General features: G+C 32.6%; 218 protein-coding genes, 4 tRNA genes and 1 pseudogene (1 of these 223 cut by a window edge). 108 read left to right on the top strand and 115 right to left on the bottom strand.

Translation table 11 applies throughout. From position 1 onward, the window contains the following. The 35 genes from FJOH_RS01720 to FJOH_RS01550 form a co-directional block, all read left to right on the top strand. On the top strand, positions 1-585 hold the 3' portion of the coding sequence (locus FJOH_RS01720) for an FkbM family methyltransferase (RefSeq protein WP_012022430.1). It extends 186 nt beyond the left edge of the window; the window shows 585 of its 771 coding nt (coding positions 187-771); its start codon lies off the left edge, out of view; the stop codon is at positions 583-585. Then, a complete protein-coding gene (locus FJOH_RS01715; RefSeq protein WP_012022429.1) occupies positions 585-1,658 on the top strand; it encodes a DegT/DnrJ/EryC1/StrS family aminotransferase in 1,074 nt (357 codons plus the stop codon). The genes FJOH_RS01720 and FJOH_RS01715 overlap by 1 nt, the downstream gene beginning before the upstream one ends. Next, the gene (locus FJOH_RS01710; RefSeq protein WP_012022428.1) at positions 1,658-2,341 is read left to right on the top strand and encodes a WbqC family protein; all 684 of its coding nucleotides are present in this window, start codon (positions 1,658-1,660) and stop codon (positions 2,339-2,341) included. The genes FJOH_RS01715 and FJOH_RS01710 overlap by 1 nt, the downstream gene beginning before the upstream one ends. A gap of 9 nt (positions 2,342-2,350) precedes the next feature. Then, on the top strand, positions 2,351-2,983 hold the full coding sequence (locus FJOH_RS01705; RefSeq protein ID WP_012022427.1) for a class I SAM-dependent methyltransferase: 633 nt from the start codon (positions 2,351-2,353) through the stop codon (positions 2,981-2,983). 3 nt (positions 2,984-2,986) lie between these two features. Beyond that, complete coding sequence (locus FJOH_RS01700; protein WP_012022426.1) at positions 2,987-3,640, top strand: acetyltransferase; 654 nt, start codon at positions 2,987-2,989, stop codon at positions 3,638-3,640. Positions 3,641-3,642: 2 nt separating this feature from the next. Next, complete coding sequence (locus FJOH_RS01695; protein ID WP_012022425.1) at positions 3,643-4,572, top strand: glycoside hydrolase family protein; 930 nt, start codon at positions 3,643-3,645, stop codon at positions 4,570-4,572. Then, a complete protein-coding gene (locus FJOH_RS01690) occupies positions 4,538-5,416 on the top strand; it encodes a glycosyltransferase (RefSeq protein ID WP_159436654.1) in 879 nt (292 codons plus the stop codon). Before FJOH_RS01695 ends, FJOH_RS01690 begins: the two co-directional genes overlap by 35 nt. Positions 5,417-5,418: 2 nt before the next feature. Further along, positions 5,419-6,402, top strand: a complete 984-nt coding sequence (locus tag FJOH_RS01685) for a glycosyltransferase family 2 protein (protein WP_052295169.1) — start codon at positions 5,419-5,421, stop codon at positions 6,400-6,402. Beyond that, positions 6,399-7,244 carry a glycosyltransferase gene (locus FJOH_RS01680; protein WP_012022422.1) on the top strand — a complete coding sequence of 282 codons (846 nt, stop codon included), beginning with the start codon at positions 6,399-6,401 and terminating at the stop codon, positions 7,242-7,244. Before FJOH_RS01685 ends, FJOH_RS01680 begins: the two co-directional genes overlap by 4 nt. Further along, positions 7,245-8,147, top strand: coding sequence for a glycosyltransferase family 2 protein (locus FJOH_RS01675; RefSeq protein WP_012022421.1), 903 nt, complete (start codon positions 7,245-7,247; stop codon positions 8,145-8,147). It begins immediately after the preceding gene. Beyond that, entirely contained in the window at positions 8,144-9,115 is a 972-nt protein-coding gene (locus FJOH_RS26130; protein ID WP_012022420.1) for a glycosyltransferase family 2 protein, read from the top strand. The genes FJOH_RS01675 and FJOH_RS26130 overlap by 4 nt, the downstream gene beginning before the upstream one ends. Positions 9,116-9,141: 26 nt before the next feature. Next, positions 9,142-10,047: an alpha-1,2-fucosyltransferase gene (locus tag FJOH_RS01665; protein WP_012022419.1), complete on the top strand. Its 906-nt coding sequence runs from the start codon at positions 9,142-9,144 to the stop codon at positions 10,045-10,047. Next, entirely contained in the window at positions 10,044-11,186 is a 1,143-nt protein-coding gene (locus FJOH_RS01660) for a glycosyltransferase (protein ID WP_012022418.1), read from the top strand. The genes FJOH_RS01665 and FJOH_RS01660 overlap by 4 nt, the downstream gene beginning before the upstream one ends. Next, positions 11,177-12,196 (top strand): glycosyltransferase family A protein, encoded by a 1,020-nt coding sequence (locus tag FJOH_RS01655; RefSeq protein WP_012022417.1) that lies wholly within the window; start codon positions 11,177-11,179, stop codon positions 12,194-12,196. The genes FJOH_RS01660 and FJOH_RS01655 overlap by 10 nt, the downstream gene beginning before the upstream one ends. Before the next feature lie 35 nt (positions 12,197-12,231). Continuing rightward, positions 12,232-13,059, top strand: coding sequence for a glycosyltransferase family 2 protein (locus FJOH_RS01650; protein WP_012022416.1), 828 nt, complete (start codon positions 12,232-12,234; stop codon positions 13,057-13,059). Beyond that, complete coding sequence (locus FJOH_RS01645; protein ID WP_012022415.1) at positions 13,059-14,129, top strand: glycosyltransferase family 2 protein; 1,071 nt, start codon at positions 13,059-13,061, stop codon at positions 14,127-14,129. Before FJOH_RS01650 ends, FJOH_RS01645 begins: the two co-directional genes overlap by 1 nt. 29 nt (positions 14,130-14,158) lie before the next feature. Next, the gene (locus tag FJOH_RS01640; protein ID WP_012022414.1) at positions 14,159-15,253 is read left to right on the top strand and encodes a glycosyltransferase family 4 protein; all 1,095 of its coding nucleotides are present in this window, start codon (positions 14,159-14,161) and stop codon (positions 15,251-15,253) included. Then, positions 15,253-15,918, top strand: a complete 666-nt coding sequence (locus FJOH_RS01635; protein ID WP_012022413.1) for an acylneuraminate cytidylyltransferase family protein — start codon at positions 15,253-15,255, stop codon at positions 15,916-15,918. Before FJOH_RS01640 ends, FJOH_RS01635 begins: the two co-directional genes overlap by 1 nt. Continuing rightward, positions 15,905-17,005, top strand: coding sequence for an acyltransferase family protein (locus FJOH_RS01630; protein ID WP_012022412.1), 1,101 nt, complete (start codon positions 15,905-15,907; stop codon positions 17,003-17,005). The genes FJOH_RS01635 and FJOH_RS01630 overlap by 14 nt, the downstream gene beginning before the upstream one ends. 22 nt (positions 17,006-17,027) lie before the next feature. After that, positions 17,028-18,071 carry an N-acetylneuraminate synthase gene (gene neuB / locus FJOH_RS01625; RefSeq protein WP_012022411.1) on the top strand — a complete coding sequence of 348 codons (1,044 nt, stop codon included), beginning with the start codon at positions 17,028-17,030 and terminating at the stop codon, positions 18,069-18,071. Between the two features lie 5 nt (positions 18,072-18,076). After that, positions 18,077-19,198, top strand: coding sequence for a UDP-N-acetylglucosamine 2-epimerase (neuC, locus tag FJOH_RS01620; protein WP_012022410.1), 1,122 nt, complete (start codon positions 18,077-18,079; stop codon positions 19,196-19,198). Next, entirely contained in the window at positions 19,198-20,604 is a 1,407-nt protein-coding gene (locus tag FJOH_RS01615; RefSeq protein ID WP_012022409.1) for a CDP-glycerol glycerophosphotransferase family protein, read from the top strand. The genes neuC and FJOH_RS01615 overlap by 1 nt, the downstream gene beginning before the upstream one ends. Positions 20,605-20,618: 14 nt before the next feature. Next, positions 20,619-22,052 carry an MBOAT family O-acyltransferase gene (locus FJOH_RS01610; protein WP_012022408.1) on the top strand — a complete coding sequence of 478 codons (1,434 nt, stop codon included), beginning with the start codon at positions 20,619-20,621 and terminating at the stop codon, positions 22,050-22,052. Continuing rightward, positions 22,052-22,933 (top strand): hypothetical protein, encoded by an 882-nt coding sequence (locus tag FJOH_RS01605; protein ID WP_012022407.1) that lies wholly within the window; start codon positions 22,052-22,054, stop codon positions 22,931-22,933. The genes FJOH_RS01610 and FJOH_RS01605 overlap by 1 nt, the downstream gene beginning before the upstream one ends. Before the next feature lie 29 nt (positions 22,934-22,962). Next, the gene (locus FJOH_RS01600; RefSeq protein WP_012022406.1) at positions 22,963-23,841 is read left to right on the top strand and encodes a hypothetical protein; all 879 of its coding nucleotides are present in this window, start codon (positions 22,963-22,965) and stop codon (positions 23,839-23,841) included. Continuing rightward, positions 23,841-24,995, top strand: coding sequence for a glycosyltransferase family 4 protein (locus tag FJOH_RS01595; RefSeq protein WP_012022405.1), 1,155 nt, complete (start codon positions 23,841-23,843; stop codon positions 24,993-24,995). The genes FJOH_RS01600 and FJOH_RS01595 overlap by 1 nt, the downstream gene beginning before the upstream one ends. Next, positions 24,992-26,530 (top strand): glycosyltransferase family 2 protein, encoded by a 1,539-nt coding sequence (locus tag FJOH_RS01590; protein ID WP_012022404.1) that lies wholly within the window; start codon positions 24,992-24,994, stop codon positions 26,528-26,530. Before FJOH_RS01595 ends, FJOH_RS01590 begins: the two co-directional genes overlap by 4 nt. 18 nt (positions 26,531-26,548) lie before the next feature. After that, on the top strand, positions 26,549-28,168 hold the full coding sequence (locus FJOH_RS01585; RefSeq protein WP_012022403.1) for a hypothetical protein: 1,620 nt from the start codon (positions 26,549-26,551) through the stop codon (positions 28,166-28,168). Positions 28,169-28,174: 6 nt separating this feature from the next. Continuing rightward, positions 28,175-29,044, top strand: a complete 870-nt coding sequence (locus FJOH_RS01580) for a hypothetical protein (protein WP_012022402.1) — start codon at positions 28,175-28,177, stop codon at positions 29,042-29,044. Between the two features lie 6 nt (positions 29,045-29,050). Next, positions 29,051-30,055, top strand: a complete 1,005-nt coding sequence (locus tag FJOH_RS01575) for a glycosyltransferase family 2 protein (RefSeq protein WP_012022401.1) — start codon at positions 29,051-29,053, stop codon at positions 30,053-30,055. Between the two features lie 35 nt (positions 30,056-30,090). Beyond that, a complete protein-coding gene (locus FJOH_RS01570; RefSeq protein ID WP_012022400.1) occupies positions 30,091-30,645 on the top strand; it encodes a serine O-acetyltransferase in 555 nt (184 codons plus the stop codon). Positions 30,646-30,725: 80 nt separating this feature from the next. After that, positions 30,726-31,763 carry a glycosyltransferase gene (locus tag FJOH_RS01565; RefSeq protein ID WP_316916567.1) on the top strand — a complete coding sequence of 346 codons (1,038 nt, stop codon included), beginning with the start codon at positions 30,726-30,728 and terminating at the stop codon, positions 31,761-31,763. Beyond that, positions 31,760-32,857, top strand: a complete 1,098-nt coding sequence (locus FJOH_RS01560) for a glycosyltransferase family 4 protein (RefSeq protein WP_012022398.1) — start codon at positions 31,760-31,762, stop codon at positions 32,855-32,857. Before FJOH_RS01565 ends, FJOH_RS01560 begins: the two co-directional genes overlap by 4 nt. Continuing rightward, positions 32,854-34,203: an O-antigen ligase family protein gene (locus tag FJOH_RS01555; protein ID WP_012022397.1), complete on the top strand. Its 1,350-nt coding sequence runs from the start codon at positions 32,854-32,856 to the stop codon at positions 34,201-34,203. The genes FJOH_RS01560 and FJOH_RS01555 overlap by 4 nt, the downstream gene beginning before the upstream one ends. A gap of 57 nt (positions 34,204-34,260) precedes the next feature. Then, positions 34,261-35,655, top strand: coding sequence for a sugar transferase (locus FJOH_RS01550; protein WP_012022396.1), 1,395 nt, complete (start codon positions 34,261-34,263; stop codon positions 35,653-35,655). Here FJOH_RS01550 and FJOH_RS01545 read toward each other — a convergent pair whose 3' ends face one another. Next, positions 35,656-36,795, bottom strand: a complete 1,140-nt coding sequence (locus tag FJOH_RS01545) for a lipoprotein N-acyltransferase Lnb domain-containing protein (protein WP_012022395.1) — start codon at positions 36,793-36,795, stop codon at positions 35,656-35,658. Positions 36,796-36,833: 38 nt separating this feature from the next. Continuing rightward, entirely contained in the window at positions 36,834-37,901 is a 1,068-nt protein-coding gene (locus FJOH_RS01540; RefSeq protein WP_455583174.1) for a putative type IX sorting system protein PorV2, read from the bottom strand. Positions 37,902-38,134: 233 nt separating this feature from the next. Here FJOH_RS01540 and FJOH_RS01535 point away from each other — a divergent pair, with 233 nt between their 5' ends. Both FJOH_RS01535 and FJOH_RS01530 read left to right on the top strand, forming a co-directional pair. Continuing rightward, positions 38,135-38,851 carry a CDP-alcohol phosphatidyltransferase family protein gene (locus FJOH_RS01535; RefSeq protein WP_044048195.1) on the top strand — a complete coding sequence of 239 codons (717 nt, stop codon included), beginning with the start codon at positions 38,135-38,137 and terminating at the stop codon, positions 38,849-38,851. 10 nt (positions 38,852-38,861) lie between these two features. Then, positions 38,862-39,701 (top strand): glycoside hydrolase family 25 protein, encoded by an 840-nt coding sequence (locus tag FJOH_RS01530; protein ID WP_012022392.1) that lies wholly within the window; start codon positions 38,862-38,864, stop codon positions 39,699-39,701. A 52-nt stretch (positions 39,702-39,753) separates the two neighbouring features. Here the strand turns inward: FJOH_RS01530 and FJOH_RS01525 are convergent, their stop codons facing one another. The 5 genes from FJOH_RS01525 to FJOH_RS01505 all read right to left on the bottom strand — a co-directional run bounded on the left by FJOH_RS01525 (position 39,754) and on the right by FJOH_RS01505 (position 43,081). Next, positions 39,754-39,978, bottom strand: a complete 225-nt coding sequence (locus FJOH_RS01525; protein WP_044047395.1) for a DUF5808 domain-containing protein — start codon at positions 39,976-39,978, stop codon at positions 39,754-39,756. Between the two features lie 78 nt (positions 39,979-40,056). Continuing rightward, positions 40,057-40,797 carry an LPS export ABC transporter ATP-binding protein gene (gene lptB / locus FJOH_RS01520; protein WP_012022391.1) on the bottom strand — a complete coding sequence of 247 codons (741 nt, stop codon included), beginning with the start codon at positions 40,795-40,797 and terminating at the stop codon, positions 40,057-40,059. 160 nt (positions 40,798-40,957) lie between these two features. Next, on the bottom strand, positions 40,958-41,308 hold the full coding sequence (locus tag FJOH_RS01515) for a carboxymuconolactone decarboxylase family protein (protein ID WP_012022390.1): 351 nt from the start codon (positions 41,306-41,308) through the stop codon (positions 40,958-40,960). Beyond that, on the bottom strand, positions 41,301-42,116 hold the full coding sequence (tatC, locus tag FJOH_RS01510) for a twin-arginine translocase subunit TatC (protein ID WP_012022389.1): 816 nt from the start codon (positions 42,114-42,116) through the stop codon (positions 41,301-41,303). The genes FJOH_RS01515 and tatC overlap by 8 nt, the downstream gene beginning before the upstream one ends. Next, positions 42,116-43,081: a KpsF/GutQ family sugar-phosphate isomerase gene (locus FJOH_RS01505; protein ID WP_012022388.1), complete on the bottom strand. Its 966-nt coding sequence runs from the start codon at positions 43,079-43,081 to the stop codon at positions 42,116-42,118. Before FJOH_RS01505 ends, tatC begins: the two co-directional genes overlap by 1 nt. 88 nt (positions 43,082-43,169) lie before the next feature. Between FJOH_RS01505 and recQ the strand changes: the two genes are divergently transcribed. Next, a complete protein-coding gene (gene recQ / locus FJOH_RS01500; RefSeq protein ID WP_012022387.1) occupies positions 43,170-45,365 on the top strand; it encodes a DNA helicase RecQ in 2,196 nt (731 codons plus the stop codon). A 98-nt stretch (positions 45,366-45,463) separates the two neighbouring features. On the opposite strand, the gene FJOH_RS01495 is transcribed toward recQ, so the two are convergent. Next, complete coding sequence (locus FJOH_RS01495) at positions 45,464-45,703, bottom strand: hypothetical protein (RefSeq protein ID WP_012022386.1); 240 nt, start codon at positions 45,701-45,703, stop codon at positions 45,464-45,466. Positions 45,704-45,960: 257 nt separating this feature from the next. Between FJOH_RS01495 and FJOH_RS01490 the strand changes: the two genes are divergently transcribed. Together FJOH_RS01490 and FJOH_RS01485 are read left to right on the top strand one after the other, a co-directional pair. Beyond that, positions 45,961-47,520 (top strand): NAD(P)/FAD-dependent oxidoreductase, encoded by a 1,560-nt coding sequence (locus FJOH_RS01490; protein WP_012022385.1) that lies wholly within the window; start codon positions 45,961-45,963, stop codon positions 47,518-47,520. Positions 47,521-47,593: 73 nt separating this feature from the next. Then, a complete protein-coding gene (locus tag FJOH_RS01485) occupies positions 47,594-48,682 on the top strand; it encodes a DUF6630 family protein (RefSeq protein WP_012022384.1) in 1,089 nt (362 codons plus the stop codon). A 110-nt stretch (positions 48,683-48,792) separates the two neighbouring features. On the opposite strand, the gene FJOH_RS01480 is transcribed toward FJOH_RS01485, so the two are convergent. Then, positions 48,793-49,752 carry a quinone oxidoreductase family protein gene (locus FJOH_RS01480; RefSeq protein ID WP_012022383.1) on the bottom strand — a complete coding sequence of 320 codons (960 nt, stop codon included), beginning with the start codon at positions 49,750-49,752 and terminating at the stop codon, positions 48,793-48,795. A gap of 102 nt (positions 49,753-49,854) precedes the next feature. Beyond that, positions 49,855-51,258: an aminopeptidase P N-terminal domain-containing protein gene (locus FJOH_RS01475; RefSeq protein ID WP_012022382.1), complete on the bottom strand. Its 1,404-nt coding sequence runs from the start codon at positions 51,256-51,258 to the stop codon at positions 49,855-49,857. A gap of 260 nt (positions 51,259-51,518) precedes the next feature. Between FJOH_RS01475 and FJOH_RS01470 the strand changes: the two genes are divergently transcribed. After that, a complete protein-coding gene (locus tag FJOH_RS01470) occupies positions 51,519-51,956 on the top strand; it encodes an META domain-containing protein (RefSeq protein WP_012022381.1) in 438 nt (145 codons plus the stop codon). A gap of 265 nt (positions 51,957-52,221) precedes the next feature. Here FJOH_RS01470 and FJOH_RS01465 read toward each other — a convergent pair whose 3' ends face one another. From FJOH_RS01465 to msrB, 5 genes are all read right to left on the bottom strand, one after another. Then, positions 52,222-53,460 carry an RNA polymerase sigma factor gene (locus FJOH_RS01465; RefSeq protein WP_012022380.1) on the bottom strand — a complete coding sequence of 413 codons (1,239 nt, stop codon included), beginning with the start codon at positions 53,458-53,460 and terminating at the stop codon, positions 52,222-52,224. A 62-nt stretch (positions 53,461-53,522) separates the two neighbouring features. After that, entirely contained in the window at positions 53,523-53,861 is a 339-nt protein-coding gene (locus FJOH_RS01460) for a YciI family protein (RefSeq protein ID WP_012022379.1), read from the bottom strand. Between the two features lie 81 nt (positions 53,862-53,942). Further along, positions 53,943-54,395, bottom strand: a complete 453-nt coding sequence (locus tag FJOH_RS01455; protein ID WP_012022378.1) for a carboxymuconolactone decarboxylase family protein — start codon at positions 54,393-54,395, stop codon at positions 53,943-53,945. Positions 54,396-55,026: 631 nt separating this feature from the next. After that, entirely contained in the window at positions 55,027-55,632 is a 606-nt protein-coding gene (msrA, locus tag FJOH_RS01450) for a peptide-methionine (S)-S-oxide reductase MsrA (protein WP_012022377.1), read from the bottom strand. Positions 55,633-55,639: 7 nt separating this feature from the next. After that, positions 55,640-56,194: a peptide-methionine (R)-S-oxide reductase MsrB gene (gene msrB, locus FJOH_RS01445; protein ID WP_012022376.1), complete on the bottom strand. Its 555-nt coding sequence runs from the start codon at positions 56,192-56,194 to the stop codon at positions 55,640-55,642. Between the two features lie 294 nt (positions 56,195-56,488). Between msrB and idi the strand changes: the two genes are divergently transcribed. The 7 genes from idi (at position 56,489) to FJOH_RS01410 (ending at position 59,598) form a co-directional block, all read left to right on the top strand. Beyond that, positions 56,489-57,016, top strand: a complete 528-nt coding sequence (gene idi, locus FJOH_RS01440) for an isopentenyl-diphosphate Delta-isomerase (protein WP_012022375.1) — start codon at positions 56,489-56,491, stop codon at positions 57,014-57,016. 21 nt (positions 57,017-57,037) lie between these two features. Then, the gene (locus tag FJOH_RS01435) at positions 57,038-57,448 is read left to right on the top strand and encodes a 6-carboxytetrahydropterin synthase (RefSeq protein ID WP_012022374.1); all 411 of its coding nucleotides are present in this window, start codon (positions 57,038-57,040) and stop codon (positions 57,446-57,448) included. A gap of 3 nt (positions 57,449-57,451) precedes the next feature. Next, positions 57,452-57,910, top strand: a complete 459-nt coding sequence (locus FJOH_RS01430; protein ID WP_012022373.1) for a peroxiredoxin — start codon at positions 57,452-57,454, stop codon at positions 57,908-57,910. A 63-nt stretch (positions 57,911-57,973) separates the two neighbouring features. Then, complete coding sequence (locus FJOH_RS01425; RefSeq protein WP_012022372.1) at positions 57,974-58,942, top strand: type I phosphomannose isomerase catalytic subunit; 969 nt, start codon at positions 57,974-57,976, stop codon at positions 58,940-58,942. A gap of 57 nt (positions 58,943-58,999) precedes the next feature. After that, entirely contained in the window at positions 59,000-59,266 is a 267-nt protein-coding gene (locus tag FJOH_RS01420) for a hypothetical protein (protein WP_012022371.1), read from the top strand. Between the two features lie 76 nt (positions 59,267-59,342). Then, positions 59,343-59,416, top strand: a tRNA-Thr gene (locus FJOH_RS01415). Positions 59,417-59,524: 108 nt separating this feature from the next. Next, positions 59,525-59,598: transfer RNA gene (locus FJOH_RS01410), tRNA-Thr, on the top strand. Positions 59,599-59,845: 247 nt separating this feature from the next. Here FJOH_RS01410 and FJOH_RS01405 read toward each other — a convergent pair. From FJOH_RS01405 to htpG, 5 genes are all read right to left on the bottom strand, one after another. After that, positions 59,846-60,610, bottom strand: a complete 765-nt coding sequence (locus FJOH_RS01405; protein ID WP_012022370.1) for a DUF4369 domain-containing protein — start codon at positions 60,608-60,610, stop codon at positions 59,846-59,848. 134 nt (positions 60,611-60,744) lie between these two features. Then, positions 60,745-61,557 (bottom strand): hypothetical protein, encoded by an 813-nt coding sequence (locus FJOH_RS01400; RefSeq protein WP_012022369.1) that lies wholly within the window; start codon positions 61,555-61,557, stop codon positions 60,745-60,747. A gap of 237 nt (positions 61,558-61,794) precedes the next feature. Further along, on the bottom strand, positions 61,795-62,904 hold the full coding sequence (locus FJOH_RS01395; protein ID WP_012022368.1) for a hypothetical protein: 1,110 nt from the start codon (positions 62,902-62,904) through the stop codon (positions 61,795-61,797). Next, on the bottom strand, positions 62,901-63,317 hold the full coding sequence (locus FJOH_RS01390) for a hypothetical protein (protein ID WP_012022367.1): 417 nt from the start codon (positions 63,315-63,317) through the stop codon (positions 62,901-62,903). Before FJOH_RS01390 ends, FJOH_RS01395 begins: the two co-directional genes overlap by 4 nt. 203 nt (positions 63,318-63,520) lie before the next feature. Then, on the bottom strand, positions 63,521-65,404 hold the full coding sequence (htpG, locus tag FJOH_RS01385; RefSeq protein ID WP_012022366.1) for a molecular chaperone HtpG: 1,884 nt from the start codon (positions 65,402-65,404) through the stop codon (positions 63,521-63,523). A gap of 204 nt (positions 65,405-65,608) precedes the next feature. Between htpG and FJOH_RS01380 the strand changes: the two genes are divergently transcribed. The 7 genes from FJOH_RS01380 (at position 65,609) to FJOH_RS01350 (ending at position 71,417) form a co-directional block, all read left to right on the top strand. Beyond that, on the top strand, positions 65,609-66,106 hold the full coding sequence (locus FJOH_RS01380; protein ID WP_012022365.1) for a lipocalin family protein: 498 nt from the start codon (positions 65,609-65,611) through the stop codon (positions 66,104-66,106). 18 nt (positions 66,107-66,124) lie between these two features. Beyond that, a complete protein-coding gene (locus FJOH_RS01375; protein ID WP_012022364.1) occupies positions 66,125-66,820 on the top strand; it encodes an OmpA family protein in 696 nt (231 codons plus the stop codon). A gap of 106 nt (positions 66,821-66,926) precedes the next feature. After that, positions 66,927-67,877: an ABC transporter ATP-binding protein gene (locus FJOH_RS01370; protein ID WP_012022363.1), complete on the top strand. Its 951-nt coding sequence runs from the start codon at positions 66,927-66,929 to the stop codon at positions 67,875-67,877. A gap of 75 nt (positions 67,878-67,952) precedes the next feature. Next, on the top strand, positions 67,953-68,735 hold the full coding sequence (locus FJOH_RS26125; protein WP_012022362.1) for a leucine-rich repeat domain-containing protein: 783 nt from the start codon (positions 67,953-67,955) through the stop codon (positions 68,733-68,735). A gap of 260 nt (positions 68,736-68,995) precedes the next feature. Then, a complete protein-coding gene (locus tag FJOH_RS01360; protein WP_012022361.1) occupies positions 68,996-70,003 on the top strand; it encodes a 3-oxoacyl-ACP synthase III family protein in 1,008 nt (335 codons plus the stop codon). A gap of 314 nt (positions 70,004-70,317) precedes the next feature. Next, entirely contained in the window at positions 70,318-70,641 is a 324-nt protein-coding gene (locus FJOH_RS01355; RefSeq protein ID WP_012022360.1) for a GIY-YIG nuclease family protein, read from the top strand. A gap of 104 nt (positions 70,642-70,745) precedes the next feature. Next, positions 70,746-71,417 (top strand): copper homeostasis protein CutC, encoded by a 672-nt coding sequence (locus tag FJOH_RS01350; RefSeq protein ID WP_012022359.1) that lies wholly within the window; start codon positions 70,746-70,748, stop codon positions 71,415-71,417. A gap of 98 nt (positions 71,418-71,515) precedes the next feature. On the opposite strand, the gene FJOH_RS01345 is transcribed toward FJOH_RS01350, so the two are convergent. Next, positions 71,516-73,933 carry a TonB-dependent receptor domain-containing protein gene (locus tag FJOH_RS01345; RefSeq protein ID WP_012022358.1) on the bottom strand — a complete coding sequence of 806 codons (2,418 nt, stop codon included), beginning with the start codon at positions 73,931-73,933 and terminating at the stop codon, positions 71,516-71,518. A gap of 322 nt (positions 73,934-74,255) precedes the next feature. Here FJOH_RS01345 and argS point away from each other — a divergent pair, with 322 nt between their 5' ends. Beyond that, on the top strand, positions 74,256-76,034 hold the full coding sequence (argS, locus tag FJOH_RS01340; RefSeq protein WP_012022357.1) for an arginine--tRNA ligase: 1,779 nt from the start codon (positions 74,256-74,258) through the stop codon (positions 76,032-76,034). Between the two features lie 483 nt (positions 76,035-76,517). On the opposite strand, the pseudogene FJOH_RS01335 reads toward argS, so the two are convergent. Next, a pseudogene (locus tag FJOH_RS01335) lies at positions 76,518-77,419 on the bottom strand (DUF6607 family protein). Between the two features lie 103 nt (positions 77,420-77,522). Here FJOH_RS01335 and FJOH_RS01330 point away from each other — a divergent pair. From FJOH_RS01330 to FJOH_RS01270, 13 genes are all read left to right on the top strand, one after another. Continuing rightward, complete coding sequence (locus FJOH_RS01330) at positions 77,523-79,589, top strand: TonB-dependent receptor plug domain-containing protein (protein WP_012022356.1); 2,067 nt, start codon at positions 77,523-77,525, stop codon at positions 79,587-79,589. 27 nt (positions 79,590-79,616) lie between these two features. Further along, complete coding sequence (locus FJOH_RS01325; protein ID WP_012022355.1) at positions 79,617-80,237, top strand: HmuY family protein; 621 nt, start codon at positions 79,617-79,619, stop codon at positions 80,235-80,237. Between the two features lie 365 nt (positions 80,238-80,602). Continuing rightward, entirely contained in the window at positions 80,603-82,075 is a 1,473-nt protein-coding gene (locus tag FJOH_RS01320) for an SGNH/GDSL hydrolase family protein (RefSeq protein ID WP_012022354.1), read from the top strand. An 82-nt stretch (positions 82,076-82,157) separates the two neighbouring features. Further along, the gene (locus FJOH_RS01315; RefSeq protein WP_235023086.1) at positions 82,158-83,489 is read left to right on the top strand and encodes an SGNH/GDSL hydrolase family protein; all 1,332 of its coding nucleotides are present in this window, start codon (positions 82,158-82,160) and stop codon (positions 83,487-83,489) included. A gap of 1 nt (position 83,490) precedes the next feature. Then, on the top strand, positions 83,491-85,173 hold the full coding sequence (locus FJOH_RS01310; protein ID WP_012022352.1) for an MBOAT family O-acyltransferase: 1,683 nt from the start codon (positions 83,491-83,493) through the stop codon (positions 85,171-85,173). 358 nt (positions 85,174-85,531) lie between these two features. Continuing rightward, positions 85,532-86,884: a signal recognition particle protein gene (gene ffh, locus FJOH_RS01305; RefSeq protein ID WP_012022351.1), complete on the top strand. Its 1,353-nt coding sequence runs from the start codon at positions 85,532-85,534 to the stop codon at positions 86,882-86,884. 138 nt (positions 86,885-87,022) lie between these two features. Continuing rightward, the gene (locus FJOH_RS01300) at positions 87,023-87,910 is read left to right on the top strand and encodes a bifunctional 5,10-methylenetetrahydrofolate dehydrogenase/5,10-methenyltetrahydrofolate cyclohydrolase (RefSeq protein ID WP_012022350.1); all 888 of its coding nucleotides are present in this window, start codon (positions 87,023-87,025) and stop codon (positions 87,908-87,910) included. Positions 87,911-88,326: 416 nt separating this feature from the next. Further along, positions 88,327-89,253, top strand: a complete 927-nt coding sequence (locus FJOH_RS01295) for a magnesium transporter CorA family protein (protein WP_012022349.1) — start codon at positions 88,327-88,329, stop codon at positions 89,251-89,253. Positions 89,254-89,723: 470 nt separating this feature from the next. Then, positions 89,724-92,429 carry an outer membrane beta-barrel protein gene (locus FJOH_RS01290; protein ID WP_052295168.1) on the top strand — a complete coding sequence of 902 codons (2,706 nt, stop codon included), beginning with the start codon at positions 89,724-89,726 and terminating at the stop codon, positions 92,427-92,429. A gap of 107 nt (positions 92,430-92,536) precedes the next feature. Then, entirely contained in the window at positions 92,537-93,151 is a 615-nt protein-coding gene (locus tag FJOH_RS01285) for a hypothetical protein (protein ID WP_012022347.1), read from the top strand. Between the two features lie 4 nt (positions 93,152-93,155). Beyond that, positions 93,156-93,446 (top strand): winged helix-turn-helix domain-containing protein, encoded by a 291-nt coding sequence (locus FJOH_RS01280; RefSeq protein WP_008464519.1) that lies wholly within the window; start codon positions 93,156-93,158, stop codon positions 93,444-93,446. A 58-nt stretch (positions 93,447-93,504) separates the two neighbouring features. Further along, complete coding sequence (locus FJOH_RS01275; protein ID WP_012022346.1) at positions 93,505-94,893, top strand: DUF4153 domain-containing protein; 1,389 nt, start codon at positions 93,505-93,507, stop codon at positions 94,891-94,893. Between the two features lie 226 nt (positions 94,894-95,119). Further along, positions 95,120-96,943: an outer membrane protein assembly factor BamB family protein gene (locus FJOH_RS01270; RefSeq protein WP_235023087.1), complete on the top strand. Its 1,824-nt coding sequence runs from the start codon at positions 95,120-95,122 to the stop codon at positions 96,941-96,943. A 63-nt stretch (positions 96,944-97,006) separates the two neighbouring features. Here the strand turns inward: FJOH_RS01270 and rluF are convergent, their stop codons facing one another. The 4 genes from rluF to FJOH_RS01250 form a co-directional block, all read right to left on the bottom strand. Then, positions 97,007-97,825 carry a 23S rRNA pseudouridine(2604) synthase RluF gene (rluF, locus tag FJOH_RS01265; RefSeq protein ID WP_012022344.1) on the bottom strand — a complete coding sequence of 273 codons (819 nt, stop codon included), beginning with the start codon at positions 97,823-97,825 and terminating at the stop codon, positions 97,007-97,009. Positions 97,826-97,913: 88 nt separating this feature from the next. After that, positions 97,914-98,777 (bottom strand): alpha/beta fold hydrolase, encoded by an 864-nt coding sequence (locus FJOH_RS01260; RefSeq protein ID WP_012022343.1) that lies wholly within the window; start codon positions 98,775-98,777, stop codon positions 97,914-97,916. Between the two features lie 167 nt (positions 98,778-98,944). Beyond that, entirely contained in the window at positions 98,945-99,724 is a 780-nt protein-coding gene (locus FJOH_RS01255; protein WP_012022342.1) for a zinc ribbon domain-containing protein, read from the bottom strand. A gap of 3 nt (positions 99,725-99,727) precedes the next feature. After that, positions 99,728-100,822 (bottom strand): Nif3-like dinuclear metal center hexameric protein, encoded by a 1,095-nt coding sequence (locus tag FJOH_RS01250; protein ID WP_012022341.1) that lies wholly within the window; start codon positions 100,820-100,822, stop codon positions 99,728-99,730. Positions 100,823-101,043: 221 nt separating this feature from the next. Between FJOH_RS01250 and FJOH_RS01245 the strand changes: the two genes are divergently transcribed. Genes FJOH_RS01245 through lpxK form a run of 3 tightly spaced genes read left to right on the top strand, consistent with a single transcriptional unit; the run spans position 101,044 to position 102,576 of the window. Then, positions 101,044-101,292 carry a DUF2683 family protein gene (locus FJOH_RS01245; protein ID WP_012022340.1) on the top strand — a complete coding sequence of 83 codons (249 nt, stop codon included), beginning with the start codon at positions 101,044-101,046 and terminating at the stop codon, positions 101,290-101,292. Further along, positions 101,268-101,549, top strand: coding sequence for a Txe/YoeB family addiction module toxin (locus tag FJOH_RS01240; RefSeq protein ID WP_012022339.1), 282 nt, complete (start codon positions 101,268-101,270; stop codon positions 101,547-101,549). The genes FJOH_RS01245 and FJOH_RS01240 overlap by 25 nt, the downstream gene beginning before the upstream one ends. A 4-nt stretch (positions 101,550-101,553) precedes the next feature. After that, entirely contained in the window at positions 101,554-102,576 is a 1,023-nt protein-coding gene (gene lpxK / locus FJOH_RS01235; RefSeq protein ID WP_012022338.1) for a tetraacyldisaccharide 4'-kinase, read from the top strand. Between the two features lie 13 nt (positions 102,577-102,589). Here the strand turns inward: lpxK and FJOH_RS01230 are convergent, their stop codons facing one another. The 3 genes from FJOH_RS01230 to lipA all read right to left on the bottom strand — a co-directional run bounded on the left by FJOH_RS01230 (position 102,590) and on the right by lipA (position 106,732). Further along, complete coding sequence (locus FJOH_RS01230; RefSeq protein WP_012022337.1) at positions 102,590-104,764, bottom strand: tetratricopeptide repeat-containing hybrid sensor histidine kinase/response regulator; 2,175 nt, start codon at positions 104,762-104,764, stop codon at positions 102,590-102,592. A gap of 26 nt (positions 104,765-104,790) precedes the next feature. Next, on the bottom strand, positions 104,791-105,789 hold the full coding sequence (gene gap, locus FJOH_RS01225) for a type I glyceraldehyde-3-phosphate dehydrogenase (RefSeq protein ID WP_012022336.1): 999 nt from the start codon (positions 105,787-105,789) through the stop codon (positions 104,791-104,793). A gap of 76 nt (positions 105,790-105,865) precedes the next feature. After that, positions 105,866-106,732: a lipoyl synthase gene (gene lipA / locus FJOH_RS01220; RefSeq protein WP_012022335.1), complete on the bottom strand. Its 867-nt coding sequence runs from the start codon at positions 106,730-106,732 to the stop codon at positions 105,866-105,868. Between the two features lie 295 nt (positions 106,733-107,027). Here lipA and FJOH_RS01215 point away from each other — a divergent pair, with 295 nt between their 5' ends. Beyond that, positions 107,028-107,897 carry a M48 family metalloprotease gene (locus tag FJOH_RS01215; RefSeq protein ID WP_012022334.1) on the top strand — a complete coding sequence of 290 codons (870 nt, stop codon included), beginning with the start codon at positions 107,028-107,030 and terminating at the stop codon, positions 107,895-107,897. Between the two features lie 207 nt (positions 107,898-108,104). Further along, entirely contained in the window at positions 108,105-108,977 is an 873-nt protein-coding gene (locus FJOH_RS01210; RefSeq protein WP_012022333.1) for a M48 family metalloprotease, read from the top strand. Between the two features lie 56 nt (positions 108,978-109,033). On the opposite strand, the gene FJOH_RS01205 is transcribed toward FJOH_RS01210, so the two are convergent. The 11 genes from FJOH_RS01205 to recF all read right to left on the bottom strand — a co-directional run bounded on the left by FJOH_RS01205 (position 109,034) and on the right by recF (position 118,993). Continuing rightward, positions 109,034-109,414 carry a PH domain-containing protein gene (locus FJOH_RS01205; protein ID WP_012022332.1) on the bottom strand — a complete coding sequence of 127 codons (381 nt, stop codon included), beginning with the start codon at positions 109,412-109,414 and terminating at the stop codon, positions 109,034-109,036. 188 nt (positions 109,415-109,602) lie between these two features. Continuing rightward, positions 109,603-110,433, bottom strand: a complete 831-nt coding sequence (locus tag FJOH_RS01200; protein WP_012022331.1) for an energy transducer TonB — start codon at positions 110,431-110,433, stop codon at positions 109,603-109,605. 155 nt (positions 110,434-110,588) lie between these two features. Then, positions 110,589-111,140 carry an RNA polymerase sigma factor gene (locus tag FJOH_RS01195; RefSeq protein WP_012022330.1) on the bottom strand — a complete coding sequence of 184 codons (552 nt, stop codon included), beginning with the start codon at positions 111,138-111,140 and terminating at the stop codon, positions 110,589-110,591. Next, positions 111,131-112,237 carry a glycosyltransferase gene (locus tag FJOH_RS01190; RefSeq protein ID WP_012022329.1) on the bottom strand — a complete coding sequence of 369 codons (1,107 nt, stop codon included), beginning with the start codon at positions 112,235-112,237 and terminating at the stop codon, positions 111,131-111,133. The genes FJOH_RS01195 and FJOH_RS01190 overlap by 10 nt, the downstream gene beginning before the upstream one ends. A gap of 84 nt (positions 112,238-112,321) precedes the next feature. After that, positions 112,322-112,936 carry an FMN-binding negative transcriptional regulator gene (locus tag FJOH_RS01185; protein ID WP_012022328.1) on the bottom strand — a complete coding sequence of 205 codons (615 nt, stop codon included), beginning with the start codon at positions 112,934-112,936 and terminating at the stop codon, positions 112,322-112,324. A 10-nt stretch (positions 112,937-112,946) separates the two neighbouring features. Continuing rightward, positions 112,947-113,405, bottom strand: a complete 459-nt coding sequence (locus tag FJOH_RS01180) for a GNAT family N-acetyltransferase (RefSeq protein WP_012022327.1) — start codon at positions 113,403-113,405, stop codon at positions 112,947-112,949. A 39-nt stretch (positions 113,406-113,444) separates the two neighbouring features. After that, positions 113,445-114,458, bottom strand: coding sequence for a UDP-N-acetylmuramate dehydrogenase (gene murB, locus FJOH_RS01175; protein WP_012022326.1), 1,014 nt, complete (start codon positions 114,456-114,458; stop codon positions 113,445-113,447). A gap of 172 nt (positions 114,459-114,630) precedes the next feature. Continuing rightward, positions 114,631-115,734, bottom strand: a complete 1,104-nt coding sequence (locus tag FJOH_RS01170) for a pyridoxal phosphate-dependent aminotransferase (RefSeq protein WP_012022325.1) — start codon at positions 115,732-115,734, stop codon at positions 114,631-114,633. Between the two features lie 152 nt (positions 115,735-115,886). Next, positions 115,887-116,945 carry a glycosyltransferase gene (locus tag FJOH_RS01165; RefSeq protein ID WP_012022324.1) on the bottom strand — a complete coding sequence of 353 codons (1,059 nt, stop codon included), beginning with the start codon at positions 116,943-116,945 and terminating at the stop codon, positions 115,887-115,889. Positions 116,946-117,036: 91 nt separating this feature from the next. Next, positions 117,037-117,714 (bottom strand): DUF2461 domain-containing protein, encoded by a 678-nt coding sequence (locus FJOH_RS01160; RefSeq protein ID WP_012022323.1) that lies wholly within the window; start codon positions 117,712-117,714, stop codon positions 117,037-117,039. 199 nt (positions 117,715-117,913) lie between these two features. Then, positions 117,914-118,993, bottom strand: a complete 1,080-nt coding sequence (gene recF / locus FJOH_RS01155; protein ID WP_012022322.1) for a DNA replication/repair protein RecF — start codon at positions 118,991-118,993, stop codon at positions 117,914-117,916. Positions 118,994-119,231: 238 nt separating this feature from the next. Between recF and FJOH_RS01150 the strand changes: the two genes are divergently transcribed. From FJOH_RS01150 to FJOH_RS01125, 6 genes are all read left to right on the top strand, one after another. Continuing rightward, entirely contained in the window at positions 119,232-120,011 is a 780-nt protein-coding gene (locus tag FJOH_RS01150) for a tetratricopeptide repeat protein (RefSeq protein ID WP_012022321.1), read from the top strand. Between the two features lie 78 nt (positions 120,012-120,089). Next, positions 120,090-120,662, top strand: a complete 573-nt coding sequence (gene ribH / locus FJOH_RS01145) for a 6,7-dimethyl-8-ribityllumazine synthase (protein ID WP_012022320.1) — start codon at positions 120,090-120,092, stop codon at positions 120,660-120,662. 163 nt (positions 120,663-120,825) lie between these two features. Next, positions 120,826-122,760 (top strand): DNA mismatch repair endonuclease MutL, encoded by a 1,935-nt coding sequence (gene mutL / locus FJOH_RS01140; protein ID WP_012022319.1) that lies wholly within the window; start codon positions 120,826-120,828, stop codon positions 122,758-122,760. Further along, complete coding sequence (locus tag FJOH_RS01135; protein ID WP_012022318.1) at positions 122,757-123,506, top strand: rhomboid family intramembrane serine protease; 750 nt, start codon at positions 122,757-122,759, stop codon at positions 123,504-123,506. Before mutL ends, FJOH_RS01135 begins: the two co-directional genes overlap by 4 nt. Positions 123,507-123,552: 46 nt before the next feature. Continuing rightward, complete coding sequence (locus tag FJOH_RS01130; protein WP_012022317.1) at positions 123,553-124,416, top strand: rhomboid family intramembrane serine protease; 864 nt, start codon at positions 123,553-123,555, stop codon at positions 124,414-124,416. Between the two features lie 16 nt (positions 124,417-124,432). Beyond that, positions 124,433-125,485 carry an endonuclease/exonuclease/phosphatase family protein gene (locus tag FJOH_RS01125; RefSeq protein WP_044047389.1) on the top strand — a complete coding sequence of 351 codons (1,053 nt, stop codon included), beginning with the start codon at positions 124,433-124,435 and terminating at the stop codon, positions 125,483-125,485. On the opposite strand, the gene FJOH_RS01120 is transcribed toward FJOH_RS01125, so the two are convergent. From FJOH_RS01120 to FJOH_RS01090, 7 genes are all read right to left on the bottom strand, one after another. Beyond that, positions 125,482-126,096, bottom strand: coding sequence for a WbqC family protein (locus FJOH_RS01120; protein WP_012022315.1), 615 nt, complete (start codon positions 126,094-126,096; stop codon positions 125,482-125,484). The two genes, FJOH_RS01125 and FJOH_RS01120, sit on opposite strands and share 4 nt — an antisense overlap. Before the next feature lie 87 nt (positions 126,097-126,183). Continuing rightward, on the bottom strand, positions 126,184-127,737 hold the full coding sequence (gene lepB / locus FJOH_RS01115; protein WP_012022314.1) for a signal peptidase I: 1,554 nt from the start codon (positions 127,735-127,737) through the stop codon (positions 126,184-126,186). 64 nt (positions 127,738-127,801) lie between these two features. Next, positions 127,802-128,503 carry a 4-hydroxy-tetrahydrodipicolinate reductase gene (gene dapB / locus FJOH_RS01110; RefSeq protein ID WP_012022313.1) on the bottom strand — a complete coding sequence of 234 codons (702 nt, stop codon included), beginning with the start codon at positions 128,501-128,503 and terminating at the stop codon, positions 127,802-127,804. 38 nt (positions 128,504-128,541) lie between these two features. Continuing rightward, a complete protein-coding gene (locus tag FJOH_RS01105; protein WP_012022312.1) occupies positions 128,542-129,102 on the bottom strand; it encodes a DUF5683 domain-containing protein in 561 nt (186 codons plus the stop codon). Next, positions 129,102-130,010, bottom strand: a complete 909-nt coding sequence (locus FJOH_RS01100; RefSeq protein ID WP_012022311.1) for a ParB/RepB/Spo0J family partition protein — start codon at positions 130,008-130,010, stop codon at positions 129,102-129,104. Before FJOH_RS01100 ends, FJOH_RS01105 begins: the two co-directional genes overlap by 1 nt. Positions 130,011-130,015: 5 nt before the next feature. Further along, positions 130,016-130,783 carry a ParA family protein gene (locus FJOH_RS01095; RefSeq protein WP_012022310.1) on the bottom strand — a complete coding sequence of 256 codons (768 nt, stop codon included), beginning with the start codon at positions 130,781-130,783 and terminating at the stop codon, positions 130,016-130,018. Positions 130,784-131,002: 219 nt separating this feature from the next. After that, a complete protein-coding gene (locus FJOH_RS01090) occupies positions 131,003-131,404 on the bottom strand; it encodes a septal ring lytic transglycosylase RlpA family protein (RefSeq protein ID WP_012022309.1) in 402 nt (133 codons plus the stop codon). Between the two features lie 223 nt (positions 131,405-131,627). Here FJOH_RS01090 and FJOH_RS01085 point away from each other — a divergent pair, with 223 nt between their 5' ends. After that, positions 131,628-133,796: a pectate lyase family protein gene (locus FJOH_RS01085; RefSeq protein ID WP_044048188.1), complete on the top strand. Its 2,169-nt coding sequence runs from the start codon at positions 131,628-131,630 to the stop codon at positions 133,794-133,796. Between the two features lie 216 nt (positions 133,797-134,012). On the opposite strand, the gene FJOH_RS01080 is transcribed toward FJOH_RS01085, so the two are convergent. Then, positions 134,013-134,087 (bottom strand) — tRNA-Pro (locus FJOH_RS01080). A gap of 176 nt (positions 134,088-134,263) precedes the next feature. Here FJOH_RS01080 and trxB point away from each other — a divergent pair. After that, entirely contained in the window at positions 134,264-135,211 is a 948-nt protein-coding gene (gene trxB / locus FJOH_RS01075; RefSeq protein WP_012022307.1) for a thioredoxin-disulfide reductase, read from the top strand. A 149-nt stretch (positions 135,212-135,360) separates the two neighbouring features. Here trxB and FJOH_RS01070 read toward each other — a convergent pair whose 3' ends face one another. The 5 genes from FJOH_RS01070 to FJOH_RS01050 form a co-directional block, all read right to left on the bottom strand. Next, positions 135,361-136,194, bottom strand: coding sequence for a GIN domain-containing protein (locus FJOH_RS01070; protein WP_044047387.1), 834 nt, complete (start codon positions 136,192-136,194; stop codon positions 135,361-135,363). An 85-nt stretch (positions 136,195-136,279) separates the two neighbouring features. Next, complete coding sequence (locus FJOH_RS01065; RefSeq protein WP_012022305.1) at positions 136,280-137,014, bottom strand: head GIN domain-containing protein; 735 nt, start codon at positions 137,012-137,014, stop codon at positions 136,280-136,282. An 11-nt stretch (positions 137,015-137,025) separates the two neighbouring features. Then, complete coding sequence (locus FJOH_RS01060; protein ID WP_012022304.1) at positions 137,026-138,762, bottom strand: PspC domain-containing protein; 1,737 nt, start codon at positions 138,760-138,762, stop codon at positions 137,026-137,028. A gap of 3 nt (positions 138,763-138,765) precedes the next feature. After that, positions 138,766-139,098 carry a PadR family transcriptional regulator gene (locus FJOH_RS01055; RefSeq protein ID WP_008464689.1) on the bottom strand — a complete coding sequence of 111 codons (333 nt, stop codon included), beginning with the start codon at positions 139,096-139,098 and terminating at the stop codon, positions 138,766-138,768. A 156-nt stretch (positions 139,099-139,254) separates the two neighbouring features. Continuing rightward, positions 139,255-139,710 (bottom strand): DUF4870 domain-containing protein, encoded by a 456-nt coding sequence (locus FJOH_RS01050; RefSeq protein WP_044047385.1) that lies wholly within the window; start codon positions 139,708-139,710, stop codon positions 139,255-139,257. A gap of 254 nt (positions 139,711-139,964) precedes the next feature. Here FJOH_RS01050 and FJOH_RS01045 point away from each other — a divergent pair, with 254 nt between their 5' ends. Continuing rightward, positions 139,965-140,417, top strand: a complete 453-nt coding sequence (locus tag FJOH_RS01045) for a DUF4442 domain-containing protein (protein WP_012022302.1) — start codon at positions 139,965-139,967, stop codon at positions 140,415-140,417. Between the two features lie 150 nt (positions 140,418-140,567). On the opposite strand, the gene FJOH_RS26895 is transcribed toward FJOH_RS01045, so the two are convergent. The 7 genes from FJOH_RS26895 to FJOH_RS01015 all read right to left on the bottom strand — a co-directional run bounded on the left by FJOH_RS26895 (position 140,568) and on the right by FJOH_RS01015 (position 148,358). Continuing rightward, complete coding sequence (locus FJOH_RS26895) at positions 140,568-140,726, bottom strand: hypothetical protein (RefSeq protein WP_159436655.1); 159 nt, start codon at positions 140,724-140,726, stop codon at positions 140,568-140,570. A gap of 137 nt (positions 140,727-140,863) precedes the next feature. Beyond that, entirely contained in the window at positions 140,864-143,104 is a 2,241-nt protein-coding gene (locus FJOH_RS01040) for a multicopper oxidase family protein (RefSeq protein WP_012022301.1), read from the bottom strand. Positions 143,105-143,113: 9 nt separating this feature from the next. Next, entirely contained in the window at positions 143,114-145,627 is a 2,514-nt protein-coding gene (locus FJOH_RS01035; RefSeq protein WP_012022300.1) for a heavy metal translocating P-type ATPase, read from the bottom strand. Positions 145,628-145,863: 236 nt separating this feature from the next. Continuing rightward, positions 145,864-146,424 carry a helix-turn-helix domain-containing protein gene (locus tag FJOH_RS01030; RefSeq protein WP_012022299.1) on the bottom strand — a complete coding sequence of 187 codons (561 nt, stop codon included), beginning with the start codon at positions 146,422-146,424 and terminating at the stop codon, positions 145,864-145,866. 4 nt (positions 146,425-146,428) lie between these two features. Next, a complete protein-coding gene (locus FJOH_RS01025; RefSeq protein WP_012022298.1) occupies positions 146,429-146,959 on the bottom strand; it encodes a DUF3347 domain-containing protein in 531 nt (176 codons plus the stop codon). A 112-nt stretch (positions 146,960-147,071) separates the two neighbouring features. Continuing rightward, a complete protein-coding gene (locus FJOH_RS01020) occupies positions 147,072-147,452 on the bottom strand; it encodes a hypothetical protein (RefSeq protein WP_012022297.1) in 381 nt (126 codons plus the stop codon). 72 nt (positions 147,453-147,524) lie between these two features. Then, positions 147,525-148,358, bottom strand: a complete 834-nt coding sequence (locus FJOH_RS01015; protein ID WP_012022296.1) for an AraC family transcriptional regulator — start codon at positions 148,356-148,358, stop codon at positions 147,525-147,527. Between the two features lie 103 nt (positions 148,359-148,461). On the opposite strand from FJOH_RS01015, the gene FJOH_RS01010 reads away from it, so the two are divergent. From FJOH_RS01010 to FJOH_RS00995, 4 genes are all read left to right on the top strand, one after another. Then, positions 148,462-149,628 (top strand): MFS transporter, encoded by a 1,167-nt coding sequence (locus FJOH_RS01010; protein WP_012022295.1) that lies wholly within the window; start codon positions 148,462-148,464, stop codon positions 149,626-149,628. Between the two features lie 626 nt (positions 149,629-150,254). After that, positions 150,255-153,497, top strand: a complete 3,243-nt coding sequence (locus tag FJOH_RS01005; RefSeq protein WP_012022294.1) for a SusC/RagA family TonB-linked outer membrane protein — start codon at positions 150,255-150,257, stop codon at positions 153,495-153,497. Between the two features lie 17 nt (positions 153,498-153,514). After that, a complete protein-coding gene (locus FJOH_RS01000) occupies positions 153,515-155,329 on the top strand; it encodes a RagB/SusD family nutrient uptake outer membrane protein (RefSeq protein WP_012022293.1) in 1,815 nt (604 codons plus the stop codon). 31 nt (positions 155,330-155,360) lie between these two features. Further along, positions 155,361-156,929, top strand: a complete 1,569-nt coding sequence (locus FJOH_RS00995; RefSeq protein ID WP_012022292.1) for a DUF4957 domain-containing protein — start codon at positions 155,361-155,363, stop codon at positions 156,927-156,929. Positions 156,930-157,061: 132 nt separating this feature from the next. On the opposite strand, the gene FJOH_RS00990 is transcribed toward FJOH_RS00995, so the two are convergent. The 7 genes from FJOH_RS00990 to FJOH_RS00960 all read right to left on the bottom strand — a co-directional run bounded on the left by FJOH_RS00990 (position 157,062) and on the right by FJOH_RS00960 (position 161,562). Next, positions 157,062-157,634, bottom strand: a complete 573-nt coding sequence (locus FJOH_RS00990; protein ID WP_012022291.1) for a pentapeptide repeat-containing protein — start codon at positions 157,632-157,634, stop codon at positions 157,062-157,064. 33 nt (positions 157,635-157,667) lie between these two features. Beyond that, positions 157,668-157,868, bottom strand: coding sequence for a hypothetical protein (locus FJOH_RS00985; RefSeq protein ID WP_044048187.1), 201 nt, complete (start codon positions 157,866-157,868; stop codon positions 157,668-157,670). A 71-nt stretch (positions 157,869-157,939) separates the two neighbouring features. Further along, a complete protein-coding gene (locus FJOH_RS00980) occupies positions 157,940-158,860 on the bottom strand; it encodes an AraC family transcriptional regulator (RefSeq protein WP_044047382.1) in 921 nt (306 codons plus the stop codon). 2 nt (positions 158,861-158,862) lie between these two features. Next, entirely contained in the window at positions 158,863-159,426 is a 564-nt protein-coding gene (locus FJOH_RS00975; protein ID WP_012022288.1) for a DUF6642 family protein, read from the bottom strand. Positions 159,427-159,597: 171 nt separating this feature from the next. After that, positions 159,598-159,807: a hypothetical protein gene (locus tag FJOH_RS00970; RefSeq protein WP_044047381.1), complete on the bottom strand. Its 210-nt coding sequence runs from the start codon at positions 159,805-159,807 to the stop codon at positions 159,598-159,600. Positions 159,808-159,831: 24 nt separating this feature from the next. After that, positions 159,832-160,236: a hypothetical protein gene (locus FJOH_RS00965; RefSeq protein ID WP_012022287.1), complete on the bottom strand. Its 405-nt coding sequence runs from the start codon at positions 160,234-160,236 to the stop codon at positions 159,832-159,834. Positions 160,237-161,319: 1,083 nt separating this feature from the next. Then, positions 161,320-161,562: a hypothetical protein gene (locus FJOH_RS00960; protein WP_012022286.1), complete on the bottom strand. Its 243-nt coding sequence runs from the start codon at positions 161,560-161,562 to the stop codon at positions 161,320-161,322. Between the two features lie 334 nt (positions 161,563-161,896). Between FJOH_RS00960 and FJOH_RS00955 the strand changes: the two genes are divergently transcribed. Both FJOH_RS00955 and FJOH_RS00950 read left to right on the top strand, forming a co-directional pair. Next, positions 161,897-163,156, top strand: a complete 1,260-nt coding sequence (locus FJOH_RS00955; protein ID WP_044047380.1) for a putative DNA modification/repair radical SAM protein — start codon at positions 161,897-161,899, stop codon at positions 163,154-163,156. Positions 163,157-163,160: 4 nt separating this feature from the next. Beyond that, a complete protein-coding gene (locus FJOH_RS00950) occupies positions 163,161-163,934 on the top strand; it encodes a TIGR03915 family putative DNA repair protein (protein ID WP_012022284.1) in 774 nt (257 codons plus the stop codon). A 143-nt stretch (positions 163,935-164,077) separates the two neighbouring features. Here the strand turns inward: FJOH_RS00950 and FJOH_RS00945 are convergent, their stop codons facing one another. Beyond that, a complete protein-coding gene (locus tag FJOH_RS00945; protein WP_012022283.1) occupies positions 164,078-164,830 on the bottom strand; it encodes a DUF1349 domain-containing protein in 753 nt (250 codons plus the stop codon). 105 nt (positions 164,831-164,935) lie between these two features. Here FJOH_RS00945 and FJOH_RS00940 point away from each other — a divergent pair, with 105 nt between their 5' ends. Beyond that, complete coding sequence (locus tag FJOH_RS00940) at positions 164,936-165,706, top strand: response regulator transcription factor (RefSeq protein ID WP_012022282.1); 771 nt, start codon at positions 164,936-164,938, stop codon at positions 165,704-165,706. 16 nt (positions 165,707-165,722) lie between these two features. On the opposite strand, the gene FJOH_RS00935 is transcribed toward FJOH_RS00940, so the two are convergent. The 4 genes from FJOH_RS00935 to FJOH_RS00920 form a co-directional block, all read right to left on the bottom strand. Further along, positions 165,723-165,941 (bottom strand): hypothetical protein, encoded by a 219-nt coding sequence (locus FJOH_RS00935; RefSeq protein WP_012022281.1) that lies wholly within the window; start codon positions 165,939-165,941, stop codon positions 165,723-165,725. Positions 165,942-165,944: 3 nt separating this feature from the next. Continuing rightward, positions 165,945-167,411, bottom strand: a complete 1,467-nt coding sequence (locus FJOH_RS00930; RefSeq protein WP_012022280.1) for a glycoside hydrolase family 130 protein — start codon at positions 167,409-167,411, stop codon at positions 165,945-165,947. Positions 167,412-167,691: 280 nt separating this feature from the next. Then, the gene (locus FJOH_RS00925; protein ID WP_012022279.1) at positions 167,692-169,266 is read right to left on the bottom strand and encodes a Na+/H+ antiporter; all 1,575 of its coding nucleotides are present in this window, start codon (positions 169,264-169,266) and stop codon (positions 167,692-167,694) included. A gap of 4 nt (positions 169,267-169,270) precedes the next feature. Then, positions 169,271-170,164, bottom strand: coding sequence for a helix-turn-helix domain-containing protein (locus FJOH_RS00920; protein ID WP_012022278.1), 894 nt, complete (start codon positions 170,162-170,164; stop codon positions 169,271-169,273). A 179-nt stretch (positions 170,165-170,343) separates the two neighbouring features. Between FJOH_RS00920 and FJOH_RS00915 the strand changes: the two genes are divergently transcribed. Then, entirely contained in the window at positions 170,344-171,324 is a 981-nt protein-coding gene (locus tag FJOH_RS00915) for an aldo/keto reductase (RefSeq protein WP_012022277.1), read from the top strand. Between the two features lie 72 nt (positions 171,325-171,396). Here the strand turns inward: FJOH_RS00915 and FJOH_RS00910 are convergent, their stop codons facing one another. The 9 genes from FJOH_RS00910 to FJOH_RS00875 all read right to left on the bottom strand — a co-directional run bounded on the left by FJOH_RS00910 (position 171,397) and on the right by FJOH_RS00875 (position 178,870). Next, a complete protein-coding gene (locus FJOH_RS00910) occupies positions 171,397-171,942 on the bottom strand; it encodes a YceI family protein (protein ID WP_012022276.1) in 546 nt (181 codons plus the stop codon). A gap of 11 nt (positions 171,943-171,953) precedes the next feature. Further along, on the bottom strand, positions 171,954-172,304 hold the full coding sequence (locus FJOH_RS00905; RefSeq protein ID WP_012022275.1) for a c-type cytochrome: 351 nt from the start codon (positions 172,302-172,304) through the stop codon (positions 171,954-171,956). 11 nt (positions 172,305-172,315) lie between these two features. After that, positions 172,316-173,158, bottom strand: coding sequence for a DUF5777 family beta-barrel protein (locus FJOH_RS00900; RefSeq protein ID WP_012022274.1), 843 nt, complete (start codon positions 173,156-173,158; stop codon positions 172,316-172,318). Between the two features lie 2 nt (positions 173,159-173,160). Continuing rightward, on the bottom strand, positions 173,161-173,556 hold the full coding sequence (locus FJOH_RS00895) for an OB-fold protein (protein ID WP_012022273.1): 396 nt from the start codon (positions 173,554-173,556) through the stop codon (positions 173,161-173,163). Between the two features lie 108 nt (positions 173,557-173,664). Beyond that, positions 173,665-174,567, bottom strand: a complete 903-nt coding sequence (locus FJOH_RS00890) for a COG4315 family predicted lipoprotein (protein WP_012022272.1) — start codon at positions 174,565-174,567, stop codon at positions 173,665-173,667. Between the two features lie 305 nt (positions 174,568-174,872). Beyond that, the gene (locus FJOH_RS27185) at positions 174,873-176,453 is read right to left on the bottom strand and encodes a TonB-dependent receptor (protein ID WP_235023088.1); all 1,581 of its coding nucleotides are present in this window, start codon (positions 176,451-176,453) and stop codon (positions 174,873-174,875) included. Positions 176,454-176,509: 56 nt separating this feature from the next. After that, a complete protein-coding gene (locus tag FJOH_RS27180; RefSeq protein ID WP_235023089.1) occupies positions 176,510-177,376 on the bottom strand; it encodes a carboxypeptidase-like regulatory domain-containing protein in 867 nt (288 codons plus the stop codon). 27 nt (positions 177,377-177,403) lie between these two features. Then, positions 177,404-178,303: a FecR family protein gene (locus FJOH_RS00880; protein WP_012022271.1), complete on the bottom strand. Its 900-nt coding sequence runs from the start codon at positions 178,301-178,303 to the stop codon at positions 177,404-177,406. A 51-nt stretch (positions 178,304-178,354) separates the two neighbouring features. After that, on the bottom strand, positions 178,355-178,870 hold the full coding sequence (locus FJOH_RS00875; RefSeq protein WP_012022270.1) for an RNA polymerase sigma factor: 516 nt from the start codon (positions 178,868-178,870) through the stop codon (positions 178,355-178,357). Positions 178,871-179,066: 196 nt separating this feature from the next. Between FJOH_RS00875 and FJOH_RS00870 the strand changes: the two genes are divergently transcribed. Next, a complete protein-coding gene (locus FJOH_RS00870; protein ID WP_012022269.1) occupies positions 179,067-180,089 on the top strand; it encodes a hypothetical protein in 1,023 nt (340 codons plus the stop codon). Positions 180,090-180,202: 113 nt separating this feature from the next. Here the strand turns inward: FJOH_RS00870 and map are convergent, their stop codons facing one another. The 6 genes from map to FJOH_RS00840 are packed head-to-tail and all read right to left on the bottom strand — an operon-like array spanning position 180,203 to position 185,202. Next, positions 180,203-180,967 (bottom strand): type I methionyl aminopeptidase, encoded by a 765-nt coding sequence (gene map, locus FJOH_RS00865; protein ID WP_012022268.1) that lies wholly within the window; start codon positions 180,965-180,967, stop codon positions 180,203-180,205. Positions 180,968-181,018: 51 nt separating this feature from the next. Continuing rightward, on the bottom strand, positions 181,019-181,561 hold the full coding sequence (locus FJOH_RS00860) for a dihydrofolate reductase family protein (RefSeq protein WP_012022267.1): 543 nt from the start codon (positions 181,559-181,561) through the stop codon (positions 181,019-181,021). After that, positions 181,558-182,358 carry a helix-turn-helix domain-containing protein gene (locus tag FJOH_RS00855; RefSeq protein ID WP_012022266.1) on the bottom strand — a complete coding sequence of 267 codons (801 nt, stop codon included), beginning with the start codon at positions 182,356-182,358 and terminating at the stop codon, positions 181,558-181,560. The genes FJOH_RS00860 and FJOH_RS00855 overlap by 4 nt, the downstream gene beginning before the upstream one ends. Before the next feature lie 6 nt (positions 182,359-182,364). After that, complete coding sequence (locus FJOH_RS00850) at positions 182,365-183,507, bottom strand: MBL fold metallo-hydrolase (RefSeq protein WP_012022265.1); 1,143 nt, start codon at positions 183,505-183,507, stop codon at positions 182,365-182,367. A 2-nt stretch (positions 183,508-183,509) separates the two neighbouring features. After that, positions 183,510-184,157 (bottom strand): NAD-dependent epimerase/dehydratase family protein, encoded by a 648-nt coding sequence (locus FJOH_RS00845; protein ID WP_012022264.1) that lies wholly within the window; start codon positions 184,155-184,157, stop codon positions 183,510-183,512. Positions 184,158-184,161: 4 nt separating this feature from the next. Next, positions 184,162-185,202 (bottom strand): SDR family oxidoreductase, encoded by a 1,041-nt coding sequence (locus FJOH_RS00840; RefSeq protein ID WP_012022263.1) that lies wholly within the window; start codon positions 185,200-185,202, stop codon positions 184,162-184,164. 165 nt (positions 185,203-185,367) lie between these two features. Between FJOH_RS00840 and FJOH_RS00835 the strand changes: the two genes are divergently transcribed. Continuing rightward, positions 185,368-186,798 carry a hypothetical protein gene (locus tag FJOH_RS00835; RefSeq protein ID WP_044047379.1) on the top strand — a complete coding sequence of 477 codons (1,431 nt, stop codon included), beginning with the start codon at positions 185,368-185,370 and terminating at the stop codon, positions 186,796-186,798. Positions 186,799-186,885: 87 nt separating this feature from the next. On the opposite strand, the gene FJOH_RS00830 is transcribed toward FJOH_RS00835, so the two are convergent. From FJOH_RS00830 to FJOH_RS00785, 10 genes are all read right to left on the bottom strand, one after another. Next, positions 186,886-187,728 (bottom strand): DUF4249 domain-containing protein, encoded by an 843-nt coding sequence (locus FJOH_RS00830; RefSeq protein WP_012022261.1) that lies wholly within the window; start codon positions 187,726-187,728, stop codon positions 186,886-186,888. Between the two features lie 4 nt (positions 187,729-187,732). Continuing rightward, the gene (locus FJOH_RS00825) at positions 187,733-190,351 is read right to left on the bottom strand and encodes a TonB-dependent receptor (RefSeq protein WP_012022260.1); all 2,619 of its coding nucleotides are present in this window, start codon (positions 190,349-190,351) and stop codon (positions 187,733-187,735) included. A gap of 100 nt (positions 190,352-190,451) precedes the next feature. Beyond that, positions 190,452-191,294: a FecR family protein gene (locus FJOH_RS00820; protein ID WP_012022259.1), complete on the bottom strand. Its 843-nt coding sequence runs from the start codon at positions 191,292-191,294 to the stop codon at positions 190,452-190,454. Positions 191,295-191,305: 11 nt separating this feature from the next. Then, positions 191,306-191,515 (bottom strand): hypothetical protein, encoded by a 210-nt coding sequence (locus FJOH_RS00815; RefSeq protein ID WP_044047378.1) that lies wholly within the window; start codon positions 191,513-191,515, stop codon positions 191,306-191,308. A 47-nt stretch (positions 191,516-191,562) separates the two neighbouring features. Then, positions 191,563-192,084: an RNA polymerase sigma factor gene (locus tag FJOH_RS00810; protein WP_012022257.1), complete on the bottom strand. Its 522-nt coding sequence runs from the start codon at positions 192,082-192,084 to the stop codon at positions 191,563-191,565. A gap of 234 nt (positions 192,085-192,318) precedes the next feature. Continuing rightward, positions 192,319-192,801 carry a GNAT family N-acetyltransferase gene (locus FJOH_RS00805; RefSeq protein ID WP_012022256.1) on the bottom strand — a complete coding sequence of 161 codons (483 nt, stop codon included), beginning with the start codon at positions 192,799-192,801 and terminating at the stop codon, positions 192,319-192,321. 6 nt (positions 192,802-192,807) lie between these two features. Continuing rightward, on the bottom strand, positions 192,808-194,226 hold the full coding sequence (locus FJOH_RS00800) for an aminotransferase-like domain-containing protein (RefSeq protein WP_012022255.1): 1,419 nt from the start codon (positions 194,224-194,226) through the stop codon (positions 192,808-192,810). An 18-nt stretch (positions 194,227-194,244) separates the two neighbouring features. Then, positions 194,245-194,613, bottom strand: coding sequence for a hypothetical protein (locus tag FJOH_RS00795; protein ID WP_012022254.1), 369 nt, complete (start codon positions 194,611-194,613; stop codon positions 194,245-194,247). A gap of 203 nt (positions 194,614-194,816) precedes the next feature. Further along, complete coding sequence (locus tag FJOH_RS00790) at positions 194,817-195,074, bottom strand: hypothetical protein (RefSeq protein ID WP_012022253.1); 258 nt, start codon at positions 195,072-195,074, stop codon at positions 194,817-194,819. A gap of 135 nt (positions 195,075-195,209) precedes the next feature. Beyond that, a tRNA-Met gene (locus FJOH_RS00785) sits at positions 195,210-195,286 on the bottom strand. 150 nt (positions 195,287-195,436) lie between these two features. Between FJOH_RS00785 and FJOH_RS00780 the strand changes: the two genes are divergently transcribed. Further along, entirely contained in the window at positions 195,437-195,829 is a 393-nt protein-coding gene (locus FJOH_RS00780) for an START-like domain-containing protein (protein WP_012022252.1), read from the top strand. A gap of 54 nt (positions 195,830-195,883) precedes the next feature. Then, positions 195,884-196,720 carry an aminotransferase class IV gene (locus FJOH_RS00775; RefSeq protein ID WP_012022251.1) on the top strand — a complete coding sequence of 279 codons (837 nt, stop codon included), beginning with the start codon at positions 195,884-195,886 and terminating at the stop codon, positions 196,718-196,720. On the opposite strand, the gene FJOH_RS00770 is transcribed toward FJOH_RS00775, so the two are convergent. The 6 genes from FJOH_RS00770 to FJOH_RS00740 all read right to left on the bottom strand — a co-directional run bounded on the left by FJOH_RS00770 (position 196,717) and on the right by FJOH_RS00740 (position 202,651). Further along, entirely contained in the window at positions 196,717-197,277 is a 561-nt protein-coding gene (locus FJOH_RS00770; RefSeq protein ID WP_044047376.1) for a YqgE/AlgH family protein, read from the bottom strand. The two genes, FJOH_RS00775 and FJOH_RS00770, sit on opposite strands and share 4 nt — an antisense overlap. Positions 197,278-197,406: 129 nt before the next feature. After that, complete coding sequence (locus FJOH_RS00765; protein WP_012022249.1) at positions 197,407-197,679, bottom strand: HU family DNA-binding protein; 273 nt, start codon at positions 197,677-197,679, stop codon at positions 197,407-197,409. A gap of 180 nt (positions 197,680-197,859) precedes the next feature. Beyond that, entirely contained in the window at positions 197,860-198,807 is a 948-nt protein-coding gene (gene fmt / locus FJOH_RS00760) for a methionyl-tRNA formyltransferase (protein WP_012022248.1), read from the bottom strand. Next, positions 198,807-200,702: a RecQ family ATP-dependent DNA helicase gene (locus FJOH_RS00755; RefSeq protein WP_012022247.1), complete on the bottom strand. Its 1,896-nt coding sequence runs from the start codon at positions 200,700-200,702 to the stop codon at positions 198,807-198,809. The genes fmt and FJOH_RS00755 overlap by 1 nt, the downstream gene beginning before the upstream one ends. A gap of 66 nt (positions 200,703-200,768) precedes the next feature. Further along, entirely contained in the window at positions 200,769-201,302 is a 534-nt protein-coding gene (locus FJOH_RS00750) for an AAA family ATPase (protein ID WP_044047374.1), read from the bottom strand. A 437-nt stretch (positions 201,303-201,739) separates the two neighbouring features. Further along, on the bottom strand, positions 201,740-202,651 hold the full coding sequence (locus FJOH_RS00740; RefSeq protein ID WP_012022244.1) for an alpha/beta hydrolase family protein: 912 nt from the start codon (positions 202,649-202,651) through the stop codon (positions 201,740-201,742). Between the two features lie 400 nt (positions 202,652-203,051). Here FJOH_RS00740 and FJOH_RS00735 point away from each other — a divergent pair, with 400 nt between their 5' ends. The 4 genes from FJOH_RS00735 to FJOH_RS00720 all read left to right on the top strand — a co-directional run bounded on the left by FJOH_RS00735 (position 203,052) and on the right by FJOH_RS00720 (position 206,510). After that, a complete protein-coding gene (locus FJOH_RS00735; protein ID WP_012022243.1) occupies positions 203,052-203,348 on the top strand; it encodes a DUF493 family protein in 297 nt (98 codons plus the stop codon). A gap of 3 nt (positions 203,349-203,351) precedes the next feature. Continuing rightward, positions 203,352-204,068, top strand: a complete 717-nt coding sequence (locus tag FJOH_RS00730; RefSeq protein ID WP_012022242.1) for a DUF4290 domain-containing protein — start codon at positions 203,352-203,354, stop codon at positions 204,066-204,068. 183 nt (positions 204,069-204,251) lie between these two features. After that, positions 204,252-205,565: a UDP-N-acetylglucosamine 1-carboxyvinyltransferase gene (gene murA / locus FJOH_RS00725; RefSeq protein WP_012022241.1), complete on the top strand. Its 1,314-nt coding sequence runs from the start codon at positions 204,252-204,254 to the stop codon at positions 205,563-205,565. Positions 205,566-205,631: 66 nt separating this feature from the next. Continuing rightward, positions 205,632-206,510, top strand: a complete 879-nt coding sequence (locus FJOH_RS00720; protein ID WP_012022240.1) for a cation diffusion facilitator family transporter — start codon at positions 205,632-205,634, stop codon at positions 206,508-206,510. Between the two features lie 171 nt (positions 206,511-206,681). Here FJOH_RS00720 and FJOH_RS00715 read toward each other — a convergent pair whose 3' ends face one another. The 3 genes from FJOH_RS00715 to FJOH_RS00705 form a co-directional block, all read right to left on the bottom strand. Continuing rightward, positions 206,682-209,171, bottom strand: coding sequence for a DUF5686 and carboxypeptidase regulatory-like domain-containing protein (locus FJOH_RS00715; protein WP_012022239.1), 2,490 nt, complete (start codon positions 209,169-209,171; stop codon positions 206,682-206,684). 157 nt (positions 209,172-209,328) lie between these two features. Continuing rightward, the gene (aroQ, locus tag FJOH_RS00710; protein WP_012022238.1) at positions 209,329-209,742 is read right to left on the bottom strand and encodes a type II 3-dehydroquinate dehydratase; all 414 of its coding nucleotides are present in this window, start codon (positions 209,740-209,742) and stop codon (positions 209,329-209,331) included. Positions 209,743-209,868: 126 nt separating this feature from the next. Continuing rightward, positions 209,869-210,429, bottom strand: coding sequence for a porin family protein (locus FJOH_RS00705; RefSeq protein ID WP_012022237.1), 561 nt, complete (start codon positions 210,427-210,429; stop codon positions 209,869-209,871). 281 nt (positions 210,430-210,710) lie between these two features. Between FJOH_RS00705 and FJOH_RS00700 the strand changes: the two genes are divergently transcribed. The 4 genes from FJOH_RS00700 (at position 210,711) to FJOH_RS00685 (ending at position 214,698) form a co-directional block, all read left to right on the top strand. Continuing rightward, complete coding sequence (locus FJOH_RS00700; protein WP_012022236.1) at positions 210,711-211,271, top strand: outer membrane beta-barrel protein; 561 nt, start codon at positions 210,711-210,713, stop codon at positions 211,269-211,271. Positions 211,272-211,474: 203 nt separating this feature from the next. After that, positions 211,475-212,059, top strand: a complete 585-nt coding sequence (locus FJOH_RS00695; RefSeq protein ID WP_012022235.1) for a porin family protein — start codon at positions 211,475-211,477, stop codon at positions 212,057-212,059. Positions 212,060-212,138: 79 nt separating this feature from the next. Continuing rightward, on the top strand, positions 212,139-213,035 hold the full coding sequence (gene xerD, locus FJOH_RS00690) for a site-specific tyrosine recombinase XerD (protein WP_012022234.1): 897 nt from the start codon (positions 212,139-212,141) through the stop codon (positions 213,033-213,035). 142 nt (positions 213,036-213,177) lie between these two features. Next, positions 213,178-214,698: a sensor histidine kinase gene (locus tag FJOH_RS00685; protein ID WP_012022233.1), complete on the top strand. Its 1,521-nt coding sequence runs from the start codon at positions 213,178-213,180 to the stop codon at positions 214,696-214,698. A 67-nt stretch (positions 214,699-214,765) separates the two neighbouring features. On the opposite strand, the gene rny is transcribed toward FJOH_RS00685, so the two are convergent. The 3 genes from rny to FJOH_RS00670 form a co-directional block, all read right to left on the bottom strand. Next, complete coding sequence (rny, locus tag FJOH_RS00680) at positions 214,766-216,325, bottom strand: ribonuclease Y (protein WP_012022232.1); 1,560 nt, start codon at positions 216,323-216,325, stop codon at positions 214,766-214,768. Between the two features lie 208 nt (positions 216,326-216,533). After that, the gene (locus FJOH_RS00675; protein WP_012022231.1) at positions 216,534-216,827 is read right to left on the bottom strand and encodes a cell division protein ZapA; all 294 of its coding nucleotides are present in this window, start codon (positions 216,825-216,827) and stop codon (positions 216,534-216,536) included. Positions 216,828-216,831: 4 nt separating this feature from the next. Then, complete coding sequence (locus FJOH_RS00670; protein ID WP_012022230.1) at positions 216,832-217,122, bottom strand: hypothetical protein; 291 nt, start codon at positions 217,120-217,122, stop codon at positions 216,832-216,834. A 180-nt stretch (positions 217,123-217,302) separates the two neighbouring features. Between FJOH_RS00670 and FJOH_RS00665 the strand changes: the two genes are divergently transcribed. The 3 genes from FJOH_RS00665 (at position 217,303) to FJOH_RS00655 (ending at position 222,263) form a co-directional block, all read left to right on the top strand. Beyond that, positions 217,303-218,982, top strand: coding sequence for a M23 family metallopeptidase (locus tag FJOH_RS00665; RefSeq protein WP_052295216.1), 1,680 nt, complete (start codon positions 217,303-217,305; stop codon positions 218,980-218,982). An 11-nt stretch (positions 218,983-218,993) separates the two neighbouring features. Continuing rightward, positions 218,994-221,459, top strand: a complete 2,466-nt coding sequence (locus FJOH_RS00660) for a TonB-dependent receptor plug domain-containing protein (RefSeq protein ID WP_012022228.1) — start codon at positions 218,994-218,996, stop codon at positions 221,457-221,459. Positions 221,460-221,543: 84 nt separating this feature from the next. Further along, entirely contained in the window at positions 221,544-222,263 is a 720-nt protein-coding gene (locus FJOH_RS00655) for a hypothetical protein (protein WP_012022227.1), read from the top strand. A 191-nt stretch (positions 222,264-222,454) separates the two neighbouring features. On the opposite strand, the gene FJOH_RS00650 is transcribed toward FJOH_RS00655, so the two are convergent. The 3 genes from FJOH_RS00650 to FJOH_RS00640 form a co-directional block, all read right to left on the bottom strand. Further along, positions 222,455-223,156, bottom strand: coding sequence for a hypothetical protein (locus FJOH_RS00650; protein WP_012022226.1), 702 nt, complete (start codon positions 223,154-223,156; stop codon positions 222,455-222,457). 131 nt (positions 223,157-223,287) lie between these two features. Next, positions 223,288-225,117 (bottom strand): ABC transporter ATP-binding protein, encoded by a 1,830-nt coding sequence (locus FJOH_RS00645; RefSeq protein ID WP_012022225.1) that lies wholly within the window; start codon positions 225,115-225,117, stop codon positions 223,288-223,290. Between the two features lie 294 nt (positions 225,118-225,411). Next, a complete protein-coding gene (locus FJOH_RS00640) occupies positions 225,412-226,017 on the bottom strand; it encodes a nitroreductase family protein (protein ID WP_012022224.1) in 606 nt (201 codons plus the stop codon). Positions 226,018-226,111: 94 nt separating this feature from the next. On the opposite strand from FJOH_RS00640, the gene FJOH_RS00635 reads away from it, so the two are divergent. Continuing rightward, entirely contained in the window at positions 226,112-226,459 is a 348-nt protein-coding gene (locus FJOH_RS00635) for a winged helix-turn-helix transcriptional regulator (RefSeq protein ID WP_012022223.1), read from the top strand. 118 nt (positions 226,460-226,577) lie between these two features. On the opposite strand, the gene FJOH_RS00630 is transcribed toward FJOH_RS00635, so the two are convergent. The 3 genes from FJOH_RS00630 to FJOH_RS00620 form a co-directional block, all read right to left on the bottom strand. After that, positions 226,578-228,305: a phospho-sugar mutase gene (locus FJOH_RS00630; RefSeq protein ID WP_012022222.1), complete on the bottom strand. Its 1,728-nt coding sequence runs from the start codon at positions 228,303-228,305 to the stop codon at positions 226,578-226,580. 112 nt (positions 228,306-228,417) lie between these two features. Continuing rightward, on the bottom strand, positions 228,418-229,374 hold the full coding sequence (locus FJOH_RS00625) for a glycosyltransferase family 2 protein (RefSeq protein WP_012022221.1): 957 nt from the start codon (positions 229,372-229,374) through the stop codon (positions 228,418-228,420). A gap of 9 nt (positions 229,375-229,383) precedes the next feature. Next, complete coding sequence (locus FJOH_RS00620) at positions 229,384-229,914, bottom strand: DUF4199 domain-containing protein (protein WP_011921627.1); 531 nt, start codon at positions 229,912-229,914, stop codon at positions 229,384-229,386. Between the two features lie 250 nt (positions 229,915-230,164). Between FJOH_RS00620 and FJOH_RS00615 the strand changes: the two genes are divergently transcribed. Continuing rightward, the gene (locus FJOH_RS00615) at positions 230,165-230,419 is read left to right on the top strand and encodes a type B 50S ribosomal protein L31 (protein ID WP_011921626.1); all 255 of its coding nucleotides are present in this window, start codon (positions 230,165-230,167) and stop codon (positions 230,417-230,419) included. Positions 230,420-230,686: the final 267 nt, after the last annotated feature.

Genomic DNA, 230,686 nt, shown 5'->3' with positions numbered 1-230,686 from the left:
AATCATGGTACATGGACTCGTGAAGCACTATTGCATTTTCCAGATGCCTATTATACTTTATTAGAACCTCAGGAATGGTTAAAAGAATCATTTCAGGACATTTTAGATAGTAATCCAAAAGTTAGATTTCATGCAGTTGGTGCTGGACAAAAAAAAGGCTCTTTTCTTTTTACAATTGTTGATAGAGACGACAGCTGTTCTTTTAGATATACAAAAGAAGAAGCACTTGAGGCTGGATTCAAGCAATTAGAAATTCCAGTAGTTACTTTAAATGAATTACTTTTAGAAAATAAAATGCCTGTTCCAGATATTATTAAGATCGATGCAGAAGGATTAGATATTGAGGTTTTAAAAGGTGCTGATAGTTTTTTTGGTAAAACGGAAATATTTATGGTAGAATCTGGAATAGTTAATAAAACACTTAATAATAATCTCTTTAGTCTAGTAAATTTTATGGATGAGAATGGTTATAGGTTGTTTGAAATAACGGATTTAAACAGACCTTTTGCACTGAAGGTATTATGGCTTGCAGAGCTTGTATTTGTAAAAAAAGATGGATTTATTGACTCCCAAAGAATCATATAATGATTAATGTAACAAAAACTTTTTTGCCTCTTCTAGAAGAGTATAATAAACAATTACAGCGCGCTTGGGAAAAACAATGGCTTACAAATCGTGGAGAACTTGTTTTAGAGTTAGAACAAAAATTAAAAGAATATTTAAATACTTCTAATATTATTGTAACAAATAATGGCACTGTTCCATTACAAATAGCATTAAAATTATTGGGAAACCAAGGTGAGATAATTACCACTCCATTTAGTTATGTAGCTACATCAGCAGCAATTGTTTGGGAAAATTGCACTCCTGTTTTTGTTGATATTCATGCTGAATATTTAAGTATAGATGAAACAAAGATTGAAGCCGCAATTACAAATAAAACAACGGCCATTTTAGCTACACACGTTTTTGGCAATCCTTGCAACGTTGAGGCTATCGAAGTTATAGCACAAAAACATAATCTAAAAGTAATTTATGATGCTGCCCATTCATTTGGTGTGACTTATAAAAGAAAATCATTATTTAATTACGGAGATATTAGTACTTGTAGTTTTCACGCAACAAAATTATTTCATACAGGAGAAGGAGGTGCAATGTTTACAAATTGTGAAACTTTATACAATAAAATGTTTTATAGTCATAATTTTGGACATAACGGTGCTTTGGACTTTTATGACGTAGGTATAAATGGGAAGATGTCTGAATTGCAAGCAGCAATGGGTTTGTCAGTTCTACCTTATATAGAAAACATAATTTTAGAAAGAAAAAAGGTCGTTGATTATTACAATTCTAATCTAGATCTATCAAAAATTCAAACTTTAAAATTAAGAGATCATACTCAATGGAACTTTAGTTATTATCCAATTATTTTTGAAAGCGAAGAAAAATTATTGAAAGTTGAAAGAAAATTAAATGAAAGTCAAATTTTTCCAAGACGATATTTTTACCCTTCTCTAAATACATTAGGATATATGAAAGGAAATAAAATGGATATCTCTGAAAATATTTCCTGTAAGATCCTGTGTCTTCCTTTGTATGTCGGCTTATTGGATGTTGAATTACAGAAAATAGTTTCAATTATAAATTATAATTTATAATGAAAGTAGCAATAATGCAACCTTATTTTCTTCCTTATATAGGATATTTCAAGTTGATAAAGGAGGCAGATACTTTTGTAGTTTATGACGACGTTAACTTTATAAAAAAAGGATGGATAAATAGAAACAATATTTTAGTAAATGAACAACAGTTTTTATTTACTATCCCTTTGCAATATGTAAGTCAGAATAAATTAATTAATGAAATAGAAATTGATGAAAATTCAGAATGGAAAAAAGGGCTGTTAAAAACTATAAATCATGCATATTCAAAAGCTCCCTTTTTTAAAGAAGTTTATCCTCTAATAAAAAAAATAATAGAATTTCAAGAGACAAATATTGCAAAATTTATACTTTATTCGTTAGAACAAGTATGTTGTTTTCTTGAAATTAAAACTAACATCATTATTTCATCTGATATAAAAAAAATAAATATTCTAAAAGGGCAAGAGAAAATAATAGATATTTGCCAAAAATTAGGCGCTACATACTATTTAAATGCATCAGGAGGGAAAAGTTTATATGATGAAAATCAGTTTTTAAATGGAAACATCTTTTTGAAATTTATAGAACCTCCTCAAATAACATATCCACAATTTAAAAATACATTTATACCTTATTTATCAATAATTGATGTTTTGATGTTTAATTCGTTAGAAAGTATTCAAGATTTTTTAAAGTAATGATAATTTATGAAAAAATACACTAAAATAATTGAGCATTATGAGAGTTGTTTTGATAAACATGGAGATAATCATTTAGGTGTAGATTGGCCAAATAAAGAAGATGTTGATATACGATATAAAATAATGCTGGACATTATTAAGCTAAATGATAGAAACGATAAACAAGTTTCCCTCTTGGACTTCGGCTGTGGTACATCTCATCTTTTAGAATATATTCACAAAAATGAAATGTCAACAATTGATTATTCTGGTTTAGACATCTCTCAGAAATTTATTAACGTTGCAAAGAACAAGTACCCTAATAATACTTTTTACTGTTTAGATATATTCGAATCTGAAAATTGCCTGGGTAATTTTGATTATATAATCATGAATGGAGTTTTTACTGAAAAAAATTCATTGTCGTACGAAGAAATGTGGGAATATTTTACTAATATGTTGAGAGTAATTTATAAAAAAGCAGATAAGGGTTTTGCTTTTAATGTGATGTCAAAAAATGTTGATTGGGAGCGTCAAGATTTATTTCATGTACCACATGATCAATTAAGCAGTTTTTTGTGTAATAACCTTACTAGAAACTATATTATTAGAAATGATTATGGACTTTACGAATATACAGTATATGTTTTAAAAAAGTAAAATATGGCAAATGTTATAATTTTTGGTATTCAGGATTTTGCAGAACTGGCACATTATTATTTAGAAAATGACTCTGAACATCATGTAATAGCGTTTGCTGTTAATGAGTGTTATTTACCTGATAATAAAATGTTTAAAGGTTTGCCGGTAGTAGCATTTGAAAATATTGAAAAAAAATATTCTCCAAAAGAGTTCAAGTTTTTTGCTCCTATGGCGCCCCAAAAAATGAATACATTAAGAGAAAATATTTATAATAATATTAAATCAAAAGGTTACGATTTAATAAGTTATATAAGTACAAAAGCAACAGTTTTTAACGGATCTATAGGTGATAATTGTTTTATTCTAGAAAATAATACTATTCAGCCATTTACAACAATTGGTAACAATGTAGTGTTGTGGAGTGGGAATCATATAGGGCATCACAGCTTGATAAAAGACCATGTTACTTTTACATCACACGTTGTGTTATCTGGTCATTGTATAGTAGAAAGTTACTGTACATTTGGTGTAAATTCAACAATAAGAGATGGTTTGCATATAGCTGAAGGAACCTTTGTAGGCATGTCGGCAACTATTATTAAAAATACAGAATCATGGTCAATTTACAAAGGAAATCCGGCGCAAAAATCTGAAATATCAAGTAAAAAAATATAGAGATGTGGAAAAAAAAAGGGTTGCTTTTTAACGTTAGTCATTATAAAAATGATTTTATTAAATCGCATGCTTCGATACCGTTTGCTTATCATGTAGAAGAAAATATGTTTAGGATTTATTTTAGTTCGAGAAACGAAGCAGGGAAATCATTTCCATTTTATATTAATGCTATAGTAAATAATGGAAACATTGAAGTCATAAGTGATGTTGTAGGTCCCATTCTTGAATTGGGAAGGTTAGGAACCTTTGATGACAGCGGCATAATGCCATCATGTTTGATAAAGAGTAACGATAAGTTGTTAATGTATTATATAGGCTGGAATCCACAAATTACAGTTTCTTATAGGCTTTCAATTGGTCTGGCAATTAGTTATGATAATGGCCTCACTTTTCAAAAGTTTAGTGAAGGTCCGATTTGCGATAGAAATATTTCTGAGCCCTATTTTAATACAGCGCCATACATTATTATAGAAAATAATGTTTGGAAGATGTGGTATATATCTTGTACAGGATGGGAAATAATCAATAATTATCCAGAGCCATCATATCATGTTAAGTATGCTGAATCAGATGATGGAATTAATTGGGAAAGAAAGGGAACAATTAGTTTAGATTATGATGAAAAAGCAAAGGCACTAGGAAGACCATGCGTTTTAAAAGAAGACAATAAATACGTTATGTATTTTTCATATAGAAATACTAGTGAGTATAGAACTTCTAGTCAAGATGGATATAAGTTGGGGCTGGCATTATCATATGATGGGGTGATTTGGGAAAAAAAGTACGAAGATGTTGGAATAGCTTTGTCGAATTTTGGCTGGGATAGTCAAATGATGGAATATTGTCATGTATTTGAACATATGGGGTTTACTTATATGTTGTATAATGGTAATGATTTTGGAAAAGAAGGATTTGGATATGCAGTCAGATAATTCTCTTTTCCTTGCAATCTACATGATAACTTATAATCATGGAGCATTTATTGAAGAAACTATAGAATCATTGATGAATCAAAATACTAGTTTTAAATATAAATTATTCATTGGAGAAGATCTTTCATCAGATAATACCCGTGCAATTTGCCTTAAGCTTAAAGAAAAATACCCAAATAAAATTGATTTATTTTTAAATACTCAAAATCTTGGGCCAAATTTAAATGCGAAACAAATTTTTAAGGCATGTTTCGAAAGTGGAGCAAAATATATTGCACTTTGTGAAGGCGATGATTATTGGACTGATAAATTAAAATTACAGAAACAAGTAGATTTTTTAGAAGCTAATCCAGATTATGTAATTTGTTATCATAAAGTAAAAGTATTACGAAATGGCATTTTAGAAGAAGATTCTATTACACGAAAAGCTCCAGAAACTACTACGATAAAAGATTTAGCAAAGGGTAACTATCTTCATACTTGTAGTGTAGTTTTTAGAAATAAATTGTTTGAAAAATTCCCAAGTTATTTTCATAAATCACCTATAGGAGATTACTTTTTGCATATGTTAAATGCCCGTTATGGAAAAATAAAATTTATTGATGAATATATGGGAGTTTACAGACTTCACGAAACATCTGTATGGTCTTCAAAAACTCAAGTAAAAAGAGAGCAGATTTGGTTGAAATTTTTGAAAAATATTCGAAAAAATTTCGATAAAGAAGTTCAAAATATACTTGACGATCAAATAAAACAATATAAAATTTTAAGAAATAAAAGAAGGGTGGCGAGATTAAAAAAAGTTATTAAACGTTTTCTTTTCTTAAAAGAAATAAAAAAGTGATAGTGGATTTTCCTTTAATTTCAATAATTGTTCCAAATTACAACCATGAAAATTATCTCAAACAGCGTTTAGATTCTATATTCAAACAAACATATCAAAATTTTGAGGTGATTTTACTGGATGACTGCAGTACAGATGAGAGTAGAAAAATTCTATCTGAATATGCTTTAAATCCAAAAGTAACCCATTGTATTTTTAATGCTGAAAATTCAGGAAACACTTTTGTACAATGGAAAAAAGGAATTGAACTAGCTAAAGGAGATTTTGTATGGATAGCAGAATCTGATGACTATTGTGATGTTGATTTTTTAGAAAAAGTTAGTATACCTTTGATAAACGATACTCAGGTAATGTTATCATATTGTCAATCAAATAAAGTTGACAATACTGGTAGTATAACAGGAAACTGGATTGAACATACAGATTCGTTAGACAAAGAAAGTTTTAAAAAAGACTTTGTTATAGATGGTAATTTATTTATCGAAAAATATCTGATTTTTTTAAATGCCATTCCAAATGCAAGCGCTGCTCTATTAAGAAAAAACAATCTTGACATTTCTCAAGTTTTATTGTCTAATACAAATCTTAAAACCTGTGGAGACTGGCTTATTTATTTTGACCAGATCATTAATTATAAAATAGCTTTTATAGCCGCTTCACTTAATAATTTTAGATACCATACAAACAGTGTTATTGCAAAAACAGTAATTTTAGATAATAGGAATTTGATTGTAGATATTAATCTTCAAATGAGAAAAGTAATATTTACAATATTAAAATTTAAGAAACCTTTAAATTATAATTTAGTTGCTGCAAAAAATAAAGAAATTATTAAGGCTTTGAAATATGAAAAGTCTTTCTTACTAATACATGATGATAAAAAATTAAAAGGTTTCTTTATTTTGGCAGGTGTACTCGGCCAATTTATACAGAAGTATCAATTTCGGAAAAACTTAAAAATAAAATTAAAGAAGTTCTTCTCATGATATCAATAATTATTTGTTCAAGAACTAGTGTTATATCAGATAACTTGCTGGACAATATATTGCTTACTATTGGTGCAGATCATGAGTTAATTGTTATTGATAATTCAGAAAATAAATACTCAATTTTTGAGGCTTATAATATAGGCATTAATAAAAGTAAAGGAGAAATAGTTTGTTTTATACATGATGACATTAATTTTCTTACTCTTAACTGGGGGGGAATTTTAATTGAAATTTTTAATGAAAACAAAAAAGTAGGGCTTATAGGTGTAGCAGGAGCTAAGAGTAAAACAAAAATGCCGTCAGCTTGGTGGAATTGTGGAGATAAAGATTTATATATGAATATTAACCAATATTTAGCAAATGGGAATAAAGAATATTGGTATAAAGGATTTGATAAAAGTACTATAGAAGAGGTTGTAGTTATAGATGGAGTTTTTATGGCGGCAAGAAAAGACAATTCTATATCATTTAATACGAAATTAACCGGTTTTCATAATTATGACTTAAATCTTTCTTTTGAATATTTGAAAAAAGGATATATAGTAGTGGTTACAAATAATATTTTATTGGATCACTTCTCAATTGGAGTTTTAAATGAATCCTGGTATAAATCAGCCTTACAAATTCATAAATTATATAATGATTTTTTACCCTTAAATAAATCCAACAATTCATACTCTTCTCTAAAAAGCTACGAGTTTAATAATGGTGTAAAATTCATTAGTAATCTGCTTAAATTTAAATTAAGAAAAGAAGCATTTTGTCTATGGATAAAACTATTTTTAATTAAACCAGTAAGCAAATTTCATTTTTATTTTTTTAAATCCTTATTCCAATAAATGCTTGCTATTATTATTCCATATTATAAATTAACTTTTTTTGAAGAGACATTAAAGTCTCTCGAAAATCAAACGAATAAAAGATTTAAAGTTTATATTGGAGACGATGCAAGTCAGGAAAGTCCCATCTTGTTATTGGAAAAATTTCAATCAAAATTTGAGTTTATTTATCATAAATTTGAAAAAAATTTAGGAAGCATCTCATTGACTAAACAATGGGACAGATGTATTGATTTAGCAAAAGAAGAAAAATGGCTAATGATTTTAGGCGATGATGATTTACTAGCCGAGAATGTTGTAGAAGAGTTCTATCTAAATTGTTCAGAATTTGAAAATAAAGCAAATGTAGTTAGGGTCGCATCAAAAATCGTTTCAGAGAATAATCAAAATATTTCAGAAAAATTTCAACATCCAAAATGGGAAACAGCATCAAACTTCTATTATAGAAAGTATAAAGGATTAACGAGGAGTTCGTTGTCAGAATATATTTTTGCTAAAAACACTTATTTGAAATATGGGTTTAAAGATTATCCATTAGCATGGTTTAGTGATGATATGGCTTGGATAGATTTTGCAGAAGATCGTTCTATATATACTATAAATAACAGCCAGGTTATGGTTAGGATTTCCAATATAAACATTACGGGAAAAAAAGATAATTTTTCGGTTAAAAATCAGGCTGAAGAATTATTTTATACAGATTTAGTTCATAAAAAGATACATCTTTTTAATTCAATTCAAAAGAATGATTTATTGATGACCTATGAAATCTCAATTAAAAAAAACAGAAAGGTGGTTTTTAAAGAATGGAAGTTTTTATTAAAAAGTTATTTTAGAAATGGAAAAATAGTACCATTTCTAAAATGTTTTAGAAGATTTTTTAGAGACTTTGTGCTTTCATGAAAACATTAATTTCTATTATAATTCCAACCTTCAATAGAGCTCACTTAATTGGTGATACTCTAAATAGTATTCTAAATCAAACTTATACATCATGGGAGTGTATTATAGTAGACGATGGTTCAATAGATAATACTCAGGATGTTGTAAATGAATTTGTTAAAAAAGACAATCGCTTTCAATATCATAAAAGACCAGCTTATAAATCAAAAGGACCTAATTCTTGTAGAAATTATGGTTTCGAAAAAAGCGTGGGCAGCTTAATACAATTTTTTGATAGTGATGACTTAATGAAATTAAATTGCTTAGAAGTAAAATCGTCATACTTTTTAGAAAATATAGATTTAGTAATATGTAAATTAAGTCTTTATGATTTTGAAAAAAATATTGAGATAAAGCAAAGCAATATTATTTCTAAAGATTTGATTTACGATTATTTTGCAGGTAAAGTTGCCTTATACATTTGCGGGCCTTTATGGAATAGATCTTTTTTGGAAACAAAACGTTTTCTTTTTAACGAAAGTATAGTTAATTGTGATGATTGGGATTTTAATATGAACATGTTGTATTTTAATCCAAAATATATCATTGTAAATGAGGCACTAATTTTCTATAGAAGACATCACAGTTCTTTGTCTAAAGAAATTGAAGAGCAGCATTTATCAGAGATAAGAAACGTTTCAAATTTGTTGGATCAACATCTAACGTTAATAAAAAAAAATAAAATTTCTAAATTAAGAAAGTTTTATAAGTATGCTATAGACTACAATAAATATTATTTAAAAGAAGCTATAGTTAAAAAAGACAAAATACAGTATCTTTTTTTATTTCGGATTTCTAAATATTGTTTAGCTTATAATTTTTGGAATATATTTTTTAGAATATGGATGTTAAAAGTTTTTTATCTTTTTTTTGGAAAAATATTTAAAATATTTAAAAACAACAATTTTACTGTTATTAGAAGATCTTGAAATAAAGAATTAATAAAAAAACAAACGTGCTAACATTTAAAAGTTTAGGAAAAAAAGGTAATTTGGGGAATCAACTTTTTCATATTGCTTCTACGATTGGAATTGCAAAAAAAAATAAACACGAATTTGTGTTTCCTAACTGGTACTATACAGATTTCTTTAATTATAGCTTTCCTATTATCAAAGAATATGAAGATTACAATTTTGTTCAAGTTGTTGAGAAATCATATTCATTTCATGAGTGGGATTTGGGGCAAGGTAATTACGATGTGAACGGAGCCCTGCAGTCAGAAAAATATTTTGATAAAGTTTTTACTAAAAAAATCTTTGAGTTCAAAGCAGAATTTCTAAAAGAGTTATTAAATAAATATAAATACTTGTTTGATAAGAATACAATTTTTATCTCTGTTCGAAGAGGAGATTTTGTTTATCATCCAGACTACTATCAATTACCTTATCAATATTATTTTTTAGCCTTAGAAGAATACTTTCCTGATTGGAAAGAGAGAAATTTAATTTTCATGAGTGATAATATTAATTATTGCAAATATCATTACAGTTTTTTAAAAAATGCCATTTTTTTGGAAAACCTTTCGGCTATAGAACAACTCGCTATAGGCTCTCAAGGAAAAGATTTTATAATAAGCAATTCTACATTTTCATGGTGGACTGCTTGGCTTGGCGAAAAAGAAGATAGTAAAATTATAAGACCATTAAAGAATTTTAGAGGTTCATTAGCAAAATTAAATGATGACTCTGATTTTTTTCCTGAACAATGGATTAAATTTGATTATAAAAAAAACAGAATTGGACTTAAATATTTTAGTTTAACAATAAAAGGAAGAATTTATCAAATAGCAGATTTTCTTCAATTTAGTATTAAAAAAATATTTTTTTTAATGAAGAAAGCTGTTAATAAAATATTTAAATGAAAATCCTCTTAGTTTCAATGCCTTCTATTCATGTAATTCGTTGGATAGAAAACCTAAAAGATACGAAATATCAATTGTATTGGTTTGACGTTTTAGATAGAGGGACAGTGGAGACCTTACATTCTGTTAAACAATTTACTGGATGGAAAAAAAGAAAATGGCCTTACATAAAAGGTGAATATTTTTTGAGTAAAAATTTCCCTGGTATTTATCAAAAAATTATTCCTACACTAGAAATAACAGCAAATGAAGCCTTAGAAAAAATAATTAAGGAAATACAGCCAGATGTTATTCATAGTTTTGAAATGCAGAATTGTTCATATCCTATTTTAAAAACGATGCTTAAGTTTTCAAAAATGAAATGGCTCTATTCTTGTTGGGGAAATGATCTCTTTTATTATATGAATTTTAAAAATCATAATTTAAAAATTAAAAAAGTTTTAAAAAGAGTTGATTATTTGCATACAGATTGTAAAAGAGATTTTCATCTTGCTCAAAAATTAAATTTTTCTGGAAAATATTTAGGCCTTGTTCCTGGTGGGGCAGGTTATAAATTAAAAGAATTAGAGGCTTTTAAATTACCCGTTTCAGAAAGAAAAATCATTTTGGTAAAAGGATACGAGCATACCTTAGGCAGAGGGCTTAATATTATTAAAGCTTTACATTCATTACAAGATGAAATAAAAAACTACCAAGTAATTATTTTTGGAGCGCATCAAAATGTAACAGATTATATAAAATTTAATGATTTAGATTTTCAGTCTTTCAATAGACATGAACTTTTGCATGATGAATTAACAAAACTAATGGGGAAATCCTTACTATATATTGGAAACAGTATTTCTGATGGTATGCCAAATACATTATTAGAAGCTGTACTAATGGGAGCTTTTCCAATTCAGTCGAATCCTGGAAGAGTAACTGAAGAAATAATTATAAATGGAAGTAATGGACTTTTAATTAACGATCCAGAATCTGTTTCAGAAATTAAGGAACTTATTTTAAAATCACTTTCCGATTTAACGATGTTACAAGAAGCATTAGTTAAGAATCAAAAAATAGCAGCCGACAGATTAGATTATTTTGATAATAAAAGAAAGATAGTGGCAATGTATAAAACTGTTTTGGAATGCGAGTAGGCTTTAACCCACATAAAGATCAGTTGAATCTTAAATCTGAATATTTTCATCAGATTATTATTCCTGTTTATATTCCAAATCACGAAGATTATTTTAAAGATAGTTTTGAAATTTTAAAACTATGTTTAGAATCATTATTTCTCACAACACATCAAAAAACTTATATAACGGTCGTTAATAATGGAAGTACTAAAAATGTTAGTAATTATCTAAGTCAGTTATATTTTGATAAAAAAATTCAGGAAGTTGTTGAAACAACAGATATTGGAAAATTAAACTCAATTTTAAAAGGTCTGGCGGGGCATAATTTTCCATTAATTACTATTTCAGATTTTGATGTTCTATTTCTGAATAACTGGCAGAAAGAAACATACTCTATTTTTGAAAATTTTGAAAAAGCAGGAGCTGTTTGTCCAACACCTTCATCTCGTTCATTAAGGACTTACACATCCAATATTTACTGGGAGAAATTTTTCTCAAAAGATTTAGTTTTTTCTGACGTTCGAAATCCGGAAGCACTACAAAATTTTGCACATAGTGTAGGTAATTCTAATTTTTACAACAAACATCATTTAGAAAAATACTTTACTGTATTTAAAAACAATAAAAAGGCTGTAATTGGTGCAGGACATTTCGTAGCAACATACCGCGGAGACATTTTTGATAATATAATCAAATATTCTCACTATAAATTAGGAGGGAACAGCGAAAATGCTATTTTAGATGTACCAGTTGTAAAAAAAGGATTGTGGCGCTTGTCTACAGAAGATAATTTTGCTTATCACATGGGGAATGTTTTGGAAGACTGGATGTATGACCACATACAAAAATTGAATAAAAATATGGATGAAGATTCCTTTTATTTAAAAGAAGCCAAATCATCATCTTTGCTTTATAATTTTATAAAAAACAGACTTTTCTCAAAAATTATATTGAATAAAAAAGTGATGAAATATTTTATAAGATGGAAAGGTTTAAATAAACAACAAGCCAGAGATTATCTGGTATAAAGAATCAAAATAAAAACATTTTTTGAATTATATATATGCAATTTAAAATCTCTATTATAACAATAAATTATAATAATGCTTCAGGGTTAGAAAAAACTATTGAAAGTGTTATTAACCAGACTTATAAAGATTTCGAATTTATAGTTATTGATGGAGGAAGTACTGATGAAAGCAAAGAAATAATTTTAAAAGCTGGAAGCAGTATTTCTTATTGGGTGAGTGAAAAAGACGCTGGAATTTATAACGCTATGAATAAAGGCATCAAAACTGCTTCAGGAGATTATCTTCTATTTATCAATAGTGGAGATTATTTGTATAATGAAAAAGTAGTTGAAAATTTGGTTAATCACTTATTGGAAACAGACGAAATTGTTTATGGTAATGTACTTTTAAGAAATGAGACAAAAAATTGGGAAATAATACAAGAACATCCAGATAAATTAAACTTCTCGTATTTTTATAATAGAACCATATGTCATCAGGTCTGCTTATTTAAAAGGTCTTTATTTGACAATATTTTCTTTTTTAATGAAGATTATAAAATTGCTTCTGATTGGGAATTTTTGATATATGCAATATATATTCAAAAAGTAAACTGCAGAAAAATAGATCTTTTGATCTCCGTTTATGATACTACCGGAATTTCAGGTAATCCGAATTTTAAAAAGATAGCTGCCAGTGAGAGAAAAAAAACAATGGAAAAGTTTTTCCCTTTGTTTGAAGATGACTACAAACTCCTTTCAAAATATTCATCTAACAGGTCAAAACAATTATTGCAGATAGAGAAATCTGTTTTTTTTCGAAAAATAGTTTCAGTTTTTTTTATGGCTGTTTTGTTATTCATTCCTAAAAAAGATAAATAATGAAAATAAGCATAATTTATACTTTTCGCAATAGAGATTCCAGACGAGTTAAAAATTCCCTTGATTCATTAGCAAAGCAGACAAAACAGAATTTTGATGTCATTTTTATAGATTATGGTTCTGATGAAGATACGGCCTTAGAAATAAAGAATCTTTTAAAAAAATATGATTTTGCATCTTATATTTATTTAAACACAAACAAACAGCCTTGGAATAAGTGCAAAGCATTAAATTTCGCTATAAAACAAATCAAATCAAAATACTGTTTTATTGCTGATGCAGATATAATTTTCCACTCAAAATTTACCTTAGAATTAGAAAGACTAACAGAACCAAACAAAGCAGTATATTTTCAGGTAGGATTTTTAAGTGAAGAAGAAAGTTCCAAAAATATACCTTTTGAAGAATATAAAATTAAATTTTTAACAAATAATGAAGCGACAGGGATGACACTTTTTCCTGTTGAAAACCTTTATTCAATAAACGGATTTGATGAGTTTTTTCATTTTTGGGGAGCAGAAGATACCGATATTCATAATCGATTGAAAAATGCTGGATGTGAAATTGAATACTATGATCAAGAATTGTTACTGCTTCATCAATGGCACAAAAATTTTAGATCAAGAGAAACCAAAGAACTTGGGAAAGAACTGCAATTATCAGGAATTGTTGAAATCAATCATCAGCATTTAATTTATAATTTAGAAAATAAAATTACTAAGGTTAATGACGAAAATTGGGGTAATCTAGCAGATGAGAAAGAATTTAATGAATTGGTAGCTTCCAGTCCCTTGGTTCTTCCAGATAAGAAATCGAGTATAGATCATTTTTTGTATTATGAACTGCCTAATTCTAAAAATAAAGTACTTTCAGTACAAATAAAAGAGAATAAGTCTGAGATGAAAAATAAATTGAAAAGGATACTGGGAAAAAAGATTATTGAACATTACACCTTAAAAGAAATAAACGATTTATTTTTACTTCATATTGTTTCGTTCTATCATAATTTTCCTTATTCATATAAAATAAGTGAAGATTTAAAAAGTATTACATTTAAAATTAAAAAGTAAAAATAATCATATTATCTAACAACAAGTAAATGTCTAAAGTAATTTTAATTTCACAAATACCTCTTCCATATGATAAAATTGGAAGCTGGAGCACTTTATATAAAAATTACTTGCAAAATAATCATAAGATTGACTATATAGTATGTGTTGAGCCTGAATTAAAATTTGAAAACGTTCAGTATAGTTTTGTGAAAAACGACTTCGTCGAAAAAATAATAAAAAGAATTACAAAAAATCCTTATGCAGGTTATTTAAAAGCTCTTGAAAAAATTATAAAACCAGAAGAAAAATACATTATTCAGATTGTAGATAATTTTGGTATTGTAAAGAGGTTAATTCATTTTTTAGAACAGAACAATAAACGATCTCAATTTTATATTCAATTTTTTTATCACGGTTTTCCACCTTTTTATGAGAATTTTTACGGTAATTGGTTTTTTGAGAATATTGATGAAATGGTTCTTTTAACCCATGACAGCTACAAGGTTCATAAACAGACTTATACTGTATTGCCTACAAAATTTTCAGTACTTCATAATGGAATTGATACTTCAAAATTCCATAAAATTTCATCTGAAGACAAAGCAGGTTTAAAAAAAGAATTAGGGATTACAAATAAAAAAATATTTGTTTGGTGCTCACAAGATCGTCCTAAAAAAGGATTGAATTTTATTTTAGATGCTTGGAAAAGAATAAATAGAAAAGACAAAGACGCAGTTCTGTTAGTAATTGGAGCAAATCGCGAGTTTAAAATTGAAGGTGTTACTTTTTTAGGAAGGATACCAAACAATGAACTACCAAAATATTATCAAATAGCTGATTGTTATTTGTTCCCAACTCTTTGGCACGAAGGTTTCGGTTTGAGTTTAATTGAAGCTTTACATTGTGGATGCTATTGTATCGCTTCTGCTAATGGAGGAGTTCCTGAAGTATTACAATATGGAAAATTAGGGAAACTAATTGAGAAGCCCAATTTTGTAGAAGAATGGGTTACAGAAATAGAAGCATTTTTAAATCAGGATGAGACTTATAATTTACTAATTCCAGATAACTTGTATTCTATGAAAAACTGGAATGAAGGCATGAATGAGATAATTGAAAATGCAAAAAAGAATTTAAGTTAATGAAAACTATTGCAATTATTCCTGCTCGAGGCGGTTCAAAAAGGCTTCCTGATAAAAATATCCTCCTTTTTGGAGGTATACCTTTAATTGCACATTCTATTTTATATGCAAAGGCAAATGCCGTTATAGACGAAGTTTATGTGTCTACAAACAGCGAGCCTATAAAAGAAATAGCATTGAAATTTGGAGCAAAAGTTATAGATCGTCCAGAAAATATTTCAGGAGATTTAGAACCAACCGTTTCTGCATTAAAACATGTTTTAGAAACAATTGAAATGAATGTTGAGAATATAATTTTATTGCAGCCTACGAATCCATTACGTCCTGATAATTTATTGAACGATGCATTTAATATTTATCAAAAAGAAAGTTATAACAGCTTATTTACCGTTTCTCGAAATCACCAGAAATTTGGAAAAATAAAAGACAGTAAATTTATTCCTTTTAATTATGAGATAGGACAAAGAAGTCAAGATCTTGAGCCGCTATTTTTCGAAAATGGATTACTTTATATTACAAAATCTAAATTGATTTTTGAAAACATAATTATTTCAGAAGATGCTTTTCCATTTGAAGTAAATCATATTTTTGCTGCAACTGATATTGATACACAGGAAGATTTTGATTATGCCCAATATTTATATTTATTAAGTGATAAAAAGTAATAATTATTTTTCTAACTTAAATGGAGTTAGATGTATAGCTGCATCGATGGTAATTATCAGCCATATAGAATTAGGAAAATCATATTTTGGCATAGCTAATAAATTCGAAAGTCTAAAACATTTAGGGGCATTAGGAGTGTCTTTGTTTTTTGTTTTAAGTGGTTTTTTGATTACTTTTTTGCTCCTTGAAGAAAAAAGTAAAAATGGACAGATTAATATTAAGTTTTTTTATTTAAGAAGAATATTAAGAATCTGGCCGCTTTATTTTCTAATTGTAATTCTCTCAATTTTTATACTTCCTCACATTAAATGGTTTGATATACCAAATTTTAGTTTGGATTTCGATAGCAATTTTGAATTTATAAAGGTTATTGTATTATTTCTTTTTTTTCTAACCAACATTTTAATTTCAATAAAATTAGTTCCTTTTGCAACGCAAACGTGGTCAATTGGTACAGAAGAACAATTTTATCTAATTTGGCCATTAATAATAAATAGAACAGAGAAATTAGAGAAATTATTTATTCTAATAATCTTTTTTTATAATCTATTGAATGTGGTAATAAGAAACAGCATTTTTTCAGAAATAAAATATTTTAGTTTATTTCAAAATTATATTAGCTTAATTCAATTAGATTCGCTTGCTTTTGGTGCTCTGGGAGCATGTCTTCTTTTTAAGAAGTCTAAGATTCTTTCAAGAATAATAAATAATTTTTCTTTCTTCTTTTTTCTTTTACTTTTAGTTATTGGTGTTATATTTTACTCACATATCATATACTTTAGATCCATATTTACTGCGATCTGTTTTGTGGTAATTATATTAAACTTGGTTCGTAATGAAATGCTTACTAATGTGCTTGAAAACAAGTTTTTTTTTAAGATGGGAGAGATTTCGTATGGATTATATATGTATCATCAAATAGTAATTGCAATGTGTATGAATGTTTTATTGAAGTATGATAAGTTTAATAATTCATTATTATATATTTTCACATTTGCAATCACTATCTTGATTTCAATTTTGTCATACAAATTTTTAGAAAAGCCTTTTATTCAAAAGAAAAAACATTATACTTTTAAAAGTTAAATAGTTTATATATTTATTTAAAATGAAATATCCATACATAGAAATAGCAGGTCGTAAAATTGGCCCAGATTATCCGCCGCTGGTAATCGCCGAAATAGGAATTAATCATGAAGGTTTGCTTATAGCTGCCAAAGAAATGGTAGACGCGGCCTATAGAGCAGGAGTTGAGGTTGTAAAACACCAGACTCATATTGTAGAAGATGAAATGACTGGTGCAGCAAAAAAAGTAATTCCTGGAAATGCCGATGTTTCTATTTATGAAATAATGGAACGCTGTTCGTTAAATGAAGCTGACGAATTAGAACTTAAAAAATATGTAGAAAGTAAAGGAATGATTTTTATATCAACTCCATTTTCTCGTGCAGCGGCCGAAAGGTTAAAAAAGTTCGATATTCCAGCCTATAAAATTGGTTCAGGAGAATGTAATAACTATCCGCTTTTAGAGCATATTGCATCTTTTGGAAAACCTGTTATTTTAAGTACAGGAATGAACACAATTGAAAGTATTACAAAAGCAGTTGCCGTTTTTGATAAACATAATATTCCGGTTGCTTTACTGCATACCACAAATCTATATCCTACACCAATTCATTTAGTTCGTTTTGGAGCCATGCTTGAGTTACATCAAGCTTTTCCTGATAAAGTATTCGGATTAAGCGATCATACACTAAATAACAATGCCTGTTTAGGGGCAGTTGCTTTAGGAGCAAGTATTCTCGAAAGACATTTTACAGATCATATGCAGCGTACAGGACCAGATATCGTTTGCAGCATGGATGAAAAAGCATGTCAGGAATTAATTATTTCAAGTGCAGAAATTGCACAAATGCGCGGCGGTTCAAAAAAACCTGCAAATGAAGAACAAGTAACCATTGATTTTGCTTTTGCAACGGTTTGTTCTATTGCTCCAATTAAAAAAGGAGAAGTATTTTCAAAAGAAAATATTTGGGTAAAACGTCCAGGAACAGGAAAAATTCTGGCAGAGCATTTTAATGATTTAATTGGTAAAACCGCAGCGAGAGATATTGATAATGATGAACAATTAATTTGGGAAGATATTCAGTAATATCAATGAAAAAAATCCTTTTTTTGACAGGCACCAGAGCCGATTTTGGAAAAATAAAATCATTAATTTCAATTCTTGAAAAACAAAAAGAATTTGAGGTCTTTGTTTTTGTAACCGGCATGCATTTACAAGAAGAATACGGTTACACCTTAATTGAAATTGAGAGATGTAATTTTAAAAATATCCACACTTTTGTCAATCATACTCATGAAACGACAATGGATTTAACACTCGCTAAAACTATTGAGGGATTTTCTGCTTATTGTAATACAATAACACCAGATATGATTGTTGTTCATGGAGATCGTGTTGAAACACTTGCAGGTGCAATTGTAGGTTCTCTTAATAATATTCTGGTGGCTCATATTGAAGGTGGGGAAATTTCAGGAACTGTTGATGAATTAATAAGACATAGCGTTAGTAAATTAAGCCATATTCATTTTGCTTCCAATACTGAAGCAGAAAAAAGATTGATTCAAATGGGAGAAATTAAAGAATCAATATTTACTATTGGTTCTCCTGATATTGATATCATGTTTTCTAATCAATTACCTAATATAGAAATAGTAAAGGATTATTATAAAATTCCATTTGAAAATTTTTCTGTTGTTATGTTTCATCCAGTCACAACTGAAATCCAGAATATGAAACAATATGCAGAAAATTTTGTATCGGCATTATTAAAAGATAATCACAATTATGTGGTTATTTATCCTAATAATGATCTTGGAAGTCAATTTGTTCTTGACAGCTACGAAAAGTTAAAAAATAATGACCGATTTAGAGTTTTTCCATCACTTCGATTTGAATATTTTTTGACACTTTTAAAGAACAGTCAATTTATAATTGGAAATAGCAGTGCAGGTGTTCGTGAAGCCCCATATTATGGCATCCCGATTATTAACATTGGCACAAGACAGCAAAATAGAGCAATTCATGCAGATATTATAAATGTCAACTATTCTGAAACTGAAATTGCAGGAGCGCTGTCTATTATTGATTCTCATAAAATACAAAAAACGAATGATGATTTTGGACAAGGAAATAGTGCTGAATTATTTCTTAATTGTCTCCAGAAATCGGATATTTGGCAGCTCAATCACCAAAAACAATTTAGAGACAGTTAATGCCTGATAAAAAGATTTTTATTCTTCTTCCTGATGGAGTTGGACTCCGAAATTTTGCTTTTTCTAATTTTTATGAAATAGGATTAGAAAAGAATTTTGATATAACCTATTGGAACAATACACCATTTGATTTGACTGGCTTAGGTTTTAATGAAATTAAAATAAATAATGCCAAATCAAATCCTTTAACAGATAGCTATAAAAATGCTAGAAAACATATAGAGTTAAATCTAAATATTAAAAAAGAAAAAGATCATGTTTACGATACATATCGCTTTCCTTTTTCATATAAAAATATAAAGATAGCTCTTAAAAGTTATATTGCCAGATTTTTGATTTCATTGTACAACTCAGAAAAAGGATTATCAAAAGTTAGGGAAAAAATAAAAAATGGAGAAAAAAAAACAGATTTCTATAAAGATTCTCTAAAGACGCTTGAAATCGAAAGACCAGATTTTATTTTCTGTACAAATCAACGGCCAGTACTAGCCATTGCTCCAATATTAGCAGCAAAAGAATTAAAAATCCCAACAGGGACTTTTATTTTTTCCTGGGATAATCTGCCAAAAGCCACAATGGTTGTTGAGACAGATTATTATTTTGTTTGGAGTGAACACATGAAATCGGAGCTTTTAAAATATTATTCCTATATAAATGAAAATCAAATTTTTGTTGTAGGAACTCCACAGTTTGAAGGTCATTTTGATAAAAACAGCATTATTGATAAAGTTGAGTTTTTTAATAAATATAAATTAGATTTAAGCAAAAAGTATATATGTTATTCTGGAGATGATATTACAACTTGCCCGGATGATGCTCAATATTTGGCTGATGTAGCTGATGCTTTAAGAAAAATTAATGAAGAAAACACAAATTCATTAGGTATAATTTTTAGACGCTGTCCAGTCGATTTCTCAAATAGATATGATAAAGTCTTGGAAAGAAATAAAGACCTAATAGTTTCAATCGATCCAAATTGGAAAAAAATAGGAGAAGAATGGAATACAGTTTTACCAACTAAAGATGATGTCAGCCTGCTTGCAAATACAATTTATCATACTGAGATGGTTGTAAATCTTGGATCATCAATGGTATTTGATTATATATGTTTTAAAAAGCCATGTGCTTTTATTAATTATGATGTGACAAATAGGATAGATAAAAATTGGTCTGTATCAAAAATTTATAACTATATACACTTTCGTTCAATGCCTGATAAAAAATCGGTTATTTGGTTAAATTCTGCTGATGAAATTGTAGATAAAATTAAATCAGGATTGGAACAAAATGATGAAATAGTTCAAAATGCACAAAAATGGTTTGAAATTATAAATCAGCATTCTCCAGAAAAAGCTTCAAATAGAATATGGCAGGCAATAGAATCAATTGCTGATAATTTAGTATAAAATTTAATTAACTTATGTTTTTCAACTCTATAGCATTTGCTATTTTTTTACCAATAGTTTTTTTCTTGTATTGGTTTGTTTTTAATAAAACTAAAAGCACACAAAATGCTTTATTAATTATTGCCAGTTATTATTTCTATTCTTGCTGGGATTGGAGATTTCTCTTTTTATTAGTTTTTTCTACATTCTTAGATTATTTTACAGGAATCCAGATTGAAAAAAGCGAGTCCGAACGAAAAAGAAAGTTTTGGTTTTGGCTCAGTATTTCTGTCAATTTAGGATTTTTAGGAGTTTTTAAATATTATAATTTTTTTGCCGCATCTTTTGCAGAATTATTTACCTCTTTAGGATTTAAAGCGAGTCCTATCTTGTTGAATGTAATTCTTCCGGTTGGAATTTCATTTTATACTTTTCACGGATTATCTTATGTAATCGATATATATTATAAACGAATAAAAGCAGAATATAATTTTATAGATTATTCGTTATTTGTAAGTTACTTTCCTCTATTAGTTGCAGGGCCAATTGAAAGAGCTACTCACTTATTACCTCAGGTTAAGGTAAAACGTGAATTTGATTTCGAAAAAGCAAAAGAAGGGGTTTGCCAAATAATCTGGGGATTGGTAAAAAAAGTAGTCATTGCGGACACTTGTGCTACATATGCAAATGCGATTTTTGATCATTACCAATCAATGAATTCATTTTCTTTAATATTGGGTGCAATATATTTTGCTTTTCAGATTTATGGAGATTTTTCAGGATATTCAGATATTGCCTTAGGAACTTCCAAACTTTTTGGATTAGATTTATTGCGAAACTTCAATTATCCGTATTTCTCTCGAGATATTGCAGAGTTCTGGCGACGCTGGCATATTTCGCTTTCATCGTGGTTTAGAGATTATTTGTATATTCCACTTGGCGGAAGCAAAGGAGGACTTTGGATGAAAATCAGAAACACATTTATAATTTTTGTTGTGAGTGGGTTTTGGCATGGAGCAAACTGGACCTATATAGCATGGGGATTTATAAATGCAGTGTATTTTCTTCCGTTGTTATTATCAAAGAAAAATAGGAACAATATGGATACAGTAGAATTAAAATGGAATTTTGATTCTGTAAAAGTTGCATTAAGTATTCTTTCAACTTTTATTATTACTTGTATTGCATGGGTATTTTTTAGAGCAAAAACAATAACTGATGCTCTTTTATATTTAAAACGAATGGTTTTAAACGGAGATTTTAATTTTCAATATCTTGATAATGAACGTTACAACTACGAATTAATTTTGCTGATAGGAGTATTTACTATAGTTGAATGGAATTGTCGTACAAAAACAGAACCACTTTCGGGGAGAAGAAATATTCTGAAAATTGCATTAGCGATTTTGGCAATTATGGCTTTTGGAACTTTTTCAGATTATAAAGAATTTATATACTTTCAGTTTTAATGAAACGCTTTTTGATATATACAGCTAAAATTATTGTAGTAATAGTTTTAGGAGCAATAGTTTTAGACGGACTTTATACCGCAATATTCCTTCAGTCTAAAAACCGTGGAAAAATTGAAACGGTTGTAAATTCTGATGCACAAAATTATGACGTCGTAATTTTAGGTTCTTCAAGAGCAAACAATCATTTTGTTGCTCCAATGTTTGAAGAAAAAGGATTGAAAACCTTTAATTACGGAATGAGCGGGGGACATTTGTTTGAAGCTTCATTAATGTTGAAATTGATGATGGAAAGAAAGTATAAAATAAAAAATGTAATTCTTGAAGCCGATCTAAATTTGTCCAATGAGCATGATGCCGAAGGTATTTCAGCATATTTTTTACCATACATTCACAATTCAGAAGTAATAAAGAATCATTTTTCAACTCTGGAGAATTTTAATGAGTTGTATTATATCCCATTTTACAGATACATTAAATTTGATGCCAGAATTGGGGTAAGAGAAACTTTCTTTACTCTAATACATAAAAAAACAAATTCTCTGGATAATTTAGGTTATTACCCATTAGAGAAACATAAAAACGGCAATATGAAAAACAACATTGTCAGTTTGAACCCACTGCCTCACAATAAATATTATGAAGAAATAAAATCTATATGCAAAGCAAATAATATAAAATTTATTGCCGTAATGACTCCTATGTGTGAAAATGTAAAAGGAATGAATTACTTTGAAAAAGTTAAAAAGGCCTATCCTGAAATTTATAATTATGAAAGTGTGGTGAAAGAAGATAAATATTTTTCTTCTTGTGGACATATGACTAATGAGGGAGCTAAAATTTTCACAGCAAGAATTTTGAAAGATTTTTTCAAAAAATAAAAAATGTGTCATTAGCAACAGCTTTTAAAATGAAGAAATTCTTATTCTTTTTGTCTAAAATATTTGCAATTATATTACTATTAGCTGTTGTTTTAGATGTTGTGTATACAAAAGCTTATTTGCAGACAAATAAGAGAGGTAAAATAGGGTATGTATACAATTCAAAACCCAAAACGATAGATATTGTTATATTAGGATCTTCAAGAGCGTACTATCATCTTGTTACACCAATGTTTTTAAAAGAAGGGTTTAACACATTTAATTATGGAATGGAAGGTTCAAAATTATTTGAGTCTGATTTGATTTTAAAACTTTTACTGGCAAAAGAAAATAAAATTAAAAATGTAATACTAGAAGTTGATTTAAGTTTAAGCTCAGAAACAGAATATTCAGAAGCTAATACTTTAAAGTTTATGCCTTATTTCTGGGACTCAAAAATTATAAGAGACCAATTTGAGCATTTACCCGAAAATAATATTGAATATTTTCTGCCATATTATCGGTTTATGAAATATGAAACGAAACTTGGATTTCGGGAAATGCTGAGTAATGCTATAGATAAAAAAGGAAGCGATCAGAATGATGGTGGATATTTGGGATTGTTTTATTCAAATCCAGAACTAAAATTAGATCTTTCAAATGTTGAACCAAGAAGAAATAAATATTACGAAGAAATCAAAAGCCTTTGTAAAAAAAATGATATAAACCTCATTGCAATAATGACTCCTGTGTGTAAAAGCACAAAAGGGATGGACTATTTTCAAAAAATAAATAAAATATATCCCGAGATACATAACTATGAAGATGTTATAATTGAAGATAAATATTTTTCATCATGTGCACATTTGACAGATGAGGGAGCTAAAATTTTTACAGCAAGAATTCTAAAAGATTTTTTTAATAAATAATGCACATCGCTTTTTTAACACCAGAGTTTCCGCATGCTAAGGTAGCTTACGCTGCTGGTATTGCTACGAGTATAAATAATCTGGCAAATGCATTAGTTAGCGAAGGTGCAAGTGTTACGGTTTTTGTATATGGACAAAAAACACAAGAAATAATAGTAGAAAATGGAGTTTCTATCCATTTAATAAAAAATAAAAAATTTAAATTTTTAAGCTGGTTTTTCTATAGAAAGTACATTCAAAATTATTGTAATGTAATTATTAAAAAAGAAAAAATTGATCTTATTGAAGCCCCGGACTGGACAGGTATTACGGCTTTCATGAAGTTTAAAGCACCTCTAATAATTCGTTTTCACGGCAGTGATACTTATTTTTGTCATTTAGAAAATAGAAAACAAAAAAAGAAAAACTTTTGGTTTGAAAAAAAGGCATTACAAAAAGCAAAAGCTTGCATTGCACCAACCACTTTTGCCGGGGCACTTTCTAAAGAACTTTTTAAAATAAAAAACAAGGAAATTAAAACAATCCATAACGGATTAGAACTAGAAAAATTTACCAATTATTCAGCAGAAGACTACCAAAAAGGGTTGATGTTGTATATCGGAACTTTGATACGCAAAAAAGGAGTTCTGGAATTGCCGGAAATTTTTGCAAAGGTTCGTAATCAATTTCCAGAAGCTAAATTAGTTTTAATAGGAGCTGATTCTAATGATATAAAAACAGGAAGCGCTTCGACATGGCAGTTAGTTAAAGAAAGATTTCGCGTTGAAGATTTGAAAAATATAGAATATTTAGGGAAAATTCCATACGAAGAAGTTCGAAATTATATTCAAAAAGCAAATGTATGTATATTTCCAACTTTTGCAGAAACCTTAGGAATGGTAACCATAGAATCAATGGCAATGCAGAAAGTTGTTGTAAATAGCAATATTGGCTGGTCACAAGAATTAATAGAAGATGAAGAAAGTGGTTTTTTGGTTCATCCGGCAAATCATAATTTATATGCTGAAAGAATAGTTCAGGTGCTTAAAGATCAAAAAATAACTTTAGAAATAGGAAAACAAGCCCGATTGAGAATAGAAGACAAATTCGATATAAAGAAACTTGTAAAAGAGAATATCGAGTTTTATTGTAAAATAATAAAATCAAATAAATGATTGTCATCTATCATCAAAACAATAGGGTTGTTGAGGTTTTAACAGAAGGGAAAAATATAGATTTTTCTAACAAAAGTATTGCTGAAAATTTATTTAGTATTGCCAAAGAATACCCTGACCATTTAATGATTTGGTGTCGGTTAGATTTAAAGTCATACTTAAATTATTCAAATCTTCAGGATATTTTTCATCATGATAAAATAATGGCTTCTTATACCTTATCAACAAATTTCTTTTTGCCTGAAACAATTGGTTATGTTGATGAAAGCCCATTTTTAAATGTAAAAAAAGATGTTAGTTATCCAACATGGCAAATGAGCGGCGATGTTGGAGGTATAAGCGCATTGGTCTTAAATGCTTTATATAAAGAGGTTCAAAAAGATTCAAATTTTGACTACTTTTTAAATTCACTTGCTAAGTTAGCAATGCTGCGTGGACTTTTGTGTTATTCAGAGCCTAAATTGTTAAGTGAGAAAAAAACAATAAAAGAGAAAAGTGAAAAAAGAAGTTTTTTACTATTTCGATTTGTAAAGCAGCATTATAAGACTCGTTGGACTTTTCTGTTGTTTTTAAACTTACTTATATATGAAAAAGAACTGGCGATATTTCCTTTTATATCAAGTCTTTTCTTTAAAAAAAGAATTTTAAAAGAAACTACTTTACATAAAATTGAAAGCCAGTATAAAAACAACAAAATAATTGAGAAAACAATTGATGTCATTATCCCAACTATTGGTAGAAAGGAGTGTCTTTATGATGTTCTGAAAGATTTATCAAATCAAACATTACTTCCTCAAAAAGTTATTATTGTAGAGCAAAATCCTGATTTAAATAGTGTTTCAGAACTGGATTATATTAGTGATGAAAATTGGCCATTTCAAATAAAACATAAGTTCATAAATCAGGCAGGAGCTTGTAATGCCCGAAATTTAGCACTCACAGAAGTAGAACACGAATGGGTTTTTATGGCAGATGATGATATTAGAATTTCAAATGATTTTTTAGATCAGGCTTTTAAAGTTTTAGAAAAAAGAATCTGTGAGCAAATTACATTTGCATGCTTTGAGCCAAATTATCCCCAAAATAAAAAAGAGAAGGAAATATTTCAATGGGAAACTTTTGGATCCGGATGTAGTATAGTAAGAACTAAAAATGTAAAATCTCTATTTTATAATAAAAGTTTTGAATTTGGTTTTGGAGAAGATTCAGATTTTGGAATGCAGCTTAGAAATTTAGGTCATGATATATTGTATTCTCCTAAACCTGAAATTTTACATTTAAAATCCCCAATTGGAGGTTTTCGAACAAAGCCAATTTTGGTATGGCAGAAAGAAGTAATTCAGCCTAAACCATCACCAACTGTTATGTTATACAAAATTTTGCATTTAACTAAACAGCAGATAAAAGGATATAAAACAGTTTTGTTTTTTAAGTATTATAGAGTTCAAACAATTAAAAATCCAATAAAGTATTTTTTGAAATTCAATAAACAATGGGATTCAAGCATATTCTGGGCAAATCAAATTAAAAAATAATTTTATAAAAGTATATAGTTGATAAAATCTGTTTCATTACTGACCACATCTGAAAAACACAATATTCCTTTTGAAAAAAATCAAAAGCATAAAATTGTAATAGATTTTAATGACTTTAATTTATCTAAAGTTAATTCTTTTGATATTGAAATTGTTTTTTCTGAAAGTATTGCGCAGTTTCGTAATCATGATTATACGTGGGTAAATTGTAATGAAGACAGAATTGCAAATGAATATTGTCCTAAAATCATACGATTACAAAATGGCCAGCTGGTTCAAGCCAATATAACTAATGGAATATGGGAAGTCAATAAAAAGGATAGTTTTAAGCTGCTTTGGCGGTTTAACCCAGAATTTGCAGGATCTATAACAAATTATTTAGGCCATTCAAATAGAAAAAATATCTCGCAGTCTAATAAAAAAAATCATTTTCCAGAACGGTTGACTCTTTTATTTCCTGAAAATTCAGCTTTAGAATTTAGCAGATCAAAATATCCATTTACAGCTATAGCTTGTTTTACAGATCATTGTGATTTTGATACAAAAGAAAATTTAGAACAGCAAAGAGCCTTTTTTAAAGACAATAAGGTAAAAGTTACAAAAGGCTTTTTTCTTAATCATTACTCAAAACGAAGCAATAATGCCTCGTTTCAAAATGAGAAAGATGAACTTCTAAAGTGGAAAGAAGACGGACATGAATTATGTTATCATTCACTTTCACAATCCTTAAAATCTGAAAGTGAAAGTTACGAAGATTTTCAAAATTTTGTTCCGCCTTTAAATAATATAAAGGTGTGGATTGACCACGGATTTCAGCCTTATAACTTTTCACTGTTAAAAAATAATACTTTATCAGAAAAAGATTTTGAAGAAAATTTAAAATGTAAAAATATAAATGTGCTTTGGAATTATATAGATTCTGGAGTTTCTACCACAGGAGTTATAAATCAATTTAACACAAAGCATTTTACATTGTCGAGCTTTTTAAAAGGCAATAAAGATCTTGGTTTGGTAAAAAAAATGCAGTTAATGATTAAGAATATTATTTTTCATTATTACAATGATGAGGATATGATTCTTAAATACAAAAATACCGCTGGAAATTTTAAAAAAGTTATTTTTCAAAAAAAGATAAAATCATTTTTTCCTTTTGTAAAAGATTTTTTAAGTCTTTTTAGTTGCATTTTTTCCGTTATTCTATGTTGGAAAAGTGCAAAAAACAAACCATATAAATTAGCAAAATATTCTCCTGTTGTATTTAAACATATAATTCAGGATGAAGAGTTTTATATATTTCAAACTCTGGAAATGCTTGATTTTCAAAAGTCTTTATCTAAACAGAATATTGAGGATTTGATTAATGAAAAAGGCGTTTTTATTGCACATACCTATTTTTCGGTTCCAATGGAATACCACAGAGGGAAATTGTTTTCATCTGAAAATAAAATCGATCAAAAAGTTTCTGAGAATTTTAAAATCTTAGGAGAAAAAGTCCAAAATAAAGAAATATGGAATCCAACGCTTAGCGAATTAATTGAATATTGGAACGATTTTGAAAAAGCAATTTTTGACATAGAACCAAATGGCAGCGTATTCGTTAGTAATAACATAGATTTACAAATCAGACACGTTATTTAATTATAGATGAATCATAAAATTAAAACAGTATTGTTTAAAACATTAGCTTTACTCCCTAATAAAGTTGATGATTATTGTTATCATAAAATTCAAAGTTTTTTTGATAAGACAACTTTAGAGAGTCGTTTGAAAAGTGTTGAATCAACCTATTTGCGACTTATTAAAGTTCTCAATGATTTAGATATTGATTTGAAAGATAAAACGGTTTTTGAATTAGGTTCGGGATGGTTTCCTTCAATGCCTTATTTTTTCAAGTACAAGATTGGGGCAAAAGAAATAATTACTGTAGATGTAAATGAACATTTTAAAAAAGCCACTGTTTTAGAACTAAATGACTTGTTTTTGAATATTCATAATTGTGAAGTAATACCTGATGCTAAAAGTAAATACGGGCTTCCAAATGAAATTAAATATTTACCTAATTATAATGTTGTAAAACAAGAATTACCAGATGTTGATTTTGTTTTTTCACGTTACGTTTTATCACACATGAATGAAAATGATGTTGATAGATTACATGAAGCAATGAAAACTCAGCTTAAAAAAGGTACTTATGTAGTTCATTTTATATCTCCAAGTGACTTAAGACAGCATGGCGATGCTAATTTGTCTCTTCAGGATTTTTTACAATACAGTAAGGAAGAATGGAATAAGGTTCATACTAAATATGATTATCATAATAGATTAAGATTACCTCATTTTTTGGAAATCTTTAAAAAATACGATTACGAGATTTTACATTTAGATTACGAAAGTCTTCATGAAGGAACAAAGAAATATGATTTGTTTAAAAAGATTAAACTTCATGATGATTTTACCAGATTTTCAGATGAAGAACTAACAGCGGGTAATATTTTAGTAGTTTTAAAAACATAACAAAACATGAAATTATTTCGCTTTTCGCTTATTGTCTGTACTTACATGCGTCCTAAACCTTTAATCAAGCTATTGAAATCGGTTCAGGAACAAGTTTTATATCCTGACGAAATTATAATTATCGATGGCTCAACAGATGATAAAACGGAAGTTCTTTTAAATGAAATTCATTTTGAAAATTTAAAATATGTTAAAGCTAAAGATGAAGATAGAGGACTGACAAGACAGCGTAATCTTGGGATTTCTAATGTACAGAATAATTCGGAAATTATATGTTTTTTAGATGATGATGTTATTTTAGAACCAGATTATTTTGAAAATTTATTGTCTACCTACACAATTTATCCTGATGCATTAGGAGTTGGCGGTTATATTAGTAATGAGGTAAAATGGGAAAGAATACAAGAAAATTATGTTTCCACAATTCATGATTTTACTTTTGACGGTTGGAAGAGAAAAGATGGAAGCAGATTTGTATTAAGAAAAAAACTTAATTTAGATAGTGATTGCCCTCCAGGTTTTTCACCTTTGTTTTCTCATGGCAGAAGTGTTGGTTTTTTACCTCCGAGTGATAAAACATATAGGGTTGAGCAGTTAATGGGAGGTGTTTCTTCATTTAAAAAATCAGTTTTTGATATGTTTTCTTTCTCTCATTATTTTGAAGGATATGGTCTGTATGAAGATGCAGATTTCTCATTGAGAGTAGCCAAAAAAGGAAACTTGTATTTAAATACTTCTGCCAGATTAGCTCACTATCATGATCCTTCTGGTCGTCCTAATCAATACAAATACGGTAAAATGGTAGTTAGAAATGGCTGGTATGTATGGAGAATAAAGAATCCAAAACCAAATTTTAAAGACCGATTGAAATGGAATTCTATTACTATTTTATTAACCTTAATACGGTATAGTAATATATTGACAGAAAAAAATAAAAAAGCTGTAATTACCGAAGCATTTGGAAGAACTATCGGCTGGTGGACTTTGTTAATTAAAAAGCCTCAAATATAAATGCTTAACTGAGAGAGTTATCTTAAAATAAATGTATGCAATTATTTAGGTTTATAAAATCAGATTTTAATAAATATAAGAAATACGGTGCTAATCCTTTCGTAATTCTTTTTTTTACACAAGGATTCTGGGCAATTGTTCAATACAGATTTGCCAATGCTATTCATAAAAATGTAAAATGGAAATTTTTTAGATTTTTATTATTAGCATTTGCTGTTTTGTGGCAAAAATGGATTGAGATTCTTACAGGAATTTCAATTCCTTATTCAGTTCAAATAGGTCATTCTTTTTATATTGGACATTTTGGAGGAATAATTATTAATTCAAATGTAATTATTGGGGACAATTGTAATATTTCACAAGGAGTTACTATTGGTGTTTCGGGATTAAATGAAAATAGAGGAACTCCAACTGTTGGAAATAATGTTTACATAGGAGCAAATGCCGTTCTGGCTGGAAAAATAGTTATTGGTAATAATGTCTTGATTGGTGCCTGTTCAATGGTAAAAGATTCTTTTCCAGATAATAGTGTTGTTTTAGGAGTACCTGCAGTATTAATTTCCCAAAAGGGTTCAGAAGGATATATTTAATGAAATTATTAATTATTTCGACAGCTCCTTTAATTTACAAAGACAACAAGGTATTTGCTTATGGTCCATATACAAGCGAATTGATTGTTTATAAAAAATATATTGAGAAAATTTCTTTTGCATGTCCTGTCTGGACTTCTGACAAAGAACTTTTGGTTAGCGAAATACCATTTTCTATTGAAAATCATTATAAGTTAATCGATTCAAATTTAAATTCATTTACGAATATTTTTAAATCATTTTTTCAGAGTATCTATAATCTGATGATTTTATTTAAAGCAATTAAAGATGCAGATCATGTTCATTTGCGCTGTCCTGGCAACGTAGGATTAATTGGAAGTTTTGCTCAGATTTTTTTTCCAAGTAAAATAAAAACGGCAAAATATGCTGGTAATTGGGACCCAAAAAGTAATCAGCCCTGGACATATAAATTGCAAAAATATATTTTGAGTAATACTTTTTTGACTAAAAATATACAGGTTTTGGTGTATGGGGAATGGCCTGGTCAGTCTAAAAATATAAAGTCTTTTTTTACAGCAACTTATTATGAGTCAGAAAAAAAAATAGTATCAAAACCAGCTTTAAGTACTTTCGTAAATTTTATATTCACAGGTAGTTTAGTTAAAGGGAAAAATCCTTTGTATGCTTTACGACTGGTAAATGAACTAATTAAAAGCGGTAATAATATAGTTCTGAATATGTATGGAGAAGGAATTGAGAGAAAAATTTTAGAGGATTATATTACAACCAATTCTTTGGAACAAAATGTATTTTTACATGGAAACCAGAAAAAGGAAATACTTAAACTAGCATATGAAAAAAGCCATTTTGTGATTTTGCCTTCTAAAAGCGAAGGCTGGCCAAAAACCATAGCAGAAGGGATGTTTTTAGGATGTGTTCCTGTTGCAACAAAAATTTCATGTGTTCCTTTTATGCTCGATCATGGAAAAAGAGGAATATTGTTGGAAATGGATTTGGAAAAAGATAGAATTCAAATTCAAAATTTGTTATCTAATCCAAATGATTTTTTAATTAAAAGTGAACTAGCGCAAAATTGGTCACAAAAATATACTATGGAAGTTTTTGAAACTGAAATTAAAAATTTGTTGAAGAAATGAGAATTGTTCAGATGATAGATTCTCTTGAAGCCGGCGGAGCAGAAAAAATGGCTGTTAATTATGCTAATGCTTTAACTAAAAACATTGCATTTTCAGGACTGGTAGTAACAAGAAAAGAAGGGCAGCTGTTGTCACAAATTAATCAAAATGTTGATTATCTATTTTTGAATAAAAAAAATAAAATCGACTTTAAAGCTGTTTTTAAATTAAGGAAATTTTTAAAAAATAACAAGGTTGATATTCTTCATGCTCACAGCTCCTCTTTTTTTACAGCTGTTCTGGTAAAACTAACTTTGATAAAAATTAAGATAATATGGCATGACCATTATGGAATAAACCAGGATTTACGTTTAAGAAAGAGTTTAATTTTAAAATATAGTTCATTATTTTTTAAAGGAGTTATTTCTGTAAATACAGCATTAAAGGATTGGGCAGTTTCCTATTTGTTGTGTTCAAATGTTAAATACTTTCCGAATTTTATTGAAGATTTTTACGCATCAAATCAGAAAATAGCATTAGCGGGAGAAGAAGGAAAAAGAATAATATGTGTAGCAAATTTGCGTCCTCAAAAGAATCATCTCTTTTTATTAGATACAGCGAATTTAATTAAAGATAAATTTCCGGACTGGAGTTTCCATTTATTCGGAAAAGATTTTAAGGATTCTTACTCCGCTGAGTTTTTTGATAAAATTCAGGATTTGCAGCTTTGTGAGACGGTTTTCTTTTATGGAAGTATTGATGATGTCAGTAATGTTTTAACACAATGTGATGTAGCGGTTCTGCCATCACTTTCAGAAGGACTGCCTTTGGCAGTTTTAGAGTATGGATTACATAAATTGCCTGTAATAGCAACAAATGTTGGAGAAATTAAAAAGATTATTACATCAGAGAATAATGGGGTAATAATAGAAGCAAATAATACTTATCAATTTACTCAAGCACTTACAGATCTAATAATCCAAAAGGATAAAAGAGTTAAAATGGGAAAAAATCTGAACGAATTTATACAATTAAACTTTAGTGAAGTATCCATTATAAAAAATTATCTTTCGTGGATTAATTCTTCTAATTTTGCAGGCAGAAAATCATTATGAAGAATACTCAATTATCATATTATTATATTTTAATAATTCACGCAGTAATTGCTTTAGCAATATTTGTTGCTCCTTTTCTATCCAAGCTATATGCAATTTTAATTTTTATTATAGGGTTTCTTATTGTTTATCGAAACAAAAACAAAAATAATGAGGTATTACTTGTAGCTGCATATTTGGTAGGGGCAGAAGTTTTCCTAAGGATGACCGGAGCAAATTTAAATAATGAATATGTAAAGTTTAGTGTTATATTCTTTATGTTAATGGGAATGGTTTATAGTAACTTTTCCAGTAATAGTATTATATATTTATTTTTTTTAGTATTACTGCTTCCTGGAATTTTGATTACTATAAATGAAGCAGATATTTCAGTTGATATAAAGAAAGTATTGTTTTTTAATTTATCTGGACCTGTATGTCTGGCAGTTTGTGCCTTATACATGTTTAAACGTAGAATTTCATTTTCTGAACTGCAAAATATTTTTTTAGCAATAGGTTTTCCTATTGTTACTACCACAATGTATTTGTTTTTATATACTCCAAGTATTAAAGATGTTGTAACAGGTACTCAATCAAATTTTGAGACATCTGGGGGATTTGGACCAAATCAGGTTTCTACTATTTTAGGATTGGGAATGTTTGTTTTTTTTGCGCAATTTATACTATTTTCAAAATCCAAAAAACTGATGCTTATAAATGCAGGGTTGTTGATTATGATAAGTTATAGAGCAATTGTGACTTTTTCTCGAGGAGGTGTGATTAGCGCATTAGGTATGATAATTTGTCTCCTTTTTATATTGTATTTCAGTTCAAATACCAAAGGCAGGGCTAAATTTACTTATGTTTTTATTGTTACAGGTTTGATAACTGCAGGAATTTGGAGCTATTCATCCCTTCAGACAAATGGACTTATAGGAAAACGCTATGCTAATAAAGATGCTTTGGGAAGAGAAAAAAAAGATCGTCTAGGAGGAAGAGAAGAAGTAATGGATGCAGATATAAAATTGTTTCTTGAAAACCCAGTTTTAGGTGTTGGAGCAGGATTAAGTAAAGAGAAAAGAATTCAATTACTAGGAGAGGAAGTTGCTTCGCATAATGAAATTACCAGAATGTTTTGTGAACATGGTGTATTTGGAATTTTTGGTTTGCTGATACTTTTTGTTACACCTTTTATGCTTTACATTAATAATCGGCAGCATCTATATTTTTTGTCTTGTTTTGTGTTTTGGCTTTTAACTATAAATCACGCAGCAATGCGAACCGCAGCTCCTGCTTTTGTTTATGCGCTATGTCTTCTCTCTGTTCAGGTAAGAAATCCTGAAAAAACTGAAAACCCTACTAGGTAAATTGTTTTTTTATAATACATTTGCCTCGAATTTAAGCCCTTAAATCAACAAAAATATATGCGCTCAAAAAGTAAAATGCATTTTGAAATTTCAGAACGAAAAGTTTTGCTTTTTGCATTTGATGCTTTATTCGTTGCTGCAATTTTGTATCTTTTAAATTTATTTTTTGAGTTTAATTATTTTACATTTGAGAGTACTACTTTTTATAGACCAATTATATTTGTTGGTTATTTATTAGTTTTCGGGACTATTTTTGAAATGTATAACCTTCAGGTTGCAAGTAATCAGTTTCAGATTTTAAAAAGCGTTGTGCTTTCTGTTTCTGCAGCAGTTTTAGTTTATCTTCTTACCCCAGTTTTATCGCCTGAGCTTCCAAAACAACGTTTAGTAATTGTCATCTTTTATTTTGCAGTATTACTTATGATGTTACTTTGGCGGTTTTTTTACGCCATATTTCTCGCTTCACATCGTTTTTCTCAAAATGTAATTTTAATTTGTGATAAAGATCAGGTAGAAGAATTGGTTTCTGGACTTGAGAACGTTGACCCGCATTACAGGATAATTGGTTTTGTAAATTCAGATTCAAATTCAGATTCGAATACTAATTTTCATTATGTAAAAGAAATCAAGAAGAATTATTTAGAGAGATTTGTATCGAGATACAATGTCTCAGAAATAGTAATTGCTTCTCAAAAGACAGATGGAATTACTGCTGATTTGTATCAGCAATTATTACATTTATTAGAATCGGGAAATGTTATTAGAGAATATACTCAGGTTTACGAGAGTAAAACACAACGTATACCAGTACAATATATAGAACGTGATTTTTATCGTTTTTTTCCTTTCAGCCGAAGCAATAACAATAAATTGTATCTGTTTTTAATACGATTTTTAGAACTGTTGTTTTCTTTTACAGGGTTATTAGTCTGTTTTGTTTTTATTCCTTTTATTTTTATTGGAAATCTTTTAGCAAATAAAGGGAGCTTGTTTTACACGCAAGAAAGGGTTGGAAAAAATGGTGTTGTTTTTAAGATTTATAAATTCAGAACCATGATTGCAGCTTCGGAAACTAATGGCGCTGTTTTTGCCGTTTCAAACGATAAACGCGTAACGCCATTTGGAAAATTCATGCGTAAATCCAGAATTGATGAATTACCGCAGTTTTATAATGTTTTAAAAGGCGATATGGCTGTAATTGGTCCAAGACCTGAAAGACCTTTTTTTGTTGAAGAAATCGCCAGAATCATGCCTTTTTATGAAACCCGCCACGTTATTAAGCCGGGACTTACAGGATGGGCACAGGTAAATTACTCATACGGAGAATCTATAGACGAAAGTTTGATCAAATTACAATATGATCTTTACTACATCAAACATCGAAGTGTTTTTCTTGATTTAAGTATCACTTTTAAAACCATTACGACGGTTTTATTCTATCGCGGACAATAATTAAATTATTATTGGAATACGTTTCTTATTTCGTATTGCCACTCTTACCAAAGCAAAACAACTCGTAATAATCATTGGCAGTACAATTAAAAAATGTGCCTTGTTTATTATAAAAATGCTGTAAATAATTAAAAAGAGTAAATGTAAAACAGCAAATCTATAAGTCCATTTTTTGTTTTTAGCAATCGAAAAAAGAAGCAAAACCAACAAAAGCGGACTAAATAACAACACGTTATAATTCATCGCCAGTTCTTGGTGAAAAGAATAAAATCCAACCGAAACAAAAAATACTCCCATTAAAGATAAAATCAACAAATAGATTTTGTCTACTATTTTGTTATGTGCCAAAACCACAAATCCCAGAATAAACAGATACGTGTAAATGTTATTCCACCAAGATGATGGTGTTTCTTTTTCAAAATTTAAAAGTGTTTTACTTTTTGCTGCCAAAAGATGCCCCTGAAAAGTAGTTTCATCTAAACTGTTCTTTAATTCAAAAGGAAGAAAAATTCGGGTTCCTAATTGGTCTACTTTCGTTCCAAAAATAATGCTTGTTCCCAGCTGATCATAAAAATGCCCATTGAAATAAGGGAATAAAATAGAACGATATGTTTTGTTTGTATCTTCTTTTTTAACAATTACACGGCTGCCTAGAGTCGAATTGATAACATCAACAACCATTGAAGTACAATTTTTATCAATAAATTTATAAGTATAATAACGCTCGTCTGATAGTAAAACAGCATTTAACTTGTCAAAAAGTTTCTGTTTTAAGTCTTGCGAAATAAGTAATTCCTGCTCAAAAACACTTCTTTTTTCATAAGTGTAATCATTTACAAAATCAGCAAAGGAATGAGCGACTACAAAATATTGTAAATCGCCTTTTGCAAATTTGGCAACGAAATTTGGAGTTCTAAAATCAAAAGCACCGTAATTGTAAACTACATCAAGATTGTTGATTGGATCTGCAACACGAATTGCAGTATGGCCAAAATAAGAATAAGTTTCATTTCCTAATCCACAGGTAATCACGCTTATTTTAGCATAATTAGATAGAGGCACATTTTGCCCAAAGCTAATTGTAAAACTTAGAAATAATACTAAACTGAAAAGTATTTTTTGGAAAAGGACTTTTTTCATAATTTAAAATTTTGAAGAAGTTCAAATAGGTTTAATAATTATCTAAAAATACCAAGATCTACTTTTATCGAAAAAATATTTGAGTACAAAGCAGCGCTTTGATTTCCTAAATCGGTCAAGGCATAATCAATCTGAATGCCTTTGTATTTAAAACCGAGACCAATATTAGGCTGAAAACTTAGTTTTTCGGTGTTATCCAACTGCATTACATTTTGAAAATTTCCTGCACCAGCTCTTAAAAAAACAAGATCAGTATATCCAAATTCAAAACCAACTGCAGGATCAATACTTACTGCTTTAGAAGAAATAATATCATTTGTCTGCTCAAAACGCATATTTAAATTTGCAGCTGCTAAAAGACTGTAATCGTTATGAAATTCGAATTTTCTTGAAACTCCTAATTGGGCTTTTGGCAGTGTAATTTCGGTACTTTCTGGCAGCTCGTTGTTTTCTCCAGGAATAGCATCAGCAATTTTTTTGTACTCTTCTTCATCAATATTCCAAACATTGTAAGTTGTTGTAATATCGCGTAGCATTAAACCGAATTTCCAGTCATTATGGGTAAACTGTAATCCAACATCAAAACCAAAACCCCATGAATTGGCAAATTTCCCAATAACTCTTCGAATAACTTTTGCATTTATTCCATACTGAAATCCTTCAACAGGAAGTTTTCTGGCGTATGAAAAAGTAAAACCATAATCAGCAGTAGAAAATAAACGAATTCTATTGTAATCAATATTTCCCTGACTGTCGATTAATTGGGTGGTATCCATAATATCATCGACACCAAAACGAATCATCGAAATTCCCCACGCACTTCTGTCATCAATTGGACTCGCATATCCAATAAAATCATATTGAGCGATATTGGCAAAATAACTGGCGTGCATTAAAGATAGTTGATGATCTTCAAGATTAGTTAAACCTGCAGGATTCCAATAAACAGCATTTACATCATTTGTAGAAGCTGTCACTGCGCTCGACATTCCTAATGCAGCGGCATCGACACCAATATTCATAAACTCATTCGAATATTTTCGAACGGTTTGGGCATACTGTGAAGTAAAAATCCAAAATAATGAAAACGCTAAAAGTTTCTTCAAAAGTTAGTTTTTTGCAGACTGAGGCCTGTTTTTAAATTTTCATCAAAAATAGAATATTTTGCGTATCTAATTTATTCCTTTTGATAAATATTACGAAAGTGATGTTTTTACTTGGCAAGCTTTAATAATTGATAAGTTTAATTCAAACTTTAGTAACAATTTTTATAACTAATAGTAATATAATGTCGCTTATTTATGCGAAATTTGTCATTCAAAATTTATCAAATCTAAACATGAATATCAAAAAACACATTCCGAATCTAATTACTTTAATTAATCTTTTTTGTGGCTGCGTTGCAATAGTTTTTATTTCTGAAGCTAATTATGAAATGGCTTTCTACATGGTTTGCCTTGGAATCTTTTTTGATTTTTTTGATGGTTTTTTTGCCAGGTTATTTAAGGTTTCCAGTCCGCTTGGTCTTCAGTTAGACTCTCTTGCAGATATGGTTACCAGCGGTGTTGCTCCGGGATATGTTATGTATAGTTTGTTCTTAAAAAGTGCAAACCCAAATGATGTAATTTCATCTGTATATATTCCTTTTTTAGGATTTATAGTTACATTAGGTTCTTGCTACAGATTAGCTAATTTTAATATCGACACACGTCAGACAGATTCATTTATTGGTCTGCCAACACCTGCAAATTCACTTTTTATTTTAAGTCTTCCCTTAGTTATTAAGTTTTCAGAATCATTAATGATTTTTGAAATGCTAACCAATCACTGGGTTCTGTTAGGAATTACTTTATGCAGTGCTTATATCTTAAATGCTGAAATTCCGTTATTTTCTTTAAAAGTTAAGAAATTCAATTTTAAAGATAATGCGTTACAGATTGTCTTTTTGATAATTTCCTTTATTTTGGTTTTACTGCTTCATTTTACAGCAGTACCGTTAATTATTATTATCTACGTATTGCTGTCAATAGTAAATAATATCTTTTTGAAAAAGTAGTTATATCCGAATGGCAAGAAGAACTACCAGAAAAACAAAACAAGGAGGATCTTTTTTCGGCAGAGTAATTCGTTTTATCGTGTTTTCTCTGCTGGCAGTACTTTTCTTCGGAACAATTTATCATTATCGTGCCGGATTGGCATATTATCTTGGATTTAAAACAGACAAAGTTTTAGATGAAGATGAGGTTGATAAACACCTTTCAGATGTTAGAAATATTCGCGTTCTCGAAAATCACAAAGGAAAAGTGGTTGGGATTGATGTATCTGAGTTTCAGGGAAAAGTTGATTGGGAAGAAGTTGAAATTCTGGATGAAAAATATCCTGTGCAATTTGTTTTTATTCGTGCAACAGCCGGGAATGACCGTGTTGATAGACAATTTAAGCGTAATTGGGAAGGTGCAAAAGAAAATAAAATCATGCGCGGGGCTTATCATTATTACCGTCCAAATGAAAATTCAATAGAACAAGCCGATCTTTTTATTAAAACGGTAAAACTGCAAAAAGGAGATCTGCCTCCAGTTTTAGATATTGAAAAACTACCGAAAAATCAGTCTTTAGACAGTTTGAAAAAAGGTTTGAAACGCTGGTTAACTAAAGTAGAAAAACATTATCAGGTTCGTCCGATAATTTATTCCGGAGAAAGATATTATTCTGATTTCTTAAAAGAAGAATTTGGAGAATATTTATTCTGGATTGCTAATTATAATTTCTACAGAGAAAAAATTGAAGATGACTGGCTGTTTTGGCAGTTTACAGAAAAAGCTTCTCTGCCGGGAATTAAACATCGTGTTGATGTAAATATTTATAATGGTGATATAGAACAGCTGCAGTTTATTACGGTTGAATAGTTTGCACTCGCAGTTTTCAGTATTTACTGGAGACTGAATACTTTTAAAGGTATTATTTTGAGAATAAAAGTGCGAGCGGAATTAAGGCGATAAAAGCTAGAAAAATTAAAACTGAATAAGGATTAGCAAAATTTACTGTATACCCCATCCATTGAATTCTTTTTGGCGGAAGCAATCGTTTGTCTTTCGGGTTGTGATAAAAACATCCCAAATACCAATTGTTTGGATCTTTGTGCCAATTGTCGTAATCTTCCTGAGTTGGTTTTTCTGAATTCATATTTTTAAAAAGTTTTCAGTCGCAGTTTTTAGTCACAGTCAAAAACTGAAAACTGCAACCGAAAACTGAATACTTTTTTTAAAACTCTAATTTTTTCTTACGAAGTTCGAAGTTTTGCCCAAGATAAACACGGCGGACCATTTCATCTTCTACTAATTCTTCTGGAACTCCCGCTTTCAGAATTCCTCCCTCAAACATCAGGTACGTTTTATCTGTAATTGCTAAAGTTTCCTGAACGTTGTGATCGGTAATAAGAATTCCAATATTTTTATTTTTTAGCTGCGCTACAATTCTCTGAATATCTTCAACTGCAACCGGGTCAACTCCGGCAAAAGGTTCATCCAATAAAATAAACTTTGGGTCAGTTGCCAGGGCGCGTGCAATTTCGGTACGACGGCGCTCACCTCCAGAAAGTAAATCGCCTCGGTTGGTACGAATATGTTCTAAGCTGAATTCTTCAATTAAACTTTCCATTTTAGCGATTTGAGCTTCTTTAGAAAGTTTCGTTAATTGTAAAACGCTTAGAATATTATCTTCAATACTTAGTTTTCTAAAAACAGAAGCTTCTTGTGCCAGATAACCAATTCCTTGCTGTGCACGTTTGTACATAGGATAATCGGTAATATTTAAGTCATCAAGATAAATGTTTCCCTGATTTGGTTTTACCAATCCCACAATCATGTAAAATGAAGTTGTTTTTCCGGCGCCATTTGGGCCTAAAAGTCCAACGATTTCTCCTTGGTTTACTTCAACAGAAATTCCTTTTACAACACTACGTCCTTTATAGGTTTTGATTAAATTATCGGCTCTTAGCTTCATTTTTTTTAATTAGATAATATCTTAATTAGATAATGTGTCAATTTGATAATGAGATAATTATTATCTCTGTTGGCAAAATAAGATAAAATAAATTAATCAATTAAACGAATTAACATATCATATGAAAATTATCCAATTGACTAATTATCTCATTCTCTAATTATTTTCCCGCTTCTTCTAAAGCTTCCCAAAATTCGTAAGCTCTTCTTAAATGCGGAATTACGATTGTTCCTCCAACAAGAGTTGCGATTCCCATTGCTTCCATCATTTCTTCTTTAGAAATGCCTTCTTTATAACTTGTTTCTAAATGGTATTTTACGCAGTCATCACATCGTAAAACTGCCGAAGCCACTAAGCCTAAAAGTTCTTTTGTTTTTACATCTAGAGCTCCCGGTGCATACGCATTGGTATCAAGATTAAAAATTCGCTTTACAATTTTATTATTGTCAGCTAATAATTTTTCGTTCATTTTAGAACGATAGTCGTTAAATTCTTGAACTAAATCAGACATTTTCTTTTAATTTATTTTTATAGACAACCTTCGAAATCCAAATACTGATTTCGTAGATAATTAACATTGGAATTGCTACAATAGTCTGGCTCACAACATCTGGAGGTGTTACAATTGCAGCGATTATTAGAATGATAACAACAGCGTATTTCCAATATTTTCTTAAGAATTGAGGAGTAACTAATCCTAATTTGGTTAAGAAATAAATGATAATAGGCAGTTCAAAAAACAATCCGCTTGCCAAAATACTCGTTTTTACCATTCCCATATAAGAGTCTAAAGTAAACTGATTTACAACGACATCACTGATTGAGAAAGTAGCAACGAAATTTACAGACATTGGGATTACAACATAATATCCGAATACTACTCCTAAAAAGAAAAGTAAAGATGAAGTAAAGATGAAAATCTTAGCATGCTTTCTTTCTTTTTCATAAAGAGCCGGACTGATAAATTTCCAAAGTTCCCATAAAATATAAGGGAAACTTAAAATGAAACCGGCCAAAAGACACATCCATACAAAAATGTTTACCTGACCTTCCATTTCGGTGTTTTGAATAATAAAATTCAGTTCAGTAATACAGATGCTGTCTGCAAAACCTAATTGATGTGATAAATCACAAAACCATACATAAGTAAAAAATGTTGGTCGGGTTGGTCCCAAAATGATTTCATCAAATAAATAATCACTAATAAAATAAGTAACAAATGCCATAATGCATATTGCAATTGTACTTCTAACTAATAACCATCTTAGTTCTTCAAGATGATCAAGAAATGACATCTCGCCAAGGTTTTTCTTTGCCATTATACGATTCCTTCTTTTAAAATGTCATGTAAATGTAATACTCCTTTGTACTCGCCGTTGTCAGCTACGATAAGCTGTGTGATAGAAAAATCTTCTAAAATATTTAAAGCATCAACCGCCATAGTTTCTGATGAAACTACTTTTGGGTTTTTGCTCATTATGTCTTTTGCTGTTAAATCGGCAATAGTATCTACGTCATTTAGCATTCTTCGGATGTCTCCGTCGGTAATAATTCCCACAATTTTATCATTTTCGATAACAGCAGTTACGCCTAATCTTTTTTCTGAAATTTCAAAAATCACCTTTTTAACCGATGTGTCCGGAGTAACAGTTGGTTTTAATGAATGTTCGATCATGTCTTTTACACGAAGGAGTAATTTTTTTCCTAAAGCACCTCCCGGATGATAAACCGCAAAATCTTCTGGTTTAAAATCGCGCATTTCCATTAAGCAGACCGCAAGAGCGTCGCCCATTACAAGCTGTGCTGTAGTACTGTTTGTTGGTGCTAAATTTATTGGGCAGGCCTCTGTGTCAACTGTAGTATTTAAAACGAAATCAGAACCTTTTGCTAAAAAAGAAGTAGTGTTTCCAGTGATAGCGATAAGCGTATTTCCAAAGCGTTTTAAAAGCGGTACCAAAACTTTAATTTCAGGACTGTTTCCGCTTTTTGAAATGCAGATTATGATATCGTCATTTTGAATCATTCCTAAATCTCCATGAATTGCTTCTGCAGCGTGAAGGAACATAGAAGGTGTTCCGGTTGAGTTAAAAGTAGCGACCATTTTTTGAGCAATAATGGCGCTTTTTCCTATTCCGGTAACGATCAATCGGCCTTTAGTTTCGTAAATACGCTGGACAGCTTCGAAGAAATTTTCGTCCAGAAAATCAATTAGCTTTGTAATTGCTTCACTTTCAGAAAGTATGGTTTTTTTGGCGATTGCCAGTATATTTTCTTTTGAGATCAAAACAGAATATTTAAAATTTGTATGTATAAAAGAAAGTTGTATCTTTATGTGTTGCAAATTTATACAAAAATATCCATTTAAATAAAGAATGAATTCAAACGAAATTGAAATACACAAGGAATTAAAGAAGTATTTCGGCTTTAGCCAATTTAAAGGCTTGCAGGAGCAAGTCATTACGAGTATTTTAGGTAAAACGAATACTTTCGTAATTATGCCTACGGGCGGCGGTAAGTCTCTTTGTTATCAATTGCCCGCTTTAATTCAGGACGGAACAGCTATTGTTGTTTCTCCTTTGATTGCTTTGATGAAAAACCAGGTCGATGCAATTCGAAGCCTTTCTTCAGAAAACGGAATTGCACATGTGTTGAATTCCTCTCTTACCAAAACAGAAATTGCACAAGTAAAAAAAGATATTAGTTCTGGTTTAACCAAACTTTTATATGTTGCTCCCGAATCTTTAACAAAAGAAGAATATGTTGCTTTTTTACAAAGTGTGCCTATTTCTTTTGTTGCGATTGATGAAGCGCACTGTATTTCAGAATGGGGACATGATTTTAGGCCTGAGTACAGAAATCTTAGAACCATTATTAAGCAATTAGGAAAAGTACCTATTATTGGACTTACTGCAACTGCAACCCCAAAAGTTCAGGAAGATATTCTTAAAAATCTGGATATGTCTGATGCAAACACTTTTAAAGCATCATTTAACAGACCTAATTTATATTACGAAGTACGTACAAAAACAAAAAGTATAGAATCGGATATTATTCGGTTTATAAAACAACATAAAGGTAAATCTGGAATCATTTACTGTTTAAGCCGTAAAAAGGTAGAATCGATTGCCGAAGTGCTACAGGTAAACGGAATCAGCGCTGTTCCTTATCACGCAGGTTTAGATGCTAAAACCCGTGCAAAACATCAAGACATGTTTTTGATGGAAGATGTAGATGTGGTGGTAGCAACAATCGCCTTCGGAATGGGAATTGATAAACCAGACGTTCGTTTTGTAATTCACCACGATATTCCAAAATCATTAGAAAGTTACTATCAGGAAACGGGTCGTGCCGGTCGTGATGGAGGAGAAGGACACTGTTTGGCTTATTACTCCTATAAAGATGTAGAAAAGCTTGAGAAGTTCATGTCGGGAAAACCAGTTGCCGAACAGGAAATTGGTTTTGCTCTTTTGCAGGAAGTGGTGGCTTACGCCGAAACTTCGATGTCACGCCGAAAATTCCTTCTGCATTATTTTGGAGAAGAATTTGACAGCGAAACCGGAGAAGGTGCAGATATGGATGACAACGTTCGTAATCCGAAAAATAAAATTGAAGCCAAAGAACAAGTTGTAAAACTGCTTGAAATTGTTCGTGACACCAAACATATTTATAAGTCAAAAGAAATTGTATTTACATTAATTGGCCGTATAAATGCGGTAATTAAAGCGCATAAAACCGATACACAATCTTATTTTGGTTCAGGGTCAGACCATGACGAAAAATACTGGATGGCTTTGCTTAGACAAGTTTTAGTTACCGGATATTTATCTAAAGACATTGAAACATACGGAGTAATTAAAATTACTCAGGAAGGTTTAGACTTTATTAAAAAACCAGTTTCGTTTATGATGTCTGAAGATCATGAATACACAGAAGCTGATGACGAAACTATTGTAACCGGAGGAAAATCATCTGGTACTGCCGATGAGGTTTTAACCGGAATGCTTCGCGAACTTCGCAAAAAAGTTGCCAAAAAACTTGGAGTTCCTCCATTTGTAGTTTTTCAGGATCCTTCTCTTGAAGATATGGCTTTAAAATATCCAATTACTTTACAGGAATTATATAATATTCATGGTGTAGGTGAAGGAAAAGCTAAAAAATATGGAAGCGAATTCGTTGCCTTAATCAGCCGATATGTTGAAGACAATGATATCATTCGTCCTGATGATTTAGTAGTAAAATCTACCGGAGTAAATTCTGCCAATAAATTATACATTATTCAAAATATAGACAGAAAACTGCCATTGAGTGATATTGCTTCTGCAAAAGGATTAACGATGGATGCTTTAATAAAAGAAATGGAGCAAATCGTTTATTCTGGTACCAAATTAAATATCAAATACTGGCTTGATGATATTTTAGATGATGACCAGCAGGAAGAAATTCACGACTACTTCATGGAATCAGAATCTGATAAAATAGAAGATGCCTTAAAAGAATTTGATGGTGACTACGATATTGATGAATTGCGTTTAATGCGTATTAAGTTCATCAGCGAAGTCGCTAATTAAGAAGTTTACAGTCGCAGTTTACAGTCTCAGTAAACTGCGGCTTGAAATTTAGTCTCAGTGAAGAAACTGTAAACTGCGATCGAAAACTGTGACTTCAATCATCCTTCATAAACCTCCCCTCGATGCGGTTTTAATGCATCTCTTACCTGAATCATATTTTCATCAGTAACCACCATAAAAGCGGTTGCATGCATATCATTAAGAATTGAAAAGCCTGTAATATTTAAAGGTAATTTCTCAATTGCTATATATTCTTTAAGGTGTATTTCGTGATGTTCTGCCGTTTTTGCAGAAGCCGGACCGCGAAAATCCCAAATCAGTTTTATTTTTCTAGACATTATTTTATAGGTACAAAGGTTTATAGGTGCAAAGGTACAAAGGTTAGTTGAAAAAAGGTGCTGAGGTTCTGAGCGACTAAGATTCTAAGTTTTTTCTGTAGAGACGCACTGCAATGCATCTAACTGATTAAAAGAAATCTTTTTAATCATAATAATCTGTGGCCAAATTTTACACTAAACATAAAATCTCATTTCAAAATAGTACTTTTGCATCTTCTTTTCATAGAAAGAAAAGCTAATAGAATAAATAAGACACAATGCCAAGAGAACTTTTACTTCAGGTAACACCAGAAATTGCAGCAAACGAAATACTGCTTAAAGACTATTTATCTAAACAAATAAAAGTTTCTGCGCAGGAAATTCAGCATGTTTCAATTTTAAAACGCTCTATTGATGCGCGCCAAAAAGCGATTAAAATCAATTTAAAAGTTCTTATTTATTTAAAAGGTGAACCGTTTCAGGAAACTAAAATAGAACTTCCTATATATAAAGATGTTTCTTCTGCACAAGAAGTTATTGTCGTGGGTGCAGGTCCGGCCGGACTTTTTGCAGCTTTGCAATTAATAGAATTAGGTTTAAAACCAATTGTTCTTGAACGCGGAAAAGACGTTCGAGGTCGTCGTCGCGATCTAAAAGCTATAAACCGTGAACATATCGTTAACGAAGATTCTAATTATTGTTTTGGCGAAGGCGGAGCAGGAACGTATTCTGACGGTAAATTATATACCCGTTCTAAGAAACGCGGCGATGTCACTAGAATTTTAGAACTTTTGGTAGCTTTTGGAGCTTCAGAAGATATTTTAGTAGAAGCACATCCACACATCGGAACCAATAAACTTCCAAAAATTATCGAAGATATTCGAAACAAAATAATCGAATTTGGCGGTGAGGTTTTATTTGATACCAGAGTTACAGATATTTTGGTAAAGAATAATGAAGTTGAGGGAATCGTTACTCAAAATGGAGATAAAATCCATGCGAATAAATTGATTTTGGCAACAGGACATTCGGCGCGTGATATTTTTGAATTACTGGATAAAAAGAAAATTTTAATAGAAGCAAAACCTTTTGCTTTAGGCGTTCGTGCCGAACATTCTCAGGAATTAATAGACAGCATTCAATACAGTTGCGATTTCCGTGGGGAGCATCTGCCTCCGGCGCCATATTCTATTGTAAAGCAGGTAAACGGACGCGGTATGTATTCGTTTTGTATGTGTCCGGGAGGTGTAATTGCACCTTGTGCTACAAGTCCCGGCGAAGTAGTTACAAACGGCTGGTCGCCATCAAAACGTGATCAGAGTACTGCAAACTCTGGAATTGTTGTTGAATTAAAATTAGAAGATTTTAAACCTTTTGCCAAATTTGGAGCTTTAGCCGGAATGGAATTTCAAAAAAGCATCGAACAAAAAGCATGGCATTTGGCAGGGCAGACTCAAAAAGTTCCGGCACAAAGAATGGTCGATTTTACTCAAAATAAAGCTTCTGCTGATATTCCTAAAACCTCTTATGTTCCGGGAACTACTTCGGTAGAAATGGGGCAGGTTTTTCCGGGATTTTTATCACAGATTATGCGCGAAGGTTTTAGAGAATTTGGGAAATCAATGCGTGGTTATTTAACTAACGAGGCTATTTTGCATGCGCCTGAAAGCCGAACTTCATCACCAGTCAGAATTCCAAGAGATCCAATGACTTTAGAACATTTGCAGATAAAAGGTTTGTATCCTTGTGGAGAAGGAGCAGGTTATGCGGGCGGCATTATTTCGGCAGCAATTGACGGTGAAAAATGTGCTTTGATGATTGCTGAATCATTGAAATAATTCGTTGGCGGGGCTTTCGGGTTATTAAATTTTGTAATATATTTATTGCTATATTTTAATAATTATACGCCCAATGAAAAACTTCTTTTCTAATTTGTTTAATAGAAACAACGATCCAAAATCGATAATTTCTTTTGATGTTATTGATCCCATATATTCTTATTTGTATAACCAGCAGTCAAGTCTTGAATTTAAAGTAAAGCGCATTAAAGATAATGTTACGGTTAATTTATTTTATTTTCCCGGTTCATTAGATCACGAAGAAGGCAGGGCAGAAATCAAAAAAGCAGGTTTTAATAATTCGTATGAAGTTTTAAATGAGCTTTATAAGAAAATGAATATTGGGATTCTTTCTGATGAGCAGATTAAAGAAGGATTAGAATATGATTTTATACATATTCAGTTTTATTCAGAACCTACTTCTGATGAAAAAAAGTTCTTTAAACAATCCATTAAAAATTTCGTTATCTTTTTTTGCTGTACCAATAGTCTGGAAATAAACGATTTTAAAATTCTGTATTCAGGAACACATTTCTTCGATTATACAAAAGGTCTGCTGGAAAGTGAACTTTTAGATTTTAATAATCCAAAAAATGAAAGTCAGGTAATAGGAGTTAAAGATTTTAAATTGGTTTTACAAGGAATCTCCCAGTATTTAAATCTCGAAATTCCGGAAAGCGTTGAGCTTCCTTCTCAGGAAAATTTAATAGAAACCGAAGAAGTTAAGCTGGAAACTTTTGAAGAGTTTATAAACTTAGTTTCAAGAGGCAGTATTGAAGAAAAAGAACTAAAAAAACAATCCAAAAAGCTTTTCAAAAACTACCAAAAAGACACTGACGAATATCATGATATTGTCGAGGGGCATTTTGATTTTTTCGAAAGTATTGATGCCTGGAACAGCGACTGGAAATTTGACCCCGAAGATGCTGAATATTTTATTTCTAAAATGATTGGTGAAAATCTTAATTTCGAATATCCCGAAGAAACCTACAGCCACGATTTGTTTCCTTACATTCAATCGGCATTAGAAAAACGAGGTTTAGAATTAATGAGCTACAATACAAATGGAGATAATTATTTGTTTTTTGTTGCCAATAAAGAAGATGTTGGCAGGATTTTAGAATTGTCTGAAATTACTAAGATTGAGATTGATCAATTGTAGCTTTATTAGTCGCAACAAATTATTTTATAGAACCTTTGTCAAAGTTTAAACTTTGACAAAGGTATGAGAAGATTGCGCTGAAAATTGATCCTGAAAATTTATAACGACAATTAAGGAATTAAAATAATTTTCCCTGTACTTTTTCTGCTTTCCAAGAAATCATGTGCCAGTTTTCCTTCAGATAATTTAAATGATGTTGGTTCAGAAAGTTTGATCTTTCCTTCGATAATCCAATTAAATAATTGAGCTGCACGTTTAATTCGTTCTTCTTTTGAATTTAAATAACTCCATAAATCGCCTCCGGTTAAAGTCTTAGAACCGTCCATCAGCATTCTTGGATCTACAGGTGCTGGATCACCGCCCGCCATTCCGAAGAAAACGACTTGTCCGCATTCTTTTGTGACTTCGAAACTTTCCATTAAAGTGCTCCCAATACTATCATAAACAACATCGACACCATTTGCAGCAACTTTAAAAACCTGAGATTTCCAATCGTCATTATAAAGAAAAATATGATCTGCACCTTGGTCAAAACCAACTTTTGCTTTTTCAGCTGATGAGGTTAAACCAATAATAGATGCGCCAAGAAGTTTACTAATTTGAGTTAGAATCTGACCGACTCCGCCGGCAACAGCGTGAATTAAAACAGTTTCTCCTTTTTGAGTTTTATGGCTGTCTGTAGCCAGATAATGAGCTGTTAAACCCTGAAGTAAGACAGAAGCAGCAGTTTCAAACGAAATATTTTCAGGTAATGGTAAAACGTGATTTATATTTACAGCAACCAGTTCTGCATTGGCAAATGGCGCATCGGCAAAAGCTACACGATCGCCAACTTTATATTCAGAGTGATTATTAGCATTAACTACGATTCCGGCTCCTTCATAACCTGCAATAAAAGGCGGATTTCCTTTTAAATGATAATTTCCCTTTCGTCTGTAAACGTCAGCAAAATTTAGTCCGATAGCTTTCATCTCGACTAAAATTTCATCGTTTTTTAATTGTGGATTCGGAATTTCGATATATTCTAAAACATCTGAATCTCCGAAAGTAGAGAAGGTAAGTGCTTTCATTTTTAATTTATTTAAGAATGTAAAGTTCGGGAAAAATCAAAAGGAAAAGCTTATTTTTTCTTTGCCACTCCCGATAGTTATCGGGAACGGCAGAAGAACTAATTATATCTTAGGAAACTTCATATCATTAAAAGTACTTTTTTGTTTAGCCAAAGCTTCGATATCCTGCCATTTTCTTGGAGAATCTGCAGACAGGTTTTCGTATGAATCTTTAAGCATTAATATGTCATCTTCGATACGAACACCAATGTTCCACCATTTTTTATCGCATTTACTGTTTGCCGGAATATAAATTCCGGGTTCAACAGTAAGAATCATGTTTTCTTTTAAAGTTCCCATATAGTTTCCTTTGTCATGAACATCTAAACCAAGAAAGTGAGAACAACCGTGCGGATAATAAATTCGGGCATCTTTTGGATCTGTAATAATTCCTAATTTAATTAATCCTGCAGCTACAACTTCCTTAGACCTTTTGTTTAAATCCTGAATTGGTGTTCCTTCTTTGCAAAGCTTAAAAACTTCTTCCTGAGCTTCGTAAACTATCTGATAAATTGCTTTTTGTTCCTCAGTAAATTTTCCGTTTGCCGGAATCGTTCTGGTAACGTCTGCAGAATAACCGTGATATTCTGATCCAACATCCATTAATAACAATTGGTTGTCAATTTTAGTGGCGTTGTTGTCATTATAGTGTAAAATACAGCCATTTCCTCCGGCGCCTATAATTGGCGGATAACCTTCGCCTTCGGCACCATAATGTCTATGAACGTAAGCATGAATTCCATCTGCTTCGTTTTCGCTCATGTCAGGGCCTACAGCTTTCATTACTTCGTTGTGGGCAATACAGGAAAGTTTTACAGTTTTGCGCATTACTACTAATTCTTCGGGAGTTTTAATTTCACGAAGCGAATTGGTAATATTGTTAAACAAATCTACAGAAGCTTTATCTTCTGCTATAATTCCGGTTTTCGTTTTAAAAGATTGTAATAATGAATATAAATTGTCAATGTTCTTGCTTGCCTCAACATCTGTTGGGATATTATCGTAAATGATTTTATCAAATTTTTTAAAATCAATTTCAAAAGTATTAAAGTCTTTACCATTGTAAACTTTTGTAAATCCTAGTTTCGATTTTGCGCCTTCAATTCCTAAACGTCTTCCAGTCCAGGTTTCTTTTTGTGCATTTCTCTCTCTTACAAAAAGAACTTCGGTATATTTTTCGGTTCCCTGCGGTTCTTTAAAAAGCAATAAAACAGCATCTGGTTCTTTATAACCGGTTAAATAATACATATCCGGATTTGCATGGTAATTGTAATTGACGTCTTTAGAGAAGACTCTTTCAGGATAAGAAAAAACTACAGCTGCAGAATTTGCAGGCATTAAGTTTCTAAAAGCTTCGCGTCGTCCTTGATGAAATTCTTTTGTGAGATAATCTGTTGGAAGGTTTTCCTGCGATTGAACAAGCGAAGTGGTCAATGCAAATACAAACAAAAATAGGAATTGTTTCATTTTTTGGTTTTTTATTGATGATTTTGGTCTTTTTGATAGATGCAAATTACAAAAAAAATAGTGTCACTTGTTTTATTTTAAACATCTGGGCTGTAAAACTTTAAATAATTTGTAGTAACTTAGAGACAGAAAATAACGGCTTTAGATAAAATTTAAACTTAAGAAAAGCTGTAACTGGGCATGAATATTGAGAATAGGATTTTATAGAATTATTTTAGTTCAAAAAACAAAACAAATTATAAATCTTTAAAAAACATTTTATGAAAAAATACACAATTGCCGTCCTTTCAGTTTTAACGCTATTATTTGCTTCATGCAAGACTGCAAAAACAGATAAAAATGCCGACGATTTATTTGGTACAACTTGGGAATTAGAATATATCTCTGGACCAAGAATTGCTTTTCAAGGCTTATATCCAAATAAAAAACCACAGCTTACTTTTGACCAAAAAGAAACAAAAGTGTATGGTAATAACGGATGCAACGGCTACAGTGCTTCTTATACTTTAAAAGGAAAGTCTTTGACTTTTGGAGAAGAAGGACCAACTACAATGATGTTTTGTGAAGGTGGAGGAGAACAGGTATTCTTAAAACAAATTAGACAAATTACAAGTTATTCTATTGATAAAGATGGAAAACTAAATTTAATTCAGGGTGATATTCCAGTGATGCGATTTAAGAAAGTAGCTAAACAATAGTATGCAAAAATTAAAATAAGAAAATAAAGCTGTCTCAAAAGGACAGCTTTATTTATAAGCTCCGGAGGAGCGAAATATTTATAGCAAAGAATAAATGTTTACAACATAAAGCTCCGGAGGAGCGATATATATTTAAGTTGAATAAAAAATATGTCGCTCCTCCAGAGCTTTTTTTATTTGTCTTATTGAAATTCTATAAATATTTTACCCCGCTGGGGTTTTGCAGATAAAATAAATTTTATAAATATTTCGTTCAACAAAAAAGCTAATTTGTTTTCAATTGCTCAATGTTTTTGCTGATAATGTTTTTGTCGGATGCCGTTTTGGCTAAACCAAATGCGGTTTCAAAATGTGGTAATGCTTTATTTGGATCAACTTCAGAATAGAGATTTCCGAGTAAAGAATAATAAAAATGATTGTCTGTTAAATTCAATTTTTCGGCTTCTTTAATGGCTTCTTCTTTACCTTTAACTTTAGATAAAGCATAAGTTCTGTTTAATGCTGCAATTGGCGAATATTCTAAAATAATTAGATTGTTGTAGAGTTCCAGAATATTTTCCCATTTCTCTATGGTTTCTTTTTTAATAGTATGCCAATACGCAATTCCGGCTTCTAAGTGGTATTTTGAAAGTGAATTTCCAGTTGAGGACTGACTCAGAAAATAAGTTCCTTTGTTTATTAATTCCTGATTCCAAAGCGATTGATCCTGATCTTCGTATAAAATAATTTCACCCTTTAAACCAGTTCGGGCATCAAATCTTGAAGAATGAAAACACATCAGCGCCATTAAAGCGTTAGTCTGAGGCAGATTGGTGCTTTCGTTCTCAATCAATAAATAAGTCAAACGCATGGCTTCGGTACAAAGGTCCTTTCGTAAAGTGGTATTTTGCGAAATAGAGTAGTAGCCTTCGGAATAAAGCAGATAAATCGTTTTGAGAACTGTTTGGATTCTGTCTTTTATTTCAGAGCTATTCGGATGTTGAATTTTTATATTTTCTTCCTTCAGTTTTTCTTTGGCGCGATTTATCCTTTTGTAAATAACTTCTTTATTAGATAAAAAAGCATCAGAGATTTCACCAACTCCAAAACCACACAGTAAATTTAAAGCAAGAGCAATTTGAGCTTCTTCAGAATTACACGGATTAGAAACCGTAAATATCATCGCGAGCTGACTATCGGCAATATTTTGATCAGATAAATCAATGTCGATTTGGGGATTGTTTAATGGAGTATTGTGTTTTATTTCGGTAACTATTTTGGTCTCAAAAAGGTTATTTCTTTTCAGATAGTTTTTGGTTTTATTTTTGGCAACAGTATACAACCACGCACTTGGATTTTCTGGAATTCCTTTGATGGCCCAGGTTTCTGAAGCAGTCAAAAAAGTGTCGCTTACAATATCTTCTGCAATTTCTATATGCTGAATTCCGAATAAGCTGCAGAGAACTGAAACTATTTTTTGATATTCGGTTCTGAATAAATTGGGAATAAGTTCTTTGTGCTCCATATTTTAAGGAAAAATGCCTAAGTAAAGATACAAAGGCATTTTTATATAAGTTAGTTCAAGATCTAAACCGCCATTCTAATTTCGACATTTCCGCCAAAATTCAACACCGGGCATCCCTGCGCAATTTCTGTAGCTTCATCATAATCTTTAGCTTTTATGATTATTAAACCTCCAATCGATTCTTTGATTTCAACAAAAGGCCCGTCGGTAATTCCTTTATTTGAATTTACAAGTTTTCCTTGTCCGTCCCAGCGTTGTAAAGGTCTTGCTAATTTATCTTGAGCAGCAAGACTTCCAAACCAGTTTTGCCATTGCTGTAAATGCTGCTGCAATTCTTCTGGAGACGGCTGTGTTTCTTTTGTTTTAAAATCTCTTCTGAAAATCAATAAAAACTCATTCATTTTTTTATGTTTTATAATTGAATAATCTGTTTTAAGTCGTATAAAGTTAATTGTTTTTAGAAAATAAAAATCAATTAAGGTTTACCCGAATTGTCCCACTCTGTAAGTTCCTGGTGTATTAACAAAGGTAATGTTTAGGCGATTCCAAGCATTAATTGCAGCAACAGCAAGTGTAAGATCGATTAATTCTTGTTCTGTAAATTCAGCTTTTGCGATTTCGTAGATTTCGTCTGGAACATCACAAGCATTCACGGCTTCTGCCAAAGCAAGAGCAACTCTTTCTCTTTTTGTGTAATAAGGGGCTTCTCTCCAAACGCTTAATCCAAATAAACGCTGTGTTGTTTCTCCAGCGGCTAAAGCTTCTTTTGAATGCATGTCTAAACAATAACCGCAGTTGTTGATTTGAGAGATTCTAAAATTGATTAATTCCATAAGAGATGATTCGATTGTTGCTTTTTTTAAGTAACCGCTTATTCCAAATAATGTACTAACTGCTTTTTGACCTTGTTCGAATAAATTAAGTCTAGTTTCCATAATGTATATTTTTTAATTGTTTATACCTTAATAACAATCGAACTTTCAGGATTGGACAAAAAAGATAAAAAAAGTGAAATTATTTTTCAATTAAGAGGAGAAGCCGATATTTATAAGGGGTTAGTAAGCAAAAAAAAGAATGATTAAATCGAAGAGTTTATAAAATTATCTTGTCAGCAAACCCCAGCGGGGTAAAATATTTATAGAATTTCATAAGACAAATAAAAAAGCTCTGGAGGAGCGACATGTTTTTTATAATCTAATTATATGCCGCTCCTCCGGAGCTTTATGTTATATACATTTATTCTTTGCTATAAATATTTCGCTTCTCCGAAGCTTGCTAAAGATATAGGCGCTCTCAAAAGGATATCTTTTTAGGATAATCGAAATATTTATAGAATTGTTCTATTAGCAAGCCCCAGCGGGGTAAAATATTTATAGAATTTCGATAAGGCAAATAAAAAAGCTCCGGAGGAGCGACATGTTTTTTATAATCTAATTATATGCCGCTCCTCCGGAGCTTTATGTTGTATACATTTATTCTTTGCTATAAATATTTCGCTTCTCCGAAGCTTAAAAAAAAAGAGACTGTCTCCGAAAAGACAGTCTTTATAATATAGGTTAATATTCTTTATTTCTTTTTGAGTTTGTCTTTAAAAACTTTTTCAAACTTTTCTAGTTTGGGCTGAATTACCATTTTGCAATACGGCTGGTTTTTATTGTTTGCATAATAATTTTGATGGTAATCTTCGGCTTTGTAAAAAACTTTAAAAGGCTCTACTTTTGTTACAATTGGGTTGTTGTACACTTTTGCTTTGTTCAATTCAGCAATAATACTTTCAGCAGCTTTTTTTTGTTCGTCATTTTTGTAGAAAATAACAGAACGGTATTGTGTTCCAACATCAGCTCCCTGACGATTTAAAGTTGTGGGATCGTGAACCGTAAAAAAGACTTTGAAGATTTCATTAATATCAGTTATGTTTTTGTCGTATGTTATTTGAACTACTTCGGCATGACCAGTTGTTCCAGTGCAGACTTCTTCGTAAGAAGGATTTGCGGTTTTTCCTCCTGAAAATCCTGAAACAACAGATTTTACTCCGTCCAGATTTTCATAAACAGCTTCAACGCACCAGTAACAGCCTCCGCCTAGTGTAATGGTTTCTAAATTCGCCTTTTTATTTTGCGAAATGCCATTCAGCGAAAATGCTAAAAGACATATTAAAAATATATTTTTCATTTGTAGATTATTTAGTATCCGGAACAAAATCAAGAGCAATCGAATTCATGCAGTAACGTTTTCCGGTTGGTTCCGGACCATCGTCGAATATATGGCCTAAATGTCCACCGCAACGTCCGCAAAGCGCTTCTGTTCTTTCCATTCCAAGTGAATTATCGTCTTTAAAAACAATGCTTTTTTTGTTTTCCTGTTCAAAGAAACTCGGCCATCCGCAGCTGCTGGAAAATTTAGCTGTCGATCTAAAAAGCAAGTTACCGCATGAAGCACAATAATAGGTTCCTTTTTCATCAGTATTCCAATATTTTCCGGTAAAAGGTCTTTCGGTATCGGCCTCACGCATTACGGCATACACATCTTCGGGAAGGACTTTTTTCCATTCGGCGTTGCTTACATTGAGTTTTGTTGTATCTGTATTTGAATAATAAGGATTTCCGGGTTTACTGATTTTATTTTCCATAACGGCTGTTTTTGCAGGTTGTTTTTTTGTGTTTTGTCCGCAAGCCTGAAAAACAAATAGCGGAATCAAAAAGCAAAGGCTGAAAATTAGGTTTTTAGATTTCATAAATTTTTGGATGTATTTATCTGTATTTCAAAGATACGTCGAGATTTAGCTTCAAATTACAGTGTTTCTTATTATTGAGATTTTTTTAAGTGTGTTTTAACTTTTTATTAGTTACGTAAAATAATGCAGTGTAGTTTTTATGTCTTAATTTTAACAGCTTTTAATTTTTAGCATAAATTATAATACTGTAAATCAGAAAAATAGAAATTCAGTCTGGAGTTGAACTTTTGACAATCTTAATTAGCATTTTTAAGCCATTTCTTTTTTCGTATTTTTGTTTGCTTAAGAAGCCTTATGACAGAAGAAAACGTAATACTAGTTAATCAAAACGATGAACAGATTGGCTTAATGCCAAAATTAGAAGCACATGAAAAAGCGCTTTTGCATCGTGCCTTTTCGGTTTTTATTTTGAATAGTAAAAACGAAGTTATGCTGCAGCAGCGAGCACATCATAAATACCATTCTCCTTTGCTTTGGACAAACACTTGCTGCAGTCATCAAAGAGAAGGCGAAACAAATATTGAAGCAGGAAGCCGAAGATTGTTTGAGGAAATGGGTTTTAAAGCCGAATTAAAAGAGTTGTTTCATTTTATATATAAAGCGCCTTTTGATAACGGTTTAACAGAGCATGAGCTGGATCATGTTATGATTGGTTACTATAATGAAGAACCAAACATAAACCCTGATGAGGTAGAAGACTGGAAATGGATGAGTATTGAAGATGTTAAAGCAGATATTGAAAAACAGCCCGAAATTTATACCGTATGGTTTAAGATAATTTTTGACGAATTTGATCATTATCTGGAAGACCATAAATTATAACCAAACCAACCAAAGACCTAAATGAGAGTAACCATATCAAGAAAAGCGCATTTTAATGCTGCACATCGACTGCATAGGAAGGACTGGTCATTAGAAAAAAACAATGCCGTTTTTGGAAAATGCAACAATCCCAATTTTCATGGTCATAATTATGGTTTAACAGTAAGTGTTACAGGAAAAATTGACCCGGAAACTGGTTTTGTTTTAGATGTGAAAGTATTAGCGGATATTATACTGGAAGAAGTAGAAATTCCGTTTGATCACAAAAACCTGAATCTGGACGTTCCGGAATTTCAGGATTTGAATCCAACTGCAGAAAATATTGCCGTTGTGATATGGAATAAAATTAGAAAAAGAATTCAGCCCGATTTTGATTTAGAAGTCGTGCTTTATGAAACAGACCGCAATTTTGTAACTTATAAAGGAGAATAATAAATGTCATTGAAAATAGGAGATATAGTTCCGAATTTTACTGCCAAAGATAGTCACGGAGAAGTTTTTGAAAGCAAAAATGTGTTAGGACGAAAGCCCTTAGTGATTTATTTTTACCCTAAAGATAATACGCCTGGCTGTACTACAGAAGCCTGCAGTTTTAGGGATCAATACGAAGATTTTAAAGATTTAGGGGCTGAGGTAATTGGAATAAGTGCCGATAGTGTAAAATCGCACCATAAATTTGCCAACAAACATCAGCTGCCGTTTATTTTACTTTCTGATGAAGACAAACGATTAAGACATCTTTTTGGTGTTAAAAACAATTTGTTTGGACTTATACCAGGAAGAGTAACTTTTATTATTGACAGAAACGGAGTAGTGATTTATATTTTTGACAGCATGAATGCTGCAAAACATATTCCGAAAGCACTGGAGATTATAAAAGAATTAGTATTGTAGATTTAAAAAATAGTATTAGATCGTTGTTTAATTAATATAGATATTAGCCCTTAAAATTAGAACATGAAACCAAACTTGTACCCATTGCAATTTGAACCAATCCTGAAAGAAAGAATCTGGGGAGGTGAGAAATTAAAAACAGTATTAAACAAACCGATTACTTCTAAAATTACCGGTGAAAGCTGGGAATTGTCTACTGTAGAAGGAGATGTAAGCACCGTCGCTAACGGAGAATTAAAAGGAAAATCATTAATGGATTTGATTAATGAAACGCCAGACGAAATTCTTGGAACAAGAGTTTACGAGCGTTTTGGAAAACAGTTTCCTTTACTTTTTAAATATTTAGATGCACGCGAAGATCTTTCGATCCAGGTGCATCCAAACGATAAACTGGCAAAAGAACGTCACAATTCATTTGGAAAAACTGAAATGTGGTATGTTATGCAGGCCGATGCTGATTCTAGAATTATTGTAGGTTTTAAAGAAAATTCGAGTAAAGAAGAATATTTAAAACATTTGCACGATAATACCTTAGTTTCTATTCTCGATGACGTAAAAGCAAAAGCAGGAGACGTTTTCTTTTTAGAAACCGGAACCGTTCATGCAATTGGTGCAGGTTTAGTAGTTGCCGAAATTCAGCAGACATCTGATATTACGTATCGTTTATATGATTTTGATCGTGTAGATGCACAGGGGAATAAAAGAGAATTACACGTAGATTTAGCACTTGATGCTATAAACTACAATAAAGTCGATACGCAGAAGAAATACGATTCAAAAGCCAATACTTCAAATACAGTTGTAGATTGTCCTTATTTCACTACAAATTTTATTCCGTTAGAAGATAAAGTACAGGTTTCTAAATCTGGAGAAACATTTACCGTTTATATGTGTATTGAAGGAAGTTTTGAAATTGAATATGACGGGTTCAAACACACTTACATTAAAGGAGATACTGTTTTGGTTCCAGCTGCGATAAATGCATTTGTTTTGAGCGGAAAAGCTTCAATTTTAGAAATTTACATTTCTTAACACTTATTCTAAAGATAATCTGTACTTTTGCAGACGCAAATTAAAATTATAATAAAAATGGCAAACGTTAAAAATTTAAAGAAAGACATCAATTTTGTATTAGGAGATATTATTGAGGCAGTTTACTTGTTTGAGATGTCTACAACAGGAAATCCTACTCCAGAAACGAATGCTTTGATCGATGAAGCTATTGCTGCATTTGATACTTTAATTACAAAAGTGAACGCTAAGAACGTTGAAAATAAAAAAGCACATTTCAAACAAATCAATGTTGAATTAGAACAAACTGCTAATCAATTGATTGAAAAAATCAACGCGCTTTAAGCAAAAAAAAGTGTAAAAAAGTGCAAATTTATTTTGGGAAATTGAAAAACCGCTTTATATTTGCACCCGTAATGACGCCGATGTAGCTCAGCTGGCTAGAGCAGCTGATTTGTAATCAGCAGGTCGTGGGTTCGAGTCCCTCTATCGGCTCAACGGAAACCATCACAGAAATGTGGTGGTTTTTTTAATTATAGAGAGAGGTGTGAATTTTTTTTTGGAATATTAAAAAACATTTATATCTTTGCACTCGCAAAATAGGCCGATGTAGCTCAGCTGGCTAGAGCAGCTGATTTGTAATCAGCAGGTCGTGGGTTCGAGTCCCTCTATCGGCTCAAAAACCATCACAGAAATGTGGTGGTTTTTTTTATGCCCAAAAATGAAATCCCAATTTTCAGGTTTGTGTTTGCTACTATTAAAAAAACAGGTATAAGTAGTTTTATTTTGGTGATATAGCTGTTTTTTAATGCTTCAAATTATTAATAACGATATTCTTAGTCTTCGGGTAGAAATTTGTTGATTTAAGGCTTAAAAAAAAAGCCCTGAGAAATTCAGGGCTTTTTTTATGCTTTTAAACGAAAATTATTTTTGTGCTTCAGCTGCTGTAGTTTCAGTTTGAGCAGCTGCAGGAGCTTTTTGTTCTTCTTTTTTGATGTCAGCTACATATTTTGTCAGTTTCTTTCCGTAAAGTGACTGCGCTACTTTTGGAGTCATTGATTTTTGAATCGTGTCAAGAAACTTAAGGTTAATGTCGTAAATCTCTGCTAAAGCAATATAAGGTGCTACTTCGTGATCTTTATTGTTAATGGCAAAGTTTGTAGCATATAAATATTTTCTTTTAATGTTTGACTGCTGCTTTGCGTCAAGGCTGTCAAGAGTTTTTTGATCTTGTCTTTTTAAAGCTTTGAATTTTGCTTCAACCATCGAAAGATTTTCATCTCTAAAACGAGTGTTTATTTTTTGATATTCTTCGTATAATTCCTGGTTTTTAGAACCTGTGATTTTTGCGCTTGCAATAAAATTATCCAAATTAGTTTCGATATTCATATTTCCAGGCTCAGCAAAGAATAAGATATTATTGTCTAAAGAATTCGTTACACCGCGATCTAAAAATAAGTAAAGCATTTCTGGAGATTCTAATTTAATATCTCTTTCAAAAGCTGAATTTCCGTCGATTTTAATACTATCAATGGCAACAAGAGATGTATCTACAATTCTCTGGATATATAAAGTTCCGGTTTTTAAACCTTTTATGTTTCCTGTAATATGTAAGTTATCAGCAGATTCTTTTTTGTCGCACGATGCAAGCATTGCAAGAGTAACAAAGGCAATAATTGATTTTTTCATTAGTTTATTGGATTTTGGTGCAAAATAAAGAAAATAGTTTGAATGTAAATAAGACGCTGTTTAATTTTTCTAAAAAATAAAATCCCAATCTGTTTCTAGATTGGGATTTGTATATTTTTTTTAAAATGAACGAGTTACATTCCTAAATTATAAATTGCTCCATTTTGATGCGTGTAAGTATATTGAGCATCGCAGGCATTATTTCCGTAATCTATAACACCATTTAATGATCCGCCTTCAATTTTTAATTTCCCTTTAGAAATATATTCGCAAGAGTATTTTTTTATCAGCGTTTCCTGTACCGTTAAAGTCAGAGTTCCTTTGTCTGAAATTATAGTGTGGTTTCCTTCCGGCATTTCGTAAACGTTATCTTCTAAAACATAAGGAGTGTCTACGCCGGCAGTTTGTTTAACTGTCTCAGTTCCTGAACTTGTAAAAACACGGCCAGAATTATCAGTAAGTTTTCCGTTAGTTACTTTTCTTGTCCATTGTGGTACAGTTGCAACAGTTGTTGTATTTGTGTATTCTATTGTTCCTTCAATTTTATAAGGACCAACATAATAATCTATTCTTTCGACAGTCATTTTGCTTCCGGTTGTAATTACTGGACCAGAAAGAGTAATTTTTAGTTTTCCCTTTCTTGTAATTTGATTAATTGTACATCCTGTTCCATAATCTACAGTAAAAACTTTTGGGTATGTAGTTTCTGAAGGTATGGTAATGTTTGCGCAGGTTCCTGGTGAAACTTCAGATGGTTTTGCCGCAGGATTACTATTTGTTGCAGACAATGCGGTTTTAATATCCATTTCGTTTATCGCATCGATTACTAATGATGCACTTACAGTAGTTGTGTCGGCTTGATTTACAACATCATCATTGCTTGTGCATGAAATGTACATAAGCGCCGAAGCACAAAAAGCGGTAATTAAAATAGCTGTTTTTTTCATATTGGTTTTTGTTTAAGATTAGATTAAAGGCGATCAAATTTAATAAAAAAAATAATCTGTAAACTAAAACTTGAAAATTCTGCTTTTTATTGTTTTTAATTTTAACTTGTTGTAAGTCAGTATGTGTAATCGTAATTTTATTGACCGTTTTAAAAGGATAGAGTTTCTCTTTTTACAATTGGAAATCATAAAAAAAATCCCGCGTTTGCAGGATTTTAGTAAAGAATGTTTTTTAAACTATTTTTTTGCCACGAGATCGAGATCATTATTTGAGGCTATTCCCCAGCTTATTCCAAGAAAAGAAACCAGATTGTCTGTTTTTTCAAAGTTTTTACCAAAACCTCCGTTTATAGTAAATCTTTCGTTTATTTTATATTTAAGATTTCCAACAGATCTGTAATTGTCTTTTTGATTTGTTCGGTTGATGTATTCATACGCAATTGAAAAATCATTAAACTGAAACTCGATTTTTGCTCCAACGTCCAGATTTTTTTCTTTTTTATAAGCCAGAACCGCGGGATCAAAAATTGTTTCGTCAATTAAATATCGTGTGTATTGGTAAAAATTTAGATAATTTTTGCTGGATTTGCCAAGTTTCACATTTGTGTTTAAAGTAAGCCAGGCTCCATAACGGCCAAATTTTCCTGATTTAAATTCATTTTGATCAAAAAAATGATTGTAAGCTGTTCCAAAATCAGCCGTAAATAATGGTTTTATAGTTTCTAAAGTATCAATAGAAGTATAAATCTCAGCGGTAAATTTTTTGTATTCGTCTATTGTCGAAAGTTTATTGATTTTATCTAAATCCCATTGATTGTATTCTGGGGTTCCTGATTGATAAGGGTTTGTATCAAGCATTAAATTTTTATCGACTATTTCGGCAAATTTGTCCAGTTTCTTTAAAAGAGTGTCGACAAATGCCTGTCTTTCTTTTCTATTGACTGTTATTAGATTGGTTCTAATTCCAATAGAAACATTTTGAATAGTATCTTTTTTTACTGCAGCTAATGAAAAAGAAAGGTTCTTATAAGGCTTTGAATATGCTTTTTGATTTTCTTTAATCACATAATCAGTGAGGTTTCGTTTCTTTTTAGAAAATATCCAATAAGGTGTGAATTCCAATGCATAATCTGTTGGGAAACCTTTGCTTTCGTTCACGCTGTTTATTACGCTTAAAGTAAAGGCTTGTGTGGTAGACGGTGTGTTGATAATGGTAGGCGAATAATCAAGTATTGTAAAAGCCGGAGCATTTGGCAGTTCCAAATCAGTTATTTTAATTTCGTTTGCTGCTTGCGAAAATAACTTAATAGTAATCAGAAACAGAATGATTATCAATCTTATTTTCATTTGATTTCGATTATTTTAGTTACTAATAAAATCATTTTATTATCAGAAATGATCATCTCATCTGCTTTGCAGTTGTAAATTATACTTTGATGAAAGTTTCCTGGTTTGTCATCATCTTCAAGCAGATTGTAGTTGATTTTGAGTTTTTTTATAAACTCATCTGTATCTTTTATTTTTTGAAGGTCAAAATAGGTTTTAATCAAGATCCTGAATTTGTCTTGATAATCGCTGCTTTTGCCAGCTTCAAAGAAATCAATATTTCCGTTTCCCGGGGTAGAATCTTTAATGGTTGTTTTTTTCCAGGTTTCAGTATCTTCTTTTTCAACCCAGGTTCGGGATAAATACTTGTAGTCAAAATTAACCTGCAAAAATAGTTTGGATTTTTTAGGTTCTTTTGTTTCAAAAGTTTCCATAGTATATTGGTTAAGTTATGTTTTTGGGTTATTACAATGCAATTTCTTGTTAATTGTAATGAAGTAAAATTACATAAAATGGAATTCTTAGAGTACGTACAAATACTTGTTTTTTAGTGAATTATCTTTTTGTTAATATTGTAAAAATAAAAAATCCTGCAAAAGCTAATTTGCAGGATTTAAGAAATATTCTATATGAAAGATTATTTAATCATTTCAAAACTTCTTTTTACGAAAGCCGTTAACGCTTCGCCTTTTAATAGGTTTTGAGATAATTTAGCTAAATCTAAAGCTTGTTTTACCAAATGCTCTTGGTGTGTTTTGTCTTCGGTATTTAAAATGCTCGATGCTAAATCAGAGTTTGTGTTTACAACCAAATTGTACATCTCCGGCATATTACCCATTCCAAACATTCCGCCTCCGCCAGTCTGGCTCATTTCTTTCATTCTTCTCATAAATTCTGGCTGCGTAATAATGAATGGCGCTGCCTGAGAATCCATAGCTTCTAACTGAACACTGTAAGCTTTTGGAATATAAGCTTCTAATGAAGTTTTTAAGGCTGCTTTTTCGTCATCAGATAATCTTGAAATTGTATTTTCTTCTTTTTTGATTAAGTTATCAATGTGGTCAGAATCTACACGAACAAAAGTTAATCCGCTGTTATCATTTTCGATTTTCTGAATTAAGTGCGAAATAATCGGCGAATCTAAAAGTAATACTTCGTATCCTTTATCTTTTGCTGCTTCAATGTAAGAGTGCTGAGCATCTTTGTTTCCTGCATAAAGAACTACAAGTTTACCATCTTTATCAGTTTGGTTTTCTTTTAGTTTTTCTTTCAATTCATCTAAAGTGAAATAAGTATCGTCTACCGTTGGGTATAAAACAAATGCACCTGCTTTTTCGTAGAATTTCTCTTCAGAAAGCATTCCGTACTCTAAAACGATTTTAATATCGTTCCATTTTGCTTCAAAATCAGCGCGGTTTTCGTTAAATAAAGATTTCAGTTTATCAGCTACTTTACGAGTAATGTAGTTTGAAATTTTCTTAACAGCGCCGTCTGCCTGTAAACCAGAACGAGAAACGTTTAATGGAATATCCGGAGAATCAATTACACCTTTTAACATTGTCAAAAATTCAGGTACAATTCCTTCTACGTTGTCTGTAACGTAAACCTGGTTTTGGTACAACTGAATTTTGTCTTTCTGGATCTGCATATCTGTACCCAATTTAGGGAAATACAAAATTCCAGTTAAGTTAAACGGATAATCTACATTTAAATGAATGTGAAATAACGGCTCTTCAAATTGCATTGGATACAATTCTCTGTAGAAGTTTTTGTAATCTTCGTCAGATAATTCAGAAGGCTGTTTTGTCCATGCCGGATTTGGGTTGTTAATGATGTTGTCAATTTCAACAGTTTCATTAACGTAATCTTCCGGAGCATCTTCTGGTTTTGGAAGAGTTTCAGTTCTTGTTCCAAATTTAATTGGAATAGGCATAAACTTGTTGTACTTGTTTAATAAGCCAGAAATTTTAGAATCTTCTAAGAATTCTAAAGAATCTTCAGCAATATGAAGAATGATTTCTGTACCACGTGAAGTTTTGTCAGCCGGTTCTAAAGTAAACTCAGGGCTTCCGTCACAAGTCCAGTGTGCAGCTGGCTCATCTTTGTATGATTTTGTGATGATTTCTACTTTTTCTGCAACCATAAATGCAGAATAAAAACCAAGACCAAAATGTCCGATAATTCCTGAATCTTTAGCAGAATCTTTGTATTTGTCTAGGAATTCTTCGGCTCCGGAAAAAGCAACCTGATTAATGTATTTTTCTACTTCATCAGCCGTCATACCTAAACCTTGATCGATAATATGGATTTTTTTACCTTCTTTATCAATTTTGATTGCGATAATTGGATTTCCGTATTCAACTTTAGCTTCGCCAATGCTGATAAGGTGTTTTAACTTTAAAGTAGCGTCGGTTCCGTTTGAAACCAGCTCACGTAAAAAGATTTCGTGGTCGCTGTATAAGAACTTTTTGATTAAGGGAAAGATGTTTTCTACCGAAACATTAATTTTACCTGTTGTCATATTTTTTTATTTTTTGAATTTAACTTGATGATTTTCATTTAGTCAAATAAAATACCATTTTTTTGAAGGTGACAAATTGGCGTAAATGTTAATTTTGAAAGAAAATAAATAGATTCTAAAACGCGAATTCTCTTAATGAATCGTATATTTGTGGTACAATAATTGTTAAAAAGGCAAAATAATAATCTTAAAAAATTGTATAAAATGAAGAAGAGTATCTTAATGTGCATGATTGCCGCAATGTTTTTTGCGTGCAAATCTGCTTCGTCCACAGCTTCAACAGACACAACGCTTTCAAAAAAGCTTGACCGACCAACTCAGGTTGCTCTTAAAGGAAACTGGGTGCTTACAAATGTGTCTTATCCGGGTTCAGATTATATCAAAGTAAATTCATTTGATCTTGCAGATTCTAAATGTTTTATTGGCAGTACCTGGAGTTTTATTTCAAATAATAATAAAGGTACTATGGCTTTAACATCGCCAAGCTGTACTTCATTTTCTTCGCCAATTGTGTGGAGTATTAACAATCAGGGAATGTTTATTCTTAAAATTCTTGATGCCGGTGAAAAAGCTAAGAAAGTAAGAGATGGTTATCTGCTTAAAGTTGCAGGTGTAACTGAAAGTTCTTTTCAGTTAATTGACAACATCAATGTTGGCGGACAAGTAAAAGATGTTGTTTATCAATTTCAAAGAGCTAATTAATATTTAAAAAAGAAAAATATGAAAAAGATAACTGTTTTAAGCTTAAGTGCTTTATTTATATTTACTAGTTTTTTTACAAGCTGTGATTCAGTAAAAAATGCAAATAACACACAAAAAGGAGCTGGAATTGGTGCTGTTGCCGGTGGTGTAATTGGTGCTGTTTTAGGAAATAATTTAGGGAAAGGCGGAAACGCTGCGTTAGGAGCTGCAATTGGTGCTGCTGTTGGTGGTGGAACTGGTGCTCTTATTGGAAACAAAATGGATAAACAGGCTCGTGAAATCGACCAGGCTTTACCAGGTGCTTCTGTAGAAAGAGTAGGTGAAGGGATTCATTTAACTTTAAATGAAAATTCTGTTCGTTTTGATACTAACAAATCAACGTTAACTCCTACTGCAAAAGCTAACTTAGATAAATTAGTTCCTGTATTTAATGAATATGGAGATACTGATATTCAGATTTTTGGTTACACTGATAATACAGGAAAACCAGAGTATAACTTAACACTTTCTGGACAAAGAGCTGCATCTGTGCAGGCTTATTTAGTTTCAAAAGGATTAAAGTCAAGCCGTTTTAAAACTTCAGGTTTAGGTATTGCTGATCCTATTGCAACAAATGATACTCCAGAAGGAAGAGCTCAAAACCGTCGTGTTGAATTCTCAATTACAGCAAACGACAAAATGGTTAACGACGCAAAAGCTGAAGCTGGAAAATAATTTTCAGATAAAATAAAATATAAAAAAAGCTGTTTCATAATTGAAGCAGCTTTTTTTTGACTTTAGTAATTAAACATCGTAAATTTGACCTCTCTAATTACAACACATGCTTGATATTCAAAATATATCTTTTTCGTATACTGACAAACCAGTTATAAATAATGTTTCTTTTACGATCAATAAAGGCGAGAATATTGCCATTATTGGTGAAAGCGGTTGTGGAAAAAGTACGCTTTTAAAGCTTATGTACGGTTTGTTCGATTTAGATGAAGGAAAAATATTTTATAACGAAAAACCTATTCTGGGACCAAAATACAATTTGATACCGGGAATGCCTTATATGAAATATCTGGCACAGGATTTCGATTTGTCTCCTTACGAAACTGTTGCTGAAAACGTTGGAAAGTTTCTTTCGAATGGTTTTGCCAATATGAAAAAACTTCGCGTTCAGGAGTTATTGGAAATGGTCGAGATGGACCAGTTTTCAAATGTAAAAGCTAAATTTTTGAGCGGCGGACAACAGCAGCGAGTAGCACTGGTTAGAGTTTTGGCTCTTGAACCAGAAGTTATTCTGCTGGATGAACCTTTCAGCCAGATTGATGCTTTTCGTAAAAATGCTCTGCGCAGAAATTTATTCAAATATCTAAAACAAAAAGAGATTACGTGTATTATTGCCACACATGACAGCACTGATGCTTTGTCGTTTGCAGATGAAGCTATCGTAATGCGTCATGGTGAGATTGTTGTTAAAGGAGATCCTTCAAAAATTTACGAAGATCCTCAGACTAAATATGTTGCTTCGTTGTTTGGAGAAGTAAATGAAGTTGCAACACATTTACTGCTTCCTTATGAAGATGAAACACATAAAACTTTGGTATATCCGCATCAGTTTAAAATGGTTGCAGAGTCAAAACTTCCGGTAAAAATTAGAAGAACTTATTTTAGAGGAAGTCATTATTTAATTGAAACCGTTTATAAAAGACAATTAATATTCTTCGAAAGCGAAATTGATCTTCCGCTCGAACAGGAAATTTTTCTTGGCTTGAATTATTTATAAAAAATAACCCGACAGGTATAAATTGTCGGGTTTGTTTTATGTGTTTAAATTTCAAATAATAAAATAAGAATAAAAATGCAAGATGCTGATTTTTTATTAAATAAATTGACATCAATGCCTTCTTCTTGGAGTGTAGAAAGTGTTGCATCATGGCTGGAAGACGTTAATAATATTAATATATTTGAAAAATTAGAATCGCTTCTTGATATAGATTTATCTAAAAATCAATGGAGAGGTGTTCTTACTTTTTTGAATCAGAAATATTCAAATAGTACAGAACCTACACATGACTTTAATAATGCATTTGAGAAATTTTCAGATAATATTATCTTAGATAAATTTAGTAGCGTGTATTTGCTGGATGATAAGAGTAAAGTTATTGATTTTTCAAAGCTATCAAATCTAAAGAAAGCAAAAGCAGTTATGGCATATCAATGTCAAGAACTCACATTTAATAATCCTGACTTAGAAATGTTAAATGCTGGTTTTTTGCCTAAATTAAATAAAATTACAAATCTTCAAAGCGCAATTGACCTGAGATATTTGACAATTGTAAAATGTAATAAATTGAACGATTTTAGTTTTGTTGGTCAACTGAAGAAATTAATCTATTTAGATCTCTCAAATAATAAATTGATTGAAAATCTTGATTTTATTCCGGAAGATAGTGAAATAAAAGTTTTGTACTTGCTTGAAAGCAATATTATAAAAAATAAAGAAACTATTGCTCGATTGTCTTCGATGAAAAACCTGAAATATCTTTATATAAAAGCAAACAAACTTGAAGAAAAAGAATTAAGAGAATGTTTACCAAATTGTTTTGTTAATGGTGAGGAGCCTGTGGCAAGGCAATTGTAACGGAAAACCATTTCTTGTTTTTTTTATTTGTATGTCTCTGTCTAAAATATTTTAGCTGTGACTTGTTTTTAATTGTTATTTTTCATTCTTTTCAAGGATTTGCCTTAAAAACTGTTTTTTCAAAAAGTAAATGTTTTTAAATAGTCTGATAATTAAAGTATATTAAATTGCTAATAACGAAAAAAATAGTAATTTGTACTCTAATGTTTTAAACTATACTTAAATTTGCATTCTAAATTTTTAACAAATAACAATACAATATGTATCATTCAAAAATAGCAGGCTTAGGATATTATGTTCCTTCAAATGTTGTAACAAACGATGATTTGTCTAAGATAATGGATACCAATGACGAATGGATTCAGGAAAGAACCGGGATCCAGGAAAGAAGACATATCATTCGCGGAGAAGACACTACAACTTCTATGGGAGTAAAAGCGGCTAAAATTGCAATAGAACGTTCTGGCGTAGCCAAAGAAGATATTGATTTTGTAGTTTTTGCTACATTAAGTCCAGATTACTATTTTCCAGGACCTGGAGTTTTAGTACAGCGTGATTTAGGATTAAAAACAGTTGGAGCATTAGATGTTAGAAATCAATGTTCTGGTTTTGTTTATGCAATTTCTGTTGCAGATCAATATATTAAAACGGGAATGTATAAAAACATTTTGGTAATTGGTTCTGAGGTTCACTCAACTGGTTTAGATATGACTACCCGCGGGCGAGGCGTTTCGGTAATTTTTGGAGACGGAGCAGGAGCAGCTGTTTTAAGCCGTGAAGAAGATGTAACAAAAGGTATCTTGTCAACACATTTACATTCAGAAGGACAGCATGCTGAAGAATTGGCTTTGCAGGCACCGGGAATGGGAGCGCGCTGGGTAACAGATATTCTTGCTGATAATGACCCAAATGACGAAAGCTATTATCCTTACATGAATGGTCAGTTTGTATTTAAAAATGCAGTTGTTCGTTTTGCAGAGGTAATTAATGAAGGCTTAGAAGCAAATGAACTTCAGGTTTCAGACATCGATATGCTGATTCCGCATCAGGCTAACTTGAGAATTTCGCAATTCATTCAAAATAAATTTAAACTAACAGACGATCAGGTTCACAATAATATCCAGAAATACGGAAATACAACGGCAGCGTCTATTCCAATTGCTCTGACTGAAGCTTGGGAACAAGGAAAAATCAAATCTGGAGATACTGTAGTTTTAGCAGCCTTTGGAAGTGGATTTACCTGGGCAAGTGCTATTATTAAATGGTAAATTAATTCATCTTACATTATATTTAAAACCTGCTTCGTTTGGAGCAGGTTTTTTTATATCGTTTTATTCAGAGTGAAGTCGAAGTCTTAGTCTGGATCCAACGGCCTGTCAGGCTGAGCGAAGTCGAAGCCCCACACCAGTAAGAACGCACTCAATTCAAAACTGCTTTTATAAAAATATACGATTTAATAATATTGCTGCCAATCAGGACGTGGGCTTCGACTTCGCTCAGCCTGACAAACAACGTCTAATAGATTTTAACATTAAAAGAAATATTTTTCTTACTTTTATTTGAGGTTTAAAATTTTAAATAAATGAAACGATATTATGTTTATATACTAAAATGTTCTGATAATAGTTACTATACCGGATTTACAAATAATATTGAAAGAAGATTAAACGAACATAATTCTGGAATAAATAAAGAATGTTATACTTTTAATAAAAGACCTTTGGAGCTAGTTTTCTATGCCGAATTTAATGATGTCCATCAGGCAATTGCGTTTGAAAAGCAAGTAAAAGGCTGGAGCAGGAAAAAGAAAGAAGCGATAATTAATGATAAATGGGAGGATTTGAAAAAGTTAGCAGAATGTTTGAATAAAACAAGTCATAAAAATTTTTATAAAAAGGAGGTTTAGTAGTAAATTAGCCTTCGACTTCGCTCAGGGTGACACTCGTGTTGAGATTTCTGAAAACATTTGTCAGGCTGAGCAAAGTCAAAGCCCCTTTTAAATAATTTACAATGAAAAAAAATCAACTTGAAATAGCTTGTTTTAATTACGAGTCGGCGATAATTGCACAAGAGAACGGCGCAGATAGAATCGAGCTGTGCGAAAATATGAAACTAGGCGGTACAACGCCAAATTCTATTTTGGTGGTAAAAGTCCGTGAAAGTTTAAATATAAAAATGCATGTTATCATCAGACCTCGCGGCGGTGATTTTGTTTATTCGGATGAAGAACTTACCGAAATGAAACAGGATATTAAACAGTATAAAAAACTTGGAGTTGATGGTTTTGTTTTTGGAATTTTAAAAGACAGCGGCAATATTAATAAAAGACAAAACAAAGAATTAGTACATCTGGCGCATCCGCTTCCTTGTACTTTTCACCGCGCTTTTGATGTGGTTAAAAATGTAGAAAAATCTCTTGAAGATGTTATCAATTGCGGATTTAAAACCATTTTAACTTCAGGTCAGGCCGTAAATGTAGAAGAAGGTATTTTGGCTTTAGAACGAATACAAGAACTTGCTAAAAATAGAATTGAAATAATGCCCGGAGGAGGTTTGCGATCCTCAAATATTAAGTTATTACAGGAAAAATTAGATTTGACTTTTTACCATTCATCGGCCATAACAAACAATTCAGAAACTGCAAATCCCGAAGAAGTAAAAGAACTGAAAAATTTTCTTTAGTTTATAAAATAAAAAAAGCCTGGAGTTGGCATACTCCAGGCTTTTTTCTACAAGAAAATTATTCAAAATTATTAAAATATCATCTAATAGGGTGGTAGTTAGAACATACCGCCGCCACCTTGATTCGTGTTGTCTTCTCTTTGTTTACGTTCTAATTTTTTAATTTTAGCTCCTCCAAAGTTGTAAGTTAAGCCTAAATAAACAGTTTGGCTTTCCCATGTAAACTGGCCAGTTTGAGGATAAGGATAAATACCGTCAAATGAGAATTTCATTGTATTGAAAACGTCGTTAAAACGTACGCTGATATTCATTTTGTTGTCTAACAAAGTATAGCGTGAACCAATATCAATTTTGTACATTTCGTTTCTTTTCTGCTGAATCTCATCAACCGGACCTCTGTAAAAACCAAATAATAAAAAGCTTAAGCGTTTTGTTGGTTTGAAGTTTGAGTTCATACGAGCATTAAATGCTGAAGTTGTAACGCTGCGTTGAAATGGTGAACTTGTGTTTGTTGCCGGATCAAACTGAAATACAACACCTTCCTGTTTAATGCTGGAGAAATCAATTGCTGGCTGAATATCCCACCATTTTGTAAGTTTATAGTTAAGAGAAACATCAAAACCATAAGCACTATTGTGATCATAATTTGCAAAACTTAAAATTTGTTTGTATCCAGAAGCATCATTTGGGTCCGGGCTTAAAGTTCTGCTGATTTGATCGTTAATACTTCTTACAAATACTCCTGCGGTAATGCTGCCTTTTTCAAGAGTTTTAGTGTAATTTACTTCAACTGAATTGGTAAACTGAGGTCTTAATTCAGGATTTCCGTATGAAGTTACTAATGGAGTAGAAAACTCACGAATAGGTTTTGTCTGCTCTAAACTCGGACGGTCTACACGACGGCTGTAGCTTAATTGTAAAACGTTTTTCTCATTCAAATTATATGTTAAATAAGCAGATGGGTATAATGTAATATAATCATCATCAAATTTACTTTGACCGCTGTTTAAGTTTGCTGCAACTTTGTAGCTCTCAAAACGAGCTCCTAACTGATAGCTGAATTTTTTGTATTTCTGGCCAAAAGTTACGTAAGCAGAATAAATATCAGTGTCGTATTTGTAATTAGAAATTTGTTCAGCAGTTGGAACAGAAGGATTACTTGTATTATAGTCGTTATCTGTTCGTGTAATTCTCGCTTCAGCTCCCGCTTCAAGTGTTGTTTTATCGTTTAGCGGATTAACATAGTCAACATTAAAGGTTCCTAGTTTTCTGCTTTCATGAATATAATCGTTGTAAATTACACTATTTACTGCATTTGCAGGATTTGTTGTTTGTGTGTCAAAGTTTGCATCTTGACTTTCTGCGGTTTTACTGTAATTCCCTTCAAAATCCAGCGTATGTCCTTCTTTTTTAAAGATGTGTTTGTATGCTAAATTATAAGTTCCGGTTTGGTTAGGTCCCTGATATCTTGATTTTTGATAAATGTTTTTAATATTCGGATCACCGTTGTTATAATCAATATCGGTATTTACAATACCAGTTCCAGAAGATTTATTTTGATTAGTGTAAAAAGATAAAGTATTGTGATCGTTGATTAAATAATCCATACCTACTTTGTACAAATAATTATCATTGTCATTTGAAATTTTTAATTTTTGCACTACATCCTGATCTAGTCTTTGAATATTTCCATTGTTGAAATAAGTTCCAAAGTTATTACCGGCATTTCCAAAGAAATTTACTTTTCCGGTTTTATAGTTCAAATCTAAAGACTGGTTGTATTTTGCAGTTTCTCCAAAAGTAATACCGCCGCTGTAACTTCCGTTAAAGCCAGTATTAGCATTTTTGTGTAAAATGATATTGATAATTCCAGACATTCCCTCTGGGTTATATTTTGCACTTGGATTTGTAATCAACTCAATTTTTTTGATAGAAGTTGATGGAATTTGTTTTAATAACTGAGCAGGATCAATATTTGATGGACGCCCATCGATCAATACACGAACATTGTCGTTTCCGCGAAGCGAAAGTTTTCCATCCTGATCTACGTTTACAGACGGAATATTGTTCATAATATCTGATGCTGATGCTCCGGCTGTTGTTAAGTCTTTACCAACGTTGACTACTTTTCTGTCGATTTTTTGTTCTATTGTAGAACGTTCTGCAACAATATTTACTCCTTTTAACTGCGTTGCTTCTTCTTCAAGAGAAACATTTACTGTTGCTGTTTTTTTATTGTCATTTAAAATTACAGAACCAACATATTTTCTAAAACCAATATATTGAATTTCGATTGTGTAGCTTTTTAGAGCTAAATTTTTAAAAGTAAAATCTCCATTGTCATCTGTGTTAACACCTGTCACTACTTTTCCGTTTTCTTTAAGGGAAACAGTTGCGTAAGAAATAGGCGCATTATTAGATTTTTCTACAATTTTTCCCGAGACCGATCCCGAGTTTTGAGCTTGTGCTGTTGCAATTATCCCCAATATTGCAAACAGAAAAAATTTTAGTTTCATAGCTTTTACTTGATTATTTTGATTTGATTGATGATGATGATTATTGTTTTTTTGTTTTTTGATTTTTTCCTTCAATTTAATTTGAAGTTGTTATTAAGACTCATATGTGAACGTTATGTTACATAAAAAAATGAAAAAAAAGATTATTTTTTTGTGAACCGCTGTTTTGTAAGAGATTAACGTTTTGGTTTTTTGATAATTTTAACATTCAACTCAAAACGTTTTTTAAGAAATTCTGAGAGAAATATGTTATTTTATATGTTTTTCATTTTCTCTAATTGACGAATAAGCAGTATCTTTGCTCACTTTAAAATAAGTTTACATGTCATTATCACAAATTCTTACACCTTCTATACAAAAAGCAATACAAGTATTATTTGACGTTTCTGTCGATAAAATCGAGTTTCAAACTACCAGAAAGGAGTTTGAAGGCGATATTACAATGGTAATTTTTCCTTTGTTAAAAGTTATTAAAAGCAATCCGGCAGAACTGGGAAATAAAATAGGAACTTATCTGGTAGAGAATGTTTCTGAAGTTGCCCGCTTTAATGTAGTTTCAGGTTTTTTGAATATTGTAATTTCAGACAGTTATTATGTAGATTTCTTTAACGGAATAAAAGATCAAAAGCAGTTTGGCTTTTTATCTCCAAATCCAGAAGAAAAAGCAGTAATGGTTGAATATTCTTCACCAAATACAAATAAACCATTACACTTAGGACACGTTCGTAACAATTTGTTAGGATATTCTGTTGCAGAAATTCTAAAAGCTTCTGGCAAAAAAGTATACAAAACCCAAATTATCAACGACCGTGGTATTCATATCTGTAAATCGATGCTGGCTTGGGAAAAATTTGGAAACGGAGAAACTCCTGAAAGTTCAGATTTAAAAGGTGATAAGTTAGTTGGTAAATATTATGTAGAATTTGATAAAGCTTATAAAACAGAAATTAATCAATTAATTGAAACGGGTAAAACCGAAGAAGAAGCTAAAAAGCAGGCTCCAATTATTATTGAAGCGCAAGAAATGCTTAAAAAATGGGAAGCCGGTGACGAACAAGTTATAGCACTTTGGAAAAAAATGAACCAATGGGTTTATGATGGTTTTGCAACAACTTACACAAACCTTGGAGTTAATTTTGATAAATACTATTACGAAAGCAATACTTATTTATTAGGTAAAGATGTAGTTCAGGTTGGTCTTGATAAAGGAGTATTCGAAAAAGATCCTGACGGTTCAGTTTGGATTGATTTGACAGATGAAGGTCTGGATCGTAAAATTGTATTACGTTCTGATGGAACTGCAGTTTATATGACTCAGGATATCGGGACAGCAATTCAGCGTGTAAAAGATATGCCAGATGTAGGCGGAATGGTTTATACTGTAGGTAACGAACAAGATTATCATTTTAAAGTATTATTTCTAATCCTGAAAAAACTTGGTTTTGACTGGGCTTCAAGTTTATATCATTTATCATACGGAATGGTTGATTTGCCTTCTGGAAAAATGAAAAGCCGTGAAGGAACTGTTGTTGATGCCGATGATTTGATGCAGGATATGACCGATACAGCTAAACAAATTGCTGAAGACTTAGGAAAATTAGACAGCTATTCGGCAGATGAAAAAGCAAAATTGTATAAAACAATTGGGCTTGGTGCTTTGAAGTATTATATTTTAAAAGTTGATCCTAAAAAACGTATTTTGTTTAATCCGGAAGAATCTGTAGATTTTGCTGGAAATACAGGGCCTTTTATTCAATATACTTACGCGAGAATCCAATCCATTATTCGTAAAGCCGATTTTGATTTTTCTAATAAAATAGAAATTGAAGAACTGCACGAAAAAGAAAAAGAATTGGTAAAACAAATCGAACTTTTCCCTGAAGTAATTCAAAATGCGGCACAAAATCACAGCCCGGCATTAATTGCAAATTACACTTACGATTTGGTAAAAGAGTATAATTCATTTTATCAGTCTGTTCATATTTTAGGTGAAGCAGACTTAACAAAGAAAATTTTCAGAGTGCAGCTTTCTCAAAAGGTTGCCGAAGTCATAAAATCAGCATTTAGCTTATTAGGAATTGAAGTTCCGGAAAGAATGTAAGAAACTTAATAATAATGAAAATTTAAAAGCCGATAGTTTTTTAAAACTCTCGGCTTTTTTTGTTTAATTTTTCTATAGATAATTTAGACGTAATATCGTTCTATAACGTTGTAGAAGTTAATTTTTAAGTTAAAAGCGTAATTTTTGTAGGAAGAGTTTTTTAATTGTATTAATTTTCCTTCTTTATTTAAGATTAGGCATTGTTTTAGTTTTTTTTAAATGAATTTTAGCATTTTGTGAAATGCATTTTTGGGCAAGGTTTTTTAGTTAAATTGCTGCTGCAGAGATAAAAGATAGATGTATAATTGAGTGAATAGCTGAATTTAAAGATACCTCCTTATATTCATTTTTAACTATTTTGAATTAGTACCCCTTTTAGTAAAAATAATAAGGAATAAACCGTCTCTTAAGACGGTTTTTTAATTAATAAAAAAAGCCGGCAGTTTTTAAACTACCGGCTTTTTTATAACTAACACAAATATTTTATTTTACGAATTTATTGATGATCGCATCAGATTCTGCTTTTGCAGCGTTTGGTTTTAAATCAAACAATAAAGAGTAAAGCGCTTTTCTGTCAACTTTAGCTTCTAAATTCAAATCCTGGTGTCTGTCAAAAAGAGTCTGCCATTTGTCACGAACGTTTTTCCAAAGAGCATTATTTTCTTTCCACCATTTTTGAGCAGCGATACATTTAATATCCGGAACTTTAGTATAAACATCAAATCCTTTTTCCTGAGCTAATAAAACATCTTTACCAGCATCGTCACGAACAAGTTTATCATTATCCTGCTCATGATTCCATCCTGTTGCAGTTATTTCGTGAATGTTTCTTCTTTTTAATACGTTATAATCATTACGTTTTGTCTGCTCTCTTCTTGGAAGAGGAGCATCTGCAACGTTAGCCCAGTAATCCTGCCCGTCTACATGTACCCAAGTTGAAGATCCTTCATATCTTGGACTGTCGTCTACCTGATATACTTTTTGAGTCCATTGACCTTTAACAGCTTTTTTGTCTAATTTTTTATATTTCCAAGAATTTCCTTTATCAAACGAATATATGTCTGTGTTTTCATATAACCAGTCTTGTCTCCAGTGTTTAATGATCATATCATCACTTACAATTAATAAGTGCTGCATTGAGATTTTATTGGAGTATCTTCTAATAACTCAACCCATTCTAAAGCTGATTCATGTTTAGTTTCAGATGGTTTGTATGTAAGAGAATCTTTAGGATATGAAAATGTTTCTGTGAAATTAAACTTTACTTCATAACAACCACACATAGATTTGATAGATTTTATGTCTTGTTGTTTTTTGTCCTGACTGAATCCAAGACTGCAAGTTAAAGCCATAATGGCTGAAAAATAAAGGCTTTTTGTAATCATAACTTTTGTTGGTTTTTAAATTTTTTGCAAATATATAAATTTAATTTAGAACAATTAAAAATAGTCATATATTTGTACCGATTATTAAGACTTAATAAAAATAATGAAAATAAAAATTACTCTTTTTGCAGTTTTGCTTTTGTCTCAGGTTTCTGTTTCTCAGGAAGTTAAAAAAGATAGTGTTTCAGCAAACGAATTGTCAGAAGTTAAAGTTACTACTGCGACAAGAACAGAAAGGGTACTTTCATCATTGCCTTTGCCAATGACAATTATTACATCTGAGGCAATTATAAAATCTGGAGTTACAAGATTAAATGAAATTTTAAGTGAGCAGACAGGAATTATTTTGATTCCGGACGAAAGTGGTTTTGAGGGAATTCAAATGCAGGGTTTAGATGCTGCTTATACTATGATTTTAATTGACGGTGTACCGCTTGTTGGAAGAAGCGCCGGTGTTTTGGACCTTTCAAGAGTTTCGGTTGGAAATATAGAGAGAATTGAAATTGTAAAAGGAGCTTCCTCAGCATTGTATGGTTCTGAAGCCATGGGAGGAGTAATAAATGTGATTACTAAAAAACCTAAAAAAGATATGTTTTCGGGTAGTCTTTCTTATAGATATGCTACATTTAATACTAATGATGCAAATACAAATCTTCTTTGGAAGAAAAAGAAATTTTCAGCAAATCTTTTTGCAAATTTTTATTCTACAGATGGATATGATTTAGATAAAAGTACACCATTGAAAAATGTAGAGCCATTTTACAATTTTACGATTCAGCCGAAAATATATTATGATTTCTCAGAAAACTTGAAATTAATTGTAAGTAACCGTTTTTATGACATGAAGATGGATAATGTGGCGATTATTGATTCTGAAAATTATAAAGGAGATGCAAAAGAAAAAGAATGGAACTCACAGGTTAAATTTGAACATAAATGGAGTTCTAAATTATATTCTGAATATGAATTCTATACTACTAATTACAAAAATGATTCGTTTTTAAATGATGCAAATAATGTTCTTTATGAAAGTGCTTATTATAATCAATGGCTTCTGCGTCCGGAGATTAGGACTACGCTTTCAATAAAGAATGATAAATTGACAGGAGGTCTCGGATTAAATTATGAGACTTTGGATAGGACATATTTTGATAAAAAAGTAGAGTTTAATTCGCAATATTTCTTTTTGCAATATGATTGTAATCCAACAGAAAGATGGAATATAATCGCTGGATTTAGATATGATAATCATAGTGTATATGCTTCACAATTCAGTCCGAAACTTGCGGTAAATTTTAAGATTAATGAAAACTTTTCTTTAAAATCTTCAGTAGGATATGGTTATAAAGCACCAGATTTCCGCCAATTATATTTTGATTTTACAAATCCTTCTGTTGGTTATACTGTCTTAGGGTATAATGTAGCCGAAGCGCGATTAAATCAACTTCAGGAGCAAGGGCAGATTTTAAGCAGAGTAGATGGAGTTAACTTTAACAATCCGTTAGAAGCCGAAAGTTCAATAAATTTCAATTTTGGAACTTTTTATAAAAAGAACAAGTTAAGATTAGATGTTAATGCTTTTTATAATTCAATAGAAAATTTAATTGATGCTCGTGTTGTAGCCCAAAAAACAAATGGTCAAAATGTTTTCAGTTACTTTAATATAAGCCAGATTTTTACTTATGGTTTAGAGTTCAATTCAACATACGACTTTACCAAACAATTATCTGTATCATTTGGATATCAGTATCTAACAGCAAAGGATAAATCTGTGGTTGATAATTTCGAGGATTATCAATACATACGTAACTCAGATTTACAAACTGTACAAATTAAAAAGTCTGATTATTTTGGATTGTATAATAGATCAAAACATACTGCTAACGTTAAAGTTGCATATTCTATTCCAAAAATTAAGACCGATATTAATCTACGAGTTTTTTATAGAAGCAAATATGGGATGTTTGATACTAACGGAAATCAAATTTTGGACAAATATGACAAATTTGTCAGTGATTACTTTATAACCAACTTATCAATTTCAAAATATATCGGGGATAAATTTATGCTTCAGGCAGGAGCCAATAATTTACTTGATTTTACAGACCCGAGTCAAATTAGTAACCTGGCAGGAAGGCAGCTTTTTGCACGAATTCAATATAATTTTTAATCAACATTTATTTAACACATTTACAAAATGAAAACAAAATTCTTAAAACTTTCGCTTTTAGCACTATTTATCTTTACAGCATCTTGCAGCAGCGATGATGATAAAAATGAAGTCGTGCCTGTAGTAACTACAAAAGTTTCTAATATTGCTGCACCGCAAACTGGAGGACAAGGACAACCAGCAGGAGGTGCATTTGCAAAATTCAGTTTTTCTCAAAACAAACTAGTAACAGATAATAGCTGGGATATCGCTTTTCGTGGTACTACAATTATTGTAAATGGTGGTGCTAAAATTGGTATTGCAGATGAACCTGAAAGAACAGGATCTGGTGCAGTAAGCATTGTGTCTGGTACTTTTGCAAGCGTAACTGCATTTCCTGCAGCTAGTACTTTTGCTCAAGATGCTGCCGCTGTTTATTCAATCCCTACAGGAAGCGGTAAAGGCTGGTATTCTTATAATGCAGATACTCATATCATTTCCCCTATTGCAGGAAAAGTATTTGTAGTAAAAACACATGATGGTAAATATGCAAAATTTGAAATATTAAGTTACTATAAAGATGCTCCAGCAAGTCCAACACAAACTTCTGAGTCACCATACTATACTTTTAATTTCGCATACCAGGCAAACAGCGCTACAACTTTCTAATAAAGTTTTAGCAACCTCGAATGAATTATTATTCGAGGTTATTTTTTAATTTATAGTTGGTTTTAACATGAAGAAAGTTACTTTTATTTTGTTCTAAGTTTTTTATAAAAAAGATTAAAACAGATAAAGTTATTTTCAAATAAATCACATCAAAAATTTAGTTAATCATTAGCTTTGTTTTTTTATTTTTTTTTGATTTAAGAGGTTAGAATTTTCTAACCTCTTTTTTTTATTTTCTTTGTTGTTAAAATCAAATAGAAATGAACGATTTAATTCTATCTTTGCGCAGCAATTTTTTAAAACGGAATTAACAGGAATATTGATAATTAATTTCTGTGATGCCATTCTCAATATATAATTAATAAGTGAATACAAAATCATATTTCTTTCAGTCTTTTGCAATAGTTGCATTGGCATTTGTTGCTTTCATTGGGTTTAAACAGATTCTTCCGGATAAGATTTTTTCAGAAGGAAAAGTAGATTCCAAAAATGTACTTATTGATAGTCTGCTTCTTGAATCAGTAGCAAAAGATTCTTTGTCTCTGGATGGGGATAATATTGCAGATAAATCTGGTCAGGAAAAAATCGTTTATGATGCATCTGAAGGAATCGAATTTCCATCTGAAACATTTGATAATTATAAAGGATATCAATACCTGATTTCTTTTTATGAAAAATTATATCAATTAGAACAAAACCCACAGGGACACGTTAGAATTGCTTATTATGGAGATTCTATGACCGACGGTGATTTGATTGTACAGGATGTTCGTATGAATTATCAGGAACATTTTGGAGGAAATGGAGTTGGTTTCGTTTCTATTATTTCAGAGTCATCGGCTTCAAGAGGTTCTGTAAAAACATTGTTTTCTAAAAACTGGAAGATACAATCTTATTTAAATGTAAAAAAACCAACAAGTCCGTTTGGAGTAAACGGTCATGTGTTTTTTGCAAATGACAAATCTAATACAACCTGGGTTCAATATGAAGCAGGATTGAATAAATATTCAACTTCTTTAGATAATCCAACATTATTTTACGGAAGATCAGCTAAAAAAGGAAATGTAAATTTTATTATTGGAAAAGATACTTTAAGAAAAAATCTTTCACCAAACAATTTGGTAAACAGTCTAAAAGTAACTTCTGGAAGTATAAAATCTTTCAAAGCTAATTTTATCCACGCCGATTCTATTCCTATTTTTGGATTTAATTTTGATAACGGAATAGGAGTACACGTTGATAATTTCTCTCAAAGAGGAAATTCAGGACTGCCAATTTCTATGTTTGATGCTAATGTAATGCAGGCTTTCAATAATAGTCTAAAATACGATTTGGTTATTCTTCATTACGGAACAAACGTATTGAATTACGGAACTAAAAATTATTCATGGTATCAAAAAGGAATGACTAAAACGGTAAACAAAATAAAAGAGTCGTTTCCGGGAGTTTCTATTTTGATTGTTTCAACAGCTGATAAATCGACTAAATATGATTTAGAAATGAAAACAGATTCTGCTGTTGTGCCATTAATGAATGCTCAAAAAAGATATGCTTTGGATACTGAATCAGGTTTTGTAAATTTATATACTTTAATGGGCGGTGACGGCTCTATGGTAAAATGGGTCGACGAATCTCCGGCTAAAGCCAATAAAGATTACACACACTTTAACCAAAGAGGTGCAAAAGCCATTGGTAATTTGTTGTACAGTCAGTTAAATAAGGGATACGAAGAATATAAAATTCTGCGTGAAAAGCGTGATGGAAGCGTTAAACCTAAAGCGATTAGAAAACCTAAAGCAGATTCCGTATCTGTCAAAAAAGATAGCGTAAATGAATAAACTACTTATTTTCTTTTGTTGTCTTTTTTTTTCAACAAATGATAAACCCGAAACAACAGTCTCACTTCCAATAACTAAAAATATGGTTAGCAAAATCGATTCAACATCGGTCGAAACTTATACAGGAAATCACATCTATAATGCTAAAGTTTTAGAAAGTGTTTTTAAGAGATTGAGGGATAATGAAAGCGACAACAATCAAAAAATAAATATTGTTCATATTGGGGATTCACACATTCAGGGTGATTTAATGACCAATAAAATAAGAAAGTTACTGCAGCAAAAATTTGGAAACGCAGGCCGAGGTTTTGTTTTTCCGTATCAATTAGCCAAAACAAACGGATCGTATAATGAACGTTTCAGCTGTAACAGAATTTGGGAAAGCTATCGAAATATTTACCCGGTTAGAAATTATCCTGTAGGTTTAAGCGGTATTGGACTTTGGAGAGATACCGGCGGATTTGTAATGGAAATGAGCGTTAAAGATGCTGCATATAAGTTTAATACCATTCAGATCATTACGCCCAAAAATGAGAATATGTTTGATCTGGCTTCTGGATCTCAAACCAAGTTTGTTGAAACCACAGAACGAAAAGTAATTACTCATAAAATTAAAAAAGGAGAAGCAATCTCTGTAATTGCAGATAAATATGATGTTTCGGTTGCCGAAATTAAAAGAGCAAATCAGCTGAAATCAAATAATATTCGTGCAGGAAGGATTTTAAAAATTCCAACTAATCAAACGCAGCCAAAAAATATTAAAACATCAGAGTTTGTACCTCTGAATCTTGAATCTGATGCATTTTGTCATTATTATAAATCAGAAAAAGCTTTAGACAGAATTTTTCTTATTCCAAATAAAGAAGCTAAAGATTTTGAATTAAACGGACTTGTTTTAGAGAAAAATGCTCCCGGAATTACCTACAGCGGTATTGGTGTAAACGGTGCAAAGTTTTCGGATTATAATAAATATCCTTTGTTTTTTGAACAGTTAAAAGCATTGCATCCTGATCTTTTAATTTTTTCTTTAGGAACAAATGAAAGTTTCGATAAACTGGAAGCATCTGAATACATTAGAAGATTGAGAGAGTTTATCAAGAACATAAAAGAGCAGAATATAAATGTTCCTATAATCGTCATGACTTCGCCTCCTTCTTTGTTTAGAGGAAGAAAACCAAATCATTTTGTTGGAGAATATGCACAGCGAATAAATGATATTGCCGAAAAAGATGGATTTGCTGTTTGGGATTTATATGATGAATTAGGCGGCTTAAGCGGAATAGGACAGCTGAAAGCAGAAGGGTTAATAGGTAAAGACTGGGTTCATTATTCTAAAAAAGGATATGAAAAACAAGGAAGTTTGTTTACCGAGGCGTTTTTAAAAGCATACGATAATTTTAAATTAAAAAAGTAAGTTGACAACAATAGACAGCATTAATAATTGGTTCATTCAAAATTTTGGTGCAATTACAATAGAACAAGTTGAAAGCTGGTTTGTTTACAATCCAGATGAGAAACTATTATTTAATACCGGTTTATTCTTAGGATTATTTCTGGTATTTTATTTTGTGTATGGTTTTTTACGCAAAACATTTTATTTAAGATTAACGTATGTTATTCTCTTTTCGCTTTTCTTTTACTATAAGTCAAGCGGTATTTACTTTTTACTTTTATTGCTTTCTTCGGTAGTAGATTATGGTTTAAGCCAGATTATCTATAAAGAAACCAAAGACAGCACCAAGAAAATATATTTGGTAATAAGCGTCATCCTGAACTTAGGATTATTGGGTTATTTCAAATACATGAATTTTATGATTGGAACATACAACGATATGTTCAATGGCAATTTAAAATTTCATGATATATTTCTTCCGGTTGGAATTTCGTTTTATACTTTTCAATCGATGAGTTACATTATCGAGATTTATCGCGAAGAAATTAAGCCGACAAAAAACTACATTGAATACCTATTTTTCGTTTCGTTTTTTCCGCAGTTAGTTGCCGGACCAATTGTACGCGCAAAAGATTTCCTTCCGCAGATTTATCAAAAACTGAATCTGACTAAACAAGATGTAAACAACGCCTTGTTTTTGATTATTGGCGGATTAATTAAGAAAACGGTAATTTCAAATTACATTTCGGTAAACTTTGTTGATCGTGTTTTTGATACGCCAATGAATTACACGTCATTTGAAAATTTAATGGCTTCTTACGGATATGCTATTCAAATTTATTGTGATTTCTCAGGATATTCAGATATGGCAATTGGAATCGCTTTGTTGTTAGGATTTAAACTGCCTGCCAACTTTAGAACACCTTATAAATCAACTTCGATTACAGATTTCTGGAGAAGATGGCATATTTCTCTTTCAACCTGGTTAAAAGATTTCTTGTATATTTCGATTGGTGGAAACAGAGAAGGTTCATTCGCCGGATATTTATTCCCGAGTTTGTTCTTCTTTGGATTATTGCTTTGGGGAATTACAAATTACAATATCAGTATAATTCCGTTGATTGTTGCATCTGTTTCGATTGCTGTTTTTTGTTTGTCATTTCTGCTTTCAAGCAAAAAGAAACAAACTTTGGTAACCAATCTAAACCTTTTTACCACAATGCTTTTAGGCGGATTATGGCATGGAGCCGGAGCACAATTTATTGTTTGGGGAGCTTTACACGGATTAGCTTTAGCAGTTCATAAAATTTTCCTTGAATTCTTTCCTGCCAGAAAAGACGGCAAAAGTAATTTCTTGTGGACCTTCTTTTCAATTATAATCACATTCCATTTTGTAGTTTTCTGCTGGATCTTTTTCCGCGCTAGAGATTTCGAAACTGCATTACAGGTAATTAATAATATTGGTCAGTTAACTTTCGAACCAGAACATTGGCAGGCTATTGTTTTAGGATATAAAAATGTGTTTTTATTAATGCTGTTTGGATACGTTTGGCATTTCCTGCCGGAAGTTATTACAAACAAAATGAAGTTCGTTTTCGACAGAACACCATTATTAATAAAAGCAATAATTCTGGGCTTTGTTTACTGGATTGTTTATGCAACAGCCGTTGCCGGTTCACAGCCGTTTATTTACTTCCAGTTTTAATTTTAAGGTTCAAAGTGACAAAGTTACAAAGGCGCAAAGGTTTATTCTTTGCGCCTTTTTTCTTTTGCCGCAGATTAGAAGGATTAAAATGATTCTTTTTCACGCAGATTTTGCAGATTATGGCAGATTTTATTTTTTTGAATTTGAATAATAATTTCTGTGAATCTGCTTAAATCTTTTTATCCCGATAGCTATCGGGAGCGTAAAAAAAAACTTTGCAACCTCGCGATTTTACGAGCAAAAAAACATAGCGTTCTTTGCGTAAACCTTTGCGAACTTTGCGGTTAAATGCAGCTAAATAAAAATTGCCTGAAATATCTAATTAGATTATCTTTGCACTTCAAATAAAGAAAAAGATATGTTTGATAATTTAAGTGATAAGTTAGATAAAGCGTTCCATATATTAAAAGGACACGGTAAAATTACAGAAGTAAACGTTGCCGATACTTTAAAAGAAGTTCGTCGTGCTTTACTTGATGCCGACGTTAACTTTAAAATTGCTAAAGATTTTACAACGAAAGTAAAAGAAAAAGCAATTGGTCAGGACGTTTTAACAACGCTTCAGCCAGGACAATTATTGGTGAAGCTGGTAAAAGATGAGCTGACTGAATTAATGGGGGGTGATGTTGCCGGAGTTAATTTATCTGGAAATCCAAGCGTTATTTTAATGTCGGGACTTCAAGGTTCTGGTAAAACTACTTTCTCAGGAAAATTAGCCAACTTCTTAAAAACGAAGAAAAATAAAAAACCACTTCTTGTAGCGTGTGATATCTACCGTCCTGCGGCGATTAATCAGTTACATGTAGTTGGAGATCAAATAGGTGTTGAAGTATATTCAGAACCAGAAAATAAAAATCCTGTTGAAATTGCTCAAAACGCAATTAAACACGCAAAAGCAAACGGATTTAATGTAGTTATCGTCGATACTGCAGGGCGTTTAGCAGTAGATCAGGAAATGATGGATGAAATTGCACGCGTACACAAAGCAATTCAGCCGCAAGAAACATTGTTCGTTGTCGACTCTATGACAGGACAAGACGCTGTAAATACAGCAAAAGCTTTCAACGATATCTTAAACTTCGATGGAGTTATTTTAACAAAATTAGATGGTGATACTCGTGGTGGAGCAGCAATCTCGATTAAATCGGTTGTAAACAAACCAATCAAATTTGTAGGTACAGGCGAGAAGATGGAAGCAATTGATGTTTTCTATCCAGATCGTATGGCTGAGCGTATATTAGGTATGGGTGACGTTGTGTCGCTTGTAGAAAGAGCTCAGGAACAATTTGATGAAGAAGAAGCTAGAAAACTTCAAAAGAAAATCGCTAAAAACGAATTTGGTTTTGATGATTTTCTAACGCAGATTCAGCAAGTAAAGAAAATGGGTAATATGAAAGACCTGGTAGGAATGATACCAGGAGCTTCAAAAGCCATGAAAGATGTAGAAATAGAAGATGATGCTTTTAAACATATCGAAGCCATCATTCACTCAATGACTCCGGGAGAAAGAAGTAAACCAGCCATTATCGACGTAAAAAGAAAAGCCAGAATCGCTAAAGGTTCCGGAACTAAAGTCGAGCAGGTAAATCAGTTAATGAAGCAGTTTGACCAAATGAGCAAGATGATGAAGATGATGCAGGGGCCAGGCGGAAAAAATCTGATGAAAATGATGGGAGGCATGAAAGGAATGCCAGGAGGAATGCCGAGATAAAATAATTAAAAGTTTCAAGTTTAAGGTTTCAAGTTAAGAGACCAAAACTTGAAACTTTTTTAATTACATAATATTTAAGTTTCGTTTTCAATTTGAAACGTGAAACAAAAGAAAACTTTAAACCTGAAACAAAAACAAATGCAGCTACTAGACGGTAAAAAAACATCTAACGACATTAAAAACGAAATTGCAGCCGAAGTTCAATCTATAAAAGCAGCCGGAGGAAAAGTACCTCATTTAGCAGCTGTTTTGGTTGGAAACAATGGAGCAAGTTTAACTTACGTAGGAAGTAAAGTAAAATCATGCCAGGAAATTGGATTTGATTCTACTTTAGTAAGTCTGCCGGAAACGATTACCGAAGATGAACTTCTAGCTAAAATTAAAGAGTTAAATGAAGATGATAACCTAGACGGATACATCGTTCAATTGCCATTGCCAAAACATATCGACGAGCAGAAAATTTTATTAGCAATCGATCCTGATAAAGACGTTGACGGATTTCACCCAACTAACTTTGGCAGAATGGCTCTTGAAATGGAAAGCTTTATTCCGGCAACGCCATTCGGGATTATGGAATTGTTAGAGCGTTACAAAGTTGAAACTGCAGGAAAACATACTGTTGTAATTGGAAGAAGCCACATCGTAGGACGTCCAATGAGCATCTTAATGAGCCGTAAAGGAAATCCTGGAGACTCTACTGTTACATTAACACACAGCCGTACTAAAGACTTAGCTGAATTCACTAAAAATGCAGATATCATTATTACTGCTTTGGGAGTTCCGGAATTCTTAAAAGCAGATATGGTAAAAGAAGGTGTAACAGTTATCGATGTTGGAATTACTAGAGTAGAAGATGCATCAAATGCAAAAGGATACGTTATTAAAGGTGACGTTGATTTTGAAGGCGTAAGCAAAAAAGCATCATTCATTACACCAGTTCCAGGTGGAGTAGGACCAATGACAATTGCAATGCTGCTTAAAAATACACTTTTAGCAAGAAAAATGAGAAGCGCAAAAAACAAATAAAATCGCGTCAAAATATATTTTAAGGCCTGTTCTATATAGAACAGGCTTTTTTATTGCATTAATTTTTTAAACACATAGGAACATAAGGTTTAAATTCTTAAAAAAGAATTTAAAGAAAAACAAATTTCTCTCACATAGTTTACTCGATCGATTGCTGCTATGTTGTTTAAAAAAAAGTGAAACGCCTTTTTTTACAGTTAGAATATCTATGTTTCTATGTGTTTAAAAATCTGTCCAAACTGCCATTTTAATATATTATTAATAGTTTAAAATTTTGGTTCTTAAAAATAAAGGATACTTTTGCAGCACTTAAAAAAATAACACTTCTCCAAATGGACGATTATTATTATTCGTTAGTATTAAATTAAGCAGCTTTTGAAGTTTCAAAATGCTGCGCTAAAAACCTGTATTTTGAAATGAAAGCCTTTTACACAAACAACAACGGATTGATAGAAATCCAAAAGTGGACTTCAAATTGCTGGATTCACATCGAATCTCCAACAGAATCAGATAAAAATTACTTATTAGAAGAACTTCAAATTCCTGAAGCTTTTTATAATGATATCGAGGATATCGACGAAAGACCCCGTATTGAAATTGAAGACGGCTGGACACTTATCATCATGCGCATTCCTATTAAAAGCGGAGATGTAAAAATTCCTTTTCATACCGTTCCTCTCGGAATCATTTTTAAAGACGGTATCTGTGTTACAATCAGTTTTTATAAAACAGAAATCATACAAGATTTTGTTGCTTATTCACAGCGCAAAAACATCGAAATAGAAGACAACTTCAATTTAGTTCTTAGATTGCTTTTATCATCAAGTGTATGGTATTTGAAATATCTAAAACAAATCAATCAGAAAATAAAACTTGCAGAAGACAATTTAGAGAAATCTATCAAAAATGAAGAATTGCAGGCCCTGCTTCAAATCGAAAAATGTTTTGTATTCTTTATAACCTCTTTAAAAGCTAATGACGTTTTGTTTCAAAGAATCAAAAACCTAAAAGCACACAAGGCTAATTACGATCCGGAATTATTAGAAGATGTTGAAATCGAATTAAATCAGGCTCAGGATACTGCTAATATTTACAACAACATCTTGACCGGAATGATGGATGCTTACGCTTCAGTTATTTCAAATAACATGAATAACATCATGAAGCAGATGACTTCGATTTCTATCATTTTAATGATCCCGACATTAATTGCCAGTTTATACGGAATGAACGTACCAAACGGTCTTGAAGAAAGTAGATACGGAATCTGGATCCTGCTTTTAGTTTCCATTATTTTATCCACTTTTGGAGTGTTTTTATTCAAAAGAAGAAGATGGTTTTAAAGCTATAAGTTACAAAGCAGCTTTCTTAAGAAAGTACTTTTTGTAAGCTTTAGAGAAGCGAAATATTCATAGCAAAGAAGTAAATATTTACAATACAAAGCTCCAGCTGAGAGGCATATTTTAATAATCTAAAATATATGCTACTCCGCTGGAGTTTTTTTATTTTTTCTTATTGAAATTATATTCCGTCAGGGCTGTTTTTTGAGAACCTTTAAATGTTTTTAAATTATAAATAGATTTTTAAGTGTGTGAAAATTAACTCTTTGTTTGATTTTAGTTTTAATCCCTATTTTTTAACAATAAGTTATTATTTGTTTTAATTTATAATGTAAGTTTGTCCCTAATAAAACAAACGATTTAAGCCTGCTGCAAGTATATCAGTCCCCATGATTAAAACTTTTAAATTCCACGCATTATTCTTTCATTTAATTCTTTTAAATAAATTTTTCTCAATACGAAGCAGAATAAAAATGCTGCATTTTTTTGTGTTTTTCTTGTATAGCATTTCCTCTTTTGCACAAAAAAGCACCGTTATCAGTGGTAAAGTTGTTACCGAAAAAGATTCGCCCATTGAATCTGCAACCATTTATTTAATGCATCCTAAAGATTTCTCGATAGTTGTTTATACGCTTTCGGATAAAAATGGTCACTTTAGATTAGAAACTAAATCAGGATCTCAAAACAATATTTTAAAAATTTCGGCAGAAGGTTATCTGGAGTTTTCGGATACAATAGAAAAACGCACTCAGAATATAGATTTGGGAGTTGTCAGACTTATGAAATATGATGTTGAACTGGATGAAGTTATTATTAAAAACGATGCTCCTATCCGAATAAAAAAAGATACCATAGAATTTAATGCTTCTTCTTTTAAGTTACGTCCAGACGCCAATGTAGAAGCTTTGTTGAAAGAATTGCCCGGTGTAACTATTGATATGGACAAAAAAATAATGGTCAATGGAAAAAAGGTTAACCAAGTATTAGTTAACGGAAAACCTTTTTTTGATGCAGATGGAAAAATAGCACTTCAAAACCTTCCTGCTGAGCTCATAAAAAAAGTACAGGTTTCAGACACTAAAACCAAGGAACAGGAATTTACGAAACAAGCTTCGACATCAGAGAATGTTTCAATCAATTTGACAATAGACAAAAAGAAGAATAAAGGCTTTTTTGGCAAATTATTAGGCGGTTATGGAAGTTCAGAAAGATATGAAAGCAGTGCTTTATTAAGTTATTTTAAAGATAAAAGGCGTGTCAGTTTTTTGGCTTCTTCAAATAATATTAATGCATCTGGTTTTTCTATGAACGAGGTTTTTGATAATATGGGAGGAGGAAGAAACGATGGTTCAGACGGTTCTTTTGGGAGCAGAGGAGGAATAACAAAGTCGAATATGATTGGGATAAGTTATACTGACGAGTGGTTTAAGGGAGAAAGCACAGATTTGAACTATTATTTTAACAATTCTAATACAGACAATACAAATAAAACATCAGAACTTACTTTACTTCCAACAGGTTCTTTATTGTCGAAATCTGCTTCAAAAAGCGATCAGGATTTTAATAGACATAATGTAAGTTTAAATTTTGAGTATAAAGTTTCCCCTTCAATAAAAGTTTTTTTTGCACCAGCTATTCAAACAGGAAAAACGGTATCAGTAAATGCCTTTGATAGAAAAACCTGGGATGAGAATAATCAGTTAATTAATTCCAGTAATTCTTTTAATACAACTCAAAGTAATAATACGAATTTTAGAAATAATCTTAGATTTTTTTTAAATGCTAAAAAAGAAGGACGATACTTTACTGCCTCTTTTGAAAACGAGAATTCACGAAACGATTTAGATTCAAAGGTAAATTCATTGACCGTTTTTGCAGAAGGAACAAGTCCCGACGATTTGCGTAATCAAAATGTTACTCAGAAAAACAATAGAGATAAATATATAGGAAATCTTCAATATTTTGAACCAGTAACAGATTCGTTAAGACTGAATTTTTCAGTAATTACAGATTATGAAAAAACAAGCGATGATAAAAAAACATTCGACCGCAATGGTCAGGATATGGAATACGATGTTTTTAATGAATCACTTAGTAATTTTAACTCTTTTAATAGTTTTGGAGTGAACCCAAAAGTGGGTTTTAGTATGAGTATAAAAAAGCTTGATTTATCGGCATCTGCAGGGACTTCTGTTATCAGGACAGAAAATCATGCATTTTATTTAAATGAAACAATAGATTTGAATAAAAACTATTTTATCCCAAACGGAACCATTAGTGCCAATTACAGCATTTCACAATCTCAGAGTGTATTAATGATGTATGAGCGTAAATATACAATTCCAAGTGGTAATCAGGTTTTGGCGGTTGCTGATTTAGATAATCCTTTAGTGGTTAGAACAGGAAATCCTAATTTAAAAGCTTCGACTTTTCATTTTTTACAGACAGGTTTTTCAAGTTATAATTTTGAATCAGATTCGGGTTATTTCCTTCATTTTAGTACGACCTATTTTGATAATCAGATTGTGGGAGCTTCTGCTTATAACAGTTCAGGGAAACAGATTTCAACTTTTGATAATGTTGAAGGCACATACGATATGTTACTGGCAGGAGAATGGAACAAAAGGATAAAGAAAGATGTGAATACTTTTGGACTGCGGTTTTCTCTGTATGCTAATTATAATTTAAATAAAGGTTTTACAAATAACCAGCTGTATGAGGCAAAAGCATTTAGACTCAATCCCGGCTTTGGATTTACATATGAATATGGTGAATTGTTAAATATCCAGCCGTATTATAACTTTACATATAATGACATTCGATATAATAATACTTCTTTAAGTTCAACTTCAAATACAACTCATAATTTTAATGTCGAAATAACAAACTTCTGGCCTAAGAACTGGGTTTTTGGAAACGACTTTGGTTACAACTATAATTCAAATATTTCTGGACCATATAAAAGAGATTTCTATTTATGGAACACTAGTTTGTCCTACAAATTCGCGAAACAATTTACATTCAAAGTAAAAGTTTATGATTTACTCAATCAAAATCAGAGCACTTCGAGAACCATTACTTCAACAGCTGTTGTTGATTCAGAAAGTAATGTTTTAAAGCGTTATGTCATGTTTTCTTTATTGTATAAATTTAAAAATTTTGTAACCAATGAGAGTTAGTCTTTAGAAAGTAAATTAATTCTAAGATTAGTTTTTTGAAAAAAGCGATCTTTTTTTATTGCTGTTTCAAAATAAGTAATAACTTTGTAGCGCAAAGTACTTTAATTATGAATCAAAAGCACCAAGAAGATTTAGCACATATTCGTTCCATGATGGAACGCTCTTCAAGATTTATATCATTAAGCGGACTTTCTGGAGTTTTCGCAGGTCTTTCGGCTTTAATTGGCGGAATCTATGTTTACCAGCTGTTTAAAGCAAACGGAATGGATTATTTAAATGATGAGCATAGATTATATTCTGCGAATCTGGTTTCAGAACTATTCTGGATTGGAATTACAATTTTAGTATTTGCATTTGCATTCGGAATCTTTTTTACTATTAGAAAAAGCCGAAAATATAATTTACCAATCTGGACATCGGCAACTAAAAAAATGGTATTCAACCTTGCAGTGCCCTTATTTGCAGGCGGAATATTCTGCCTGGCTTTAATGCATCATGGCTATTTTGGTTTAGTAGCGCCGTCTACTTTAATATTTTATGGATTAGCCGTTATAAATGCTGAAAAATATACATTTTCTGATATAAAATATCTTGGTTTTTCGGAACTGATTTTAGGATGTATTGCACTTTTTAATATAGGATATGGGTTGATTTTTTGGATTCTGGGATTCGGAATTCTGCATATCGTATACGGATTAGTGATGTTCAAAAAATACAAATAACCCAATGGGAATTATTGATAAACTAAATAAAGATTTTGAAAGCCGTGTCAGACTAGGTATTATGTCCGTTCTGATGGTTAACGACTGGGTAGATTTTACCGAGATGAAAACACTTTTAAATATCACCGATGGTAATTTAGCTAGTCATTCCTCAGCATTAGAAAAATCAGAATATATCGAGATTAAGAAAGAATTTGTGGGTAAAAAGCCAAAAACATCTTATCAGGTAACACCGCTTGGCCGCGCGGCGTTTAAAGAGCACCTTTCTTACCTCGAAAAATTAATGAAATCGTAATAACTATATTTTTTTGTCTAATAACTTTGAAATACAAAGTACTTTTAACTTTAGAATCATGAAAAAACATCAAATTATTTTAGCTTGTACAGTGATATTTACACTGCTTTTTTACAACCAGTCTCCCGGAGTTAATCTCTCAATTTTTGGGGTAATGCTAACGCTTTTAATTAGTTACTTCTTTCAGGAGAAGTTTGTCGACAGGTCACATTTAGTTCTGGTTGTAACCTCTATTTTGTCTTGTTTTGCTTTTGCATGGTATGGAGATGCTGCTTCATTTTTTGCTTTAGCATTGTCAATCCTGTTTTTACAATTTAAAACCCACGATGGAGAACTTAAAATTGTACAGATTTTTCCATTGATATTCTTAAACGGAATTACATCGTTAGGACGAGTTTTTCTTTTTAACCAATGGCTTCCTGAACGAAAAATTCATAATGACCTTGCCAAGAAGATCGTGGCATTTTTTGTAATTCCGCTTCTGTTTTTAGGATTGTTTTTTATTGTTTACTCTTTCGGAAGCAATCATTTTTCATCATTATTTACAGATTATACTTTAGATATTGATATTTTTCAATTAATCTTAATCAGCATACTTGGATTTTATGTTTCATTCAGCTTCTGGAATTACTGGGTGCCAGATGCCTGTTATGAATTCAACCCAAAACTTAGTAACGAATTCAGTAATATTTCTGAAGTAAAAAATCAAAGTACATTTTCATTTCTCGATTTGGATTTTGAAAGAAAAAGCGGTGAAATCACATTATTTCTATTGAATATTATGCTTTTGGTTTTCATAGCGACATACAATTACGAACAGTTTTTTGAAGTAATCGAAAAAACGAACCTAAGTGCAGATACTCACGAACGTGTAAATGCAGTAATTTTTTCAATTCTAATGGCAGTCGGCGTAATCCTGTTTTACTTTAAAGGAGGTTTTAATTTTGATGAAAAAGCGCACTTACTAAAAAAACTTGCCAAAGTATGGATTGTCTTAAATGTGGTTTTGATTGTAAGTGCCATGATTAAAAACACAGAATATGTTTCGTTTTATGGTTTAACTTATAAACGTTTGGGAGTTTACGCTTTCTTAATTCTTGCCATTATAGGATTAGTTTATTCTTTCTTAAAAATAACAAAACAAAAAACAAATGCTTATCTGGTAAATCAGATGGTTTGGTATTTCTACAGTACGATTTTAATATGCAGTTTTTTTAATTGGGGAAATCTAATTACTAATTATAATATCTCAGTAAATAAAGGTGTGGAACCTAAATTTTTAAGCAGTTTGAACTTCAATGATGAAGCTCGAAGAGAATATTTTAAAAAGAATAACCTAGATGGACAATACCCCGAAGCAGTGAGAGAAGAAATGATAGGAAATTATCAGGAAGCAGGGTTTTTATCGAAGGCCTTATATTATGATTTTGTGGAAGTTAAGCGATAAAAATGTTAAGAAATCTTTATGAAAAATTAATTTATTTTTATAAAGATTTTTTTTACTTATAGCCTTGCTAATTAATTTCTATTATAAGATATTTGCTGACAAATTGTTAAAGTTAATATAAAATCTTAACCTGCAGAAAACTATGAAAAAAATTACTATGATTCTTTTTTTAACATTCGCCGGCTTCACTGGTTTCGCCCAGAGAACAGCTGATGAAGTGTTAAAAATGAATTCGAAAATCGAAGATTTAATGCAAAATCCTATTACAGGGGTTATTGTTGTTAAAGAAGGGAATGTTGTAAAGGGGATCAACCCTGAAACTAAAGCAGAAGCTTGGAGTTTTGATGCTGATAAAGCTGTTGGTGAAGGAACTACGCTTGAGGCATTAAGCAAATTAGACACAGACAACTTATTTGCAAGCAAAAGAATTTTAAAGAATATCGATGGTACTCCATACATTGAGGCTTTAGTGAACTACAAAACTGTTTTAATCAATACTCTTGATGGAAAAGTAGTTTACAATTCTGCTAACTATAAATACACTGTTTTTAACAGTCAATTTTTATATGGTGAAAACCAATATTTAGTAAAAGGTGCTGAAAACGGAAAAGTGATCGCGTCATTAATCGACCTTAATACAGGAAACGTATTATGGAAAACAGAGCAGGGAGATGCAAAAAGCGCATTTGCTTCGATGTTTACTTTTAAAGCAAACTTTTCTAACGAAGCAGAAGTAAGTGCTAATACAATCTATTCTCTTTACATGGGTAGATTATCTGCAATTGACAGAAATACAGGTGCTTTAAAATGGGTTGGAGAATTAGAATATACAAAAGTATTCCCAACTCAAAATGATAAAAACTTAGTTGTAATTAACAGCAAAGGATTAATTTCATTTAAACAATACTTAAACGTATTAGATGCTGAAACTGGAAAACCAATCTGGGAAGATGCTATCAAAACAAAATACATTGTTTATTTAGAAGATTGGGGAGATAAAATCCTTGTAGCTCACAACAGCGGATTCAACTTTTATAATTTAAAAGACGGATCTAAAGTTTGGAAAAAAGATGCTCGCGGCGACGGATTGAAAAAAGTAATTTCTATTGACGGTGATTATTTATATGTTGCTGAAAACGAAATGATGCTGATTGACAAAGACGGTCAGAAAAAATGGAAAAGCTTCATCGAAATTTCTGATGATAAAGAAGATGCAATTAACTACTTAGGTAAAGTTGATGATAAAGTTTTATACTTAACAGCTACTTATGGTAACATGGTAGATTATAAAACTGGTAAAAAATTATGGAGAGGAAACTTGAAATTCAACGCAAAACGTCCTTTATTAAACGTTTTTGACGAAGAAAATAATCAATTCTTAGTGTATAACGACGAAGAACTTTTCAAATTCAATACTACTGTAAAAGATAAACCGGACCCATTTGCAAAGGTTAATATCAAAAAAGAAAAAGAATTAAATTCTATCGAATTATTTTCATGGGGAGTAGCCCTTTCTGGACCTACAGAAGTTATGGGAGTAAGTAAAGAAGGAAAAGTTTTATACCACAGAATCTATACACAGCCTGGTGACGGAGGAAGAGCTTGGGGACAAGCTTTAGCAACTGCAGGATCTATTGGTTTAGGAGTTTCTGCTGGATATAATGCTGCTGTAGGATCTGAGTGGAGAATGGTTTACATTGATCCGGCTACAGGACAGGAAACAGGTTCAAGTGTTATTAAAAAACAAAACGACAAACAATTAAACAGAGCAGCAAAACAGGCAGCAGGTTCTGCAGCTTTAGCTGACGTTTCTAAAAGATTTTCACAGCGTTTTGATGCAATGAGACAAAGCCGTGATTTCTCTTATATCTTTGCTAAAGATGAGGCAACTCAGAAAAAAGTTTTAGTTAAAGTAAGAAAAGATGACGGAACAGAATTAGATAAAATCTTATTCGAAAACATGCGTCCAATCTATGAAGTAGATTTTGCTACACAGTCAGTTTACTACATTTTTGAAAATGAATTAAGAATTTTTAACAACAAAATCTAATTCAAAATTTAAATAAAACAAAAGGCGTATTGATATTCAATACGCCTTTTTTTATGAGAGAAATTAATTGTTGCCTCTTTTTCTAAATCTAGGATCATTTTTAGAAATAAACGTTGATCTTCGACTTGGAGTTGGAGCTGCAGCCTTTGGAAGACTCGCTTCTTCAGTTTTACTCGAAGGCTCTATTAATTTATTTAATTCTTTAATTTCAGCATCAGTTAAATCACGGTAGCGCCCAACCGGAACATCCAGCGAGATATTAATGATTCTAATACGTTTTAAGGCAGTAACTTCATAACCCAGATACTCAGACATTCTTCTAATCTGACGGTTTAATCCCTGCGTTAAAATAATCTTGAAAGTGTATTTGCTGATTTGCTCTACTTTACATTTTTTTGTGACAGTATCTAAAATAGGAACTCCATTACCCATACGCTGAATAAAACGTTCTGTAATAGGTTTGTTAACTGTAACCGTATATTCTTTTTCGTGATTGTTTCTGGCACGCAAAATCTTGTTTACGATATCACCGTCATTAGTCATAAAAATTAATCCTTCACTCGCTTTATCCAGCCTTCCAATTGGGAAAATACGTTTAGGATAATTAATATAATCGACAATATTATTTTTAACCTCTAAGTTAGTGGTACATTCAATTCCTACTGGTTTATTAAAAGCCAGATAAACCAATTTTTCGTGTTTTTCAACGATTAATTTACCGTCAATGCGTATTTCATCATCTGATGAAACTTTAGTTCCCATTTCAGCAGCTGCACCATTTATTGTTACGCGTCCTTCTTCAATTAATTTATCGGCTTCACGACGAGAACAATAACCCGTTTCACCTATAAATTTATTCAGACGTTTTAAATTTTCTTCCATATTGCAAAAGTAGCTAAAATTTAGACTTCTTAGAATTTTAGATTTCAGACTTTAGATTTAAAAAAAAACTTGTCCTTTTGAATCTTTGTTACTTTCTCTCTTCAGAAGAAAAAAGAAACTCAATTACCTTATCGTATAATTCATCATCATGCATTCCGTGGCCTAAACCGCTGGTTTCAATAAACTGGCTGTTTTTCCAATTACTGGCTATTTTTTTTCCTTCATCAAAAGCAACTATTTTGTCTGAAGTATCATGTGCAATAAAACCTGGAATAGTAAATTGAGATGCAAATTTTTGTCCTGAGAAATCTTCTAGTTTAAAATTAAAACGATCCAGGAATTTGCTTTCTAAAAGAGAAAACATTTTGGTGTTTAAACTCAGCATTGAAACATAATTGTCAATCAAAGTTTTTAATTCAGAAGGAGCGCCAAGAATTACCATTTTATTGATGCTTGTATTCGGAAATAAATATTGATGATAAACGCAGGCTGCGCCGCCAATAGAATGTCCAATTATAATTTCCGGCTGATATTTTTCGACTGCTTTATTGATGAATTCAGCGTAAAGAGGAACATTAAATTCTTTTCCGCTGCTTTGTCCGTGTGCAGGAGCATCAAGCGCTATAATTGTACTTCCGGATTTTTGAAGATGAGGCAGTGTTTTTTTCCAGCGTGATGAATTGCTTTCCCAGCCGTGAACTAATAAAATTTTGGTTTCATTTCCTTTCCAGACATAAGTTTGAAAATGGTGTTCATTGTGGTGAAAAATTTCTGTCTCTGTATTTTGTAAAACTTTAGGAAGTTTTTCTTTTTGTAATCTGCCTATTCTGGGCTGGCTGAAAAGTGCATAAGAAAGTTCAAGAGCCTTTTGCGGACGCACGTAACTTAAAAAATTAATATAAGTGCCAACAGATTTTAATGTGATGAAACGAATTCCTTTTTTAATTTTCAAAACTTAAATTTTTTCTAAAGATAAAAAAAGGTCTGCCACGAATTACACAAATGGGCGCGAATTTTTTATTCTCAAACGAATAGATTAAAAAATAATTTGTGAAAATTCGTGGAATTCGTGGCAAAATAAACGTAAAAAAAAGTCCCGATTAAATCGGGACTTGATATTTAGAATTTTGAGAACAATTGTTCCATTTTTTCTTTTTCTTCTTCAGCTAATTGTGTGTCAACTAAGATTCTTCCAGAGTGCTCATCAGTAATGATTTTTTTTCTTGAAGCGATTTCAACCTGAGTTTGAGGCGGAATCGTGAAGAAAGATCCTGCAGAAGCTCCTCTTTCGATAGAAACTACAGCTAATCCGTTACGAACACTGCTTCTGATTCTGTTGTAAGCAGCTAATAATCTGTCTTCGATTTGTGCTGAATATTCAGCAGATTTCTCAGTTAAGAAAGTTTCTTCTTTCTGAGTTTCTGCCATGATAGCATCTAATTCAGATTTTTTATGTTTTAAATGAGAGCTTTTAGCATCAAGTTTTTCTTTTAAGTTAGAAATAACTTCTTTTTTATGCTCGATAGAAGCTTTCATTTCTTTGATTTGCTTTTCAGCCAATTGAATTTCTAATTCCTGAAATTCAACTTCTTTTGTCAAAGAATTAAATTCTCTGTTGTTACGTACTGATTCTTGTTGTTTTGTGTACTTTTTGATAACCTCTTTATGCTCCTCAATAGCAATTTTCTTTGCTTTGATTTGCTCCTCAATCACTTCAAGTTCACCTTTCAGTTTTTCTGAACGAGTGCTCAAACCTGCAACTTCATCTTCTAAATCTTCAACCTCTAAAGGAAGTTCTCCTCTAACGTTTCTGATTTCGTCAATTCTAGAGTCAATAAGCTGTAAATCGTATATTGCTCTTAACTTGTCCTCAACACTTAATTCTTTCGTATTCGTCATATTCTATAAGTACTTAACTGGATTTGTATTTTCTTCTGATAAAATGATCGCAAAATTAAGAATTTTTTTTCGAAGATAATCAACAATATAGTTTTTTGTATAGCGTTCACTCTCAAAATGACCAATATCTGCCAAAAGTAACTTATTTTCGGCTTCATAAAACTGATGATACTTTAAATCAGCGGTTAAAAAAGCATCGGCTCCAGCCTGAATTGCATTTTTAATGGCAAAACTTCCAGATCCGCCCAAAACGGCTACTTTTTTTATTTTTTTTCCTGTAAAAGCCGAATGACGAATACCTCTTGCAATCATAATATCTTTTGCATACAAAAGAAATTCTTTTTCATCCATTTCATTTTCAAGTTCGCCAATCATTCCTAAACCAATATTTTGATGTGCGTTTTGCAAATCGTAGATTTCATAAGCGACTTCTTCATAGATATGATTGGTTAAAAGTGCTTTTAAAACTCTGGATTGTAAATGTTTTTCAAAAATAACTTCGATTTTTATTTCAGTTCCGGTATGTAATTTTCCTTTTTCACCAATAACCGGATTGCTTTTTTCGTTTCCTTTAAAAGTAAAAAATCCTTCAGAGTTAAAACTGCAGTTATCATAATTTCCAATTGTTCCTGCGCCGGCTTCAAACATTGCGTTGCGGACTTTTTCTGCATTATCAGGTACGGTATAAGTAACTAATTTTTGAATAAACTGCTGTTTTGGAATTAAAATCCTGGTGTTGATTAAACCCAATGCATGACTGAAAATTTTATTAACGCCTTGCAAATGGTTGTCTAAAGCAGTATGAACGGCATAGATAGCAATATCATTTTTGATAGCTTTTAAAATGGCGCGTTCAACATAATTTTTGCCTGTAATTTTTTTAATTCCTGAAAAAAGAATTGGATGAAAACAAACAACAAGATTGCAGTTTTTGGTTTTTGCCTCCTCAATTACATTTTCCAACGCATCGTGGCAGACTAAAATTCCGGTACTTTCTGTTTCCGGATTACCAACTAAAAGGCCGACATTGTCAAAATCTTCTGCATAGGCAAGAGGTGCCATTTCTTCTAGTACGGTTATTATATCTTTGATTTTCATGTAAATTATTGTTTCAGGTTTCAAGTTTCAGGTTTTTTATGTTGTGTAAATTGAAACTTTATAACAAATTAACGAAAAAAAAAGTTTTTTGAGACCTATTTCGATCAAGGGTTTCTTGTTTGGGAATATATACTAATTATTATACATTATTTGTACTATTAATATATATTATTTATACTAAGTATACGATTTTGTATATTTGTAATTCTAAATCATAAGTCATGACTACAATAAAAATTGACGAGAAAACGAAAACAGGAAAAGCATTTATGGCTATGTTTGAGACGTTTTTTAAAGGTGTTGAAGGCATTGAAATAGTTGAGCCAGATTATGGGCAGGTTAATGAGGAGCCAAGTATTTATAGTTCTGAATTTGTTGAGAAAGTTAAAAAAGCAGAAGAAAATATTAAAAACGGTGAAACAACAACGCTAAATCCAGATGATATATGGGGAAGTTTAGGGTTGAAGTAACTAAGGTGGCCAATCAGGACATTGAAAAACACAAAAAATCAGGAAATAAAATTTCTATTAAAAATATTGCTAAAATTTTAATCGATCTTACAGAGAATCCATATGAAGGTTTTGGAAATCCAGAACCATTAAAATATGAATATTCAGGATTATGGTCAAGACGTATTAACCAAAAAGATCGGTTAATTTATCGTGTAGATGACGAAGTTGTAACTGTATTTGTAATTTCTGCAATGGGTCATTATTCAGATAAATAATTCTATGAACTTACTTCGAAAAATACTTTTTCCATTTGCCATTTTATACGGATTGATTACCAGCATCCGTAATTTTCTTTTTGATAAAGGAATCCTGAAATCAACTTCATTCGATTTGCCGGTTATTGCCGTAGGAAATCTGAGTGTAGGCGGAACCGGAAAAACTCCTCAAATAGAATATTTAATTCGATTATTGTCTAACAAATATAGAGCAGCCACTTTGAGCCGCGGTTACAAAAGAAAGTCTGAGGGTTTTGTTCTGGCCGATGAAAATTCTAATGCCGAAATTTTGGGAGATGAACCTTTTCAGTTTTATCAAAAATTTCCAGATGTTCAGGTTGCCGTTGATGCCAATCGTACTAACGGAATCACGCAATTGCTTTCGCAGAATGTAAAACCGCAGGTTATTTTATTAGATGATGCTTATCAGCACCGAAAAGTAAAAGCGGGATTTTATATTTTATTGACTTCTTATGATGATTTGTACGCAGATGATTTTATGCTTCCAACGGGAAATTTAAGAGAAAGCAGGAGCGGAGCAAACAGAGCCAATATTGTTGTGGTTACAAAATGCCCAAAAAATTTATCAGAAGAAAAACAAGCCGAAATTCGTTTGAAATTAAAACTAAGCTGCTCTCAGCAGATCTTTTTTACTTATATCGACTACGATGTTGAAATTTATGGTAAAGATGAAAAAATATCGGCTGCAGAAATTAAATCAGAATCGAAATTACTTTTGGCCGGAATTGCAAAACCTAAACCATTTTTTGAGTATTTAAAAAATGAAAATGATGAATGTTTAACCTTTCCTGATCATCATCATTTTTCTGATGCCGACTTAGAATCGATTCAAAACAAAGCAAATGGCAGAAAAATAATTACAACCGAAAAAGATTATGTTCGTTTAAAAGATTCTAAGCTGGTTTCACAATTGTATTATCTGCCCATAAAAAGCACATTTATAAATCACCAGCAAAATTTTGACGTTTCGATTTTGCAGTATATAAAAGAAAACTTAGAACCTTAGCAGCTTTAAAGAATCAATCAAAGAATTTAGCAATTGTACTGTAAAATACATCAGGAACAAAAGGTTTGGTAATAACATCATTCATTCCAAATGATAAAAGCATATCTCTGTTTTCGTCAAGAGAAATAGCAGTTAGTGCAATAATTGGAGTGGTTTTATCAAATTCTCTAATTTGCTGGGTTGCTGTAGTTCCGTTTATTCCAGGTAAATGAACGTCCATTAAAATCATATCAAAACGTTTTACTTTTAAAAGCTCAACTGCCTCTTCGCCATTGTCCAGGATTTCGCAGGTAATCGCTTTGTTTTCAAGCATTTTTCTTGTTATCATTTGATTGATTTTATTGTCTTCAATCAACAGAATAGATTTATGCTTAAGCTGTTTATCGTTATATGGTTTTTCTTCTGTAACTGCTTCCAATGGTTCGTTATTAATTTTAAAATTTAATTTAAAAGTAAAAGTCGATCCTTTGCCCACTTCACTTTTTAGTTTGATTTCGCCACCTAAAAGTTCAATTAACTTTTTAACAATCGTAAGCCCTAAGCCCGTTCCGCCATATTTTCTATTAACCTCAATAGAACCTTGCGAGAAACTTTCAAAAACAGTCTGCAGTTTATCTTCTGGAATACCAATTCCGGTATCTACGATTTCAAAATAAACAGTTGCGTTTTCGTCTTCTTCTGCAAATAATTTTGCAATAACACTAACTTGTCCGTTTTGAGTAAATTTTAGGGCGTTGTTAATTAGGTTTAATATAATTTGAGATAATTTTGTTGGATCACCAATCAGGATGTCAGGAATTGCTTTGTCGATCTCAAGATTGAAGTAGTTTTTATTGGCCGTTGCCAGTTCTTTGAGAGAACTCTGAATATTAAAAAGCAATTCTTTTAAATTGAAACTAATGTTCTCGACTTCAACTTTTGTAGAATCGATTTTGTTGATTTCGAGAATTTCATTGATAAAAGTGGTTAAATAGTTTCCTGAGAATTTTAACGACTCTAAATATTTTAATTGTGCCTTTTTTGGATTGTCTTCCAGAAGTAAATGAGTAATTCCGTTGATCGCATTTAGCGGAGTCCGGAGTTCATGACTTACAGTTGATAAAAATTCAGATCTTGCTTTTGATGCTTTTTCTGCTTTGTTTTTAGCCAGAATAAGCTCTTTGTTTTTTTCTCTTAAAAGCAGATTATTTTGATTACGAATAATATTGTTTTTATATAAAGCTAAACTTAAGAGCGATAAAATAGAGATTAAGGCAATTGCCAGAATGCTTACTAATTTTGAATACCGATAGGTTTTTAACTGAATTTTTTCTTCACTTTCTCTTTTAATGGTATTGTTTAGGTTTTGATTTTTTTTGAATTTTTCAAATTCATTAAAATCAATTTTCGCATTTTTCAGCTTTAAAATATAATTTTCTAATTGATAATGCTCATCTAAATACGAGTAGGCGAGGTCGTAGTTTTTATTTTGCTTATAGTACCGGCTTATGGCTAAGACAATTTTTGATTTTTGAGCCAGATCGTTTGTTTTTTCATTGTAATCTAAAGCTTTATCAAAATAAATCATGGCAGAATCGTTACGTTTTAACTGGGTTTCAATTAATCCGAGTTGATAATACGATTTGATTTTTGTTTTTATTACAGATGAATTATCTGGTTTTTTTATTATTTTTTGAAAAGTTTTAAGGGCTAACGGATAGTTTTTATTTGCTTTAAACGCCATTGCTTTCTGAAAGTTCAAAATTTCAGAACTGTCTACTACGCCAAGCTCTTTTAAGAGTTTCTGAGCTTTTAGGTAATAAATATCAGCAGTTTTATAATCTCCTTGTGCGGTATTTGCTGCGCCAATATAGTGAAGGGCTAAAATTTTAGTGCAGGTTGGTTTTATACTGTCAAAAGAAGCTGCACTTTTATGAAAGTTTTTTAAAGCTTCATCGTACTTCCGCTGATTGTAATATATTTTACCAAGCTTAAAAGTCTGATTGCCTAAATCTTCGGGAATGTGGTTTGTTTCGCAAAAATCAATAGATTTTTTTGTCAAAAGAACCGCTTCATTGTATTCTTTACTATTCAGTTTTTTATTTGCCAGTTTGTTATAATAGGAAATACTGTCTGTATTCTGTTTGGTTTGAGAATACAAAAATGGATTTAAAAAACAAACAACAATTAAAAGATAGTAGTACTTCATGTATGGCAGCGCTTTTACAATGAATCTTATGTTTTTCTTATCAGTAAAATCAAATCGATTAATCGTGATGAATAGCCAATTTCGTTATCGTACCATCCTACAACTTTTACCATTTTGTCTATGACAGAAGTAAGCTGTGCGTCGAACAAGCACGAATGTGTATTGCCAATTATATCAACAGAAACGATAGGATCTTCTGTGTAATCTAATATTCCTTTTAAATTTGTTTTTGAGGCTTTTTGAAATGCAATGTTAATTTCTTCAATAGTAACAGCACGTTTAACATTGAACGTGATGTCTGTCAATGAACCATCGGGAACAGGTACACGAATACCGCATCCCCCGATTTTTTCGTGCAATTTAGGAAAAATTTTCGTTAATGCCTTAGCTGCACCTGTTGTTGTAGGAACAATCGACTGACTGGCTCCTCTCGCACGGCGTAAATCCTTATGCGGCTGGTCGTGAAGACTTTGGTCTGTCGTAAAAGAATGTATTGTGGTGATGTAAGCCTGCTCAATTCCGCACAGTTCTTCGATGATTTTTATCATCGGTGCAGCATTATTTGTAGTACAGCTTGCATTAGAAACAATATTTTCTGTTCCGTCTAATATATTTTCGTTTACACCAAGAACAACTGTTTTAATTGTATCAACTTCTGATGGGGCAGAAAGTATCACTTTTTTTGCTCCGGCTTCAATATGTGCATTTAATTCTTCATGTGTTTTGTATTTCCCTGTCGATTCAATTACAAAATCTATCGAATGACTTTTCCAGTCCAGATTTGAAATACTTTTTTCATGAAAAAATAAATAATGTTTTTCGTTGACAATAATTCCTTCTTCGTCAAAACTTACAGCAAAAGGAAGAACTCCATGAATAGTGTCGTATTTTATTAAATGCGACATGGTTTTATTATCTGCAATATCATTAATTGCAACAACTTCAATTTCAGGATGATTTATAAGAAGACGAAATAAATTTCTTCCAATTCTTCCAAAACCATTAATAGCAATTCTTGTTTTCAATTTCTTGTTTATTCGTTTAACTGTTTAATCGTTTAATCGGTTTTACAATTAAACGATTAGACGATTAAACTTTATTCTATAAAATGTGTTTTTGTGCTTTGTATGAAGAACGAACAAGAGGGCCGCTTTCTACATGACGGAAACCTAATTCTATACCGTATTTTTCGTATTTAGCAAACAATTCAGGAGTAATGAATTCTTTTACCGGCAAATGTTTTTTAGTTGGCTGTAAGTATTGGCCAATCGTAACAACATCAACATTTGCATCACGTAAATCTCTCATTGTCTGGTACACTTCTTCCTCGGTTTCACCAAGTCCAAGCATAATTCCAGATTTGGTTCTGTTTATTCCTTTTTCTTTCAGGTAGCGTAAAACTTCTAAGCTTCTGTCGTATTTCGCCTGAATACGTACTTCGCGTGTTAAACGACGAACAGTTTCCATATTATGCGAAACTACTTCAGGATTTGCTTCAACAATTCTGTCAATGTTTCTTTCAATTCCCTGAAAGTCCGGAATTAAAGTTTCAAGAGTAGTATTTGGGTTCATTCTGCGGATGGCTCTTACGGTTTCCATCCAAATGATAGAACCGCCATCTTTTAAATCATCTCTGTCAACACTTGTAATTACAGCGTGTTTGATATTCATGATTTTAATAGAACGTGCTACTTTTTCAGGTTCGTCCCAATCTACCGTTTCAGGTCTGCCGGTTTTAACACCGCAAAAACCGCAAGAACGTGTACAAACGTTTCCTAAAATCATAAAAGTTGCCGTTCCCTCACCCCAGCATTCTCCCATATTTGGGCAGCTTCCAGAGGTGCAAATTGTATTTAAACTGTATTTGTCAACTAAACCGCGCAGTTCAGTATATTTTTGTCCAATAGGTAATTTTACCTTCAACCATTTTGGTTTTGCAGGTGGTATGTTTTCAATGACTGTTTCCATATATCATAAATCTGAATACAAAGATACGGAATGTAGTTTATTTGGAGATGCTAATTTAGTTTTCGTTTGCTTTTTACACATTCTCATTTCATTTAAAAATAGTAAGTTCAAATATTAATTATTTGTATTTATAGAGTTTTTATGGTTTGTTTTTTTATTCTTCTTTAATATTTTGATGTTTTAGTCTGATTTTTAAAATTTTAAATCCTGTCTTATTCTATTATAAATTTGACGTTTTTGGGTCATGTGAAATTTATGCTGTAGTAATTTTGTTGTTAATTTAAAGTTTAATAACATGAAAAAAAGATTTACTGTATTAGGAATTTTATTGGCAGCTTTTAGTTTTACTCAAATGAATGCACAAATACTTTCAGACAAAGCTATGGGAGCTTTGAGTAAAGGGGTGTCAGGATTTACTTTTAGCGACGCAGATGCTGCCGCTTTAGCTAAAGAATCAATTGCCGAAATGGATGCAAATAATCCTGTTGCAGGACCTGAGGACGGATATTCAATTCGATTGAATCGTGTATTTGGAAAACATATTTCAAGTGAGGGAGTTACTTTAAACTATAAAGTTTATTTAGTAAAAGATATTAATGCTTTTGCCTGCGCAGATGGAAGTGTGCGTGTATTTGCCGGTTTAATGGATATAATGGATGATAATGAACTGCTTGCCGTTATTGGACATGAAATTGGCCACGTAGTAAATCATGATTCAAGAGACGCTGTAAAAGCGGCTTATAAAAAAGAAGCTTTACTAGATGCAGCTTCATCGCAGTCAGGAAAAATTGAGACTATGACAAAATCTCAATTGGGACAAATAGGAAGCGCAATGATTGACAGCAAACACAGCAGAAAGCAGGAATCTGAAGCTGATTCATTTTCGTATGATTTCATGAAAAGAAATGGTTATGATGTAAATGCTGTAGAAGCAGCGTTTAGAATTCTTCAAAATTTAAGTGAAGGAGCAGAGGCTTCTTTTATGACCAAAATGATGAGTTCACACCCTGATTCTGGAAAAAGAGCAGATGATGCTAAGAAAAAAGCAACAAAAGATGGTTTGTATAAAGCGTATGTACAGCAGAAAATTGATAATACTGCACCTGTAAAAGCAAAAACACCAGCTAAAACTACTGCTAAAAAGACAACTGCAAAAAAGAAATAATTTTTCTATAAAACCTAAAAACGGCAAATTCTGTAAAGAACTTGCCGTTTTTTTTGCTTCAAGGTTACAGCTATCAATAATAGCAGCAAATAGTTATAAGCTCATTTAAAATTTATACCTTTAATTTGTTGAAAAAACAAGTTCTGAGTGAAATGAAATAGCATTATGTTATGCTACATTTGTTGTTAAATTGTAATTATAAAAAACATGAAAAAGAAAATTATAATAGCAGGATTCTTATTTGCAGCATTTGGTTTTACAAATATGAATGCGCAGATTAATTTAGGTGATAAAGCGATTGGAGCACTTCAAAAAGGTGTTGCCAGTTTTACGCTGAGTAATGCAGATGCTGCGGCTTTGTCTAAAGAAGCAGTTCGCAAATTGGACTCAACTAATGAAGTAGCAGGACCAAATGACGGTTATACTTTAAGATTAAACCGTGTTTTTGGAAAGCACACTGCCGGTGAAGGTTTTACCTTAAACTATAAAGTTTACAAATTAAAAGAAGTAAATGCTTTTGCAACTGCTGATGGAAGTGTACGTGTATATTCAGGTTTAATGGATATTATGGATGACAATGAATTGCTGGCAGTAATTGGTCATGAAATTGGTCACGTTGCAAACAACGATTCAAGAGATGCAATGCGTGCAGCTTATCAAAAAGAAGCATTAATTGACGGAGCATCTTCACAATCGGCTAAAATTTCTGCAGTAACAGACAGTCAGTTAGGAAAAATAGGAAGTGCTTTAATCGATAGTAAACACAGCCGTAAACAAGAAACAGAGGCGGATTTATACTCATACAATTTCTTGAAGAAAAATGGTTATAACGTAAATGCAGAAGAATCTGCTTTTAGAATTTTAGCAAAAATGAGTGAAGGAGCAGAGGCTTCATTTATTGATCAAATGATGAGCTCTCACCCAGATTCTAAGAAAAGAGCTGATGATGCTAAAGCAAGAGCTGAAAAAGACGGTGTTTACAAACCATACGTACAGCAAAAAATAGACAATACAGTTCCGAAAGCAGCGACTGTGAAAAAAACAACTACTACAAAGAAAACTACAACGAAGAAAAAATAGTTTTTAAGAAAATAAAAAACGGCAGATTTAAATCTGCCGTTTTTTTATGCTTCAAATTAACCTAAAACATGATGTGCCAAAACTTTTTGAACATCATACACATTTACTGATTTATTAAATTGTTTTACAATGCTTGGGTTTAATTCGCTCGAAACCCAGATTTTTAACTCAGCATCAAGATCAAAAGTTCCTGCTGTTTCTACGCTGAATCGGGTAATGCTTTTGTAAGCAATAGATTTGTATTCGGTTTTGCTTCCTGTTAATCCTTGTACATCAACCAGGATTAATCTTTTGTTGGTAAAAATAAAAGTGTCACGGATTAGTTTAAAACCCATTTCAATTTCCTCATTATCTGTTAAAAGCTGACCGTATTTCTTTAGTAAATCTTCCTGGCTTACAGTTCCTGCGTTGCCCATAAGAGCTGAAAATATTCCCATTTTATTTGTTTTTAATTTTGATTAATTTTTTAGTGTCTTGTAAAAGTAAATAAAATAGAGAATAAAAAATTGTTTCTAACTATTAAGAGATTAAGAAAATTAAGGTTTAATAAGTGCTTAATTTTTTTAATCTTTTATGGCGGATTTTTATATAAAAAAAGCAGAACCGAAGTTCTGCTCTTGTATTTTTATTCTGGTTGTGTTTGTATTGTTATTGGAAGATTGTAGGCAGTTCTAACTGCTTTTCCGTCAATCATTCCCGGAGCCCATTTTGTTTTTAATGATTTTAAAACTCTAACAGCTTCTTTTCCTAATCCATAACCCGGATCGTTTTTAACTAAAATATCAGTCATTGAACCGTCTCTTTCAATTACAAAAGAAACGTAAACACGTAAAGTTCTTTCTTCATCCAATTCTGGTCGGGTAAAATTTTTGCCCACATAAGTGTAGAAATTTTTTATCCCGCCCGGAAACTCTGGCATTTTGTCTAATGCAGCAGGCGTATAAGGTCCTTGAACTACAGGTGTGTCAATTTCACCAGTTCCTGGCCCTCCAGTTGTTGGCATTGTATTAACGCCTGTTCCAGGTCCGGCAGTAGTGTTGTCTACAACAGGAGTGTTTTCTCTGTTTGTTGCAATTTCTGTAACTGCTTGATCAGCATGAGTAATAACAGGATTTGTTAATTGAGATGAAGTAACAGGAGCTTGTGATGCAGGCTCTTGTTTTTGTGCAGGAGGTGCAATGTACTCTTCAACTTTGGGTTTCACAATGTCGTTAAGATCAGTTACTACTAAAGGCTTGTAAATTACCGGTTCTGTATCAACAGCATTATCAATACTAAATTTATTAACCAGCATCGATACACTTCCCACGGCTGTTATTAATAACAAGGCCGTAAACAACGCATTGACAGTTGTTTTAGAATTTTCTTGGCGTAATTGATACGCTCCGTACTCTTTGTTTTTGTTTTCGAAAACAAGATCGGTCCACTTGCTTTCATAGATGCTTAATTTAGACATGATTTTTGGATTTTAAGGTTAAGTAACTTTAAATCATACGCGTAAAGGAGTTGGGTTTTAGCAAACAACGTAGAAGTTGTTGTTTTAGTGTGTGAATAGATAGTTTTTTAAGAAAAAATGCGATTATAATTTAATATTTTCTTAAAGATAATAAATTATCTATTACGATTGATGATTTCTGCTAACAATTTTTTAGCGCGTAGTATTTTTACTTTAACATTGCTTAAAGGTTCGTCAATCTTGTCAGCAATTTCCTGATAAGATAATTCTTGAAAGTAGCGAAGCTGGATTACTTCCTGATAATGGGGCTTTAATTCTTTAATGCATAAAAGCAAACGAGATAGATTTTGCTCTTTAATTAATGCATCTTCTGCAGATGGAGTAGTGTCGGCAATATTATATGCCTGCTGGTCTTCTGTGTCAGTAATTTCGATAAAAAGGCTGGTTTTCTTTTTACGCAGTAAATCTATATATACATTTTTTGCGATGGCAATAAGCCAGGTATTAAACTGAAATTCGGGATTGTACGAAGCTATTTTGTCAAAAGCCTTAGAAAAAGTTTCTATCGTAACGTCTTCAGCTGTGGTTTCATTTTCTGTACGTTTAAGCATAAAGCTGTAAACTTCATTCCAGAAATAATCTAATAAAAAAGTAAAGGCGACCTGGTCACCTTTTTTTGCTTTTTCTATTTTAGAATTTATTTCCAATATACAGGTTTTGAAAAAATATTAGTTATAAAGATATTAATTTGCGTTAATATAAGCGCTATCTCTACAATAGGAAACCAGATTTTAATGTCTTTTTCCTTTAATTTTCCGGCAGAAAATCCAATTACAGTCCAAACTACTGTGTATCTCGTTGCCAAAATAGCCACAACAGCAATCCATTGAAATTGAAAAGCCAGTAAAACAATAACTGATAAAAAGAAAAATAATTGTGAACAGAAGAAAAGTCCTAATTGAAATTTATCAAAAAACTTATAATGTTCTGCTGTAGAAATATGTCTTCTTTTTTGAGTAAACCAATCTTTAAAAGATTCTTTTGGATTTGAATATGTAAAACTTTCCGGATTATACGATATCGTAGTGTTTGATTTATTAGCTGCCTGATTTATAAATAAATCATCATCACCCGAACGAACCTGAATATGATCGATAAAACCATTTACATTAAAAAACTCTTCTTTTTTATAGGCTAAATTACGTCCCACTCCCATGTACGGAAGTCCTGCTTTTGCCCATGAAAAATATTGAACTGCTGTTAAAACAGTTTCAAAACGAATTATTTTGTTTAAAAAAGAACGCTCTCTTTTTTCGTAACCTCCATATCCTAAAACAATAGTTTTACTTTCTGTAAATTGAGAAGTCATAGAAGTAATCCAGTCTTTTGATGTTGGATAACAATCAGCATCTGTAAATAAAAGGTATTCTTTTTTGGCAGCCTTAATTCCCAGTGTCAATGCGTATTTTTTATTTCCCCAAAAGGCTTCGTTGTTTTCAACTTTAACCAGACGAATGTTTGGGTATTTTTGCTCAAACTCTTCAAAAACTTCCAAAGTTTCGTCGCTTGAAGCATCGTCAATTAAAACAATTTCAAAATCAGGATAATTTTGTTCGGCTAATAACGGAACAAATTTCTTTACATTTTCTTCTTCATTTTTTGCGCAGACAATTACAGAAACCGGAATGTTTTTTGGTGTAACTTCTTGAGGTTTAGCAAAAGCAAACTTTCCAAAAATTCCTAAATAGTAGAAAAGTTGAATAAAAACAACAGCAATAAAGAAGTAAAATAAAGTTATAAGCATATAGTTTTAATGTCTGTTAGTACTTGAATTTTTGCGAGAACAAATGTAGTTATGAATTCCTAATTTTCAATGTTTAATGCCAATTTACTTTCGGCATTTTGACATTTCTTTTGCAACAGCAATAGACTGAGGGTTTTCGGTTTTCTCTAATTCTGAAATTATGTTTTTATAATTATGATCGTCGCGGTTTTGAGAAAGTTTTTTAGTGGCCTGAATCTCATCAATTTCAATTTCAAGACCAAAAATTCCTCTAGCTTCGCGCATTGTTTTATCTGATAAATTTTCAACACGAACCGGATTTGCAGAATTTGCTTCGTATTTGTCAACTAATTTTTTGAGCTGGTCTACAGAGGTATCGTAATCAACTATTTTGATTCTTCCGTAAACATGTACGGCTATGTAATTCCAGGTAGGCACATTTTCATGGTCGTACCAGGAGGACGAAATGTAACTATGCGGACCGGAAAAAACGGCTAAAACCTGATCGTTTGCTGCAAAACCTTCAGCCTGCGGATTGAGTTTAGAGATATGACCTTCCAGAATTTCTTTTCCCTCAGCATTAATTCCTAATTCCATTGGAATATGCGTGGCGTATAATTTCCCGTTGGTTTGATTAATCAGGATTCCAAAACTATTTTCTTTTAAAAATGTTCTGATTTCTTCCTGATTTTCATTTTTGTATAAATCTGGTGTGTACATTTTCTTGTTTTTATATCAAAGACTTCCCAAAACAAATTGCCTCTGGTCTGTCAATATATTTTCCATAATTTGGAATTATATTGTATTGTTGTTTTTTGTAAAACTCTACAGCTTCAATATTTTTTACTCTGGTTTCTAAAACTAATTCGGTAAAGCCAATTTTCTTTGCTTCTTTTTCCAGAAATGTCAGAATAGTCTGCCCGATTTTCTTTCCCCGAAACTTTGAATACATTCGTTTTACCTCGCCAATATTTCCTTCAATTGGTCTTATTGCACCGCATCCTATAATTTCATTGTTTAATTCTGCTGCGACAAATACAAATTTTGCATTATTGTTCTGCCAGTCTGTAAACGAATTTCTGCCGTCACTTCCAAAACGAAGATAGAGATTTGCAGACAATTCTTCGAGAATTGGAGCTGCTTTTTCATCATCCGGGTTTATTATTTTTATGGAAATGTCTTCTGTCATTATGCAGAATAAAAAATGATAAATTATTAAAAGATATTTTTAAATTACATTCACTTCGGCTTCAATCTTAATTCCGAAGGTTTCAAAAACAGTTTTTTGAACTTCTTTTGAAACATTCAATATTTCCTGACCTGTAGCATTTCCATAATTAACCAAAACCAAAGCCTGGTTTTTATGAACTCCGGCATCGCCAAAACGTTTTCCTTTAAAACCAGCTTGCTCGATAAGCCATCCAGCAGGAACTTTTACTTCGGTTTCTGAAACTTCGTAAAATTTCATTTCAGGGAATTTTTTGTGGATTTGCTCGAAATCAGATTTCAATAAAATTGGGTTTTTAAAGAAACTGCCGCTGTTTCCCAGTTCTTTCGGATCCGGAAGTTTACTTTGTCTAATCGCAATTACAGCATTGCTTACATCTTTTAGAGTTGGTTCTGAAATGTTGTTTTTAGCTAACTCAGCCAAAATATCGCCATACGATGTATTAATTTTATGATTGCGTTTTGTCAATTTATAAATAACCGAAGTGATAATAAACTGATCTTTTACTTCATTTTTAAAAATGCTTTCGCGATATCCAAAATTACATTCAGCATTAGTGAAAGTTTTAGTTTCCTGAGTTTCGATGTTTATGGCGTTGCAGGAAACGAAAGTGTCTTTAATTTCAGTTCCATAAGCGCCAATGTTCTGAACAGGTGTTGTGCCTACATTTCCGGGAATTAGAGACATATTTTCTAATCCGCCAAAATTATTATCGATTGTCCAAAGAACGAAATCATGCCACGTTTCGCCTGCCTGACTTTCTACCCAGACAAAATCATCGTCTTCTTTAATTATTTCTTTGCCTTTTAAATCAATATGAATAACCAATGCGTCTATATCTTTGGTCAAAAGCATATTGCTTCCGCCGCCAAGAATGAACTTTTTTTCGTTTTTATTTTCTTTTAAAATGGTTTTCAATTCTTCAACAGAATGTACTGCTATGAATTGTTTGGCTTTGGCTTCGATACCAAAAGTATTGTAGTTTTTTAAAGAAAAATTGGATTGGATTTCCATATATAAAAGCTTTTTAATCTGGGTTCAAAAGTAAGGATTATAATTTTTGGTTTTACCGCAAAGACATAAAGTTTGCAAAGTCAGCTAAGTTTTTCTGCTGCAGATTAGCACAGCTTAAAAAAAAATGTTGAAATGGGTTAAATCCTAATCTTCGACCGGGTTTTTAGAATCTTTATTTTACAGCTTCAATAAATTGCTGCATTTCTTTCATAGTACCAATTGTAATTCTGGTCCATTTTCCGTTTTCTTCGTAGATTTTAGTTCCCTGTATGTTGTTATTCTCTAATTGTTTAAAGTAATCTTTTTTGTAGTTGTCTAGAGAAAAATAGATAAAATTGGCTTGAGAAGGAATGCAGGTTAAATTTAGTTTGGTAAGCTGCTCGATAGTATATTTTTTGACTTCCTCATTTGCAGTTTGCACTTGCTGAATAAATTTATCGTCATTTAATGAGGCTAGAGCAGCGGCTGTTGATACTGAACTGACAGATAAATTAGGAGACGATTTTAAAGCGCTGAGTTCGTCAATTGTTGATGCAGCAGCAATGGCATAACCAATTCGCGCGCCGGCTAAACCGTACATTTTTGAAAAAGTTTTAGTGATAATTAAATTTTGGTTTTCTATTACAAGACCGCTCAGAGATTTTTCTTTCGTGAAATCAAGATAAGCTTCGTCAACAAAGACAATTATATTTTTAGGTACTTCTTTTACAAAAGAAACCAGTTGCTCGTAATTGCAGATTGTACCAGTTGGATTATTAGGATTGCAGATGTAAATCATTTTTGTATCTGAATCAATTGCTTTTAACATTGCTGTTAAATCATGTTTTTTATCTGCGGTTAACGGAACCGTAATTTTTTTGAGTCCTAATTTCTCAAAAGGAAATGTCCAATAGTTAAAGGTTGTTTCGGCAAGTATAAAATTTCCCTTTTTTAAAGCGGTATATTGAAGAACTAAATCTAAGATTTCTGTTGAACCGGCACCTAATAGTATATTGTTGTCTGAAACGCTGTTCTTTTTTGCAATAAGTGAAATCAATTCTCCTGAAAGATCCCAGCCATATCGATTACTGCTGTTGACGCTTTTTTGCATGGCAGCGCGGGCGAGTGGGGAAGGACCATACGGATTTTCATTTGATCGTAATAATATGGGAGATTTATCTAAATCTAAAGAAACATAGTTTTCTGCTGACGGATTTGCAAATGTTTCAAATTGAGTAAAGCTTAATCCGATTGCGCCTAAACCTATTTGTTTTAACCAGTTTCTTCTATTGCTCATATTATTTAAGAATTAAATTAGATAATTCATTTTTAACAATATGTCGTTGAGATTGAAAAAAAGTTACGATGGTTTTTTTACCGCAGATTTGCAAAGATTAGAACGATTGGTTAAAATCTGTTTAATCTAATAATCTGTGGCTGAATTTTAGGTTAGTTATTTCGAGAATCCAACAACTCATGATATCGATCAGCAATAACCTTCATATTAGTATCATAATTCGCATTTTCCTCTACAAATTTCCTATTTCTTAAAATAGCCTGATTTCTGAACTCAGCATTTTCAAATGACCACATCAATTCATTGGCGAGCATTTCGATATTGTCAATTTCAATTAATTGTCCGTTTTCACGATGCGTGATCCAGCTTTGGTTTCCGGGAATATCAGAAACAACAGGATAACAATTACAAGCCATTGCTTCAAATAAAGATGCCGAAACGCCTTCGGTAATTGGCATGCTGATATAAATATTGGATTGCTGTAATAATTTTGGAAGTTCTGTATTTGGGATTCTTCCTGTAAAGGTTACTTTATTTTCGATTTGCAGTTCTTTGGCTAAATCTTTTAAATACTGCAATCTTGTTCCGTCTCCAACAATTGTAAGCGAAAAATCAATTCCTTTTTGATGTAAAATTCCAAAAGCTTTTAAAATAGAGTCATGGCGGTATTCCGGCTGTAAAGAACGTGTTACAATCGCTTCAATTTTATTTGAATTATTTGTTGAAGGAGTAAAAAGCGACAAATCAATTCCTTTTGGCAAAACCAAAACTTTACTCATATCAACGCCGATTGCTTTCATGTGAATTGTCATAACTGGCCCCCACGCATGAATTAAATGTGCTTTTTTGAAAGCATATTTCTGAATGAATTTCTTAAAAGGGTATAAAACAGAACCTTCCGGCCATAAATCAGTTCGGCCTTGCTGTGCAATGGCAATAGTTTTAGAACCGGATAAAGCAGCAAGAAAGCCGTAACTTGTAGTTCTTTCTGCAATAACCATATCTGGTTTTTGGTTTCTAATAATTTTTCTAATAGAAACAGGAGAAAAGAAATATTCTAAAATACGTTTGAATCTGTTAAGTTTTGAATTGTTTGGCGTTTGAAGTTCCCAGGTGATAATTTCAAAATCGCGAAATTCTTTCAAACCTTTCACCCAGGTTATAGCGTCAGCGCGGTAAGATTCTCCAAGAAAAAGTATTTTTCTTTTCATTTAATAAATGAGTTTTTGTCGCCACGAATTTCACAAATTTTCACAAATTAATTCGTGCTAATTCGTGAAATTCGTGGCGATTTATCTTTTTTTAAAATTCTTCGGTATCTAAAGCGCGGTTTATAAATTCGTTTAAAGGTTTTAGAGCAATCAGTTTTTTGCTCACTTTAGAAACGAAGTCTTTCTGAGTAACTTCGGAAATATCATATTTTTGAGTAGCTGTAAAGCTCTTCAATTTTAAAAACTCAATTGCCGGATGGTCTTTTTCGTAACCGCGGGGCATGCTTTTTAGTGAGTTGTTTTCGTTGATATCTAAACTTCCAAATTCTTTTTTAAAGTTTTTGTCGTTTAATATTTCTTGCAGATCATCGTAGAAAAAAGCAATTTCTTTGCGGACTTTTTTTAAATCTTCAGGGTCAGGAGAGTAAAATCCGCCGGCGATAAAACTGGCGCCTTTTTCTATATGAACATAATATCCCGCACGATTTGCACCTTTTGCACCAGTTGACATCCAAACGCCCAAATGTGCTTTATAGGGAGATTTGTCTTTTGAAAATCGAATATCACGATTAATTCTAAAAGTACAGTTTTTAACTTCCAGCAATTCTAATGAAGGATCAAGAGGTTTCATAGCATCCAGAAAATCACTTACCAATTGATGGTAATCTTTTTTGAAGACTTCATAACGTTTTTTGTTATCCTGAAACCAGTCTCTATTATTGTTCTTTTTTAAATCGTCTAAAAATTGCAATGATTCTTTCGTTAACATATTCTGTGTTTTTTGATTGCAGTTACTTTTTTTTTAATTCGTTTTTTTAGTTTGCCACTAATTGCACGAATTTACACTAATTTATTTTCTTATTTTGCCACAGATTAAAAGATTTACACAGATTGAATCATTTTAATCCTTGCAATCTGTGGCAAAAATAATTCGCGTAAATTCGTGTAATTCGTGGCAAAAAAAAACTTTATAAATTGAATATCTTATACGTTTGGTGTGTCGATTTTACAATCGCTTCGGTTCGTTCCGGATGTGTATCTGAAATAAAGAGCTGTCCAAAAGTTTCGCTGTTCACCATTTCGACAATTTTAGCAACGCGGGTTTCATCCAGTTTGTCAAAAATATCATCAAATAATAAAATAGGTTTTACACCGCTTTGTTTTTTCAAAAATTCAAACTGAGCCAGTTTCAAGGCAATCAAAAACGATTTTTGCTGTCCCTGTGATCCGAATTTTTTTATAGGATGCGAATCAATTTCAAAAGACAAATCATCTTTATGGATCCCTGAGCTTGTATAATGCAACGCTCTGTCCTTATTTATGTTTTCCTGTAAAAGCGTTAATAAATCTTTTTCAAACAAATGACTTTCGTAAACCAATTGCACTGATTCTTCTGAGCCTGTTATGGCCTGATGGTGTACATTAAATATAGGTATGAATTCTTCGAGAAACTCTTTTCTTTTTTCAAAAATCGATTTTCCAAATTCATTTAACTGCTCATTATATATAGATAAGGTGTCGTTGTCGAAAGTGTGGTTAAGAGCAAAATATTTTAAAAGGGCATTTCGCTGTACAATTACTTTTTGATATTGAATAAGCTGATGCAGATACGTTGAATCTAACTGCGAAATAACGCTGTCCATAAATTTACGGCGTGTTTCGCTTCCTTCCACAATTAAATCGCGGTCGGCTGGTGAAATAATTACAAGCGGAATGAATCCGATATGATCAGAAAATTTATCGTATGCTTTTCCGTTTCTTTTTAAAACCTTTTTTTGCCCTTTTTTTAAACTGCAGACAATTTGCTCTGTTCTGTCATTTTTTTCTAATTCGGCATCAATTACAAAAAACTCTTCTCCGTGTTTGATGTTTTGCACGGCAAGCGGATTAAAATAACTTTTTCCGTAAGCTAAATGATAAATTGCATCCAGAACATTGGTTTTTCCAATTCCGTTTTTGCCTACAAAGCAGTTGATCTTGATGTCGAAATCAAAACCGGCTTCAGAGAAATTTTTATAATTGAATAAAGAAAGTTTGTTTAAATGCATTTTGAGACTCTAAAAAGAAAATTTACTGTTTTATGCCAGTAAAATTAAGGATGTAAAATTATCTAATTTTATCGATATAAAGGGCTTTTAGGATGTTTCAAGTTGATTTATTTTGATACTGATGTGAAAGGACTTAGCTTTATTGAAAATATTTTTTTTAAAATAGTGATAATTTTGATTTTTTTTGCCTCAGTTTCAAGAAAAATTTTATTTTTGCCGTTCACTAAATTAATTTTAAATGGCTACTTACAATAAAAGAGGATATAAAGCACCAAAAGAGAAGGAAGTTAAAGAAGTAACTGAAGAACAACAGGTGGTAATTGATGAAAAAGACAGCACAACTGCTGGTGTTTTTTCTAAATTAGACGAAACTGCTTCAAGAACTGAGGATTGGGTTGCTAAAAATCAAAAAATCATTATTGGTTTAGTTGCTGGTATTGCAGTTGCTACTATTGGTTATTTGGCTTACCAAAAATTTATTGAAACTCCTAAACAAGACGAAGCTGCAAACGAAATGTTTGTTGCACAGCAAAATTTTCAAAAAGCTGTTGATGGTGTAGCAAGTGATTCATTATACAAATTAGCATTAAACGGATCTGAAGGTAAATTTGGATTTGTGAAAATTGCTGACGAATATTCTGGAACTGATGCAGGAAATTTAGCAAACTACTATGCTGGTATGGCATATTTAAATACAGGTAAATTTGACGATGCTATTAAGTATTTAGGCGAATTTAAATCTGAAGATATGATTTTAGGCGCTCTAGCAAAAGGAGCTATTGGAGATGCTTACTCTCAAAAAAATAACCAAAAAGAAGCTTTAGATTATTATGTAAAAGCTGCTGAATCAAACAAAAACGATTTTACTACACCTCGTTTCTTGTTAAAAGCTGCTAAAACTGCTTTAGCTTTAGGACAAAAAGAAGACGCTTTGAAATATTTAAATAATATTAAAGATAATTTCGATGCTGCTCCAGAAGCTGCTTCTGTTGAGGCATTGATTGGATTAGCGCAATAATTTATAATTTTAGAGTTAAGAATTTAGATTTTAGATTCGTATTTTTACAGTCTGAAACTTAAAATCTAAAATATACAGATGGCTACTGAAAATAAAAATTTATCAGAATACGATAAAAACACGATCCCAAATGCGAAAGACTTTCGATTTGGGATTGTTGTTTCTGAGTGGAATGATGTTATAACAGAAGGACTTTACAATGGCGCTTTTGAAGCCTTAATTGATTGTGATGTTCCTGCACAGCAAATTATCCGTTGGAATGTTCCAGGAAGTTTTGAGCTGATTTACGGTGCAAAAAAAATGCTGCAGACACAAAATGTAGATGCAGTTATTGTTATTGGATGCGTAATTCAGGGAGAAACAAAACATTTTGATTTCGTATGCGAAGGTGTAACTCAGGGAATTAAAGATTTGAATGTTCAAACTGATATTCCGGTTATCTTTTGCGTTTTAACAGATAATAACATGCAGCAGTCAATTGACAGAAGTGGCGGTGTTCATGGTAACAAAGGAACCGAAGCGGCAATTGCAGCAATTAAAATGGCTTATATTCGCCAGCAGGCTTCTATTTCTCATCCGTTTAATCAGCCGTTATTATCTTCTGGCGCACTTCAAATTGAAGAAACACCAATAAAAATCGAGAAAGAATAAAACACATTTGTTTTAAAATATTAAAACCTATACTGTGTCATAATAGTATAGGTTTTTTGTTTTTTTTATGATTGCTGATATTCAAAAAGCCAGTAGAAATTTACTAAATTTGTGCTTCTTGGTTTCTAATTTAAACCCTAAACCTTAAAATTATTTTTGCTTAATGTCGAGTATTATTCAATTACTTCCTGATCACGTTGCTAACCAGATTGCTGCAGGAGAAGTGGTCCAAAGACCAGCTTCTGTTGTAAAAGAACTGTTAGAAAATGCTGTTGATGCAAAGGCAACTGATATCAAATTGATTATAAAAGATGCCGGCAAATCCTTAGTTCAGGTTATTGATAACGGAGTAGGAATGACGGTTACTGATGCACGTTTGTGTTTTGCCCGTCATGCGACTTCAAAAATTCGTCAGGCCGAAGATTTGTTTTCATTGGGTACAAAAGGTTTTCGCGGGGAAGCTTTGGCTTCTATCGCTGCGATTGCACACATGGAAATGAAAACCAAACAAGAACAGGATGAATTAGGAACTCATATTGTAATTGAAGGAAGTAAATTTGTTTCGCAGGAAGTGGCAGTTCTGCCAAAAGGAACATCATTTGCCGTTAAAAACCTATTTTTTAATATTCCGGCGCGTCGTAACTTTTTAAAGTCGGATACTGTTGAATTTCGCCATGTAATGGATGAGTTTCAGCGTGTAGCTTTAGCACATCCCAATATTCACTTCAGCTTTTATCATAACGGAAGCGAATTGTACAATCTTCCCGCTGCAGGATACCGTCAGCGAATTGTGGGGATTATGTCGGGTAAAACCAATGAAAAACTGGTTCCCGTAAATGAAGATACAGAAATTATCAGCATACAAGGATTTGTTTGTAAACCTGAATTTGCTAAGAAAAACAGGGGAGAACAGTTCTTTTTTGTAAACGATCGTTTTATAAAAAGCGGTTATTTGCATCATGCAGTTATGGCTGCTTACGACGGACTTTTAAAAGATGGTTCACAGCCAAGTTATTTCTTGTATTTGCAAGTACCGCCAAATACAATTGATATTAACATTCATCCAACTAAAACAGAAATTAAGTTTGATGATGAACAGGCTTTATATGCCATTTTAAGGGCGTCGATTAAACATAGTTTAGGACAGTTTAATGTAGCTCCTGTTTTAGATTTTGACAGAGATTCGAATTTAGATACACCATATCATTATAAAGACGTAGAAGCAGAAGTACCGACAATTCAGGTTGACGGAACTTTTAATCCTTTTACAGACGATAAAACCAATCAGCATTATACAAAAGCGGGTTCAGGATCTGGTTCTGGTTACAGTTCAGGATCTTCTTCGTCTTCCGGATCAGGTTCAGGTTCGTCTTATTCTGGATATTCAAAAAGAGTAGAACCAACTGTAAGCTGGGAAAGTTTATATGTGGGCTTAGATACTGAAAATCCGGAAACTATCGAAAGTTCGCCTTTTATATTTGAAAATGAAGAAGTAACTTCTTCTTTATTTAATGATGATGAAGTAGAGCAGGCGAGTCAGAAAACGTATCAGATACATAAAAAATATATTGTTTCGCCAATAAAATCCGGAATGGTAATCGTTGATCAGCATCGTGCGCATCAGCGTATTTTGTATGAGCAGTTTTTGCTGAACATGACCGTAAATCAGGCTTCGAGCCAGCAATTGCTGTTTCCGCTGGATTTATTTTATTCTTCTTCAGAAATGAAATTGATCGAAGAATTAAAACCTTCGTTAGAAACAACCGGATTTGTGTTTGAAGAAGCACAAACAGATCATGTTGTAATTTCCGGAATTCCGGTAAACATTACCGAAAGCGAAGTTTCTTTGGTAATAGAACAGTTGTTGAGCGATTTGCAAGACGGAATTCCAGCAAGCAGTTATAGTCAGAACGATACTATTGCCAAATCGATGGCCAAAAGTTTAGCGGTTAAAACTGGATCTTATTTAACCGAGAAAGAACAAGATAATCTGGTAAACGGTTTGTTTGCCTGTAAAGATCCTAATATTTCACCTTTTCAAAAACCTACCTTTATCACTATGCGTGTTGAAGATATAGATAAAAAATTTGCCTTATGATGAATATGACTCCAGTTGTAAAACAACTGCTTATAATTAATATAATAGTTTTCATTGGTGCTCAGTTAGTGCCAGTTTCTTATGAATATCTGGCGCTGTTTTTCCCGGAAAACCCTGGATTTAAAGTTTGGCAGCCTATTACGCACATGTTTATGCACGGCGGTTTTGCTCACATCGCATTTAATATGTTTGCACTTTATTCGTTTGGATCAACATTAGAGCATTTTTGGGGCGGGAAGAAATTTTTATTCTTCTATATTTCATGCGGACTAGGAGCAGCTTTGGTAAATTTTGCAGTAAATTATTATTTCTATCAGGACAGTTTAAATATTCTGCTGGCTAACGGATATCACAAAGCAGATATTTTGAATTTACTGAATGATGGAAAAATTGATACAAGATGGCAGCAAATTTTGACGGTTTCAGAGTTTAAACATTTCATGAATGCATATTTAGGAACTGTTGTTGGTGCATCTGGAGCTATTTACGGATTGCTTGTGGCATTTACTTTTATGTTTCCAAATGCAGAACTTGGAATTATGTTTATTCCAATTCCAATTAAGGCTAAATATTTTGTGCCAATTTATATGCTGTTGTTTGATGGATTTTTTGGAATCTTCGGAAGTTCTTTAATGGGCATCGATTCCGGAATTGCTCATTATGCTCATATTGGCGGTGCTTTTTTTGGATTTATGATTATGTGGTACTGGAAAAAAAATCAGTTTAACAACAATCGTTGGAATTAATTTTTAACTTTAATTGATTAACTTTAAGAAACCAAAAGAAGACTTTATGAATATCCTTGACGATTTAAAACTTCAATATAAATTAGGCGGTATCGCTTTGCGTGTTATTTATTGGAATATCGCTTGTTTTCTCATCTCTTTAGTTTTTTTCTATCAATTTTCTAACGGAAGTTTTGCTTTTCCAAACTGGCTGGCTCTGTCTTCAGATCCTCAGGTTTTTATGTTTAAACCGTGGACGTTTTTAACGTATGCATTTTTTCATTTCGGATTTATGCATTTGCTGTTTAATATGCTGGTTTTAAACTTTGCCAGTAATTTGTTCCTGACTTTTTTCTCGCAGAAACAATATTTAGGATTGTACATTTTAGGAGCCATTTTTTCGGGAATTGTATTTGCTTTGAGTTTTTATGTTTTAGGAACTTCTGCATCAATAGTCGGGGCGTCAGCTGCTATAATGGCAATTTTAGTTGCGGCAACGACTTATCAGCCTTTAATGAATGTTCGATTGTTTTTGTTTGGCAATGTAAAGCTTTGGCATATTACAGGTGTAATTTTAGTTTTAGATCTAATGCAGTTTCGTTTGGATAATATGGGAGGTCATATTTCTCATTTAGCCGGTGCATTTTTCGGATTTATATTTATTAAACTGCTTCAAAACGGAACAGATTTAAGTACTGTAATTACCAGAATATTAGATTTTTTTGCTAATCTTTTTAGAAAATCACCAACGACTCCATTTAAAACAGTTCATAAGAATTATAAAAAGCCTACTGAGAAAACAACATCAAAAATTGTCACAAAAGACAAAACACAGCAGCAAATCGATGAGATTTTGGATAAGATCAGTCAGTCTGGTTATGACTGCCTGACAAAAGAAGAAAAAGAGTTTTTGTTTAAAGCTGGAAAATAATCCTTAGCAGAATACTATGAAAAACCTTTCGTGGTTTAATAAAATAATGTTCTTTTTGAATATAGTGCTGACTGTGCTTACATTTAGCGTCTATATTCTGCCCTTTCTAGCACCTAAGAGTTTTCCGCTTTTATCGGTGCTTACGCTGTTTATGCCGGCTTTTTTTGTTGCTAATGGGTTGTTCTTCGTTTATTGGGCGATTCAGTTTAAAAAACGTCTTATTTTGTCTGGTTTGGTTTTATTAACCGGAATTACCTTTATCAGTAAGTTTTATAAATTTTCTGCAAAAGAATATAGTAAAGATGAAAGAGACTTTTCGGTAATGAGTTATAACGTCCGCTTGTTTAATGTCTTTAAATGGCTCGACCGCGACGATATTCCCGAAAATATAAAAGGATTTATAGATGAAAAAGACCCGGATATTTTGTGTATTCAGGAATATTCAAATTCTGCTCATCTGGATTTAAAAGTATATCCGCATCGTTACATTTTTATAGATGGAAAACAGATAAAAACAGGTCAGGCTATTTTCTCTAAATTTCCTATTATCGATGAAGGAAAAATTGTTTTTCCTAAATCAGATAATAATGTGGTGTATGCCGATATTAAACGCGGAAAAGATATTATTCGTGTTTATAATATGCACCTGCAGTCTATTAAAATATCTCCGGATGTAAGTGAGATTTCTGATGATATTGATAATGTGAACCAAAAGAAATCACAGCGTATTTATGCCAGAATCAGCAAAGGATTTACGCAGCAGCAAGAGCAGGCAGAAATTTTTAAAGAGCATATAAAAAAGTGCAAATACCCTATTATTATTTGCGGAGATATGAATAACAGCCCGTTTTCATACGTTTACAGAAATATTAAAGGAAAACTTAAAGATGCTTTTGAAGAGGCCGGAGAAGGCTTTGGAGCAACGTATAAGTTTAAATATTATCCTGCAAGGATTGACTATATTTTTACCGACACTAAAATGAAGGTAAAACAATTTGAAAGCTTTCCTGATTTTGAAAACTCAGATCATTATCCTATAATGACAAGGCTTTCAATAGATCAGTTTTAGATTATTTTTTGGGTTTTTAAATAATCCATTGCAAATTTCCCTTCATTAAAAAGTAAATCCAAAACACTCAAGTTGTTGATAAACCCGTGTTTGTCATCAAAAACCTGGGTGTATTTTTCGAATGAATTCTGGTCTTTTTTTCCGTTTGCTAAATGTCTGAAATCAGAAATGTTTTCAACTTCGTGGAAATATTCAGTTGTTTTTCCAAATTCCAATTTCATTCTAAGGCATTTTGTTACTGTGTCCAGAACTTCAAAATTAAGATCCATCAAAAAGTTGTGTTTTTTCTCGAAAATAGGAACGATATCATCTTCAAAGTACTCGAAGAAAGGAGAGCTTCTATATGCTGCTTCTAATGACTTAAAATGCTGTTTCTGCCAGTCAAATTCGTTTTCGATTAAAATATCTTTCGTTTTTTGATGTGCCGCTTTAGAGTGTTTAACCGGTATATTTAATAATTGAATTCCGTTTGGACTATAGATATAAGTACGGTTTCTATTGGTCTGTTTCTGAAAATTATCTTCCATCTCAAAAGTTATATTTTCAGATTGAGCCATAACTGCAAAGTGGCTGATTGACGGAAAATAGGTGGGAAGTATTAAAGAGTTCATTGCGGTTCTAGTTTAATCGGTAAATCGTTTAATCGTTCTTTTTGTGAAACGATTAAACGATTTATCAGTTTAACGAATTAACGTTTTTTATGCTTTATTTTGTTTTCTTTTTTTCCAGAAAAATTCTCCAACGAAGTAAAGAGCTAGAATGATTAAGAAATATTTAAAGTAAGATTGCGGCTGACCTTCGCCGTCAACTGTTGTAAATACTCTGCTCCAGCGAATTTTGTTGATGCCTTTTCCGTTTGTATCCCAGCTCATCCAGATGAAAACCGGCTTACCTACGATATGGTTTTCCGGTACATAACCCCAATAACGGCTGTCTTCAGAGTTATGGCGGTTGTCTCCCATCATCCAATAATAGTTTTGTCTGAAGGTATAGGTGTTCGTTTCTTTACCATTAATTAAGAATTTAGAACCTTGTAATTCTAAAGTGTTTCCTTCGTAATTAGTAATGATTTCTTTGTAAAATGGCAGAGATTCATTTGTTAAAGCAACTGTTTTACCAGCTTCCGGAATATAAATCGGACCAAAATTATCCTGACTCCATTTGTTAATGTGAGGGAAAATAGCATTGTCGTTTCCGTGGTCAATTTCTCTTTTTACAGCGGTAACGCCCGGAGTGTTTTTTAAACGTTCTGCACCTGCTTCGGTTAATGCTCTAAAATAAAGAGTATCTCTTTTTTCTGTTCTAAAACCTGCCGGATCAGTAATGTCTAATTCTTTAAATAAAGATTCGAAATCTATTGAAGTTTTTCCATCTAAAGCTACAGAATAAGAATATTGAGGTTTTGCTCTTTCAGGTAAAACCAGTTTTTTGCCATTAATGAAAACAAAGCCGTCTTTAATAGATAAACTGTCACCTGGAATACCAACACATCTTTTTACGTAGTTTGACTTTTTGTCGATTGGTTTTATAACACCCGGTCTTCCTTTTGGCTCATAGAAATAATGTACCGTATCTACCGGCCAGTTAAAAACTACAATATCATTTCGTTTTATTTTTTCGAAAGCCGGAAGTCTAAAATAAGGAAGCTGCGGCCAGCTTAAGTATGATTTTCTTTTTGTTAAAGGGATAGAGTCGTGAACCATTGGTAATGCAACAGTTGTCATTGGTACTCTTGGACCATAATTTAATTTACTTACAAACAAGAAGTCACCAATTAAAAGTGATTTCTCTAATGAAGAAGTTGGAATCGTATAAGGCTGAATTACGTAAGTGTGAACTAAAGTTGCTACGATAATGGCAAAAAGAAGCGAACTTACAGTGTCAGCTGTTTTGTTTTCCGGAGTTAATTTTCTGTTGGCATTGTACTCTAATTTTTGAGTATAGTTTACATAATAGATGTAAAAACCAAGTGTAAAAATTCCTAAAAGTGTATCTACAGTCGATTTTTTCCCAAAGGTTCTAAGTGTTTCAACCCAGACAACCGGAAACATAATTAAATTAATAATTGGAATGAAAAGCAGTAAAGTCCACCAAGTTGGGCGACTGATGATTTTCATCAATACGATTGAATTATATACCGGAATTGCTGCTTCCCAGCTTTTTCTTCCTGCTGCCAGATACAGTTTCCATGTACCCGCAAAATGAATTATTTGAACAGCCAGAAAAAATACGAACCAAGAGTAAAGTGTCATAATATTGTATTTTAAGTTTCAAATTAAGGATTGAGGTTTTGTTTAATCCAAAATTTTATTCTGTTTATTGTAGATTTAATACGTCTTTCATTGTGAAAATTCCTTGTTTCCCTGCAAGCCATTCTGCTGCAATAACGGCACCAAGAGCAAAACCTTCACGATTATGAGCAGTATGTTTAATTTCGATACTGTCAATAACTGAATCGTAATTTACGGTATGTGTACCCGGAACTTCGCCAATTCTTTTAGCTTCAATGTGAATTTGATTGCTTTTTGCTTCTTCTAAAGTCCATTCTGCATAATTACTGTTTTGAATAACACCTTGTGCCAGAGAAATTGCAGTGCCACTTGGCGCATCTAGTTTATGCACGTGGTGAATTTCCTCCATTGAAACTTTGTAAGAATCAAATTGATTCATGATTTTGGCTAAATATTCATTTAATCCAAAGAAAATATTTACTCCAAGACTAAAATTTGAACTTGAAATAAATCCGCCTTTTTTCTCATTGCAAAGTGCAATCATTTCGTCGTAATGTTCCAGCCATCCTGTTGTGCCTGATACCACTGGTACATTAGCATTAAAAGATGCAGAAATGTTGCTTACTGCTGCAGATGGAACGCTGAAATCAATGGCAACATCGGCTGTTGAAAGTCCGTCATAAGTATTGAATTCATCTTTCTTTAAAACTATTTCATGACCTCTTTCTAAAGCAATTCTTTCGATTACTTTACCCATTTTTCCGTATCCTAAAAGCGCAATTTTCATTTTGTATGTATTTGTGATTGTTTTAAACAGAAAGCTGTTTAAAAGCGATAATTAAAAGTTAGTCCAACATTTGGTTTAAATGTTACATCGTTGGGATAAATTTCCGGACGCATCGATAGTCTTTCGTTTACGTTAAATTGAATTAAAGCAGCATCAACATTGGCATCGATGATGTTTAAAACGTAAAATCCAACAACAAATAAAGCAGAAAGGTCTCTGTTTCTCTGGTAAAATTTTTGTCCTGCAACAAGACGGCTTTCATCCAGATATTGGTATTTATCGTCATTATAGCCTTCTAATCTTCGTTTGTAGGCGTTTCTGTAATCACGATATTTATTGTTGTTGTCTATATAGAAGTATAAACTTGTACCAATGGCTCCGTAAACTAAAGGAATTTTCCAGTATTTTTTATTATATGCTTGGCCTAAGCCGGGTAAAATAGCAGAGTAAAAGGCTGCTTTTGCTGGTGTCAGCGGGTCTATTTCTTCTAACGCAATACTGTCTTTAGCGACCAAAACCGTTTCTTCTTTTACCTGGGCAAAAAGAGAGACGGTTCCTAAGAGAAAGAACAATAAACTTATGGGGACAATTTTATTCACTATCCGTTTATTAATTTTATGATTCTGTTAAAATCGGCTTCAGAATTAAATGGAATCGTAATTTTCCCTTTTCCGTTACCAGCAACTTTTATATCAACTTTCGAACCAAAATAATCATTGAAAGTGTTTTTTTGTGTTTCTCTAACTATAAATGCAGAATCAGGTTTAGCTTTTCCTTCTCCTTCTTCTTTTGGCTGCTGGCCTTCGTGATAGTTTTTAACTAAAGCTTCGGTTTCACGAACTGATAAGTTCTGGCTTACAATTTTTTGGTAAATATCAGTCTGTACATCTAGATCTTCTATATTAATGATGGCACGGCCATGTCCCATACTGATAAAACCGTCGCGAATACCAGTCTGGATAATCGGATCTAATTTTAAAAGACGTAAATAGTTAGAAATAGTTGAACGTTTTTTTCCAACTCGTTCGCTCATTTGTTCTTGTGTTAATTGAATTTCGTCAATTAAACGCTGATAAGAAAGAGCAATCTCGATTGGATCTAAGTCATGACGCTGAATGTTTTCAACTAATGCCATAACTAATGACTCATTATCGTTGGCAATACGAATGTAAGCCGGAACATGAGTTAAACCAATTAAAGTTGAAGCACGTAAACGACGCTCTCCTGAGATTAACTGGTATTTATTGAAATCTAATTTTCGAACAGTAATAGGTTGAATTACACCAAGTTCCTTAATAGAAGTGGCTAATTCGCGTAATGATTCTTCATTAAAATTGCTTCTAGGCTGAAACGGATTTATTTCGATAGCACTTATTTCAAGCTCAATAATATTTCCAACAACCTTATCAGCATTTTTGTCTTCTACTGATTTAATGTCGTTTTCCGGATCCTTTAATAATGCTGATAATCCTCTTCCTAAGGCTTGTTTTTTAATTGCTTTTGTCATAAAAACTATTTACTGTTTTTCTTTATAATTTCTTGAGCTAAATTAATATAGTTTACGGCACCTTTGCTTGTAGCATCATAATTAATGATACTTTCTCCAAAACTCGGAGCCTCACTCAATTTTACATTTCGCTGAATTACGGTATCAAAAACCATATCGTTAAAGTGTTTTTGAACCTCTTCTACAACCTGATTAGATAAACGTAATCTTGAATCGTACATTGTTAATAATAAACCTTCAATGTCAAGATCCGGGTTGTGTATTTTTTGAATACTCTTAATAGTATTCAATAGTTTTCCTAATCCCTCAAGTGCGAAATACTCACACTGAATAGGAATAACTACAGAATCTGCAGCTGTTAAAGCATTCAGGGTTAACAATCCTAGAGATGGTGCACAGTCGATAATGATATAATCATATTCTTCTTTTGCTTCTTCTAATGCTTTTTTAAGCATGTACTCACGGTTTTCTTTGTCAACCAATTCAATTTCGATCGCAACAAGGTCAATGTGAGCTGGTATCACGTCAACATTTGGAGATGTACATTTTAAAATGGCTTCTTTTGGTGTTACAGTATGCTCAAGAATCTGGTAAGTTCCTGTTTCAACTGTTTCTACGTCAATTCCAAGACCAGATGTAGCATTGGCCTGTGGATCAGCGTCGATCAATAATACTTTTTTCTCTAAAACACCTAATGAGGCCGCAAGATTTACTGATGTAGTAGTCTTTCCAACGCCTCCTTTTTGATTAGCAATAGCAATGATTTTGCCCATTTATTTTCTGAATTTTGAACCGTAAAAATACAATTATTTATGGTTTTTGAAAATCTATTTTGTTAACATTTATGAAACTTTGTTTAATCGTGGTTTCATGGGTCTTCGGAACAAAATAAATTTAGTTATGAATAGAATTGTCGATTAAATTTTGGTCAATTTAGCTGATGTTCCTTCTGTAAAAAGATAGGAATCTGATTTTGTCTTAAGGAAAAGAACTTATTTTAAAATTTCTATAGTCACATAAACCACACCGCTTTTTTTATTAGAAGCAATACTCATAAATGCCCTTTTGCTTAAATCAATTTCTCTTCCTTTAACAAAAGGGCCTCTGTCTGTAACTTCTACAATTACAAATTTGTTGTTTGCTTCATTTGTAACTTTCAGCATCGTGCCAAAGGGAAGCGTTTTATGTGCGGCAGTCAGGTCGTTGTTGTTGAATTTTCTTCCGCTGGCCGTTTTTCTGCCATTAAATTTGTCGTGATAATAGGAAGCATGAGCGTCTTTTTTGTAAAAATTCTGTTCTTCATTTACTACATCGGTATTTGCAGAAGCAGGGACTTCTTGTGAAAGAACTGCCGAGGAAACAGCTAAAGCCATAGATAGTATTATCTTTTTCATTTTCTAATTTTTGTAGAAGGGCAAAAAAAATCTATTTGAAAAGAATCAACATATAGCAGACGGTTTATTTGTGATATTAAAAGCCAAAATTGAGGCTTTGTATAGTTTTTGATAAGAAAATTGGAACCAAAAACGGACTTTTAGGTTGGAGATTATTGCTATTTTGGGCTTTTTTAAAAGTACTATTATTACAAACTATCAAACCACAAAAATGAACATTCTTATGACTAAAAAAGCGATTTCAGTATTTACAGCATTTTTGTTTATGCTGACTTTATGCAGTTTTATTTCATCTTATCCGTCTAATGAAAAAAAACAGGAAAGTACAACAGAACGAAAAATTGTTTACAACAAAAAGAAGCATAGTATAACCTTATCCTGGTCTGCTTTTGGTTCTTCGGGAAATTATATAATTACAAGAGGAGGCAGCCGTCTGGCATCAGATTTTGTTTCAGCAGGCTCAACTTCTAAATTGGAATTTACCGATAATAAGCCAAATGCAGATAAATATGAGAATTATTATAAGATTACTCGTGGATCTGAATTTATAATAATTTCGCTTGAAAATCAGATTTTTGGAGACAATATGTATTTCTATGATAGAAAATATGAGAAAGCTGAAACGGCACGAAAAGAAATTAATTCGCAGTTTGAATCTATTGGTTTAGGCGGAGCCAATGGTGAGTGGACAACCAAACGTCAGGCTTATTATTTTAAAGCAAACGTGAAAGGCCAGACTTACGATTCTGGCGGTTCGGGATCAGCATCAGGAGCAGAAGCGAATTCAATAGAGCTGGGTTTTTATTCTCACATTGGAGGTTTAGGCAAAGTGCCTTCGGATGTTAAATTAGGTTCTATATTTACAAGGCCTCATCTTTCTGGAGGAGCAAATGCGACGTGTACTTTTTGGCGTTCTGTAGAAAATGTAGAAGTAATGCGAGATTTTGCATGGACGGTTTCGCAATCAACCAGTGCACGAAGATTATTAATTGACAGCACTTCAAAATATATTTCAGATGTTGGAAATACTAATTTTTGGGGGAGCGGAGGCTTTATCGCCGATACGCATTATACATCATCAAGACCCAACTGGGGCGGACAACAGCAATGGTACACCAGAAATACTGTTTTTCCTTCGGGCTCAGGAGCAATGGGCGGTTCATATAATATGGTTTGGCAGGGATGTGTTAACCCTCCTCAGGCAGATAATGCTAATTCGCCAGTTCCAACTACGCCTATTATTAGAGAAAAACCTTTTCTTTTTATAGATAATGATGGAGAATACAAAGTCTTTGTTCCGGCTTGGCAGAAAGACAGAGTTGGAGTTTCGTGGTCGTCTAAAGATATGGGCAAAGGTCAGGTTCAGGATTTGCTTACGAAATGGTACGTCGCTAAAGAAGGTGATACTGATGTAGAAATTAATAATGCGTTAAAAGCTGGTAAGAATATATTTTTTACTCCGGGACATTATGCATTAAATGCCCCTATTCAGGTAAATAGAAAAGATGCCATACTTTTAGGAGCTGGAATCGCTTCGGTAACTTTGGAGCCAACAGAAAAAAATATATGGGGATGTATTTATGCTGATGATAAAGACGGAGTTATTGTTGCCGGACTTCTTATGGATTCGTTTAATAGTACAACGTATCAAATTAGAATTGGTAACGAAGGCGCAAATGCAGATCATGCAGCAGATCCTATTTTGCTTGCAGATATTACTTGCAGAGTAGGCGGAGTCCAGTCTAAAAATATCCAGATACAGGCTTCTATGCAGATTAACGGTAATAATGTTGTGGGAGATCATTTCTGGTTATGGCGTGCTGATCATGGTTCGCAGAAAGGCGGCGATGCACGCTGGCAGAGAGATAGATGTAAAAACGGACTTATTGTAACGGGTAATGATGTTACGCTTTATGCTCTTTTTACTGAACATTATCAGGAATACGAAGTATTGTGGCTGGGAGAACGCGGCAGAACGTATTTCTTTCAAAATGAACCTCCTTATGATGCACCAAATCAGGCAAGCTGGAGTAGTCAGGGAGGGAGAGTTGACGGCTATGCAGCATTTAAAGTTGCTAATACTGTAAAAGAACATCATACTATAGGAATGGGATCTTACGCCGTTTTTACAGGAACAGATGGAAATGTAAATAAGAAAAACGGATTTGAAGCACCAAACAGCCCAAATGTGAAACTGGAAAAAATGTGTATTACCCGTTTTGCCGGTCCAGGAAATATTCAAAATGTTATTAATGGTACAGGCGGAAGCACAGCAAATGGAACAAAACGTGTCGCTGATTATAATAATGGGGAAGGGGCACAGCCTTATGACGAAGAATTTATTCTGCCAAATCGCGAGTCTTATCCTGTTTATATTAATATGGAGAAGTAATAATTTACAGATATTTTAAAATAAAAAAAACTCTGAGGATATTATTAATCTTCGGAGTTTTTTGTTTTTAATCTATATTCTTGATTTTAAATGAGAATACTAAACAGGGCTATGTTTTAATCGGGAATGATAATCGTTAGGAATTAATTTATGCTTTAAAAGATTTTGAGATAAGAGCAAAAAAAAAAGTCTTTCCAAATAATGAAAAGACTTTTGTCGGGGTGGCAGGATTCGAACCTGCGGCCTCCTGCTCCCAAAGCAGGCGCGATAACCGGGCTACGCTACACCCCGATGATGTATTGTTGTACTGCCCGAAAGCGGATGCAAAGATATAAATAAATTTCGTTTACAAAAGGAAAAAATGAAAATAAATAAAACTTATTTTAAGATAGCTATTTCAGATTTATTTTCGGCGTTATTTTTTATAATAAAGTTTACATTTGCATCTCTTAAAAACAATACACATTATGTCAGATACAATCGAAAAAATTAAATGCCTTATTATAGGTTCTGGCCCTGCGGGTTATACTGCAGCTATTTATGCTGCCAGAGCAAACATGAATCCGGTTTTATACCAAGGAATGCAGCCTGGAGGTCAGTTAACGACAACTAATGAAGTAGAAAATTTTCCTGGTTATGTTGATGGTGTTACAGGACCAGAAATGATGATACAGTTACAAGAACAAGCAAAACGCTTTGGTGCTGATATTCGTGACGGCTGGGCTACAAAAGTTGATTTTTCTGGTGGAATTCATAAAGTTTGGATTAACGATTCAATCGAATTGCACTGCGAAACAGTAATTATTTCGACAGGTGCTTCGGCTAAATATTTAGGATTACCTTCTGAACAACATTATTTGAATATGGGAGGCGGAGTTTCTGCCTGCGCTGTCTGTGATGGGTTTTTCTACCGTAATCAGGAAGTAGTAATTGTAGGAGCAGGAGATTCTGCTTGTGAAGAAGCACATTACTTGTCTAAACTTTGTAAAAAAGTAACGATGTTAGTAAGAAGCGAAAAATTCAGAGCTTCTAAAATTATGGAAGAAAGAGTTCGTAAAACTGAAAATATCGAAATCTTAATGAATCATGATACTCTTGAAGTTTTAGGAGACAATAATGTGGTTCACGCTATTAAAGCTTTAAACAAAACAACTGGCGAAACAATCGAAATTCCTGCAACCGGATTTTTTGTAGCAATTGGGCACAAACCAAATACAGATATTTTTAAAGATTACATTACTCTTGATGAAACAGGATATATCATAAATACTCCAGGAACATCTAAAACTAATGTTGAAGGTGTTTTCGTAGCCGGAGATGCTGCAGACCATGTATACCGTCAGGCAATTACTGCTGCAGGTACAGGATGTATGGCAGCACTTGATGCTGAAAGATATTTGGCTTCTCAAGAATAAAAATGAGTCACAGTATTCAGTCACAGTTTCCAGTTTTTGTGGGAATTGAATAAAAAATAAAAGTCCCAATCTTAAAATGATTGGGACTTTTATTTTTAAAAATAGTATGTGTTCTAATTCAGGCAAACTGAAAACTGTGACTGAATACTTTATTTAATCTTCTTAAACAATTTAGCTTCTTCAGAAAAACGGTTAAGCGTGATAGCCGGGCTTCCAAAAAGAGAGATTTCAGCCTTATCTCCTACAGCTAATGAAAGTGTTGTATCTGCAAAAATAGTTCCTACTGCATAATTTTCAGCTGTAACATTTGCATCTTTTAGTGTGAATTTTGTTCCTGTAAAAACAGAATTGTTATCTAAACGAATTGTTGCTTTTTCTGCAATTCCTTCTATAGCTGCAATTGCTTTTTGATATAAATCACATTTAAATTTAATAGCAGAAACCAATGTTTTAATAGAAGAGTTTTTGCTCAATTGCAAACTTCCATCTTCCGTTTTTAAGTTTAATTCCGTTTTTGATTTGTCATCAGCAAAAAGAGTGAATTTTTTTGAATTTACATTTAAGTATAATTTAGAATAATCAAAGCTGTTAAAAGTAATATTGTCTAATTGCAGTTCCTGAATTGCATAAATTTTAGAATCGTTTTTACTGATTACTTTGTTTAAAGAACTGGTATAAGTAACTTTTACAGCAAGTTTTTTAAAGATTGTACTTTCTTTTGATGTATATAAACGAAGTGTTTTATCTCTTAAGTCCATTGCGATGATTTCATGCAGATTGTCATCAGCCTCAATTTTAATTTCGTTTTTTTCTCCTTTTTCAAGATAAACTTCTAAATTATCATCGACTTCAATTGCATCAAAGCTTCCTGTTTCTTTAATAGAAGTTGTTACAATTTTTGATCCTTTTACTTTTTCTCTTTTTTGAGCAAAGGTTAATGTTGTAACTAAAAGTAACAGGAATAGTGCAGTATGTTTTTTCATTAATTCTAATTTTGATTTTAGCAAATATAAAAAAATCATCCACTTTAGATGAATGATTTTTTTTATATTTAACAGTTACGGCATATTAGCTCTGACTTATGCTTCCTCCTGAACTTGCGGTTTTGTCGATTGTTTTTGGAACATTGTTGTAGTTAATGTTTCCTCCGCTGCTTGCTTGTGCTTTAAGGCTTAAAATAGGATGAACTTTAATAACTGCTCCACTCGAAACTTCGGCATCAACATCATTTGCTAATAACTGACCGGCTTCGATAGAAGACCCGCTTGCGGCTGAAGTTTTAATTTTTAATGCTTTTCCTTTAATGTCAATTGAACTTCCGCTGCTTGCATGGAAAGAAACATTATCAGATTCAACTTCTATATTCATCGATGCTGCACTTGAAGTTTCCAGTTCAATGTTTTCTCCCTGAAGTGTATTTTTACTAGTAACACTTGAAGCACTAGAGGCTTCGATTTTGCCAATATGAGGCATTTTTACAGTTACTTTTTTCTGAGTTATATTGCGAAATGATGAGTATTTGCATTCTATAACTAATGTTCCGTTTTCTACTTTAGTAATAATTTCTTTTTGCAGATTATCATCGGCTTCAACCGTTACTTCTACCGAGTCAGACTGCTGTACAACTACATCTATGGCATTGCTTACAGAAATATTTTTAAAATCTCCCTGAACTATTCTTTTTTCAGTGGTTACATTGCCGCTTCCTTCGATAGCGTTCATGTTGAAATTACATGAAGCAAACAATAATGCGGTTATAGTTGCAATTAAAAACTTTGTGATATGAATGATTATTTTTATCATGGCTTTGGTTGTTAGTTAATTTTTATAATAACTCCGTTTTTATCAGTTGTTAATCTTCCGTTAGTTTTTTTACCGTTTAGAACTTCTTTTCCATTTATTTTAATTGAAACTTCTTTTACAGTATCATTGTCGATTGTATTTACTTCGTCAGAATCGTTGTCATTGTCACTGTCATTATCATGATCATCTGCCGGACAATTCAGGCATTTAACTTTTGAACCTTCAACTTTATAATCATAATTTCCATCATGATTTAGGTTAAAGAAATCATCATCGTAATTAAAGTAATCTCTAACAGAACTGTCTGGTTTAAGCAATTGACCTTCTGGTAAATAAAGGTATATGTCAACTTCTTGTCCTCTGAATTTGTTTTTTATATCAGTCAGAAAATAATTATCCAAAATTAAATGATTTCCGTTAATTTGAAACTTGTAATTAATTTTTTCTGCTCTTTTTTTAGCATTTGTAAAAGAGTTTCCTCTTGCACTTTTTTCTATTTGAACAAACGGAGCTTTTTCATCTGTATGTAAAACATGTAAGCGTACATCGTTTGAATAAATTAATTCGTTATTGGCAGAATCCTGAACAAATTCAAATTCTCTATAATGATTTAAGCTTTTTGCATAGTAGTCACTGTATCTGAATTTTACATATAATGTATCTGTTGGGTTGATGTTGAAGGCTTTTTTCTCGATGATTTTATTATCGTGTGAAATTTCAGTTGCCTGTTTAATTCCAATGCTTACCAAAACTGCAATTGCAATAATCCAAATAGCTAAAAGAGTATATTTTGTAATGTTGCCAATTGATTTTAAGTTTGGAGATAACAATTTAAATCCTAAAAGAGTTAAGAAGAAAAATGGAATCCCTACAGCAAAAAACATCAATAAACCAAATGACCACAATGGATATTCTGTAAAGTTTCCTGCTTCTATAAAATTCTGCCATGGAAATTCAACAAAAAGGTTAGTTCCTAAAGTAAAAACTCCAACTAACAGCATTATTAAAGTTGAAATTCCTGCGATGATTAAAATGACACCTAAAAATTTAGCAAAAATTTTAAAAACAGTCATAATAAAGTCTCCAAATGAACTACTTATTCTCTCAGCTCCTGACTTTACCTGATTTCCCATTTTATCATAATCTGCATTTTTAAATTTTTCAGATAATGAATCAATTTCTTCGCGAACTTTTTTTTCGATATTAGAAATTGTAACCGGTTCTCCTGTCATCTCTAATTTTTCAGAGGTTGTAACGGCTTCAGGTGTTACCACCCAAAGCACGAAGTAAGCTAAGATACCAGTTCCAAAACCAGCAAAAACAAAGATTAAGAATACGATTTTAACCCATACAGCATCAATTCCAAAATAATGAGCTAATCCAGTTGCAACACCTCCAACCATACCGTTTTCTTTATCTCGGTATAATTTTTTATGACGCCTTGTGTTATAACTGCTGTTAGATTGACTTGTGCTTTCCTCGTCTTCGATTCTGTAATCTTCCGGCTGTCCCATAACCGCAATCACTTCATCTACGTCTTTCAGTCCAACAACATGTTTCTCGCTTTTTTGTTTTTCTGTTAATAATTCAGAAACACGCATTTCGATGTCTTTAATGATTTCATCTTGTCCAGATGAGTTGTTAAGTGATCGTTTTATAGCGTCAAAATAGCGTGATAATTTTAAATATGCATCTTCATCGATGTGAAAAAACATACCGCCTAAGTTAATATTTACTGTTTTGTTCATGACTTATTGATTTTGATTGGTGATTAAATTTACAGCGTCAGACAATTCTGTCCAGGTACCGCTTAGTTCGTTTAAAAATGTTTGTCCTATTTCGGTTAATCCATAATATTTTCTTGGTGGTCCGGATGTCGATTCTTCCCATCTATAATTTAGTAAACCGTCATTTTTAAGCCTAGTTAACAACGGATAAACAGTTCCCTCTACAACTAGTAATTTTGCGTTTTTTAAAGTGTCTAATATTTCAGATGTATATGCGTCTTTTTCTTTTAGAACTGATAAGATGCAAAACTCAAGAACACCTTTGCGCATCTGTGCTTTTGTGTTTTCAATGTTCATAATTTCATTTTGTTTTTTTTTGATTGAACAATTCGTTTTTTGATTGATGATGATTTGATTGATGATTGATTTCGAAACTATATATTGATTGATTGTATGCTGGTTTCGACTATAACTTTTAATTTTTTAGATCTCGCACTTTGCGAATCCAAAATGTTACTTTATAAAAGGTATCGTCAGCGGATATTTGTATAATTCTCCGTTTGAAGCTTTTATCGAAGCATAAATCACTAAAAAGAATTCAACAAATTTTAAAAGTCCAAAAAGTATTACTGCCGTTGCTCCAATGCTTAAAAGACCAATGTTGCCTTCAAAATTGAAATTTCTAATGTAGAAATCGTGATCGTTAAAAATGGCTTCAATTGGCAGGTTTTGCAAAAAAACTGTAACGAAAATTGGAATAGCGATTAAAGCTAAGATTAACGTGTAAAGCAATAAACTTAGTTGAAAGTTTAACGCCTGTTTTCCGTGGTGGTCTACAAATTCTGATTTGTCTTTGTAGCTCGACCAGATTATAATTGGGAAAATATAATTTCCAAACGGAATAATGTATTGGCTTAATGTACTTAAATGTGTGAATGCCGAAGTATTCTTTTCTGTTGATTTTTCCATGATGAGTGGTGTTGATGATTGCATGATTAAAAGTATATAGTAATTTCTTATGCAAATATATGTCTAAAAAACAGTATCTTGTTTTACATAGTAGTAAATATTAACAAAATATTAACAAATTTATATCTGTTAGATTTTGATTAATTAATTGAAAATCATTGGTAAGTATTGATTTTGTTGGGGTCATTAGAAAGTAAATACGAAGTATTGTGCGTGCATAGTTTTTTTGTATTTTTACATAAAAAATATATCAAATGGCAATTTCAGTATCGAAACTCAACAAATTTGTATTATTCAAATTACCATCGGCATACTTTTGCGGTGTACGTGTAAAAGCAATCGACAAAGACAGATGCATAGTAAGTGTAAAGCACAGATGGATAAATCAAAACCCGTTTAATTCGATGTATTTTGCTGTTCAGGCAATGGCGGCAGAATTAACAACTGGGGCTTTGGTGATTTCGCAGATTCAGCAAAGCGGTAAAAAGATTTCTATGCTGGTTGCTAATAATAAAGGGAACTTTACAAAAAAAGCAACGGGCAGAATTACTTTTGTCTGCAACGACGGACATTTAATTGCTGATGCAATCAAAAAAACAATTGAAACAGGAGAAGGCCAGACTTTTTGGATGAAATCTATTGGAACTAATGAAGAAGGTGTTCAGGTTTCTGAAATGGATTTTGAATGGAGTGTCAGGCTGAAATAAGTTTTAAAGTTTTTTCTGCTAAATATTCAACAGATAAAAAAGGATTTAAATTTGCTTCTTTTTATTTATACAATATGCAGTAAGAAAAAGCAAACCATAAAAAAAGGCTTCAAATATTTGAAGCCTTTTTGCATTTTATATATGCTGCGATTATTTTTTAGCGCAGCATTTTTTGTCTTTTTTATCATCTGTTTTTTTGCAGCATGATTCTTTTTTAGCTTTTTCTTTTTTAGGATCTGGTTTTGTGTCTTGTGCTTGTACACCAATTGTAAATAAAGCAATAGCTAAAACGGCAAATAATTTTTTCATTTTTGTATAATTTAAATGTTAGATATTTTTCTTTTTTGATTGAAGATGTTGATTCAAATATAATACGATTTAGTTTTGGAAATTGTCAATGATAAGTTAATATCTAAATGTTTATGCAGTCTCTATGAGACAATTTTTTAATAATTCAAATTCAATCCAAATCCAATTCCCATATCGCTGTCATAATGTGTGGTAATTCCAAAGTTACGGGCAACAATATATTTTAATCCGGCCATATATTCTTTATCCGTATTCCACATTAAATTCATTCGTAAACGTCTCGAAAGCGGAATATCTTTTCTTTCAAACTGAATTCTCACATTTCCATCTGTATACATTTCAACCTGGGCCTTTATGAGCATTGGCAGTGTATATTCGGCACCGATGCTAAAAACTGAACGATTGTCTTTTGTGTTTTTTTGACCAAAAAGGTTTTGTTCCTGTTCGTCTATTCCCATTTTTCTGTATCGCCAGTCAAAACCTATAAATGGCATAAACCATTGCATTTTACCAATATAACGGCCAATATGAGTTTCGGTTTCATAACCGTGTTCATTATTATAACCCAATCTCCATTCAGTGCCTATGCTCCAGCGCGTGTTGCTGTACATGGCTTCTCCGTCGTTTCCGTTTGAAGCAAAATCATTTTCGGCCATGAAATGAAACATACGATCGTCCATTTTCAGCATTTTGTAAGCCATTTCAGGATGATGGATTAACGGATTTGATGCTGAATTTTCATAACTAAAAATACGTCCCATTCCTGCCATCATGTGATACAATATGTGACAATGAAAAAACCAGTCACCATCGGCATTAGCTGCAAATTCGATCGTATCAGTTTCCATCGGCATAATATCCAGAACATTTTTCAGTGGAGAATAATCGCCGTGTTCGTTTAAAACTCTGAAATCATGTCCATGTAAATGCATCGGGTGGCGCATCATCGATCCATTATATAGAGTTATACGAACAATTTCTCCTTTTTTGATTAAAATTTTATCGGTTTCAGAAATCACTTTATTGTCTAAACTCCATACATAACGGTTCATATTTCCTGATAATTCAAAGCGAAGTTCTTTAACAGGAGCATCTTTTGGCAGATTCGTTTTAAAAGGCGATTTAAGCATTCCGTAATTTAAAGTAACAATTTCCGGATTTTCTGTGCTGTCACTTTCCATTTTCATTTCTTCCATATTGTGACCTGAATGATCCATCGCTGGTTTTGAATTTTCATCTTCACCGGAAATTTCAGGATACATTACGGCATTCATATCCATTTTATTGAGCGACATATTCATGCCCATGTCATTCATTTCTCCGTTCATTTTCATCATGTCGTTCATCATTTTCATGCCGCTAAAATATTTTAATTTTGGAAGATGATGAACGGGTTGTTTTGTTCCGTTGCCTAAAAATAAAGATGCAGATCCGGTTCTGTCTTCGGCTGTGGCCAAAAATGCAAAGGATTTTTTGTCCTCAGGAATTGTTACGACAACATCATAGGTTTCAGAAACTGCAATAATTAAACGATCGACTTCTACAGGTTCAACATCATTTCCGTCGCTGGCAACAACTGTGATTTTTCCGCCGCCGTAAGTCAGCCAGAAATAACTGGAAGCTCCTCCGTTTGCAATTCGCAGTCTTACTTTATCACCTGCCTTAAACTGCGAAAGCTGGTCTTCGTTTTTTCCGTTAATTAAAAATTTCTCATAATAAACATCACTCACATCCATGGCATTCATACGTTTCCATTCATTAGTGACTTTTGTAGGGAACTGTCCTTGTTTAAGAGCTTCAAAATAACTTTGCGTTGTTCCTTTTTTTATTGCGAACCAATCATTTGCATTGTGCAGCATTCGCTGAATGTTTTCTGGTTTTAAATCAGACCATTCGCTTAGAATAACCGGAATCGTTGGCAGATCATCAATGCCTTTTCGAATAGTTGGATCGTCTTTTTTCTTGTTGATGATGAAAAGTCCGTACAAACCAATTTGTTCCTGTAAACCAGAATGACTGTGGTACCAATACGTTCCGTTTTGAATTATCGGGAAAGTATATTTATGTGTTGTTCCCGGTTTAATAGGCATTTGCGTAAGATAGGGAACGCCGTCTTCTTTATTAGGCAGAAACAATCCATGCCAATGCATTGCAGTATCTTCGTTTTTTAGTTCATTGTGTACATAAATTTCAGCAATATCCCCTTCAGTAAAAGTCAGCGTAGGCATCGGAATTTGTCCGTTTACTGTAAGAGCACGTTTTTCTTTTCCGGAAAAATTGACAATCGTATCCCGAACATGTAAATCATAACGAACTACCTTTTGTGCTTTTGCATTAAAAGCAATCAAAATAACAATTAGTATAACACGTAGTTTCATATTGATTTTTTAAAGATTTAAATTTCGTAATCGTAAAGCATTTGCAATTACCGAAACTGAACTTAAACTCATAGCCAGCGCAGCCAGCATTGGCGAAAGCAAAATCCCAAATACAGGATATAAAATTCCAGCCGCAATTGGAACTCCTAAAACATTGTATATAAAGGCAAAAAATAAATTCTGTTTGATATTTTTCATAACACAAAAGCTTAATTTATGAGCTTTTACAATTCCGTTTAAATCTCCTTTTACAAGCGTAATTTTAGCACTTTCTATGGCAACATCAGTTCCGGTTCCCATTGCAATTCCAATATCGGCTTTTGCAAGTGCCGGAGCATCATTGATTCCGTCTCCTGCCATTGCCACAACTTTTCCTTCGGCCTGCAGGCGTTCAATTTCTTTTAGTTTATCCTCTGGAAGACAATCCGCTTTAAATGAACTTAAATGAAGATGATCTGCTACTGCTTTTGCAGTGTTTTTATTGTCTCCGGTAAGCATTATAACTTCAATTCCCTGATCCATTAAATCTTTAATAGCTTTTGCGCTGGTTCCTTTAACAGCATCTGTTATAGATACATAACCGACAGCTTTATTGTTTACAGCAATATAAGAAACGGTTTTGCCTAAATTTTGCTCGGCAATAATCTTAGTTTCTAAATCATCAGGAATAGAGGCGCCAATTTGATCCATCAGTTTTTTATTTCCTAATGCTGTTTTTGAATTATTCACGGTTCCTAAAACTCCTTTTCCGGCAACAGCTTCAAAATTGGGAACTTCAAGTAAAGATTGATTTTTTTCTTTGGCAAAATTTACAACGGCTTGCGCCAAAGGATGTTCACTATGCTGATTTAGAGAAGCAATATTTTGAAGCAGAAAATCTTCATTATTATCAATCGCATAAATTTTCTCAACTGTTGGTTTCCCTTCTGTAATTGTTCCGGTTTTATCAGTAATTAGAACATCGATTTTATTCATGTTTTCGAGTGCTTCGGCATTTTTTATCAGAATTCCGTGCTGAGCACCTTTTCCAACGCCTACCATAACTGACATAGGTGTTGCTAGTCCTAAAGCACAAGGACAGGCAATAATTAAAACAGCAATTGCATTTATTAATCCGTATATATAAGAAGGTTCCGGGCCAAATTTTGCCCATATAATAAAGGTTAATATAGAGATACCAACAACTGTAGGCACAAAATATTTAGCAACCCGGTCTGCCAGTTTTTGAATTGGTGCTCTGGAACGGCTAGCATCGTTTACCATTTGGATAATCTGCGAAAGCAACGTTTCTGAACCTACTTTTTCGGCAGTCATTACAAAAGATTTTGTTCCGTTGATGGTTCCTGCAATTACATTATCGCCCGTTTTTTTATCAACCGGAATAGGTTCTCCGGTAATCATGGCCTCATCGATACTGCTTTCTCCAGACGTTATTTTTCCATCAACCGGAATTTTTTCTCCGGGTTTAACTCGCAGTAAATCTCCTTTTTTAATGTTATGAATAGAAATTACTTTATCATTTCCGTTTTCTACCAAAGTGGCTTCAGTTGGAGCCAGTTTTAACAATTCTTTAATGGCGCCGTTTGTCTGCCCGTGTGCTCTCGCTTCTAGTAACTGACCTAATATGACTAAAGTTGTAATTACAGTTGCAGCTTCAAAATAAAGATGAATCGTTCCGTGATGCGATTTGAATTCTGCCGGAAAAATATCAGGAAAAAACATTCCTGCTATACTAAAAAGAAATGCAACGCTGGTTCCAATTCCTATTAAGGTAAACATATTTAAATTCCATGTTGTAATAGATTTCCAGGCGCGTACAAAAAATATCCATCCGGCATAAAATAAAACCGGAATTGAAAATATAAACTGAACCCAGTTCCATTTTTCAATTGACATGATTTTAAAAAGAGGATTATCCGGAATCATTTCTGACATTGAAATAATGAAAATTGGAAGCGTGAACAATGTCGCAATTTTCATTTTCTTTAATAAGTCAGTATAAGTTTTGTTGTCTTCAGATTCAGAAGCCTGTATTGGTACTAAATCCATTCCGCAGATTGGGCAGTCGCCAGGTTCATTAGAAATAACTTCCGGATGCATTGGGCAGGTAAATTGTGTTCCTGCTGCAATTTGAGGCACTAAATCCATTCCGCAAACCGGACAATCTCCGGGTTTGTTATAGGTTTTATCGCCTTCACAATGCATTGGGCAGTAAAAAACTCCTGTTGCATTATGAGGTATGGCAGCTTTTTTTGCGTGATCGTGGTGAGAATGTTCTTTTTTTGATGAACAGCATGATTTTACAGCATTTTCTGCTGTTTTCATTTCAATAGTATAGTTTCCTGCAGCCGATAAAGCTTCCTGAAGTTTTTCGGTTGCGACATGTTTATCCATAGTAATAGTCGCTTCTCCTGGATTTAGGTTTACTTCTGCGTGAATACCTTCTATCTCATTTAAAGTTTTTTCGACTTTGGTTCGGCATCCGTTACACGACATTCCTGAAATTATATATTGATGTTCCATTGCTTTGCTTTTTTGTTTACAATGCAAATTTCCAAACTAATGATTACTTCGGGTTGTAGAATTTTGAGAATGATTTGCAAGATTTACAAAAGGTTTTTTTTAACCGCAAAGGGCGCAAGGATTTTTGCTATGCTGGGTTTTATATAAAAAAGCAAAGTTCGCAAAGCTTTGTCTTAAAACATCTTTGCGAACTTTGCGTAAATTCTTTGTGTTCTTTGCGGTTAAAAATCAAAAAACTACAAATTCTCGATCTGAATACGCATTTTATCTTTTGATTGCTTGAATGAAGTAGGAGTAAAGCCCGTAATTTTTTTAAACTGATTACTTAAATGTGCTACGTTGCTGTAGTTTAAAAGATCAGCAATTTCACTTAAGGAAAGCTCATTGTAAATTAAAAGTTCTTTTACTTTCTCTATTTTCTGGCTTATAAAATACTTTTCAATAGTTGTGTTTTCAATCTCAGAAAATAAGTTGCTTAATGTGCTGTAATCCTGATTGAGGTTTTCGACTAAATAATCAGATAAATTAATTTTTAGTTCGTTGTTTTTATGATGAACCAAATCAACAATCAGATTTTTAATCTTCTCGATTGTTTTACTTTTTTTATCATCTAATAAATCAAAACCTAAATCCTGAAGGTTTTTAAGTAAAGCTTCTTTTTGATCTTCGGTTATTTCGTTTTCTAATTCTACTTCGCCAAGTTCAACAGAAATAGTAGGAAGTCCGAGTTTTTCAAACTCAGACTTCACGACCATTTTACAGCGGGCGCACACCATATTTTTGATGTAAAGCGTCATATTTTTATTTGATGGTTTCTACCACGTTTCCGCAGGTTAGCATTGAAGAACCATAATACGGATTTTTAACCGCTTTTTCTTTGCTTAACCAGTCAGCATCGGCCATTGGACAGTATTGTTTGTAAATTGGCTGATCCGGATTTGAAACTTTTATTAAATCGTAAGTGTTTTTAGATAATGATTTAAAAGACTCACGCTGTTTTTTAAGATCTGTATTTGACGAGATTGCTTTTGCATCGGCAGTTAATTTTTTAACTACTTTCATCCAGACAGTATGTTCGTTACTTTTTAATTTATCCATTTTTACAGCACTAATTGCAGTTAGTAAACTTGCTGCTTTTGCCGAAGTAGTTTTGGCATCACTTTTAATCAAGGCATCTTTTACAGCAAAATAGTTGTCAAAAACGGATTGTAATTCACCAGAAGCTATAACATCTTCTGTGTTGATTTGTGATTTTATTTCGTTTGCTGTAATAGTGTTTACAGAAAATAGTATTGTGATGGCTGCTAAAACAGCTGTTGTTGAATTTTTCATTTTTATGTGTTTTTTTAAAGAAAGAACTTTTTTCTTTAGGTTGTTTTTATTGAATTTTAATGTGTAATAAGTTTCTCAACAAGACCCATTTATGGCTGTTAAGAATGTTATTTTATATTTTTGGAGGTAACCAAATTGTAGTGAAACCATCAGAAATGTTGGTTTTATTGTAATACGTAATGGATTTTTTTACAGAGAAATTAAAGTTATTCTGAAAACTAAAATCGCTTGATACCGGAATACTCAATTGGAAAGATGAGGTTGTGCAGTTGGTATGACTGCATTTTCCGTTGCAGTCGTGTTTTTTATTTTTCGATTTTGACGTTTCCTGACAGCAGCTTTTTGTACAGCAGCTGTTTTTCTTTTTTTCTAGAGCAGTTTCTTCTACATGAGATTTTTTTAGAGTATGATTCCCGCATGCATAACCAGAAACCGGAATCAAAAAGAAACCAATCATTACTAACAGAAATGCTATGTAGACTTTTTTTGTCAAAAGAAAAATTTGTTTGTTTTACAAAATTAGATAAAAATATTTAGGAGAAATGCTCTTTTAGGATTTCAATAACTAAAGCCTTTTAAAATCAGTAGGCTTCATGTTTCTTTTCTTTTTAAAATAATTAGTCAAATGGCTCTCGTCTGTAAAACCAAATTCATAAGCAATCTGCTTAATAGGCAATTGATTATTTTGAAATCTTTTCTCTATTAATGTTGTCCTCAAATTATGGATATAATCGCGATAACTTATTGAAAAAGTTCTTTTAAAATAAGCACTGAAATACGTCTGGGCAATATTAAAATGTTCAGCAATTACTTTTATTTGTACCAGTTTTGGCTGATAAATATTCTGGTGAATGTAATTTGCAATTTGTTCATTATCGATATGAGTCGAAGTCATCTGCAGATTCATGCATCGAATAGTTTCTTTTATTAAACCAAAAATCGAAAGAATCTGATAAAAAACAATTGGCGAATTCGTTACATCAATATATTGGTCATATTTTGTAATGTTCTCAACCGTATTTCTAAGAATCGTTTTACAGGGTTCGCCAAATTTTAAAACCGTTTCTTTTAGAATTTTATCACGCATAAAGTTTTCCGGCGTATGAACCAGAAATTCGTCGCAGGTAAGGTTTTGTTTTGAGTTGAAATAATTGTCTGTGAATTTGATGAAAATAAAACGAGTGCTTTTTTTAATATCAAAGTAATGCTCGTCATCTGGTGAAATTACAAACAAATCACCGGCTTTATACGATAACAGATTGTTGTTGATATGATGCACACCGCTTCCTTTCTTTATATAAATGATTTCATAATAAGTATGAGAATGCGGCGGGAGATGAAATTTTTCTTCTTCAAACTCATCAATCATAAGTGTTTTGAATTGATTTAATTTCGGCATAACATATATTTACAAATTTATATCGCAAATATACAATTTATTTCTGCTGTATGGGTTTTAAATTTGCATCGTAGAAAGTTAATTCCCTTTCTCTCTTAATCTTATGAAAAAAAGTCTTATTGCATTGTCATTTGGAGGTTTAACAATCGGTATTACCGAATTTGTAATGATGGGCCTTCTTCCTGATATTGCCTCAGATATGAAAGTCAGCATTCCTGTAGCTGGATATTTAATCTCTGCATATGCTCTGGGAGTTGTTATTGGTGCTCCTTTATTAGTAATACTTGGAAGAAATTTTCCGCCTAAAAAAATGCTTTTAATTTTGGCAGCAATGCTGGCAGTTTTTAATGCTTTGTCTATAATTGCACCGACGTATAATATTTTATTTGCTTCCAGATTCTTGTCTGGATTACCGCATGGTGCCTTTTTTGGTGTTGGAGCTGTAGTTGCAAGCCGCTTAGCTGATAAAGGAAAAGAAGCCCAGGCAATTGCTATTATGTTTTCGGGTCTTACATTGGCTAATTTAATTGGAGTTCCTATTGGAACTTATATTGGGCATAATTTTATCTGGCGTTATACCTTTGTTTTAATAGCTGTTGTCGGCCTGCTTACCTTTTTGTTTATTTCATTGTGGATGCCGCATTTAGATAAAGGTGAATCAGTAAATATGAAGAAACAATTAGAGTTTTTTAAAAGAAGAGAAGCTTGGCTGATTATAGGAATCACGGCAATTGGATTTGGCGGATTGTTTGCATGGATCAGTTATATTGCGCCGTTATTAATTAACGTGTCAAAATTTGCAGAAGGTGATGTATCGTATATTTTAATTCTGGCAGGTCTTGGAATGGTGGTTGGAAACTTCGCCGGCGGTAAATTGGCAGATAAATATTCGCCTGCGCCTACAACATTAGCTTTACTTTTTATAATGTCAGTTGATTTAATATTAGTGTATTTCTTATCCTCAAATCAATATGTTTCTTTGTTTCTGACTTTCTTAACAGGAGCTATTTCTTTCTCTGTTATTGCGCCAATTCAAATGTTAATGATACGAACAGCAAAAGGAGCAGAGATGATTGCTTCGGCTTCACTTCAGGGAAGTTTTAATATAGGAAATGCTTTAGGGGCTTTCTTGGGCGGATTACCTTTGAGTGCCGGATATAGTTATGCTTCACCAAATCTTATAGGTGTTGGAATGTCGGTTATAGGAATGCTTATTACCTTAACCTTAATTAAAACTCACAAAAACAGCTTAAAGCTTCAAAGCGCATAAGATTTATTTAAATTTAGTTTGTTAATCAACCCTTAGATGATTCTAAGGGTTTTTTTATGCCCAAAATTTTTTTAGAGTTGTTTAATGATTAAATGAATGTAAAAAGGAAGGTTTATTATTCTATGCTTCTATATCCAAAATCGAGTTTTTAGAATAAAAACTTGTTAAAAAATGAGGTGTATTTAAAATAATATCGTTTTCGTAACGGTTTTTAAATGTCAAAAACACACTTAAAAAAATCTTAAAATCTAAACATGTAATCGATTGTTTTTTTTGAAAAATCGCAGCAAAACATCTATTTATAATAATATATTTAATATTTATATATCAATAAAATTACATTTGTCGTATAAAAAAGCATATTTATTTTTGATTTGTAATTTTATTTATGAATTTTTTATGAATTTTAATTTTTTATATAAAAAAAATATCTATGTTTGTGTAATCGATTACAACTTTAAAAAAAAGTTAAAATATAGGCCTCTATAAGTGATTTTATCAGGCTGAATCACCGATTTTGTTCAAATAGAGTTGTTTTTAAACTTCTTATAAAAAGTAGAATTGATATACAAAAAACTAAACCACAAAAAACCACTTTAAACAATTAGTAACTTAAACAATCAACCATGAATTTTAAAGATTTATTAAACAAAGGAGCAAATCGTTGCTTTGCAGTTGTTTTTTTATTGTGCTTACTGATGAGCAGTCGAGCTATGGCTCAGACTGTGACATTGGAAGGAACTGTTAAAGACGCAGCAGGGCTTTCTTTACCAGGAGTTAATGTCTTGGAAAAAGGAACAAAGAACGGAACTTCTACAGATTTTGACGGACGCTATAAGATTAAACTCAGTAATCCGAAAGCGATTCTAAGTTTTTCTTTTATAGGATTTAAAACTAAAGACGTATCTGCAGAAGGTAAAACCAAAGTAGATATAGTTTTAATCGAAGATTCTAATAACTTAAATGAAGTAGTTGTAATTGGTTATGGTACAGCAAAAAAAGGTGATTTAACAGGTGCTGTGTCTACTATTTCAGGTAATGATTTGAAAAAAGTTCCCGTAGCGAATGTTGCTGAAGCTTTGACAGGTAGAATTGCCGGTGTACAAGTAACATCAGCAGAGGGTTCGCCTGATGCCGATATACGAATTAGAGTTCGTGGAGGAGGATCATTAACTCAGGATGCTTCACCTTTAATTATTGTAGATGGATTTCCTATCAATAGTATGAATGATATTTCTTCATCTGATATTGAAACAATGACTGTTTTAAAAGATGCCGCTTCTACTGCAATATACGGATCTCGTGGTGCAAATGGGGTAATTTTGATTACAACAAAAAGTGGAAAAGACGGAAAAATTTCTGTGAATTTCAATATGTTTTATGGTATGAAAACCATGGCAAATGAAATAGATGTTTTGTCACCTGAGGATTATACTAAATGGCAGTACGAGTATGCTATGCTTTCACAAACAGGAACAAAAGTACCTTCAGATCCAACTTCTTATACTAAGTATTTTGGAAATTGGCAGGATCATGATATGTATAATGGTTTAAAAGGAAATGACTGGCAAAAACAGATTTTTGGACGCAGAGGTGAGGTGCAGAGCCGTGATTTAGGAATTAGAGGCGGAACAGATAAGCTTAATTATAACTTTAATTATGCTCATTATGATGAAAAGGCAATCATGCTGGGTTCAAATTATAAAAGAAACAACCTTGCTTTGGCTTTAAAAAGTAAAGTAAGCAATAAAGTTGACGTTGGTTTTACAGTACGTTATTCTGATACTGAGATTGATGGTGGAGGAGTAAACGAACAAAATGAAAAATCGGCTACAGATTCACGTATGCGTACTATTGTTGGTTATGCGCCAATTCCGGTATCAGGTTTAACTTCTGATGATGTTTCTGGAGACGGAACAGATATATTGGTAAATCCTTTACGATCTATTTACGATAACAACCGTCAGCAGTTCCGTAAAAACTTCAATATGTTAGGAAGTTTTGGATGGGAAATCGTAGATAATTTGAAATTTAAAGTAGACTTAGGTCTTGATAATTATAACAGTTTAGATTATCGTTTTTATGGACGCAGTACTTACTATGTAGCTAATACGCCTGCTAGTACTCTGCAAGGTAAACCGGCAATGGTTATTACTGATGGTAAAGAGAGACGTTTTAGAAATGCTAATACTTTGAATTACGATTTCAAAAAAATAATGGGAGAAAACCACCATTTAACAGCATTGATTGGTGAAGAAAGTATTAATTATGAAGTGAATACAGTGACTTCTACTATTCATGGATATCCTTCTTTTTTCGATTTCAGCCAGGCAAAATCGCTGACATCACAAGGAACTCCGCAGGCAGTTGATAACTATTATAACCCAGACGACAGATTATTGTCATTTTTTGGACGTGCCAATTATGATTATAAAAATCGTTACATCTTATCAGCTACATTTCGTGCGGATGGATCAAGTAAATTTTTACCACAAAACCGTTGGGGATATTTCCCGGCATTTGCTGCAGGATGGAAAATCTCTGAAGAAAGTTTCTTAAAAGGTAAATCATGGATTGATCTTCTAAAAATAAGAGCAAGTTATGGTGAAGCAGGAAATAATAATATACCTGTAGGACAGCAGACTCAAATTTTTCAATCTATTCCAACAGCATGGATTAATGGGGTAACTAGTGTTTGGGCTATTCCTAAAACAATGCCTAACCCAGATTTGAAATGGGAAACTACAGTAACACAAAACGTTGGTTTGGATTTTGGATTTTTTAAAAATCGTTTAAGCGGTAATTTTGATGTCTATAAAAATGTTACAAGTGACTTATTAATTAATTTCCCAGTTCCAGGATCTGGATATGATTATCAATACCGTAACATGGGAGAAACTCAAAACACAGGTTTTGAAGCTACTTTGAATGTTGTTGCAATTGAAAAAGCTAAATACGGATTAAATTTCTCTTTCAATATGGGAGTAAACAAAAATCGTATTAACTCATTAGGGGTTATGAGCAATTTTGGAGCAGCTACAAACTGGGCTTCTTCACAAATTGGAGACGATTACTTAATATCAGTAGGTTCTTCTTTAGGAACTATGTACGGTTATAAAAATGACGGAAGATATGAAGTTTCTGACTTTGATTATGTTGGAGGAAAATATGTTTTAAAAAGCGGTGTAGTTGCTACAGCTACAACTTTAGTTGGAGACGGAAGTTCTCTTAAGCCTGGAGATATGAAATTGAAAGATGTTAATGGCGATGGTAAAGTGGATCTGACAGATAAAACAGTTATTGGTAATATTAACCCTAAAAGTACCGGAGGTTTCGTTATTAACGGAAACGCCTATGGATTTGATTTAATGGCGGCTTTTAACTGGAGTATTGGTAATGAAGTATATAACGCTGATAAAATTGAATTTTCTACAGCCAATGCTTCAGGGCAGTATAAAAATTTAAATTCTACAATGGCTGATGGAAAAAGATGGACAAATTTAGATCCTGTTTCAGGCCAGTTAGTAACAGACCCTGATGCATTAGCAGCTCTTAATGCTAATACAACTATGTGGTCTCCATACATGAGAACTGCTATATTTACTGATTGGGCAGTGGAAGACGCATCATTTTTAAGATTGAATACGTTAACATTAGGGTACACAGCACCTGAAATGTTTACATCTAAGCTTGGAGTTTCTAAATTAAGATTTTACATGACGGCGAGCAATGTTTTTGTTTGGACTAAGTATTCTGGTTCTGATCCGGAAGTTTCAACAAAAAGAAAAAACCCACTTACTCCAGGGGTTGATTCAAGTCCTTATCCAAGAAGCAGACAAATGGTTTTTGGGATGAATCTTAATTTCTAATTTTAAATTATCACAAAATGAAACATAAATTAATAATAGCAGGATTGATAATTTCAAGTTTATTTAGTTCTTGCCAGCAATTTGAAGACGACTATTTAGATACAGACGCACCATCAACATTACAGCCTTCTTTGATTTTTTCTGATGCCGAACTGGCAAAAGGAGCTGTTGATGGAATAAAAGTGCCATTTGCAGAAACGAACTCTTACAGAGGAAGATTTTTACCATATTATGGATTAAATACAGATGTGGAATGGTATAATACTTCTCAGACAGCAGGAGATAAAGCAGATTTGTGTGTTTATGATGCCAGACCGGGTAATACAGAAATGAATACCACTACAAATGCTTATGCAATGATGTATTTAGGTATTGAGCGTGCAAATATCTGTATTCAAGGTATACGTCAATATGGAAAACCATCACCGGGAACAAACATGGGACAGTTATTAGGAGAAGCATTAACTCTAAGAGCTATTTACTATGCTGATTTACTTAAAGCATGGGGTGATGTTCCTGCTCGTTTTGAACCTATCACTACAGCAACTTTATATTTGCCTAAATCGAACAGAGATATTATTTACAAACAATTAATTGCTGACTTAGGTGAAGCATCAACACTAGTTGCATGGCCTAACGAAACTTCTTATACTAGTACTGTAGAACATGTAAATAAAGCTTTTGTAAAAGCATTTAGAGCACGTTTGGCTTTGGCAGCAAGTGGTTACCAGCAATACCCTGACGGCGTAAGAAGAAGTAATGATCCTGAACTTTCAGTTCCAGCTATGTATGCATTAGCATTAAAAGAATCTCGCGAAGTAATTGAGAGCGGTTCAGCTCATTTAGAATCTACTTTTGAAGGATTATGGAGAAAATACAATCAGGAAATTACTACTGCCGGCGGTGAGTCTCTTTGGGAACTTCCTTTTGCAGATGGACGTGGGCGTATGTTATTCACGTTTGCGGTGAGACACACTTCAGCAATTGATCAATTTCAGGCTAATGGAGCGAATCGAGGCGGTGTAGCGGGACCTTTACCATTTGTTTTTTACGATTACGATCAGACAGATTTGCGTAGAGATGTTACCTGTGTGCCTTACAAATGGGGTACTGCTGTAGCAGCAAGTCCATATCCAATTGCTAAACAAGAGCTGGGGACTTTAGATACATGGTATTTCGGTAAATACCGCTATGAGTGGATGACAAGAAGAGTTACTTCAGATAATGATGATGGGGTTAATAAAATGTATATGCGTTATGCTGAGGTGCTTCTTATAGCTGCTGAAACAGCAAACGAATTAGAAGGTCCGGGAGCAGCAATGCCTTATTTAAAAGAAGTTAGAAGAAGATCATTCCCAGCAGCGGCACAAGCTGTTAAAGTGGAGGCATATGTAGACGGTTTAAGCAGCAAAGAAGCGATGTTTAATGCTATTGTTGAAGAGAATAAATATGAGTTTACCGGAGAAATGGAGCGTAAACAAAATTTAATTCGTTGGAATCTTCTTAAAGTAAAATTAGACGAAGCTAAACAAAAAATGACAGATTTGGCAGCGCGTTCAGGTGCTTATGCTGATGTACCGGCAACTCTATATTATAAGTATAAAACAGATAATGTAAGTTTAGATATCTACGGATTAAACAGAGGAGAAACAACAAATCCGGGAACAGGATATTCTTCTATTGTCTGGACATGGACAGGTACAGCAGCAGATGCTAAGATAAACTCACTATACAAACCAGGAGTTAATCCGGATAACAGACAGTACTGGCCAATATGGCAAGTGTTTATCGATGGAAGTAATGGACAGTTAAAAAATGATTTCGGTTATTAAAATCTTAATTGATAATAAATTATAAGTTATTATGATGAAAGCAAAATATATATTTAGAGGACTAATAGCCGTATTACTTCTTGCAGTTGGAGTTTCAAGCTGCGAAAGTTATAATGAAGAGTTATTAGACAGCGTAGGAAATACAAGAGAGTTTTCTCCAATTGGGCTTAAAGCCACAGTGAGAAACCAAACTACGGTTGAATTAAACTGGACGGTTAAAACAGATGAAAACGCAGATCATTATGTAGTAGAATTCAGCCCGGACGATCCTGAATTTAAAACTATTTTTAAAACAGTAAATGTAACTCCGGCAGAACTGCCAATACAAGTAGCTTTAGAAGGAGAAACAACTTATTCTATTAGGGTTAAAGCTGTAAGTGCAGCTGGTTTAGACGATTCAAAATGGTCAGTAACCACAGCTACAACATTATCTGAACAGATTTTCTTTCCAATTAAACCGGAAGAAATCGAAGCTGGGTATCTTACTGTACGATGGACACCTAACAGTAACGTAACAGAGATTTTAGTTCAGCCAGGTAATATAACCCACACCATAACAGCAGAAGAAAAAGCTGCCGGAGCAGCAATTGTTAACGGTTTAACTCCAGAAACAAATTATACTGCTACTTTAAAGAATGGGACTAAAACCAGAGGAATACTAACATTTACAAGTGGTGTTGATCTTACAAAAGGTATTGTAATAAATCCACAAGACGATTTAATTGCTAAAGTTGCTCAGGCACCATCAGGATCAAGATTATTACTTATGCCGGGTGTTTATTCAACAACGGGTGAGATCATTGTAAACAAAACACTTATTTTTAGAGGTGTAAGACCAGAAAATAAACCAAAACTGACAGTGAAATTTACTCTGGCTAATAATCCGGCTAATGCAAGTGAAGCTGTAAGTCTGTCTCTGGTTGATCTGGATTTAAGTGGATCTGGTTTAACGGGCGGTGTCATTTCAATTTTAACAGCACAAGCGTCACCTTTAGGAGATATCTTGATAAGCAGTTCTTATGTTCATGATTACCCTTCTCAGCTTATGTACGGAAATGCAGCAGCCAGATTGAAATCATTCACTATAGATAATAGTATTGTTAAAAATGTAAATACTGCCGGATCAGCTGATTTTATCGATTTCAGAACTACATATGTTGAAAATGTTACTTTAACAAGAAGTACATTTAATAATTGTGGATCACGTGATTTCATCCGTTTAGATGCAGCTGCTGGTTCAGGAGGAAGTTTAGTAAGTAATGTGGTGATTGATGGATGTACGATATATACTCCGACATTAATAGCTTCAAGCAGAATTTTATATGTACGTTTTGCGACAAATATTTTAGCGGTACGTAACACATTGCTTGTTGTTGGTCAGGCAATTTATACTAACAATGCTGCAACAAGTGCTCCAGGATTTGGAAACAATAATAATTTTAATTCACCAAATTTAAAAGCGACTACAAATAATAACAGACCAGATGCTGCGGCAACAACATTAGATCCGCAGTTTGCAAATGCTGCAGGAGGAGATTTTACATTAGGAAATCAAACTTTGAAAGATAATAAAATTGGTGATCCACGTTGGATTAAATAAATTTCATTTTCATATTTTTAGTTTTTAAAAAGGGATGCCGCGGCATCCCTTTTTTTATAAAGTACTTTTTTGTGAAATCTTCACAGTAAAAGAAACCTGAGACTAAAAACTGCGGCTGAATACTTTTATAATCTATTCAATATCCAAATCAAATTTTTCTAATAATCCGGCAAGCGCTGTATGAGAAACTTTTGTCCCTTTAATTTTATTTTCAGAAGGATCGAAAGCATAATTTCTCGAAGACCTGAAATCGGTTTTCTCCAGGATGCATTCCGCGAAAGTAGCATTAGATAAATCACAATTTTTGAAAGCTGCCAAAGACAAATCGGTATTTGAGAAATCGACATCTTTCAGCGAACAGTCAATAAAATTGGTTTTCTTTAGTTTTTTATAAATAAAAGTAGAATAGTCTAAAAGACAATCCTGAAAACTCATCGAAAACAAAAAACTGTTACTTGCACTAAAATCCAATCCCATTAGTTTACAGCCAATAAACTTAATGTTTTTTAATCCGGTATTCTTAAGCACAGCCAGCGAAAGATTACAGTTTTTAAAAGTAGAATCTAAAAAATCATTATGACTCAAATCACTTTTAGAGAAATTGCAGTTGATGAACTCGCAGTTTACAAATTCTGTATTCGATAAACTTTGATCAGAGTAATCTACTGTGTCAAAAGTTCGGTTTTGGTATAATTTAGTTTCCATTTTATTTGTGAAGATGTTGTAAGTAGTTAAGTTTTATTCTAATTCAATGCAGTCAAAAATGCCATTGTTTAGAATTAGTTTTGGAATATCAAGCTCGCTGTCGATTCTTAAAATATTATCGCAGTCCTCAAGATCAAAATTCCATAAAGTATCAGGTAATAATTCGTGAAGCAGTGTAGAAGCCGACTCAAATTTTGATTGGCTGTTAACGGAAGTTTTAAAAACATAAATCATAATTTGCATTTTTTGAAGAGGCAAATTTCTGAAAAATGTATGGCTGTTTAATAGGATTCAATAATCAATAATTAGGACTTATCAATCATTTTTCTGTACTGAATTGGTGTAATTCCTTCATGTTTCTTAAAAAAACGGCTAAAGTACGATTGGTCTTCATGACCTACTTGTACTGCGATTTCACTTACAGAAAGTGTGGTTTGAAAGAGTAAATATTTGGCTTCTAATAATATGGTTTCATCAATCCATTTTGTGGCCGATTTTCCTGTAACCGTTCTAACAGATTTATTCAAATGGTTAGGCGTAACATTCAATAATGATGCATAATAATGAACCAAATGATGTGTTTTAATATTTTGGTGAATCAACTCTTTGAACTTATTGGTAATAACTTCTGCCGCAGAAATATTTTTTGAACTCTTAACCGAGTTTTTATTCATTTCATAAAACAGCGTAATTAAATACGACTGCACAATATTTAGGTTTGCTGTCGAAGTTTCAGAATATTCTTTTTCAAGCCGGCTTAAAATAGCCGTTATGTGCGGAACATCTTTTGGAGCCAGAGTAATTTTTGGATTGCCTGAAATTTTCATGAAATCAAATTCATTAATCATTTCACGGCTTCCGTATTTTCTAATTAAAATATCAGGGTGAAACTGGCAGATATAGCCTTTATGTATGTTATTAACATTTTCAAGAGAAAAAATCTGACCAGCGGGAACCACAATTATTTCGTTATCTATAGTGGTATATTCCTGATACCCCAATTTCATGACATGCTGGCCCGAAGAAATAAAAATTAAAGTATGGCAGGAATGTTTACAAGGCGGTACCGGATGTTGCATCTGCATTATTTCTTCAATCTCCAAACAGAAAAAATGATCAGAATTTGATTTAAAAAGCAAATGAATAGGATTATCCTCTCCAAGGAACTTCTCCCGAAATCCTGAGGCATTATAAGTCTTTATTTTTTCAATTGTCTTTGTCTTCATACTTAATAATACAATCTAAAATCAAGTAATTTACAAAGAGCATAATGCTTTTGGTACAAATCTTCTACAACTTCAGTCAAATCGTCATTTTCCTGATATAAGCTGAAAAACGCTTTATCGATTGTACTGCAGCTGGCAATTTTATTATAGGTAGAACCATATCCCGAAATGGCGCGGGCACCAGTAATATCAAGAAAATATTGTGCTTCTTCGTCGTTAAGGTCTAATCTTTTTTTATTGGCAAAATGAATAATTTTTCCTTTCATTTTCCCTTCAAAAAGTTCGGCTATTTCTTCAATGCTGTAATAATAATCATGAAGACAGATGTTGTTTTCCTGTCCCGGCATTACCAGATAAATGATTTCATAATCCTTAAAATTATGATCATCATATAATAAAGTATTTAAACTTTCTTCTAAACCCTCAATAGTATCACAGGTTTTATAGATGCTCGAAATTCCCTGATTAAAAGCAATTTCTTCCAGATTTTTAACCACATCAGTAGTTGTAACGGTATCTACGTCCTGAACGCCTTCGAGGCAGAAAATAAATTTTTCATTATCCATGCTACTGTCTTTTCGGTTTTTGGGTAAAACTGGGTTTAAGACAAATATATTTTTTTATATGGAAAAAGCCTTATGAGATCAGGACTTTAACGTCTTTTTTACAAATCATAAAGAAAAAAGGCATCTTTAAAATTTAAAAATGCCTTTTTTATCAAGAGAAATAGTTCTTATTTAATTTTTAAATTTATGAATTCTGGCAGAATACAAATTACTGCCAAAAATAATGGCTCCCATTACAAAAGGAACAAAATGAGAAATTTGCCAGAATAGTTCTTTTCCAGATTTTATTCCTTCATTTGAAGTTTCATAGATTCCTATTCCAATGAAGAAAAGGCAGATAGCAAATAGGCAAAATTGAATTTTATAATTTATCTTAATCATAATTTTATAACTTAACAGATTAATTTATTTAATTTTTGGCACATAGCTAATATAAATAGGAGATTCGATTAAATCTCCATTTTCGTCTAATATAAGAAAATTTCGTGAAGTTTTTTCTTGTGATTTGTCTATATGTGCCGGATATAATCTTTTTTTTCCTGTTCCTTTACAAGCGGCTCCCCATTCAGCGCTTGCCCATATAAATCCAGCAACAGCTACTCCTGTTGCTAAACCAAAAGATCCAACTTCTATAGTCGCAAGTCCAACAAATGCTATTCCAACTCCTATAGATGCAGATAAACAACTTCCAAATAATCCATTACTTTTAGATGTAAAACTATTTCCTTTGAAAAAATCTGGATCATATTCATTCATAACTTTTAATCCATCAATAAAATTATAAAAGCGCTGTAATTTTTTATTTGTCATCGGTAGAGATAAAATAGCATTTTCGAAATTTGTTATTGAAGTATCAAAATTTTTAGTGTTTAATAGCTCATCTTTAAATATTGTTACAGTTGCTAGTTCAGTACTTGTAAACAGATTTAAATCATTTAAATACTGAATATTTTGTTCATAAGTTTGGTCCAGTATATGAGAAGTTCTGGAATCAATTTCAATTGTTAAATCCTGACTTGCCAGCAGACTTTCATATTCTAAATATGGCTCTTCCGGAGCTGTCTCTATATAAGGTTTACTTGTAAAACTAATTCTTTTAGCTTGTATTTCAGTATCTTTTATTTTAATGATATTGCTTGCTCTATTAACATCTTCATTATTTAATCTATAAACGTTATTGTATTATTTTGTTTAACATCTTCTTTATTATCGCAGGAAGTTGTTGAGAATAAAAATTATAGTGGTAACTATTAATATTTTAGTTTTTAATAAATGCTTTGTCATTTTATCTTGTTTAAAAATTAATATTTATTTTGAGTGTACGATATCTCCGAGTAATTACAGTTACTCGGATAAATTCTCAAATATTTTTCGCAGTTTTTTATGATTATTTTTCATTTTAAACATAGGTTTATTCTTTCAAATATATAAAATCATATAATATATTTGTAAATTTTAACATATTTCTAAATTATGATAATTTTAAATTGCAAAGTAGTAGACTGCTTGATACAACTCATTTCAAACGAGCTTAGCATTTGCTTGATATTTGGTATATTAAAGTTTTAGATAAATTATTAAAAAGCCTCAGGATCTTTTACTACGACTTCTAATATCACGTAGATAAAAAACAGAAACTATTTTTAAAGCACGAACAGAAACCTGGTTTAGAAAAGATTTAGAAAATAGGAATATTTACTCAGAAATTAAATCACCGCTTTTATTTATTCAAAGAGAAAACGATGAGGACGGAACTTAAATTATTTTAATACAACAATTACTTTGGTGAGTGGAAAAGCAGAGAAGTGTATTTCCAAATGCTGGTCACATGCCACATAAAGAAACACCAAAATTAGTTATAAATAAAACAGCAGTATTTATTAAAAGCAGTAATTACGCTGCTTTTTTTGCGCGTTGTTTTTTCTCCAAAAGCTTAATTTGATTTTCAGTACAAAGAATTTGTTCTTTAATACCAACTTTATGGACTTCTATCAAATAATGGTAGGTCATCTCCTTAATTGCAGATTTTTTGATAAGTCCTTTTTTAAAATCTATTTTTCTCTCTATTACTGTCGCCCTATAAGATCTTCCACTCAATGTTGTGTAGAATACATCTTGTCCTTTTACAAAATTCATCTCTTTAGCTTTTGGTTTTTAATACTCGCTAATATCCAAGTCTCCATTTTATCAAAAAGGACCGAAAAATTAATCTAGGGGGGATAAAAATTTTTCTCCTTAAATGATGATGCAATGTATAAAGATTCAATAATTCGGCATTACGTATTTTTACCTGTTTTTTGAGTCTAATTCATTTATTTACAAGGCTTCATTTATTAAGAAAAGCTTTGTTATTGCTAATTGTACTAAGAAAATTTGGTACAATTTAGAACATCAGAATTCAGTTCTTTTCAATATCAAATATTTAGTTTTGAGGAAACAAATTTTATTCTAAAACTAAATTTAAGGTCAAATGGTACAGGAAAGAGTGATGGAGAAATTGGCAATTTTAGCCGATGCTGCAAAATACGATGTTTCGTGTTCTTCAAGTAACAGCAGCAGAAAAAATAAGGATAAAGGTTTAGGAGATGCTTCCGGAAACGGAATTTGCCATGCGTATACAGAAGACGGACGCTGTGTTTCGCTTCTTAAAATATTGCTCACCAATCATTGCATTTTTGATTGTGCTTATTGCGTCAGCAGAAAAAGCAACGACATTAAACGCGCCGCTTTTACGGTTCAGGAAGTGGTCGATTTAACGATAGGTTTTTACCGAAGAAATTATATTGAAGGTTTATTCCTGAGTTCGGGTATTTTTGATAATCCCGATTATACAATGGAACGTTTGGTTAGAATTGTCAAGAAACTGCGGTTAGAAGAAAACTTTAACGGATACATTCATTTAAAAGCAATTCCGGGTGCGAGTCCGGAATTGTTGAAAGAAGCTGGATTATATGCCGACCGTTTAAGTGTAAATGTTGAAATGCCAACTGAGCAAAGTCTTAAATTATTGGCTCCGGATAAAAATCATGTTGATGTTATCAAACCAATGGAATATCTGAAAAATGAAATTATAGGTTATAAAGAAGAAAAAAAGCAAAACTACAAAGCACCTCTTTTTGCTCCGGCGGGTCAAAGTACTCAAATGGTTATTGGTGCGACCCAAGAAAATGATATGGAAATTTTGGGCATGGCCAATTATTTTTACGAACAAATGAACATGAAACGGGTCTATTATTCGGGATATGTGCCTATAAGTTACGACAACAGACTTCCGGCAATTGGAACTCCCGTGCCTATGATTCGCGAAAACAGATTGTATCAGGCCGATTGGTTGATTCGGTTTTACGGATTTCACGTCAATGAAATGGTAGGTTTTGACCAGCCGAACCTTGATTTGGATATAGATCCAAAATTGGGCTGGGCTTTGCGAAACTTAAATCAATTTCCGGTTGATATAAATACAGCCGATTTAGAATTGATTCTCAGAATTCCCGGAATTGGTGTTTTGAGTGCCAAAAAAATTGTTGCAGCTCGAAAATTTAAAAAGCTGCAACCAGAAGATTTACAAAAATTAGGAATCTCTTACAGCAGGTCAAAATACTTTCTGGCTTTTGCAGCGCCGTTTCAGTTACAAAGAGACCTGACCTCAATTCAAATAAAAGAACACATTTTAAATTCGCAGAAAAGTAAATACAAAAATGATTTCTCAAATCAATTAGCTTTGTTTTAAACCAATGACACAAGTAATTTACGATAGTACTTTTGAAGGCTGGCTGACGGCAGTATTCGAAATTTATGAATTAAAACTCGCAGATGTTGTTTTTGCTAAAAATGAAGTTTCGAATGCTTTACTTTTTTCAGAGACGTATTTTGTGACAACTGATATCAGTAAAGCAAATCGTGTTTTACACGGATTAAAACAGCGTCTTTCTCCGGAAGGTTTTGATAATATTTACAGAGCATTTTTATCTGATTTGGATAAAATAGAAGAAACCTTATTTCAATTTGTAAAATATATATTTGCCAGCTCTGTTAATATTGAAGATGATTTGGCAAATACTTTTGTTTTGGATGTTCAAAGAGCGGCACATTTAACCGGAAAAGAAAGCCATCGCATGAAAGCTTTTGTCCGCTTTAAACTCACAAAAGACAATTTGTATTATGCCATAGTAGAACCAGATTGCGATGTGCTGCCTTTAATAGAAAAACATTTTAAAAACCGTTATGCCGATCAGCGCTGGCTGATATATGACTCAAAACGCAAATACGGAATTTACTATGATCTTGAAGATACCTCAACCGTGCAGCTTCAATTTAATGCTGAATCAACCTCATCGAAGTTTTTAGCCGAAATATGTGATGACAACGAAGAGTTTTTTCAAAATCTTTGGAGACAGTATTTCAGCAGTGTAAATATTGAATCCAGAAAAAATACCAAACTGCATTTACAGCACATGCCAAAACGATATTGGAAGAATTTAACTGAGAAAATTCCAAATCTAAAATAAGTCCAGAGTTTACTATTACGCAGAGATACACAAAAATTATCGCTGAGACTCGCAAAGTTTATTTGCGGCGATTTCTGTTTTTGTGAATCTTTGCGAATAATCTTTGCGAATCTTTGTGAAACAACTTTTTATTATCTTAAATTTTAAATCCCCAAACGAAAATCTTTTACACTTTTCTGTTCTAAACTTATTTCTTCAAAATAACTTGTAGTTCCTTTATCTACTGGACACTGCGCGCTGATTCCGCCCCAAAGTTCTGCCGGATAATTGTTTTTGTACAAACGAACCATCTGCCAGGTTTTGTTGTCAAGAGAATAATAACTGGCAACCGTCTGCGTATCTGATGATATTTTCATATAAACTGTTTTGCCTTTTACCACATCATGATTGTTATCGTCTGAAGTTCCTATGGTTCGAACTGTTACGATTCTGTGATTTCCTCTTTCGTCCTGCTCAAAACAAAATTTCTGATAAAAGCTGTCATTTACATACAAATACAAAACACCTGCATTGTACAAACCGCTTTCTGTAAATTCGGGACTTACTTTTGCTGTAATCGTAAAAGGTTTAGTATTGTCTATTTTAGATAAAAGAATAGGAGCGGTATTGCTTGAAAGTTTGTTGTTTGGATCTGAAAAATAATCTTTTTTCTCGCCCACATGAAACTGGATATTCTTTTTCTCATCAACTTTTGCCAGAGTATCGGCACCATTAATAGATTTTGTAAAATGAATTTTCTCTAGTTTTATATCGCACGGATTACCTCGAACAAAAGCAGAATCTGAAATTTTTTCAGTGGTTTTTTCTTCAGTTTTATTTTCTTTTGAAGAATTGTTGCAGCTTGAAAAGATTATAATTCCAAAGAGAACGAGGCAGGTAATAAATTTAGTTTTCATAAAATGTTTTGTTAGAAGTATAAAAATGATAATTTAGGTTTTTCAAATTTAGTTCTGCTTTCCAAAAACAGCAATACGTAAAATTAACCAATTTATAAAGCCGCTATGTCCAAAGTTTCCATCGAAGATCAGTTAACCTCAACTTTGTTACAGCAAACCTTTCTGGATGGAGAAGTTTTAGACATAGAAGAATATAAAAAATCGGTTGTTTCTTATGTCGAAATCGAACAATGTGTAGCCGTGCTTTCTGATTTTCAGGCAGACTGCAGTTATATTTATGCAGGCAATTTTGGAGAATTTTTTGGACTCTCTTCAGAAAATTTAATAATCGATTCAGCTTTTGAAGACTGCATTTTTAATAAAATAAATTCTGATGATGTAACCGAACGTCATGCTTTGGAACTTCAGTATATACAATTTCTTAAAAATTTACCCGGAGAAGAATATAGAAAATACAGTACTTTCAGCCGTTTAAGAACTTCTGATTCTCAAAACGTGAATTACATTAATCACCGCACCATGTATCTTAAAAAATCATCAAACGGGAGTATCTGGCTTGCATTGTGTTTGTATTCGCCTTCCGGCAATTTACAAACCAGTACCGGAATCGACGGCAGAATTGTAAACATGCAGACAGGCGAAACGATTGCTTCTGAAAAATACAAATCTCTTTCCGAAACGTTACTTTCGAAAAGAGAATTGGAAATTTTAAAACTTGCTGCAAAAGGAAACAACAGCGGTCAAATTGCCGGATTTCTAAACATATCAGTTTATACCGTTCGGCGCCACAGACAGAATATCATCCAGAAAATGCAGGTTTCTAATACAACCGAAGCTTTACGAACGGCTCTTGTTATGGGACTGATTCAAGTTTAAAAATGAAAAGCAGTTTTTAAGCCATTATTTTTACACGAGACCCATCAGTATTACAAATTTGAATCTCAATAGTATTATTTTCTTTTAGTAAAGCATCTGCCTTATCTTCTGCCTCTTCAAGAGAAGCAAAAAAAGTTGGAGGAAAATCATTTATACCATCATACGAATATCTTGTTTTTCCATCAAGTTCCAGAATAATACCTGTTGCCTTTTCGCATAAAATAATTTGATACATCCTTTATTTACTTTTCTTCAAAGCATCCAATAATTCAACCATATCAACCACACCATAAGTCGAAGAATAATCAGAAACTGCATAAGGCAGGATTAGACTATTGTTGTGAATAATGGCTCCGCAGGAATACACAACATTTGGGACATAACCTTCTCGTTCATCTTCCAATGGAGAAAGTAAAGGTTCGCTAAGTCTTCCAATTTCTTTTGACGGATCATCAAGATCAAAAAGTGATGCACCAATGCAATAACGTCGCATTGTACCTACACCATGTGTAATAACAAGCCAGCCTTCTTCGGTCCAGAGCGGTGATCCGCAATTTCCTATTTGTGTGAGTTCCCAGGTGTAACGCGGCTGCTGCAATAAAACAGGAGTGTTCCATTGTGTAACTCTGTTGGAATACATAATGTAATTGTTTACACCGTCAATTCGGGCAAGCATGGCATATTTTCCTTTTATTTTTCTCGGAAATAAAGCCAGGTTTTTATTTTGAGCACCTTCTCCATGTAGAGGCATAACTCTAAAAGAATAAAAATCCTCAGTAGAAATTAATTTGGGCAATATCGCGTGACCATTATATGCCGTGTATGTAGCCATAATGCGAACAGAATCGTCGTCGTCTACAAAACGCACAAAACGGGCATCTTCAATTCCACGGCTTTCAGAATCTGATATTGGAAAAATGACACGTTCTGTAATATCAGAATCGTGTTTGAATTGTAAATCATAAAAAGAGTTGGCAAGCCAGAGTATTTCTTCGAGAGCAGTTCTTCTTTCCTGACGAATTGCAGGATCACTTAAAGCTGTTTTTAATGTGTTTTTTAAAATTGCAAATTCAAATTCCTCCGGCAGATCCTGCATAATCTGATCAATGTATTTGTCCTGCGTATGCATTTCAATGAGCTTGGTGAGAAATCGCTCTTTATTGAATAAAGTTTTATGTTCAATTTCGGCCTTATCAATATGATGACCAATTTTCATTATCTGAAGATTGTTGTCTCTGTCCAGAATTCCTCTTCTAAAAACAATAGAAGAAATATGTCCTTCACCAGTGGCGCGGAAAGAAATTATTACACGTTTTTCACCCGCTTCTAAACCCGACTGATCAAAATCTTCTACAATCGAAGGATTAAAAATAGCGGCTGATTCTATCGCATATTCCATTGTGCAATAAGAACCAATAAGCATTTTTCGATTTAGCGTCATGGCCTCATAGTCAACCTGCATAGCTTCGATTATGGGTCTTATTTTTTCGCAGTGTCTAAAAAATACCGCCGAAATATTTCTGTGGCGTCTGGCAAATTCCCGAAGTGTTTGTTCTAAGGTTTCTGAAACTTGTTTTTCATCCAGCGTCATTATCCGAAGCACCATCTGCTGGGTTCGGTCATAACCATTCATAAAATATCGGGCTACAACTCTTCTGGAATCTGGGGTAAATTTTATACTTTTTCGAACAACGGATACTCGCATAGTTTTGGTTTTTAATTGCAGTAAAATAATTATTTGATGCAAATTAAGTTTGGCGTATTATGACCTGTAATTTGCTGAGAAAAAATAGAATTAAGCCTTTTTTATCAGCTCAGATATCGTGATATCTTTTCTATTTCTATAACAAGTTAACAATTTTGTTAAAGAAAAAAGCTTAATTTTTTATTAAATTCTTTTTTATCTTCCCGCTTTCCCCGATTATCAATTACTAATTTTAAAATTTAAAGAGATAAACTATAGAGCATATTTCTGAAAAATACTTTTAAAGATATCGCAGTTTTTCTTCTTCAATATCAAGATAATACATTTGTCTGCGTATAATAGCTTCGTCTAAAGTTTTGTCTTCTTTATTTCTATTTAAAAGCCATTGTCTCTGCTGGTCTAATAAATCCCGATAAATATTTTTGAGTTCCTGACTTATGGATTCATCATCAATTCCTTTAATATGCTGTTCCCATTTTTGAATAAGATGCTGTAATGAAGTATTGTTTTCGGCATGATCTTGATAATTGGTTTTTAAGTAAAGTAACGCAAATTCAGCCAATTCTTGTCGTATCTGGTGATGCGCTTCTTCGCGGGGAACAGGATCGTAGATGTTTGGAAGTTTGATTTTTTTGATAAAATACGGAAGCGTCAATCCCTGAATCAATAAGGTTAAAAGAATAACGATAAAGGTGATAAACAAGATGAGGTTTCGCTGCGGAAATCCGTTGCCATTGTCCAGATAAACCGGAATAGATAATGCTGCTGCTAATGAAACAACACCGCGCATTCCGGTCCAGCCTAATATAAAAGGCGTTTTATAACCGGGATGTCTATTGTCTGCTACAGTAATAAAATTTCGGGCGATAAGTGTTACAATTACGGCACCATAAGCAGATATGAGCCTGCTAATAATTAAAACAACCGTAATCAGAACGCCATAACCTATTGCTGTTAAAAGCGTAGTTTCTTCCAGTCCTTTAGTAATTTGAGGCAAATCTAATCCAATCAGCATAAAGACCAATCCGTTTAGTATAAAACAGAGACTTTCCCACACATTTACGCCTTGTATACGCGATCTGCTGTTTAAAAAACGGTGTCGGTTATTAGACAAAAGTAAACCGCAGCTTACTACAGCCAGTACTCCTGAACTATGAACTTCTTCGGCTGCGAGATAAATAATATAAGGCGTTAACAATGATAAAACAATATCGCTGTTGGCATCGGTTGGCAGATATTTATGTGCTTTCATAAACAGCCATCCTATTAATAAACCAATACCAGCGCCGCCAAAAACCATCCAGCTGAAACTTAATGCCGCTTTATAAAATATAAATTGTTCTGTTGCAACGGCAATCATGGCAAATCTGAAAATAATAAGGGAAGAGGCATCATTTAATAAACTCTCGCCTTCTAAAATCGACGACATGGTTTTGGGTACTTTGACAAATTTTAAAATTGCACCGGCACTTACAGCATCTGGAGGAGAAACAATTCCTCCTAAAACAAAACCTAATGCCAATGAAAAGCCCGGAATAAAATAATTCGCAACCAGCGCAACAGAAAGTGCTGAAACAAAAACAACGATAAAAGCAAAACTCGTTATAATACGTCTCCAGCGCCACAATTCTTTCCATGAAATTGTCCAGGCAGCTTCATATAATAATGGCGGAAGAAAAATAAAGAAGATGAGCTCTGGTTCGATGTTGATTGAAGGTACACCCGGAATAAAACTGATTAACAATCCTGCAAGTACCAGAAGTACAGGATAAGCTACTTTTATTTTATTGGCCAGCATAATGAGCAGTAAAATAACAATTAACAGACCAAGGTAGAAAGGGAAGTTATCCAGCATTTTTTTAGTTTAGGTTTCTATATTCGATTGGTGTATAACCGGTATTCTTTTTAAACATGCGGTTAAAGTGCTGCGGATATTTAAATCCTAATTCAAAAGCAATCTGGCTGACTGATTTTTCGGTATCAAAAATTCGTTCTTTTGCCAGATTTATTAATTTTAACTGAATGTGTTCCTGAGCCGATTTCCCAGTTTCTTTTTTTATTAAATCTCCAAAATAATTGGGTGAAAGATGTAAAAGATCTGCAAAATATCCAACAGAAGGAAGTCCAGAATCTTGTGCATTTTGAGAATGGAAATAATCATTTAAGCAGTTTTCAAATTTTGATAAAATATCAGAATTGATGTTTTCACGGGTAATGAATTGTCTGTCATAAAAACGTACACAATGATTTAAAAGCAGTTCTATAGTATTGCTGATAATATTTTTGCTGTGTTTGTCAATAGACTGGCTTAACTCGTATTCTAATTTGTTGAATAAATCTTTTATAATTTCCTGTTCTTTTAAAGACAAATGGAGCGCTTCGTGCGAGTCATAAGAAAAGAACGAATATTGATTTATATTTTTAAACAAGGCAGTTCCTTTTATAAAATCAGGATGAAAAAGCAATGTTAAGCCTGTAGATTTATAATTATCAGTATTGCTTACTTCCAGAACCTGACCGGGAGCAACAAAAACCATTGTGCCGTCATCATAGTCATAATTATTACGACCGTATTTTAATTCGCCGCAATTTCCGGCTTTTAAAAATATAGCATAAAAACCAAAATGCAGACGGGTATTATTGGGTAACGGATTACTATTAGAATTATCAAAAATACTTACTAAAGGATGCTGAGTTCCAACACCTTTTAACTGATTGTATTGTGTAACGTGTTCAAGTTTTAGTTGGTCCATGATGTGCTTGTGAAATTTAGATACACAAATATACTATTCAGATTATTAATAACTTAGCATGATTATTCAAATCAGTAAAAATGGTAATAACAGCAGTAATATGTATTATATACAGCTGGTTTTATTAAAAGAAATTTGTACTGTTAAAAATAACAATAAACTTTTATATAAATAAAATTATGGAAAAGAGAATATTAGGAACACAAGGATTAGAAGTTTCTGCATTAGGATTGGGCTGTATGGGATTGAGTTTTGCTTATGGTACAGCGGTAGATAAACAACACGGAATAAAAATAATCAGAGAAGCATACGAACAGGGAATTAATTTTTTTGATACTGCCGAAGCGTATGGCATTGCCAACGAAGAGCTGGTAGGAGAGGCGGTGAGCCCGTTTAGAAAAGATGTTGTAATCGCGACTAAATTTGGTTTTAAAGGCGGACAGGCATTTAACGGACAAGACAGCCGTCCGGAAAATATCAGGGCAGTTGCCGAAGAATCTCTAAGACGTTTAAAAACCGATGTTATTGATTTATTTTACCAGCATAGAGTAGACCAAAATATACCAATCGAAGATGTTGCCGGAACGGTTAAAGATCTTATACAGGAAGGAAAAGTAAAATATTTTGGTATGTCTGAAGCTGGTGCCGAAACTATTAGAAAAGCAAATGCTGTTTTACCAGTATCGGCTTTGCAAAGCGAATATTCTATTTGGTGGAGAGAACCAGAATTAGAAGTTTTGCCTGTATTAGAAGAATTAGGAATTGGTTTTGTTCCGTTTAGTCCGCTTGGCAGAGGATTTTTAACAGGCGCTATTACCCAAAACACAAAATTTGAAAGTACAGATTTTAGAAATTCTCTTCCAAGATTTAGTGAAGAAAACAGATCTGCCAATCAAAAATTAGTTGATTTATTATCTGCTATTGCTTCTCAAAAACAAGCGACTCCTGCACAAATTGCTTTAGGATGGCTTTTGGCACAAAAACCTTGGATTGCACCAATTCCGGGAACTACAAAATCAAACCGATTAACAGAAAATATTGGCGGTGCTTCAATTAATTTATCGGCAGAAGATGTTAAAAAAATTGACGATGCTTTTGCTCAAACTACAATTCAGGGCGATAGATATCCTGCTCAGATTCAACAAACTGTTGGGAAATAAAGCTTAGATAAATTAAAAGTGCTGTATTAAAAAATGCAGCACTTTTAAATAATTAACCATAAACTAAAAAAACTACATTTTTGTAAGCGGAAGATTGAAACTCACTTTTATCTTTTCAGCGATTTTTTTGCTGACCAGTTTTGGAATTTCAATATCAAAATCTTCTGCTTTTACTTCAAAACTTCCGGTAATTGTAATCTTGTCGTCTGATTTCTGGATTTTAGAATTAACGGTAATCTTTTTTGTTTTTCCGTGCAAAGTCAAATCTCCCGAAATCTTAACTGGTTTTGATGACGCTGAAAGTTTTGATGCATCAAAATCTTCAATTTTTCCTTTAAATGAGGCTTTAGGAAATTTATCCGATTCGACATAATTTTCATTAAAATGCTCTTCCATTAAAGCCACTTTAAACCGAAATCCTTTCATGAGTGCTAAAACAGCAACGTCTCCCGTTCCTGAGTCTAAAATGGCTGATGTGTTTTTGTTTTCTGCCGCCACTTCTTCAAAAGAATCTGCGGAAGCTTCAAATTTCAAATTCCCTGTTTTTGTTGCATATTTCTGTGCCGAAACTTGAAATAGTCCGGCAAACAAAAACAACAATATCATTTGTTTTTTCATTTCCTGTCGATTTAATTTTCTAATAGTCCATCCGCATTCCATTGCAAAATGGTATTTATTTTATCCTGAGACATTCTTCCTGCTTTTGGCATTTGTCCCGGAGTTCCGTTTTGACGCTGAATTCGGTCTAATAAATCAGTGTTTAACATTGCGTCTCTAACCTGTGCATAGGTTTCCAACGGTTTCAATGTTCCGCCAGAAGCGTGGCACGCAATGCAGTTTGCATCGATAATGGCTTTAGCGTTTGCGTTATAGGTTACTTTTCCAACTATCACCTCTGGTTCTTCCAGACTTTCGTACGTGTTAGATTCACAGCCGTATAAAGACAACAATATGCCAGATAAAAAGATATATTTTTTCATATTCTATACTTTTAAAAAACTCTATATAAATTAAACCCAAAGAAAAAATCGCCTTTTCCCCAGTCGCCCGTGGCATTTGTTAAGTAACCGCTCTCAGTCATAGATTGTGAATTGGTGAAAATTAATTGAAAAATATGACCGCCGGTTTCTATATCCAATCCAACAGAAAGCGGATTATTGTAAAAATCCGGTTTATTAAAATTTTCCCCGTATTCCAGATTTAAAGAAAGTCTTTTGGTTAATTTTAATCTTCCTCCGGCACTTAACGTAAACTGATTATCGTTTTCAGTATCCTGATTGTATAGGTTTTTATGAATATAAGACGGCACAAGTTCAAGAGATAATTTATCAGAGAATTTTCTTGAAATTAAAAGCTGATTTACATACGTTAATCGGTCAGAAAACTCAATTTTAGGATAATCGTCTTTTTTCAATCCGCTGTTAATATCGATTGTATTATAACCCACAATGTCAAACGGAAATTTGTCGTTTTGTCTTGCCAGTCGATATTTAAGCGATGTTTCATAAATTTTTAAAAGTGTATGGCGCGACGCACTCACAGAAAGCCAGTCGGTTACACCATAAATTCCTCCAATTTTTGTTGTGGCATCATCAAAACCAAAAAACTCAGAAATACCGCCTTTTACAGAACCAAATCGGTGCGATATAACAATATACAGTTCTTTTTTGGCTGCCATTTTTGTTGACTGAAGTGTTATAATCTGCAGACCTTTAAAAGTGGCCGTTGCATTTTTATCTACAACCTGGGTTGAGTCCAGACTTGACAGTAAATCTTCCTGAGCATTGGCACATAAGCAGATTAAAAAGCTGGCTATTAAGAATATTTTTTTCATATTTAATTTTGTTGTGTACTGCATTGATCCAATTTTACGACTCCAAATAAATCATCATAACCAATACATCTTCCTTTTATATTGACTTGTTTTTTAATAAAATTTTGGTTTGATTTTTTATTCATTTTACAAAATACCTTTCCGTCAATTACCATTGAAGAATCAGTAACTTCTGTGGCTGTTCCTTCAATTTCAATTGTTTTATTTAAGTATTTTGAATCTGCCTGCGAAGAATTTTGCGCATATTGACTTTCTAAGTTTTGGGCAGAAATAGTAAGCATTGATTTTTCATTATCGATGTCTCTGGCATCTTTGTAAATAATGTTTTGGTAGATATAGTAAGGGCCAAAACTTATTACCAGCAGTACTATCAAAATCGTGATTTTTCTTTTGTTCATGTCAATTTGGGATTTAAATTTTACAGCAGTGTGCCAGAATTTCTTATTAATAATTTCAAATCAGCCCGGTTAAAACCGGACTAATTTAAAAGAAACAGTTTTTGATTTTTAAATCGCCAGCGGAATATCTTTTACCGGAACCGGCCATACGGCAGGAGCAGGGAAACTAATTCCTTTATTAGCGCCTCTTACACTTGCATCCTGTCCAAAGTAATACAAAGGCCAGCCGTTGTAAACCAATTGTGATTTGCCAAATACAGTAATAACAGAGAATTTTGATTTATCAAGAATAGAAGGCACTACGATTTTGTCTGTCTCATATATTGGCCAGACTGCATTGTTTGAAAAATCTTCTTTAGTGAAGTTATTTTTCTTGAAATTATCATTTTTAAAAGTATACAATGTTAAACCTTTGGCATCTGTAAAATAAGTAGTCTGCCCGTCGCCGACAGTATAATCAGATTTGTAATTTTTACCGTCATGACCAACAAGCTGACTTCTTACGATCATGATAGAGTAATCTGGTTTTGCAATAAACCAAACACCGCCAATTCCGTCTCCATCTGTTTTACCCGGAGCTTCAGGTGTATTGGTTACGTTGCCGTATCCGTCGTTTGCAGAACTTGGTGCGTAGTAATATAAAGGCCATCCTTTGTAAGTAAGCTGTTTTTTTGAAGATGCAGTAGTAATAGTTCCAAAATCAGATAATGTTAACCCTGTGCCTAATTTATCTGCTGTTAAATTATCTACATTAAACACAGGCCATACTGCCTCGCATCCGCCTGTACAAGAAGATTGTCCTTTTGCATCTGTTGAGAAAAAATATAAAGATCTTCCGTCTTTGTCTACAAGATAAGAACCCAATGTAGTACTTGTTGCAAGCGTAACTTCTTTCTTAGTTTCCGGAGTTGGATCAGGATTAGTATTGTCACCAGAATTGTCACTGCTGCAGCTTAAAAAAAATGTTGTAACAGCAAGTGCTGCAGCGAATTTAAGTTGTTTTAATTTCATCGTCTTTAATTTTAGTTAAATTGAAATGGGTAAATAAGCTTTACAGAATTTATAAAGCGTTTGTTTAAAAAATGATTCATCAAAGAATTGTTCTTTACTGATGAGCATTTCGCAGCGCTACGAAGTGTCATGTAAAAGCTGTCCCTGCGGTGTTTTGTAAAATCTGCTGCGGTCATTTTAATTCTTTTGATAAGGTTCAATAGTAAAACAGCCTTGGTGCAGATAACCCTACCAAAAAATTAAAAATTTTAAGAAAAAAAATATAAAAGGAGTTAAGGCGATGAAAAAAGCTTGCCTGAATAGAATTAAAATGAAACTCTAAAACTCAGATTTGGAGTTCTTTGCAAAGAAAAAGTTTCGACTTCTTCTATAGAATTTGTAAGCGAACTTATCCTGTAATATTCGCTGATTTCATTTTTTCTGTTTAGGATATTTAAAATAGAAATCCCTAATTTGTATTGGATTCCGTTATCAGTTTCCCATTTATAAGTAGATGAAAAATTAACCTGAGAAAAAATATGCAGATTGGTATTGTTAGGTTTATTGTAAACCAATGTGGGATTTGACGGGTCAATTTGAGAATTGTCAGGAGAAGTTTTCGGCCTGCCCGAAGTCCATTTTGTTCCCAAAGCAATTTTAAAATTGTTTTTCTCATAAATTCCTGCCCACGATGCTGTATGCATTACCTCAAAATTGTTAGGAAAAACAGGGTATTCGTAATTAATAAAATGGTAATTATTATGATTGTAAGTATAGCTTAACCAGGTTAAAAAATGATTCATCTTTTTTTGCAGCAGCATTTCGGCTCCCCAGACTTCATAATCGCCGGTTGTTTTAACAAACTCCAGCTGGTTTTGAAATCCCTGACTTGAAGTCGTAATTCCGGTTACTTTTTTATAGAAATTTTCGATATCAAACAGCCAGTCATTTTTTATGTACGATAAATTCAGAGACAGCTGTCTGCTTCTCTGAATAGGAATTGAGCCATTATTGGAGATAATCCAGCGTCTTTTTTCTATCCCGAAATAATCTTTCTGCAGATCAATAATCTGCTGGGAGTTCTGACTTTTTAATTCTCCAAGTAATTCTAAATTCAGGTTTTTATTAATGCCGTAACCAAACTGTACCCGCGGTTCCAGAATAAATTTCTCAAATTTTTCGATATAATTAATTCGGGTTCCGGCTTTAAAATACGTTCGGGAAATTGTGTCATTGTATTTTCCTTCTAAAATCAAAGCATGTGTTCGCAGTACATCTTTTACTTTTCGATAAAAATCAGGATTTGTTACCTGCTCTAAATTTGTAATACCAATTTCATTAAACTGATAACCATCGCTAAAAGTAAATTTAGGGCTGAGAATATGATTGTTTTCTAAATTGATTCCGTTATTGTTTACCGAATTTTCCTGAATAACCCTTTGGCCTTCGCTGTTGGTCTGATTGCCCAGAAGTTCATAAGCCGAATTGTAAACGTTAATTTTAGTAGTGTTAAAATTGTCCCAATCTCGTTTCCATGATAAATTACCGCCATAATTCTGCTGGCGCAAAATACTGTTTTCAGATCGGTTTATGTTGTAAATAGTCGCGCTTTGAAAAACTTCCAGATTATCTTTAATCGTAATAAGGTCTAGTATTATCTGATCTTTGTTTCCTATTTTTTGAACATACTTAAAGGTGGCATCATAAAAATCAAATTTTTTATCGCTTTGATAATCGACATTCTGATTGTTCGAAAAATCGGTAATTGTCGTGTTTTGAAACACTTTGTTAAAATACTCTTTGTATGTAGGAGTTTCAATAAAATCAGTAATAGATTTGCGTGCAGCAACTTCAATATAACTCTTTTTCGAAAGATTGTATTTTCCGTAAACATCAGCATTGATCATATTGAGTCCGGCGCTGAAAGAATTTTTTTCTGCCGTTTCTGGAGTAGAAGAAATGGCTACAACACTCGATACGCTTTCTCCGTAAAAAGCAGAACTTCCGTTTTTGTAAATTGAAATGGTATGGCCAGATTAGGATTGAAAGCAGATATTAAACCAAAAAAATGTCCCGTTTGAAACATTCTTATTCCATTCCATAAAAATAAATTCTGGTCGTGCGTACCGCCGCGCACATTAATGCTCGACACACTTTCGTCGATACTGTTTACACCCGGAATTTGCTGCATAGTCTGCAAAGCATCCGGTTCGATAAGTCCGGGCAGAATACCAAATTTCTTGGGTTTAATTTCAAAAGAACCATTTTTGTTTTTAGAAATTCCCGATGCCAGAATAGCATTTGTCTTGATTTCTTTAAGTTCTGTAATTTCGGGTTGTAATACTATCTGCGGGCAGTTTTTTGAGTTGAAATTTATCGCCGCTATTTTTTGGGTTACATACCCAACATGGCTTATAGAAACTACTGCTTCTTTTTCTTCGTTACATTCAAAATAACCATTTGAATTGGTCGAAACCTGAGTATGATTTGATACACTAATATTGGCATTTTCAATTGGTTTTTTATCCAATGCAGAAAAAACGTATCCGCAGATTATTTGAGAAGCATTATCTTTTTTATAAATATTGATGAATGTATTTCCAATATTCTCAAATGATAAATGCGTCTTTTCACTCAGATATTCCAGTTTTTTTTCTAATGAAAATGATTTTTTTGGCGGAATTAATTCTACTCCAGAAATATTGTCTTCAGTATAATTGAAACTTACATGATGCTGTTTTTCAATATCAATTATTATTTTTTTAAAAGGCAAGACTTTTCCTTTGCCCTGAGCAAAACAATTCAGGGCAATGAAAAAGAGAAAAAACAAAAAATGAAATTGTTTGGGGAGCAACATTTATTTTTCGTCAAATATTATTTTATTTTTCGAGACTTGTTTAGCCTCTAAATGATATGTTGTACTAATAATCTGCAAAGCTGTATTTAAATCTTTAGCGGGTAATTTCCCTGTAAATAATGATGTTGTATCTTTTGTATTTAATTCGATCTTAATGTTATATTGTCTTTCAACTTCATCCAGAAGACTTCTGATATTTTCTTTATAAAACCCTATTTGATTGTCAATCCATTCCGGTTTTGATGTATTTACAGTCAGGTTAACCTGTTTTCCGTTTTCAAAACTTACGCTTTGCCCGTGGGTTAATAAAATTTGGGTATTGTTATAATTTACTTTTACACGTCCTTCATAACACACTACATCAAACCTGTTTTTTCTGGTTTTTACATTAAACTGGGTTCCTAAAACCGTTACTTTTCCAAGACGGGTTTCTACTTCAAATTTTCGGCCTTTGGCTACTCTAAAATAAGCTTCGCCTTTTAATTCTAAATGCCTGCTGTTGTCCCAGTTCCATTTTTTATACTGTATTTCAGAACCTGAATTCAATACTACTTCTGAATTATCCGGTAATGAAAAAGTGGTTCTTTTTCCAAAATCGGCTGTTTCAGTCTCAGGCACAAAAAACTGCATTACAAAAGTTACTGCCAATGCGAGAACAAATATTGCAGCGGCTCTAAAAGCCCATTTTTTGTATAGCGGTACAACTTTTGGAGCTGTTTTTTTCTGACTCAAAATATTCGACAGCATAGCGTTTTCATCAAGATCTCCAACCTCTAAATGAGCTGTATAATTCTTGATTTTTTGATATTTTTCAAAATCCGGACTTGCCTCAAATGCTGCCAATTCATCCGGAGATAAATCATCGTTGAGCCATTTTGCCAATAAGCGATTTTTTTTCATTTTATCGTACTATTATAATTAAAACAATTAGAACTTATTTTACCCTACTTTTTATAAATCAATTTCTTTACGTAAGCTTAACAACGCAAGATGAATGCGTTTTTCTACCGCCTTTACGCTAATATTTAACTCCGCAGCAATTTCACTGTATTTTTTTCCGTCAATTCGGTGCATCAAAAAAGCGGTGCGTTGTTTTTCGTTTAAGTTTTCGATGGCTTTTAAAAGTTTTGCCTGAAACTGTTTTTCTTCCAGAATATATTCCGGGCTTTCATTGGTTTTGTCTAAACCGGTGAAGTTTTTTTCGTATTTCAAAACCACTTTCTGGTGCGCAATCTGGTTAAGACTGCTGTTGTTTGCAATGGTATAGATATATGATTTTGCTTTTTCGAGCGGCACCGAAGCACAATTCTGCCAAAGTTTTACAAATGCTTCCTGTGTTATATCTTCTGCCTGTTCGATATTGCCAAACTTGTAAAGAAGAAAATTTCGAAGCGCTTTTGCATGGCTTTTAAAAAAGGACGAAAAGATTATTTCGTCACAAGTATCTGATTGGTTCTTAGTTGGCATTTATATTTGTGATTGGTACGATGCAAAAGTATTTGTTTTTAGTTTAAGTAGGGTAAACGCGGTGCTGATTGTTTTATAGAAACATCAGATGTTATTTTCTGTTATTATCGAGAATTAAAAATATGAAACAGAAGCCGTTGATGCCGAATTTATTAAAACCGTTTTTTAATTTTATTACCTTTGTAAAAATATAAATATGCTTTCTTTTCAAAAATATTTATCAATAGCAGCCATTTTCCTGCTCTTGTTTTCCTGTCAGAACGAATCAGACGATCAGGACAATACGGCGCAAGGAACCATTACAAATGCTTCGCCTCTTACGTCTTATCTGCAAAGGGTTGCCATGGTGCAGACCGTGCAGGATAATATAATCGACGGATCTACTTATTGTACTATAAAATTTCCTTACACGGTTACGGTTAACAACACGCAGATTGCCATTAACAGTGCTGCCGATTATCAAAAAGTAATTGACAATATTAATGCAAGTAATTACGATGATGATATTGTAAAAATAGATTTTCCGGTTACGATGGTTTACTATAATTACATTGAAAAACTAATCCCGAATGAAGCTGATTTTGATACTTTAATTGATTACTGGAATCAATATCCTGATCTTCTTTCTAAAATTAACGGACTCAATATTAATTATCCAATCACTATCAATATTTATAACAGTGCTAATCAAATAGGAAGTTCTCAAACTATAATAAGCGATCAGGCGTTTTTCAATTTTATAAAAAACCTCAACGCCAGTCAGTACATTTCTTTAAAATATCCAATTTCGATAGTCGATTACCACGGACAGACGAAAGCGGTTAATACTAATTTAGATTTCGAAAATGCTATAAAATATGCGATTGATTACTGCCCAGAAAATAATATTGTAACACTTAATCTAAACGAAGTAATTACAAAAGGTTCCTGGCAGATTCCGTATTATTTTGCTGATTCTGATAAAACTTCGTCTTACAGCGGTTATTCATTTGTGTTTAAAAGCGACAATTCTGTTACAGCCACTAAAGCAGGAATTTCAGAAACAGGACAATGGGAAAGCACCGTACAAAATAATGTTAGGGAATTAAAACTGAATTTCAGTTCAGAGTTACTCAGCAAATTAAACAAGAGCTGGAAATTGTTTGAGTTTAATAATTCACAAATTCGATTGCGAGATGTAAATAACAGTACCAATTATCTTTATTTTGAAAAACAATAAAAAAGTTTACAAATCATATAGAAATTAGATTAAATCTTATTTTTGAATTTTCAAAGACATAAAAAAACTCCATTAGCAATAATGGAGTTTTTTTGTATTTGTATGTAATTTTTTTAATTCCAGATTCCGTTCATTTCTGTCAAGATGATTGGTTTTCCTTCTGTAACTATGATTGTATGTTCGTGTTGTGCCATAAAACCGCCTTTGTTTCCAACCATTGTCCAGCCGTCTTTTAGAGTTTCGGCAATTGTAGAAGTGGTAGAAATAAAAGTTTCGATAGCAACAACTGAGTTTTTCTTAAATCTTGTCAGGTTAAAACGATCTCTGTAATTGGCTATTTCGTGTGGTTCTTCATGCAGACCTCTTCCAATTCCGTGACCGGTTAAATTTTTAATGACTTTATAGCCTCTTTTCTTAGCTTCGGTTTCCATTATAAAACCAATATCAGAAATGCGAACGCCTCCTTTTATATTGTGAATGGCTTTATGCAGAATTTCTTTTGAGGCTTCAATTAATTTTTGATGCTGGTTTACATCTTCACCAATAACAAACGAACCTCCGTTATCTGAAAAGAAACCGTTTAATTCTGCCGAAACATCGATATTGATTAAATCGCCTTCTTTTAAAATTCTTTTTTCTGAAGGAATGCCGTGGCAAAATTCTTTATTTACGCTGATGCAGGTCCATCCCGGAAAACCATACGTTACGTAAGGTGCAGATTTTGCTCCTAAATCGTTTAGTATTTTTCCGCCGTATTCATCCAGTTCTTTTGTCGATATGCCGGGTTTTGCAAAATTTCTCATTTCTCTTAAAGCATAAGCTACAGCTTCGCTTGCCTTTTTCATTCCAATTAATTCTGCTTCTGTTGTTATTGACATGGTACTTTAATTTAAACTTCTGCTAAGATACAACTATTTTTATTTTCGGTTTTATTCCGGCTGATAAGTCAGTTCTACAACTCCTGATTTAAAAACTCGCGTATCCATTAGTTTCAGTCCAATACGATCTGATAAGTTTTCAAATAAAGGTTTTCCGGAACCTAAAACAATGGGATGAACAGAGATTTTGTAAACATCAATAAGGTTTAAATTTATAAAGGTTTTGATAAGACTGGCGCCGCCGTACAGCCAGATATCTTTGCCCTGCTGATTTTTTATTTCGTTTACTTTGGTAATTAGATCTGCAGTAATAAAAACAGCATTTTCATCATTTCTGTTTTGGCTCGAAAAAACAAATTTATTTTTAGAGTGAATTCCATTCCACATTTCTTTTTCTGCCAAATCAGCATTTTCATCTGCCTCATAATTTCCCCATGCATCGTAGCTTATTCTTCCATAAAATATAGTGTCAACGCTTTCAATAAAGGCTGGAAAATTCATGTCTTCATCCATTATGCACCAATCAACTTCTCCGTTTGGACCTTCAATAAATCCATCTAATGTAACCGCAAGATTTAAAACTACTTTTTTCATTTGTTTAGGTTTAATTTTAAAATATCTGAAGGTGAAATTCCGTATTTCTTTTTAAAAGCAAAAGAAAAGTGGGAGAGATCTTCAAAACCCAGATCAAGATAAATATCCGAAGGTTTTCTGCCTTTCTTTTCTAATAAAAAATAGCCTTCTTTGAGTCTTCGCTGAATAAGCCATCGGCTTGGAGTATCTGAAAAAATAGCTGCGAAATCACGTTTAAAAGCCGAAATACTTCTTCCGGTTAAATACGCAAAACGCTCCATACTGATATTAAATTTGTAATTGCGATTCATATATGCTTCTAAATCGATCTTTTCCGGTGGTGCGAAATCAAATAAAATATTCGTTAGTTCAGGGTTTTCTTTTAGCAAAATCAATAAAAGTTCCTCGCGTTTTATGCTTGAAAATGTCTCGTCGATTTCGCCTCCTTCATTATAATACGGCATTAAAGAAAGAATAAAATTTGGAACCAGATTGGTTTTCTTTAACTGCACAAATGCGGCTTCAGCTTCGCTTTTTTGAGCTTTAATTTTATGTTTTTCAGCAAACGCTTTTAAAAAAAGGGTATCGAAAATAACCACGACTTTTTCAAATTCGTTATCCTGTTTTTGTTTGTGGTATCGTGCAAGATGATTTTTTCGGGCAATGCAATACTCACCAGGTTTTAAGCTGTATTTACTGATCCCGTCATAACCTTCAATAGTGCCTTTTGCCAGATACAAAAAGAAATGTTCTGTAATAAAATGTTCCGGCGATATTTCGGGACCTATATAACAACTTTTAATTTCTGTATATTTCATGAGGCATTAAATTGGTTTGTCAGTATTATTTTTCCACCATTCAGGAAAAACTTTATGATTCTCAAAAATAACGATTTCTCCAATAACGGGCGTAATTAACGGAATTTGATATTTTTTATTTAAACGGCTGATTTCATTAAGCGGTTCGTTCCAGGTATGTTTGGCAAGTGCAAATTTTGAATTATGAACTGGAATCATGCTTTTGGCGTTGAGATCTTTTGCAGCTTGTAAAGTTTCTTCAGGAAGCATGTGGATATAATGCCAGGCTTTGTTGTATTGTCCGTTTTCCATAATCGCAATATCAATTGGACCAAACTTTTTTCCAATTTCGGCAAAGTGTGTGTCGTAACCGCCGTCGCCGCTGTAGAATATTTTTGTTTTAGGCGAATGAATTAAAAAAGAAACCCATAAAGATTGGTTCTGTTTTAAACCGCGTCCTGATTTATGTCTTGCCGGAAGCGTATGAATGGTGTAATACTGCCCAACGGTAACAGAATCGTTCCAGTCTTTTTCGATGATTTTATTTTTAGGATATCCCCAGCGTTCAAAATGTGCGCCAACGCCCAGACCGCAGATTACGGTTTTTACTTTTTCTTTTAATGCTAAAATGGTTGGGTAATCCAGATGATCGTAATGATCGTGAGAAATCAGCAGATAATCAATGTCTGGTAAATCCTGTACCTGATACGAATTTGTTCCTGCAAAAACTTTTACGCTGTTTGGCAGCGGCGATGCATTGCTGCTAAAAACCGGATCGATTAAAATTTTCTTTCCGTCAACCTGCAAAAAGGAAGAAGAATGCCCAAACCAAACTAAAAGATTTTGATTGGCAGGCAGGTGTTTTAAATCTCTTTTTACAGACGGAATTTTACCAGAAGGTTCGGTTGGAACTGTTTTATCAAAAAGCTGACTTCTTATTACGCCCCAAAAAGTGTAACCGGGAGCAAATGTAGGCGTGTAAGTATTATTTTGAAATTCACCATTTTTATAATGAACTGATTTTTGAATTCTGACCATGCTTTCTTGAGAAGGTAAACTTCCAAAAACTGCTTTTTGCATATAGAGCCAAGTACTGAAAGCGAGAATAAGCAAAAGGACGGCAATAACTATAAACATTCGTTTTAGGATTTTAAAAATTCTGTTTTTCATTTTTAGTTCGCGGCTTTTTTAATATCAATTGGTTCCAGAATTTTTTTAGAATACCCAAACTGTGCTGTAGAAATCATAGCACGTCCTATTTCTCTAATCTCGCATCCGGTATAAAACAATCCCAAAACAGGGTAGAGGAATTTGATGTATTTATTAAAACCTTTAAGATGTATTTGTTCTTTGTCTGGTTTCATTAACCCCGGACGAAAACTGTATTGCGCTCTAAAAGGCAATCTTTGTAAAGCATTTTCAGTTTTTCCTTTTACGCGCGCCCACATAACTTTTCCTTTTTCAGAACTGTCTGTGTGAAATCCCGAAACGAAATTGAAAACAAGATTTGGGTTTTGATTTAATACGGCTTTTGCAAAATGAATCGTTGTGTCGTATGTAATATGGGTATATTCTGTTTCGTCCATACCCACACTGCTTATTCCGGCACAATAAAAACAGGCATCATAACCAGCAAGTCTGCTGTCATTGCTTTGCAGCGAAAGAAAATCAGAAACCAGATATTCGGTTAATTTAGGATGCGATCTTCCGCTGGTTTTTCTTCCCACATACAATACTGATTCTATATTTTTATTATTCAGGCATTCTATTAAAACACCTTCGCCAACCATTCCGGTTGCGCCTGTCAGGATTACTTTCATTTCTTTAGATATTAAGATTTTTCCATTTTATGAGACTTATTACACTAGCTGTTACAGCTTCTTCATTGGTGCGCGGTACCCAGCCTAATATTGTTTTTGCTTTTTTATTGCTGGCATTTCGATTAATTCCAACCAAAGGTAAAATTGCTTTTGCCTGATCGTTAAATATTGATGATAAGCGTATTATAAAGGTAGGTAAAGATTTTGCTGGTGCCTTTGTTGTTACATACGGCATTTTTTCTTTCAGCAGTTTTACAATTTCCATTAAAGACATTGTTCCTCCGGATAAAGCTAAAAAACGCTCGCCTTTTGCCTGCGGTTTTTCCATTGCTAGAATGTGCAGTTCGGCAACATCTCTTACATCGACAATTCCTAATCTAATATCTGGAATTGCTTTCATTGAACCGTCTAATAATTTTTTAAGTAACTCAAAACCGCTTGATAAATCTTCGTTTAAAGATGGTCCAAAAATTCCCATTGGGTTAATTACAGAAAGTTCAAGAGCGCCTCCTTTTTTTTCAATAAAATCCCAGGCTGCTTTTTCGGCCAGTACTTTTGATTTATTGTAGGTCGAAAGTCCTTTTTCGTTTGGGTCTGTCCAGCTTTCTTCGGTAATAAGAGAATTTTTGTCTTTGTGGCTGTAGCCTACAGCGCCAAAATTTGAAGTCATAACAACACGTTTTACACCAGAGTCTCTCGCTGCCTTTAAAACTCTAAGCGTACCGTCGACAGCAGGGCGTATCATTTCGTCTTCATTTTTTGGAAGTCTCAAAAATATAGGCGAAGCAATATGTAACACATATTGACAGCCCATCATGGCTTCGTTCCAGTTTTTATCGGAAGTTAAATCGGTTTCAATAAATTCTAATTGGCTGAAATCTGTAATACCGCCATTTTTCAGCATTTCAAATATTTTATCTCTGCTATTTAAAGATCTTACGGTTGTTCGAACCTGATAACCGCGATTTAGTAATTGCAAAATACTGTGAATTGCCACAAAACCAGTTCCGCCGGTAACCAATACTTTTTGATGTGAATGTATCATTTGCTGTATTTTTATAATGCAAAGTTCTACAGATTATCAAGAATTTATTTTGTTGAAAAGTCCAAAGTTATTTTGTTGAGAGGTTCATGATTTTATATTTAAAATAAGAAAAAACTTATTTTTTTTGTTTATTCTTGTATTTTTGCATTTCCTAAAATGAGGATTATGAGTACAGAAAAATTAAATAATAAAACTAAAGAAGAACTAAAAGATATTCTGATTAATGATACTGACATACATAAGATAGAAACGTGGGAGTTTTTAGTAAAACATAGTTTGAGTAATAATGAATTGGTGATTATTTTAGAAAAATGCGATGATCTTCGAATTAGGAGTAAGGTCGCTGCCATTTTATCTGGACAGAATCCTTCAACTAATGAACTCGTTTGCATTATCAATTACAGTTGGAACTTTGAAATTACAAATAATGCTTTTGAGATTCTGTTAGAAAAAGATCTAACAAACTATAATTTGATAGTAATTATAGAAAAATGTCCAATTATTGAAGTGAAAAAAAGAGCTTTTGAAGTTTTGATAAAAAATAATCCAAGAAATGAAGAATTGGCAGATGTACTTAGATGGTTCGGCAATTATGAAATTAGAAATGATATATCCAGGTTTTTGCTTACAAAAAATCCAGATATTGACGAACTAAAAGACATTATTGTGATGTGTAATGATCCTAAAATTGGAAATAATGCTTGGGAAATGTTAGAAAAACAAAATCTAACAAATAAAGATTTGGAAAATGTTATACGTAATCCTATTAGTCTTAATAATGAGGGAATAAGAAATAAAGCTGCAAAAGTATTATTACAAAAAGAGCCATCAGACAATGAATTGCATAATATTTTACTAGGGTGTTCAGATATTCAAATGGTAAACAAAGCATCAGAAGTTCTATTAGAAAGAACAATAGTAAATGAAAATCTACTCGAAATTTTACGCCTTTGTACAAATCATGAAATCATAAACAATACGTGGGAAATTCTTAAACGTAATAACCCAACAAGCAGTGATTTGAGATTTGTTATAAGTTTTTGTACTGTTATAGAAGTGGTTAAGGAAGCTTGGGGGATTTTTGAAAAAGGTGATCACAAAAAAGAGGACCTATTGGGGATTACTAAATGTTGTATAGATATTGAAATTGTAAAAACTGCCTGGAAAAATATTGAAAAAGAAGAATGGAATTTTTATGATTTGCGTGATGTGATAGGAGAGTGTATAGATCCTGAAATCAGAAAAAGTGTCTGGGAGAAAATGAAAGAGCAAAGCCAGCACTGGCATTGGGGAACATTGGCTTATATTCTTACAGATGATTTTAATACAGATCTGCCAGTTGAAATTAGAAATGAAGCATGGAAAATGTTAGCAGTCCGTGCCGGAATTACCAAACCATTTAATGAAGAACCGCTGATCCAAAAAATGCTTTCGAAATTCGGCGATAAATTTGATCATACACAAAAAAAGATCATGTTTCGCCAGATTTGCATTGAAGATGAAGAAATTATGAAAATTAAAAAAGAATATAGCCCTATACTTGATTTACTTGTACTGCCTAATTATTTTTATAACATTACAAGTGCAGATGCCTAATTTTAGCTTTGACAAATCAGTTATAAAAGACAAATCCCTTAAATGCGATATTTAAGGGATTTGTCTTTTATTGTCGAAAATTGGTTTTTATTTTACCACATAATCAACTGCATCTGCTTCGCAAAGTCTAAAATAACCTAATGCAAAATTGCTGGCATCGGTTGTGTTTACAATGTTTCCTCTAATATTTCCGGGAGGCACAAGAAACGGATTTGCGCTTGAAGCTTCTAAAATTAGTTTCATATAATTGAAAAAGTTCTTAGAAACGCCTCGGTGCGTAATTTTTACAACACTTCCGGTTTTAATATCATCTTCGTGAGAATAACGGGTGCTTATTTCGTTTCCATTATAAAACTCATCATTTGTAATTTCGTATTCCGGATATATTAAGAAATCGCTTTTATAATCTGTTAAATAAAAATTGACTTGATCTGCAGGATCTGTATAATAAAAAGTAAGTTCAATAATGTCTTTTCCTCCAAAATCTGGAACTACAGCCTGCTCAACTTTGGTTATTGACGTTACAGAAGTCAGTTTTTCAACTGCTGTAAAACTTTTTCCTTCAGCTTCAATAAACAACTTATAATCCATGTCGATTACGGGTACAAAATTAGTGCACACATATACGCCCGGCTCAGTTTCATTAAAAGTAAAAACGTCGCCGCTGGTGTTTTCAACTCTTACCTGCGCACCAGAAACTTTTGGTGTTGAACCGCTGTAGTATGAAGCTGTTTTACTGATTTTTATGGTTTGTTCGTTGCCGCTGGTTCCTTTTTTCCAGATAATTTCGGCGTCGACTACTAATCTTGTTTCTCCGGTTTCTAAATCCAGAGTTACAACATCTTCACACGAAGTAAAAAATACAACAAACAGAAGACTCATTAATGCCAGTATTTTATTCATTTTAGTATATTTTTTTAATTTATTCATAGCATTAAAATTTAAAATTATAAGAAACTCCAGGTACAATTCCGAAGATTGATAACCTTCTTGTTTCATTTGCTCCAGTGTCTTCATTAGTCGTAAAACTCATAGAAGCAGCATTTTTTCTGTTGTAAATATTGTAAATGCTGAATACCCAATAGCTTTGCCATCCTTTCTTTTTATCTGGTCTTGGCGTATAAGTTGCAGCCACATCGAGGTGATGGAAAAGAGGCAGCCTGTTTTCGTTTCTCAAAGAATAATTTGGCACATGAATTCCCCCAAATTCATAATACCCATTTGCATACGTTACAGGCTGTCCTGACTGCAGCGTAAAATTTCCGTTGAAAGACCATTTTGGACTAAACTCATAACTTCCTACAACGCTTAAATTGTGCATTTTGTCATATCCAGATAAATACCAGTCTCCGTTTGCAATTCCCGGTTCTTCGGCAGTTCTTCCCGGAGTTTTTTGTTCTGCTCTTGATAGAGTGTACGAAATCCAACCCGTAAAAATTCCAGTATTTTTTCTAAATAACAATTCCATACCATACGATCTGGCTTTACCATTTAAGATAACTTGTTCGATATTATTGTTTGCCAAAATATCGGCTCCGTCAATATAGTCAATACGGTTTTGAACTTTTTTGTAAAACAGCTCACCTTCAAAAGAATAATCGTTGTCTTTAAAGTTTTTAAAATATCCTACAGCATACTGATCTAAAAGCTGAGGTTTGGTAAACGGTCCGCTTGGAGTCCAGATACTCATTGGCAGCGGCGATTGAGTATTTGATAAAATATGAATATACTGCGCCATTCTGTTGTAACTTGCTTTTACAGAAGTGTTGTCGTTAAAAGCATACGAAAGTGCTGCTCTTGGTTCGAAATTATCAAAACTGCTGATTTTTTTTCCTTTGCCGTAATATGTTGTTCCTGTTGGAGTTCCTTCTTCGTAAATTTTGTATAACGGATTGTATACAACACTTTGTCCATTTTCATAAGTACTGATTGCTTCAGAACCTAAACGATAAAACATGCTGTAACGAAGCCCGTAACGGAAATTCAATTTTTCAGTAATTTGATTTTCAAAATCCAGATAAGCAGAAGTTTCTAAAGCATATTTTTTATCAAGCTGCTTGTAATTAAACTGAGAATCAATACTTGTTGGCTGTACAGTACCTGGATTGAAATTATAATACAATCCGTCAATTCCGTAATTGATCTTGAATTTTTCTGATTTTTGATAATTCCATCCGTATTTAAGACCGTAATTTTGAATGTTGCTGTCCCATTCAAAGTTTTCCATTGAAAGTCCCAAATTGAATTTATAATCGCTGTAAAAAACAGAAAGATTATGATTTAAGCGATCAGAGAATTTGTGTTTCCAGCTTAAAATTCCCATTGTATTTCCGTATTTACTTGAGAAACGATCGTTGATGTCGAATATATCATTTCCTAAATAACCAGAAAAAGTCAATGTATTATTAGCATTAAAACGGTAATTTAATTTAGCGTTGAAATCATAAAACATAGCTGAGTTTTTATTGTCTGCCAGTTTTAAAAATAAATGTGCATAAGAAGTACGTCCAGATACAATAAAAGACCCTTTGTCTTTTTGTAAAGGTCCCTGAACCAAAAGACGACTTGATATTACGCCAATTCCCCCGTTTACTTTGTAATTTTCAAAATCTCCCGTTTGCTGTGTTACATCTAAAACAGAAGAAACACGTCCTCCAAATTTAGAAGGAATTCCTCCTTTATATAAATCTAAACCATTTACGATATCAGCATTAAAAACAGAGAAAAAACCAAACATGTGCGAATCGTTATAAACCGGAGCGCCGTCTAAAAGAATTAAATTCTGATCGGCAGCACCGCCTCGAACATTAAAACCTGATGAAGCTTCTCCTGCATTGGTAACTCCCGGCAGAGTAAGTATCGATTTTAAAGGATCTGGTTCGCCCATTGCTGCAGGAATTCTTTTTATTTCCTGCATCGAAAGTCTGTTTACACTCATTTGAGTGGTTTTAATATCAACAGCTTTATTACCAGTTACAATAACCTGTTCTAATTCCTGACTATCAGAGTCTATATTGAAATTGATTTTAGTGTCATCAGAAATTGTAATGCGTTTTTCGTGATTTTTAAATCCAACATAGCTGACTGCAACTGTATAGTTTCCGTTTGGGATTTCAATACTGAATTTTCCGTTTACATCCGTTACAGCGCCAACTTCTAATTCTTTAATATAAACATTGGCGCCAATAACGGGCTGTTTGGTATCATCAAAAATCTGGCCTGTCAGCTTACTTTTTTTTTTGACAGTTTTAGCTGATTGTGACTTTTGTTTCACAAAAATATTATTGCCAACAATAGAAAATTGTACAGAGGCAGTTTTGTTTAATTCAGAGATAAGTTTCTCGATTTCGACTTGCTTATAAGTGCTTTTCTTTGTAAAATACTTTTGATTTGTATCTATCTGATCTGTAAAAGCAAATTTAAAATCGGTTTGATTTTCTATCTGCTTAAAAAATTCTTTTAAAGTTACATTTTGATCTACAGTTATTGTAACGGTCTGAGCAGACATACATAAACTGAATAAAAAAAAGCATGCTGAAATTATATGCTTCATGAAATTTTGTATTTTTGAATTATTAAATGGAATAACTTCCTGTTATTCCTGACTATAAAGGAGGATGTGTAGTTTCGCGGCTTACATCCTTTTTCTTTTCTTATTGAAAAGTAATCTGTTTTAGATCTTCATTTATTTCAAAGTTTAGGTTATACATTTCTGATATTAATTGTACAATTATTTTTAAATCTTCTTTTCTGTTTATTCTAATCGTGATTTTCTGGTCTTTATATTCTTTAGGCAGTGTCACTTTATATCCGTAATTTTCTTCGATGTAAGTACTTACAACAGTTAGCTTTTCATTATCAAAATCTATAAATCGGCTGAATTCTGCTACTGATGCGGTTTGATTTCCGTAAGTAAATTTCTGTCCCGGTTTTAAAACCCAATTCTGATCCTGGCCTTTTACATTCATCTGCACACTTCCTTCAAACAATTCAACAGTTACTTCCTTTTTTTGAAATCCTTTTACAGTAAAACAAGTTCCTAAAACGGTTGTGGTTGTTTCGTTGCAAAAAACCTGAAACGGATGCTGTTTGTCTTTTTTTACCTGAAAATAAGCTTCACCCACAATTTCAATTTTTCTGTTTAATGCAAAGTTGTTTCCGTATGAAATTTTAGAATTTGGACTTAGTTCTACTTTTGAGCTGTCTGGCAGCACAACATGTTTTATTTTTAAAGTAGTATTTTCAATCACATTTTCAGGAAGTACAATTGCTCCTGCTGCTGAATCATTGGTAAAATAAATTCCTGTTCCTACAAGAACAAAAAGTAAAACCGCCGCGGCAGCATAATAGCGCCAAGGTTTAAATTTCTTTTTCTTTGGAGTAAAAGTTTTTGAATGGAATTTTCCCCACGAAGCTTCTTTTATTTTATCTGAATGCGAAGCTGGTGTTTCATTCCATAACTTTTCAAACTCTTCGTCTAATTTTTCTTTATCCATGACTTTGGGGGTTAAAGTTTTTTACAATAAAATCCTTGTTTATTAAAAACACCATAAACCACATCCTTAATTTCTCTGTTAGTTTCGATTCTAAGTATTCTTTCGCGATTTTTGAAATCAAAATTTATGATACAATCTGAAATAACAAATTGTAAAAGAACTACAAGCAGACTTGCATCTTTTTTTGTTCTAACATTGGTTTTGTACGCTTCGATATGCATTTTTTTGTTCTCGTTTTTATATATAACAAACGAGATCAAAAAAGTTCCTAATGGTTTTCGATTTTTTTTCGAATAAATTTACTGGCGAGATAAATATGATTGGCAATAGTCTTCTCAGAAAGGTCTGTGAGCTCTGCAATCTCCTTATAGCTAAGGTTTTCCAGTTTGTGTAAAGTAAATATTTTTTGCTGCTGCTCAGGAAGCTGATTGATGAAATTGTATAATTTTTCTTTTCTATCCTCAAAAACTCCCAAGTCAGTTTCTTCTTCGGCAATATCAGCTTTATGCGGGTCAAGCTGAATTATTTTGCTTTCTCTGTTAACATGATTAATGATGATGTTTTTGCAAATAGTAAATAACTGCTTGTCAAGTAAAACATCTTCGTTAAGAAGTTCTCTTTTGTTATAAAGTCTTAAAAGACTTTCCTGAACAAAGTCTTCAGGAGTAAGAACCGTGAGATTAAATCGTTTGGCAATATTTACCAGTTTATCGTAGTAATTGAAATACACCTCTTTAAAAGCTGCTTCATTACCTTTTTTTAAACTTAGTATTAATTTTTTATTGTCCATAACGAAAATATCGCGACTAGTTTTATCTAGTCAAAACTCAAGGAGTTCAATATTATTGTACTTAGAAACCGACTATCTAAAATCCTGAATGTAATAAGTTACAAAGAACCGTAATTTAATTTTAAAGTTTGTCGCAGTTAATAAAAAAAGTTACAATCTTATTGAAATTAAAAAACCTTAAATTGATATTTAAGGTTTTTAAGAATGCGGTTTAAAAAGAAATTTCAGTTTTATTTAAGAATTTAAAGTAAGCAACATTTGAATATCGACTCTGTTATAAGCCGAAGAAATGCCCGTAATTCTTTTAAAACCTAGTTTTTCATATAATTTAATGGCAGGGGTTAGTTTTGTATTGCTTTCCAGATAAATTTTTGAAGCACCTTTTTCTGAAGCCCATTTTATTGCCGATTCTGCCAATAATAATCCAACGCCTTTTCCTTGTGTCTTTGGACTTACGGCCATTTTTGCTAATTCATAATCGTAATTTTTTCCATCACTTTTAATTAGAGCACAGACACCTAAAACTTCATCATTTAAAACTGCCGAAAAAATTTCACCGCCTTTGTTTATAATATATTCTTCTGCATGATCCAGAGCTTTGATATCATTGGGTTCGACTTCAAAATAATTTGAGATCCATTCTATGTTTAAATCCTTAAAACTTTTTTGATACTTTGAATTATAAGCTGCTATTTCAACTTGGTCTTTGTTATTCATAATTTATTAAATACTGTTTTTTATTATACTGCCTAACTTTTTTAAATCAGAGTCTACGCGGTCATTCCATTCTAAAACATACGTTAATCTCATGCAGTTGTTATATTGATTGTACTGCGAAAAAATTCTTCCCGGTGCAAAAACGATTTTTTGGGCCAGGGCAGTGTTGTATAATTCTGTTGTAGAAATTCTTTCATCTAATTCCAGCCATAACATAAAACCGCCTTTTGGCTGTGCTATTTTAGTGTTATCCGGAAAATAGGTTTCTACAGCACGGTTAATCTGGAGATAATTAGCATAAAGCTTATTTCTAAATGTCCTAAGATGATGATCATAACGCCCATGTTCTAAGAAATCTGCAATGACATCAGAATATAAAGAAGAATTACAAACCGTTTGAACCAGTTTTTGACGAATGATTTTATCTTTAAATTTTCCCGGTGCAATCCATCCAACCCGATATCCGGGTGCAAGAGTTTTAGATACAGATCCAATCCATAAAACTAAACCGGCTTCATCATAAAATTTGCAAGGTTTAGGACGTTCTGAACCAAAATAAAGATTACCATAAATATCGTCTTCAATTAATGGAACGTTGTATTGTGTAATCAATTTTACCAGTTCCTGTTTGTTTTCGTCAGGCATTTGAAAGCCCATTGGGTTGTTGAAATTGGTAACAAAACAGCAGGCTTTTATTTCAGGCAGTACTTTTTTTAAAGCATCGAGATCTAATCCATATAAAGGATGGGTTGGAATTTCAACCGCTTTTAAACCTAGAGCCTTAATTGCCTGCAGTATTCCAAAATAAGCCGGACTTTCTACAGCAACGCTGTCTCCCGGAGAAGTTACAGCCATAAGCGCATTGTACATGGCATGCATGGCGCCGGAAGTAATTACAAGATCATCTTCTGTAATTTTTCCTTCCATGACAAGAGCCCATTTTGCAATGGCGCGTCGAAGCTCTTCAGATCCCTGAACAGGTTCATAAGCTGTGCCGGCATCACCTCTGTTACGGACAGCATTGATAATGCCTTTGTTAAGTTTAGCAACAGGAAGGAAATTCTTTCCGGGTAATCCCAATGCAAACTGTGTTACATCTGATTTATTAATAGTGCCGAAAACTTTATCTATAAGCTCCTCAGGTGTATTTTCTGTTTCATGATTGTCTATGCTGGCAATTGTTGGAAGTGCGGTGGTACGCTGTGAACTTTTGCTGACATAATAACCCGTTTTGGGACGTGATTCTATAAGTGAACGGCTTTCTAATTCTAAATATGCCTGTTTTATTGTGTTTAAACTAACATTATATAATTTCTGCGCACTTCGTACAGAAGGCAGTTTGCTGCCAAGAACGAGAGTTTCATTGTGAATTTGATCTTCAATTATTTTGGCAATTTTTAAATATAATGTTTCGCGATTTTTCATTTTGCTTTTTATGAGCGTTTAAAAATTTAAAAAATGTACAAAGTGATCAGTGCTGTGTTTCAGCTGTTGTGCATTATTGAAATTGGCATTTCTTTTTTTCTTCATAAAAATTGAAATGTATTCCTCAAATAGTGTTTTGTCTTTATCTGTTAGACTTCCGTCGTCGTAAATTTTATAAACGATTTCATTGTTTGAGTTTAATAATAAACTTGCAAACGAATTGATCTTGTTGTCTTTTTCGGCGAGTAGAAAAGGAATTCCAAAAAGCATTTTACCTTCGGCTTTTACACAATTGTTCTGACTGAAAATGTTTTGTAAAATCTCCATGTCAAATATGTACACTTCTCTAAAAGTTATTTTTTCCTGTAGTAATGCTTTAGATTCCATCTTTTTTTTAGCAAAATTACCATTGCTGTTAATTAGGGTACAGATACAGAAAATGATTTTTTTAAGGGTACAGATAAATTTACTAAAGTTTTTTGACTACAGGAAAATATTTTGCAACAACAATTTATCTTGTTTCAAAAAGCGATTAAAAAAGAAAAGCCCTTAAAATATTTAAGGGCTTTCTATTTATGTGTATCTGTTGTTTATTCTCCATCTTTTAAATTATCAATATCAGAAATCTGATCAAGGATATTAGTTTGGTTAGGAGAAATGTAGTTTTTTGTTTCAGCAGGTGCTTCTTTCTTAAAAAGAAGATCCAGAGCATTATAAAGTTTTAATAAAACATCTTTGTCTTCTTTTGCAATATCTAATGCAGTATTAAAATTAAAAACATAATTATTCGAATTGCGTACTTCTACTTTTATCGTTTTAGATGTGATTTTAAATTTAACTATATCCATATATGACTGCAAATTACAGTTAGTAAAACATTATTTTAAAAGTAGTTATATAAAATGTAAACAACAAATTTAAAAATAATTACAAAGTATTTTAAATAAAAAAACATCACTTTTTAAAGTGATGTTTTTTTTACCTGGTAGCGAGGACGGGAGTTGAACCCGTGACCTCAGGGTTATGAATCCTGCGCTCTAACCAACTGAGCTACCTCGCCTGGACTGCTATCATGAATTCCTGATTGCGGGTGCAAAGATAGAAATAATATTAAAGCTCGCAAGCATATTTTGAAGAAAAAAAAATATTTTTAAAAATGTGTTGTTTTTGAACATATATTCTTATATTTCCAAAAAATTTAAAGTAGCACATGGATCCAAAAATACGTTACGAAATAGAGTTTCCGATCAATTCTTCGCCGCAATTATTGTATCAATATATATCAACTCCGTCAGGTTTATCAGAATGGTTTGCTGACAATGTTAACTCAAGAGGAGAATTTTTTACTTTCATTTGGAATGATTCGCAGGAAAAAGCGCGTCTTGCTTCTAAAAAAAGTGGAGAAAAAGTAAAGTTTAAATGGGTTGATGAGAGCAGTAAGGATACTGAATACTTTTTTGAACTGCATATTTTAGTTGATGAATTAACTAAAGATGTCTCTTTGATGGTAGTTGATTTTGCTGAAAAAGAAGAAATAGGAGAGGCTAAACAATTGTGGGAGAATCAAATCTCAGACCTAAAACATCTTATAGGATCTGTTTAGTAAAAGTCTATTTTATGCCTTATATTTGCCCTGAACAAAATTCAGGGTTTTTTTATGATCAATTTTAACGGAAACATTGTAGAGGAAGAAAATTTATTAACTCAAAATCGCGCATTTTTATTTGGAGACGGCGTTTTTGAAACAGTTAAAATAATCAATAATAAAATTCTATTTCTTGAAGACCATTATTTCAGGCTTATGGCTTCAATGCGTGTTGTGAGAATGGAAATTCCAATGAATTTTACAATGGAACATTTTGAAGAACAGATTTTAAATCTTGTACAGCAAAAAGGAATTTCAGCATCTGCAAGAGCCCGTATCACGGTTTTTAGAAATGATGGAGGTTTGTATCTTCCAAAAACCAATGAAATTTCATATTTAATTCATGCATCGCAGCTGGAAAGTACAGTATATGCTTTAAATACAGGTCAGTACGAAGTGGATTTGTATAAAGACTTCTATGTAACAAAACAGCTTTTATCGTCGATTAAAACGACTAATAAGATGATAAATGTAACCGGAAGTATTTTTGCTTACGAAAACGGACTTGCTAATTGTCTTTTAATTAATGATGCAAAAAATGTGGTCGAAGGTCTTCAGGGTAATTTATTCATGCTGGCTGGAAAAAAGCTAATTACGCCGCCAATTTCTGAAGGCTGTTTAAACGGAATTATGCGCAAGCAGATTTTAGCCTTAGCTAAGAAAGTAGAAGGCATAGAAGTAGTTGAAGAAATAATTTCGCCGTTCGATCTTCAAAAAGCCGACGAATTATTTCTGACCAATGTAATCATGGGAATACAACCGATAACTAAATATCGAAAAAAAGAGTTTACAAGCAATCTGGCTCATTTATTAGTGCAGAAGCTAAATGAATCCATAACTGAAAATTAATTCAGATATGGATTTTCAGGTGCGTTAGACCAAATAAGATAATCTCCGCCTAGCTCAATAATCTGCTCTTTCCAAAAATGGGTAGTAGATTTTCCGATAATTTTATTTTTATAATTATTATCAGCTATAATCCAGGAGTTGCCTTGCATTTCATTTTCAAGCTGGTTTTCGTCCCAACCGGTATAACCTAAGAAAAAACGAATATTGTTCTTGTTGATCGATCCGTCGTTTATTAAGTCTTTGGTTGATTCGAAATCTCCGCCCCAATAAATTCCGTTTGAAATCTCGACACTATTCGGGATTAAATCCGGGATATTATGAATGAAGTACAGATTATCTTGTTCAACTGGGCCTCCGTTATATATCTTGAAGTTGGCATCAATCTCCGGTATTAAATCATTAATAGTATATTTTAAAGGTTTATTAATGATAAAACCTATTGATCCTTCCTTATTATGGTCTGCTAATAAAATTACCGATCTGTTAAAAGATAAATCTCCAATTATTGAAGGCTCGGCAATAAGCAGGTGTCCTTTTTTTAATTTTTCTGAAATCATACGGCTACAATTTTTATTAAATTTAATCATAAAAAAATTAAAATCACAAAAAAAATCGTTAAACCGCATAAAAAAACCCTCCACAAGGAGGGTTTTAATTATATTATTTAGTTTAGAGAACTTTCTTACTTAGTTCACTGCACCTTCTAATTCAGCTCCAGCTTTGAATTTTACTACATTTTTTGCAGCAATTTTGATAGTTTTTCCTGTTTGAGGATTTCTACCGTCTCTAGCAGCTCTCGCAGATACTGACCAAGATCCGAAACCTACTAATGAAATTCTTCCGCCTTTTTTCAAAGTAGTTCCTACATTTCCTAAAAATGACTCTAAAGCTAATTTTGCCGCAGCTTTTGTAATTCCTGCATCAGCAGCGATAGCATCGATTAATTCTGATTTGTTCATAATAATTAGTTATTAATTGTTGGTTAAAAAAAATTGTTAATACACAAATTTAGTAGGAAATCCGTTGCGTGCAAGTGTTTTCTTTAATTTTAGCAATAATTGTTGATAACTTGCTTTTTTTGTTCATAAAGCATGTTGTTTGTCGATCAAAAACAGGTACAAACCCCTGTTTTACTGACGTTAATAGACCTTTGCCTCATCAGAAAAAGTTATCCCATTTAACAATTCTGCCACCTGCATTCTCTTTTTTCCTGGTAATTGTAAACTTAATAACTGTATGAAGCCGTTTTTTATTGCAATTTTAATTTCTTTTTTACCGCTTATTAATTTCCCGGCTTCATAAGAATGGGCTTCTTCGAGCAGTTTGGCTTCATATATTTTGATGCTCAATTCTTCATTTTTATCTTTCAAAAAGCACCACGCTGCAGGATAAGGACTTAAGCCGCGAATAAGATTGTTGATTTCGTCTCCAGATTTTGTCCAGTCGATTTTGCAGTTTTCTTTATTTAGTTTATAAGCCGTTTTAATATCGTTGTTATCTTCCTGAATTGTTGTTATAACATTTCCGTTTTCAATTACTTTTAAAGTATCGATTACAGTTGTGCTTCCTAAGTTCATTAATCGATCGTGTAATTGACCTGCGTTTTCTGCTGGTTCAATTGCAATTTCTGAATTAAGAATCATTGCTCCGGTGTCAATTTTATCATCAATAAAAAATGTCGTAACGCCGGTTTTGGTTTCGCCATTAATAATAGCCCAGTTAATTGGTGCGGCACCGCGGTAATTTGGCAGCAAAGAAGCATGAAGATTAAAAGTCCCTAAATTTGGCATTTCCCAAACTACTTTTGGCAGCATTCTAAAAGCAACAACAATTTGTAAATTCGCATTCAGTGCTTTTAATTCTGCTAAAAAACTTTCATCTTTTAAATTTGTTGGCTGCAGTAAAGTAAGATTATTTGCTAAAGCATATTCTTTAACAGCTGAATATTTTATTTTTTGTCCGCGCCCGGCTGGTTTATCTGCTGCTGTAATAACGCCCACAACATCGTAATTGTTTTTAATGATGGTATCCAAAATGCCGACAGCAAATTCTGGAGTTCCCATAAAAATAATTCGTAATTTTTCCATTATGATTTTAAAGTGTATTTATTGTTCGCTAATATTACGATATGATTGTTTTCTAATAATTCCTGCAATACCAAAAGAACATCTTTTGCGTCTAATTTAATTTGATTTTGAATTTCGCGCGAAGTTAAGGCAGTTGCTTTTAATAAGTGAAGAATTTTATCGGCAATAGAATCAGCTTCTGTGATTTTTCCTTTTTGAGTAATGCAGTAAGAACAAACACCGCAATTGACTTTGGTTTCTTCTCCAAAATAATCCAAAACCAGTCGGTTTTTACAAGTTTTGTCTTCTTTTATATAATATAGTACAGACGAAAGCTGGTCGCGTTTCAGTTTATTTTGTTTTTCCAGATATTTAGAAACCCTGTTTATCGTCAAATCATCTTCGCGGACTTCATTAAATAAAATAGTCGCGTCGTTATTTTTAGATTTATACTCAATGATCTCTTTCTCTTTTAATTTTTCTAAAAGTGCTGTAACTTGTTCTTCAGAATGATTTGATTTTTTGGCAATAAGTGAGAGATTAAGCGGTGTTTTCATTTCATGAATCCCTGGGTAAGTTCTTAAAATTGCCAGAATAATTTCTTCGTCATTCGGGTTCAGGCTCATGTATCGAATCACTTCCTTGGATTCTATTAAAAACTGCATTGTAACCTTTTCTGAAAATTCCTGAGACATGGTAATAATGCCTTGCTGATTTAAAAACTGCAGTGCATTATAAGTTTTTAAAGTAGGGAAGTCATATTTATTGCAAAAATGATTCATTTTAAACGAATACGAATCATCTAAACCTTCACCATAAGCGATTTGAAAATAATTACAAAGTTTAATAAATATGGTTTTTAAGAACTTCTTGTCTGGCAAAACATTTATAAACTGTTGTTCTGTTTGAGTTGCATCAGAATTATTGAATAATAAAACCGAGAAAGCCTTTTCTCCATTTCGTCCCGCTCGTCCAGATTCCTGATAGTAGTTTTCTAAATTTTCAGGTAATTGAGTATGAATAACCGTTTTTACATTGTCTTTGTCGATTCCCATTCCAAACGCATTGGTGGCTACAATAACTTGTGCCTGCTCCGACATCCACAACTGCATGTTTTTATCTTTTTCCTGAGCCGAAAGTCCGCCGTGATAATACGTTGCTCTAAATCCTAACGATTGTAATTGAGTTGACATATTAAGGCATGATTTTCTGTTTCGTACATATATAATAGACGGCTGTGGATTTTTCTTTAAAATCTGCTCGACACGATATAATTTGTCTTCAACTTCAAAAACCATGTATGCAATATTCTTTCTTTCAAAAGACTGTTGAAAAAGTTTGGTGTCTTTTAATCCGAGTTCGGTTTTGATGTCTTCAACAACTCTAGGAGTCGCTGTTGCGGTCAAAGCTAAAAACGGAATTTTAGGGAAGTATTTTTTAAGTTCAGAAATTTTTAAATAAGCAGGTCTAAAATCATGCCCCCATTGCGAAACACAATGTGCTTCATCAATGGCAATTAAATTTATAGGAAGATTTTTGATTCTTTCTAAAATCCAGTCCGATTGTAAACGTTCCGGAGAAAGATAAAGGAATTTATAATTTCCGAATTGGCAGTTATCCAGCAGATCAATAATTTCTTCTGTATGAATGCCGCCTGTAAGTGCAATCGCTTTAATATCTCTTTTTTGCAGATTCGCCACCTGATCTTTCATTAAAGCGATCAAAGGTGAAATTACCAGACAGATTCCTTCACGCATCATAGCCGGAACCTGAAAACAAATTGATTTTCCGCCTCCGGTTGGCAGCAGTGCAAAAGTGTCCTGACCTTCTAAAACCGAATCGATAATTTCTTTTTGTAACGGTCTAAAACTGGAGTGTTTCCAGTATTTTAAAAGAATTTCCTGCGCGTCCAGCATGGCCTTTGTTTTAAAGTTAAAAATTTAGAAAAACAGATTCTAGTTTTGCAACTTTAAACCCGGCTGCTAAATTTTGTCTAAGATATAAAGAATTCTGTTTTCAACCGTATCTTTGGGAACCTCAATTAGATCGTAACCGTATTTTTTATAGGTCTCGATTAGATGTTTTTGGATTTCTAATGCCTGTTCGAAATTTTCATAACGTTCTGTGTCGCTTTGATAAATTTCTTCCCACGGTGGTAAAATGAAAGTTTTAGAATATTTATAGTCCTCACAAGCTTTTATAAAATGTTCAGGATATTCATCGCCAATATAATCCATGTAAGCGACAACATCTGGAATACCGCGGTCAATAAAAACTACGTTGTCAGGTTCTTCTTTGGCATTTTTAAACTGCTGAATACGGCCTTCTAACAGCATTTCGCTAAACAATAAAGGCTGTTCTAAGAACAATTGCTCGATGCCTCTTTTTTGGGCTTCAAGAGTAACTTCTCTGGAAATTTCTGGGTAGCAGCAATAGCCTCGAGCTACTAATTCGTTTATAAGTGTAGATTTTCCTGTACCAGGACCGCCAAGTAGGACTATGATTTCTTTTTGCACTATTCTAAAAATAAAGCGCAAATTTACCTAAACTTATTCATAATTAAAAAGAATATTTATCAAGAGCGAAAGATTTTGCATTTTTAGTAAAAATTGGTTCCTGCTGTACGCTGCAATCTTTTGCTTTTTAAAGGAAAAAGCAAAAGGATTTCCGCTTCCATCAGGGCTGGAAGAGAGGCAGTGTTTTATTTTTGGAGTTCTTTTTAAAAATTTAATTTTAAAAAAAAGAAAGTCCCAGTGGGACGACATATTTATAGAAAAATATACATTATAAATATAAAGCTCCAACGGAGCTGCACATTTTGAATAATTTATATGTCGCTCCGCTGGAGCATTTTGATAGGTGTAAAATTGTATTTGCTATAAATATTTTGCTCCGCTGGAGCAATTTTTATGTTTTTTTAATGATTTGCAGATCTTAACTTTAGTCAAACAAACTATTCGCAAAACAAATACTTCTCAGAACCTTTTCCTTTTTTAGAAGGCATAATCAAATGAGATTGAAATTTCTTTCCTTTTAAAACATCATTTACAAAATCCAGAACATATTGCTGTCCTTCATGAAAAAGATAACCTGAGAATTCATGTCCGCCTCCGCAGAACGTAATCAGTTCGATGTCTTTATGTAAATCCTGCATGTGATTGTAAACTGCATAAGAGCCAAACAAAATCAGCCAGCCCGAAGCATTTGTTGGGCAGGAGCGGTGCGAACCTGCAGCGTACGGAACCGTATCGTCATTGTTTCCGTGTGCTAATAACATCGGAATTGCTTTTTCTTTGGTAATCAAATTAATGTCCTGAATTGCTCCCGAACCTCCAATGAAACCAATATATTTAAAGTTTTCCGGTAAATTACTTTTATATAAATTCATGAGTTTATAATCCCAGAACGAGGCATGAAAACCAATTTCGGCACCGGCGCTAATTCCTGAAATAAAGATTTTTGAAGTGTCAAGATTGAATTTATCGGCATTTTCAATTAAATAAGAAGTTGCCTGCCACATATCGCTCACACCAATCTGGATTGCTTTTATTTTTTCGGTTAAAGTTCCTTTGCATCCAAAATCTTTTCCTTTCATGTATAAGCTGTATGATATACTCGCAACAGCATAACCGTTTTGTGCCATAAATTTTCCGAACTCTTTTTCGCTGGTGCGCTCTCCTCCCGAAAATCCGCCTCCAAAAGCAAACATAATCAACGGGATTTTTTCTCCGGCTTTTTTCTTTGGCAGATATAAATCTAAATCTAGTTTTAAAGTGTCGTTTTGAAAATAAGTAAGGGTTTTAACTTCCTGTGCCTGAATATTGTTGATTATAAGTGCGATAAAAAGTAAAAGGATTTTTTTCATTGTAATGTGGTTTTAATTTCGCAAAGTCGTTAAGACGCAAAGTTTTTTGCGCAATATTGTCATTTCGACGAAGGAGAAATCTTCGCGAGAAGCTCTACAAAGATTGGTGAAATTCTGTGAGGAGTTACTCGCGAAGATTTCTCCTTCGTCGAAATGACAAACAGTACGTTGTATAGTTGCTTCTAAGCAAACTTTTTGAGAAATATTTTAAGTATTGTTTTTCTCAAATATAAGATGAAATTTTACAATGAAATAATCTTCTATTGCTTTTTTCTCTGCACCTTTGTGCCTTTATAACTTTGCTCCTTTAAAACAAAGTTTTAGGCTCGAAAAAAATCTAAAATCTAAACTTAAAAGTCTAAAATCAAAACCGTATATTTGCGTTTATTTTTAATTACGAATGGAAAACGATAACGAAAAAAATACAGCCGAATTTTACGAAAGATTAAAAGTTGAACTTGATAACGCAAATACTTGGCCGGCAGAATACTTGTACAAATTTATTGTGCCTTCTGTAGCAGATAATGTGGAGCGTGTCGAAAAAGCTTTTGACAGAATGGGAGCGGTTATTAAAACAACAAAATCTAAAACCGGTAAATTTACCAGTGTTTCTATAGATGTTACCATGCACAGCTCAGACGAGGTGATTGCTAAATACAAAGAAGTATCTACAATTGAAGGTATAGTTTCATTATAACTTATGATCGAAAAATATAAAAAAGAAGTCGCAAACGACGTTGTTTTTAATTTAGAATATAATTCTGAAAGACAGCGTTTGATTATTCCGGAGTATGGTCGTCATTTACAAAAACTGATCGATCAGGCTACTGCAATCGAAGATGATGAAACGCGCAACAAAGCAGCGAAATACATCATTCAGGTTATGGGAAGCTTAAATCCGCATTTGCGTGACGTGCCGGATTTTCAGCATAAATTATGGGATCAGCTTTTTATCATGTCTGATTTCAAATTGAATGTTGAATCTCCATATCCAATCCCGTCAAGAGATGTTTTGCAGTTAAAACCAGAAACTCTGCAATATCCGCAGAATTTTCCAAAATACAGGTTTTATGGTAACAATATCAAATACATGATTGATGTTGCCAATAAATGGGAAGAAGGCGAAATGAAAAATGCATTGGTAATGGTTATTGCCAATCATATGAAAAAATCTTTCCTGAGCTGGAACAAAGACACTGTAAAAGATGATGTGATTTTTGAACATTTATACGAATTGTCTGGAGGAAAAATCAACTTGCTGCACAGCACAGAAGAGCTTTTAAATACGACAGATTTAATGCGTACCAACAAACGTGTTTCAAACAAAACGGCTGTGGGCGGACAGGCTAAAATTCAAAACAATAAAAATAATAAAGGAGGTCAAAAAAAGACTTTTCAAAAAAACAATCAAAAGTAAAAATGCACTAAGAGGCTGAGCTTCTAAACTGCTAAGATTTTTTACTTAGATGCTTAAAAAATAAACAAAAACAAAAATAGAAAAAGCTGCTAAGCTGCTAAGTTTCTAAGACGCTAAGTTTTTTACTTAGAATCTTAGGATCTCAGAACCTTAGAAACTTTAAAAGAACCTTAACAAAGATCTATGGGAATTTTTAAAATCGAAGGAGGGACACCTCTAAAAGGAGAAATCACTCCACAAGGAGCAAAGAATGAGGCATTACAAATTTTATGTGCCGTGCTGCTGACAGGAGAGAAAGTGAAAATTAATAACATTCCTGATATTATAGACATCAATAAATTAATCACTTTGTTGGGTAATTTAGGGGTTAAAATTCAACGTAATGAGCCGGGATCAATTACTTTTCAGGCAGATGAAGTAAACGTTGGATACTTAGAAACTGAAGCTTTCAAGAAAGAAGGCGGAGCGCTTCGTGGTTCTATTATGATTGTTGGACCGCTTTTGGCTCGTTTTGGAAAAGGATATATTCCAAAACCAGGAGGAGACAAAATTGGACGTCGTAGATTAGATACGCATTTTGAAGGATTTATTAATCTTGGTGCAAAATTCAGATACAATAGAGAAGATCACTTTTATGGAGTAGAATCTCCAAAAGAAGGACTTAAAGGAACAGATATGCTTCTTGATGAAGCTTCTGTAACAGGAACTGCAAATATTGTAATGGCTGCGGTTTTAGCAAATGGAACAACTACTGTTTACAATGCAGCCTGCGAACCTTACTTACAGCAACTGTGTAAAATGCTGAACTCAATGGGAGCAAAAATCACTGGAGTTGGTTCTAACTTGTTGACTATTGAAGGTGTTGAAAGTCTTGGAGGATGTGAGCATACAATTTTACCGGATATGATCGAAATTGGTTCTTGGATTGGTCTTGCGGCTATGACAAAAAGCGAAATTACGATCAAAAATGTAAGCTGGGAAAACCTAGGTTTGATTCCAAATACATTTAGAAAATTAGGTATTACAATCGAAAAACGTAACGACGATATTTATATTCCTGCTCACAAAGACGGATATGAAGTAAAAACAGATATCGACGGATCAATCTTAACAATTGCCGATGCACCATGGCCGGGATTTACTCCTGACTTGTTAAGTATTGTTTTAGTTGTGGCAACACAGGCAAAAGGTGATGTTTTAATTCACCAAAAAATGTTCGAAAGCCGTTTGTTCTTCGTAGATAAATTAATTGATATGGGAGCAAAAATTATGTTATGTGATCCGCATAGAGCTGTGGTTATGGGACATAATTTCGAATCTCAATTAAAAGCAACAACAATGTCATCTCCTGATATTCGTGCAGGAATTTCATTATTGATTGCGGCGCTTTCTGCAAAAGGAACAAGCACAATTCAAAATATTGAGCAGATTGACCGTGGATACGAGCGTATTGACGAGCGTTTGAGAGCAATCGGTGCAAAAATCGTGAGAGCTTAAAAAAAGTTACCCGCGAATTCACGAATTAAACTAATTTGTGAATTCGCGGTAAAAAAAATAGTCTAAATGACAAACGAACAAAAAGCTGTAAAAGCTACTATTTTTAGTATAATAGGAAATACCTGCCTGGCCCTTATAAAAGGTCTCGCAGGTTTTTTTGGCAATTCATACGCCTTGATTGCAGACGCGATCGAATCGACTACAGATATATTTTCGTCTTTTTTGGTCTTATTCGGAATTAAATATTCTAATAAACCCGCAGATGAAAACCATCCGTATGGTCATGGTCGTGCAGAACCTTTAATTACTTTTTTGGTGGTTGGGTTTTTAATTACTTCGGCAACTATTATTGGTTACGAAAGTATCGCCAATATCAGTACTTCTCACGATTTACCAAAATCATGGACGTTGTATGTTTTAGGCGCAATTATCATCTGGAAAGAATATTCGTTTCGGGTTGTAATGAAACGAAGCAAACAAACAAACAGTTCTTCTTTAGCGGCTGATGCATGGCATCATCGCAGCGATGCTATAACTTCTGTTGCGGCATTTGTTGGAATTTCAATTGCTTTGTTTATGGGAAAAGGTTACGAATCTGCAGATGACTGGGCTGCACTTTTTGCAGCATTTTTTATCTTGTATAACAGCTACAAAATTTTCAGGCCTGCACTTGGTGAAATCATGGATGAAAACCTAAACGATGATTTAGTCGAAGAAATTCGCGTTGTATCCTTAAAGGTTCCCGGAATTCTTGGAACAGAAAAATGTTTCATCAGAAAAGCCGGAATGCGTTACCATGTTGATCTTCATGCCATAGTTTCGGCTAAAATTTCGGTAAAAGAAGGACATGATTTGTCACATAAATTACAGGATACTTTAAAAGAACAAATTCCGCAGTTAGGAAATGTTTTGATACATATTGAACCGGATGATTATCATTGTTGAGTTGCAAAGGGACAAAGGTTTAATTTTAGCAAAGATTGAGATATAAAAAATCCGTTTATTCTTTAAAAGAGTAAACGGATTTTTTTTTGGATATGTTTGTCAGTTCGAGCGAAGTCGAGAACTTCTGAAAGTATATACCTTTGTAACTCTGTCCCTTTGTAGCTCTGTATCTTAATTCAACACATTCAAAATCTTCAATCCAAACACAACACCATTCTGCTGCATACCGCCTTGGTAAGAATGTACATAATCGACTCTGAACAATTTAAATTTTCCGAAACCTAAATTGTCTAAACCTACCGTAAATTCAGTATAAGGTTTACGATCCGGAATTGCCAGTGAATGAAAGCCCAGGTTCATAGTTGCTTTTAAAAGATTTAAAAGCGGAATCTTATTCATTATGAATCCCATGTCATTGTGTTCCAAATGCATTTCAAAATAGCTGTCGTTTGTGCTGTTTGCGTAGTACGGCATTAAATTGAAAACATTCAAATATCGATCGCTTGTGCCTATGTGAGTTTGATTTCCGTTAAAATGTCTGTAATCGATAAAAGAAATATTTTCGGCATTAAAGAATTTACCAGCTTTAAAATTCATTCCTAAAATACCTTTATTATTTAGTTTTAAATCATATTGAACAGCGGTTCCAATACGTTCAAATTCATAGTTTTTCTCACTTGCAGCAAAAGCTTTTTCAAAAGCGAGATAAACTGTTGGGTATTTTTCATCTTTAAAATTATATCTTCCGTCTGGTCTTGAAATGTATTTGTTTCCAAAATTAAATCTGAAATTCAAATTGGCCTTCATTAAATGATGCTGGCTGAATGCGGGAGTGCTAAAATCATCCGGCGCCAGAGGATTATTTGATGAATAAATATCATCTCTTTTAAAAAAAGAATAATCAGTAGTATTAAAAAGTGGTTTTCGTTGTTCGTAAGCTAATTTTGCATTTAAATTAATTCCGTTTGCAATATCCTGCGTGTAATTAACCTGAGCAAATTCCAGATTGTATAATTTCATGTAATTGTCTTTGAAAAATAAAGAACTTACAGAATTGACCAATTTACTGATAGGTTCAGCACTATTAAACTGAGCCGTTTTTGTTCCTCCATAGGCCGAAATTGTGGCATAGTTAATTGCATTAAATCGGTGGGTGAACTGACCAGTAACACGCAAACGTTCATCCGAAAAGCCATAATTAAAATCGGTGCTTATTGAAGTGCTTTTTCCGGTTTCTTCATTCCATTTTTTAAATGAAAAACCAGTCCCAAGATTAAATCCCTGAACGGTATTAAAACTCAAAGATGTCGGACTTAATAAGCCATCAAATGCAAACGAATATTTTTTAAAAGTGTTTTTATAATCATAAGCTCCCAGAATATTCAAAACTTTGAATTTATTGTTTTTAGCATCTATAGAATCGGTATATTTTTTTGATTTTCTAATGGTCTGCAGACTGTCCTTTTTAGTATAATCAGTGCTTTCTTCAAGTGTTAAAGGAATGGGGCGTATTTCATTCCAGTACGAGTCATCTTTTTTATTTGCATTCAAATCAAAAGCAACAATTTCGTTTCCAAAAGTTTTCTTGGCAAATGAATCCGGAAATTCATAATTGGAATAAACGTAATTAAACTGACCAGAAAATTTTACTCCAAAACCACCTGCATTAAAAGAAAGAGTTTGTGCGTTTTTTGACCAGATTTTGTTTTTTGAATTGTAACTAAAGCTTTGTTTTAAAGTCATACTTTCAGTAAATTCATTTTTTACTCTATATCCTTTAATGTCTACATCTACTGCATAAATAGCAAAACTGTCATCAACAATATAAATGTATCCCTCAAAAACAGGTTCTTTATCGCGTTTTGGGATTACTTTAATTTTATAAATCTGGTTTTTATTATCGTCATAAAAACTACCTTCCAGTTTGTATTTATAATAACTGAAAGCATTATTAGCAATAGGAGAGATGAGGTTAATGTCAAACTCTAAAGTGTTGTCATAGAAATCGTAAGTAGATAAAGCTGCAGTGTTGTAACTAAAGCCTTTATTGTTTCCAGAGATTTTTGATGCAATTATCGTTTCTTTTAACTTATCTGGTTTTTGATAGGAAATTTTTGAGATGGTTTCAGATAAATATAAAATCCCAGTTCCGGTTGAATCTAAATTGGATGATAAATCTGGTCCAAGATCTACTTTTTGGCCTAATATTTTTTTAGGCAGATCTTTTACTTTTAAAATACCTTTTGAATAAAAATCGGCTGTAAATCGGGCTGTTTTTTCGGAGTTTTCCTTTCGGTTTGCAATAGCGTTTTTGATGATTGCATTTGCAGGATTATTTTTTGGGTCTATCACAACTTCATTCAATGCAAAACTTTCTTCCTGCATTTTTACATCTAAAGTCAAAATTTTAGAATCAGACGAAACAGTCAGTTTCTGGGTTTTAAATCCAAGATATTGAAAAACGATTTTATTTTTTCCAATTTCTTTTACCTGCAGCTGGTATTGTCCTTGTTCATTTGAAGTAGTTCCTCTGTAGGTGCCTTCTTCAAAAATAGAAACAAAAGGCAGCGGATTTCCCTTTTCATCGGTTACAGTTCCTTTGATTTGGGCAAAATTAGAAATTGAAAATATTAGAAAGGCGAGTATAGTAATGTTTTTCATGAAAGTGGTTTCTCTCACAAAAATAAAACAAGTTCAAAATGAGCTTATTAATAATTTGTTAAATTGTAAATCTATCTACAAGATGTCTTTTAAAAGACTCAACTAAGTCAAAGCCGGGTTTCTTTTCAAATCTTTGAATTCGTTTAGGGATGTTATATTACAAAAAAGATTGAATTGCCAATTCGTAGCTTTTTAATCCAAAACCTAAAATTACGCCTTTAGCATTTCCGGATAAATAAGATTGATGTCTAAAGCTTTCGCGTGCATAAGTATTTGAAATATGAACTTCTATTACAGGAGTTGTAACGGCTTTCATAGCATCTCCCAAACCTATAGAAGTGTGAGTATACGCGCCAGCGTTAAGAATAATTCCGTCAAATGAAAAACCTACTTCCTGAATTTTACCAATCAATTCACCCTCAATATTACTTTGGTAATAAGAAAGCTCAACGTTTGGGAATTTTTGTTTCAACGTTTCAAAATAATCTTCAAAAGTCTGACTTCCGTAAACTTCTGGTTCACGTTTTCCTAAAAGATTCAAATTCGGCCCATTGATAATGCAGATTTTCATATTTAAAAATTATTTATTGAAATATTGATATTGCTGTTGATTTTTGCAATTGTTATTGAGTTGTGTAAAAATAAAAAAACCGCTCTAATTAATAGAACGGTTTTTATAAAAGTATGTGATATTCTTTTAGAACATATATCCAGCTGAAAGTTGGAATACAGAGTTTTTGAAGTCAGCGTCTTTCGAAACTTCTGTTAAACCTATACCGTAACGAGCCTGAACAAAAAGACCTCCAACTACTTTTAATCCTAAACCTGCATTAAGAGAGAAGTCAAATGTTTTTGGATCTGCAGCATCAAATTCCTTTTTATTACTTACAAGGAATGAAGCTTGCGGGCCAAGTTCTAAACTAAGAGATTTAGTCATGTAGATTTTTGCCATTACAGGAATAGCAATATACCCCATTTCATTTTTAAAATCCTGTACAGCACTTTTGTATTCTGCTCCTTGTGTAGTGTACAAAAGCTCTGGCTGAATTGAGAATTTTTCTAATAATTTTAGTTCCGCCACAAGACCTGCATGGTAACTTGTAATACCTTCTTTATCAACTGAAATCCCATTGAAGTCAGAACCTCCAGTTTGGTTAGCAAAGTTAACCCCTGCTTTAACCCCGATTTGTATAAATTGTGCCTGGATTGCAGTTGTTGTTGCAATGAACAATACAGCTGCTAGAAGTATTTTCTTCATAAAAAATGTTTTAGTGTTTGGTGTTTTAAATGTTATTCTACAATTCAAAACTACATTATTTTGATTTTATTGTTTTATATGTGGCTTTATATAATTATTAAAATTCGCACTTTTTTTGTCGTTTTTTAAGTTTTTTCTTTGTGTTTATTGCTTAATCTACTGAAAGTCAATATATTATTTGTAATATAATTCTGTCTTATTTTAATACTCTATTACCGTTTACTGGACTTTTTTTAATAGGTATAATCTTATTTTTGATTTCTGTAATTAAAATTTAAATCATGAAAAAAGTTATTTTAACTGCTATTGCAGTATTAGGATTTGCATTTGCTAATGCACAAACTGGAGGTTTTGCTAAAGGTGATGCGTTTATTTCTGGAGCTTTAAGTGTTAACTCAACTAAAGAAGGAGATGCAAAAACAAGCGGATTTATAATTGAGCCAAAGGTTGGATATTTTGTGTCTGAGAATATTGCAGTTGGAGCGAAATTAGGTTTTGGATCAACAAAAGTAGGAGATATCAAAACTAATGATTTTACAGTTGGAGCATTTGGTAGATATTATTTTACTCCTGCTTCTCAGTTCTCTGTTTATGGTCAGGCAGGTGTTGATTTTACTAATAGTAAAGTAAAACCTGGAGATTTTAAATCAAACGAAGTTGGTGCAAATCTTGGTTTAGGTTTAAGCTATTTCTTATCTAATCATTTTGCAATCGAAGCTACTTGGCTTGGTTTAGGTTACAATGTAAACAACAACGGAGGTCACGGAGCAGACAAAACGAACAGTTTTAACTTCGGAACTGACTTAAGAGATGTAGCTTTTGGAGTAGTTTACAAATTCTAATAAGATATTTAGTTAGTTTTTTTAAAGGCCTTTCTCAATTTGAGGAAGGCTTTTTTTATTTGCGAGAATACAGTGTTTTTAAAATCAATTAATTTTAACTTAACAATTTAAGGGCTTATTACTATTTTATTTGTTAAATTCCTAATGTAGAATTATGAAGAATATTTTTATATTTGAAAATTAATAACCCAAAACAAATTGTAATGAAGAAAATTATTTTAGCTGCGATTGCAGTAATGACATTTAGTTTTGCTAACGCTCAACAAACAAGATTTGGTGTAAAAGGAGGTCTTAACCTTTCAAATTGGGCAGGTGGTGATGTTAGTGATACTAAAGCTTTGGTAGGTTTCCATGTTGGAGGTTTTGCCGAAATTAAAATCATTGAAAAATTAGCTATCCAGCCAGAACTTTTGTTCTCTACTCAAGGAACCAAATTTGATGGTGGTGCATTTTTAGGAGATTTTGATGTTAAAACAAATTACTTGAATATCCCAGTTTTAGCTAAATATTACATAGTAGAAAAATTTAGTGTAGAAGCTGGTCCACAACTTGGAATCTTATTATCTGCAAAATCTAACGGTGAAGACGTTAAAGATGGTTTTAAAACTGTAGATTTTGGTTTCAATTTAGGAGCTGGTTATCATTTTACAGATAATGTTTCTGTTAACTTACGTTATACAATTGGTTTATCTCCTCTTGCAGATAATGCAGATATCGAAAATGAAGGCGATTATTATGACAGTGCAAAAAACAGCGTTTTAGCTTTATCTTTTGCTTATAAGTTCTAATAAGATCTCTTTTAATATTTTAGAACCTTCCTAATTTAGGAAGGTTTTTTTATGATCAAAATTGTTTTACTTTGTAAATATGAAATGGAATAATTATATAAAAGATTATCAGTCGTATTTAAGGATAGAGAGAGGTTTGTCTAAAAATACAATTGAAAATTACAGCTTTGATATCGAGAGATTATGTCTTTTTTTAGAAACGAATCAAATTGAAGTTTCGCCTTTAAAAATTACAGATGAAACTATCCAGCAATTTATATATGCCATTTCTAAAGAAGTTAATCCAAGGTCTCAGGCGCGAATTATTTCAGGATTAAAAAGTTTTTTCAGCTATTTGGTTTTTGAAGATTATCGAAATGATAGTCCGCTGGAATTAATAGAAAGTCCTAAAACCGGAAGAAAGCTTCCTGATACTTTAGCTGTAAAAGAAATTGATGCTCTAATTGATGCAATTGATTTAAGCAGTAATGAAGGAGAACGTAATCGTGCCATTTTGGAAAGTCTTTACGGATGCGGACTTCGGGTTTCTGAATTGGTTTCGCTTAAAATATCTGATCTGTATTTTGATGAAGGTTTTATAAAAATTACCGGAAAAGGAAACAAAGAACGTTTTGTTCCAATTGGAAAATTAACTCAAAAATATATTCAAATCTATCAAAACGAAGTAAGAGTTCATCTTAATATAAAAAAAGGCTGTGAAGATACCTTATTTTTAAACCGAAGAGGAAATCAGCTTACCCGTGCTATGATTTTTACAATTATAAAAGATCTGGCAGTAAAAATAAATTTAAATAAAAGTATAAGCCCGCACACTTTGCGTCATTCTTTTGCTACTCATTTGTTAGAAAACGGTGCAGATTTAAGGTCGATTCAGCTCATGCTGGGTCATGAATCGATTACCACTACTGAAATCTATGTTCACTTAGACAGGAGTTTCTTAAAAGAAGTAATGCATTCCTACCATCCGCGCAGATAATTTTTTTGAAAGGTTGTTAATATTTAAATCAAAAATTAATACCTTGTATTAAAATTCTACGTTAAAGCAAATAAATTACATTGATTTTTGAGTATTCAGTGGCTCGGTTTTAGTATAGTATTATTTACTTAAATAGCGATATATGGTTTTTGATTTATATAGTAATGAGGATTGCTTAGAGATAAATAATTTTTACAGAAAGTTATTTGCTGAAATGCCGGATTTGATTTTTCAGTTTATTATTGACAGTGATAATAACTACACTTTCCCATTGGTTAGTAAGTCAGCAGATGAAATTTTTGAACTTTCTGTAAATGAATTTACTGACGATATAAAACTTACTATTTACGAAAGAATCTTAGGACAGGACCGCGAACTTTTTTTTCAGTCATTAGTAAAAGCAAGAAAAGAAATAGAACCATGGCAGATTGAATTTAGGGCTGTTCTGCCTAAAAAAGGTCTTCGCTGGTTTAAGGTTTCTGCAAAAACAGAATTGTCTCCTGATAACAGAGTGAGTTTTTTTGGACACATTTCGGATATTACGGAATTAAAAGATAAAGAAGAAAAACTTCGTATTTCTGAAGAACGTTTTCAGTTTGCTCTTGAAGCGTCAACTGCCGGAATTTGGGATTGGGATATGGTAACCAATAATGTTTTTTATTCTTCACTTTCACTTAAAATTTTAGAATTAGAATCGACAGATATATTTGATGATCCTGAACGCTGGGATAAAATCGTGCATCCGGATGATCTTCCAAAATATTATTCAGATATCAGGGAACACTTTGATAATAAAATTCCATATTATGAAAATTACCATCGCGTAATGACTTCAAGCGGTAATTATAAATGGATTTTGGATAGAGGGAAAGTCATTAAACGTGATCAAAACGGAAAACCATTACGTGTAATTGGAACCCACACAGATGTTTCGGCCCAAAAGGAAAAAGAATTAGAACTTTTAAAAACAATGAAACTGTACAGCGATCAAAACAGCAGACTGTTGAATTTTTCGCATATTGTTTCTCATAATTTAAACACACAGGCAGGAAATATAAAATCAATTTTAGATTTTATTGATGCTGATGGTGATAAAGAAACAGTTACAGAAATGTTAGAACATCTTCGTACAGTTTCGAATGATTTAAATGAAACCATTTCTAATTTAACGCAGATTGTAAAAACACAAAGTAACATTAATATTGCCGTTGAGCCTTTAAAGCTTCACGAATACATTGAAAAAACAATTTCGACTATAAAAGGTTATGACAATCAAAAGAAAGTTACGATTGTAAATAATGTACCGCAGTATTTAACGATTAATTTTAATCCGGCTTATCTGGAGAGTGTTTTACTGAATTTTACAACAAATGCCATAAAATATGCACATCCGGACCGCGAACCTGTTATTGTTTTTGATTTTGGAATTGAGCCTGAGGGCTATAAATCATTAAAAATTACAGATAACGGTTTAGGAATCGATTTAAAAGTATACGGCGATTTGTTATTTGGCATGTATAAAACATTTCACAAGCATCAGGAAGCAAGGGGAATTGGTTTGTATATTACCAGAAACCAAATAGAGGCGATGAAAGGAACAGTTTCGGTAGAAAGTGAGGTTGGAGTAGGAACGAGCTTTAAAATCGTTTTTAATGATCTTTAAAATATAAAAGCAATAAAAAAGGCTGTCAACACGACAGCCTTTTTTTATATAATATCGAGAGCGTAATTTATTTTGCAATATTAACTGCTCTTGTTTCTCTAATTACAGTAACTTTTACCTGACCTGGGTAAGTCATTTCAGTTTGAATTTTTTGTGAAATCTCAAATGATAAGTTTGCTGCATTGTCATCAGAAACTTTTTCGCTTTCTACGATTACACGTAATTCTCTACCAGCCTGAATTGCGTAAGCATTTTTAACACCGCTGAATCCGTAAGCTACATCTTCAAGATCTTTTAAACGCTGAATGTATGAATCCAGAACCTGACGTCTTGCGCCTGGTCTTGCTCCTGAAATAGCATCACAAACCTGAACGATTGGTGATAATAATGATTTCATTTCGATTTCGTCGTGGTGAGCTCCAATTGCGTTGCAAACCTCGTCTTTTTCGCCGTATTTCTCAGCCCACTGCATACCTAATAATGCGTGTGGTAAATCACTTTCTGTATCCGGCACTTTTCCAATATCGTGGAGTAAACCTGCTCTTTTTGCCAGTTTTACATTTAAGCCTAATTCGGCTGCCATGATACCGCAAAGTTTAGAAACTTCTCTAGAGTGCTGTAATAAGTTTTGTCCGTAAGAAGAACGGTATTTCATTCTACCAACCACTTTGATTAATTCAGGGTGTAAACCGTGAATTCCTAAATCGATTACGGTACGTTTTCCAACTTCGATAATTTCGTCGTCGATTTGTTTTGCTGTTTTAGCAACAACTTCTTCAATTCTTGCAGGGTGAATACGTCCGTCAGTTACTAATTTGTGCAAAGACAAACGTGCAATTTCTCTACGAACCGGGTCAAAACAAGAAAGGATAATAGCTTCCGGTGTATCATCAACAATGATTTCAACTCCGGTTGCAGCTTCAAGAGCTCTAATGTTACGACCTTCACGACCAATAATACGTCCTTTTACATCGTCAGATTCAATGTTAAAAACAGAAACGCAGTTTTCAACCGCTTCTTCAGTTCCAACTCTTTGAATAGTATTAATGATGATTTTTTTAGCTTCCTGCTGCGCAGTAAGTTTTGCCTCTTCAATAGTTTCCTGAATATGAGACATAGCTTTGGTTTTAGCCTCAGCTTTTAAACCTTCAACTAATTGTTCTTTTGCTTCTTCTGCAGAAAGTCCGGAAATAACTTCAAGCTGCTGTAATTGACTTTTGTGTAATTTGTCTACTTCGGCTTGTTTTTTATCCAGAACTTCAATTTTGTTGTTGTATTCAGCAGTTTTAGCTTCAAACTCGTCATTGACTTTTTTAGCTTTCGAAAGTTCGTTAGAAACCTGAGATTCTTTGTCACGCACTCTTTTTTCTACTTCGGCCACTTTTTTATCGCGTGCTAAAATAACTTGTTCGTGTTCAGATTTTAACTCGATAAAACGCTCTTTTGCCTGAAGTATTTTGTCTTTTTTTATGTTTTCGGCTTCTAAATTAGCATCTTTTAAAATGGAAGCTGCTTCTTTTTTAGCGTTTTTGATTAGGTTTGAAATATTACTTTTCTCGATAATTTTAGCTATTGCAAAACCTGCCGCAATACCTACAATACCAATAATGATCGTTATGATGTCCATGTTTGTTAGGGTTTATATATAAAAAAAGCCTACATTAATTGCTTGAATAAACTCGTAAAGACAAGTTTTGAGCTAACTCACTGTTCAAGTTTCCCGGTCAAAGCTGGGCATACTATAGTAGCGACGATTTGCTCATTCTAAATTGTTAGTGTTGAGTTTACCAATTGTGAACTAATGTAGGCAGTATCTTAGTTTCTGTAAAGAACGTTTAATTTTCGAGATATTGATCTAAAAGCGAATTTAATCTTTTAATTCTTTCGATAGTTTCTTCGCCATCGATTGCGTTATCGATTTGTTTTTGTTCTACCTGCGATGCAAATTGTAATGCACACATAGCCAGAACATCTTGTTTATCGCGTACTGCGTAGCTTTCTTCGAATTGCTTAATCATGGCATCAATTTTTTTTGAGGCGCTTCTAAGGCCTTCTTCCTGAGCGGGTTCAACCGTAAGTGGGTAAACACGGTCTGCAATTGATATTTTAATTCTAAGCTTTCCGTCCATGTTGTTAATCTGATAGTTGCGCTATACAGTAATCAATTTCGCGAATTAATGAATTTATTTTAAGCTTTGTCTCTCTCTTGTTATTGTCGCTGCCAAGTAACGAATTGGCTATCTTAAGTGTTTCATATTGCTTTTTCAAAGCTTCCATTTCCTCAGATTGTTTCTGGATAATTTGCGCAGCTTTGGCTAGTTCTAATCGTAATTCCTGATTATTTTTCTCCAGGCCTTTTGATTTTTCAAAAAGCTTTTCGACTTTATATTCAAGAGTATCAATTATTTCTGCAAGTACACTCATTATACATCCTATTCATTACTTAATCCTACAAAGTTAATATTCCTTTTTATTAATGCAATTTTTTATCGAATTTTTTACATTAAAATAGATAAATAGATGTAATTCAATGAATTGTATATTTGTAGTTTTTTTCTTGCTTTAATTGCTTTTTTTTTGCTTATCTTAGCAAAAATGTTGCTTATGAGATTTTCTGTACTTACCCTTTTGATTTGTAATTTTATATTCGCTCAAACCCAATATCCTAAAGACTATTTCCGTCCGCCGCTTGATATTCCAATGCAGCTTTCCGGTAATTTTGGCGAGTTAAGACCAAATCATTTTCATGCCGGGTTTGACTTAAAAACGAATCAAAGAGAAGGACTAAATGTGTACGCGGTTGCTGATGGTTATGTGTCAAGAATTAAAATTTCGACTTTTGGAAACGGAAAATGCATTTATGTTACGCATCCAAATGGTTATACTTCTGTGTACGGACATTTGCAGACACCTGTTGGACCAATTTTGGATTACGTAAAGAAAACCCATTACAAAGAAAAAGCGTATGAAATCGAAATGTTTCCAAAACCAAATGAACTTCCGGTTACAAAAGGGCAGTTAATAGGGCTTTCAGGAAATACAGGATCTTCAGAAGGGCCTCATCTTCATTTTGAAATTCGTGATTCTAAAACTGAATTTGTAATCAACCCAATTTTCTTTGGCTTTGATAAAAATATTAAAGATACCAAAAAACCAACTTTATCAAGTTTATATGTTTATCCGTTAGATAATGCAACAGTTAATCAGTCAAAACAGCCTTTGCTGGTTAATATGACACTTCAAAAAGACGGTACTTATTTAGCCGGAAAAGTAAAAACAAACGGAAAAATTGGTTTTGGGATTAATGCTGTTGATACTGATGATGTATCTTTTAATAAAAACGGAGTTTTTAATGTTTCGACTTTTTTAAACGGAAACCAGAATTACAATTATCAGTTTAACACCTATTCATTTGATGAAATGCGTTACATCAATGCATTTATCGATTATCCGAGATATAAGAAGACGAGTCAGCGTGTTCAGAAGCTTTTTATGAAAACGCCTTTTGCATTAAGTATCATTAAAACAGATTCGCTTAGAGGGATTGTTTCGGCTGAGCCCAATCTGGCTTCGTCGTATAAAATTGAAGTTTCTGATTATTTTGGAAACCAGAATTCAATTACTGTTCCAATTGAATACGATACAGCAACACCGCTTGTGCAGGCAGAACCTTCAACGTCTAAATATTTTGTAAAATACAATAGAGATACAAATTTTGAAAAAGGCAATATGTCAGTTTTCTTTCCAGCCGGGACTTTCTATGAAGATTTTAATATGAATTTTGATGTTCGAAACAACAAAGTTTACATTCACGATGATACTGTTCCGGTGCATTCTAATTTTACGATAACAATAAAAGATACGCTGTATCCGGAATCTTTGAGAGATAAGCTTTATATTGGAAAAGGAACGAGTTATACCGGAACTATTAGAAAAGGAGACGTTTTTACAGCCAAAGCAAAAATATTAGGAACGTATGGATTAGTACTGGATACTATTCCGCCTGTTATAAAAATTACAAAACCTGTGGAGGGAAAATGGATCAGCGATCAGAAAAAAATTGAATTTACAATTGGCGACTCTCTCTCTGGAATAAAGTCTTATAACGGATATTTAAACGGAAGCTGGGTTTTATTTGAGTATGAAAATAAAAACAGAAAGATTACACATACTTTTGATGATCAATATTTAACAGAGGGTGAAAACTTTTTAAAAATTGAAGTGGTTGATAATGTAGGAAATTCTACTATCTTTGAAACTCATTTTTTTAGAAGTCAAAAATAAATCCCAAATCTTTGAATAAAAACAAGTTAATATTCGCTTTACTTTTCTTGTGCTTTACTTGTATTTCATTTGCTCAAAACGCTCATGTAAAAGGTATTATTTTAGATAATGAAAATCATCCGGTTTCGAATGTCAATATAACTTCGGGAAAAAATAATACACAATCTGATGTAAATGGTTTTTTTGATATTGAAGTAATTTCAAATAAAAAAGCTTCGATTATTTTTACGCATATTTCCTTAAAAATGATCAGCCTTACAGTAAGTTTAAAGCCAAATGAAGTTTTTGTTTTTAATCCTGTAATGAATAATTCGCAGGAACAAATGGGTGAAGTTTTTGTTTCGTCCAAAAACAGAAAACGGGTTCAGGGAATTACAACTGTAGAAACGGCGACAATTAAAAAGATTCCTGGCGCAAATGCCGGTATAGAAAATATTCTAAAAACACTTCCGGGCGTAAATTCAAACAATGAATTGAGTACGCAATATGCAGTTCGAGGCGGTAATTACGATGAAAATTTAGTTTATGTAAATGAAGTCGAAGTCTATCGTCCATTTTTAATTCGTTCAGGACAACAGGAAGGTTTGAGTTTTACCAATACTGATTTGGTTCAAAACGTAGATTTCTCGGCTGGAGGATTTCAGGCCAAATTTGGAGATAAACTTTCATCTGTTTTAGATATCACGTATAGAAAACCAACACAGTTTGGAGCTTCGCTAGAAGCGAGTTTTTTAGGCGGAAGCGCTTCTGTCGATTTAGTTTCAAAAAATAAAAAATGGTCAGCCGTTACCGGAGTTCGTTACCGCAATAATAGTCTGCTTGTAAACAGTCAGGATACACAAACCAATTATACGCCCACTTTTGCCGATATTCAAACGAATATAAATTATGATATTTCTGAAAAATGGCAGATGAGCTTTTTAGGGAATATTTCGCAGAATAAATATTTGTATCAGCCATTAACGCGCGAAACAAAATTTGGAACTATTGATCAGCCAATGGCGCTTGCGGTTTATTATGAAGGTCAGGAAAAAGACCAATATGATACTTATTTTGGTGCTCTAAAAACAACATATAAAGTTTCGCCTTCGCTGACTTTAAAACTTATAGGTTCTTTATTTCATACAACAGAACAAGAACATTTTGATATTTTGGCACAATATCGTTTAGGGAATATTGATCCTGAAAACCCAAATAATGCATCGTCAATAGATTTTACCCGCGGAATTGGTTCTCAGCTAAATCACGCACGAAACGATTTAGATGCTTTAATCGCTAATGTCGAACTTAAGGGGACTAAAGAATGGCAGGAAAGCCAGCTTGAATTTGGATTGAAATATACCAGAGAGTCTATTCGCGACAGAATTGTAGAGTGGGAGATGATCGATTCGGCTGGATTTTCTATTAATCCGCCGTTAGTTATTCTTCCGGAAAACAATCAGCCGTATACACCATATACAGGTCCGCTTTTGTCATATCAGGATATTCGTGCGACAAACTTCAATACCATTAATAGGTTTTCTGGATATGCACAGTGGAATAAACAATCTCAATTGGGGTCAAACCAAATCTGGTACCATCTTGGAGCACGTTTTCAGAGTTGGAAAGTTTCGGGTGCTTTAGAAGAAGGGAAAAATCAGGTTGTAGTAAGTCCGAGAGCGCAATTTGCCATAAAACCAGATTGGGATATGGATATGGTTTTCAGAATTTCTGGAGGATTGTATCATCAGCCGCCGTTTTATAGAGAACTTCGTGATCTTGACGGTGTTGTAAATCCAAATGTAAAAGCTCAGGAAGCAGTTCATGTAGTTTTGAGCAACGATTATAATTTTAAAATGTGGAACCGCCCATTTAAATGGGTTACAGAAGTGTATTATAAATCGCTTTCAGATGTAAATGTGTATTCGATTGATAATGTCCGAATTCGATATGTTGCCAATAATAATGCAAAAGCTTATGCACAAGGATTGGATTTTAGATTAAACGGAGAATTTGTTCCAGGAACAGAATCGTGGGTTAGTTTTGGGTATTTAAAAACCGAAGAAAACTACGAAAACAAAGGATATATTGCCCGACCGACAGATCAGCGATTGAAATTTGCAATGCTGTTTCAGGATTATATGCCGAATATCCCGAGTGTAAAATTGTATTTGAATTTGGTTTACAATACAGGACTGCCAGGCGGTGCGCCGGCCTATTCTGATCCGTACTTATATCAAAACAGGTTAAATGATTATAGAAGAGCTGATATTGGTTTTGCAAAGGTTTTTGTTGATGCCAGTACGCAGAGTTCTAAAACGAGCTGGCTGAAAAACTTTAAAGAATTATCGCTTGGTGTAGAAATTTTTAATCTTTTTAATAATCAAAATGCCATAACCAATACCTGGGTGCGCGATGTGTATTCTAAAAACCAGTATGCGATTCCAAATTATATGACTTCGAGGGTTTTTAATATAAAACTGAATGCGAGATTGTAACTTTTAATTTGTCATAGTAAAATTCAATAAAAACCAAAATTACAATCAAAAATAGTATATTTGATAATTGAATATAATTTGTCGATGAAAAAGTACTCTAAATATATAGCCTTAGCAATTATAGGAACGTTAATTAGCTGCCGCGAAGAAGTTCAAAAGCCAAAAGTAAGTTACGATGTGTCAAACAAAGTAAGTGTTACAAAAGCAGATACCACTCAAATTGAAATTGCAGATCTGCCAATTCAAATGGAAGGTACTGATTATTTAATTCATCCTGTTGGGGATTTAAGGGTTTTTGAAAGAGGCTCAAAAGCCCGTTTTGGATCTTCTAGTGTAAACGATGTGAGTTTTACAATTTCTAATTTAGGCGAATATGAAATTACAGGTTACCTTCAAAATCTGAAGTTTCAAAAAGTCGATTCAGATTCTATTCATGCTCTTTCTGATAAACCTATTTTGATTTTAACCGCTACTTATTTAAAAACAGTTGCAGATAAAACTCAGAATAAAGTAATGGTTTATACCTTAACAGATTCTGATACTAATAAAGATGGTAAAATTGATACCAGTGATATTAAAACTTTGTATTTAAGTAATATCAGTGGAGAAAATTTTACAAAAGTCTCAGCTGATCTTGAAGAATTAGTTGACTGGAACTTAATTGAATCTAAAAACCGCTTGTATTTTAGAACAATTGAAGATACCAACCAAAATGGTCAATTCGATAAAAATGATGTCCTGCATTACAATTATATTGACTTAGCTTCTAAAAAATGGGAAGTGAAAAGTTATAAACCTATTTAAAGGTGCTAAGGTTCTGAGGTGCTAAGATTCTAAGTTTTTTTAGCTTTTGATAATTAGGGTTTCCTTGAATATTATAATATAAAACCCTGCTGAAATATAATTTTCAGCAGGGTTTATTTTTTATGCACAAAGATTGAAGAACTTAGCACCTTAGAATCTTAGTATCTCAGAACCTCAGAACCTCAGAACCTTTATATCAATATATCACTTTCCAGATCTGATTTTTCGATTTCAAAACCAAAATCCAGACGTTCTACCAATTCGATTACCAGTTTTTTGTACCAGTTTTCAGATTTCGGATGAATGTAGATTTTTTCGATTAACTGATTAATATCAACATTGATTTTTAATCCGTCGTTTAGTTTGATTTCGCTTTTTGAAGTATCAGTAAGAATACGGACTTCGCGTTCATATTGAAAACTTTTTCTTTTAAATAAAAAGGGAAAGAACAAATCATCAAACGGAATATATTCTTTTTTATAATCGATGTAATTGACTTCGCCTATATACTGGTCAAAATTGTTTTCTGGCCTTACTGCTTTCTGCAGTCTTCCAATAGTAGACTGAATGGCTAAACCTTCGTTGTTTTTTGTAAAAATCTGCCACATGGCAAAAGACTCATATTCGTTAATATGCCAGCTGCTAATGGCTACTTTTTCGCGATGTATTTTGTAGTAATTTAAAAATTCAGGATTGTCTACAGCCAGTTTTTTAATCTCCTCGTATGTAGGTTCGCTGAAAGTGCCTTCGTATTGATCTTCAAATTTATCAGAACGAGACATGAAAAGTTTTTTAGAAAGCAGTAAATCTAAAAATTTAGATAAGTCAAGATATTTCCAAACAATAGTATCAGGATCGTCTGGTAGTTTAATGTTAGGGTTGTTAAGATACATTTTTCTGAAAGAATTAAATTTCAATCTTTAACTATCCTAAAGTTATAAAATAAAACACAGATTAAAGAAATTAAACTAAGTTTTAATATTTCCTTAATCTGTGCAGATTATTTGATATGTATGTTTGAATCTTATGACTCTAGAGACTGCATCGTTACTAATTTGTTGTAAGTTCCGTTGTGTGCAATCAGTTCTTCGTGAGTTCCCTGTTCTACAATTTTTCCTTTTTGCATTACAACAATAACGTCTGCCTTTTGAATCGTTGAAAGTCGGTGGGCAATTACGATCGATGTTCTGTTCTGCATCATGTTTTCGAGCGCAACCTGAACAAATTTTTCACTTTCTGTATCTAATGCTGATGTTGCTTCGTCCAGAATCATTATCGGCGGATTTTTCAATACGGCACGGGCAATAGATAAACGTTGTTTTTGTCCGCCCGAAAGTTTGTTTCCGCTGTCTCCAATGTTAGTGTAGATTCCCAGCGGCAGTTCTTTTACAAACTCATATGCGTTAGCAATTTTTAAAGCTTCGATAATTTCATCATCAGTTGCATCTAATTTTCCTAAAGAAATATTTGCTTTAATGGTGTCATTAAATAAAATACTGTCTTGTGTTACCAATCCCATTAAGCTGCGAAGCGATTGCAGATTCATGTCTTTAATATTGATTCCGTCAATAGAAATTGAACCTTCGTTTACATCATAAAAACGAGTCAGCAAATTGGCAATTGTACTTTTTCCGCTTCCAGACTGCCCCACAAGTGCAACAGTCTGTCCTTTTTTAATTTGAAGAGAAAAATCTTTTAAAACAGTTTCTTCTTCGTATTTAAAATTAACATGCTGCACATCTATAATAGAATCAAAAGATGTTTTTTCGATTGCATTTTCTTTTGATGTAATTGTGTTTTCCTGTTCTAATATTTCAAGAACACGTTCGGCAGCAGCATTTCCTCTTTTTACTCCGTATGAAGCTTTAGAAATGGCTTTTGCAGGAGTTAAAATATTATAAGCTAATCCCATGTAAGCAATAAACGAAGGACCGCTTAGTGTTTTGTCAATCAAAACCATTTGTCCTCCATACCATAATAGAATAGCAATTACGGTGATTCCCATAAACTCACTTGCTGGAGAAGCTAAGTTTTGACGGTTTCCTATTTTGTTTGATAAGCTAAAAAAACGTTCAGTAGAATTTTGAAATACAGTATTAAAATAGCCTTCAGCATTGTAGCCTTTTACCACTTTTAATCCTCCAACGGTTTCTTCGATAGTAGATAAAAAAGTACCTTGTTCTTCTTGTGCTTTTGTAGATTGTTTTTTTAATTGTTTTCCAATTAATGAAATAATATAGCCGGAAATTGGAATAAAAATAAATACAAATATTGTCAGCTTCGTGCTGATAATAAGCATTGTTGTTATGGTGAAAATAATGGTCAGCGGTTCTTTAACAATAAGCTCCAAAATTGCTAAAAAGGAATTCTGAACCTCATTTACGTCTGCAGAAATTCTAGAAATAACATCTCCTTTTCTTTTTTCAGAATAAAAAGCCAGCGGAAGTTCTAATGTTCTTTTATACAAAGCATTTCTCATATCTTTTAAAACACCATTTCGTAAAAAAGTGATAAAAAACATGGCTAAATAATCGGCTAGGTTTTTTAATAAAAAGATCGAAATTATAATCGCGACCATTATAGATAAAATGTATCCAGGATCGTGAGTGCCTTTTGTTGTTGTTATATAATAACTCAAATAGTCTTCTCCGTACTGCTGAAGTTTTAAAATGCCTTCGTATACAGGTTTAACTTTTCTTTCTTTTGTCTGGTCAAATAAAACCTGAAGCATTGGTATTAAAGCAACAAACGAAAGTGTGCTGAAAAGAGCATACAAAACATTAAAAAAGATATTTAAGAATGCGTATTTTTTATACGGATATATAAAAGGAACTATTTTTTTGAAATTACTCATTTATTTTTTTGATATTGTTTTTTGGTAATGACTCTTTAATATGTATTAACGTAATTGTCATTTAAATTTTACTGCACAAATTTAATCCAATTGGATTGTTTTCAATTTCTTTTTGCTTTTTTTTATAAAAAAAGTTTCTTTAAAAGTAAAAATAAGGAAAACACTTTATTAAGTTAATATTAGGCAGTATATAAAAACATCCTTAAAAAATAAAGGCGGATTTTGAAAACAAAAAAACCGGACAACTTTTTGATATCCGATTTTTTAAATTTTATAGAAAGAAAATAATACAGTTTAAAAAGATTCTATAATTTCTTTCATTTCAAATCTCGATTTTGGTAAAACTGCAGGATGAGCCCAGTCATTTGCAGCATCTGCATAACCTACTGTTACGGCAAATAAAGGTGAATATCCGTCTTGTTTTAAAATGTTTTTATAAGCCGTACGGTCAATTCCTTCCATTGGAGTCGCATCGAGACCCATACTGATACAAGCGCTTAGAAAGAAGCCTAGAGAAATATAAACCTGGTTTTCTAACCATGATTTTACAGCTTCATCTCCATTCGATTTTATTAATGGTTCATAAAACCCTTTTATCCACGCTTCTGGGAGTACAGAAAGATTTCGGTTTTCAAAATGTTCTATATTTTCCATTACGCTGAATACAACTAAAAGATTAACATCATTAATCGACTGTTCGTTTACATAGGATTGTGAAGCCAGTTCTTTTTTTAACGTCTGATTTGTAATAAAAGTAAATTTCCACGGCTGACTGTTAATGGAAGATGGACTTAAACGCAGAATTTGTTTCAATTCTTCGATTTGTTCGTTTGAAATCTGTTTGGTATTGTCGTACTTTTTTGTTGAATATCTAACTTTTGCAAGATCTAAAAAACTCATATTTGTAAATTTAAATTAAACTATACTTTTTATTGTTGCAAAACTAAGTATAGTGAATTACCTTTGCAATAACGGTTAAAAATGATAGTAACAGATGTATAGTATAGATGATAAGCAGTATCCTTGCAGTACAAGCCTGACAATGAAGTATATTGGAGGAAAATGGAAGGCAGTTATTTTAATTCACTTAATTCAAAAAAAGCGATACAGTGAATTGAGAAAAGAATGCAAGGTTATTACAGAACGAACATTGAGTCTGCAGTTAAAAGAAATGGAAGAAGACGGTCTGGTTACCCGCACAGTTTATACCAGCAAACCGCCATTAAGAGTGGAGTATGAATTAACAGAATTTGGAAAGACGCTTATTCCTTTACTGAACTCTATTGCTGAATGGGGAATGGAAACTGCAAAAAATAATAAACGCATACAAGCTGTTGAATAACACTTATACGGATTGTGGAACTTTTTAATAAAAAAACCCGGATTTACATATATAAAATGTAAATTCGGGTTTTAGCTTTAATTGTCTTAAAAACAATTAGGATATATCAAAATACAGTTTAGTTTAACTGCATATCTGCAATAATGTTCTGGATTTTTTCGTCTAAGAATTTTTCAGCATCATCAAAATCTAAAACTGATTCTAATTCGGCATTAACGCTGATATAGAATTTAATTTTTGGTTCAGTTCCGCTTGGTCTTGCGCAAATTTTAGAACCGTCTTCTGTATAATAAATCAATACGTTTGATTTTGGAATATCCATCGAAGATTCTTCGTTTGTCAATAAATTCAATGCAGTTGATGATTGGTAATCTTCAACCATAATAACACGTTGTCCGTTGATTTCTTTTAATGGATTCTGACGTAAATTAACCATCATTTGGTTGATTTCTTCTAAACCTTCCATTCCTTTTTTAGTCAATGAAACTAGAAATTCTTTGTAGAAACCATTTTCTACGTAAAGTTGTAAAAGTTCTTTGTAAACAGAGCTTCCTGCTGCTTTTGCCTGAGCAGCAACTTCGCAGATCAATAGGGTAGCGGCAACAGCATCTTTATCTCTAACAGCATCGCCAACCATAAATCCGAAACTTTCTTCACCGCCGCCGATAAATTCAAGTTCAGGAAAATCTTTGATCATTTTAGCAATCCATTTAAATCCTGTTAAACCTACTTTGCATTCAACTCCGTAACTTGTTGCCAGTTCCATCATCATTGGAGTCGAAACGATTGTTGATCCAACGAATTGTTTCCCATTGATTTTTCCAGCTTTTTTCCATTGTTTCAAAAGGAAAGAAGTCATTAAAACCATAGTCTGGTTTCCGTTAAGCAAAATCATTTTACCGTCGTTATTTCTAACAGCAACACCTAAACGGTCACAGTCAGGATCTGTTCCAACCACGATATCAGAGTTTGTTTTATCAGCTAAAGCTAAAGCCATTGTTAAGGCTTCAGGTTCTTCCGGATTTGGAGATTTTACAGTTGGGAAATCTCCGTCTGGAACCGCCTGTTCTGGTACAATGTGTACATTTTTGTAACCAGCCTGAGATAAAACATCCGGGATTGATTTTATAGAAGTTCCGTGCAGTGAAGTAAAAACAATGTGAAGATTGTCTTTGGCTTCAGCCGGAGTATTAAAACTTGCGTTTTCTATAGATGATTTTATAAACGCTTTGTCAAGTTCTGTATCGATGTACTGAATTAAGCTTTCGTTTGCATTGAATTTGATTTTGTCATAACCTAAGCTTTCAATTACATTGACAATTTCTTTGTCTTGTGGAGGAACGATTTGTCCGCCGTCCTGCCAGTACACTTTGTATCCGTTATATTCTGGCGGATTGTGTGATGCAGTAAGAACAATACCGCATTGGCATCCTAAATATTTAAGTGCAAAAGACAATTCAGGAGTTGGTCTTAAATCTGAAAACAAATAAACCTGAATTCCGTTTGCAGAGAAAACATCAGCAACAACTTTAGCTAAAGTATTACTGTTATGACGACAGTCGTAAGCAATAACAACTTTTAAAGGCTCGTTTGGAAAAACCTGATGCAGATAATCAGATAATCCCTGAGTGTTTTTTCCAAGTGTGTATTTGTTGATTCTGTTGTTTCCTACGCCCATAACACCGCGCATACCTCCGGTTCCAAATTCCAGATTTTTGTAGAAACTCTCCTCAAGATCTTTTGGAGAAGTAGTCATTAATTCTTTTACGGCTGCCTGCGTTTCCTGGTCAAATGTCGGCGTAAGCCATTCGTTTACTGCGTTTAATATATTAGGTGCAATATTCATTTTAAATTTCTTTTTAATATTTTAATTAAAGATAGAGAAATTTTGGAAGTTATTTCCTGCTATCATTTTAATTTTTTTGTCTCTCCTTGATAAAGTATTGGAGAAAATGTTTTTAAAAATTAACCTCTCGTGATACTTTATAACGTTCTTCGTTGTTTTTGGTTCTTAAGATAATTTCTCCTAAAAATCCGGCTAAAAACAGCTGAGTTCCCAGAATCATTGTAGTTAAGGCTATAAAAAACCAAGGATTATTAGTTACCAGGCTATATTTCATTCCATTATACATATGGTATAATTTTGAAACTCCAATATATCCGGCAGATAAAAAACCAATAATAAACATGATCGAACCAATAGCGCCAAATAAGTGCATTGGTCTTTTTCCGAATCTTGATAAAAACCAAATCGTAATTAAATCAAGGAATCCGTTAATAAAGCGTTCCATTCCAAATTTGGTTTCGCCGTATTTACGTGCCTGATGAATTACTACTTTTTCACCAATTTTTCCAAAACCGGCATTTTTTGCCAAAACCGGAATATAACGGTGCATCTCGCCCGAAACTTCAATGTTTTTAACTACAACATTTTTGTACGCTTTTAATCCGCAGTTAAAATCATTAAGCTCAACACCCGAAGTTTTTCTGGCTGCCCAGTTAAATAATTTTGAAGGAAGGTTTTTAGCCACTACAGAATCGTAACGTTTCTTTTTCCAGCCAGAAACTAAATCGAATTTCTGTTGTGTAATCATTTCGTACAATTCAGGAATTTCATCCGGACTGTCTTGCAAATCAGCATCCATAGTAATAATAACATCACCTTTTGCTTTTGCAAAACCTGCGTGTAAAGCCTGCGATTTTCCGAAATTTTTCATGAAACGAATTCCCTTTACATTTGGGTTTTCGTTAGAGAAACCTTCAATAATATTCCAAGAATCATCTGTACTTCCATCATCTACAAAAATGATTTCATAAGAGTAATTATTAGACTGCATCACTTTAATAATCCATGAATAGAGTTCTTTAAGCGATTCCTCCTCGTTTAGAAGCGGTATAAGTATAGATAGATTCATTTATAATTTTTATTCTTGAGTAGTTTTGCTTTTAAAAAATGCTGCGAAAATTAATCCGAAAATTGCGCTGATTACCATAGCAAAAACTGATCCTTTTAATAATTCAAGAGTCGAATAAGGATTTGTTAGTTTCATTTTAGCAATAGCTTCGTTGATTGATGAAGCCGGAGCGCCAAATTTCTGCATCATGTTTGCAGTATATTTTACCATTATGTCGCTTAAAGTGTCTTTTGCACCCGGGTCAATAACGTTAAATAAGATAATATTAAAAGAAGTAGAAATTAAAATACCAATTACTGCTGCTATAAAATAAGTGGTAAAAGCATCTTTAAAAGGAAAAACACCGTTTAATTCTTTCTTAGTTTTAGAAAGTAAAATGATGCTGATTGTAATGCTGATTGCGATGCCTATTAATCCCATCCACCATGCAGTAAACAAGTTTAAATCAATAGCATAGATAGTTGCAGTAACCAATGCAGATGCAATTCCAATCATTACACCATACGCAATACCATTCTTTTTTATAACTTCATTAATCATATTTCTATATGTTTTAAAATTAATCCACAAATATAGCAATTCCCAATATACATCGATGAGAAAAAAAGCTTTTTGAATTTAACTAAAAAAAAGTAAGCTAAGTATTTGTTTATTAAAAAAGAATTGTAAATTTGCACACTCAAAATTAATTAAAATTTTAAATAAAAAAGAGCATTGTTTGTTTATACCTTTTTCTAACCATGGAAAAGCTTCAAAATAAAAATGTTCTAAACAATAAATAAAAAGAAAGATGAAAAAAGGAATTCACCCAGAAAATTACAGATTAGTTGCATTTAAAGACATGTCAAATGATGACGTTTTTATCACTAAATCTACTGCAGATACAAAAGAAACAATTGAAGTTGACGGAGTTGAGTATCCAGTTGTAAAAATGGAGATTTCTAGAACATCTCACCCTTTTTATACTGGTAAATCTAAACTTATTGATACTGCAGGACGTATTGATAAATTCAAAACTAAATATGCAAAACACGCTAAAAAATAATAGCTGTTTAAAATATATAAAAGCCTTCCAAAATTGGAAGGCTTTTTTTTTACAAATTAATTTATAGGTTAAGAAATTTCTATTTTAAAATAGCTGTGGTTTTAGTAACCACGAGTACGTTGTGAATATATTGCGTTCCAGTGGTTGAAACAGCTGGCTATGTTTTGGTATACGAAATCAAAATCTAATAGGATTTGGAAAATAATCGTAATCTAAATGAATGAAAATTGAAAATTTGCGGCTATTTACATATAAACATGATTAATC

Origin of the sequence: Flavobacterium johnsoniae UW101, assembly GCF_000016645.1 — a bacterium.
Classification (GTDB): Bacteria; Bacteroidota; Bacteroidia; order Flavobacteriales; family Flavobacteriaceae; genus Flavobacterium; species Flavobacterium johnsoniae.
This window is presented reverse-complemented; position numbering and strand designations above follow the sequence as displayed.

Bases quoted from the DNA above. Each gene is read 5' to 3' on its own strand.
- FJOH_RS01715 (WP_012022429.1), top strand. From the start codon at position 585: ATGATTAATGTAACAAAAACTTTTTTGCCTCTTCTAGAAGAGTATAAT.
- FJOH_RS01710 (WP_012022428.1), top strand. From the start codon at position 1,658: ATGAAAGTAGCAATAATGCAACCTTATTTTCTTCCTTATATAGGATAT.
- FJOH_RS01705 (WP_012022427.1), top strand. From the start codon at position 2,351: ATGAAAAAATACACTAAAATAATTGAGCATTATGAGAGTTGTTTTGAT.
- FJOH_RS01700 (WP_012022426.1), top strand. From the start codon at position 2,987: ATGGCAAATGTTATAATTTTTGGTATTCAGGATTTTGCAGAACTGGCA.
- FJOH_RS01695 (WP_012022425.1), top strand. From the start codon at position 3,643: ATGTGGAAAAAAAAAGGGTTGCTTTTTAACGTTAGTCATTATAAAAAT.
- FJOH_RS01680 (WP_012022422.1), top strand. From the start codon at position 6,399: ATGATATCAATAATTATTTGTTCAAGAACTAGTGTTATATCAGATAAC.
- FJOH_RS01675 (WP_012022421.1), top strand. From the start codon at position 7,245: ATGCTTGCTATTATTATTCCATATTATAAATTAACTTTTTTTGAAGAG.
- FJOH_RS26130 (WP_012022420.1), top strand. From the start codon at position 8,144: ATGAAAACATTAATTTCTATTATAATTCCAACCTTCAATAGAGCTCAC.
- FJOH_RS01660 (WP_012022418.1), top strand. From the start codon at position 10,044: ATGAAAATCCTCTTAGTTTCAATGCCTTCTATTCATGTAATTCGTTGG.
- FJOH_RS01655 (WP_012022417.1), top strand. From the start codon at position 11,177: ATGCGAGTAGGCTTTAACCCACATAAAGATCAGTTGAATCTTAAATCT.
- FJOH_RS01650 (WP_012022416.1), top strand. From the start codon at position 12,232: ATGCAATTTAAAATCTCTATTATAACAATAAATTATAATAATGCTTCA.
- FJOH_RS01645 (WP_012022415.1), top strand. From the start codon at position 13,059: ATGAAAATAAGCATAATTTATACTTTTCGCAATAGAGATTCCAGACGA.
- FJOH_RS01640 (WP_012022414.1), top strand. From the start codon at position 14,159: ATGTCTAAAGTAATTTTAATTTCACAAATACCTCTTCCATATGATAAA.
- FJOH_RS01635 (WP_012022413.1), top strand. From the start codon at position 15,253: ATGAAAACTATTGCAATTATTCCTGCTCGAGGCGGTTCAAAAAGGCTT.
- neuB (WP_012022411.1), top strand. From the start codon at position 17,028: ATGAAATATCCATACATAGAAATAGCAGGTCGTAAAATTGGCCCAGAT.
- neuC (WP_012022410.1), top strand. From the start codon at position 18,077: ATGAAAAAAATCCTTTTTTTGACAGGCACCAGAGCCGATTTTGGAAAA.
- FJOH_RS01615 (WP_012022409.1), top strand. From the start codon at position 19,198: ATGCCTGATAAAAAGATTTTTATTCTTCTTCCTGATGGAGTTGGACTC.
- FJOH_RS01610 (WP_012022408.1), top strand. From the start codon at position 20,619: ATGTTTTTCAACTCTATAGCATTTGCTATTTTTTTACCAATAGTTTTT.
- FJOH_RS01605 (WP_012022407.1), top strand. From the start codon at position 22,052: ATGAAACGCTTTTTGATATATACAGCTAAAATTATTGTAGTAATAGTT.
- FJOH_RS01600 (WP_012022406.1), top strand. From the start codon at position 22,963: ATGAAGAAATTCTTATTCTTTTTGTCTAAAATATTTGCAATTATATTA.
- FJOH_RS01595 (WP_012022405.1), top strand. From the start codon at position 23,841: ATGCACATCGCTTTTTTAACACCAGAGTTTCCGCATGCTAAGGTAGCT.
- FJOH_RS01590 (WP_012022404.1), top strand. From the start codon at position 24,992: ATGATTGTCATCTATCATCAAAACAATAGGGTTGTTGAGGTTTTAACA.
- FJOH_RS01580 (WP_012022402.1), top strand. From the start codon at position 28,175: ATGAATCATAAAATTAAAACAGTATTGTTTAAAACATTAGCTTTACTC.
- FJOH_RS01575 (WP_012022401.1), top strand. From the start codon at position 29,051: ATGAAATTATTTCGCTTTTCGCTTATTGTCTGTACTTACATGCGTCCT.
- FJOH_RS01570 (WP_012022400.1), top strand. From the start codon at position 30,091: ATGCAATTATTTAGGTTTATAAAATCAGATTTTAATAAATATAAGAAA.
- FJOH_RS01560 (WP_012022398.1), top strand. From the start codon at position 31,760: ATGAGAATTGTTCAGATGATAGATTCTCTTGAAGCCGGCGGAGCAGAA.
- FJOH_RS01555 (WP_012022397.1), top strand. From the start codon at position 32,854: ATGAAGAATACTCAATTATCATATTATTATATTTTAATAATTCACGCA.
- FJOH_RS01550 (WP_012022396.1), top strand. From the start codon at position 34,261: ATGCGCTCAAAAAGTAAAATGCATTTTGAAATTTCAGAACGAAAAGTT.
- FJOH_RS01545 (WP_012022395.1), bottom strand. From the start codon at position 36,795: ATGAAAAAAGTCCTTTTCCAAAAAATACTTTTCAGTTTAGTATTATTT.
- FJOH_RS01535 (WP_044048195.1), top strand. From the start codon at position 38,135: ATGAATATCAAAAAACACATTCCGAATCTAATTACTTTAATTAATCTT.
- FJOH_RS01530 (WP_012022392.1), top strand. From the start codon at position 38,862: ATGGCAAGAAGAACTACCAGAAAAACAAAACAAGGAGGATCTTTTTTC.
- FJOH_RS01525 (WP_044047395.1), bottom strand. From the start codon at position 39,978: ATGAATTCAGAAAAACCAACTCAGGAAGATTACGACAATTGGCACAAA.
- lptB (WP_012022391.1), bottom strand. From the start codon at position 40,797: ATGAAGCTAAGAGCCGATAATTTAATCAAAACCTATAAAGGACGTAGT.
- FJOH_RS01515 (WP_012022390.1), bottom strand. From the start codon at position 41,308: ATGTCTGATTTAGTTCAAGAATTTAACGACTATCGTTCTAAAATGAAC.
- tatC (WP_012022389.1), bottom strand. From the start codon at position 42,116: ATGGCAAAGAAAAACCTTGGCGAGATGTCATTTCTTGATCATCTTGAA.
- recQ (WP_012022387.1), top strand. From the start codon at position 43,170: ATGAATTCAAACGAAATTGAAATACACAAGGAATTAAAGAAGTATTTC.
- FJOH_RS01495 (WP_012022386.1), bottom strand. From the start codon at position 45,703: ATGTCTAGAAAAATAAAACTGATTTGGGATTTTCGCGGTCCGGCTTCT.
- FJOH_RS01490 (WP_012022385.1), top strand. From the start codon at position 45,961: ATGCCAAGAGAACTTTTACTTCAGGTAACACCAGAAATTGCAGCAAAC.
- FJOH_RS01485 (WP_012022384.1), top strand. From the start codon at position 47,594: ATGAAAAACTTCTTTTCTAATTTGTTTAATAGAAACAACGATCCAAAA.
- FJOH_RS01480 (WP_012022383.1), bottom strand. From the start codon at position 49,752: ATGAAAGCACTTACCTTCTCTACTTTCGGAGATTCAGATGTTTTAGAA.
- FJOH_RS01475 (WP_012022382.1), bottom strand. From the start codon at position 51,258: ATGAAACAATTCCTATTTTTGTTTGTATTTGCATTGACCACTTCGCTT.
- FJOH_RS01470 (WP_012022381.1), top strand. From the start codon at position 51,519: ATGAAAAAATACACAATTGCCGTCCTTTCAGTTTTAACGCTATTATTT.
- FJOH_RS01465 (WP_012022380.1), bottom strand. From the start codon at position 53,460: ATGGAGCACAAAGAACTTATTCCCAATTTATTCAGAACCGAATATCAA.
- FJOH_RS01460 (WP_012022379.1), bottom strand. From the start codon at position 53,861: ATGAATGAGTTTTTATTGATTTTCAGAAGAGATTTTAAAACAAAAGAA.
- FJOH_RS01455 (WP_012022378.1), bottom strand. From the start codon at position 54,395: ATGGAAACTAGACTTAATTTATTCGAACAAGGTCAAAAAGCAGTTAGT.
- msrA (WP_012022377.1), bottom strand. From the start codon at position 55,632: ATGAAAAATATATTTTTAATATGTCTTTTAGCATTTTCGCTGAATGGC.
- msrB (WP_012022376.1), bottom strand. From the start codon at position 56,194: ATGAAATCTAAAAACCTAATTTTCAGCCTTTGCTTTTTGATTCCGCTA.
- idi (WP_012022375.1), top strand. From the start codon at position 56,489: ATGACAGAAGAAAACGTAATACTAGTTAATCAAAACGATGAACAGATT.
- FJOH_RS01435 (WP_012022374.1), top strand. From the start codon at position 57,038: ATGAGAGTAACCATATCAAGAAAAGCGCATTTTAATGCTGCACATCGA.
- FJOH_RS01430 (WP_012022373.1), top strand. From the start codon at position 57,452: ATGTCATTGAAAATAGGAGATATAGTTCCGAATTTTACTGCCAAAGAT.
- FJOH_RS01425 (WP_012022372.1), top strand. From the start codon at position 57,974: ATGAAACCAAACTTGTACCCATTGCAATTTGAACCAATCCTGAAAGAA.
- FJOH_RS01420 (WP_012022371.1), top strand. From the start codon at position 59,000: ATGGCAAACGTTAAAAATTTAAAGAAAGACATCAATTTTGTATTAGGA.
- FJOH_RS01405 (WP_012022370.1), bottom strand. From the start codon at position 60,610: ATGAAAAAATCAATTATTGCCTTTGTTACTCTTGCAATGCTTGCATCG.
- FJOH_RS01400 (WP_012022369.1), bottom strand. From the start codon at position 61,557: ATGAAAAAAACAGCTATTTTAATTACCGCTTTTTGTGCTTCGGCGCTT.
- FJOH_RS01395 (WP_012022368.1), bottom strand. From the start codon at position 62,904: ATGAAAATAAGATTGATAATCATTCTGTTTCTGATTACTATTAAGTTA.
- FJOH_RS01390 (WP_012022367.1), bottom strand. From the start codon at position 63,317: ATGGAAACTTTTGAAACAAAAGAACCTAAAAAATCCAAACTATTTTTG.
- htpG (WP_012022366.1), bottom strand. From the start codon at position 65,404: ATGACAACAGGTAAAATTAATGTTTCGGTAGAAAACATCTTTCCCTTA.
- FJOH_RS01380 (WP_012022365.1), top strand. From the start codon at position 65,609: ATGAAGAAGAGTATCTTAATGTGCATGATTGCCGCAATGTTTTTTGCG.
- FJOH_RS01375 (WP_012022364.1), top strand. From the start codon at position 66,125: ATGAAAAAGATAACTGTTTTAAGCTTAAGTGCTTTATTTATATTTACT.
- FJOH_RS01370 (WP_012022363.1), top strand. From the start codon at position 66,927: ATGCTTGATATTCAAAATATATCTTTTTCGTATACTGACAAACCAGTT.
- FJOH_RS26125 (WP_012022362.1), top strand. From the start codon at position 67,953: ATGCAAGATGCTGATTTTTTATTAAATAAATTGACATCAATGCCTTCT.
- FJOH_RS01360 (WP_012022361.1), top strand. From the start codon at position 68,996: ATGTATCATTCAAAAATAGCAGGCTTAGGATATTATGTTCCTTCAAAT.
- FJOH_RS01355 (WP_012022360.1), top strand. From the start codon at position 70,318: ATGAAACGATATTATGTTTATATACTAAAATGTTCTGATAATAGTTAC.
- FJOH_RS01350 (WP_012022359.1), top strand. From the start codon at position 70,746: ATGAAAAAAAATCAACTTGAAATAGCTTGTTTTAATTACGAGTCGGCG.
- FJOH_RS01345 (WP_012022358.1), bottom strand. From the start codon at position 73,933: ATGAAACTAAAATTTTTTCTGTTTGCAATATTGGGGATAATTGCAACA.
- argS (WP_012022357.1), top strand. From the start codon at position 74,256: ATGTCATTATCACAAATTCTTACACCTTCTATACAAAAAGCAATACAA.
- FJOH_RS01330 (WP_012022356.1), top strand. From the start codon at position 77,523: ATGAAAATAAAAATTACTCTTTTTGCAGTTTTGCTTTTGTCTCAGGTT.
- FJOH_RS01325 (WP_012022355.1), top strand. From the start codon at position 79,617: ATGAAAACAAAATTCTTAAAACTTTCGCTTTTAGCACTATTTATCTTT.
- FJOH_RS01315 (WP_235023086.1), top strand. From the start codon at position 82,158: ATGGTTAGCAAAATCGATTCAACATCGGTCGAAACTTATACAGGAAAT.
- ffh (WP_012022351.1), top strand. From the start codon at position 85,532: ATGTTTGATAATTTAAGTGATAAGTTAGATAAAGCGTTCCATATATTA.
- FJOH_RS01300 (WP_012022350.1), top strand. From the start codon at position 87,023: ATGCAGCTACTAGACGGTAAAAAAACATCTAACGACATTAAAAACGAA.
- FJOH_RS01295 (WP_012022349.1), top strand. From the start codon at position 88,327: ATGAAAGCCTTTTACACAAACAACAACGGATTGATAGAAATCCAAAAG.
- FJOH_RS01290 (WP_052295168.1), top strand. From the start codon at position 89,724: ATGCTGCATTTTTTTGTGTTTTTCTTGTATAGCATTTCCTCTTTTGCA.
- FJOH_RS01285 (WP_012022347.1), top strand. From the start codon at position 92,537: ATGAATCAAAAGCACCAAGAAGATTTAGCACATATTCGTTCCATGATG.
- FJOH_RS01280 (WP_008464519.1), top strand. From the start codon at position 93,156: ATGGGAATTATTGATAAACTAAATAAAGATTTTGAAAGCCGTGTCAGA.
- FJOH_RS01275 (WP_012022346.1), top strand. From the start codon at position 93,505: ATGAAAAAACATCAAATTATTTTAGCTTGTACAGTGATATTTACACTG.
- FJOH_RS01270 (WP_235023087.1), top strand. From the start codon at position 95,120: ATGAATTCGAAAATCGAAGATTTAATGCAAAATCCTATTACAGGGGTT.
- rluF (WP_012022344.1), bottom strand. From the start codon at position 97,825: ATGGAAGAAAATTTAAAACGTCTGAATAAATTTATAGGTGAAACGGGT.
- FJOH_RS01255 (WP_012022342.1), bottom strand. From the start codon at position 99,724: ATGACGAATACGAAAGAATTAAGTGTTGAGGACAAGTTAAGAGCAATA.
- FJOH_RS01250 (WP_012022341.1), bottom strand. From the start codon at position 100,822: ATGAAAATCAAAGATATAATAACCGTACTAGAAGAAATGGCACCTCTT.
- FJOH_RS01245 (WP_012022340.1), top strand. From the start codon at position 101,044: ATGACTACAATAAAAATTGACGAGAAAACGAAAACAGGAAAAGCATTT.
- FJOH_RS01240 (WP_012022339.1), top strand. From the start codon at position 101,268: ATGGGGAAGTTTAGGGTTGAAGTAACTAAGGTGGCCAATCAGGACATT.
- lpxK (WP_012022338.1), top strand. From the start codon at position 101,554: ATGAACTTACTTCGAAAAATACTTTTTCCATTTGCCATTTTATACGGA.
- FJOH_RS01230 (WP_012022337.1), bottom strand. From the start codon at position 104,764: ATGAAGTACTACTATCTTTTAATTGTTGTTTGTTTTTTAAATCCATTT.
- lipA (WP_012022335.1), bottom strand. From the start codon at position 106,732: ATGGAAACAGTCATTGAAAACATACCACCTGCAAAACCAAAATGGTTG.
- FJOH_RS01215 (WP_012022334.1), top strand. From the start codon at position 107,028: ATGAAAAAAAGATTTACTGTATTAGGAATTTTATTGGCAGCTTTTAGT.
- FJOH_RS01210 (WP_012022333.1), top strand. From the start codon at position 108,105: ATGAAAAAGAAAATTATAATAGCAGGATTCTTATTTGCAGCATTTGGT.
- FJOH_RS01205 (WP_012022332.1), bottom strand. From the start codon at position 109,414: ATGGGAATATTTTCAGCTCTTATGGGCAACGCAGGAACTGTAAGCCAG.
- FJOH_RS01200 (WP_012022331.1), bottom strand. From the start codon at position 110,433: ATGTCTAAATTAAGCATCTATGAAAGCAAGTGGACCGATCTTGTTTTC.
- FJOH_RS01190 (WP_012022329.1), bottom strand. From the start codon at position 112,237: ATGCTTATAACTTTATTTTACTTCTTTATTGCTGTTGTTTTTATTCAA.
- FJOH_RS01185 (WP_012022328.1), bottom strand. From the start codon at position 112,936: ATGTACACACCAGATTTATACAAAAATGAAAATCAGGAAGAAATCAGA.
- FJOH_RS01180 (WP_012022327.1), bottom strand. From the start codon at position 113,405: ATGACAGAAGACATTTCCATAAAAATAATAAACCCGGATGATGAAAAA.
- murB (WP_012022326.1), bottom strand. From the start codon at position 114,458: ATGGAAATCCAATCCAATTTTTCTTTAAAAAACTACAATACTTTTGGT.
- FJOH_RS01170 (WP_012022325.1), bottom strand. From the start codon at position 115,734: ATGAGCAATAGAAGAAACTGGTTAAAACAAATAGGTTTAGGCGCAATC.
- FJOH_RS01165 (WP_012022324.1), bottom strand. From the start codon at position 116,945: ATGAAAAGAAAAATACTTTTTCTTGGAGAATCTTACCGCGCTGACGCT.
- FJOH_RS01160 (WP_012022323.1), bottom strand. From the start codon at position 117,714: ATGTTAACGAAAGAATCATTGCAATTTTTAGACGATTTAAAAAAGAAC.
- recF (WP_012022322.1), bottom strand. From the start codon at position 118,993: ATGCATTTAAACAAACTTTCTTTATTCAATTATAAAAATTTCTCTGAA.
- FJOH_RS01150 (WP_012022321.1), top strand. From the start codon at position 119,232: ATGGCTACTTACAATAAAAGAGGATATAAAGCACCAAAAGAGAAGGAA.
- ribH (WP_012022320.1), top strand. From the start codon at position 120,090: ATGGCTACTGAAAATAAAAATTTATCAGAATACGATAAAAACACGATC.
- mutL (WP_012022319.1), top strand. From the start codon at position 120,826: ATGTCGAGTATTATTCAATTACTTCCTGATCACGTTGCTAACCAGATT.
- FJOH_RS01135 (WP_012022318.1), top strand. From the start codon at position 122,757: ATGATGAATATGACTCCAGTTGTAAAACAACTGCTTATAATTAATATA.
- FJOH_RS01130 (WP_012022317.1), top strand. From the start codon at position 123,553: ATGAATATCCTTGACGATTTAAAACTTCAATATAAATTAGGCGGTATC.
- FJOH_RS01125 (WP_044047389.1), top strand. From the start codon at position 124,433: ATGAAAAACCTTTCGTGGTTTAATAAAATAATGTTCTTTTTGAATATA.
- FJOH_RS01120 (WP_012022315.1), bottom strand. From the start codon at position 126,096: ATGAACTCTTTAATACTTCCCACCTATTTTCCGTCAATCAGCCACTTT.
- lepB (WP_012022314.1), bottom strand. From the start codon at position 127,737: ATGACACTTTACTCTTGGTTCGTATTTTTTCTGGCTGTTCAAATAATT.
- dapB (WP_012022313.1), bottom strand. From the start codon at position 128,503: ATGAAAATTGCGCTTTTAGGATACGGAAAAATGGGTAAAGTAATCGAA.
- FJOH_RS01100 (WP_012022311.1), bottom strand. From the start codon at position 130,010: ATGACAAAAGCAATTAAAAAACAAGCCTTAGGAAGAGGATTATCAGCA.
- FJOH_RS01095 (WP_012022310.1), bottom strand. From the start codon at position 130,783: ATGGGCAAAATCATTGCTATTGCTAATCAAAAAGGAGGCGTTGGAAAG.
- FJOH_RS01090 (WP_012022309.1), bottom strand. From the start codon at position 131,404: ATGAAAAAGATAATACTATCTATGGCTTTAGCTGTTTCCTCGGCAGTT.
- FJOH_RS01085 (WP_044048188.1), top strand. From the start codon at position 131,628: ATGACTAAAAAAGCGATTTCAGTATTTACAGCATTTTTGTTTATGCTG.
- trxB (WP_012022307.1), top strand. From the start codon at position 134,264: ATGTCAGATACAATCGAAAAAATTAAATGCCTTATTATAGGTTCTGGC.
- FJOH_RS01070 (WP_044047387.1), bottom strand. From the start codon at position 136,194: ATGAAAAAACATACTGCACTATTCCTGTTACTTTTAGTTACAACATTA.
- FJOH_RS01065 (WP_012022305.1), bottom strand. From the start codon at position 137,014: ATGATAAAAATAATCATTCATATCACAAAGTTTTTAATTGCAACTATA.
- FJOH_RS01060 (WP_012022304.1), bottom strand. From the start codon at position 138,762: ATGAACAAAACAGTAAATATTAACTTAGGCGGTATGTTTTTTCACATC.
- FJOH_RS01055 (WP_008464689.1), bottom strand. From the start codon at position 139,098: ATGAACATTGAAAACACAAAAGCACAGATGCGCAAAGGTGTTCTTGAG.
- FJOH_RS01050 (WP_044047385.1), bottom strand. From the start codon at position 139,710: ATGGAAAAATCAACAGAAAAGAATACTTCGGCATTCACACATTTAAGT.
- FJOH_RS01045 (WP_012022302.1), top strand. From the start codon at position 139,965: ATGGCAATTTCAGTATCGAAACTCAACAAATTTGTATTATTCAAATTA.
- FJOH_RS26895 (WP_159436655.1), bottom strand. From the start codon at position 140,726: ATGAAAAAATTATTTGCCGTTTTAGCTATTGCTTTATTTACAATTGGT.
- FJOH_RS01040 (WP_012022301.1), bottom strand. From the start codon at position 143,104: ATGAAACTACGTGTTATACTAATTGTTATTTTGATTGCTTTTAATGCA.
- FJOH_RS01035 (WP_012022300.1), bottom strand. From the start codon at position 145,627: ATGGAACATCAATATATAATTTCAGGAATGTCGTGTAACGGATGCCGA.
- FJOH_RS01030 (WP_012022299.1), bottom strand. From the start codon at position 146,424: ATGACGCTTTACATCAAAAATATGGTGTGCGCCCGCTGTAAAATGGTC.
- FJOH_RS01025 (WP_012022298.1), bottom strand. From the start codon at position 146,959: ATGAAAAATTCAACAACAGCTGTTTTAGCAGCCATCACAATACTATTT.
- FJOH_RS01015 (WP_012022296.1), bottom strand. From the start codon at position 148,358: ATGCCGAAATTAAATCAATTCAAAACACTTATGATTGATGAGTTTGAA.
- FJOH_RS01010 (WP_012022295.1), top strand. From the start codon at position 148,462: ATGAAAAAAAGTCTTATTGCATTGTCATTTGGAGGTTTAACAATCGGT.
- FJOH_RS01005 (WP_012022294.1), top strand. From the start codon at position 150,255: ATGAATTTTAAAGATTTATTAAACAAAGGAGCAAATCGTTGCTTTGCA.
- FJOH_RS01000 (WP_012022293.1), top strand. From the start codon at position 153,515: ATGAAACATAAATTAATAATAGCAGGATTGATAATTTCAAGTTTATTT.
- FJOH_RS00995 (WP_012022292.1), top strand. From the start codon at position 155,361: ATGATGAAAGCAAAATATATATTTAGAGGACTAATAGCCGTATTACTT.
- FJOH_RS00990 (WP_012022291.1), bottom strand. From the start codon at position 157,634: ATGGAAACTAAATTATACCAAAACCGAACTTTTGACACAGTAGATTAC.
- FJOH_RS00985 (WP_044048187.1), bottom strand. From the start codon at position 157,868: ATGATTTATGTTTTTAAAACTTCCGTTAACAGCCAATCAAAATTTGAG.
- FJOH_RS00980 (WP_044047382.1), bottom strand. From the start codon at position 158,860: ATGAAGACAAAGACAATTGAAAAAATAAAGACTTATAATGCCTCAGGA.
- FJOH_RS00975 (WP_012022288.1), bottom strand. From the start codon at position 159,426: ATGGATAATGAAAAATTTATTTTCTGCCTCGAAGGCGTTCAGGACGTA.
- FJOH_RS00970 (WP_044047381.1), bottom strand. From the start codon at position 159,807: ATGATTAAGATAAATTATAAAATTCAATTTTGCCTATTTGCTATCTGC.
- FJOH_RS00965 (WP_012022287.1), bottom strand. From the start codon at position 160,236: ATGACAAATAAAAAATTACAGCGCTTTTATAATTTTATTGATGGATTA.
- FJOH_RS00960 (WP_012022286.1), bottom strand. From the start codon at position 161,562: ATGAATTTTGTAAAAGGACAAGATGTATTCTACACAACATTGAGTGGA.
- FJOH_RS00955 (WP_044047380.1), top strand. From the start codon at position 161,897: ATGGTACAGGAAAGAGTGATGGAGAAATTGGCAATTTTAGCCGATGCT.
- FJOH_RS00950 (WP_012022284.1), top strand. From the start codon at position 163,161: ATGACACAAGTAATTTACGATAGTACTTTTGAAGGCTGGCTGACGGCA.
- FJOH_RS00945 (WP_012022283.1), bottom strand. From the start codon at position 164,830: ATGAAAACTAAATTTATTACCTGCCTCGTTCTCTTTGGAATTATAATC.
- FJOH_RS00940 (WP_012022282.1), top strand. From the start codon at position 164,936: ATGTCCAAAGTTTCCATCGAAGATCAGTTAACCTCAACTTTGTTACAG.
- FJOH_RS00935 (WP_012022281.1), bottom strand. From the start codon at position 165,941: ATGTATCAAATTATTTTATGCGAAAAGGCAACAGGTATTATTCTGGAA.
- FJOH_RS00930 (WP_012022280.1), bottom strand. From the start codon at position 167,411: ATGCGAGTATCCGTTGTTCGAAAAAGTATAAAATTTACCCCAGATTCC.
- FJOH_RS00925 (WP_012022279.1), bottom strand. From the start codon at position 169,266: ATGCTGGATAACTTCCCTTTCTACCTTGGTCTGTTAATTGTTATTTTA.
- FJOH_RS00920 (WP_012022278.1), bottom strand. From the start codon at position 170,164: ATGGACCAACTAAAACTTGAACACGTTACACAATACAATCAGTTAAAA.
- FJOH_RS00915 (WP_012022277.1), top strand. From the start codon at position 170,344: ATGGAAAAGAGAATATTAGGAACACAAGGATTAGAAGTTTCTGCATTA.
- FJOH_RS00910 (WP_012022276.1), bottom strand. From the start codon at position 171,942: ATGAAAAAACAAATGATATTGTTGTTTTTGTTTGCCGGACTATTTCAA.
- FJOH_RS00905 (WP_012022275.1), bottom strand. From the start codon at position 172,304: ATGAAAAAATATATCTTTTTATCTGGCATATTGTTGTCTTTATACGGC.
- FJOH_RS00900 (WP_012022274.1), bottom strand. From the start codon at position 173,158: ATGAAAAAAATATTCTTAATAGCCAGCTTTTTAATCTGCTTATGTGCC.
- FJOH_RS00895 (WP_012022273.1), bottom strand. From the start codon at position 173,556: ATGAACAAAAGAAAAATCACGATTTTGATAGTACTGCTGGTAATAAGT.
- FJOH_RS00890 (WP_012022272.1), bottom strand. From the start codon at position 174,567: ATGAAATTAAAACAACTTAAATTCGCTGCAGCACTTGCTGTTACAACA.
- FJOH_RS27185 (WP_235023088.1), bottom strand. From the start codon at position 176,453: ATGATCAATGCTGATGTTTACGGAAAATACAATCTTTCGAAAAAGAGT.
- FJOH_RS00880 (WP_012022271.1), bottom strand. From the start codon at position 178,303: ATGAAAAAAAATCGCTTATTGGCAAAATGGCTCAACGATGATTTATCT.
- FJOH_RS00875 (WP_012022270.1), bottom strand. From the start codon at position 178,870: ATGCCAACTAAGAACCAATCAGATACTTGTGACGAAATAATCTTTTCG.
- FJOH_RS00870 (WP_012022269.1), top strand. From the start codon at position 179,067: ATGCTTTCTTTTCAAAAATATTTATCAATAGCAGCCATTTTCCTGCTC.
- map (WP_012022268.1), bottom strand. From the start codon at position 180,967: ATGTCAATAACAACAGAAGCAGAATTAATTGGAATGAAAAAGGCAAGC.
- FJOH_RS00860 (WP_012022267.1), bottom strand. From the start codon at position 181,561: ATGAAAAAAGTAGTTTTAAATCTTGCGGTTACATTAGATGGATTTATT.
- FJOH_RS00855 (WP_012022266.1), bottom strand. From the start codon at position 182,358: ATGAAATATACAGAAATTAAAAGTTGTTATATAGGTCCCGAAATATCG.
- FJOH_RS00850 (WP_012022265.1), bottom strand. From the start codon at position 183,507: ATGAAAAACAGAATTTTTAAAATCCTAAAACGAATGTTTATAGTTATT.
- FJOH_RS00845 (WP_012022264.1), bottom strand. From the start codon at position 184,157: ATGAAAGTAATCCTGACAGGCGCAACCGGAATGGTTGGCGAAGGTGTT.
- FJOH_RS00840 (WP_012022263.1), bottom strand. From the start codon at position 185,202: ATGATACATTCACATCAAAAAGTATTGGTTACCGGCGGAACTGGTTTT.
- FJOH_RS00835 (WP_044047379.1), top strand. From the start codon at position 185,368: ATGAGTACAGAAAAATTAAATAATAAAACTAAAGAAGAACTAAAAGAT.
- FJOH_RS00830 (WP_012022261.1), bottom strand. From the start codon at position 187,728: ATGAATAAATTAAAAAAATATACTAAAATGAATAAAATACTGGCATTA.
- FJOH_RS00825 (WP_012022260.1), bottom strand. From the start codon at position 190,351: ATGAAGCATATAATTTCAGCATGCTTTTTTTTATTCAGTTTATGTATG.
- FJOH_RS00820 (WP_012022259.1), bottom strand. From the start codon at position 191,294: ATGGATAAAGAAAAATTAGACGAAGAGTTTGAAAAGTTATGGAATGAA.
- FJOH_RS00815 (WP_044047378.1), bottom strand. From the start codon at position 191,515: ATGCATATCGAAGCGTACAAAACCAATGTTAGAACAAAAAAAGATGCA.
- FJOH_RS00810 (WP_012022257.1), bottom strand. From the start codon at position 192,084: ATGGACAATAAAAAATTAATACTAAGTTTAAAAAAAGGTAATGAAGCA.
- FJOH_RS00805 (WP_012022256.1), bottom strand. From the start codon at position 192,801: ATGAATAACAAAGACCAAGTTGAAATAGCAGCTTATAATTCAAAGTAT.
- FJOH_RS00800 (WP_012022255.1), bottom strand. From the start codon at position 194,226: ATGAAAAATCGCGAAACATTATATTTAAAAATTGCCAAAATAATTGAA.
- FJOH_RS00795 (WP_012022254.1), bottom strand. From the start codon at position 194,613: ATGGAATCTAAAGCATTACTACAGGAAAAAATAACTTTTAGAGAAGTG.
- FJOH_RS00790 (WP_012022253.1), bottom strand. From the start codon at position 195,074: ATGGATATAGTTAAATTTAAAATCACATCTAAAACGATAAAAGTAGAA.
- FJOH_RS00780 (WP_012022252.1), top strand. From the start codon at position 195,437: ATGGATCCAAAAATACGTTACGAAATAGAGTTTCCGATCAATTCTTCG.
- FJOH_RS00775 (WP_012022251.1), top strand. From the start codon at position 195,884: ATGATCAATTTTAACGGAAACATTGTAGAGGAAGAAAATTTATTAACT.
- FJOH_RS00770 (WP_044047376.1), bottom strand. From the start codon at position 197,277: ATGATTTCAGAAAAATTAAAAAAAGGACACCTGCTTATTGCCGAGCCT.
- FJOH_RS00765 (WP_012022249.1), bottom strand. From the start codon at position 197,679: ATGAACAAATCAGAATTAATCGATGCTATCGCTGCTGATGCAGGAATT.
- fmt (WP_012022248.1), bottom strand. From the start codon at position 198,807: ATGGAAAAATTACGAATTATTTTTATGGGAACTCCAGAATTTGCTGTC.
- FJOH_RS00755 (WP_012022247.1), bottom strand. From the start codon at position 200,702: ATGCTGGACGCGCAGGAAATTCTTTTAAAATACTGGAAACACTCCAGT.
- FJOH_RS00740 (WP_012022244.1), bottom strand. From the start codon at position 202,651: ATGAAAAAAATCCTTTTACTTTTTATCGCACTTATAATCAACAATATT.
- FJOH_RS00735 (WP_012022243.1), top strand. From the start codon at position 203,052: ATGGAAAACGATAACGAAAAAAATACAGCCGAATTTTACGAAAGATTA.
- FJOH_RS00730 (WP_012022242.1), top strand. From the start codon at position 203,352: ATGATCGAAAAATATAAAAAAGAAGTCGCAAACGACGTTGTTTTTAAT.
- murA (WP_012022241.1), top strand. From the start codon at position 204,252: ATGGGAATTTTTAAAATCGAAGGAGGGACACCTCTAAAAGGAGAAATC.
- FJOH_RS00720 (WP_012022240.1), top strand. From the start codon at position 205,632: ATGACAAACGAACAAAAAGCTGTAAAAGCTACTATTTTTAGTATAATA.
- FJOH_RS00715 (WP_012022239.1), bottom strand. From the start codon at position 209,171: ATGAAAAACATTACTATACTCGCCTTTCTAATATTTTCAATTTCTAAT.
- aroQ (WP_012022238.1), bottom strand. From the start codon at position 209,742: ATGAAAATCTGCATTATCAATGGGCCGAATTTGAATCTTTTAGGAAAA.
- FJOH_RS00705 (WP_012022237.1), bottom strand. From the start codon at position 210,429: ATGAAGAAAATACTTCTAGCAGCTGTATTGTTCATTGCAACAACAACT.
- FJOH_RS00700 (WP_012022236.1), top strand. From the start codon at position 210,711: ATGAAAAAAGTTATTTTAACTGCTATTGCAGTATTAGGATTTGCATTT.
- FJOH_RS00695 (WP_012022235.1), top strand. From the start codon at position 211,475: ATGAAGAAAATTATTTTAGCTGCGATTGCAGTAATGACATTTAGTTTT.
- xerD (WP_012022234.1), top strand. From the start codon at position 212,139: ATGAAATGGAATAATTATATAAAAGATTATCAGTCGTATTTAAGGATA.
- FJOH_RS00685 (WP_012022233.1), top strand. From the start codon at position 213,178: ATGGTTTTTGATTTATATAGTAATGAGGATTGCTTAGAGATAAATAAT.
- rny (WP_012022232.1), bottom strand. From the start codon at position 216,325: ATGGACATCATAACGATCATTATTGGTATTGTAGGTATTGCGGCAGGT.
- FJOH_RS00675 (WP_012022231.1), bottom strand. From the start codon at position 216,827: ATGGACGGAAAGCTTAGAATTAAAATATCAATTGCAGACCGTGTTTAC.
- FJOH_RS00670 (WP_012022230.1), bottom strand. From the start codon at position 217,122: ATGAGTGTACTTGCAGAAATAATTGATACTCTTGAATATAAAGTCGAA.
- FJOH_RS00665 (WP_052295216.1), top strand. From the start codon at position 217,303: ATGAGATTTTCTGTACTTACCCTTTTGATTTGTAATTTTATATTCGCT.
- FJOH_RS00655 (WP_012022227.1), top strand. From the start codon at position 221,544: ATGAAAAAGTACTCTAAATATATAGCCTTAGCAATTATAGGAACGTTA.
- FJOH_RS00650 (WP_012022226.1), bottom strand. From the start codon at position 223,156: ATGTATCTTAACAACCCTAACATTAAACTACCAGACGATCCTGATACT.
- FJOH_RS00645 (WP_012022225.1), bottom strand. From the start codon at position 225,117: ATGAGTAATTTCAAAAAAATAGTTCCTTTTATATATCCGTATAAAAAA.
- FJOH_RS00640 (WP_012022224.1), bottom strand. From the start codon at position 226,017: ATGAGTTTTTTAGATCTTGCAAAAGTTAGATATTCAACAAAAAAGTAC.
- FJOH_RS00635 (WP_012022223.1), top strand. From the start codon at position 226,112: ATGTATAGTATAGATGATAAGCAGTATCCTTGCAGTACAAGCCTGACA.
- FJOH_RS00630 (WP_012022222.1), bottom strand. From the start codon at position 228,305: ATGAATATTGCACCTAATATATTAAACGCAGTAAACGAATGGCTTACG.
- FJOH_RS00625 (WP_012022221.1), bottom strand. From the start codon at position 229,374: ATGAATCTATCTATACTTATACCGCTTCTAAACGAGGAGGAATCGCTT.
- FJOH_RS00620 (WP_011921627.1), bottom strand. From the start codon at position 229,914: ATGATTAATGAAGTTATAAAAAAGAATGGTATTGCGTATGGTGTAATG.
- FJOH_RS00615 (WP_011921626.1), top strand. From the start codon at position 230,165: ATGAAAAAAGGAATTCACCCAGAAAATTACAGATTAGTTGCATTTAAA.